This window comes from Pseudomonas sp. RG1 (assembly GCF_025910115.1).
Lineage (GTDB): Bacteria > Pseudomonadota > Gammaproteobacteria > Pseudomonadales > Pseudomonadaceae > Aquipseudomonas > Aquipseudomonas atacamensis.
Genome location: NZ_JAPCIK010000010.1, coordinates 1 through 194,562, shown reverse-complemented (window position 1 = coordinate 194,562; position 194,562 = coordinate 1). Strand labels below are relative to the sequence as shown.

At 60.2% G+C, this 194,562-nt stretch carries 187 protein-coding genes, 2 tRNA genes and 2 pseudogenes; 73 read left to right on the top strand and 118 right to left on the bottom strand.

Annotated features, from left to right (window positions below):
- Positions 1 to 311 precede the first annotated feature (311 nt).
- Positions 312 to 1,571, top strand: coding sequence for an OprD family porin (locus OK411_RS07330; protein WP_136492109.1), 1,260 nt, complete (start codon positions 312 to 314; stop codon positions 1,569 to 1,571).
- Positions 1,572 to 1,746: 175 nt separating this feature from the next.
- Here OK411_RS07330 and pcaC read toward each other — a convergent pair whose 3' ends face one another.
- From pcaC to pcaR, 11 genes are all read right to left on the bottom strand, one after another.
- Positions 1,747 to 2,139, bottom strand: a complete 393-nt coding sequence (gene pcaC, locus OK411_RS07325) for a 4-carboxymuconolactone decarboxylase (protein WP_024011942.1) — start codon at positions 2,137 to 2,139, stop codon at positions 1,747 to 1,749.
- A gap of 10 nt (positions 2,140 to 2,149) precedes the next feature.
- The gene (gene pcaD / locus OK411_RS07320; RefSeq protein ID WP_016771335.1) at positions 2,150 to 2,941 is read right to left on the bottom strand and encodes a 3-oxoadipate enol-lactonase; all 792 of its coding nucleotides are present in this window, start codon (positions 2,939 to 2,941) and stop codon (positions 2,150 to 2,152) included.
- 11 nt (positions 2,942 to 2,952) lie between these two features.
- Positions 2,953 to 4,317 (bottom strand): 3-carboxy-cis,cis-muconate cycloisomerase, encoded by a 1,365-nt coding sequence (locus OK411_RS07315; protein WP_264364641.1) that lies wholly within the window; start codon positions 4,315 to 4,317, stop codon positions 2,953 to 2,955.
- Positions 4,318 to 4,362: 45 nt separating this feature from the next.
- Positions 4,363 to 5,658 (bottom strand): MFS family transporter, encoded by a 1,296-nt coding sequence (locus OK411_RS07310; protein ID WP_264364640.1) that lies wholly within the window; start codon positions 5,656 to 5,658, stop codon positions 4,363 to 4,365.
- Between the two features lie 262 nt (positions 5,659 to 5,920).
- The gene (gene pcaG, locus OK411_RS07305) at positions 5,921 to 6,487 is read right to left on the bottom strand and encodes a protocatechuate 3,4-dioxygenase subunit alpha (RefSeq protein WP_076566302.1); all 567 of its coding nucleotides are present in this window, start codon (positions 6,485 to 6,487) and stop codon (positions 5,921 to 5,923) included.
- Position 6,488: 1 nt separating this feature from the next.
- On the bottom strand, positions 6,489 to 7,193 hold the full coding sequence (gene pcaH, locus OK411_RS07300; RefSeq protein WP_076566301.1) for a protocatechuate 3,4-dioxygenase subunit beta: 705 nt from the start codon (positions 7,191 to 7,193) through the stop codon (positions 6,489 to 6,491).
- Positions 7,194 to 7,229: 36 nt separating this feature from the next.
- Positions 7,230 to 8,435 (bottom strand): 3-oxoadipyl-CoA thiolase, encoded by a 1,206-nt coding sequence (pcaF, locus tag OK411_RS07295; RefSeq protein ID WP_264364639.1) that lies wholly within the window; start codon positions 8,433 to 8,435, stop codon positions 7,230 to 7,232.
- Positions 8,432 to 9,211, bottom strand: a complete 780-nt coding sequence (locus tag OK411_RS07290; RefSeq protein WP_122612595.1) for a CoA-transferase subunit beta — start codon at positions 9,209 to 9,211, stop codon at positions 8,432 to 8,434. The genes pcaF and OK411_RS07290 overlap by 4 nt, the downstream gene beginning before the upstream one ends.
- Positions 9,211 to 10,068, bottom strand: coding sequence for a CoA transferase subunit A (locus OK411_RS07285; RefSeq protein ID WP_024011937.1), 858 nt, complete (start codon positions 10,066 to 10,068; stop codon positions 9,211 to 9,213). The genes OK411_RS07290 and OK411_RS07285 overlap by 1 nt, the downstream gene beginning before the upstream one ends.
- A gap of 274 nt (positions 10,069 to 10,342) precedes the next feature.
- Positions 10,343 to 11,689 (bottom strand): MFS transporter, encoded by a 1,347-nt coding sequence (locus OK411_RS07280; RefSeq protein ID WP_264364638.1) that lies wholly within the window; start codon positions 11,687 to 11,689, stop codon positions 10,343 to 10,345.
- Between the two features lie 293 nt (positions 11,690 to 11,982).
- On the bottom strand, positions 11,983 to 12,825 hold the full coding sequence (pcaR, locus tag OK411_RS07275; protein WP_016771343.1) for a pca regulon transcriptional regulator PcaR: 843 nt from the start codon (positions 12,823 to 12,825) through the stop codon (positions 11,983 to 11,985).
- A gap of 631 nt (positions 12,826 to 13,456) precedes the next feature.
- Here pcaR and OK411_RS07270 point away from each other — a divergent pair.
- Both OK411_RS07270 and OK411_RS07265 read left to right on the top strand, forming a co-directional pair.
- Complete coding sequence (locus tag OK411_RS07270) at positions 13,457 to 13,657, top strand: hypothetical protein (RefSeq protein WP_008080067.1); 201 nt, start codon at positions 13,457 to 13,459, stop codon at positions 13,655 to 13,657.
- A gap of 370 nt (positions 13,658 to 14,027) precedes the next feature.
- The gene (locus OK411_RS07265; RefSeq protein ID WP_016771345.1) at positions 14,028 to 15,503 is read left to right on the top strand and encodes an inorganic phosphate transporter; all 1,476 of its coding nucleotides are present in this window, start codon (positions 14,028 to 14,030) and stop codon (positions 15,501 to 15,503) included.
- 731 nt (positions 15,504 to 16,234) lie between these two features.
- Here OK411_RS07265 and ccoM read toward each other — a convergent pair.
- From ccoM to OK411_RS07255, 3 genes are all read right to left on the bottom strand, one after another.
- Positions 16,235 to 16,348 carry a cytochrome c oxidase subunit CcoM gene (ccoM, locus tag OK411_RS27030; RefSeq protein ID WP_016771346.1) on the bottom strand — a complete coding sequence of 38 codons (114 nt, stop codon included), beginning with the start codon at positions 16,346 to 16,348 and terminating at the stop codon, positions 16,235 to 16,237.
- Positions 16,349 to 16,502: 154 nt separating this feature from the next.
- Positions 16,503 to 16,664 carry a hypothetical protein gene (locus tag OK411_RS07260; protein ID WP_016771347.1) on the bottom strand — a complete coding sequence of 54 codons (162 nt, stop codon included), beginning with the start codon at positions 16,662 to 16,664 and terminating at the stop codon, positions 16,503 to 16,505.
- 94 nt (positions 16,665 to 16,758) lie between these two features.
- Positions 16,759 to 17,100, bottom strand: coding sequence for a hypothetical protein (locus OK411_RS07255; RefSeq protein ID WP_024011931.1), 342 nt, complete (start codon positions 17,098 to 17,100; stop codon positions 16,759 to 16,761).
- 239 nt (positions 17,101 to 17,339) lie between these two features.
- Between OK411_RS07255 and rapA the strand changes: the two genes are divergently transcribed.
- Positions 17,340 to 20,186 carry an RNA polymerase-associated protein RapA gene (gene rapA, locus OK411_RS07250; protein WP_264364637.1) on the top strand — a complete coding sequence of 949 codons (2,847 nt, stop codon included), beginning with the start codon at positions 17,340 to 17,342 and terminating at the stop codon, positions 20,184 to 20,186.
- Between the two features lie 161 nt (positions 20,187 to 20,347).
- Here rapA and OK411_RS07245 read toward each other — a convergent pair whose 3' ends face one another.
- Positions 20,348 to 21,697, bottom strand: coding sequence for a spinster family MFS transporter (locus OK411_RS07245; protein WP_130911951.1), 1,350 nt, complete (start codon positions 21,695 to 21,697; stop codon positions 20,348 to 20,350).
- Between the two features lie 301 nt (positions 21,698 to 21,998).
- Between OK411_RS07245 and OK411_RS07240 the strand changes: the two genes are divergently transcribed.
- Positions 21,999 to 22,367, top strand: a complete 369-nt coding sequence (locus tag OK411_RS07240; protein ID WP_110600010.1) for a YkgJ family cysteine cluster protein — start codon at positions 21,999 to 22,001, stop codon at positions 22,365 to 22,367.
- 150 nt (positions 22,368 to 22,517) lie between these two features.
- On the top strand, positions 22,518 to 24,800 hold the full coding sequence (locus tag OK411_RS07235) for a putative bifunctional diguanylate cyclase/phosphodiesterase (RefSeq protein ID WP_264364636.1): 2,283 nt from the start codon (positions 22,518 to 22,520) through the stop codon (positions 24,798 to 24,800).
- Here OK411_RS07235 and OK411_RS07230 read toward each other — a convergent pair.
- Positions 24,691 to 25,587, bottom strand: a complete 897-nt coding sequence (locus tag OK411_RS07230; protein WP_264364635.1) for an NAD(P)-dependent oxidoreductase — start codon at positions 25,585 to 25,587, stop codon at positions 24,691 to 24,693. The genes OK411_RS07235 and OK411_RS07230 overlap by 110 nt on opposite strands.
- Before the next feature lie 196 nt (positions 25,588 to 25,783).
- On the opposite strand from OK411_RS07230, the gene OK411_RS07225 reads away from it, so the two are divergent.
- Positions 25,784 to 27,982, top strand: coding sequence for a hypothetical protein (locus tag OK411_RS07225; RefSeq protein ID WP_264364634.1), 2,199 nt, complete (start codon positions 25,784 to 25,786; stop codon positions 27,980 to 27,982).
- Positions 27,983 to 28,289: 307 nt separating this feature from the next.
- Here OK411_RS07225 and OK411_RS07220 read toward each other — a convergent pair whose 3' ends face one another.
- A complete protein-coding gene (locus OK411_RS07220; protein WP_016771353.1) occupies positions 28,290 to 28,595 on the bottom strand; it encodes a DUF2288 domain-containing protein in 306 nt (101 codons plus the stop codon).
- A 351-nt stretch (positions 28,596 to 28,946) separates the two neighbouring features.
- On the opposite strand from OK411_RS07220, the gene OK411_RS07215 reads away from it, so the two are divergent.
- From OK411_RS07215 to OK411_RS07175, 9 genes are all read left to right on the top strand, one after another.
- Positions 28,947 to 30,074 (top strand): branched-chain amino acid ABC transporter substrate-binding protein, encoded by a 1,128-nt coding sequence (locus OK411_RS07215; RefSeq protein WP_016771354.1) that lies wholly within the window; start codon positions 28,947 to 28,949, stop codon positions 30,072 to 30,074.
- 229 nt (positions 30,075 to 30,303) lie between these two features.
- Complete coding sequence (livH, locus tag OK411_RS07210; protein ID WP_016771355.1) at positions 30,304 to 31,227, top strand: high-affinity branched-chain amino acid ABC transporter permease LivH; 924 nt, start codon at positions 30,304 to 30,306, stop codon at positions 31,225 to 31,227.
- A complete protein-coding gene (locus OK411_RS07205; protein WP_130926993.1) occupies positions 31,224 to 32,480 on the top strand; it encodes a high-affinity branched-chain amino acid ABC transporter permease LivM in 1,257 nt (418 codons plus the stop codon). Before livH ends, OK411_RS07205 begins: the two co-directional genes overlap by 4 nt.
- Entirely contained in the window at positions 32,477 to 33,244 is a 768-nt protein-coding gene (gene livG / locus OK411_RS07200; RefSeq protein ID WP_016771357.1) for a high-affinity branched-chain amino acid ABC transporter ATP-binding protein LivG, read from the top strand. Before OK411_RS07205 ends, livG begins: the two co-directional genes overlap by 4 nt.
- Entirely contained in the window at positions 33,245 to 33,946 is a 702-nt protein-coding gene (locus tag OK411_RS07195; protein WP_003222380.1) for an ABC transporter ATP-binding protein, read from the top strand.
- A gap of 291 nt (positions 33,947 to 34,237) precedes the next feature.
- Positions 34,238 to 34,543 carry a DUF2282 domain-containing protein gene (locus tag OK411_RS07190; protein WP_130901036.1) on the top strand — a complete coding sequence of 102 codons (306 nt, stop codon included), beginning with the start codon at positions 34,238 to 34,240 and terminating at the stop codon, positions 34,541 to 34,543.
- Positions 34,544 to 34,568: 25 nt separating this feature from the next.
- On the top strand, positions 34,569 to 35,456 hold the full coding sequence (locus tag OK411_RS07185; RefSeq protein ID WP_264364633.1) for a DUF692 domain-containing protein: 888 nt from the start codon (positions 34,569 to 34,571) through the stop codon (positions 35,454 to 35,456).
- Positions 35,453 to 36,211: a DUF2063 domain-containing protein gene (locus tag OK411_RS07180; protein WP_264364632.1), complete on the top strand. Its 759-nt coding sequence runs from the start codon at positions 35,453 to 35,455 to the stop codon at positions 36,209 to 36,211. Before OK411_RS07185 ends, OK411_RS07180 begins: the two co-directional genes overlap by 4 nt.
- Positions 36,208 to 36,684, top strand: coding sequence for a DoxX family protein (locus OK411_RS07175; RefSeq protein ID WP_217879442.1), 477 nt, complete (start codon positions 36,208 to 36,210; stop codon positions 36,682 to 36,684). The genes OK411_RS07180 and OK411_RS07175 overlap by 4 nt, the downstream gene beginning before the upstream one ends.
- A 96-nt stretch (positions 36,685 to 36,780) precedes the next feature.
- Here the strand turns inward: OK411_RS07175 and OK411_RS07170 are convergent, their stop codons facing one another.
- Positions 36,781 to 37,695, bottom strand: coding sequence for a LysR family transcriptional regulator (locus tag OK411_RS07170; RefSeq protein ID WP_125925251.1), 915 nt, complete (start codon positions 37,693 to 37,695; stop codon positions 36,781 to 36,783).
- Between the two features lie 104 nt (positions 37,696 to 37,799).
- Between OK411_RS07170 and OK411_RS07165 the strand changes: the two genes are divergently transcribed.
- From OK411_RS07165 to OK411_RS07155, 3 genes are all read left to right on the top strand, one after another.
- Positions 37,800 to 38,399: a short chain dehydrogenase gene (locus OK411_RS07165; protein ID WP_110600024.1), complete on the top strand. Its 600-nt coding sequence runs from the start codon at positions 37,800 to 37,802 to the stop codon at positions 38,397 to 38,399.
- Positions 38,400 to 38,459: 60 nt separating this feature from the next.
- The gene (locus OK411_RS07160) at positions 38,460 to 39,113 is read left to right on the top strand and encodes a COG3650 family protein (protein ID WP_264364631.1); all 654 of its coding nucleotides are present in this window, start codon (positions 38,460 to 38,462) and stop codon (positions 39,111 to 39,113) included.
- 96 nt (positions 39,114 to 39,209) lie between these two features.
- Positions 39,210 to 40,823 (top strand): NAD(P)/FAD-dependent oxidoreductase, encoded by a 1,614-nt coding sequence (locus tag OK411_RS07155; protein WP_264364630.1) that lies wholly within the window; start codon positions 39,210 to 39,212, stop codon positions 40,821 to 40,823.
- Positions 40,824 to 40,959: 136 nt separating this feature from the next.
- Here the strand turns inward: OK411_RS07155 and OK411_RS07150 are convergent, their stop codons facing one another.
- Positions 40,960 to 42,054 (bottom strand): PLP-dependent cysteine synthase family protein, encoded by a 1,095-nt coding sequence (locus OK411_RS07150; protein ID WP_264364629.1) that lies wholly within the window; start codon positions 42,052 to 42,054, stop codon positions 40,960 to 40,962.
- 251 nt (positions 42,055 to 42,305) lie between these two features.
- Between OK411_RS07150 and nhaA the strand changes: the two genes are divergently transcribed.
- The 5 genes and pseudogenes from nhaA to OK411_RS07125 all read left to right on the top strand — a co-directional run bounded on the left by nhaA (position 42,306) and on the right by OK411_RS07125 (position 44,762).
- Entirely contained in the window at positions 42,306 to 43,490 is a 1,185-nt protein-coding gene (gene nhaA, locus OK411_RS07145; RefSeq protein WP_122505756.1) for a Na+/H+ antiporter NhaA, read from the top strand.
- Positions 43,491 to 43,737: 247 nt separating this feature from the next.
- Positions 43,738 to 43,983 (top strand): annotated as a pseudogene (locus OK411_RS07140) (colicin E3/pyocin S6 family cytotoxin); the annotation flags it as partial.
- A 7-nt stretch (positions 43,984 to 43,990) separates the two neighbouring features.
- A complete protein-coding gene (locus OK411_RS07135; RefSeq protein ID WP_130926793.1) occupies positions 43,991 to 44,242 on the top strand; it encodes a colicin E3-like toxin immunity protein in 252 nt (83 codons plus the stop codon).
- Complete coding sequence (locus OK411_RS07130; RefSeq protein WP_264364628.1) at positions 44,243 to 44,488, top strand: cloacin immunity family protein; 246 nt, start codon at positions 44,243 to 44,245, stop codon at positions 44,486 to 44,488.
- Between the two features lie 22 nt (positions 44,489 to 44,510).
- A complete protein-coding gene (locus OK411_RS07125; protein ID WP_136492096.1) occupies positions 44,511 to 44,762 on the top strand; it encodes a pyocin S6 family toxin immunity protein in 252 nt (83 codons plus the stop codon).
- A gap of 73 nt (positions 44,763 to 44,835) precedes the next feature.
- Here the strand turns inward: OK411_RS07125 and OK411_RS07120 are convergent, their stop codons facing one another.
- The 6 genes from OK411_RS07120 to dinG form a co-directional block, all read right to left on the bottom strand.
- Positions 44,836 to 45,300: a glycine zipper 2TM domain-containing protein gene (locus tag OK411_RS07120; RefSeq protein WP_016771369.1), complete on the bottom strand. Its 465-nt coding sequence runs from the start codon at positions 45,298 to 45,300 to the stop codon at positions 44,836 to 44,838.
- 180 nt (positions 45,301 to 45,480) lie between these two features.
- Entirely contained in the window at positions 45,481 to 46,128 is a 648-nt protein-coding gene (gene pdxH / locus OK411_RS07115) for a pyridoxamine 5'-phosphate oxidase (protein ID WP_122612613.1), read from the bottom strand.
- A 24-nt stretch (positions 46,129 to 46,152) separates the two neighbouring features.
- Positions 46,153 to 47,256 (bottom strand): OmpA family protein, encoded by a 1,104-nt coding sequence (locus OK411_RS07110; protein WP_264364627.1) that lies wholly within the window; start codon positions 47,254 to 47,256, stop codon positions 46,153 to 46,155.
- A 113-nt stretch (positions 47,257 to 47,369) separates the two neighbouring features.
- On the bottom strand, positions 47,370 to 48,515 hold the full coding sequence (locus OK411_RS07105) for a serine hydrolase domain-containing protein (protein WP_056783360.1): 1,146 nt from the start codon (positions 48,513 to 48,515) through the stop codon (positions 47,370 to 47,372).
- Positions 48,516 to 48,725: 210 nt separating this feature from the next.
- Positions 48,726 to 51,194: a beta-galactosidase gene (locus OK411_RS07100; protein WP_264364626.1), complete on the bottom strand. Its 2,469-nt coding sequence runs from the start codon at positions 51,192 to 51,194 to the stop codon at positions 48,726 to 48,728.
- 95 nt (positions 51,195 to 51,289) lie between these two features.
- Positions 51,290 to 53,434: an ATP-dependent DNA helicase DinG gene (gene dinG / locus OK411_RS07095; protein WP_024011911.1), complete on the bottom strand. Its 2,145-nt coding sequence runs from the start codon at positions 53,432 to 53,434 to the stop codon at positions 51,290 to 51,292.
- A 97-nt stretch (positions 53,435 to 53,531) separates the two neighbouring features.
- Here dinG and OK411_RS07090 point away from each other — a divergent pair, with 97 nt between their 5' ends.
- Positions 53,532 to 53,996 (top strand): CopD family protein, encoded by a 465-nt coding sequence (locus tag OK411_RS07090; RefSeq protein WP_016771373.1) that lies wholly within the window; start codon positions 53,532 to 53,534, stop codon positions 53,994 to 53,996.
- 198 nt (positions 53,997 to 54,194) lie between these two features.
- Here the strand turns inward: OK411_RS07090 and OK411_RS07085 are convergent, their stop codons facing one another.
- The 4 genes from OK411_RS07085 to OK411_RS07070 all read right to left on the bottom strand — a co-directional run bounded on the left by OK411_RS07085 (position 54,195) and on the right by OK411_RS07070 (position 56,896).
- Positions 54,195 to 54,953: a collagen-like protein gene (locus OK411_RS07085; protein ID WP_016771374.1), complete on the bottom strand. Its 759-nt coding sequence runs from the start codon at positions 54,951 to 54,953 to the stop codon at positions 54,195 to 54,197.
- Entirely contained in the window at positions 54,946 to 55,227 is a 282-nt protein-coding gene (locus OK411_RS07080; protein ID WP_016771375.1) for a DUF1145 domain-containing protein, read from the bottom strand. The genes OK411_RS07085 and OK411_RS07080 overlap by 8 nt, the downstream gene beginning before the upstream one ends.
- 160 nt (positions 55,228 to 55,387) lie before the next feature.
- Positions 55,388 to 56,110, bottom strand: a complete 723-nt coding sequence (locus OK411_RS07075) for an OmpA family protein (RefSeq protein WP_071174596.1) — start codon at positions 56,108 to 56,110, stop codon at positions 55,388 to 55,390.
- Positions 56,111 to 56,200: 90 nt separating this feature from the next.
- The gene (locus OK411_RS07070) at positions 56,201 to 56,896 is read right to left on the bottom strand and encodes an OmpA family protein (RefSeq protein ID WP_016770616.1); all 696 of its coding nucleotides are present in this window, start codon (positions 56,894 to 56,896) and stop codon (positions 56,201 to 56,203) included.
- Positions 56,897 to 57,095: 199 nt separating this feature from the next.
- On the opposite strand from OK411_RS07070, the gene OK411_RS07065 reads away from it, so the two are divergent.
- From OK411_RS07065 to OK411_RS07050, 4 genes are all read left to right on the top strand, one after another.
- Positions 57,096 to 57,593, top strand: a complete 498-nt coding sequence (locus OK411_RS07065; protein ID WP_071174595.1) for a DUF6231 family protein — start codon at positions 57,096 to 57,098, stop codon at positions 57,591 to 57,593.
- Between the two features lie 4 nt (positions 57,594 to 57,597).
- Positions 57,598 to 58,074 (top strand): YchJ family protein, encoded by a 477-nt coding sequence (locus OK411_RS07060; protein WP_071174594.1) that lies wholly within the window; start codon positions 57,598 to 57,600, stop codon positions 58,072 to 58,074.
- A 116-nt stretch (positions 58,075 to 58,190) separates the two neighbouring features.
- Positions 58,191 to 58,676, top strand: a complete 486-nt coding sequence (locus tag OK411_RS07055) for an LEA type 2 family protein (protein WP_122505749.1) — start codon at positions 58,191 to 58,193, stop codon at positions 58,674 to 58,676.
- A gap of 5 nt (positions 58,677 to 58,681) precedes the next feature.
- Positions 58,682 to 58,885 (top strand): SEC-C metal-binding domain-containing protein, encoded by a 204-nt coding sequence (locus tag OK411_RS07050; protein ID WP_003198420.1) that lies wholly within the window; start codon positions 58,682 to 58,684, stop codon positions 58,883 to 58,885.
- A gap of 255 nt (positions 58,886 to 59,140) precedes the next feature.
- Here the strand turns inward: OK411_RS07050 and OK411_RS07045 are convergent, their stop codons facing one another.
- Positions 59,141 to 59,698 carry a cysteine hydrolase family protein gene (locus OK411_RS07045; protein WP_264364625.1) on the bottom strand — a complete coding sequence of 186 codons (558 nt, stop codon included), beginning with the start codon at positions 59,696 to 59,698 and terminating at the stop codon, positions 59,141 to 59,143.
- A 201-nt stretch (positions 59,699 to 59,899) separates the two neighbouring features.
- Here OK411_RS07045 and OK411_RS07040 point away from each other — a divergent pair, with 201 nt between their 5' ends.
- From OK411_RS07040 to pdeM, 10 genes are all read left to right on the top strand, one after another.
- Entirely contained in the window at positions 59,900 to 62,350 is a 2,451-nt protein-coding gene (locus OK411_RS07040) for a penicillin acylase family protein (protein ID WP_136492081.1), read from the top strand.
- A 302-nt stretch (positions 62,351 to 62,652) separates the two neighbouring features.
- Positions 62,653 to 63,687 (top strand): ligase-associated DNA damage response exonuclease, encoded by a 1,035-nt coding sequence (locus OK411_RS07035; RefSeq protein ID WP_125918038.1) that lies wholly within the window; start codon positions 62,653 to 62,655, stop codon positions 63,685 to 63,687.
- Positions 63,684 to 65,372, top strand: a complete 1,689-nt coding sequence (locus OK411_RS07030; protein ID WP_217879437.1) for an ATP-dependent DNA ligase — start codon at positions 63,684 to 63,686, stop codon at positions 65,370 to 65,372. The genes OK411_RS07035 and OK411_RS07030 overlap by 4 nt, the downstream gene beginning before the upstream one ends.
- A 371-nt stretch (positions 65,373 to 65,743) precedes the next feature.
- Complete coding sequence (locus tag OK411_RS07025; protein ID WP_024011901.1) at positions 65,744 to 66,526, top strand: transporter substrate-binding domain-containing protein; 783 nt, start codon at positions 65,744 to 65,746, stop codon at positions 66,524 to 66,526.
- A gap of 56 nt (positions 66,527 to 66,582) precedes the next feature.
- Positions 66,583 to 67,311: an ABC transporter permease gene (locus tag OK411_RS07020; protein ID WP_016771383.1), complete on the top strand. Its 729-nt coding sequence runs from the start codon at positions 66,583 to 66,585 to the stop codon at positions 67,309 to 67,311.
- Positions 67,308 to 68,018, top strand: a complete 711-nt coding sequence (locus OK411_RS07015; protein WP_130912856.1) for an ABC transporter permease — start codon at positions 67,308 to 67,310, stop codon at positions 68,016 to 68,018. The genes OK411_RS07020 and OK411_RS07015 overlap by 4 nt, the downstream gene beginning before the upstream one ends.
- A 27-nt stretch (positions 68,019 to 68,045) precedes the next feature.
- Positions 68,046 to 69,164 carry a succinylglutamate desuccinylase/aspartoacylase family protein gene (locus OK411_RS07010; RefSeq protein ID WP_264364624.1) on the top strand — a complete coding sequence of 373 codons (1,119 nt, stop codon included), beginning with the start codon at positions 68,046 to 68,048 and terminating at the stop codon, positions 69,162 to 69,164.
- Between the two features lie 12 nt (positions 69,165 to 69,176).
- Positions 69,177 to 69,941 carry an ABC transporter ATP-binding protein gene (locus tag OK411_RS07005; RefSeq protein WP_264364623.1) on the top strand — a complete coding sequence of 255 codons (765 nt, stop codon included), beginning with the start codon at positions 69,177 to 69,179 and terminating at the stop codon, positions 69,939 to 69,941.
- 193 nt (positions 69,942 to 70,134) lie between these two features.
- On the top strand, positions 70,135 to 72,624 hold the full coding sequence (locus tag OK411_RS07000; RefSeq protein WP_264364622.1) for a ligase-associated DNA damage response DEXH box helicase: 2,490 nt from the start codon (positions 70,135 to 70,137) through the stop codon (positions 72,622 to 72,624).
- Positions 72,621 to 73,274, top strand: a complete 654-nt coding sequence (gene pdeM, locus OK411_RS06995) for a ligase-associated DNA damage response endonuclease PdeM (RefSeq protein ID WP_413694507.1) — start codon at positions 72,621 to 72,623, stop codon at positions 73,272 to 73,274. The genes OK411_RS07000 and pdeM overlap by 4 nt, the downstream gene beginning before the upstream one ends.
- Positions 73,275 to 73,318: 44 nt before the next feature.
- Here pdeM and OK411_RS06990 read toward each other — a convergent pair whose 3' ends face one another.
- Both OK411_RS06990 and dcd read right to left on the bottom strand, forming a co-directional pair.
- Positions 73,319 to 73,528, bottom strand: a complete 210-nt coding sequence (locus tag OK411_RS06990) for a hypothetical protein (RefSeq protein ID WP_016771389.1) — start codon at positions 73,526 to 73,528, stop codon at positions 73,319 to 73,321.
- A 107-nt stretch (positions 73,529 to 73,635) separates the two neighbouring features.
- Positions 73,636 to 74,202, bottom strand: coding sequence for a dCTP deaminase (gene dcd / locus OK411_RS06985; protein ID WP_007940589.1), 567 nt, complete (start codon positions 74,200 to 74,202; stop codon positions 73,636 to 73,638).
- 355 nt (positions 74,203 to 74,557) lie between these two features.
- On the opposite strand from dcd, the gene OK411_RS06980 reads away from it, so the two are divergent.
- Complete coding sequence (locus tag OK411_RS06980) at positions 74,558 to 74,767, top strand: cold-shock protein (RefSeq protein ID WP_002554837.1); 210 nt, start codon at positions 74,558 to 74,560, stop codon at positions 74,765 to 74,767.
- Between the two features lie 116 nt (positions 74,768 to 74,883).
- Here the strand turns inward: OK411_RS06980 and OK411_RS06975 are convergent, their stop codons facing one another.
- Entirely contained in the window at positions 74,884 to 75,891 is a 1,008-nt protein-coding gene (locus OK411_RS06975; RefSeq protein ID WP_016771390.1) for a DUF481 domain-containing protein, read from the bottom strand.
- A gap of 165 nt (positions 75,892 to 76,056) precedes the next feature.
- On the opposite strand from OK411_RS06975, the gene OK411_RS06970 reads away from it, so the two are divergent.
- From OK411_RS06970 to OK411_RS06955, 4 genes are all read left to right on the top strand, one after another.
- Positions 76,057 to 76,410, top strand: a complete 354-nt coding sequence (locus tag OK411_RS06970) for an MGMT family protein (protein WP_071174585.1) — start codon at positions 76,057 to 76,059, stop codon at positions 76,408 to 76,410.
- Positions 76,411 to 76,453: 43 nt separating this feature from the next.
- Positions 76,454 to 78,013, top strand: coding sequence for an AmpG family muropeptide MFS transporter (locus OK411_RS06965; protein WP_024011895.1), 1,560 nt, complete (start codon positions 76,454 to 76,456; stop codon positions 78,011 to 78,013).
- A 129-nt stretch (positions 78,014 to 78,142) separates the two neighbouring features.
- Positions 78,143 to 79,858 (top strand): proline--tRNA ligase, encoded by a 1,716-nt coding sequence (locus OK411_RS06960; RefSeq protein ID WP_024011894.1) that lies wholly within the window; start codon positions 78,143 to 78,145, stop codon positions 79,856 to 79,858.
- A gap of 17 nt (positions 79,859 to 79,875) precedes the next feature.
- Positions 79,876 to 80,829 carry a hypothetical protein gene (locus tag OK411_RS06955; protein WP_073475925.1) on the top strand — a complete coding sequence of 318 codons (954 nt, stop codon included), beginning with the start codon at positions 79,876 to 79,878 and terminating at the stop codon, positions 80,827 to 80,829.
- 100 nt (positions 80,830 to 80,929) lie between these two features.
- Here the strand turns inward: OK411_RS06955 and dinB are convergent, their stop codons facing one another.
- A complete protein-coding gene (dinB, locus tag OK411_RS06950) occupies positions 80,930 to 81,991 on the bottom strand; it encodes a DNA polymerase IV (protein ID WP_071174711.1) in 1,062 nt (353 codons plus the stop codon).
- Positions 81,992 to 82,270: 279 nt separating this feature from the next.
- Here dinB and OK411_RS06945 point away from each other — a divergent pair.
- The 4 genes from OK411_RS06945 (at position 82,271) to OK411_RS06930 (ending at position 86,856) form a co-directional block, all read left to right on the top strand.
- Positions 82,271 to 82,347: transfer RNA gene (locus OK411_RS06945), tRNA-Met, on the top strand.
- Between the two features lie 218 nt (positions 82,348 to 82,565).
- Positions 82,566 to 82,642 (top strand) — tRNA-Met (locus tag OK411_RS06940).
- A 279-nt stretch (positions 82,643 to 82,921) separates the two neighbouring features.
- Positions 82,922 to 85,561 (top strand): bifunctional lysylphosphatidylglycerol flippase/synthetase MprF, encoded by a 2,640-nt coding sequence (mprF, locus tag OK411_RS06935; RefSeq protein ID WP_110600065.1) that lies wholly within the window; start codon positions 82,922 to 82,924, stop codon positions 85,559 to 85,561.
- Positions 85,561 to 86,856, top strand: coding sequence for a virulence factor family protein (locus tag OK411_RS06930; protein WP_264364621.1), 1,296 nt, complete (start codon positions 85,561 to 85,563; stop codon positions 86,854 to 86,856). The genes mprF and OK411_RS06930 overlap by 1 nt, the downstream gene beginning before the upstream one ends.
- 864 nt (positions 86,857 to 87,720) lie before the next feature.
- Here OK411_RS06930 and OK411_RS06925 read toward each other — a convergent pair.
- Together OK411_RS06925 and OK411_RS06920 are read right to left on the bottom strand one after the other, a co-directional pair.
- A complete protein-coding gene (locus tag OK411_RS06925) occupies positions 87,721 to 88,419 on the bottom strand; it encodes a hypothetical protein (RefSeq protein ID WP_123442998.1) in 699 nt (232 codons plus the stop codon).
- Position 88,420: 1 nt separating this feature from the next.
- On the bottom strand, positions 88,421 to 89,188 hold the full coding sequence (locus tag OK411_RS06920; RefSeq protein ID WP_264364620.1) for a MarR family transcriptional regulator: 768 nt from the start codon (positions 89,186 to 89,188) through the stop codon (positions 88,421 to 88,423).
- A 474-nt stretch (positions 89,189 to 89,662) separates the two neighbouring features.
- On the opposite strand from OK411_RS06920, the gene OK411_RS06915 reads away from it, so the two are divergent.
- A complete protein-coding gene (locus OK411_RS06915; RefSeq protein ID WP_264364619.1) occupies positions 89,663 to 89,989 on the top strand; it encodes a DUF3077 domain-containing protein in 327 nt (108 codons plus the stop codon).
- A gap of 161 nt (positions 89,990 to 90,150) precedes the next feature.
- Here OK411_RS06915 and OK411_RS06910 read toward each other — a convergent pair whose 3' ends face one another.
- The gene (locus OK411_RS06910; protein WP_371699263.1) at positions 90,151 to 91,992 is read right to left on the bottom strand and encodes a potassium transporter Kup; all 1,842 of its coding nucleotides are present in this window, start codon (positions 91,990 to 91,992) and stop codon (positions 90,151 to 90,153) included.
- A gap of 349 nt (positions 91,993 to 92,341) precedes the next feature.
- Between OK411_RS06910 and rimO the strand changes: the two genes are divergently transcribed.
- From rimO to tsaA, 6 genes are all read left to right on the top strand, one after another.
- Complete coding sequence (rimO, locus tag OK411_RS06905) at positions 92,342 to 93,679, top strand: 30S ribosomal protein S12 methylthiotransferase RimO (RefSeq protein WP_024011887.1); 1,338 nt, start codon at positions 92,342 to 92,344, stop codon at positions 93,677 to 93,679.
- Positions 93,680 to 93,898: 219 nt separating this feature from the next.
- Positions 93,899 to 94,372 (top strand): GNAT family N-acetyltransferase, encoded by a 474-nt coding sequence (locus OK411_RS06900; RefSeq protein ID WP_041478078.1) that lies wholly within the window; start codon positions 93,899 to 93,901, stop codon positions 94,370 to 94,372.
- A gap of 191 nt (positions 94,373 to 94,563) precedes the next feature.
- Entirely contained in the window at positions 94,564 to 95,274 is a 711-nt protein-coding gene (locus tag OK411_RS06895; protein ID WP_076566200.1) for an rRNA pseudouridine synthase, read from the top strand.
- Between the two features lie 70 nt (positions 95,275 to 95,344).
- Positions 95,345 to 95,815 carry a DUF1456 family protein gene (locus tag OK411_RS06890; protein ID WP_056783315.1) on the top strand — a complete coding sequence of 157 codons (471 nt, stop codon included), beginning with the start codon at positions 95,345 to 95,347 and terminating at the stop codon, positions 95,813 to 95,815.
- A 129-nt stretch (positions 95,816 to 95,944) separates the two neighbouring features.
- Positions 95,945 to 96,715, top strand: coding sequence for an SDR family oxidoreductase (locus tag OK411_RS06885; RefSeq protein ID WP_024011883.1), 771 nt, complete (start codon positions 95,945 to 95,947; stop codon positions 96,713 to 96,715).
- Between the two features lie 182 nt (positions 96,716 to 96,897).
- A complete protein-coding gene (gene tsaA, locus OK411_RS06880) occupies positions 96,898 to 97,596 on the top strand; it encodes a tRNA (N6-threonylcarbamoyladenosine(37)-N6)-methyltransferase TrmO (RefSeq protein ID WP_136492074.1) in 699 nt (232 codons plus the stop codon).
- 172 nt (positions 97,597 to 97,768) lie between these two features.
- Here the strand turns inward: tsaA and fpr are convergent, their stop codons facing one another.
- Positions 97,769 to 98,548, bottom strand: coding sequence for a ferredoxin-NADP reductase (fpr, locus tag OK411_RS06875; RefSeq protein ID WP_007908723.1), 780 nt, complete (start codon positions 98,546 to 98,548; stop codon positions 97,769 to 97,771).
- A gap of 132 nt (positions 98,549 to 98,680) precedes the next feature.
- On the opposite strand from fpr, the gene OK411_RS06870 reads away from it, so the two are divergent.
- A complete protein-coding gene (locus tag OK411_RS06870) occupies positions 98,681 to 99,607 on the top strand; it encodes a LysR family transcriptional regulator (RefSeq protein WP_024011881.1) in 927 nt (308 codons plus the stop codon).
- Here the strand turns inward: OK411_RS06870 and OK411_RS06865 are convergent.
- From OK411_RS06865 to OK411_RS06855, 3 genes are all read right to left on the bottom strand, one after another.
- Positions 99,604 to 99,966, bottom strand: coding sequence for a diacylglycerol kinase (locus OK411_RS06865; protein WP_016771411.1), 363 nt, complete (start codon positions 99,964 to 99,966; stop codon positions 99,604 to 99,606). The genes OK411_RS06870 and OK411_RS06865 overlap by 4 nt on opposite strands.
- 73 nt (positions 99,967 to 100,039) lie before the next feature.
- The gene (gene erdR, locus OK411_RS06860; RefSeq protein WP_016771412.1) at positions 100,040 to 100,690 is read right to left on the bottom strand and encodes a response regulator transcription factor ErdR; all 651 of its coding nucleotides are present in this window, start codon (positions 100,688 to 100,690) and stop codon (positions 100,040 to 100,042) included.
- Positions 100,691 to 100,913: 223 nt separating this feature from the next.
- Positions 100,914 to 101,660 carry a tRNA-uridine aminocarboxypropyltransferase gene (locus OK411_RS06855; RefSeq protein WP_136492073.1) on the bottom strand — a complete coding sequence of 249 codons (747 nt, stop codon included), beginning with the start codon at positions 101,658 to 101,660 and terminating at the stop codon, positions 100,914 to 100,916.
- A 189-nt stretch (positions 101,661 to 101,849) separates the two neighbouring features.
- Between OK411_RS06855 and OK411_RS06850 the strand changes: the two genes are divergently transcribed.
- Positions 101,850 to 102,275, top strand: coding sequence for a PA3611 family quorum-sensing-regulated virulence factor (locus OK411_RS06850; RefSeq protein ID WP_007908738.1), 426 nt, complete (start codon positions 101,850 to 101,852; stop codon positions 102,273 to 102,275).
- On the opposite strand, the gene OK411_RS06845 is transcribed toward OK411_RS06850, so the two are convergent.
- Positions 102,276 to 102,473, bottom strand: a complete 198-nt coding sequence (locus tag OK411_RS06845) for a hypothetical protein (RefSeq protein ID WP_264364618.1) — start codon at positions 102,471 to 102,473, stop codon at positions 102,276 to 102,278.
- A gap of 340 nt (positions 102,474 to 102,813) precedes the next feature.
- Between OK411_RS06845 and OK411_RS06840 the strand changes: the two genes are divergently transcribed.
- Positions 102,814 to 103,929 carry a TIGR00730 family Rossman fold protein gene (locus OK411_RS06840; RefSeq protein WP_136492072.1) on the top strand — a complete coding sequence of 372 codons (1,116 nt, stop codon included), beginning with the start codon at positions 102,814 to 102,816 and terminating at the stop codon, positions 103,927 to 103,929.
- A gap of 57 nt (positions 103,930 to 103,986) precedes the next feature.
- Here the strand turns inward: OK411_RS06840 and recX are convergent, their stop codons facing one another.
- From recX to OK411_RS06620, 43 genes and pseudogenes are all read right to left on the bottom strand, one after another.
- Positions 103,987 to 104,457 carry a recombination regulator RecX gene (recX, locus tag OK411_RS06835; RefSeq protein WP_024011877.1) on the bottom strand — a complete coding sequence of 157 codons (471 nt, stop codon included), beginning with the start codon at positions 104,455 to 104,457 and terminating at the stop codon, positions 103,987 to 103,989.
- A gap of 8 nt (positions 104,458 to 104,465) precedes the next feature.
- On the bottom strand, positions 104,466 to 105,524 hold the full coding sequence (recA, locus tag OK411_RS06830) for a recombinase RecA (RefSeq protein ID WP_024011876.1): 1,059 nt from the start codon (positions 105,522 to 105,524) through the stop codon (positions 104,466 to 104,468).
- A gap of 83 nt (positions 105,525 to 105,607) precedes the next feature.
- A complete protein-coding gene (locus OK411_RS06825) occupies positions 105,608 to 106,108 on the bottom strand; it encodes a CinA family protein (protein ID WP_038861108.1) in 501 nt (166 codons plus the stop codon).
- A 67-nt stretch (positions 106,109 to 106,175) separates the two neighbouring features.
- Positions 106,176 to 106,694: a lysis system i-spanin subunit Rz gene (locus tag OK411_RS06820; protein ID WP_136492071.1), complete on the bottom strand. Its 519-nt coding sequence runs from the start codon at positions 106,692 to 106,694 to the stop codon at positions 106,176 to 106,178.
- Positions 106,673 to 107,239 (bottom strand): glycoside hydrolase family 19 protein, encoded by a 567-nt coding sequence (locus tag OK411_RS06815; RefSeq protein ID WP_136492070.1) that lies wholly within the window; start codon positions 107,237 to 107,239, stop codon positions 106,673 to 106,675. Before OK411_RS06815 ends, OK411_RS06820 begins: the two co-directional genes overlap by 22 nt.
- A 36-nt stretch (positions 107,240 to 107,275) precedes the next feature.
- Positions 107,276 to 107,494: a hypothetical protein gene (locus OK411_RS06810; protein ID WP_136492069.1), complete on the bottom strand. Its 219-nt coding sequence runs from the start codon at positions 107,492 to 107,494 to the stop codon at positions 107,276 to 107,278.
- An 11-nt stretch (positions 107,495 to 107,505) separates the two neighbouring features.
- Entirely contained in the window at positions 107,506 to 108,708 is a 1,203-nt protein-coding gene (locus OK411_RS06805; protein ID WP_122747614.1) for a carbohydrate-binding protein CenC, read from the bottom strand.
- A 54-nt stretch (positions 108,709 to 108,762) separates the two neighbouring features.
- Positions 108,763 to 109,203, bottom strand: coding sequence for a phage tail assembly chaperone (locus OK411_RS06800; protein ID WP_264364617.1), 441 nt, complete (start codon positions 109,201 to 109,203; stop codon positions 108,763 to 108,765).
- 2 nt (positions 109,204 to 109,205) lie between these two features.
- The gene (locus OK411_RS06795; RefSeq protein WP_217879428.1) at positions 109,206 to 110,132 is read right to left on the bottom strand and encodes a phage tail protein; all 927 of its coding nucleotides are present in this window, start codon (positions 110,130 to 110,132) and stop codon (positions 109,206 to 109,208) included.
- A 39-nt stretch (positions 110,133 to 110,171) separates the two neighbouring features.
- A complete protein-coding gene (locus tag OK411_RS06790) occupies positions 110,172 to 110,639 on the bottom strand; it encodes a phage tail assembly chaperone (RefSeq protein ID WP_071174568.1) in 468 nt (155 codons plus the stop codon).
- Positions 110,639 to 111,565, bottom strand: a complete 927-nt coding sequence (locus tag OK411_RS06785) for a hypothetical protein (RefSeq protein ID WP_264364616.1) — start codon at positions 111,563 to 111,565, stop codon at positions 110,639 to 110,641. The genes OK411_RS06790 and OK411_RS06785 overlap by 1 nt, the downstream gene beginning before the upstream one ends.
- A 125-nt stretch (positions 111,566 to 111,690) precedes the next feature.
- On the bottom strand, positions 111,691 to 112,206 hold the full coding sequence (locus tag OK411_RS06780) for a phage tail protein (RefSeq protein ID WP_264364615.1): 516 nt from the start codon (positions 112,204 to 112,206) through the stop codon (positions 111,691 to 111,693).
- Positions 112,203 to 113,360 carry a phage tail protein gene (locus tag OK411_RS06775; protein ID WP_136492066.1) on the bottom strand — a complete coding sequence of 386 codons (1,158 nt, stop codon included), beginning with the start codon at positions 113,358 to 113,360 and terminating at the stop codon, positions 112,203 to 112,205. The genes OK411_RS06780 and OK411_RS06775 overlap by 4 nt, the downstream gene beginning before the upstream one ends.
- A 13-nt stretch (positions 113,361 to 113,373) precedes the next feature.
- The gene (locus OK411_RS06770; RefSeq protein WP_042607028.1) at positions 113,374 to 113,973 is read right to left on the bottom strand and encodes a YmfQ family protein; all 600 of its coding nucleotides are present in this window, start codon (positions 113,971 to 113,973) and stop codon (positions 113,374 to 113,376) included.
- A complete protein-coding gene (locus OK411_RS06765; RefSeq protein WP_264364614.1) occupies positions 113,961 to 115,007 on the bottom strand; it encodes a baseplate J/gp47 family protein in 1,047 nt (348 codons plus the stop codon). The genes OK411_RS06770 and OK411_RS06765 overlap by 13 nt, the downstream gene beginning before the upstream one ends.
- Positions 114,997 to 115,395: a phage GP46 family protein gene (locus tag OK411_RS06760; RefSeq protein WP_071174563.1), complete on the bottom strand. Its 399-nt coding sequence runs from the start codon at positions 115,393 to 115,395 to the stop codon at positions 114,997 to 114,999. Before OK411_RS06760 ends, OK411_RS06765 begins: the two co-directional genes overlap by 11 nt.
- The gene (locus tag OK411_RS06755) at positions 115,395 to 115,904 is read right to left on the bottom strand and encodes a phage baseplate assembly protein V (RefSeq protein ID WP_016771423.1); all 510 of its coding nucleotides are present in this window, start codon (positions 115,902 to 115,904) and stop codon (positions 115,395 to 115,397) included. The genes OK411_RS06760 and OK411_RS06755 overlap by 1 nt, the downstream gene beginning before the upstream one ends.
- A gap of 142 nt (positions 115,905 to 116,046) precedes the next feature.
- Positions 116,047 to 117,090, bottom strand: a complete 1,044-nt coding sequence (locus tag OK411_RS06750; protein ID WP_264364613.1) for a phage baseplate assembly protein — start codon at positions 117,088 to 117,090, stop codon at positions 116,047 to 116,049.
- A 3-nt stretch (positions 117,091 to 117,093) separates the two neighbouring features.
- On the bottom strand, positions 117,094 to 118,332 hold the full coding sequence (locus OK411_RS06745) for a DNA circularization protein (protein ID WP_264364612.1): 1,239 nt from the start codon (positions 118,330 to 118,332) through the stop codon (positions 117,094 to 117,096).
- A pseudogene (locus OK411_RS06740) lies at positions 118,319 to 120,095 on the bottom strand (phage tail protein). The gene OK411_RS06745 and the pseudogene OK411_RS06740 overlap by 14 nt, the downstream one beginning before the upstream one ends.
- Before the next feature lie 130 nt (positions 120,096 to 120,225).
- Positions 120,226 to 120,522 carry a phage tail assembly protein gene (locus tag OK411_RS06735; RefSeq protein WP_024011858.1) on the bottom strand — a complete coding sequence of 99 codons (297 nt, stop codon included), beginning with the start codon at positions 120,520 to 120,522 and terminating at the stop codon, positions 120,226 to 120,228.
- A complete protein-coding gene (locus OK411_RS06730) occupies positions 120,519 to 120,866 on the bottom strand; it encodes a phage tail tube protein (RefSeq protein WP_007908779.1) in 348 nt (115 codons plus the stop codon). The genes OK411_RS06735 and OK411_RS06730 overlap by 4 nt, the downstream gene beginning before the upstream one ends.
- A 67-nt stretch (positions 120,867 to 120,933) precedes the next feature.
- Positions 120,934 to 122,430: a phage tail sheath subtilisin-like domain-containing protein gene (locus tag OK411_RS06725; protein WP_016771428.1), complete on the bottom strand. Its 1,497-nt coding sequence runs from the start codon at positions 122,428 to 122,430 to the stop codon at positions 120,934 to 120,936.
- Positions 122,430 to 122,612: a DUF2635 domain-containing protein gene (locus OK411_RS06720; RefSeq protein ID WP_016771429.1), complete on the bottom strand. Its 183-nt coding sequence runs from the start codon at positions 122,610 to 122,612 to the stop codon at positions 122,430 to 122,432. Before OK411_RS06720 ends, OK411_RS06725 begins: the two co-directional genes overlap by 1 nt.
- A complete protein-coding gene (locus OK411_RS06715) occupies positions 122,609 to 123,193 on the bottom strand; it encodes a hypothetical protein (protein ID WP_016771430.1) in 585 nt (194 codons plus the stop codon). The genes OK411_RS06720 and OK411_RS06715 overlap by 4 nt, the downstream gene beginning before the upstream one ends.
- A 173-nt stretch (positions 123,194 to 123,366) precedes the next feature.
- Positions 123,367 to 124,395 carry a hypothetical protein gene (locus tag OK411_RS06705; protein WP_016771431.1) on the bottom strand — a complete coding sequence of 343 codons (1,029 nt, stop codon included), beginning with the start codon at positions 124,393 to 124,395 and terminating at the stop codon, positions 123,367 to 123,369.
- Between the two features lie 9 nt (positions 124,396 to 124,404).
- A complete protein-coding gene (locus tag OK411_RS06700) occupies positions 124,405 to 124,617 on the bottom strand; it encodes a tail protein X (protein WP_016771432.1) in 213 nt (70 codons plus the stop codon).
- Positions 124,610 to 124,993, bottom strand: coding sequence for a phage tail protein (locus OK411_RS06695; protein ID WP_016771433.1), 384 nt, complete (start codon positions 124,991 to 124,993; stop codon positions 124,610 to 124,612). Before OK411_RS06695 ends, OK411_RS06700 begins: the two co-directional genes overlap by 8 nt.
- Positions 124,993 to 127,254, bottom strand: a complete 2,262-nt coding sequence (locus tag OK411_RS06690; RefSeq protein WP_264364610.1) for a phage tail tape measure protein — start codon at positions 127,252 to 127,254, stop codon at positions 124,993 to 124,995. Before OK411_RS06690 ends, OK411_RS06695 begins: the two co-directional genes overlap by 1 nt.
- Before the next feature lie 128 nt (positions 127,255 to 127,382).
- Positions 127,383 to 127,964 carry a phage tail assembly protein gene (locus OK411_RS06685; RefSeq protein ID WP_125925202.1) on the bottom strand — a complete coding sequence of 194 codons (582 nt, stop codon included), beginning with the start codon at positions 127,962 to 127,964 and terminating at the stop codon, positions 127,383 to 127,385.
- A 158-nt stretch (positions 127,965 to 128,122) separates the two neighbouring features.
- Positions 128,123 to 128,629: a phage major tail tube protein gene (locus OK411_RS06680; protein WP_016771436.1), complete on the bottom strand. Its 507-nt coding sequence runs from the start codon at positions 128,627 to 128,629 to the stop codon at positions 128,123 to 128,125.
- Positions 128,629 to 129,795, bottom strand: coding sequence for a phage tail protein (locus OK411_RS06675; protein ID WP_264364609.1), 1,167 nt, complete (start codon positions 129,793 to 129,795; stop codon positions 128,629 to 128,631). The genes OK411_RS06680 and OK411_RS06675 overlap by 1 nt, the downstream gene beginning before the upstream one ends.
- A gap of 2 nt (positions 129,796 to 129,797) precedes the next feature.
- Positions 129,798 to 129,983: a hypothetical protein gene (locus tag OK411_RS06670; RefSeq protein ID WP_039762525.1), complete on the bottom strand. Its 186-nt coding sequence runs from the start codon at positions 129,981 to 129,983 to the stop codon at positions 129,798 to 129,800.
- Positions 129,984 to 130,078: 95 nt separating this feature from the next.
- Entirely contained in the window at positions 130,079 to 130,501 is a 423-nt protein-coding gene (locus OK411_RS06665; protein WP_024011849.1) for a hypothetical protein, read from the bottom strand.
- 131 nt (positions 130,502 to 130,632) lie between these two features.
- Entirely contained in the window at positions 130,633 to 131,178 is a 546-nt protein-coding gene (locus OK411_RS06660) for a DUF4376 domain-containing protein (RefSeq protein WP_016771440.1), read from the bottom strand.
- An 11-nt stretch (positions 131,179 to 131,189) separates the two neighbouring features.
- Entirely contained in the window at positions 131,190 to 133,601 is a 2,412-nt protein-coding gene (locus OK411_RS06655; protein ID WP_264364608.1) for a phage tail protein, read from the bottom strand.
- Complete coding sequence (locus OK411_RS06650) at positions 133,602 to 134,237, bottom strand: phage tail protein I (protein ID WP_264364607.1); 636 nt, start codon at positions 134,235 to 134,237, stop codon at positions 133,602 to 133,604.
- Positions 134,234 to 135,229, bottom strand: a complete 996-nt coding sequence (locus OK411_RS06645) for a baseplate J/gp47 family protein (protein WP_264364606.1) — start codon at positions 135,227 to 135,229, stop codon at positions 134,234 to 134,236. The genes OK411_RS06650 and OK411_RS06645 overlap by 4 nt, the downstream gene beginning before the upstream one ends.
- Positions 135,226 to 135,558 (bottom strand): phage baseplate protein, encoded by a 333-nt coding sequence (locus OK411_RS06640; RefSeq protein ID WP_217879416.1) that lies wholly within the window; start codon positions 135,556 to 135,558, stop codon positions 135,226 to 135,228. Before OK411_RS06640 ends, OK411_RS06645 begins: the two co-directional genes overlap by 4 nt.
- A 14-nt stretch (positions 135,559 to 135,572) precedes the next feature.
- On the bottom strand, positions 135,573 to 136,181 hold the full coding sequence (locus tag OK411_RS06635) for a phage baseplate assembly protein V (protein ID WP_125925199.1): 609 nt from the start codon (positions 136,179 to 136,181) through the stop codon (positions 135,573 to 135,575).
- Positions 136,182 to 136,184: 3 nt separating this feature from the next.
- Entirely contained in the window at positions 136,185 to 136,706 is a 522-nt protein-coding gene (locus OK411_RS06630) for a hypothetical protein (RefSeq protein WP_136492051.1), read from the bottom strand.
- Between the two features lie 71 nt (positions 136,707 to 136,777).
- Positions 136,778 to 137,116, bottom strand: coding sequence for a phage holin family protein (locus OK411_RS06625; protein WP_024011844.1), 339 nt, complete (start codon positions 137,114 to 137,116; stop codon positions 136,778 to 136,780).
- 527 nt (positions 137,117 to 137,643) lie between these two features.
- Complete coding sequence (locus tag OK411_RS06620) at positions 137,644 to 138,387, bottom strand: helix-turn-helix transcriptional regulator (RefSeq protein WP_110600122.1); 744 nt, start codon at positions 138,385 to 138,387, stop codon at positions 137,644 to 137,646.
- Positions 138,388 to 138,589: 202 nt separating this feature from the next.
- On the opposite strand from OK411_RS06620, the gene mutS reads away from it, so the two are divergent.
- Both mutS and fdxA read left to right on the top strand, forming a co-directional pair.
- A complete protein-coding gene (gene mutS / locus OK411_RS06615; protein ID WP_264364605.1) occupies positions 138,590 to 141,172 on the top strand; it encodes a DNA mismatch repair protein MutS in 2,583 nt (860 codons plus the stop codon).
- Positions 141,173 to 141,335: 163 nt separating this feature from the next.
- Entirely contained in the window at positions 141,336 to 141,659 is a 324-nt protein-coding gene (fdxA, locus tag OK411_RS06610; protein ID WP_041478114.1) for a ferredoxin FdxA, read from the top strand.
- Positions 141,660 to 142,191: 532 nt separating this feature from the next.
- On the opposite strand, the gene rpoS is transcribed toward fdxA, so the two are convergent.
- The 8 genes from rpoS to OK411_RS06570 form a co-directional block, all read right to left on the bottom strand.
- On the bottom strand, positions 142,192 to 143,199 hold the full coding sequence (gene rpoS / locus OK411_RS06605) for an RNA polymerase sigma factor RpoS (RefSeq protein WP_016771451.1): 1,008 nt from the start codon (positions 143,197 to 143,199) through the stop codon (positions 142,192 to 142,194).
- A 106-nt stretch (positions 143,200 to 143,305) separates the two neighbouring features.
- Entirely contained in the window at positions 143,306 to 144,175 is an 870-nt protein-coding gene (locus OK411_RS06600) for a peptidoglycan DD-metalloendopeptidase family protein (RefSeq protein WP_016771452.1), read from the bottom strand.
- A gap of 211 nt (positions 144,176 to 144,386) precedes the next feature.
- Entirely contained in the window at positions 144,387 to 145,022 is a 636-nt protein-coding gene (locus tag OK411_RS06595; RefSeq protein ID WP_162098733.1) for a protein-L-isoaspartate(D-aspartate) O-methyltransferase, read from the bottom strand.
- 38 nt (positions 145,023 to 145,060) lie between these two features.
- Positions 145,061 to 145,810, bottom strand: coding sequence for a 5'/3'-nucleotidase SurE (gene surE, locus OK411_RS06590; protein WP_024011837.1), 750 nt, complete (start codon positions 145,808 to 145,810; stop codon positions 145,061 to 145,063).
- The gene (gene truD, locus OK411_RS06585; RefSeq protein WP_264364604.1) at positions 145,798 to 146,856 is read right to left on the bottom strand and encodes a tRNA pseudouridine(13) synthase TruD; all 1,059 of its coding nucleotides are present in this window, start codon (positions 146,854 to 146,856) and stop codon (positions 145,798 to 145,800) included. The genes surE and truD overlap by 13 nt, the downstream gene beginning before the upstream one ends.
- The gene (ispF, locus tag OK411_RS06580; protein ID WP_125925197.1) at positions 146,853 to 147,326 is read right to left on the bottom strand and encodes a 2-C-methyl-D-erythritol 2,4-cyclodiphosphate synthase; all 474 of its coding nucleotides are present in this window, start codon (positions 147,324 to 147,326) and stop codon (positions 146,853 to 146,855) included. Before ispF ends, truD begins: the two co-directional genes overlap by 4 nt.
- Before the next feature lie 44 nt (positions 147,327 to 147,370).
- Positions 147,371 to 148,216: an S-formylglutathione hydrolase gene (gene fghA / locus OK411_RS06575; protein WP_264364603.1), complete on the bottom strand. Its 846-nt coding sequence runs from the start codon at positions 148,214 to 148,216 to the stop codon at positions 147,371 to 147,373.
- 96 nt (positions 148,217 to 148,312) lie between these two features.
- Entirely contained in the window at positions 148,313 to 149,425 is a 1,113-nt protein-coding gene (locus tag OK411_RS06570) for an S-(hydroxymethyl)glutathione dehydrogenase/class III alcohol dehydrogenase (protein WP_264364602.1), read from the bottom strand.
- Positions 149,426 to 149,541: 116 nt separating this feature from the next.
- Here OK411_RS06570 and OK411_RS06565 point away from each other — a divergent pair, with 116 nt between their 5' ends.
- On the top strand, positions 149,542 to 150,438 hold the full coding sequence (locus tag OK411_RS06565) for a LysR substrate-binding domain-containing protein (protein WP_056783227.1): 897 nt from the start codon (positions 149,542 to 149,544) through the stop codon (positions 150,436 to 150,438).
- A 132-nt stretch (positions 150,439 to 150,570) separates the two neighbouring features.
- Here the strand turns inward: OK411_RS06565 and ispD are convergent, their stop codons facing one another.
- The 23 genes from ispD to rpsB all read right to left on the bottom strand — a co-directional run bounded on the left by ispD (position 150,571) and on the right by rpsB (position 176,689).
- Positions 150,571 to 151,278, bottom strand: a complete 708-nt coding sequence (ispD, locus tag OK411_RS06560; protein ID WP_125918006.1) for a 2-C-methyl-D-erythritol 4-phosphate cytidylyltransferase — start codon at positions 151,276 to 151,278, stop codon at positions 150,571 to 150,573.
- Positions 151,275 to 151,553: a cell division protein FtsB gene (gene ftsB, locus OK411_RS06555; RefSeq protein ID WP_016771460.1), complete on the bottom strand. Its 279-nt coding sequence runs from the start codon at positions 151,551 to 151,553 to the stop codon at positions 151,275 to 151,277. Before ftsB ends, ispD begins: the two co-directional genes overlap by 4 nt.
- A 169-nt stretch (positions 151,554 to 151,722) precedes the next feature.
- Complete coding sequence (gene eno / locus OK411_RS06550) at positions 151,723 to 153,012, bottom strand: phosphopyruvate hydratase (RefSeq protein ID WP_016771461.1); 1,290 nt, start codon at positions 153,010 to 153,012, stop codon at positions 151,723 to 151,725.
- Positions 153,013 to 153,167: 155 nt separating this feature from the next.
- Complete coding sequence (kdsA, locus tag OK411_RS06545; protein ID WP_016985082.1) at positions 153,168 to 154,013, bottom strand: 3-deoxy-8-phosphooctulonate synthase; 846 nt, start codon at positions 154,011 to 154,013, stop codon at positions 153,168 to 153,170.
- Positions 154,014 to 154,017: 4 nt separating this feature from the next.
- Positions 154,018 to 155,649 (bottom strand): CTP synthase, encoded by a 1,632-nt coding sequence (locus OK411_RS06540; protein ID WP_016771462.1) that lies wholly within the window; start codon positions 155,647 to 155,649, stop codon positions 154,018 to 154,020.
- Between the two features lie 274 nt (positions 155,650 to 155,923).
- Positions 155,924 to 157,252, bottom strand: a complete 1,329-nt coding sequence (gene tilS, locus OK411_RS06535; RefSeq protein WP_264364601.1) for a tRNA lysidine(34) synthetase TilS — start codon at positions 157,250 to 157,252, stop codon at positions 155,924 to 155,926.
- 132 nt (positions 157,253 to 157,384) lie between these two features.
- Positions 157,385 to 158,332 carry an acetyl-CoA carboxylase carboxyltransferase subunit alpha gene (locus OK411_RS06530; protein WP_016771465.1) on the bottom strand — a complete coding sequence of 316 codons (948 nt, stop codon included), beginning with the start codon at positions 158,330 to 158,332 and terminating at the stop codon, positions 157,385 to 157,387.
- Positions 158,333 to 158,471: 139 nt separating this feature from the next.
- Positions 158,472 to 161,993 (bottom strand): DNA polymerase III subunit alpha, encoded by a 3,522-nt coding sequence (gene dnaE, locus OK411_RS06525; protein ID WP_122747625.1) that lies wholly within the window; start codon positions 161,991 to 161,993, stop codon positions 158,472 to 158,474.
- A gap of 76 nt (positions 161,994 to 162,069) precedes the next feature.
- Complete coding sequence (gene rnhB / locus OK411_RS06520) at positions 162,070 to 162,696, bottom strand: ribonuclease HII (RefSeq protein WP_016771466.1); 627 nt, start codon at positions 162,694 to 162,696, stop codon at positions 162,070 to 162,072.
- Between the two features lie 11 nt (positions 162,697 to 162,707).
- Positions 162,708 to 163,838, bottom strand: a complete 1,131-nt coding sequence (gene lpxB / locus OK411_RS06515) for a lipid-A-disaccharide synthase (protein WP_264364600.1) — start codon at positions 163,836 to 163,838, stop codon at positions 162,708 to 162,710.
- Positions 163,839 to 163,840: 2 nt separating this feature from the next.
- The gene (lpxA, locus tag OK411_RS06510; protein ID WP_264364599.1) at positions 163,841 to 164,617 is read right to left on the bottom strand and encodes an acyl-ACP--UDP-N-acetylglucosamine O-acyltransferase; all 777 of its coding nucleotides are present in this window, start codon (positions 164,615 to 164,617) and stop codon (positions 163,841 to 163,843) included.
- Positions 164,614 to 165,054: a 3-hydroxyacyl-ACP dehydratase FabZ gene (gene fabZ / locus OK411_RS06505; RefSeq protein ID WP_016771469.1), complete on the bottom strand. Its 441-nt coding sequence runs from the start codon at positions 165,052 to 165,054 to the stop codon at positions 164,614 to 164,616. Before fabZ ends, lpxA begins: the two co-directional genes overlap by 4 nt.
- A 106-nt stretch (positions 165,055 to 165,160) precedes the next feature.
- Positions 165,161 to 166,216 carry a UDP-3-O-(3-hydroxymyristoyl)glucosamine N-acyltransferase gene (gene lpxD / locus OK411_RS06500; protein WP_016771470.1) on the bottom strand — a complete coding sequence of 352 codons (1,056 nt, stop codon included), beginning with the start codon at positions 166,214 to 166,216 and terminating at the stop codon, positions 165,161 to 165,163.
- 3 nt (positions 166,217 to 166,219) lie between these two features.
- On the bottom strand, positions 166,220 to 166,723 hold the full coding sequence (locus OK411_RS06495) for an OmpH family outer membrane protein (RefSeq protein WP_003222140.1): 504 nt from the start codon (positions 166,721 to 166,723) through the stop codon (positions 166,220 to 166,222).
- 45 nt (positions 166,724 to 166,768) lie between these two features.
- Entirely contained in the window at positions 166,769 to 169,144 is a 2,376-nt protein-coding gene (bamA, locus tag OK411_RS06490) for an outer membrane protein assembly factor BamA (protein WP_024011830.1), read from the bottom strand.
- A gap of 74 nt (positions 169,145 to 169,218) precedes the next feature.
- Positions 169,219 to 170,571 carry a sigma E protease regulator RseP gene (rseP, locus tag OK411_RS06485; RefSeq protein WP_110600137.1) on the bottom strand — a complete coding sequence of 451 codons (1,353 nt, stop codon included), beginning with the start codon at positions 170,569 to 170,571 and terminating at the stop codon, positions 169,219 to 169,221.
- Between the two features lie 55 nt (positions 170,572 to 170,626).
- Positions 170,627 to 171,817, bottom strand: coding sequence for a 1-deoxy-D-xylulose-5-phosphate reductoisomerase (gene ispC / locus OK411_RS06480; protein WP_264364598.1), 1,191 nt, complete (start codon positions 171,815 to 171,817; stop codon positions 170,627 to 170,629).
- Entirely contained in the window at positions 171,814 to 172,620 is an 807-nt protein-coding gene (locus OK411_RS06475) for a phosphatidate cytidylyltransferase (RefSeq protein ID WP_217879404.1), read from the bottom strand. Before OK411_RS06475 ends, ispC begins: the two co-directional genes overlap by 4 nt.
- A complete protein-coding gene (gene uppS / locus OK411_RS06470) occupies positions 172,620 to 173,375 on the bottom strand; it encodes a polyprenyl diphosphate synthase (protein ID WP_016771475.1) in 756 nt (251 codons plus the stop codon). The genes OK411_RS06475 and uppS overlap by 1 nt, the downstream gene beginning before the upstream one ends.
- 14 nt (positions 173,376 to 173,389) lie before the next feature.
- The gene (gene frr / locus OK411_RS06465) at positions 173,390 to 173,947 is read right to left on the bottom strand and encodes a ribosome recycling factor (RefSeq protein WP_007954771.1); all 558 of its coding nucleotides are present in this window, start codon (positions 173,945 to 173,947) and stop codon (positions 173,390 to 173,392) included.
- Complete coding sequence (pyrH, locus tag OK411_RS06460; RefSeq protein WP_003222124.1) at positions 173,944 to 174,687, bottom strand: UMP kinase; 744 nt, start codon at positions 174,685 to 174,687, stop codon at positions 173,944 to 173,946. Before pyrH ends, frr begins: the two co-directional genes overlap by 4 nt.
- Positions 174,688 to 174,896: 209 nt before the next feature.
- A complete protein-coding gene (tsf, locus tag OK411_RS06455; RefSeq protein ID WP_076566115.1) occupies positions 174,897 to 175,760 on the bottom strand; it encodes a translation elongation factor Ts in 864 nt (287 codons plus the stop codon).
- Between the two features lie 191 nt (positions 175,761 to 175,951).
- A complete protein-coding gene (gene rpsB, locus OK411_RS06450) occupies positions 175,952 to 176,689 on the bottom strand; it encodes a 30S ribosomal protein S2 (RefSeq protein ID WP_003222119.1) in 738 nt (245 codons plus the stop codon).
- 373 nt (positions 176,690 to 177,062) lie between these two features.
- Between rpsB and map the strand changes: the two genes are divergently transcribed.
- The 4 genes from map (at position 177,063) to OK411_RS06430 (ending at position 182,952) form a co-directional block, all read left to right on the top strand.
- Positions 177,063 to 177,845 carry a type I methionyl aminopeptidase gene (gene map / locus OK411_RS06445; protein WP_016771477.1) on the top strand — a complete coding sequence of 261 codons (783 nt, stop codon included), beginning with the start codon at positions 177,063 to 177,065 and terminating at the stop codon, positions 177,843 to 177,845.
- 40 nt (positions 177,846 to 177,885) lie between these two features.
- Positions 177,886 to 180,588, top strand: a complete 2,703-nt coding sequence (locus OK411_RS06440) for a [protein-PII] uridylyltransferase (protein ID WP_016771478.1) — start codon at positions 177,886 to 177,888, stop codon at positions 180,586 to 180,588.
- 221 nt (positions 180,589 to 180,809) lie between these two features.
- A complete protein-coding gene (dapC, locus tag OK411_RS06435; RefSeq protein ID WP_264364597.1) occupies positions 180,810 to 182,009 on the top strand; it encodes a succinyldiaminopimelate transaminase in 1,200 nt (399 codons plus the stop codon).
- A 187-nt stretch (positions 182,010 to 182,196) separates the two neighbouring features.
- Positions 182,197 to 182,952, top strand: a complete 756-nt coding sequence (locus tag OK411_RS06430; protein WP_125917998.1) for a M12 family metallopeptidase — start codon at positions 182,197 to 182,199, stop codon at positions 182,950 to 182,952.
- A gap of 24 nt (positions 182,953 to 182,976) precedes the next feature.
- Here the strand turns inward: OK411_RS06430 and OK411_RS06425 are convergent, their stop codons facing one another.
- On the bottom strand, positions 182,977 to 184,611 hold the full coding sequence (locus tag OK411_RS06425; RefSeq protein ID WP_130927475.1) for a Na+/H+ antiporter: 1,635 nt from the start codon (positions 184,609 to 184,611) through the stop codon (positions 182,977 to 182,979).
- A gap of 292 nt (positions 184,612 to 184,903) precedes the next feature.
- Here OK411_RS06425 and OK411_RS06415 point away from each other — a divergent pair, with 292 nt between their 5' ends.
- The 4 genes from OK411_RS06415 to OK411_RS06400 all read left to right on the top strand — a co-directional run bounded on the left by OK411_RS06415 (position 184,904) and on the right by OK411_RS06400 (position 188,065).
- Positions 184,904 to 185,266 carry an ArsC family reductase gene (locus OK411_RS06415; RefSeq protein ID WP_225914420.1) on the top strand — a complete coding sequence of 121 codons (363 nt, stop codon included), beginning with the start codon at positions 184,904 to 184,906 and terminating at the stop codon, positions 185,264 to 185,266.
- Between the two features lie 31 nt (positions 185,267 to 185,297).
- Complete coding sequence (dapD, locus tag OK411_RS06410; RefSeq protein WP_003222105.1) at positions 185,298 to 186,332, top strand: 2,3,4,5-tetrahydropyridine-2,6-dicarboxylate N-succinyltransferase; 1,035 nt, start codon at positions 185,298 to 185,300, stop codon at positions 186,330 to 186,332.
- Between the two features lie 126 nt (positions 186,333 to 186,458).
- Positions 186,459 to 187,664 (top strand): aminotransferase class V-fold PLP-dependent enzyme, encoded by a 1,206-nt coding sequence (locus OK411_RS06405; protein ID WP_264364596.1) that lies wholly within the window; start codon positions 186,459 to 186,461, stop codon positions 187,662 to 187,664.
- On the top strand, positions 187,661 to 188,065 hold the full coding sequence (locus OK411_RS06400; RefSeq protein ID WP_071174534.1) for a SufE family protein: 405 nt from the start codon (positions 187,661 to 187,663) through the stop codon (positions 188,063 to 188,065). The genes OK411_RS06405 and OK411_RS06400 overlap by 4 nt, the downstream gene beginning before the upstream one ends.
- A 121-nt stretch (positions 188,066 to 188,186) precedes the next feature.
- Here the strand turns inward: OK411_RS06400 and tcdA are convergent, their stop codons facing one another.
- Positions 188,187 to 189,005 carry a tRNA cyclic N6-threonylcarbamoyladenosine(37) synthase TcdA gene (gene tcdA, locus OK411_RS06395; RefSeq protein WP_264364595.1) on the bottom strand — a complete coding sequence of 273 codons (819 nt, stop codon included), beginning with the start codon at positions 189,003 to 189,005 and terminating at the stop codon, positions 188,187 to 188,189.
- Between the two features lie 214 nt (positions 189,006 to 189,219).
- Here tcdA and OK411_RS06390 point away from each other — a divergent pair, with 214 nt between their 5' ends.
- The 4 genes from OK411_RS06390 to OK411_RS06375 all read left to right on the top strand — a co-directional run bounded on the left by OK411_RS06390 (position 189,220) and on the right by OK411_RS06375 (position 194,467).
- Positions 189,220 to 191,811, top strand: a complete 2,592-nt coding sequence (locus tag OK411_RS06390) for a glycosyltransferase (RefSeq protein ID WP_264364594.1) — start codon at positions 189,220 to 189,222, stop codon at positions 191,809 to 191,811.
- 242 nt (positions 191,812 to 192,053) lie between these two features.
- Positions 192,054 to 193,205, top strand: coding sequence for a succinyl-diaminopimelate desuccinylase (gene dapE, locus OK411_RS06385; protein ID WP_016771486.1), 1,152 nt, complete (start codon positions 192,054 to 192,056; stop codon positions 193,203 to 193,205).
- Positions 193,205 to 194,014, top strand: a complete 810-nt coding sequence (locus OK411_RS06380; protein ID WP_264364593.1) for a putative RNA methyltransferase — start codon at positions 193,205 to 193,207, stop codon at positions 194,012 to 194,014. The genes dapE and OK411_RS06380 overlap by 1 nt, the downstream gene beginning before the upstream one ends.
- Positions 194,015 to 194,089: 75 nt before the next feature.
- Positions 194,090 to 194,467, top strand: coding sequence for a hypothetical protein (locus tag OK411_RS06375; RefSeq protein ID WP_264364592.1), 378 nt, complete (start codon positions 194,090 to 194,092; stop codon positions 194,465 to 194,467).
- Positions 194,468 to 194,562: the final 95 nt, after the last annotated feature.

Below are 194,562 nucleotides of genomic sequence, written 5' to 3'. Positions count from 1 at the left end.
AGGGGAACGCATTCCAGTTGTGGGAGCGAGCCTGCTCGCGAAGAGGACCTCACACTCACCACAAATCCGCATGAATCTTGCGTTCGATAACCGCCCAAAACCCGCTTTCAGCAATTGAACCCGAACACACAGGCCCTTCACCATTCGAACCAGAAAACCAATAACAACAAGGTTCGACACCATGCTCCAGCGCCCTGCCCCGCCCGGCTGACCGCCACCGCTGCATCTCAGATCTGCATCATGTTGCCTGCGCCGCATCCGCCGCGACAGCGCCGCCGTTCGCCCTAAAAAAACAAGAGAGACCCAAGTCCATGACAGTTTTCCCTGTGCCCTACGCATTGCCCGCTGTGATCGCCCTGGCCATCGCCGGTCTGGCACTGCCAGCCAGCGCCGAAGAAGGCGGCTTCGTTGAAGGCGCCAAGGTCAACCTCAACCTGCGCAACTTCTATATCAACCGCAACTTCACCAACCCGACCAAGGCCCAAGGCAAGGCTGAAGAGTGGACGCAGAGTTTCATCCTCGACGCCAAATCCGGCTTCACCCAAGGCACCGTCGGTTTCGGCATGGACGTACTCGGGCTGTATTCGATCAAGCTCGATGGCGGTAAAGGCACGGGTGGTACGCAGTTGTTGCCGCTGGACCATGACGGGCGCCCGGCGGATAACTTCGGCCGCACCAACGTCGCGTTCAAGGCCAAGCTTTCGCAGACCGAAGTCAAGGTCGGTGAGTGGATGCCCGTGCTGCCGATCCTGCGTTCGGACGACGGTCGTTCGCTGCCGCAGACCTTCCGTGGCGGCCAGATCACCTCGAAGGAAATCGCCGGCCTGACCCTCTATGGCGGCCAGTTCCGCGCCAACAGCCCGCGCGACGACAGCAGCATGAGCGACATGTCGATGACCGGCAAAGCCGCGTTCACCTCTGATCGTTTCAACTTCCAGGGCGGCGAATACCTGTTCAACGACAAGCGCACGCAGATCGGCCTGTGGAACGCGCAGCTCAAGGACATCTACAGCCAGCAGTACCTCAACGTGCTGCACAGTCAGCCGCTCGGCGACTGGACGCTGGGCGCCAACCTCGGATTTTTCTACGGCAAGGAAGATGGCAGCGCGCGTGCCGGCGATCTGGACAACAAGACCTGGTACGGCATGTTTTCGGCCAAGTACGGCGGCAACACGTTCTACCTCGGCCTGCAGAAACTGACCGGCGACAGCGCGTGGATGCGCGTCAACGGCACCAGCGGCGGCACCTTGGCCAACGACAGCTACAACGCCAGTTATGACAACGCTCAGGAACGCTCCTGGCAGTTGCGCCACGACTACAACTTCGCCGCCATGGGCATCCCCGGCCTGACCCTGATGAACCGCTACATCAGCGGCGACAACGTGCACACCGGGACGATCACCGACGGCAAGGAATGGGGTCGCGAATCGGAACTCGGTTACACGGTGCAGAGCGGCACTTTGAAGGATTTGAACGTCAGATGGCGCAACTCGACCATGCGCCGCGACTTCAGCAACAACGAGTTCGATGAAAATCGCCTGATCGTCAGCTACCCGATCAGCCTTCTCTAACCACACATGCCCCACTGTGGGAGCGAGCCTGCTCGCGAAAGCGCAGCTTCAGTCGACATCTCTGTCGAATATGAAATGGTCTTCGCGAGCAAGCTCGCTCCCACATTTGTTTTGTGATCGACACAACTCCAATGTGGGAGCGAGCTTGCTCGCGAAGGCGTAATTTCGGGCGCCATCAATCCCGGGATTCGACTCCTAGCTCATCCCACACCGATTCAGCCAGATGAAACGTCGCATTCGCCGCCGGAATTCCGCAGTAGATCGCGCTCTGCATGATCACTTCCTTGATCTCGCCACGGCTGACGCCGTTGTTGGCCGCTGCGCGCAGGTGCAGTTTCAGTTCGCCCTCGCGGTTCATGCCGATCAGCATGGCGATGGTGATCAGGCTGCGGGTATGGCGGGGCAGGCCCGGGCGGGTCCAGATGTCGCCCCAGGCGTGGCGGGTGATCATCTCCTGGAATTCCGAGTTGAACTCGGTCAGCGTGGTCAGGCTGCGATCGACGTGGGCATCGCCCAGCACCGCGCGGCGTACTTGCATGCCTTCGTCGTAACGTTGTTTCTCGTCCACAAATTCTTCCTCACTGAGCCTGCAGAAACGCCAGCACACGGTCGCTGAAAGCGGCACCGGCCTGCACGTTGGACAAATGCGCCGCATGGAACTCGGCGTACTCGGCACCGCGCACGTGGTCGCGGATGAAGTGCCCGCCGGACGGCGGCGTCACCGCATCTTCGCTGCCGGCAATCACCAGCAACGGCACGTTGATCGAAGCCAGTTGTTCACGGAAATCGGCATCGCGCACGGCCGCGCAGTTGGCCGCATAGCCTTGTGGATTGGTTGCGGCAAGCATGTCGGTAATCTTCTTCGCCGCCTCGGGATGCGCTGCGGAAAAGTCCGGGGTAAACCAGCGCGCAATCGAGGCATCACGCAGCGCGACCATCGCCGCCGGGCCGTCGCGCAACACGGTTTCGATGCGCGGATTCCACACCGACGGATCGCCGATTTTCGCTGCGGTGTTGCACACGATCAGTTTGTGCAGACGATGGCCTGCGTTGATCCCCAGCCACTGACCGATCAGCCCGCCCATCGACAGCCCGCAGAAATGCGCGCGCTCGATATGCAGCGCATCGAGCAGACCGAGCACGTCGCGACCGAGTTGTTCGATGCTGTACGGCCCCTCGGTGACCAGCGATTGCCCATGGCCGCGCGTGTCGAAACGCAGCACGCGGAAATGCTCGGTGAACGCCGGCATTTGCGCGTCCCACATGTGCAGGTCGGTGCCCAGCGAGTTGGACAGCACCAGCACCGGCGCCTCCGCCGGGCCCTCAATTTCATAGTGCAGTTCGCCATCGGCGAGTTGAACGAAAGCCACAGCCCTCTCCTTCAGACAGTCAAAGCGTTGTGTTCAGCCACCGCGCGCTCGACCCAGACTTGCGCCTGGCCAAGGTAATGCGCGGGGTTCAGAAGATCATCGAGCTCAGCGCCACTGAGTTCGGCGGTGACCTGCGGCTCGTCAGCCAGCACCGCACGCAGATGGCGTTGCTCGGCCACCGCGCGTTTGCAGCATTGCTCGAGCAGATGATGCGCGGTGTCGCGGCCGACGCGTTGGGCGAGGACGATGCTCACCGCTTCGGCCAGCACGAGGCCCTGGGTCAATTCGAGGTTGCGGGCCATGCGCGCCGCGTCGACTTCCAGACCGTCGGCCAGCAAGCGCGCCTGGTGCAGCGAACCGGACACCAGGCAGCAGATTTCCGGCAGGGTTTCCCATTCGGCATGCCACAAACCAAGGCTGCGTTCATGTTCCTGCGGCATCGCGCTGAACAGCGTCGACACCAGCCCCGGCACCCGCGTGGCCGCGCCGATCAGCACCGCCGCGCCGACCGGATTGCGTTTGTGCGGCATGGTCGACGAACCACCCTTGCCCGGTGCCGCAGGCTCGAATACTTCCGCTGCTTCGGTCTGCATCAAAAGGCTGATGTCGCGGCCGAATTTGCCGAGGCTGCCGGCGATCAGGCCAAGCACCGCGCCGAATTCGACGATGCGATCACGCTGGGTATGCCACGGTTGCTCGGGCAGCGTCAGTTGCAGCTCTTCGGCCAATGCTTCGGCGATCGGCAACGCCTGTTCACCCAGCGCCGCGAGCGTGCCGGAGGCGCCACCGAATTGCAGCACCAGCAAACGCGGTTTCAGTTGTTGCAGACGCTGACGGCTGCGCGTGACGGCGCCCAGCCATCCAACGATTTTCATACCGAGGGTCACTGGCGTGGCATGTTGCAGCCAGGTGCGCCCGGCCAGTGGCGTGGTAGCGAAACGTTGTGCCTGAGCTGCGAGCGAGTCGGCCAGTTGCGCCAGTTGGTCTTCGATCAGCGCCAGCGCCTGGCGCAATTGCAGGACCAGCCCGGAATCCATCACGTCCTGACTGGTCGCGCCCAGATGCACATAGCGCTCGGCTTCGGCATCGCTCGAGGCGATCTGCTTGCCCAAGGCCTTGACCAGTGGGATCGCCGAATTGCCGGCCGTGGCAATCGCCTCGCCCAGCGCCGCGAAGTCATACAGGCCCGCGTCGCACGCTGTGGCAATCGGTGCCACGGCCGATGAAGGAATCAGCCCGACCCGCGCCTCGGCCCGGGCCAGCGCCGCTTCGAAATCAAGCATCGCCTGCACCCGGCCCTGATCGCAGAACATTTCGCGCATATCGCGGGCGGTGAAGTAGGCATCGAACAATTGATTGCCCGGTCGCTGAGTCATAAACAGTCCTTGCCGGCGCGGGCCTCGCAGCCCGCGCACATGGGTTTACAGATCGTGGTGCAGATACTTCGCCTGCTTGGGCAAACGCAGGCTGAACAGGAAGGCCACCGCCATCATCGCCGTGACGTACCAGTAGAAGGCGTTTTCCATGCCGCCGGCTTTGAGACTCAGGGCAACGAATTCTGCCGAGCCACCGAAGATTGCATTCGCCACTGCGTAAGCCAGGCCGACACCGAGGGCGCGGACTTCCGGCGGGAACATCTCGGCTTTTACCAGACCGCTGATCGAGGTGTAGAAACTGACAATCGCCAGCGCCAGGGTGATCAGTACGAAGGCGAGGAACGGGCTGGTGATGCTTTTCAGGCTGAGCAGAATCGGCACGGTGAACAGCGTGCCGAGGGCGCCGAACCAGAGCATCGAGTTCCGTCGGCCGATCTTGTCGGCGAGCATGCCGAACAACGGCTGCATGCACATATACAGGAACAGCGCGCCGGTCATGATGTAGCTGGCGGTCTTGGCGTGCATCCCGGCGGTGTTCACCAGGTATTTCTGCATGTAGGTGGTGAAGGTGTAGAAAATCAGCGAGCCGCCAGCGGTGTAGCCGAGCACGGTGATGAACGCCGCTTTATGATCGCGGAACAGTGCAGTGATGCTACCGGCGTCTTTGTGCGCACGGGTTTCCTTATTGGTGGTTTCCTTCAGCGAACGACGCAGGAACAGCGAAATCAGCGCCGCCACCGCACCGACCACGAACGGAATCCGCCAGCCGTAGGCACGCAGGTCTTCTTCAGTGAGGAACTGTTGCAGCACCACCACCAGCGACACCGCCAGCAGTTGTCCGCCAATCAGCGTCACGTACTGGAACGAGGCGAAGAAACCGCGCTGGCCCTTGAGCGCAACCTCGCTCATGTAAGTCGCGGTGGTGCCGTATTCGCCGCCCACCGACAGACCTTGCAGCAAACGCGCGAACAGCAACAGCACCGGCGCCCAGACGCCGATGTCCTTGTAGGTCGGCAGGCAGGCAATCAGCAGCGAGCCGAAGCACATCATCAGAATCGAGATGAGCATCGAGTTCTTGCGCCCGTGCTTGTCAGCGACCCGGCCGAAAATCCAGCCACCAATCGGCCGCATCAGGAACCCGGCAGCGAACACGCCAGCGGTGTTGACCAGTTGCACGGTGGGGTTATCGGAGGGGAAAAACGCCGGGGCGAAATAGATCGCGCAGAAGGCGTAGACGTAGAAGTCGAACCATTCGACGAGGTTGCCGGACGAAGCGCCGACGATGGCAAAGATGCGCTTGCTGCGCTCTTCGCCGGTGTAGTGGGAGGTGGTGGTTGTCATTGTTTTTTCACTCGATAGGGACAGTCACAGTCTAGACATACTTTGCAACAGTCCCGTTCCACATCGGATCGTCACCCAAGTCTGGATCAGCCTTTGTGGCGAGGGGATTTATCCCCGCTAAAGTGCGAGGCACTCGCAAATCAGATACACGCGGTTCATCTGAATACCGCGCCGACTGGTTTTTGGGGCTGCTTCGCAGCCCAGCGGGGATAAATCCTCTCACCACAGGGACTCTGTCCTGCACGGGATTTGGGGTGTTCTCTCAATAATCGAAGAACACCGTCTCGGCATCGGTGCCCTGCAGAACTACATTCCACTGGTACACACCCGACGCATCCGCCTTGGCCAGCAACGTCTGGCGACGCTCCGCCGGCACACATTCCAGCAACGGATCAGCAACGTTCGCCGGTTCGCCCTCGAAATAAATCCGCGTCAGCAAGTGCTTGACCAGACCGCGAGCAAACACCAGCACCACCAGATGCGGCGCCTGGGTCGAGCCTTTCAGGCCGGGCACGGTGCCGGGTTTGATCGTGGTGAAACGGAAGCGCCCCTCGGCGTCCACCGGTACCCGGCCAAAGCCTTCGAAATTCGGATCGAGCGGTTTGTCCTGCTGATCTTCCGGGTGGTCGTACTTGCCGGCGGCGTTGGCCTGCCAGACTTCGAGCATGGCGTCGTTGACGACATCGCCATTGCCGTCCACCACTTGGCCGGTGATCGCCACGCGCTCGCCGAGGGTCAGCTCGTTGGCCAGGGTTTCGCGGTTCAGCCAGGTCAGGCCGATGTGGTAATACGGCCCGACGGTGTGGGACGTGGTCGCATAAAGCGTCATCTTATTTCTCCATCGGCGTGGCTTCACGGCCGCGCAGCACGATGTCCCAGCGGTAACCGAGGGCGTAGGACGGAATGGTTTTTTCCAGATCGAAAGCAGCGATCAGGCGTTCCTTGGCCGAGGTGTCCGGCACGCAGTTGTAGATCGGGTCATACGCCAGCAACGGGTCGCCGGGGAAATACATTTGCGTGACCAGACGCGTAAGAATGCTCGGCCCGAACAGGGAAAAGTGGATGTGCGCCGGGCGCCAGGCGTTGTGGTGGTTGCCCCACGGATAGGCGCCGGGCTTGATGGTCTGGAACTGGTACCAGCCGTCGGCATCGGTGACGGTGCGGCCGGTGCCGGTGAAGTTCGGGTCCAGCGGCGCGTCGTGCAGGTCGCGGGCATGGTTGTAGCGGCCGGCGGCATTGGCCTGCCAGATCTCCACCAGAATCCCCGGCACCGGCAGGCCGTCTTCGTCGAGCACGCGGCCGTGAATGATGATGCGCTCGCCCAACGGTTCGCCGTCGTGCTGTGCGGTCAGGTCATTGTCCTTTTCGGCAACGTGTTCGGCGCCGATGGTCGGCCCGGTGATTTCCGATAGCGAGTGCGGCAGGTGCACCAACGGCTTGGACGGCGAGCGCAGGTTGGTGGATTGATACGTCGGGTGCAGGTAGTCAGGCTGAGTGCCTGCCTGTGGGCGACGGTAACCAGGCTTGTCAGTCATTTCGCTTTCCTCAGTTCTTGTAAGTGCCGCAGCGCGTCAGACACGTTCGATGGCCAGGGCCAGACCCTGGCCAACACCGACGCACATGGTCGCCAGACCTTTCTTGCCGCCAGTCTTTTCCAGATGATGCAGGGCGGTCAGCACCAGCCGCGCACCGCTCATGCCCAACGGATGACCGAGGGCAATCGCGCCGCCATTCGGGTTGACCTGCGGCGCATCGTCGGCCAAGCCCAACTCGCGCAATACCGCGAGGCCCTGGCTGGCAAACGCTTCGTTGAGTTCGATCACGTCGAAATCGCTGACCGCGACGCCAAGGCGCTCGGTCAGTTTACGCACCGCCGGCACCGGGCCGATGCCCATCACCCGTGGTGCGACGCCGGCGCTGGCCATGCCGAGCACTTTTGCGCGGGCGGTCAGGCCGTGTTTTTTCACCGCTTCGGCCGAAGCCAGAATCAGCGCAGCAGCACCATCGTTGACCCCGGAGGCATTGCCGGCAGTAACGGTTTTGTCCGCGCCGTTGACCGGTTTCAGCTTGGCCAGTGCTTCGATCGTGGTGTCGGCGCGCGGATGTTCGTCCTGGCTGACCACGGTTTCGCCCTTTTTGTGGGCGATGCGCACTTCGACGATTTCTTCAGCGAAGTAACCGGCAGCCTGCGCGGCGGCGGTACGTTGCTGACTGCGCAGAGCAAAGGCGTCCTGATCTGCGCGCGAAACCCTGTAGTCGTCGGCAACGTTGTCAGCAGTCTGCGGCATGGCATCGACGCCGTACTGCGCCTTCATCAGCGGGTTGATGAAACGCCAGCCGATGGTGGTGTCTTCCAGTTTCATGTTGCGCGAGAACGCCGCGTCGGCCTTGCCCATCACGAATGGCGCGCGGGACATCGATTCGACGCCACCGGCAATCGCCAGCTCCATCTCGCCGCTGGCGATCGCACGGAATGCGGTGCCGATCGCGTCCATGCCCGAAGCGCAGAGGCGATTGAGCGTAACGCCGGGCACGCTGTCCGGCAGACCCGCCAGCAGCAGCGCCATGCGCGCAACGTTGCGGTTGTCTTCGCCGGCCTGGTTGGCGCAGCCGAGGAACACCTCATCGACGGCGTTCCAGTCCACCGATGGATTGCGCTCCATCAGGGCCTTGATCGGCACGGCGGCCAGGTCATCGGCGCGCACGGCGGACAGTGCGCCGCCGAAGCGTCCGATGGGGGTGCGAATCGCGTCGCAGATATACACGTCACGCATCATGCTTCTCCCGGTGCCTGGCCATGGGCGGCAGCGGTGCGCGCTTCCAGATCACGCAGCGCCGTCAGCTCGACTTCGGTCGGCTCAGCGGTGGTTTCAACAGCGTCGGCAAAACGGATCGCCCAACCGGTGGCGGCGACCACTTGCTCGCGGGTCACGCCCGGATGCAGCGCAGTGACCACGAATTCGTGGGTACCCTCCTCCGGTTCCATGATGCACAGGTCGGTGATGATGCCCACCGGCCCGGCGCCCGGCAGGCCGAGACGTTTACGCGAATCGCCACCTTCGCCGTGACCGACCGAGGTGATGAAATCGAGCTTGTCGACAAACGAACGCGCCGACTGTTTAAGGATGATCAGCACGCTTTTCGCCGAACCGGCAATCTCCGGCGCGCCACCGGCACCCGGCAGACGCACTTTCGGCGCGTGGTAGTCGCCGACCACGGTGGTGTTGATGTTGCCGAAACGGTCGACCTGCGCGGCGCCGAGGAAACCAACGTCGATGCGCCCGCCCTGCAGCCAGTAGCGAAAAATCTCACCGGTCGGCACCACCGTGTCGGCGGTCTCGGCCAGCTCACCGTCACCGATCGACAGAGGCAGTACGCTCGGCTTGGCGCCAATCGGGCCGGATTCGTAGATCAGCACTACGTCTGGCGATGAAGTCAGCCGCGCGAGGTTGGCGGCTTTCGATGGCAGGCCGATGCCGACGAAACATACCGAGCCGTTCTTCAGGCGCCGGGCCGCCGCGACGGTCATCATTTCATTGGTGGTGTAAGTCATTACTTGGCCTCCGAAGCAGCGGCCAATTTGGCCTGGAATTCGCTGAAGTCAGCGCAGCCATGGATGTATTCGTTGATCCACGCGGTAAACGTCTCACGGTCGCGAGCGATCGGGTCCCACGCCTGATAGAACCGATTGTCACGCTCGGTGTAACCGTGGGCGTAGGACGGATGCGCGCCACCCGGCACGTGGCAGACCGCGCTCAAGGCCCAGGTCGGCAGTACGCAAGCGTTCATCGGTGCATTGAGGTCGTCGACGATTTCTTCCACGGTGACGATGCAGCGCTTGGCCGCCAGCGCGGCTTCTTTCTGCACACCGAGAATGCCCCAGAGCAACACGTTGCCTTTGCGGTCGGCCTTTTGCGCGTGAATCACGGTGACGTCCGGGCGTACCGAAGGCACTGCCGCCAGCACTTCGCCGGTGAACGGACAGGTCACGGTTTTGATCAGCGGATTGACCTTCGGCAGGTCGGAGCCGGCGTAGGCACGCAGCACCGCGAACGGCAGGCCGGACGCGCCGGCAACGTAGGCGTTGGCGAGGTCGGCGTGGCTGTGTTCTTCGATTTCCAGCGCGTGCGGCCATTGTTTCTCGACCGCGTCACGCAGGCGGTGCAGCGAGCCCACACCCGGGTTGCCGCCCCAGGAGAAAATCAGTTTGCGCGCGCAACCGGCGCCGATCAGTTGGTCGTAGATCAGGTCAGGCGTCATCCGCACCAGCGTCAGATCTTTCTTGCCTTGACGAATGATTTCATGACCCGCTGCCGTAGGGATCAGGTGAGTGAAGCCTTCGAGGGCGACGGTGTCGCCGTCGTTGACGAATTGCTTCACCGCGTCGTGCAGCGAAAGGATCTCAGCCATGGAGCGGGCTCCTGTTCTTGTAAGGAATCGCCAGTGATAAAAAGGCGCGAGGTTCAGCGCCGGAGTCACTGAAGATTAAGCTCGGGAAATTCGCCAAACAATCCGATAATCGACTGAGTGTTCGTTTATCGAACGGATTGTTGCTTGCCTAATGATCGTTCCCACGCTCCGCGTGGGAATGCAGCCCGGGACGCTCCGCGTCCCTGTACAGCCGAACGCAGAGCGTCCGTTGAGGCATTCCCACGCGGAGCGTGGGAACGATCATGGGTCTGCCTCAGGTCGCATCCGCATGACTGACCATGCCTTTGATCAGCACCGCCGCCGTCGCCAAACCGGCCGGGATCACCAGTGCGGTCAGCACTTGCTCGAAATTCCAGCCCAGGCCGAGCAAGGTTGCGCCCATCCACGCGCCGAGGATCGCGCCGAAGCGGCCGATGCCGAGCATCCACGACACCCCGGTCGCGCGGCCTTGAGTCGGGTAGAAGCGCGCGGCCAATGACGGCATCGCCGATTGCGCGCCGTTGACGCACATGCCTGCCACCAGCACCAGCGTCGCCAGCAAGGTGATGTTGCCCAGGCTCTGCCCCACGGCGTAGGCAAACACCCCGGCCAGCAGGTAGAAAATACCGATGACCTTGTGCGGATTGAAGCGGTCCATCGCCCAGCCCACCCCGACCGCGCTCAACACCCCACCAAACTGGAACAACGCACCGATGAACGCAGCCTGTTCCATGCTCGCGCCGCTGTCGCGCATCAGCGTCGGCAGCCAACTGGTCAGCAGGTACACAATCACCAGGCCCATGAAATAGGTCAGCCACAACAGCAGCGTGCCGGAGCTGTAAGTGCCGGAGAAGATCACCGCAAAGACATTACGCGCCTTCACGGTCTTCTGTTCCGGCACGCTGAAGCTCGCAGCCTGGGCAACGGTAACCGGGTCGATCGGCGCGAGAGTCTTGCGTACTTTGTCGGTGCCACGGTTGCGCACCACCAGATAGCGCGCCGATTCCGGCAGCCAGAACACCAATACCACGGCGAGGATCAGCGGCAGGATCCCGCCGATCATCAGCAGAGCATGCCAGCCGAACGCCGGGATCAGCTTCGCGGAGATGAAACCGCCGCCGGCCATGCCGAGGTTGAAGCCGCAGAACATGCTGGTCACCAGCAGCGACTTCTTGCGCTCGGGTGTGTATTCCGAAAGCAGGGTCGTGGCGTTGGGCATGCCCGCGCCGAGACCGAGGCCGGTGAGGAAGCGCAACACCAGCAGTTGTTCGACGTTGGTGCTGTACGCCGAGGCCAGGCTGAAGCCGCCGAACAGAGTCACCGCGCCGACGAGTACGACTTTGCGCCCGAAGCGGTCAGCCAAAGGGCCAGAGCCGAGAGCGCCGAAGACCATGCCGATCAGCGCAGCACTCATCACCGGGCCTAGGCTGGCGCGATCAATGCCCCAGTCTTGCGAGAGCGCCGGGGCGATGAAGCCCATGGCGGCGGTGTCGAGGCCGTCGAGAAATACGATCAGGAAACACAGGATCACCACCCGCCACTGATAGCGCGAGATCGGTTGGGCGTTGATGAAGGTCTGCACATCGAGGCAGTTACCCACAGCGGACTGAGGCTGGTTCATTATTTTTATTCCACGCAAAAAACGCAGTCGAACGGCGGCCGGCCGAAGGAAGGCACGGTCACAAGAATAGAAGGTTGTAATCAGGCGTTGCGGTGAACCCGGCAACAACGGGTGGGATACAGACAGTCGGGGAGCGAGCGCATGGTGAGTTGCCTCTTGTCATTATTATGGGGTCGACAGTCCGGCGAGCTCATTCACATCAGCGCCGGATGACGCTGCCGCGACATTAATGATCCGAGGGTTTTAGCGTCAATTCGATAAACGCAACACTGTGCGTTTATCGAACAGCTTCCTCAGGCGAACAGTTGCGCACTGAGGTCGCGACTGGCGCTGAGCAGGCCGGGCAAGAAGCGCTGCTCCAGCTCGGCGCGACTGACCCGCCCGGCGTGGGTGCTGACATTCAGCGCGGCGACCACTTGCCCCGAGGCGTCGTACACCGGAACGGCGATCGAGCGCAGCCCCTGTTCCAGTTCCTGATCGACAATGCACCAGCCCTGCTGCCGCACCTGCTGCAAACATTCGAGCAACGCGTCGGGGGTATGAATGGTGCGGCTGGTCTTGGCCACCAGTTCGGCGTGGTCGAGGTATTCGCCCAGGGAAGTGTCATCCAGTGCCGCTAGCAGAATCCGCCCCATCGACGTGCAATACGCCGGCAACCGCCCGCCGACGGAAAGGTCGACCGAGATCAATCGCTGAGTGGTCGCCGAACGCGCGATATAGAGAATGTCATCGCCCTCCAGCGTCGCCATGTTGCAGGCCTCGTGCAGTTGCTCGCTCATACGGTCGAGATACGGCTGTGCGGAAACGGCCAGCGGGGTTGAGGACAGATAGGCATGGCCGAGGGTCAGCACTTTCGGCAGCAGCGAATAGGTGCGCCCGTCGGTGGTGGCGTAGCCGAGCTTGATCAACGTATGCAGGCAACGGCGCACGGCGGCGCGGGGGATTTCCGTGCGATGACTTATCTGCGCGATGGTCAGGTGGCGTTTGCGTTCCTGAAACGCCTGCACCACTGCCAGACCACGGGCCAGGGACGTCATGAAATCCGGATCACCGGTCAGCGCCTGAATGCGCTTGGCCGGCGAGGCGACGATGGGCGGCGCCACCGAGGTGAAGGAGTTGCGCATTTGATCGTTCATTTCTTGTCCTTGTCCGGCACGCATCGATGCCTAGTCAAACGGCTCGCCACGCGATGCACAAGCACCGGGGCGCCAACATTGGGCGATTATCGAACCGCCGACCGATAATCGCAATCCAGACTCCCGCCCTCCTCTTCATCCTTGAGGCAGCTTTAGCGATTCTGCTCGCAACTTAGTTGTTCTAGTTAATGGCGCCAAAAACAGAACGCCGGTTCTATAACGCTGTCTTTACACTTAACTAGCGGCAAAAGTTGCCAGCAACAAAACCATCACACATTCAGAACCGTTTTTAACTTGGCAAAGATAGTCATTCCCGAATCGGCCGCTATAATGCACCCTAGTCGCGGCGCTTTAATCAAAAGCCCGCGACTTGCTGAAACGAGGTCCTTCGTCTCAGCTCCGGCCAGCGCCCGGCGCCCATCACACATGCAACGCCAGCGCTCGCTGAAACAGGAAACTGATGCTGCGTCAGTTTTTATCTGGTGCCGTAGCCGCCTGTAACACGGAAGTCTTGATCGCCTCTGCAATGTCTCCGCGCCCGATCGGGCTGTGGATGACTGGCGGGGGCGCGCAATTGACTCGTTGCAGTGTGTTTCACCGGATATTCAATTCAACTCATACAGGTAGCACCGTGACAAAAGACGAACTGCGCGCGGAACTAGAGCGCCAGGAACAACGTTACAAGGAAGTTTACGGCGGGGAAGTCACCACCTACGCCGCTCAGCCGGAACCGGAACGCAAGGCATGGCGCAAGCGCCCTACTGTTCAGGATCAGGTGTTCAAGCAGGAAATCGAAAAGATCGAAAAGGAACTCAAAGCCGAAGAGCCATGAGCCACGGCGGTTGAGCATTCGAAAGTCGACGTCCGCCTGAGCCACAGCGCGGTGGAAGACGACACCTCGCGCGCCCGCTAAGCGCGGGCAGCGGCTATATCGCTGTTCTGCGGCTTATGAACGAGCGTCCCACAGGTTTCAGAGATATTTCAGACAAGCGTTTGAGCCTTTGAGATATCAGAAAAACTGGCTTAAAAATCTTATTTTTTCAATAAAATCAAAGATTTGAAAAACCCTGCGTGCTGCTTGGTTTTCACGCCCTGCAACAAATTAAATCGAAGAAGGGTGTGACCAGTGAGCAGACGGGGCATCGATTTCCTGTCTTTTCTGGCATAATCGCGCCCCCTTACGACCGGGTCAGAAAACCTTCATGATCGATTTATTCAGCGGACTGGATGCTTGGGTGCTTGTGAGCCTCTTGCTCGCCCTGACGTTTGTCCTCGCCTTCGAGTTCATCAATGGATTTCATGACACCGCTAACGCGGTAGCCACTGTTATCTACACCAAAGCCATGCCGCCACACCTGGCGGTGTTCTTTTCCGGTGTGTTCAATTTCCTCGGCGTGCTGCTGGGCGGCGTTGGCGTGGCGTATGCCATCGTCCACTTGCTGCCGGTTGAGCTGCTGATCAATGTGAACACCGGCCATGGCCTGGCGATGGTGTTCTCGTTGCTCGCCGCGGCAATCGCCTGGAACCTGGGCACCTGGTACTTCGGTATCCCGGCTTCCAGCTCGCACACCCTGATCGGCTCGATCCTCGGTGTCGGCCTGGCCAACGCGCTGATCAACGACATTCCGTTGAGAGATGGCGTGAACTGGCAGAAAGCGATCGACATCGGCGCCTCGCTGGTGTTCTCGCCGATGGCCGGCTTCCTGATCGCCGCGCTGGTGCTGATCGGCCTGAAATGGTGGCGCCCGCTGTCGAAGATGCACAAGACGCCGGAACAGCGCCGCAAGATCGACGACAAAAAGCACCCACCGTTCTGGAACCGTCTGGTTCTGGTGATCTCGGCAATGGCCGTGAGCTTCGTGCACGGTTCCAACGACGGCCAGAAAGGCATCGGCCTGATCATGCTGGTGCTGATCGGTATCGTCCCGGCGCAGTTCGTTCTCGATCTGAACAGCACCACCTACCAGATCGAACGCACCCGCGACGCGACCCTGCACCTGAGCCAGTTCTACCAGCGCAACGCCGATTCGCTGGGTGAATTCCTGGCCCTGGGTAAGAGCGTGGAAGGCGACCTGCCGGAGAAATTCCGCTGCAACCCGCAGCAGACCGAACCGACCATCACCGCCCTGCTGCACACCCTCAAAGGTGTAGCGGACTACCATTCGCTGTCGTCGGACAGCCGCATCGAAGTGCGTCGCTACCTGCTCTGCCTGGACGACACGGCGAAGAAAGTCGGCAAGCTGCCAGGCCTCGAAGCCCGTGAAAAGGCTGACCTCGACAAGCTGCGCAAAGACCTGACCACCACCACTGAATACGCCCCGTTCTGGGTGATTCTGGCGGTCGCCCTGGCACTGGGCCTGGGCACCATGGTCGGCTGGAAGCGCGTAGTGCTGACCATTGGCGAGAAGATCGGCAAGCAGGGCATGACCTATTCCCAGGGCATGTCGGCGCAGATCACCACCGCCAGTTTGATCGGCATGGCCAACATCTTCAGCCTGCCGGTGTCGACCACTCACGTGTTGTCTTCGGGTGTGGCCGGGACCATGGTTGCCAACAAGAGCGGCCTGCAGGGTGGCACGGTGAAGACTATTCTGCTGGCCTGGGTGTTGACCCTGCCGGCGACCGTGGCGCTGTCGGCCGGGTTGTTCTGGTTGGCTTCGAAGGCTTTGGGTAGTTGATCGTTAGCTGTTGATTGGAAAAGGCGTGATTCGTGAGGATCACGCCTTTTTTGTTATGGGGGCTAAGAAGTATGCCGAAGGGGCAAAAGATCAAAAGCCAAAGCAAAAGCCAGATCAAGAGCCCCTCACCCTAGCCCTCTCCCGGAGGGAGAGGGAACTGACCGAGGTGTTTGAGCGAGTTACGTCGATGTGAAAGTCCGAGTTGAACTCAGGATTTGAAAAGCACACAAATCAGCTCCCTCTCCTCGGGGAGAGGGCTGGGGTGAGGGGCAGCAACAATGCAAATCAAAAGCCGAACACCCACGCTTTTCACCACTCAATAGGCCGAGTGTCAGCTCGCCTGCTCTTGATCTTGATCCACCGGCGACGTCGGAAGGCTGAGTGGAGGGATTGATCCGGGCGTGGGAGCGCAGCGACCGTCTGGCGCAGCCAGACACAGCGGAAGGAGGTGCAGCGAAGCAAACCGGAGCCGCTGCGCCCGGATCGATCCCGCAGCGAAGGAACCCGAGCCTGCGAGGGCCGAACGCAGGAGCAAGCGTTTTGGTTACTTTTTGGCGTCTGAAAAAGTGACTCGCCGTAAGGGCGAAACCGCCAGCAGCCACACCCGAAGCAACGGATATTCACCCAAAACCCCAACAGCCTGGTCGGCCCACAGGCCGCCACGGCCCAAAAAAAAGGGGCAACCGAAGTCGCCCCAAAATGCCTTGCGTGCCCATCAAATCCAGAAGAACTCACTTGCGCCGCTTATGCGCATCCTTCCAGATAAAAAATCCAAACCCTGCAAAAAACAGCACCATGAGCCCCACCGTGAGAACCCCGGCAAACACCACGTTATCGAAAAACATGACTGACCTCCCGGCCCTGCTTTGCTTTGCTTTGCTGCGATGGATTCAAATTAACAAACACACAGGCGCACATATTGACCAGGATCAATATCCGCAACGTTGGGAAATAAAGGAGGGGAAATAACTGATCTGCATCAACCAATGCAGCGGGAGATCAACGCTTTTTCGGCTTGTTCTTCGACTTTTTCTTGGCTTTTCCCAACGGCATCGCCTGCTCGAAAGCCTGGCGCACTTCGTTCAGGCGCTTTTCGTTGAGGTCATGCACACGCTTGGCGCGTTCAGTGCTGAGGTCGATCAGTTTGTCGTCTTGGCTCATGGCGTCCGGCACATCGCAGAAGAGATCACAGCTGCCGTCACCGACAGGATTGCGCCAATCATGCCGCTTGGCGCTGGCGCTGACCAGTCACTGCTCAAATCTCGATATCGACCCACAAGCCCTGACGCGGCTGATCGTCTATCAACGGCACCACTGGCACGGTGTTGTCGGCGTTCAACTCGGTACCCGGCACGGCCAGATGCTCTTCAGGATCTTCATCCGCCTCGCGGCGTCGGCGGTCACGTTCCTGTTGACGACGCTGTTCTTCGCGCGCCAGCAGACGATCCTCTTCCGGATCACGCTTCTGCAGATCGATCGTGCTTTCGTTGGAGCTTTCCTGCACCGGCACCACTGGCGGGATGTCCGGCCGCTGGCGGATCGGATCCTGCTGGGAAGTGATCGGCACGGCGCTCAAGGGGAGCATCGGTGGCAACATATAAAGGTCTCCTGTCTGCAGGCTATCGGCTGGGGCGCAGGCGCCTTGAGCCGCCTGTCGCAAACTTGTGACCCGGTAGACACTGACTGGTGCCCTGCCGCTTGAAAAAAGCGACACATGACGCCTCGGCTTCAGCTTGCAGCTCGAAGCTAAAAGCTTGCCGCTGCTCCTATTCCTTTGGCCCTGAAGCCGTCATTCCGTTAAGATAGCCCGCTTTTTCAAGGTGGGAGTCAGGCAGCATGGCGCAGCAGTATCAACCGGGGCAACGCTGGATCAGTGACAGCGAAGCAGAGCTTGGTTTAGGCACCGTTCTGGCACAGGACGGCCGCTTGCTGACCGTGCTTTACCCGGCCACTGGCGAAACCCGCCAGTACGCGCTACGGAATGCGCCCCTGACCCGCGTGCGGTTCTCGCCGGGCGACTCCATCACCCATTTCGAAGGCTGGAAGATGACCGTGCAGCAGGTCGACGACGTCGACGGGCTGATGGTCTATCACGGCCTCAACGGGCAGAACGAAGTCGTCACGCTGCCGGAAACCCAGCTGTCGAACTTCATTCAGTTCCGTCTGGCCAGCGACCGCCTGTTCGCCGGGCAGATCGACCCGCTGCCGTGGTTCTCCCTGCGCTACAACACCCTTGAACACACCAGCCGCCAGTTGCAGTCCTCGCTGTGGGGCCTGGGTGGCGTGCGTGCGCAACCGATCGCGCACCAGTTGCACATCGCCCGCGAAGTCGCCGACCGTATCGCCCCGCGCGTATTGCTGGCGGACGAAGTGGGTCTGGGTAAAACCATCGAAGCCGGTCTGGTCATCCATCGCCAACTGCTTTCGGGCCGCGCCAATCGCGTGCTGATTCTGGTCCCGGAAAACCTCCAGCATCAGTGGCTGGTGGAGATGCGCCGCCGCTTCAATCAGCAGGTCGCGCTGTTCGACGAAGAACGCTTTATCGAAAGCGATGCCACCAACCCGTTCGAAGACACGCAACTGGCGCTGGTCGCGCTGGAGTGGCTGGTCGACGACGAGAAGGCGCAGGACGCCTTGTTCGCTGCCGGTTGGGACTTGATGGTGGTGGACGAAGCGCACCACCTGGTCTGGCACGAAGACAAGGCCAGCGCGGAATACTCGCTGGTCGAGCAACTGGCCGAAGTGATTCCCGGCGTGCTGCTGCTCACCGCCACCCCGGAACAACTCGGTCAGGACAGCCACTTCGCCCGTCTGCGCCTGCTCGACCCGAACCGTTTCCACGACCTGGCCGCGTTCCGCGCCGAGAGCGACAACTATCGCCCGGTCGCCGAAGCGGTGCAGGAACTGCTCGACAAGGGCCGTCTCTCCGCCGAGGCGCACAAGACCATTCACGGTTTCCTCGGCAACGAAGGCGAAGCCCTGCTCACCGCCGTCAACGATGGCGATACTGAAGCCAGCGCCCGCCTCGTGCGTGAACTGCTCGATCGCCACGGCACCGGCCGCGTGCTGTTCCGCAACACCCGCGCCGCCGTGCAGGGTTTCCCGGAGCGCAAACTGCATCCTTATCCGCTGCCGTGCCCCGACGAATACCTCGAACTGCCGCTGGGCGAGCACGCCGAGCTGTACCCGGAAGTCAGCTTCCAGGCGCAACCGGACGCCGACGAAGAACAGCGCTGGTGGAAATTCGATCCGCGCGTCGAGTGGCTGATCGATCAGCTGAAAATGCTCAAGCGCACCAAAGTGCTGGTGATCTGCGCCCACGCCGAAACCGCGATGGATCTGGAAGACGCCCTGCGCGTGCGTTCCGGCATCCCGGCCACGGTGTTCCACGAAGGCATGAACATCCTCGAGCGGGATCGCGCCGCCGCCTACTTCGCTGATGAAGAGTTCGGCGCGCAAGTGCTGATCTGCTCGGAAATCGGCAGTGAAGGTCGCAACTTCCAGTTCGCTCACCACCTGGTGCTGTTCGATCTGCCGTCGCACCCGGACCTGCTCGAGCAGCGCATCGGCCGTCTCGACCGGATCGGCCAGAAGCACATCATCGAACTGCACGTGCCGTACCTGGAAACCAGCCCGCAAGAGCGCCTGTTCCAGTGGTACCACGAGGCGCTCAACGCCTTCCTCAACACCTGCCCGACCGGCAACGCCTTGCAGCATCAGTTCGGCCCACGCCTGCTGCCGCTGCTCGAAGAAGCCGATGACGGCGAGTGGCAAGCGCTGATCGACGAAGCACGCGCCGAGCGTGAACGTCTCGAAGCCGAGCTGCACACCGGCCGCGACCGTCTGCTGGAATTGAATTCCGGCGGCGCTGGCGAAGGTGAAGCGCTGGTAGAAGCGATCCTCGAGCAGGACGACCAGTTCGCCCTGCCGATCTACATGGAAACCCTGTTCGACGCCTTCGGCATCGACAGCGAAGACCATTCAGAAAACGCCCTGATCCTCAAGCCGAGCGAGAAGATGCTCGACGCCAGTTTCCCGCTGGGCGACGACGAAGGCGTGACCATCACCTACGACCGCAATCAGGCGCTGTCGCGCGAAGATATGCAGTTCATCACTTGGGAACACCCGATGGTGCAGGGCGGCATGGATCTGGTGCTGTCCGGTTCGATGGGCAACACCGCCGTCGCGCTGATCAAGAACAAGGCGTTGAAGCCGGGCACCGTGTTGCTCGAATTGCTCTACGTCAGCGAAGTGGTTGCACCGCGCTCGCTGCAACTGGGTCGCTACCTGCCACCGGCGGCGCTGCGTTGCCTGCTCGATGCCAATGGCAATGACCTGTCGCCACGGGTGTCGTTCGAAACCCTCAACGATCAGCTGGAAAGCGTGCCGCGTGCCAGCGCCAACAAGTTCATCCAGGCCCAGCGCGATCAGCTGACGCCTCGGATCAATGCCGGCGAAGAAAAGATCGCCCCGCGTCACGCCGAGCGTGTGGCCGAAGCGCGCCGCCGCCTGGCCGCCGATACCGACGAAGAACTGGCGCGCCTGACCGCGTTGCAAGCGGTCAACCCGACCGTGCGCGACAGCGAACTGGAGGCGTTGCGCACTCAGCGTGAGCAGGGTCTGGCGATGCTCGACAAAGCGGCGCTGCGCCTGGAAGCGATTCGGGTGCTGGTAGCGGGTTAATCGCCCCGCTCCACCGCTGAAACCAAGAGGCCCGCAGTGATGCGGGCCTTTTTGTTTGCCTGTTATTTGTCAGGTGATGCAGATGGCCCCTTCGCGAGCAGGCTCGCTCCCACAATGAAATGCATTCCAAACTGTGGGAGCGAGCCTGCTCGCGAAAACGGTCAAGCAGTCGCCGCAGAAATTTCTGGTTCAACCACCGCTACCAACCCCTCCTTCATCCGCTGTGCATCGCGAACAAAGCAACGCGATGCCAGAAACAGAAAGACCATCGTCAGGAACAGCGCCACCGGGATCAGGTACATCGCGTCGTGCAGGCCGACAGCCTTGAACGCTTCGGTCATCTGCTCAGCCCCCGCCGCCAGCATCGCCGTATGCGCGAAGTGATCCGACAGACCACCCACGACCACTGGCCCCAACCCGCCGCCGAGCAGATACAGACCGGCGAAGAACAACGCCATCGCCGTCGCCCGCAGGCGAGGTTCGACGACGTCCTGAATCGCCGTGTACACGCAGGTATAGAAGTTGTAAGCGAACAGCCAGCCAACGCTGAACACCGCGACGAACACACCAATCTCGATGCGCCCGGCATGCAGCGCCCACGCCGTACACAGGGTCGAAATGATCAGACTGAACGCGGCAAACAACAGCCGCCCACTGGCGAAGCGCTGGTGAATCTTGTCGGCGATCCAGCCGCCAAGGGTCAGCCCGACCAGTCCGGTGACGCCGACGATCACGCCGGTGGCCACCGCCGCCTCCTGCAACGGCATGAGGAAATAGCGTTGCAGCATCGGCACCAGAAACGAGTTACAGGCATAGGTCGCGAAGTTGAAGCACAGCCCGGCCATGACCAGCCACAGGAAGGTCGGCACAGCGAGCACGCGGCGGATCGGTTTGTCGACTTTCTCCTGCGAGACCTGCACCGATTCCGCCGCACCGCGCTTAGGCTCTTTGATGAAGAACATGAAAATCGCCAGGATCAGCCCCGGCACGGCGGCAATGAAGAACGGCGCTCGCCAGCTGTCGAACGCCTTGACCATTGCGCCGATGGTGAAGAACGCCAGCAGCAGCCCCAGCGGCAGGCCGAGCATGAAAATGCCCATCGCCCGCGCCCGGCGGTGTGCCGGAAACAGGTCGCCGATCAACGAATTGGCCGCCGGTGCATAGCTGGCTTCGCCGATGCCGATGCCCATGCGCACGATGAGGAAACTCCAGAAACTGCCGACCATGCCGTTGACCGCAGTCAGCGCACTCCAGGTGGCCAGGCCCCAGCCCATCAGTTTGCTGCGTGAACCGGTGTCGGCCATGCGCCCGAGTGGCAGGCCGGCAATCGCGTAAACGATGGTGAACGCAGTGCCGATGATGCCCAGCTGAAAGTCGCTGAGGTGCCATTCCATGCGGATCGGTTCGATGATGATCGCCGGGATGGTGCGGTCGAAGAAATTGAACAGGTTGGCGAGGAACAGCAGGAACAGAATGCGCCAGGCATTCGCCGCTTGGGTCGAGTTCTGCATGGGTCCGTCTCTTTATTGTTATGAGGGCTTCACTGCCAGCGCGTCGAGCCCGGAACCTGCAATCTAGTCAGCTGCGCCGGGGCTGTCTGTCATCATTCGTCAGCCTGATATCGACCCATCGCACTGTAACGAAACGTAAGCCCTTGATAAGTCTGGAATCCCCCGCAGTACGGGGCTTTCGCGGCAAAATCCGGCGACAAAAAAATAGTTTCGCGCCCCCCTTCCCAACGGCATGGCAAAGCCTAGAATGGCCGCCGGATCCGTCCGGATCTTCCGATCAACCCCTTTGATACCCCCGCCCATGTCCGAAGCCAGTCCGTGTCTGAATTGCGGTGCCTGCTGTTCCCATTTTCGCGTGTCTTTTTTCTGGGGTGAGTGCGCATCCTCTGGCGGGACGGTGCCCGATGAACTGGTCGCGCAGATCACCCCGAGCCGGGTGGCAATGATCGGCACCGATCGCAAACCGGCGCGTTGCATGTCGCTGGCGGGTGAGGTCGGCAGCGCTGTGGCCTGCACGATCTATGACAAGCGCTCGAGCACCTGCCGCGAGTTCGAGGCGTCGTGGGAGAACGGCGAGCACAATCCCGACTGCGACAAGGCTCGCGCCGCCCACGGCCTGCCACCCTTGCCGCCACACTGGAACGATCTGCCGCTGGAGCGCATTGCCTAAGCCTTAGCGCGAATCGCTATGAGGCTAATGGCAAAATCATTACCACCAATGTGCCACTACGGCTTGCAGCCGGAAAAGCGCCTCTATACTGCTTTCATTCGCCTGCGTTGATTGACGCAAGGGCCAGATGAATCCGAGACGGGGCATGCTATGGAGTGGCTTGGTTTGCAGTTTGTTGCCGAGCTGCCGGCGAGCGGGCAGATTCTCCTCGATTGCAGCCACAACCCTTTGTTGGTGATGGTGGCCTATCTGGTCGCCTGCGCGGCGAGCTTCGCCACCCTGGACATGGCAGAGCGCCTGGTGCATGCCGAAGACCCGGGGTCGCGGCGAATCTGGCGCTGGATCGGCGCGACCTGCCTGGCCGGCGGCATCTGGGCCATGCACTTCATCGGCATGCTGGCCTTCCAGACCCCCATCGATATTCAGTACGACCTCGGCATCACCCTCTTGTCGTTGCTGATCGCCCTGCTCGCCTCGTGGCTGGCCATGCATACCCTCAGTGAGGTGCAGCCGAGCGCATTGCATTGCCTCAAGACCGCATGTGTCATCGGTTTGGGCATCGCTGGCATGCATTACGTCGGCATGGCCGCGATGAAGTCGAGCGCCACCGCCTACTACCAGCCGGGGCTGTTCGCGCTGTCGGTGCTGATTGCCATCGGCGCCAGTTTCGCCGCGCTGTGGGTGGCGCGCTATCTCAGCGAAGGCAGCGGCGTCGCGCATCAATTGCTCAAGTACAGCGCGGCGCTGATTCTCGGCGCTGGCATCATCAGCATGCACTTCACCGGCATGGCTGCGCTGGATCTGGTGCTTCCCGAAGGCGCTCTGGCAGCCAGCGGCGGCGACACCGGCCATCTGCAACTGGGCCTGACCGTAGCGCTGATCATCCTGTTGATTCTCGGCAGTGCGATCAGCGCCGCCCTCGCCGACAAGAAACTGCAGAACAAGGAAAACGACCTGCGCCGGCTCAACGCCCTGCTCAGCCAACTCGATCAGGCGCGCATGTCCTTGCAGCAAGCGGCCAATTACGACGCGCTGACCAACCTGATCAACCGCCGTGGTTTCAACCAGATGTTCGCCGAAAAACTTAGCCAGAAAACCAGCGAGGGCGGCATGCTCGCGGTGATGTTTCTCGACATCGACCACTTCAAGCGCATCAACGACAGCCTCGGCCATGACGCCGGTGACGCGCTGCTCAAAGTCATCGCCCAGCACATCAAGAGCTCGGTACGCAGCCATGAAGACGTGGTCGCGCGGTTCGGCGGCGACGAATTCTGCATCCTCATCAGCCTGCGTGACCGCGAAGAGGCGCGCGGCATGGCGCAGCGCATCATGCACAAGATGAAAGAGCCGATCGAACTGGCCGGCCGCCGCATGGTGATGACCACCAGCATCGGCATCAGCCTGTTTCCCGAAGACGGCACCACTTGCGAAGAGCTGCTCAAACACGCCGACCTGGCCTTGTACCAATCCAAAGGCGCCGGGCGCAACGGTCTGCACTTCTTCAATTCCAGCCTGAAGACCCGCGCCAGTTTCGAGCTGCAACTGGAAGAAGAACTGCGCAGTGCGCTACGGCAAGACAACGCGCTGATGCTCTACTACCAGCCGATCTTCGAAGTGAAAACCGGACGCGTGACCAAGCTCGAAGCGCTGATTCGCTGGCAGCATCCGGTTCACGGTTTGCTTACACCGGATCGCTTCATCGGTATCGCCGAGAACAACGGTTTGATTGCCGAACTGGACAACTGGGTGCTGCGCCGCGCCTGCAAGGATCTCGGCGAGCTGTCGCGGCATGGTTGTGCCGAATTGAAAATCGCCTGGAACTGCTCGCCGCTGAATCTGGCGCGGGAAGAGCTTGCCGAGGAGATTGAGCACGCCTTGCACACGGCGGGCGTTGCCCCGGAACGCCTGGAACTGGAGGTCACCGAAAACGCCTTGATGGGCAACATCGCCAACACTCTGGTGCTGTTGCGGCAGATCCGCGCCCTCGGTGTGTCGCTGTCGATCGATGATTTCGGCACCGGCTATTCGTCGCTGGCCTACCTCAAGCGTCTGCCGCTGAACACCCTGAAAATCGACCGCTCGTTCATCCTCGACATCCCCACCGCCACGGCGGACATGGAGATCGTCCAGGCGATCATCGTCATGGCGCACACCCTGCATCTGCAGGTGGTCACCGAGGGCGTCGAGAGCCTGGAGCAATACGAGTTTCTCGAGCGTTCGGGCTGCGACTTCATTCAGGGTTATCTGCTCAGCCGCCCGGTGCCGCTGGACGAATTGCGCGCGGTGCTCGATGAAATCAATCAGCGCAAACCCGTGCTCGGGGTCAATCCGTTGAGTCTGGCGCGCGATACATTTGCACCAGCGTCGCTGGATCCTTCGCTAAAAAGCCTTGCGCCCCATGCAGGCGCATCAATTGTGCGGCCAATCCGCTGATTGGCGTCGCCGAGCCCTGCTCGCGGGAAAATTTCACCGCCGTGTCGAGATCCTTGAGCAGCGTGCGCACGTGCCACTTGATCGGTTCGAAACGGCTCTCGGCCATTTGCGGGGCAAGGATCTGCAACGGCTTGGAATCGGCAAACCCACCGGCCAGCGCCTCGGCGATCAGGCTGGCATCGACCCCCGCCTGCTCGGCCAACGCCACCACTTCGGCAATCACCAGCGCATTGCAAGCGACAATCATCTGGTTGCAGGCCTTGGTCACCTGACCGGCGCCAATGCCGCCCATGTGCGTGACGCGCTGACCGAGGCTGAGCAGCACCGGGCGCACGCGCTCAAGATCTGCCGCTGCACCACCGACCATGATCGCCAGACTGCCAGCCTCGGCGCCGACCACACCGCCGGACACCGGGGAGTCAAGCCAGCCCATGCCGCTTTTCTCGGCCAGCTCTGCGGCCATCTCGCGAGTCGCGGTCGGTTCAAGACTGGAGAAATCCACCAATAGCTGGCCGTTTTTCGCACCTTCGGCAACACCGCCAGCGCCAAACACCACTTCACGCACCACGGCGGTATCGGCCAGACACAGCATGACGATGTCGGCGTGTGCGCACAGTACGGCAGGGCTCGATACCTGGCGGGCGCCGGCCGCAACCAGCGGTGCGCACTTGTCCGGGTTGCGGTTCCACACCGTCAGCGGGTAACCCGCGGCCAGCAGACGCCGGCACATCGGCAGGCCCATCAGGCCGATTCCGGCAAACCCCAACGAAGGTAGCGTTGACATCATTTCGCCTCTTTTCGATTAAAGATCACCGAATCATGGCCGATTCATCAACGATCAGGAAAGGATTCCGCCCGGCGATCAGACCAGCCAGCACTACGACGCCCGGGCCGTATTCGCGCACACAAGACGCGAGATCTTATTCCGTGAGGTTCGCCGGCACTGTTCGGCGGGCCAACCCAGTCCAGGTAAATGGCGCACCATGACCTCTAAAAACAACCCCGCCAGTGCAACAGCCGATCTGACCCTGAGCCCCGCCGCGAACAGCGCGTCATTATCCAGACCGACGCAGCCTTCGCGCCCGCTGTCGACCCAGCAATACCTGTACTTCACCGAAACCAACACCGACCGCATCCTCGATAACCTCGACGGCCTGCGCGATTCGGTGTTCCCGCGCCCGGCGCATCAGGAAGGCGACAACGAGCAGCACACCGACCAGGAATTCCCTTCGGTGTGCCTGATCGGCCTCGGTCGCTGCGGCTCCAACATCGCCCTCGACGTGGCGGAGCTGGTGTACAACGCGCGCAAGTTCTACCTCAACGAATTCAACAACGAAGACCGCCCGACCGACCGGCGTCTGGCCGACAAGGGCTACAGCCCGGCGCAGTGGATCAAGAACAATCTGCGCATCGGCACCAGCAAATCGACCAAACCGGTGTTTCTGGTCGAACCGCTGGTGATGCTGGGCGACCTCGACAAGGACATCGCCGGGCGCATCCGTTTCTCGCGCAAGGGCGAGAAAAGCGGCTTCCTGCGCGACTACAGCAAAATGAAGATCATGGACTTGTCCGAAGTCCACGCCGGTGGCGCCGGTAATGCGCCGATCCTCGGCCAGTACTTGGCGAAGATCATCCTCAACAAAGACACCCAGCGCTTCTCCAGCCCTGACTGGAAAATGATCCACTCGTACCTGATCGACAGCTGCGGGATCAAGGCCAACCAGTCGCGCCTGTATTTCTCGATCTTCAGTGCCGGCGGCGGTACCGGTTCGGGCATGGCCTCGGAGTTCGGTCTGGCCCAGCAGCACTCGTACATGAACAAGACCTTCGACACCAAGCCGATGGACGAGCATGACGGTAAGAGCGGTCATTCGTTTGTCTTTGAGCCGATCTTCACCAGCGGCATCTGCGTGCTGCCGAACATTTCCGACCACCGCAGCGAAATGTCCGAGGCGCTGCACATCAACGCCGGGCGCCTGCTGTGCAAATACCTGTCGGAGGAATGGGATTTCTCCTACAACTTCGCCAACGAAGACAGCAGCGAAGCCAGCGTGATGGGGCGTATCCGCCCGTGGAACGCGATGATGCTGATCTCCAACGACATCATGCGTTACGCCGAAGAAAGCGATGACGGCAATATCCAGAACATTGATGTCAATGCCATGGAGAAACACGCCAACCAGTACATCTCGCAGCAGATCTTCAACATTCTCACGGCGCAGGCAGTCACTACTGACTACGACCAGAACTACTTCCGCCGCGCCGGCATCGACATCGGCGAAACCATCCGCCTGGACGCCAACGACCTGTTCATGAGTCTGGCCGGGCCGGTGGCGATTGCCTACGCCGAATCGGTAGTCCCGGAAACCCCGCCGCCGAGCAGCGACAAGTTCAAGGTCTTCGACAAAGAGCCGCAGCGCCTGAACATCGACGACCTGTTCTTCCGTTCGATCGACCTGCCGCACTTCAACAAGGTCACTCAGGCCATCGAAGGCATCAGCCTGCTGCCGATCGAATCCAAGCGTTATCGCGCTTCGCTGGAGCAGTACAAGAATTCCGGCTACGACGCCGCCGCGCTGCACGACCTGCACTTCTTCAAGAATTGCTCGTCGGTGGTCTCGATCGTCTCGCTGCCGAAAGACTACAAACTGTCGTACATGGACCTGAACCGGTTGAAGACCCACCTCAACAGCCTGTTCCCCAACACCACGCTCAAGCGTTACGCGCTGGTGATCGGCGCTTCGGCCAACCTGTCGCTGACCACCCTGATCGCCAAGAGCCCGTGTCTGTCGGACGACTTCCTCACGCTGATCGTGGCGTTCATCAAGCGCTGCTTTGCGAAGAATCCGTACCGTTTCGACGAGACGCTGGATAACTCGATTCTCGACTTCATCATTCAGGAAGACTTCGACGAAGAGCGGATCGACGACCTGCTCAACGAATTCGAAAACCCGGCGAAGATCCTCGATACCAACTGGTACGCGATCAAACCGATGTACGAAAAGAAATACCGTGAGTTGATCAACGACAAGGACAAGTTCGTCTCGATCAATGACATTCGCCTGTCGCGTGATTGCGTGAAGAAGTCGATCAAGTACCTGCGCGAGATCTACCGCCACCGGATTGGCAAGACCAAGGTGATTTCGCTGAATAACCATACCGGGAAGACTTATTCGGCCTGATCCGCTACCGAGTCGCCCCAATCGCTGGCAAGCCAGCTCCCACAGATTTTGTGGTGCTCACAATATTTGTGTACACCCGGACACTGTGGGAGCTGGCTTGCCAGCGATGGGGTCTCCAAATTCACTAAAGATTTCAGCCTTTCCAACATCCAGAAACAATTAAGCGGCCCTCAGGCCGCTCTAGAAACTGTTCCCGTTACGTTTACGTCACCGTGAGGCGTGGCATTTCTCCACGGCAAGGTGCCATCACGCTACTCCGCTACACACTTGCGGCGCGCCAGTCGAGGCACCAAAAGAGTGCGAGCAATTAAACGGCCGCCCTTTCCTGGATCAGAATCCACGGCGAAACCACCACGGCCCACAGCTGCGGATCACGTTCGAAAATATCCAGTGCCCGCGTTTCAGACAGCTTGGCGACCTTGTCGTCGGCCAGCCAGGCCGCGACTTTCTCGCCTTCATCCGAAGCCACGGCCTCGGCGGCGGCGATCAAATCGAGGTCAGGGTCGACCCACAATAGGGCACCCTTGGCGAAGAACGGCTCCAGCTCTTTCCAGGTAATAGATGCCGTTTCACCAAGCAGCTTGGCATAGAGGGTGCTAGGTTCTTGATTCATGGGAGCTGTCCGGAAAAGAAATCGACGCGAATGATAACGTCGGTGGTCCGTCAGAAAAACCCGGTTGCAAATCGCTTCACCGAACGAAAAGAGCAGGAACGCCAGGGAATGCTGCCTTTTGGGATATATGCCCCCGATTGCCCCGCCGCAATTCTGTCTCTTTCATTCAAAAATGCGACACCCCCAAGTTTTGCCCCGTGGCGCCCGCTTCCCAGTTGATCAAGCGGCGCTCTACACTGTACCGGTACAGTTGCCGGGGCATTTTCCGGAGGGTATCGCAAAGATATCTGACCCGGTTCTGCTGCTACGGCGCCAGAACTCTAAAAAATACAACAGTAAGAGTGGAGCACTATGACTAAGGCTACTAAGCAGATTTCCAAACTGTTTGCCGCTATGGTTCTGGCCGGGGTTGCCAGCCATTCGTTCGCAGCTGACACCATCAAAATCGGTATCGCCGGTCCTAAAACCGGTCCAGTAGCCCAGTACGGCGACATGCAGTTCAGTGGCGCGAAAATGGCCATCGAGCAGATCAACGCCAAGGGCGGCGTCGACGGCAAGAAACTCGAAGCCGTTGAATACGACGATGCCTGCGATCCAAAACAAGCGGTAGCGGTAGCGAACAAGGTCGTCAACGACGGCGTCAAGTTCGTGGTCGGTCACCTGTGCTCCAGCTCCACTCAGCCAGCTTCGGACATCTACGAAGACGAAGGCGTGATCATGATCACCCCGGCTGCCACCAGCCCGGACATCACCGCCCGTGGCTACAAAATGATCTTCCGCACCATCGGTCTCGACAGCGCCCAGGGCCCTGCCGCCGGCAACTACATCGCCGATCACGTGAAACCGAAAGTGGTTGGCGTGCTGCACGACAAACAGCAGTACGGTGAAGGCATCGCCACCGCCGTGAAATCGACCCTCGAGAAGAAAGGCACCAAGGTTGCCGTCTTCGAAGGCGTCAACGCTGGCGACAAGGACTTCTCCGCCATCATCGCCAAGCTCAAGCAAGCCGGCGTCGACTTCGTCTACTACGGCGGCTACCACCCGGAGCTGGGCCTGATCCTGCGCCAAGCTCAGGAAAAAGGCCTGAAAGCCCGCTTCATGGGTCCGGAAGGCGTGGGTAACGACTCGATCACCCAGATCGCCAAGGACGCGTCCGAAGGCCTGCTGGTGACCCTGCCGAAATCCTTCGACCAGGATCCGGCCAACGTTGCCCTGGCTGACGCGTTCAAAGCCAAGAAGGAAGATCCGAGCGGTCCGTTCGTGTTCCCGTCCTACTCGGCGGTGACCGTGATTGCCGAAGGCATCAAGGCGGCCAAGTCCGAAGACGCTACCAAAGTGGCTGAAGCCATCCACGCCGGTTCGTTCAAGACCCCGACCGGCGACCTGAGCTTCGACGACAAGGGCGACCTGAAGGACTTCAAATTTGTCGTGTACGAGTGGCACAACGGCAAACCTAAAACCGAAGTTTCGCCTCAGTAAGGCCTTGCCCGACTGACTGCCAATAAAGCCCACGGCGTGCCGTGGGCTTTGTTTTGCGAATGTATGGGCCGCGCTGGCGTGATCCGCCAGTCGGCCCACCTGAAAATCTCAAAACCGTCATCAGCGGTTCGCTGGCAAAACCCGGATTCGAAGTGGATAGAGATCCACGGGGCCGGGCGGGAAAATGACTCCACCAGTGAAATGCGTACAGGTTTTTAGGAGCGCTGTAATGCCTGACCTCTATCACTTCTTCCAACAGCTGGTTAACGGCCTCAACGTTGGCAGCATGTATGCCCTGATCGCCATCGGCTACACGATGGTCTACGGCATCATTGGAATGATCAACTTCGCCCACGGCGAGGTGTACATGATCGGTTCCTACGTGGCCTTCATCGCCATCGCCGGGCTGACCATGATGGGACTCGACAGTGTCCCGCTGTTGATGACTGCGGCGTTCATCGCCAGCATCGTCGTCACCAGTTCCTACGGTTACAGCATCGAACGGATTGCCTACCGTCCCCTGCGCGGCAGCAACCGTCTGATCCCGCTGATTTCTGCCATCGGTATGTCGATCTTCCTGCAGAACACCGTTCTGCTGGCGCAAGACTCCAAGGACAAAGCTATCCCCAACCTGATCCCGGGCAACTTCGCCTTCGGTCCGGGTGGCGCACAAGAAGTGCTGATTTCCTACATGCAGATCGTGGTGTTCGTGGTGACCCTGATCGCCATGCTCGGCCTGACCCTGTTCATCTCCCGTTCCCGTCTGGGCCGCGCCTGCCGCGCCTGTGCCGAGGACATCAAGATGGCCAACCTGCTCGGCATCAACACCAACAACATCATCGCCCTGACCTTCGTCATCGGTGCTGCGCTGGCCGCCGTTGCCGCAGTGCTGCTGAGCATGCAATACGGCGTGATCAACCCCAACGCCGGTTTCCTCGTCGGCCTCAAGGCCTTCACCGCTGCGGTACTGGGCGGCATCGGCAGCATCCCCGGGGCCATGCTCGGCGGGTTGGTGCTCGGTGTAGCGGAAGCGTTCGGTGCCGATATCTTCGGCGACCAGTACAAGGACGTCGTTGCGTTCGGCCTGCTGGTTCTGGTGCTGTTGTTCCGTCCGACCGGCATTCTGGGCCGTCCGGAGGTTGAGAAAGTATGACTAGGAATCTTAAACAGGCACTGTTCAGTGCCTTGCTGGTGTGGGCGGTGGCCTACCCGGTACTGGGTCTGAAACTGACCATCGTCGGCATCAATCTGGAAGTGCACAACACCAGCCCTGCGGTACTCGCGACCATCGCGATCTGCTCGGTGCTGATGTTCCTGCGCGTGCTGTTCAATCAGCAGATCAGCAACGCCTGGCGCTCCTCGCCGGGCATGCCGCTGATCCCGGCCAAGGCCAGCAACTTCCTGACCCTGCCAACCACCCAGCGCTATTTCATCATTGCGCTGATTCTGATCGCCCTGGTCTGGCCGTTCTTCGGCTCCCGTGGCGCGGTGGATATCGCAACGCTGATCCTGATCTACGTGATGCTCGGCCTGGGCCTGAACATCGTCGTCGGTCTGGCCGGTCTGCTCGACCTGGGTTACGTCGGTTTCTACGCCGTCGGCGCCTACAGCTACGCGCTGCTGTCGCATTACTACGGCTTGAGCTTCTGGATCTGCCTGCCGATTGCCGGCCTGATGGCGGCGACGTTCGGCTTCCTGCTGGGCTTCCCGGTGTTGCGTCTGCGTGGCGACTATCTGGCGATCGTTACCTTGGGTTTCGGCGAAATCATCCGTCTGTTCCTGCGTAACCTGACCGACATCACCGGTGGCCCGAACGGCATCAGCAACATCGAAAAACCGACGTTCTTCGGCCTGACCTTCGAGCGCAAAGCCGCCGAAGGCCTGCAGACGTTCCACGAGTATTTCGGCCTGCAATACAACTCGATCAACAAGGTGATCTTCCTTTACCTGGTTGCGCTGTTGCTCGCACTGGCCGCGCTGTTCGTGATCAACCGTCTGCTGCGCATGCCGATCGGTCGCGCATGGGAAGCACTGCGTGAAGACGAAATCGCCTGCCGCGCGTTGGGCTTGAACCCGACTGTGATCAAGCTCTCCGCGTTCACCCTGGGTGCTGCGTTCGCCGGTTTCGCCGGCAGCTTCTTCGCTGCGCGTCAGGGTCTGGTGACGCCCGAGTCGTTCACCTTCATCGAGTCGGCGATCATCCTCGCCATCGTCGTGTTGGGCGGCATGGGCTCGCAACTGGGCGTGATTCTGGCGGCGATCGTGATGATCCTGTTGCCGGAAATGATGCGTGAGTTCAGCGAATACCGCATGTTGATGTTCGGTGCGCTGATGGTGCTGATGATGATCTGGCGTCCACAAGGTCTGCTGCCGATGCAACGCCCACACATGGAGTTGCGCAAATGAGCCGCGAGATCCTTAAAGTCGAAAATCTGAGCATGCGCTTCGGCGGCTTGCTCGCGGTCAACGGCGTGGCGCTGACCGTCAAGGAAAAGCAGGTGGTTGCCCTGATCGGCCCGAACGGCGCCGGCAAGACCACCGTGTTCAACTGCCTGACCGGCTTCTATCAGCCTACTGGCGGCAGCATCCTGCTCGACGGCGAGCCGATCCAGGGCCTGCCGGGCCACAAGATCGCCCTCAAAGGCGTGGTGCGGACCTTCCAGAACGTGCGTTTGTTCAAGGACATGACCGCGGTCGAGAACCTGTTGATCGCCCAGCACCGTCACTTGAACACCAACTTCCTGTCCGGCCTGTTCAAGACCCCGGCGTTCCGCAAAAGCGAGCGCGAGGCCATGGAATTTGCCGAGTACTGGCTGGAAAAGGTCAACCTCAAAGAGTTCGCCAACCGCACCGCCGGCACCCTCGCCTACGGCCAGCAACGGCGTCTGGAAATCGCCCGCTGCATGATGACCCGCCCTCGGATTCTCATGCTCGACGAACCGGCCGCCGGCCTGAACCCGAAGGAAACCGAAGACCTCAAGGCGCTGATCGGTGTGTTGCGCGAAGAGCACAACGTCACCGTGCTGCTGATCGAACACGACATGAAACTGGTCATGAGCATTTCCGACCACATCGTCGTGATCAACCAGGGCACCCCCCTGGCCGACGGCACGCCGGAACAGATCCGCGACAATCCTGAAGTGATCAAAGCCTACCTGGGGGAAGCGTAAATGCTGCAGTTCGAAAACGTTTCCACCTTCTATGGCAAGATCCAGGCCCTGCACAGCGTCAACGTCGAAGTCCGTCAGGGCGAAATCGTGACGCTGATCGGCGCCAACGGTGCCGGCAAATCCACGCTGCTGATGACGCTGTGCGGTTCGCCGCAGGCGCACAGCGGCAGCATCCGCTACATGGGTGAGGAGCTGGTCGGCCAGGACTCGTCGCAGATCATGCGCAAGAGCATCGCCGTGGTCCCGGAAGGGCGTCGGGTGTTTGCCCGTCTGACCGTGGAAGAAAACCTGTCCATGGGCGGATTTTTCACCGACAAGGGCGACTATCAGGAACAGATGGACAAGGTTCTCGGACTTTTCCCACGCCTGAAAGAGCGCTTCAACCAGCGCGGCGGCACCATGTCCGGCGGTGAACAGCAAATGCTCGCCATCGGCCGTGCGCTGATGAGCAAGCCCAAGCTGCTGCTGCTCGACGAGCCATCGCTGGGTCTGGCGCCGATCATCATCCAGCAGATCTTCGACATCATCGAACAGCTGCGCAAGGACGGTGTGACGGTGTTCCTGGTCGAGCAGAACGCCAACCAGGCGCTGAAAATCGCTGACCGCGCCTACGTTCTGGAGAACGGCCGCGTGGTCATGCAAGGCACCGGTGAAGCGCTGCTGACCGATCCGAAAGTACGCGAGGCGTACCTCGGCGGTTGAGTGTTATCGCTGCACAAAAAAACGGCCTTCGGGCCGTTTTTTGTTTCCTGAGCACCACCAAGGTAACCCTGTGGGAGCGAGCCTGCTCGCGAAAGCGCTCTGTCATTCAACATTATGGGTGCCTGACACACCGCCTTCGCGAGCAGGCTCGCTCCCACAGGGATACCGCTGAATCCGAAATTTTTCATAAATTTCTCGCCCCGCCTGTAACGCATCCCCCCACCCGTTCTCTAGAGGGACAAGCAAGCGCAAACCGCTTGCAGAAACCCTGATAAAAACTGGAGAAACATCATGACTGCGACTACCCGTACCCTGTCCGCTACCGCCCTGGTTCTGGCCCTCGGTTCCGCTCTGAGCATCGCCACTGTCTCCACCGCCCATGCCGCCGATGCCAACATGGAAAAATGCTTCGGCGTGGCCATGAAGGGTAAGAACGATTGCGCCGCAGGTGCCGGGACTACCTGCGCCGGCACGGCGAAAATGGACTACCAGGCCAACGCCTGGAAGCTCGTTCCGAAAGGCACCTGCGCCACCACCGAAAGCAAAACCTCGCCGACCGGCTTCGGTCAGCTCGAAGCCTTCAAAGCCAAGTCCTGATCCACGGCCTGCCTGAGTGACGCCCATGTTCAGTCATCACGAACCGTCCCTGCCGCGCACTCAGGCAGCTCGCACCGAGCTCCCTGCCCGCGCCGGGCTGGGGCTCAAGACCGGGCACTTCCTCGAAGTGCTCGGCTCCGTACCGGACCTCGGTTTCTTCGAAGTCCACGCCGAAAACTACATGGTGGCCGGCGGCCCGTTTCATCATTTTCTCGGTCTGATTCGCCAACAGTACCCGCTGTCATTGCACGGCGTGGGCCTGTCTATCGGTGGCGAAGGCCCGCTGGACAGCCAGCACCTCAAACGCCTCGCCGAGCTGATCGAGCGCTATCAACCGCAAGCCTTTTCCGAACATCTGGCGTGGTCGAGCCACGGCCCGGTGTTCCTCAATGACCTGCTGCCACTGGCTTACGACACGCCGACGCTGAACCGCGTCTGTGCGCACATCGACCAGGTGCAGAACACTCTGAAACGACCGATGCTGCTGGAGAACCCGGCGACCTATCTGGGGTTTGAGCACTCGACGATCGACGAGGCCGAGTTCATCGGCGAAGTGATCCGCCGCAGCGGCTGCGGCTTGTTGCTCGACGTCAATAATGTCTACGTGTCGTGCATCAATCATCAGCGCGATCCTTTGGCCTACCTTGATGCGTTACCGCTGCACGCAGTCGGCGAGATTCATCTGGCCGGCTTCGCTGAAGATTGCGACAACCTCGGCGATCGCTTGCTGATCGACGATCACGGCGCGCCGGTTGATCAGGCCGTTTGGGATCTGTACCGGCAAGTGCTGCGCCGTATCGGCCCGGTGGCGACGTTGATCGAACGGGATAATCAGGTGCCGGCCTTCGCTGTTTTGCTCGCCGAAGCGCAGCAAGCCGAGACGCTGTTGCGCCAAGCGGAGCGTGCGGCATGAGCACGCAAGCGGACTTCGCAGCCGCCCTGCTCAATGCGCAACTGCCGTATCCCAAGGGCCTGTGCAGCCGCAATGGCGCCGATCCGTCGCGGCGTTTCGCGGTCTATCGCAACAACGTGCAAAGCTCGCTGATCAATGCCCTGGCCGACAGTTATCCGGTGGTGCTGCAATTGGTCGGCGAGGAATTCTTCAGCGCCATGGCGGCGATTTTCGTCCAGAGTCAGCCGCCACACAGTCCGTTGATGAGCCGCTATGGCGAGCACTTCGCCGACTTCATCGCACAATTCGAACCCATTGCCGGCGTGCCTTATGTCGCTGACGTCGCGCGACTGGAGCACTTGCGTACTGTTGCCTACCACGCCGCTGATGCGCAGCCGATCCGGCCTGAACAAGTCAGTGCCGCGCTGGCCGATCCGCAGTCGCTGAGTGAACTGTGTTTCGAACTGCATCCCTCGCTGCACCTGCTCGACTCTGCTTTTGCGGTCGTGGCGATCTGGGCCGCGCATCAGCAGGAGCCAACTCTGGCGGGCATTGGCCTCAATCAAGGCCAGCATGCCCTGGTGCTGCGCAATGGTCTCGACGTTGAGGTGTTCGCTCTTGAACCAAGTGCGAGCGTGTTCATTGGTCATCTGCTCCAGGGCTCGCCACTGCTCGCGGCGGCAGAAAACAGCCCGCCGTTCGATCTCGCCCAAACCCTCGCCTTACTGATTGTGCATAACGCGATCACCCAGCTGAATTACAAGGAGTTGCCATGAACGCTTTGGTCTTGCGCGTCATTGCGCTGTTGGAAAAAATCCCGCACAGCCTGATTGCCTTCATCGCGCGTTTTTCCATCGCTGCGGTGTTCTGGAAATCCGGGCAAACCAAGGTCGAAGGACTGGCCGTCGATTTGATTGACGGAACCTTTGAACTGGGCTGGCCACGTTTGGCCGATTCGACGATTCCGCTGTTTCAGAGCGAGTACAACCTGCCGCTGTTGACGCCGGAAATTGCCGCGCATCTGGCGGCGTTTGCCGAGCATGTGTTTCCGCTGCTGATCCTGCTCGGCTTCGCCACACGGTTTTCGGCGCTGGCGCTGCTGGGCATGACCCTGACTATCCAACTGTTTGTCTACCCGGATGCCTACCCGACCCATGGCACTTGGGCGGCGGTGTTGCTGTACCTGATGGCGACCGGGCCGGGCAAATTGTCGATCGATCAGCTGATCGCCCGCCGTTTCGCAAAATAAGATCTCCCCTGCTCGCGAAAGCGGTGTGTCATTCAACATCGGTATCGACTGAACTGACGCATGCGCGAGCAGGCTCGCTCCCACAGGGAAATCACATCAGCGCTGAAGTCGATCCAGCGCCTCGCCACTGCGCTTGAACCAGCCCATCAAATAATCCGCCAACACCTGCGTGCGCTTGGGCAATCCACCCTGATACGGGTGCACCAGATACATCGGCATGCGTCGGGTCTGGTAATCGCGCAGCAGCCAGCGCAAGCGGCCGTCCGCCAGTTCCGCTTGCAGCAGATACGACGGCAAACGGGCGATGCCGGCGCCGGACAGCGCTGCTTTCTTCAACAGGCTGTAGTGATTGCTGGCAAACGGACCCGAAACCCGCACCCGCAACAACTCGTGCTGCTGGTGATACAGCCATTCTTCGCGGCCGCTGTAATGGCTGTTGAGCAGGCAACGATGCTCGACCAAGGCATGCGGCGTCGCCGGCTCGCCGAAGCGCTCAAGGTAGGCCGGGCTGGCGCAGGTCATTTCGTGCCACGCCAACAGCGGCTTGGCCACCAGCCGATCGTCATTGGCCACTTCGGCGCGAATCGCCAGATCAAAGCCATCGCGGGCCAGATCGCGATAGCTGTTGTCCAGCTCCAGCTCAATCTGCACCTCGGGGTATTGCCCGGAAAACTCCAGCAACAAGCCATCGAAGAAGGTCTCGCCGAGCGACACCGGAACCGTCATGCGCACGGGACCGGCCATGTCGTCCTTCAAACGCGCCAACGCCTGCCGCGCGCGTTCGACCTGGACCACCAGCGCCTGAGCCTGCGGCAGCAGCGCCGCCCCTGCCGCCGTCAGGCTCAAGCGCCGGGTCGTGCGTTGCAGCAGCACCACACTGAATTGCGCTTCGAGCTGGCTGATGCGCTTGGAGAGTTGGCCCTTGCTGCAGCCCAACTGCTGCGCGGCCAGGGTAAAACTGCCAGCTTCGATCAGCACGGCAAACGCGGCAAGGTCATCCATTTCGCTCATGGATTGTTTCCATTTGAAAACCAAAGGTTGCCTATTAGTGCGCTTATCCGCAGAAAAAACCACTCTAGACTGAAACCTCATTCGCACACATGAGGTACAGCTCGATGAAAATTCTGTTGATAGGCGCAGGCGGCACTATCGGTTCGGCGGTGGACAAAGAGTTGTCGCAACGCCACGAGGTCATTCGTATCGGTCGCAACAGCGGTGACTTGCAGGTGGATATCAGCGACAGCGCGTCGATCCGCAAGCTGTTCGAACAGACCGGCAAGTTCGATGCCTTGATCTGCGCGGCGGGCAACGTGACGTTTGCAGCGCTGGACGAGATGACAGGGGACAGCTTCGCCCTCGGCCTGAAAGACAAGTTGATGGGCCAGGTCAATCTGCTGCTGATCGGCCGCGAGTTCGCCAATGACGGCGCCTCGTTCACCTTCACCACCGGCGTGCTCAGCCACGACCCGATTCGCAGCGGCGCTTCGGCAGCGCTGGTCAACGGCGCCCTCGACAGCTTCGTCCGCGCCGCCGCCATCGAACTGCCGCGTGGCCTGCGGGTGAACTCGGTGAGCCCGACCGTGCTGACCGAAGCCCTGGGTAAATACGCGCCCTACTTCCGTGGCTTCAAGCCGGTTGCTGCAGCGGAAGTGGCATTGGCCTACGCGAAAAGTGTCGAAGGCCTGCAAACCGGTCAGACGTTTCACGTCGGTTAAGGCCCTTGTGATGAACGGTCAGGCTGCGTAACGTGGCGACACTTGTCTGGAGAACCAAAGATGCGTGTTGCCCGTTCGATCGTCCTCGTTGCCCTGCTGCCGATGTTTGCCGCCTGCCAGTTGTTCGACGGCCAGCGTGAAAGTGTGTCCCATGCCGGGCAGACGCGAATGCAGGGGCAACTGACCGCCGCCGACGGCAAACTGGTGTTCCAGCCGTGCCAGGAGCAGCGGCAACTGGTGGTCAACGACATCGGCGGCACCAGCGTCCTGCAAGAAGCCGCCACCCTCGCTGACGAGCAGGGCAAGCTGTTTGCCGATGTGCGCGGCAAGGTTTCCGGCGATCGTCTCGACCTCGGCCAGTTATATCGCGTCGAGCGCTCGGGCACGGCCTGCGACGACCCGAATTTCAAACTGCTGATCCTGCGCGCCGCCGGCGATGGCCCGGAGTGGAATGTGAAGGTCAGCGGCAAAGGCATGGTCATCGAGCGCGACGGCCAGGCTCCACTGGCCGTGCCGTATGTGGAAGAGCAACTGGGCGACGGCCGCTTCAATCTCAGCAGCGAAGCCAACAACCAGCGCATCGAATTGTGGGTCGCGCCACAGCGCTGCGTCGACAGCAGCACCGGCAGCGTGCAGCACATGAGCGCCGAGTTGCGCATCGACGGTCAGGTGCAGCGCGGCTGCGGCTATTTCGGCGGCGCGCGTAACGACTGATCGTTTTTCCCCCACGGATCCGCTCGCGGCGGCTTATAATCGCCGCCTTTAAACGCCCTGGCGCAGTTGTGCGCCCCGCGAATCCGGATCCCCGCCATGTTACGAATCACTGAACTCAAGCTGCCAATCGACCATCCCGAAGAAGACCTGCGCACCGCCATCGTGCAACGCCTGGGCATCGCCAGTGATGATCTGCTCGATTTCACCTTGTTCAAGCGCAGCTATGACGCGCGCAAAAAGTCCTCCGAACTGTGCTTCATCTACACCATCGACCTCAACGTACGCGACGAGGCCAGAGTGTTGAGCAAGTTCGCCGACGACCGTAACGTCAACGTGGCGCCGGATGTCAGCTACAAATTCGTCGGCCAGGCACCGAGCGATCTCGGCCAGCGGCCGATCGTCGTCGGTTTCGGCCCGTGCGGCATCTTCGCCGGCCTGCTGCTGGCGCAGATGGGCTTCAAACCGATCATTCTCGAACGCGGCACCGAAGTCCGTCAGCGCACCAAGGACACCTGGGGCCTGTGGCGCAAAAGCGTGCTCAATCCCGAGTCCAACGTACAGTTTGGCGAAGGCGGCGCGGGCACGTTCTCCGACGGCAAGCTGTACAGCCAGATCAAGGACCCGAAATTCCTCGGCCGCAAAGTCCTGCACGAGTTCGTCAAGGCCGGTGCGCCGGAAGAAATTCTCTACGTCAGCAAGCCGCACATCGGTACGTTCCGCCTGACCGGGATGGTCGAAAACATGCGCGAGCAGATCCGCGAACTGGGCGGTGAAGTGCGCTTCCAGGAGCGCGTCAACGACGTGCTGATCGAAGACGGCCAACTGGTCGGCGTGCAACTGGCCAGCGGCGAAACCCTGCATTCGAAGCATGTGGTTCTGGCCCTCGGCCACAGTGCCCGCGACACCTTCCGCATGCTCCACAGCCGTGGCGTGTTCATGGAAGCCAAGCCATTCTCGGTGGGCTTCCGCATCGAACATCCGCAATCGCTGATCGACCGCGCGCGTCTGGGCAAATACGCCGGCCACCCGAAACTCGGCGCTGCCGATTACAAACTGGTGCACCACGCCAAGAACGGGCGTTCGGTCTACAGCTTCTGCATGTGCCCGGGCGGCACTGTGGTCGCGGCGACGTCGGAACCGAATCGCGTGGTCACCAATGGCATGAGCCAGTACTCGCGTAACGAGCGTAATGCCAACTCCGGCATCGTCGTCGGCATTACCCCGGAAGTCGATTATCCGGGCGGCCCGCTCGCCGGTATCGAGTTGCAGGAGCGCCTGGAATCCCACGCGTTCATCCTTGGCGGCAGCGATTACAAGGCCCCGGCGCAACTGGTTGGCGACTTCATCAACGACATTCCATCGACCGAACTGGGCGAGGTCGAGCCATCGTACAAGCCGGGCGTGGCGCTGGGCGATCTGGCGCTGGCGCTGCCGGAGTTTGCCATTGAGGCGATCCGCGAAGCCTTGCCGGCGTTCGAGAAGCAGATTCGCGGTTATTCCCTGCACGACGCCGTGCTGACCGGGATCGAGACGCGCACTTCATCGCCGCTGCGCATCACCCGCAACGAGTCGCTGCAGAGCATGAACGTCAAAGGCCTGTTCCCGGCCGGTGAAGGCGCGGGCTATGCCGGCGGGATTCTCTCGGCGGGTGTCGACGGGATTCGCATTGCCGAGGCAGTGGCTCGCGATATCCTTGGCCTGGAAGCCTGATCAGCATCAGCTGACCCAACACAAAACCCTGTGGAAGCGAGCCTGCTCGCGAAGTCGCTATTTCAGTCAATGATGATGTTGAATGAGATGACGCCTTCGCGAGCAGGCTCGCTCCCACATTGGTTTTTGCGTTTCTTCAGATGTTGGCGCGCAGCACTGAGGTCGGCAGCGCCTCTCCGCGCTCGGCACTCGCCGCCACTGCTGCAATCAACTCACCCAGTTCGTAACCCTGCGCTTTCAACCATTGCTGGTCGTAATAAGTGTCGGCATAACGCTCGCCGCCATCGCACAGGATCGCCACGATCGACCCCGACTGCCCCGCCGCTTTCATCTGCTGCGCTGCCATCAGCGCACCGATCAGATTGGTCCCGCTCGACCCGCCGACATGCCGCCCCAAACGCTGCGCCAGATAATGCATGGCCGCCAGGGACAGGGCGTCCGGCACCTTGACCATCGCATCGATCACCTTGGGCAGGAACGACGCTTCCACCCGAGGCCGGCCAATGCCTTCTATGCGCGAGCCGCAGTCCAGGCGCAGGCTGGCATCTCCGGTCTGGTAAAAATCGAAGAACACCGAACGCTCGGCATCGGCACACAACACGCGGGTGCAGTGCTGGCGATAGCGCACGTAACGGCCGAGGGTCGCGGTGGTGCCGCCGGTGCCGGGGCTGGAAATCAGCCAGGTCGGCTCAGGGTGTTTTTCGTAGCGCATCTGCTGGAAGATCGACTCGGCGATGTTGTTGTTCGCTCGCCAGTCGGTGGCGCGTTCAGCGTAAGTGAACTGATCGATGAAGTGACCGCCATGCTCGCGGGCCAGGCGCTCGGATTCGGCGTAGATCTGCGTCGGATCCTGCACCAGATGGCTCTGGCCGCCGTAGAAGGCAATCTGGGCAATCTTTTCTTTCGAAGTGGTCGCGGGCATCACCGCGATAAACGGCAAACCGAGCATGCGCGCGAAATACGCTTCGGAAATCGCCGTCGAGCCGCTGGACGCTTCGATCACCGGCGCGCCGGGTTTCAGCCAGCCGTTACACAGCGCGTAAAGGAACAGCGAGCGGGCCAGGCGGTGCTTGAGGCTGCCGGTCGGGTGGCTGGATTCGTCCTTGAAATACAACTCGATGCCGGCAAAACCGGGCAGCGGCAAAGGGATCAGGTGGGTGTCGGCGCTGCGCTGGAAGTCCGCCTCGATGATGCGGATGGCTTCGCGGGCCCACTGTCGGTTGTCGCTCATGGTTTCGGTTCTCGTTGAATCAGCCAGAAGATCGGTCTTCTGAAAAAGGTCTGCCGCAAGCTTAGGAAAAATCCCGCAGGCGGCAAAGATACAGCTGAGTCTCAATGTGTCAGGCAACTGCTAGGCTCAGTGCTGCCCGTACCAGACAGCCTGTAACGACATATAACAAAAAAGAATATAACTTTTGTTTTAACAACTAACGGTACGGGTTAGGGTGTTTCACCTTTTTCTTGATTCGATGGAGAGCGACCTTGCCTCTGCGTAGCACTTTCACGCGTTTCTTTCAGTTGGAAGCCGCCAGCGGTCTGCTATTGATCGCCGCAGCCGTTCTCGCGCTGATCATCAACAACTCACCGCTGTCGTGGCTGTACACCGGCCTGCTCGACACTCCTGTGGTGGCGCAGATCGGTGCGTTGAAAATCGCCAAGCCCCTGCTGCTGTGGATCAACGACGGCCTGATGGCGATGTTCTTCCTGCTGATCGGTCTGGAAGTGAAACGCGAAGTGCTCGACGGCCAATTGTCCAAGCCTTCGCAAATCGTCCTGCCCGGCGCAGCGGCGATCGGCGGCATGCTGGTGCCGGCGCTGATCTACTGGTTCCTCAATCGCGACAACCCCGCGGCCCTGAGTGGCTGGGCCATTCCGACCGCCACCGACATCGCCTTCGCTCTCGGCGTACTGGCCCTGCTCGGCAAACGCGTGCCGGTGTCGCTGAAACTGTTCCTGATGACCCTGGCGATCATCGATGACCTCGGTGCCATCGTCATCATCGCAATCTTCTATTCCGGCGAACTCTCGACCCTGTCCCTCGGCCTGGCGGCTGCGTGCATTGCCGCGCTGGTGGCGATGAACCGGCTCGGCGTGGTCAAGCTCGGGCCGTACATGATCATCGGCCTGATCCTCTGGGTCTGCGTGCTCAAGAGCGGTGTCCACGCGACACTGGCCGGCGTGACCCTGGCTTTCTGCATTCCCCTGCGCACGAAAAACGCCGAGTCGTCGCCGCTGCTGACCCTCGAACACGCGCTGCACCCGTGGGTCGCCTACGGCATCCTGCCGCTGTTCGCCTTCGCCAACGCCGGCCTGTCACTGAGCGGCGTCACCGTCGAAAGCTTCACCCACGACGTACCGATGGGCATCGCCATCGGCCTGCTGCTGGGCAAGACCGTCGGCGTGTTCGGCCTGACTTGGCTGGCGGTCAAGATCGGCATCGCCGCCCTGCCCCAAGGCGCCAACTGGGGCCAGGTCCTCGGCGTCGCGATCCTCTGCGGCATAGGCTTCACTATGAGCCTGTTCGTCGGCTCGCTGGCCTTCGAACCGGGCGTGAGTGATTACGCCGGCATGGATCGCATGGGCATCCTCACCGGCTCGATCCTCGCGGCGGTGATTGGTTATGCGGTGACTGCGGCGGCGAGTCGCAAGAATTCACAACTGCAATAACCCCTGTGGCGAGGGAGCTTGGCCCTCGCCACAGATTCCTCGCCTTACAGTTACGCAGCGAACAATCCCCGCGTCATTAGCGACCCGTCCTACAGCCACACTTTCCCCGCTTCGATAACGTCGTGCAGCCCCTTTCCGAGGGGCTGTCGATGATGAACAAAGGGACGATCAGTGGCGCGGAACAAGGACATTCCCCGGGTGCAAAACCCACCGCAGGGCGACGGACAATACCTATCACCCCGCCCCCGATACGTCGGATATCACAGCCTTTCCCGATTTAAGAAGAGCGAAAAAGAAAACACCGTTCAACGGTGGGCTTAGGGATCGCTGGATCAATGCAAAAGGCCGAATAATTTATGAATGGGACTATTTACACGGCGAGCTTGAAGCCTACCGCGCAAGTGATGGCAGCCATTTAGGCTCTTACGACCACAGAACTGGTGAACAGATAGATCCACTCAAAAAAAACCGTAGTATTAAAAAATATTTATGAGGATTACATGGGACTCAAAGCCAGACTCGAATGGTACGACCAACAAACCGAACTGGGTGAAGGGGAGGAACTGTCGAAAGACCTAGGCGAGGACGGCTCATTAATGGAAGCATTAGGCCTACCGTCGAAAAGCTTCAATAACGGCGGATTTGATGTAAAAGCCGATTGGATCAAGACTCTCCAGCCCCACTTCAAGCATTCAATCCAATTTTCGTCCTACGACTATCAGGTATCGTTTGTTTACCGTGATCAATGGTAGATGGGACTGGAACTGAGATTGGAATGGTACGACACAGCAACCTTGGAGTTTCAGGGGGAAGAGTCGTCAAAAGACCTGGGTGGTGACGAGTCAGTGTTAAACGCCTTGGGGACTCCCGCCGCGGACAACATCAACAATGGCACTTTCAACGTCGCTCAAAATTGGCTCGCCACCATGCAGCCGTATTTTCAACATCAAATCGATTTGAGAGTTCACGACTATCAAATTTCGTTTGACTACGGTTAACAGCCCCGGAAGTATTAGCTCCATGCACTTTCTTTTAATTACCGGTTTTTTCCCTGACGAAGCCCAAGATGACTCCTTGCAATTCGAGCTGGATATCACCGGCAGCGAGATGAATGAAAAAGTGGCTCAGCTCATTGAATCAAAGCCCTTGGATGAGGTGGAACCCGGCGAGCTGTTGTTGACTCAGGATCAGGTAACCGCATTGGAAAACCTACTCAACGTCAGCTTTCCAGAGGGCCTCGAATACTTTATGGGCATCTGCGCCACATACTGAATGAACAATTCACAAGCAAAGAAAAACCCCGACCAGTCACCTGATCGGGGTTTTCTTTTACCCGGCTTCTCGTTTAGTGCGAAACGCGGCTGGTTCCGCCAACGGTGGAAATCCGTACCCGCTCGCCAACGCGGAATACTTCATTTTCCTGAACCTGCTGCACATAGGCGCGCATGCTGCCGTCGTCTTCGCGGACGGTGATTTCCACGCCCTGGGTGCGGGTCAGGCCTTCTTCGGTGGCCGAGCCAAGCAGGCCGCCAGCCACTGCACCGATGACCGCAGCAACGATGCTGCCCTTGCCGCCGCCGATGGCGCTACCGCCGACGCCGCCGACCACTGCGCCTGCTGCGCCGCCGATCGGGGTCTTGGTGCCTTCGATTTTTACCGGGCGCAGGGATTCGATGGTGCCCATGCGAATCGTCTGTACACGACGCGCTTCGTCACGGGAGTAGGAGTCGCCGGTGAGGCTCGATTGGCAGCCGGTCAGCAACATCGCCATCGTCGAAAAAGAAGCAACCAGCAGAACAGACTTACGCATAGCATCAACTCCAAAAGAACATGTGTTCATTAAACCCCGTGGCCTGGCGCCTGTCACGACACCATCCGGATAAAATTGGCTTCCATTCAGGCTTGGTACAGATGCCCGCGAGCGTCCACTCAAGGTAGCGTCAAATCAGCGATCCTGCGCCATCCGCGTTTATCTCGCTCGGTAGACTGCTCAGGGTGCCAGTCGTTCCAGAATCCACTCGGTGCCCTGGAGGCGGTAGTTGAGGCGATCGTGCAGGCGGCTCGGCCTGCCCTGCCAGAACTCGATGCGCTCGGGCAACAAGCGGTAACCACCCCAATGTTCCGGGCAGTGCGGCTGGCTGTCGCTGAAGCGTTGCTCGGTGGCCTTGAGCAAATCTTCCAGTTCGCCACGACCGTTGATAACCCGGCTCTGCGGCGAGGCCCAGGCGCCGAGGCGGCTGCCCAGCGGGCGCACCTGATAATACGCGTCGGACTCTTGCGCCGTGACCTTGACCACCCGCCCCTCGATGCGCACCTGGCGCTCCAGGGTTGGCCAGAAGAAGGTCATGGCGGCAAACGGGTTGGCCGCCAGATGCTGGCCCTTGGCGCTGTCGTAGTTGGTGAAGAAGGTGAAGCCCTGCTCGTCCAGGCCCTTGAGCAACAAAATGCGGCAATGCGGACGACCGTCGGCATCGACCGTGGCCAGGGTCATGGCATTGGCTTCTACCGGCGCCTGCTCGGTTTTCACCGCATCGGCGAACCACTGGTGAAACAGCGCAAACGGCTCGGTCGGGGCTTGCGCCTCGGTCAAACCGTCACGGGTGTAGTCGCGACGCATATCGGCCAGAGCCTGGGTCATGGCGGATTCCTTTTCGTTAGCGGATCACTTCTTGGCAGCGTCGGCTGCGGCGACTTTCTTGTCGGTCGCGGCGGCTTTGGCTGGTGCAGTCTTTTTCGCCGGAGCCTTGGCCGGGGCCTTCTTCGCCGGAGCCTTGGCAGCGGTTTTCTTGGCTGGCGCTTTTTTCGCCGCAGGGGCAGCTGCTTTCTTGGCAGCAGGCGCTGGGGTGGCGGGTTTGGCCACTGGCTTGACGTCTTGCGCAGCAACCATCGTCACCGGCTTCGGCGCTGGCATGTTGTATTTGCTCAGCAGCGCAACCATGGTGTTTTGCGGCGTCACCAGCAGTTCGACACGACGGTTCAAGGCACGGCCTTCAACGCTGTCGTTGGCCGCACGCGGCGCTTCGGAACCCATGCCGCGCAGCATCAGGCGATCACGTTGCAAGCCGCTGAGGCGGAAGATCGCCGCCACCGATTGCGCACGTTCCTGACTCAGCTTGACGTTGGCCGGTGCGGCACCACTGGTGTCACTGTGACCGAGCACCAGCACCGCGGTTTTCGGATCGGCTTCAAGGATTTTTGCCACGCGAGTGAACGGGCCAAGGGTGACCGGCAGCAGCATCGCCGGGCGGTCCGGGTTGAACGAACCTTCGACCGGCGCCGTCACCACCAGTACGTTGTCGCGACGCTCGAGTTGCAGATTGCTGTCTTTCACCGCTTCACGCAGACGCGGTTCGTAGTCATCCAGCCAGGCCTGAGTCACCTTCGGATCCGGCATCGGCACGGCTTTGACGGTTGGCTGATCCTTGCCGCCGAACGGCCACCACCATTTGCCATTGGACTGCGCCTCGGCTTTGGCCACCTCGACCGGTTTGGCTTCAGGTTTGACCTCGGCTTTCAGATCAGCCTTGACCGCTTCATCGCTGGAACCGAACGGCCAGTACCACGGGTTGCTGCTTTCGGCCTTGGCCACTGGCGCAGTCGCCGCAGGTTTCAAAGGAGCCGGAGCCGGGGCCGAATCTTTGGCCGCAACTTTGTCGGAAGAACCGAACGGCCACCAGCTGCCGCCGTCCGCATCGTTTTTCGGAGTCTGTGCGCAACCGGTGATCGCTACACACAGGGCCAGGGCGAGGGTCTTTTTAGTTGACATTGAAAATCCACAAAATGAAGTAATGAAAAATCAGAGCACTTTCGCCCGGATAAACAGCCGTTTTGAAACGAAAATCCCTTCGAGGTTCCGACCCTGGAACCTCTGTTGAAGCTTTACAGACAAGTGGCAAGCACCCGCGCCAGCTTTTGCGCGCGCGGATCCATCAAAACGTAAGGCCCCAGGGTATTTGTCACGAAACCGAAAGCCACATCGTGCTCAGGATCAGCAAAACCGATCGAGCCGCCCGCTCCCGGATGGCCGAACGCGCGGGGGCCGAGGCCGTAGGTGGCGTTGGGCACGTCCGGTTGATCGAGCATGCAGCCGAGGCCGAAACGGGTGCGGGTGAGCAAGGTCTTGTCGTCGCCAAGGCTGTGCTCGCGGGTCAGCTCTTCGAGCATCTCGCTCTCGAGCAGGCTGCCGTCGAGCAGGCCGGCATAGAACCCGGCGAGACTGCGCGCGTTACCGTGGCCGTTGGCCGCCGGTTGCTGCATGCGGCGCCATTCCGGCTTGTTGGTGCTGGTCAGCACGGACGGCGGATTGGTGAAGGCGCGGGTGGTCATGGCAGTCGGTTCGCGCATGGTCACTTGCAGCAGACGCTGGGCCGCAGCGTCGCCGGCGTTGCCCTTGCCACGGGCGATGTGCGCCACGCGATGAAACTCTTCGTCGGCCAGGCCCACGTGGAAATCCAGGCCCAACGGTTTGGCGACCCGAGCGACGATCGACTCGCCCGGCCCACGACCGTCGGCGCGGCGCAGCAATTCGCCGACCAGCCAGCCGTAGGTGATCGCGGCATAACCGTGACCGGTGCCCGGAGTCCACCACGGTGCTTCGGCCGCGAGGGCGTCGACCATGGTTTGCCAGTCGTAAAGGGCTTCAGGCGCGAGTAGTTCGCGCAGCGCCGGCAGGCCGGCCTGATGGCAGAGCAATTGGCGCAGGGTGACGGATTCTTTGCCGGCGGCGGCGAATTCCGGCCAGTAGCGGGCAACCGGGGCGTCGAGTTGCAACTTGCCTTCAGCGACCAGTTGCAGCGCGGTAACGGCGGTGAAGGTCTTGGTGCAGGAGAACAGGTTGGCGATGGTGTCGCTGTGCCAGGCTTCGGCGCCGTCCTTGTCGGCAGTACCGGACCAGAGGTCGAGGACGGTTTCTCCACCGACCTTGATGCACAGGGCTGCGCCGCGTTCCTGGGGATCGTCGAACAGTGCGGCGAAAGCCTCGCGCACCGCTTCGAATTGAAGCTCGTAATGTCCCTGAATCTGCACCCGCAACTCCCCCGCGAAAACGCTCTACAAAGTGGCCCGCATTGTTCCAGCCCTTGAGGGATTTGGGAACAGGCGCGGGCCAGACGGTTGATCGGCAATTTGTGTTGATCCCTTCGCGAGCAGGCTCGCTCCCACACTGGATCTCAACAGCAGCGCAGATCCCCTGTGGGAGCGAGCCTGCTCGCGAAGAACGATAACGCGGTCTGAAACCTAGTGACCATTCCCCGAATGCCCACCCGCCTGCGCGGCCCCCGGCGCTTTGCCAGCCTCGGCCTTGCGCCCGCCTTCCACTTCCGCCGCCGGGGTTTTCTGCGCCTCCTTGCCCAACTGCTCCAGCGCCTGCAGATTGCTCTTACGCACCGCCTCGACAAAACCCTGATACGGCAGGTCAGTGACCCCGACCAGACCGAAATGGCCGTTCTCGCCGTCGAGCAAACGCCCGGTCACCGGTTGGTCGAGGTACTGAAACCAGTGCACGCCGACAATCGACGGTTCGCTCAGCGCCTGTTTGAGGAAGTTGGCATAGGCCGGGCCGCGATCTTCTTCCTTGGCCAGCTGCGTCACGCCGCCCCAGAACGGGCCTCGGTCGGCCGAGCCGAAGTTGAATTCAGTGATCAGCACCGGTTTGTCCAGCGCTGCCAGCGCGGCGAAGTCATAGCCGTCCTGCGGCTTGAGCGTGTACATGTTGAAGCTCAACACATCGCAGTACTGCGCGCAGGAGGCCACGGCTTCAGGCGTACTGGTGGCGAAACGACCACCCAGGAGCATCTGGTTCGGCGCGTGCCATTTCAGCGAATCGGAAATGGTCTTGAAATAGGTATCGGCGAAGACCTTCTGGAAGTATTTGAAATCCGCTTCGATCTCCGGATGCTCCGGGTTCGGCAGTGGCGGCACGAAGCCTGGATCTTCCATCAACTCCCACGCCGGTAGCTCGATACCCCAGGCTTTGGACAGCCCGGCCTGATTGCGGTACTTGTCACGCAATTGCTTGAGAAAGGCGCGTTTGGCCGGCACGTCGGTGGTCATTTTCAACGTGCCGTAGGCCAGCGCGTAGCGAGCCTTTGGATCGTCGCCAGGGCCTGCCCAGGCCAGTTCGTTGTCGGCGTAATAACCGATCAGCCACGGATCGTCACGGTGATCGCGGGCGGCAATGGCCACGGCGCGCTCGGTGGCCATGGCGAAACGCGGATCGAACGGATCCGGCATGCCGCCCCACCAATCGCTGCCGGTGCTGATGCTGGTGTAATCGCCGACGATCGACAGCGGCAAGGTGTACGGCACGCGCTCAGCATCCGCCAGCGACGGCGCGCTCCAGTTGCCCACCGTGTTGAAGCCCCAGGCTTGCAGCCGATCGAGGGTATGCCGGGTCCAGCGTTCTTCATCAATTCTGGCTGTGCACGGAGCGGTTTCCTCGCTGGACGCTTGCACCGCATCGGTCTGCGCCGCTTCGGCAATACCGGATTTTGGCTCAGCAGGCACCGCTGCGGTTTCAGCAGCCTGCACCGAGCCGGCCTCAGCCGCCCCCGCCTTCGCCGCTTCGGCAATCCCGGCCTTGTTGTCGCTGTCGGCCTTGCACGGTTCGCCGTACAGGCGTTGCAGATTGGCGCCATAGAAGTCGTACCAGCGGCCGTTGCCGTAGCCACGGCCCTGATCGGCACCGTTGCCGCCACGGTTGTCGCCCTCGCCGAAATGCGCGGCCAGCGGGTCGTCGTTCTTCGGCAACGATTCGAACATGTACTCACGACCAGCCACGTAGGTCTGGTTGACTTGCGGGCTGACGGTGTTGACGCCCAGCGAATAGAACGGGTGGCCTTCAGGGGTCACCAGATACCAGCGGCCATCACGTTTTTCCGTGCGGAAGAAGCCGCTGGCCTTGAACGCCGGGCCTTTGTTCCAGCCGCCGAACTTGTCCAGCGAAGCCTTTTCACGCTCGGCCAGCCACGTATTCAGCTGTTGCTGCTCTTTGCTGGCGGCGCTTTTCAGTTGTTCGTCGCTGCTGACTTTTTCCGGCCATTTACTGCGGGTTGACTGCCCGTATGCGTCGACCAGATTACCGTACACCGCGCGCGTCACCGACTCGCCGTCCTGCACGCCGAAACGCTCGAGCAACAGGCTCTGCGCAACTTTCGGCTGATCCATCGACAGACTTACCGAAACCACCTGGCTGCGATCGATCTCGCCGGTGCTGCTGGCCAGCAGGATGCGTTGGCCATCGACGGTCATCGGCATCGGCGGCCCGGCTTTCATGCCTTGGCTCAGCGGCGTCGACGCCACCAGCGGCACCAGCAAGGTTTGCGCGGGGCCAGCCGGCAGATCGACGCGGCTGACCAGGGTGCGGCCGTCGTTGCTCTGGATCTGCACATAAACCGTCACCGCCCAGTTCATCGCACTCTGCAGACGCAGAGTCATCATGCCGGACTGCGACCAGTCCCAAGCGCCGGTCTGTGGGGTCAGGCGCAAGGTCGGGCGGGCGACCGGGTTGAACGTCACCCGGCGCAGCACTTCGCCTTCCGCGGTCTGTTCGGCATTGGCCTGCGGCAGGTCGGCGTTTTCCGTGGCGACCTTGACCACGTCGGCCGGGCGCACGAAGTTGAACAGCGTCTGCTGACCGGCAGGGGCCGCCAGCAACGGCGCGGCAAAGATCAAGGCGAAAACAGCGGGCAACGAACGGCGGATCATAAGAACGGAGTTCTCCCTAACGACCAGTCAAGGCCAGTGGAAAAGCGGTGGCAGAGAGATAGACAACGCGGCGGGCCAATCGGCCCACCCGTGTCTCAGGATATTTCACGACGGAAAGGAGGCAACGCATTGAGGATCGCCTTGCCGTAGCGCTGGGTGACCAGACGCCGGTCGAGCAAGGTGATGGTGCCGCGGTCTTCTTCGGTGCGCAGCAGACGCCCGCAGGCCTGAACCAGTTTCAGCGAGGCATCGGGCACTGAGATTTCCATGAACGGATTGCCGCCACGCGCCTCAATCCACTCCGACAACGCGGCCTCGACCGGATCATCGGGCACCGAGAACGGAATCTTGGCGATCACCACGTGCTCGCAGTAGGCACCCGGCAAATCGACACCCTCGGCAAAACTGGCCAGCCCGAACAGCACACTGGAATCACCGCCATCGACTCGCGCCTTGTGCTTGTTGAGGGTTTCCTGTTTCGACAGGTTGCCCTGAATGAACACTTGCTTGCGCCAGTCGCGGTCGAGACCGTCGAACACGTCCTGCATTTGCTTGCGCGAGGAGAACAGCACCAGCGTGCCACGGGAACCTTCGACCAGATCCGGCAGTTCGCGAATGATCGCCGCCGTGTGAGCAGCGGCATCGCGCGGGTCGGCCTTCAGGTCCGGCACGCGCAGCACGCCGGCATCGGCATGATGGAACGGGCTCGGCACCACCGCTGTGACAGCTTTTTTCGGCAGGCCGGCGCGCATGCGGAAACGGTCGAAAGTGCCCAGCGCCGTCAGCGTCGCCGAGGTCACCAAGCAGCCGTACGCGACGTTCCACAAACTGCGACGCAAAGTTTCCGCCGCCAGAATCGGGCTGGCGTTGACCTCGATGTCGAACAGCGAACCGCTTTCGGCCAGGGTCAGCCAGCGGGCCATGGGCGGGCTGTCTTCCGGGTCTTCGGCGGTGAACGCGGTCCACAATTCCCAGTTGCCGGAAGCGCGGGACAACAGGCTGCCGAACAGCGGATACCACTCTTCGGCCTGATTGCTGGCGATGCCGATATTGACCTCGCCATCCATGCCTTCCTTGAGCAGATCGGTCAGGCGCTGGAACAGATCGTTAAGGCGCGAATAGCCTTTTTTCAGCTCAATGCCCATTTCGCGCATGTCCTCGGGAATCACCCCGCCGACAAAGCGATGACGCGGGCGCTCGCGGCCTTCGACGTCTTCGCCGGGCTTGAAATCGGCGATCTGCTCGCAGGCGGTGAACATGAACTGCTGTTGGGTCTTGATCTCCCGCGCCAGCTCGGGCACCTGCTCGATCAGCTTGCCGAGATCGCCCGGCAACGGATGCTGAGCCAGCAGTTTGGTCAGGTTCTTGGCAGTGGTTTCCAGCCAGTCGGCGGTGGAGCGCAGGCGCGTGTAATGAGCGAAGTGGCCGATGGCCTTGTCCGGCAGGTGATGGCCTTCGTCGAACACGTAAATGGTGTCGCGCGGGTCCGGCAGCACGGCGCCGCCGCCCAGTGCCAGATCCGCCAGGACCATGTCGTGGTTGGTGACGATCACGTCAACCTTGCCCATGCCTTCGCGGGCCTTGTAGAAGGCGCACTGGCCGAAGTTCGGGCAATGACGGTTGGTGCACTGGCTGTGATCGGTGGTCAGGCGCGCCCAGTCGGCGTCTTCCAGCGCGTTAGGCCAGCTGTCCCGGTCGCCGTCCCATTTATTGCCGGCGAGCTTTTCGATCATGCTGGTGAACAGCTTCTGACTGGCCTCGTCGACTTCAATCTTGAAGCCTTCTTCCTCGAACAACTGCGCGGTGGCGGTTTGCGCGTGGCCTTCCTGCAAGAGCATGTCGAGCTTGGACAGACACATGTAGCGGCCACGGCCCTTGGCCAGGGCGAAGCTGAAATTCAGCCCGCTGTTGCGCATCAGGTCAGGCAGATCCTTGTAGACGATCTGCTCTTGCAGGGCGACGGTCGCGGTGGCAATCACCAGACGCTTTCCGGCCAGTTTCGCCGTAGGGATCGCCGCCAGGCTGTAGGCCACCGTCTTGCCGGTACCGGTGCCGGCTTCCACCGCGACAATCGCGGGGTCGCCACTGCGCCGGCCTTCATCGTCGGTGTCGATATCCCCGAGGACCTTGGCGATTTCGGCGATCATCAGGCGCTGGCCGTAACGCGGCTTGAGGCTCTTGGCCTCTAGAAAACGCGAATAGGCGCCCTGGATCGTGGTTTTGAGTTCAGTGCTGATCATTGAGTGTCGGGCGCAAAACGCTGGATAAATTTTCAGTGGTTTGATTCGGCGGCTATCATACCCCGCTAATCGATCCCGCGCAGAACGGAGTGACCCAATGACACCTTTTAGCCTCGTTTACCCCCTGCATGTCCTTGCCGCTCTGGTGTGGGTCGGCGGTATGTTTTTCGCCTGGATGGTCTTGCGCCCTGCGGCTGTGAAGGCTCTGGACGGCCCCGCTCGCCTGACCCTGTGGGTGGAAGTGTTTCAAGGTTTTTTCCGTTGGGTCTGGGTCGCAGTGATCCTGTTGCCGATCAGCGGCGTGGGCATGCTGCATCTGCAGCAGGTCGGATTTGAAACCGCGCCGAAGTACGTGCAGGTGATGATCGGTTTGTATGTGGTGATGACGGCGCTGTTCATCCGCATTCAGGGGTTGATGCTGCCGGAGTTGCGCAAGGCGGTTGAGGCGAAGGATTGGCCGGCGGGTGCGGCAGTGCTGGGGCGGATTCGCCGGGTGGTGGGGCTCAATCTGCTGGTCGGGTTGGTGCTGGTGGCTGTGGCGGCGGCGAGACCGATGCTCTGAATCGCACTCTTGTTCTGCTGTGAACACAGTTGTGGCGAGGGGATTTCCCCGCTGGGCTGCGTAGCAGTCCCGCTTTTGATTTTTAGAGCGGGGCCGCTTCGCGACCCAGCGGGGATAAATCCCCTCGCCACATAATTTCACTCACCAAAGATCTTCACTCACCAAAGCATTTTATTGATCAGAGAGTGGGTCGCAGTTTTAGAGCCGTTGCACGGTAACCGAACCCGCCGCTCCCTCCGACCCAGGCTGGCCATCCGCGCCGGCCTTGCCGTTCTTGCCGCCGTCAGCGCGGTAGACCAGGCAGCCCTTGGATTTGCCGCCCTTCCCTGCTTTACCACCGACACCCGCCGGGCCGCCCGCACCGCCAGCCACGTTGACCTTGATCAGCTCGGCCGGGAAATCCCGTGGTACGGCGAGGCGCACCAGCGCACCCGGCGCGCCTGGCTGGCCATCGCTGCCGTCACTGCCATCAGCACCGTGGCCGGCCGAGCCATAGGTGCAGCCCGGATCTTCACCGTTGCCGCCATCTAGGCCGACGAAACCCGGCGCGCCCCTGCCGCCACGGGCATCGACCGTCAGTTGCGGCGCGCTCAGGGCCTGAAATTGCAGATTCAGATTGCGCCCGGCCCGGGCCGCTTTTTCATAAGTGCCGGGGGCGCCGCGCGCGGTGATCTGGCTGCCCTCGCTCAATTCAGCGCGCTTGACCTTTACTTCCAGCGCTTGTTCAGCCGGAACGATAGCAATACGTGCTTCATGGCCAAGACGCAGTTCATCGATGTTCAATTCAGTCACGTTGGACGGGATCAGCAAGGTGCCGTAATCGGCGACTTCCAGTTTCTCCAGTTGCAGCGTGCTGGTGGTGTTGGGCAAGCGCATCAAAGAATTGCTTTGCACGTTGACCACCTGGGCGCAGGCCAGTGGACTGATGAATGCAGCGAGCAGGCAGAGTTTACGCATGGGAAGAAGCCTCCGGGGCGGCCGGGGCCGGGATGGTTTGCAGGTGGAAAACGCCGAACAACAGGATGCGGCCACGATCACGCCAAGGGTGCGGACGGCCCTTGAGGCTGCGGTTGCACAGCAGTACTTCGAGTAGATGAATCAGCAACAACAGAGCGCCGGCCAGATTGACCAGCAGATGCAGCGGATGAACAAACGGCACCAGTTGATTGGCCAGTACCACGCAGCAGAACAGCAGGGTCAGCAAACGCCCCAGCCCCCAGAACACCTTCATACGCTCCCCCGTGTTGCGAATTATTCTTTGCACGCACAGTACCGGCTTCTGCGGGGGATAAGCCAGAGGGAAAAATGAAATTTCTACAAACGCCGGGTAAATGGCTGCCGGGCCGATGATTTCGACCCGGCAGCTCTAGTCGGCGGACTACAGACCTTTCCTAACGATTGATATGCAGCTCGACCCGGCGATTTTCCGCGCGACCTTCATCGGTGGCGTTATCGGCGACCGGCTCACTTTCGCCTCGGCCCTCGCTGGTGAGCTTGTTCGGCGCCAGGCCCTGACTGAGCAAGTACGCTGCAACACTGCTCGCGCGCCGCTCGGACAAAGCCTGGTTATAGGCGTCGGAGCCTTTGCTGTCTGTATGCCCGATGACTTTGATGCTGACTACGTCGGCATTGCGCAGCTTGTCCATCAAGGTGTCGAGCTGGGCTTTGGCCGCCGGGGTCAGATCGGACTTGTCGAAATCGAACAGCACGTTGCCGGCATCACTCAAGGTGATCACTTCGGTTTGCGGCGCCGGTTCGACCGGTTTGACTGCCACCGGATATTGCGGCAGCGGGCAGCCACGGTGATCGACTTCGGTGTTTTCCGGTGTGTCCGGGCAGCGGTCGCGGCGGTCGAAGACGCCGTCGCTGTCCTCGTCGCCATCCTGGGCGTAACAGATCAGCCCGCCGGTGACGATACCCAATGCCGCGCCGCCGCCGGCCCAGCCGGCGCTTTCAATGGCGCCAAGACCGCCGCCGACCAGGCCGCCAAGCAGGCTGCAGATCGGCCACGTACGTTGATTGAGGGGGGCGGTGCCATCGCTGTGAGTGGCACAACCGGTGAGCAAGCTGCCTAGCAGCAGCACCGGCAAGACGGACCTTGAGAAAAGACGCATTTGTGAACGCTCCTGTGTACCGGCCCATACCGGTTACACAGGAGTAAAGACCCGCATCCGCGACTGCACAAGCCGCGGATGCGAGAGGGGCTAGCGGACGATTTTGATTTCGGTGCGACGGTTCTGCGCACGACCATCAGCCGACTTGTTGTCAGCCACAGGCTGGCTTTCACCAAGGCCCGACACCGAAACGAAGCTGGCACGTGGCACGCCCTGCTGGATCAGGTATTCCACCACCGAGTGCGCACGACGATCCGACAGTTTCTTGTTGTAGGCATCGCTGCCAACACTGTCGGTGTGACCGGTCACGGTCAGTTGCGCGGTAGAGGATTCCTGTTTCAGGCGATCGGCGACCTTGTCCAGCACTTGCTTGTCAGGGCCGGTCAGCGTGGCTTTGTCGAACTCGAAATGCACATCACGAATGACGATGGTTTCCTCCTTGACCACAACCGCTTCTTCGACCACTGGCGCAGGCGTCGGTGGCGGGCAACCGTCAGCATCGACCTGCACGCCTTTAGGCGTACCCGGGCACTTGTCGCGACTGTCCGGCACGCCATCGCCGTCTTCATCACCATCACCGTGCACCCAGCAATAGGCCGCTGCCGTACCGCCGACAATCAGTGCACCATAACCGGCCCACGAAGCGCTTTCCGTCGCGCCGAGACCGGCACCGACCACACCACCGACCGCCGCACAGGTCGGCCAGTCGGTTTTCTGCAAACCTGCACAACCAGTCAACACACTGGTTAGCAGAACCAAGGGTAATGCTGTCCGAACTATGCTCATCTAGTTTTCTCCTGAGGGATCGGCTTAAAACCGATTCAGGGAGTAAAGACCGGAGTTTTAATCTCCGCCAGCAATAGGCCACCGCTGTTTGCGACCGTGTTCACAGGGGGTTGCCTCTTTGGGCGAAAACCGCCGCCACCGGGCGCTTTGCCGACGCGGTCTGGCAGGCTAGTCTTGGCGGTCTGACTGAGGAGCTTCGATGAACGCCGCCATTTCTTCGCGCACGCCACAACAGGCGCTGGCCGCTTTGCTGGATCGCTACGCCCCGGCCCGACTGCTGCTGATCGGCGCCAGCGAATTTCCCGCCTTGAGCGCTTTCAAGGACGCGCATCCGGACACCGTGGTCGCTCATGCCGCGCCCGGCGCGTTGCCCGCCGAATTGGCTGCGCAACGCTTCGATCTGGCGCTGGTAGTCGATTGCCTGGAACATTTGCCCAAACGCGATGGCCTGAACCTGTTGGGCGGCATCCGCAATCTCAACGCCAGTCGCATCGCGGTGCTGGCGGATCTGGCGGCCAGCGGCTGGCAGGAAACCGATTTCTATTCGCTGGCCCTGCAGGCCAGCGAGCGTTTTCAGCGCGACGCGCAGGTGCTGACCCTGTTCACCTACGATCTGCTTGACTACAAACAAGTCCCCGACTGGCTCAATTCACGCTTCTGGGCCAATCCGGAAAACTTCGGGAAATACTGGTGGTAATGCAATGAGTACAGCCATTTGCCCTTGCGGCAGCGGCAATCTGCTGGATGCCTGCTGCGGCCCTTATCACGACGGCCACCCGGCACCGTGTGCCGAAGCCTTGATGCGTTCGCGCTACAGCGCTTATGTGCTGGGGCTGGTCGATTATCTGGTGGCGACCACCCTGCCCGCGCAACAGGCGGGACTGAATCGACAATCGATCAGCGACTGGAGTGCGCAAAGCACTTGGCTCGGCCTTGAGGTTGAAAGCTCGGAAGTGTTCGGCGGCCAGCCGGAACACGCCTTTGTCACCTTCACCGCGCGCTGGCATGACAGCCAAGGCGAGCACAGCCATCGCGAGCGCTCCTCGTTTGTGCAGAACGGCGGGCGCTGGTACTTCATCGATCCGACGGTGCAGATGAAGCTGGGGCGCAATGACGGCTGCCCGTGTGGCAGCGGGCAGAAGTTCAAGAAGTGTTGTTCGGGTTATTTCGGCGCTTGAGCTGAAGATCAAAAGATCGTCCGATCGCGGCCCGAGCCTTCGGCCGCTCCTACACGGGATTAGCCGAAGGCTGAAATCTTTTAAGGTCTAGACTGGGCACAAAGGGAGTCAATTTCATGCTCGGTCATCGGCGCACATTACATTTTCTGCTGTTGATGCTGATCGTAAACCTCGGCGGCTGTGCCTCGTGGTTCAGCGACGACAGCGTCGAGCCTGCCGTACATCTGGTGAAAGTCGAGGTGGTGCGGGCCAAGCTGCTTGAGCAGAAATTCATCCTGCACTTTCGCGTCGACAATCCCAACGACAGCGATCTGACCGTGCGCGGCCTCGAATACCGGATTCACCTGGCCGACATGCTGCTCACCGAGGGCGAGCACGAACACTGGTTTACCGTGGGGCCAAAGCGCAGCGCTTACTTCAAAGTGCCGATCCGCACCAACCTGTGGCCGAAGGTCAAACACGTGGTGAAACTGCTGAAAAATCCGAACCAGCAGATTCCCTATCGATTGCAGGGGGAAATGGAAACCGGTTTATTCATCGCCCACTACGTGCACCTTGAGCGCAATGGCGTGATAATCCCCGCCGATCTAACTCCGGAGTGACCTCGATGACCCAGCAACCCCATGTCCATGGCCCTGACTGCAACCACGATCATGACCACCATCACGATCACGACCATGGCCATGTCCACGGCCCGAACTGCGGCCACGCCCACCAGGAACCAGTGCGCAACGCCCTGAAAGACGTCGGCCGCAACGACCCTTGCCCATGCGGCAACGGCAAGAAATTCAAGAAGTGCCACGGCGCTTGATGTCACTGGCGAAGGTCTTCTTCGCCTGACCTGCCGCCTTCGCGAGCAAGCTCGCTCCCACAGTGACCGCGTACCGATCTCCTGTAGGAGTGAGCCTGCTCGCGATGGGGCCGGCACCTCCAACATTGTTGGCGCCTGACACACCGCTTTCGCGAGCAGGCTCGCTCCCACAGGGATCGCGTTTCATCTGAAGAAATATGGTCACTGTGGGAGCGAGCCTGCTCGCGAAGGCGGCGGCGCCTCCACTACAAAACTTCAGCCTGCCGCCAAAACCTGCACACTACTGACCACCGTCGCATACTCCCCATGCAGATTGCCCAGCGACATCCCGTGCACCTCTTCAGCGGTACGCGGTGTGCCGAAATAATCGGCCTTGTCGAAGGTAAAACATGCATTCTCTGCCACCCATGTGTCGAACCCCAGGTTGCCCGCAGTGCGCGCCGTCGACTCAACCGAGTTATTGGTCGCCACACCAACGATGATCAATTGCCCGATCCCAGCCTCACGCAACTGCGCCTCCAGCCCATTGACACAAAACGCATCCGGTACCTGTTTCTGAATCAGCCATTCCTCGTCCCGAGGAACAAATCGCTCTTGAAACTCCACCCCCTCCTGCTCCGGCCAGAACACCGAATCAGGTGAGCGCGACAAGTGCTGCACGTGAATCACCGGGCGCCCGCGCAGGCGCCACAGCGCCAATAACTCAAGCATTCTTTCCTCGGCCTGAGGATTATTCCGCCGCCCCAGACGCGGATGCAGAATGCCTTTCTGCTGGTCGATGATGATCAGCGCAACGTTGCTTTGAAGCTCCATAGCGATCTTTCTCCTGACAGGTCTCGGGACTCATTCCGCAGTTCAACATCAGCGCTTTCCCACAAGCAACTGTCACACCTCTGACCGATCAGCCGACAACTGCATAAATAACCACTCGCCCCGCTTGCGCGGCCCTCGCGCCGTCACTAACGTAGCGGCTTTATTGCGCCCCCAGCCTTATACCCCCGCAGGAGCTTCGCCATGGCCTCGCCAGCCCTTACACATTTTCTTCCCCGGTTCGGCGTTGCCGCAGCAGTGGCCGGTGTTCTCGGCCTGTCCGGTTGCCAAACCTGGAACGCCCAGGACAGCCTGCCGCCGACCTCCGGCGTGCAACCGCTCAAGGGCCTGGCGCAGAACGTTTCGGTGCGGCGCAATGCGATGGGCATGCCGCTGATCGAAAGCAACAGCTTCCATGACGCGCTGTTCAGCCTCGGTTACGTCCACGCCAGCGACCGTATCAACCAGATGGTCACCCTGCGCCTGTTGGCCCAGGGCCGGCTGGCGGAAATGTCCGGCGCGTCGATGCTCGATGCCGACCGCTACATGCGCGCGGTCAATCTGAAGAAGAGCGCCGGCGAGCTGTACAAGGCCTCGTCGCCACGGCTCAAGCGCTTCTTCGAGGTGTATGCACGGGGCGTCAACGCCTACCTGTTCCGCTACGCCGACAAATTGCCGGGCGACCTCGCCGCCAGCGGTTACAAGCCCGAATACTGGAAACCGGAAGATTCGGCGCTGATTTTTGCCCTGCTGAATTTCAGCCAGTCGGCCAACCTGCCGGAGGAAATCCAGTCGCTGGTGCTCGCGCAAACCGTGACCACTGACAAACTCGCCTGGCTGAGCCCGTCGGCGCCTGATGAAAACCTGCCAGTGGCTGAAGCCGACAAACTGCAAGGCCTCAAGCTCAACGGGCAGATTCCGGGGCTGACGGAACTGAGCAGCGCCAGCCAGCAACTGTCGGCGCTGAACCTGCTCGCCACGCCGACTGCGAACAATTGGGCGATTGCCCCGCAACGCAGCCGCAGCGGCAAAAGCCTGCTGGCCAGCGATGCGCACGGGCCACTGGCCGCGCCGTCGTTGTGGAGTTTCGTGCAGATACGTGCGCCGAAATATCAGGCGGCCGGCGTCACGGTTGCCGGTCTGCCGATGGTGCTCGGCGGCTTCAACGGCAAAGTGGCGTGGAGCATGACCAGCGTGCTCGGCGATAACCAGGATCTGTTCCTCGAAAAAATCCGCCGTCAGGGCAGCAGCCTCACTTATGAAGTCAACGGCAAATGGCAGCCGCTGGGTGTGCGCAACGAAACCTACTTCGTCAAAGGCCAGCGACCGATTCGCGAAGCCGTTTACGAAACCCGCCACGGCGCGCTGCTCAACAGTGCCCAGGCAGCGGCGCAGGGCAGCGGTTTCGGCCTCGCCCTGCAGACGCCAAGCTTCACTGACGACAAAACTCTGGATGCCTTCTTCGACCTGACCCGCGCGCAGAACGTCGAGCGCGCCTCGGACGCCAGCCGCGAAATCCGCGCCATCACCCTGAATCTGGTCTTTGCCGATGCGAGCAATATCGGCTGGCAAGTCACCGGGCGCTTCCCCAACCGTCGCGAAGGCGAAGGTCTGCTGCCCTCGCCGGGCTGGGACGGTCGCTACGACTGGGACGGTTACGCCGACCCGATGCTGCACCCCTACGATCAGGACCCGGCACAAGGCTGGCTCGGCACCGCCAACCAGCGCGTCATCCCCGACGGCTACGGCATGCAGTTGTCGAAATCCTGGGCGGCACCGGAGCGCGGCGAACGCTTGGCGGAAATGGCTGGCAGCGGCAAGCACGACAGCCGCAGCGTGATCGCCATGCAGTACGACCAGACCACCACGTTCGCCGCCAAGCTGAAAAAAGTCTTTGAAGCGCCGGGCATGAAGCAACCGCTGAAACAGGCGATCGACGCCCTGCCGGAAGCCGAACGCAGCAAGGCGCGCGAAGCCTTCACGCGCTTGATGGCGTTCGACGGCAAGCTCAGCCCGACCTCGGCGGATGCGGCGATTTATGAACTGTTTCTGCAGGAAAGCATGAAGCAGATCTTCCTCGATGAACTGGGTCCTGAATCGAGCCCGGCGTGGAAGGCCTTTGTCGCCAATGGCGATCTGTCCTACGCGGCGCAGGCCGATCATCTCTTGGGACGTGAGGACAGTCCGTTCTGGGATGACCTGCGCACGCCGCAGAAGGAAGACAAAGCGGTGATTCTCGCCCGCAGTCTCGCTGCAGCGATTACAGCGGGAGACAGCCAGCTGGGCGGCGATCATCGCGCCTGGCAGTGGGGCAAATTGCATAGCTATGCGTGGAAAAACAGCAACGGTCAGACTGTGCGCGGGCCGCTGGCGGCTGGAGGCGATCACACCACGCTGAACAGCTCGGCGTTTGCCTGGGGCCAGGACTTCGTCACCACGCGCGCGCCGTCGATGCGCTTTATCGTCGACTTCGGCCAGAGCGAGCCACTGATGGCGCAGAACGGTACGGGGCAGTCGGGCAATCCACTGAGTCCGAACTACCTGAACGGGATCGATGCGTGGCTGAAAGGTCAGTACATCGGCCTGCCGATGCAGCCGCAGAACTTTGATCGGGTGTATGGCAAGACCCGTTTGACCCTGACGCCCGGGAAATAGAGCAAAGATCAACAGCCCCTCACCCTAGCCCTCTCCCGGAGGGAGAGGGGACTGATTGGGGGATGCTTGGGTCTTGCGCCGACCTGAAAGAGAGACAGTGAATCCAACATTGGATCAGGCTCAAGGCTGTGCCGGATCCATATTCAACTCGGTCCCCCAGGTCGATGTACCTCACCAGATACCTCGGTCGGCCCCCTCTCCCTCTGGGAGAGGGCTGGGGTGAGGGTAGCGCTTTAAAGCCGATCGAACTTCCAGCCTTACGCCCGCCTCATAGCTAACAAGCCCCCCATTCCGGTCACGACATGGATCTTGTTATTGCCCGACCTGAAGGTCTCTACTGCCCCGCCGGGGATTTCTATATCGATCCGTGGCGGCCGGTCGAGCGTTCGGTGATCACCCATGCCCATGGCGATCACGCGCGCACCGGTAATCAGCACTACCTGTCGAGCAGCGCCAGCGCCGGGATTCTGCGCGCGCGTCTGGGTCAGGACATCCAGTTGCAAACACTCGACTACGGCCAGCGCCTGACCCACCACGGCGTGACCTTGAGTTTTCACCCCGCCGGGCATGTCCTCGGTTCAGCGCAAGTGCGCCTTGAATACGGCGGCGAAGTCTGGGTCGCATCGGGGGATTACAAGGTCGAGCCGGATGGCACCTGCACCCCATTCGAACCGGTGCGCTGCCACACCTTCATCACCGAATCGACCTTCGGCCTGCCGATCTATCGCTGGCAGCCGCAGGCGCAGATCTTCGCCGAGATCAATCAGTGGTGGGCGGCCAATATCGCCGCCGGCAAGGCCAGCGTGCTGTTCTGCTACTCCTTCGGCAAGGCGCAGCGGATTCTCCACGGCATCGACGAAACCCTCGGGCCGATCCTCAGCCATGGCGCGGTCGAACCGCTGAACCGCGTCTACCGCGATGCCGGCGTGTACCTGCCGCCGACGGTCTATGCGGGCGACGTGAAAAAAAGCGATCCGATCATGCGCCAGGCGCTGGTCATTGCTCCGCCGTCAGCAGGCGGCAGTACCTGGATGCGTCGTTTTGGCGAGTTCAGCGATGCCTTTGCCAGCGGCTGGATGCGCCTGCGCGGGACCCGGCGGCGGCGCGGCGTCGATCGCGGTTTCGTCCTTTCCGATCACGCCGACTGGCCCGGCCTGCTGTGGGCGATCAACCAGACCGGCGCGGAACGGGTGATGGTCACCCACGGCTCGATCGGCGTGCTCGTGCGCCATCTGCGGGAACAGGGCCTCGATGCACAAGGCTTCACCACCGAATACGGCGATGACGAAGACGACAACATCGCCACCGAACCCACCGTTGCCGAGACATCGCCATGAAAGCCTTCGCCGAGTTATATGCCGAACTCGACGCCACCACGTCGAGCAACGCCAAGCTGGCGGCGATGCAGGCGTACTTCGCGCAGGCCGCGCCGGAAGATGCCGCATGGGCGGTGTATTTCCTCTCCGGCGGGCGGCCGCGACAACTGGTACCGGTGCGCATCCTCCGTGAGCTGGCGGTCGCAGTGTCGGGACTGGAGCCATGGCTGTTCGAAGAAAGCTACCAAGCCGTCGGCGATCTGGCCGAGACCATTTCTCTGGTGCTGCCAGAAAATTCCCACAGCTCCGAGGCCGGTCTTGCCGAATGGATCGAAGATAAGCTGCTGCCACTTCGCGGCGAAACGCCGGAGTATCTGGCGCGCCAGTTGCCAATGTTGTGGGCACAACTGGACCGGCCGAGCCTGATGCTGTGCATCAAGCTGATCACCGGCAGTTTCCGTGTTGGCGTGTCGAAGTTGCTGGTCACCCGCGCCCTCGCCTCAATGGCCGGGCTCGACAGCAAACGCGTGGCCCAGCGCCTGGTCGGGTACACCGATCTGTCGAACCGGCCCAACGCCGCGAGTTATTTGAAACTCATCGCCCCGGAGTCCGCCGACGAACACGCCCAGCGCGGCGGCCAGCCCTACCCGTTCTTTCTTGCCCACGCCTTGGCGCAACCGGTCGAGGAATTCGAAGCTCTGCTCGGCCCCGCCAGCGACTGGCAGGTGGAATGGAAGTGGGACGGTATTCGTGCGCAAGTGGTCAAGCGCGACGGCAAGCTGTGGGTGTGGTCGCGCGGCGAGGAACTGGTGACCGAGCGCTTCCCCGAATTCGATGTGCTCGTGCACGGCTTGCCCGACGGCACAGTGATCGACGGCGAAATCGTCGTGTGGAAGAGCACCCATCCGACCACCGAAGATGCCTTCGATCCGCATTCCGATGAGCCGCCGGCCGTGCAACCGTTCGCCCTGCTGCAACAACGCATCGGTCGCAAGACGCTCGACAAGAAGATTCTCGAAGAAGTGCCGGTGGTGGTGCTGGCTTACGATCTGCTGGAATGGCAGGGCGAAGACTGGCGCAACCAGCCACAGGTCAAGCGCCGTGCGCAACTCGAAGAGGTGATCGCGCGCTGCAACAGCCCGGTACTGCTGCCCTCCCCGGTATTGACCGGCGAGGACTGGTTCGACCTTGGCCGCCAGCGCGAAGCGTCGCGCAAACTCGGCGTCGAAGGCATGATGCTCAAGGCGCGCGATTCGCTGTATGGCGTCGGCCGGACCAAGGACATGGGCGTGTGGTGGAAGTGGAAGGTCGATCCGTTCAGCGTCGACGCGGTACTGATTTATGCCCAGCGTGGACACGGCCGTCGCGCCAGTCTGTACAGCGATTACACCTTCGCCGTGTGGGACGGCCCGCCGGAATCCAGCCAGCGCTCACTGGTGCCTTTTGCCAAGGCGTATTCGGGGCTGACCGATGAAGAAATGCGCCAGGTCGACAGCATCGTGCGCAAGACTACGGTGGAAAAATTCGGCCCGGTGAGCAGCGTGAAACCGAGCCTGGTGTTCGAGCTCGGCTTCGAAGGCATCGCCCTGTCGCGCCGACACAAGAGCGGCATCGCCGTGCGTTTCCCGCGCATGCTGCGCTGGCGCAAGGACAAGACCGTCGAAGAAGCCGACAGCCTCGCTACTCTGCAAGACTTGTTGGCCTGATTCATTCTCGACACATCGCAGAATCCTGTGGCGAGGGGATTTATCCCCGCTGGGCTGCGCAGCGGCCCCCAGCAATTTCCCCCTGAAATCGTGCACTCAGGTTTTTGCGCCTGCTGCGCAGCCGATCGGGGATAAATCCCCTCGCCACAGTTTTTCCCTGCTCTGAGCCACGCGCTTGAACCGAAACAGTGCATGCAAACAGCTATGCCCGTTTCCGGGCATTCAACTACCCTTGCCTCTCTGCACTCGACCTTTTAAAACACCTGTTCGGCACTCTGGTTCGGAAATTGCTACTTTCTACAGGTCGTAAGCGTTGCAGTAACAATAATTCTGCGCCACAAGCGCTCATATTGGTTCTTAGGGATTGAATAATGAAAAAAGCATTGCTGACCCTTTCTGCACTGGCGTTGTGCATGGCCGCCGGCTCCGCGCTGGCCAAGGAATACAAAGAGCTGCGCTTTGGCGTTGACCCTTCGTACGCACCGTTCGAGTCGAAAGCGGCCGATGGCAGCCTGGTCGGGTTCGATATCGATCTGGGCAACGCGATCTGCGCCGAACTGAAGGTCAAGTGCAAATGGGTCGAAAGCGATTTCGACGGCATGATTCCGGGCCTCAAGGCCAACAAATTCGACGGCGTGATCTCGTCGATGACCGTGACCCCGGCGCGCGAGAAGGTCATCGACTTCTCCAGCGAACTGTTTTCCGGCCCGACCGCTTACGTGTTCAAGAAAGGCTCCGGCCTGAGCGCAGACGTCGCGTCGCTGAAGGGCAAGACCGTTGGCTATGAGCAAGGCACCATTCAGGAAGCCTACGCCAAAGCCGTGCTGGACAAGGCCGGTGTGAAAACCCAGGCCTATCAGAACCAGGATCAGGTGTACTCCGACCTGACCTCCGGCCGCCTCGACGCCGCCATCCAGGACATGCTGCAAGCCGAACTGGGCTTCCTCAAGTCGCCGAAAGGCGAAGGTTACGAAGTCAGTCAGCCGGTCGACAGCGAATTGCTGCCGTCGAAAACCGCTATCGGTATCAAGAAAGGTAACACTGAGCTGAAAGCACTTTTGGATAAAGGTATCAAAGCGTTACACGACGACGGCAAATACGCCGAGATTCAAAAGAAACACTTTGGCGACCTGAATCTGTACAGCGGCAAATAATGCCCCGGCGCCCATCCCCGATGGGCGCCTTTTCCATCCGCTCAGGTTGCTGATTTATGTTTGAAACCCTCCTGCAAAATCTGGGGCTGGCCTCGTTCAGTCTGCAGGGCTTCGGCCCGTTGCTGCTGCAAGGCACCTGGATGACCATCAAATTATCGGCGATGTCGCTGCTGGTGGCCGTGTTGCTCGGCCTGCTCGGCGCCAGTGCCAAACTGTCGAAAGTCAAACTGGTGCGCCTGCCCGCGCAGCTCTACACCACGCTGATTCGCGGCGTGCCGGATCTGGTGCTGATGCTGTTGATCTTCTACAGCCTGCAAACCTGGCTGACGTCGCTCACCGATTACATGGAATGGGAATACATCGAAATCGACCCGTTCAGCGCCGGCGTGCTGACGCTGGGCTTCATTTATGGCGCGTATTTCACCGAGACCTTCCGTGGCGCCATCCTCGCGGTGCCGCGTGGTCAGGTCGAAGCCGCCACCGCGTATGGCCTCAAACGTGGCCAGCGTTTTCGCTTTGTGGTGTTTCCGCAAATGATGCGCTTCGCCCTGCCGGGCATCGGCAACAACTGGATGGTCATGCTCAAGGCCACCGCGCTGGTGTCGATCATTGGCCTCGCCGATCTGGTCAAGGCAGCGCAGGACGCCGGTAAAAGCACTTATCAACTGTTCTACTTTCTGGTCCTTGCCGCATTGATCTATCTGCTGATCACCAGTGCTTCGAACTTCATCCTGCGCTGGCTCGAACGCCGCTACGCCGCCGGTGCCCGGGAGGCCGTACGATGATCGAACTTCTCCAGGAATATTGGCGCGCCTTCCTTTATACCGACGGCCAGAACATCACCGGGCTGGCGATGACGATGTGGCTGCTGACCGCCTCGATCTGCATCGGCTTCGTCGTCTCGATCCCATTGTCGATCGCCCGCGTCTCGCCGCACTTCTACGTTCGCTGGCCGGTGCAGTTCTACACCTACCTGTTCCGTGGCACGCCGCTGTATATCCAGTTGCTGATCTGCTACACCGGCATCTACAGCCTCGCCGCCGTGCGCGAACAGCCGATCCTCGACAGTTTCTTTCGCGACGCGATGAACTGCACGATCCTCGCTTTCGCGCTCAATACCTGCGCGTACACCACGGAGATTTTTGCCGGGGCGATTCGCAGCATGAACCACGGCGAAGTCGAAGCGGCCAAGGCTTATGGCCTGACCGGCTGGAAGCTGTACGCCTACGTGATCATGCCGTCGGCCTTACGCCGTTCGTTGCCTTACTACAGCAACGAAGTGATCCTGATGCTCCATTCGACCACCGTGGCGTTCACCGCGACCATTCCCGATATCCTGAAAGTCGCGCGGGATGCCAACTCGGCGACCTTCCTGACCTTCCAGTCGTTCGGCATCGCCGCGCTGATCTACCTGACCATTACTTTTGCGCTGGTCGGTCTGTTCCGCCTTGCCGAACGCCGCTGGCTGGCCTTCCTCGGGCCGACTCACTAGCATCGGTTTGACAATAAAGAGATAACAATGCGCCACCAGATTCATGACTTGCTGGCCCCGCTGCCGGGGACCGCACGGCAGATTCACAGTTTCCACTTCGGCTCACAGCAGGCCAAGGGCAAGGTGTACATTCAGGCCTCGCTGCATGCCGACGAACTGCCCGGCATGCTGGTCGCCTGGCACCTGAAACAGCGTCTGGCCGAGCTGGAAGCCGCCGGCCGCCTGCGCAGCGAAATCGTCCTCGTGCCGGTGGCCAACCCGGTCGGCCTCGAACAAGTGCTGATGGACGTGCCGCTGGGCCGTTACGACCTGGAGAGTGGGCAGAACTTCAATCGCTGGTTCGTCGACCTCAGCGAAGAAATCGGCAACGCCATCGAAGGCCAGTTGGACGACGATGCGCAGCACAACCTCGAACTGATCCGCACCAGCCTGCGCGACGCCCTCGCCCGCCAGACGCCGGCCACACAACTGCAATCCCAGCGTTTGACCCTGCAACGCCTGGCCTGCGATGCCGACATGGTGCTGGACTTGCATTGCGACTTCGAATCGGTGGTGCACCTGTACACCACGCCCGAGGCGTGGCCACAGGTCGAGCCCTTGGCGCGCTACATGGAAGCGCAGGCTAGCCTGCTTGCTACCGATTCCGGCGGGCAGTCATTCGACGAGTGCTTCACCCTGCTCTGGTGGCAACTGCGCGAGCGCTTCGGCGAGCACTTCGAGATTCCGCTGGGCAGCTTCTCGGTGACCGTCGAATTGCGCGGCCAGGGCGACGTCAACCACCCGCTGGCCAGCCGCGATTGTCAGGCGCTGATCGATTATCTGATCCAGTTCGATGCCATCGTCGGCGAGACCAAGCCGCAACCGCCACTGCCGTACCCTCCCACGCCGCTGGCCGGGGTCGAACCGGTGACCACGCCAGTCGGCGGCCTGCTGGTGTACTGCGCGACACCCGGCCAATACCTGGAAGCCGGCCAGCAGATCGCCGAAATCATCGACCCGGTCCACGACAAGGTCACCCCCATTCATTGCACCGCCGCCGGCCTGCTGTATGCGCGCTCGCTGCGGCGCATGGCCACTGCCGGCATGGTCATCGCCCACGTCGCGGGCGCCGAAGCCTATCGCAGCGGCTACCTACTTTCGCCTTGAGGATGCTCGTCCATGTACAAACTGACCGTTGAAGGCCTGCACAAAAGCTATGGCGATCATCAGGTGCTCAAAGGCGTTTCGCTCAAGGCCAAAACCGGCGACGTGATCAGCCTGATCGGCGCCAGCGGCTCGGGCAAAAGCACCTTTTTGCGCTGCATCAATTTCCTCGAGCAACCGAATGACGGCGCCATGAGCCTCGATGGCCAGGCGATCCGCATGGTCACCGACCGCCACGGCATGCACGTCGCCGACGCCGATGAACTGCAACGCCTGCGCACGCGGCTGGCGATGGTGTTCCAGCATTTCAACCTGTGGAGCCACATGACCGTGCTGGAAAACATCACCATGGCCCCGCGCCGGGTGCTCGGTTGCAGCAAACAGGAAGCCGAGGATCGCGCCCGACGTCATCTGGACAAAGTCGGCTTGCCGGCGCGGGTCGCCGATCAATACCCGGCGTTTCTCTCCGGCGGCCAGCAACAGCGCGTGGCGATCGCCCGGGCACTGGCGATGGAACCGGAAGTGATGCTGTTCGACGAACCGACCTCGGCACTCGACCCGGAACTGGTCGGCGAAGTGCTGAAAGTAATTCAGGGCCTGGCCGAGGAAGGCCGGACGATGATCATGGTCACCCATGAAATGAGTTTTGCGCGGAAGGTGTCGAATCAGGTGCTGTTTCTGCATCAGGGTCTGGTGGAAGAAGAAGGCGCGCCGGAAGACGTGCTGGGCAATCCCAAGAGTGAACGCCTGAAGCAATTCCTCAGCGGCAACCTTAAATAAGGTTGGCACCCAACCCTGTGTGGGAGCGAGCCTGCTCGCGAAAGCGGTTTATCAGTCGACATCAATGTTGAATGTGACATCGCATTCGCGAGCAGGCTCGCTCCCACGGGGGAATCCATCGACCGACAAAGTTAAACTTGTCCCCCCGCTTCGCTGTCTCTGAAACAACACCTCCAGAGCGCACGCAGCCGGCATGGCGAAATCCCCCGACTTTGCAAAAACCTGGTTCAGCGCCCGCGACTGGAAGCCGTTCGCCTTTCAGAAACAGGTGTGGGCGGCGGTGAAAAACGGCGAGTCCGGCTTGCTCCACGCCAGCACCGGCGCCGGCAAAACTTATGCGGTATGGTTTGCTGCGCTCAACCGCTTCGCCCGCCCGCAACCGCCCGTGGCTACACCGCGCAAACGCAAACCGCCGGCCGAACCGCTGACGGTGCTGTGGATCACGCCGATGCGCGCCCTCGCCGCCGATACCGCCCGCGCTTTACAAAGCCCGGTCGATGAATTGCAGATTCCGTGGAGCATCGGCCTGCGCACCGGCGACACCAGCAGCAGCGAACGCGCCCGTCAGGGCCGGCGTTTGCCGACGACGCTGATTACCACCCCGGAAAGCCTGACTCTGTTGCTCGCCCGCGCCGATGCGCGCACGGCGTTGTCGACCCTGCGCATGATCGTCGTCGATGAATGGCACGAGTTGCTCGGCAACAAACGCGGCGTGCAACTGCAACTGGCCCTCGCTCGCCTGCGGCATTGGCAGCCGGAACTGATCGTTTGGGGCGTTTCCGCCACCCTCGGTAATCAATCCCACGCCGAGCAAGTGCTGATCCCACAGGGCGGCGGCGTCAGTGTTCAAGGCAAAAGCGAAAAAACCCTGCAGGTCGACACCCTTCTCCCACCGGCCATCGAGCGTTTTCCCTGGGCCGGCCACATTGGTCTGAAGATGCTGCCGCAGGTGGTGGCCGAACTCGACGTCTGCGCCAGCAGCCTGGTGTTCACCAACACCCGCGCACAATCGGAGATCTGGTATCAGGCGCTGCTGGAAGCGCGGCCGGACTGGGCCGGGTTGATCGCGCTGCATCACAGCTCACTGTCCCGCGATACCCGCGACTGGGTCGAGCAGGCATTGAAGAATGGCCAATTGAAAGCGGTGGTCTGCACCTCAAGCCTGGACTTGGGAGTGGATTTCCTGCCGGTCGAGCGCGTACTGCAAATCGGCTCGGCGAAAGGCGTCGCACGTTTGATGCAACGTGCCGGCCGTTCCGGTCACGCACCGGGGCGCACCTCGCGGGTGACGCTGGTACCGACCCACAGCCTGGAGCTGATCGAAGCGGTCGCCGCACGCGATGCCGTCGAGCAACGACGCATCGAGCCGCGTCTGTCACCGCACAAGCCGCTGGATGTGCTGGTCCAGCATTTGGTCAGCATGGCCCTTGGCGGTGGCTTTATTCCTGAAGACTTGTACGAAGAAGTCCGTGGTGCCTGGGCTTATCGTGACCTGACAGCGGCAGACTGGGCCTGGGCGCTGGCGTTCGTACGCCATGGCGGGATGTCTCTTACAGCGTATCCGGATTACCGCCGGGTAGAGCCGGACGAACACGGCGTCTGGCGTGTGCCGGATGCGCGTCTGGCGCGGCGCCATCGCATGAGCATCGGCACCATCGTCAGCGACGCGAGCATCAACCTGAAATTCTGGAGCAAGGGTGGTGGCGGTAAACAGCTGGGCAGCGTCGAGGAAGGCTTTATCGCGCGACTGAAACCCGGCGATGGTTTCCTCTTCGCCGGGCGCTTGCTGGAGCTGGTGCGGGTGGAAAACATGACCGCCTACGTCAAACGCAGCACCGCAAAAAAAGCCGCCGTGCCGCGCTGGAATGGCGGGCGCATGCCGTTATCCAACGAACTGGCCGAAGCAGTGGTGACGCGCTTCAGCGCCGCTGCTCAAGGTCAGTTCAACGGCCCGGAAATGCACGCGCTGCGGCCGCTGCTGGAGACGCAGATACGCTGGTCCGGCTTGCCCACCACGGAAAATCTGCTGGCCGAGGTACTGAAATCCCGCGAAGGCTGGCATCTTTTCCTCTATCCGTTCGCCGGGCGCCAAGTGCATCTGGGACTGGCGAGCCTGCTGGCGTGGCGCGTAAGTCAGCGGCAACCGCTGACCTTCTCGATTGCCGTGAATGATTACGGCCTGGAACTGCTCAGCGCCACACCGGTGGATTGGGCCGCGCATCTCGACGCTCACCTGTTCAACGCCGATGACTTGTTGCTGGATGTGCTGGCCAGCCTCAATGCCGGTGAGCTGGCGTTGCGCCGCTTCCGCGAAATCGCGCGGATCGCCGGGCTGGTGTTCGCCGGGTATCCGGGCGCACCAAAGAGTACCCGCCAGGTGCAGGCGTCGAGTGGCTTGTTTTTCCAGGTGTTCAAACAATACGACGCCGACAATCTGCTCTTGGCCCAGGCCGGGGAAGAAGTCCTACGCGAGGAACTGGATATTCGTCGTCTGGAACAGACACTGGAGCGCATCAATCAGATGAAACTGGACGTGCATCAGGTTAAACGTCCTACACCACTGGGCTTTCCGCTGCTGGTGGAGCGGATGCGCGAGAGCATGAGTTCGGAAAAGCTGGCTGACAGGATCAGAAGAATGGTCGGTGACCTGGAAAAAACCGCTGATAACGGAAAATCGTCGTGAGTGCGTACCCGGTGTGTTTGGCCGGTGAGGAGTTGTGGTTGCTGCCGGAGAAAGCGCTGTATTGGCCAGCGCAGGAAGCATTGCTGATCGCCGATGTGCATTTCGGTAAAGCGGCGGCCTATCGCAGCCTCGGCCAGCCGGTGCCGCATGGCACGACGGCGAGCAACATCGAGGTAATCGACGCGTTGCTGGCGCGGTTGCCGTGTCGCCAGTTGATTTTTCTCGGTGATTTCCTGCATGGGCCTGGCTCACATGTCCCGACCACATTGAATGCGCTGGCAGAGTGGCGAGCGCGCCACGCTGACCTGCCGATGACGCTGATTCGCGGCAACCACGACAAACGCGCGGGCGACCCGCCGGCCTCGCTGAATATCCGCGTAGTGCCAGAGCCGCTGTTACTCGGGCCGTTTGCCTTGCAGCATGAGCCCGATGCGCATCCGGAACGGCACGTGCTCGCCGGCCACGTGCACCCGGTCTATCGGCTGCATGGCAAAGGTCGGCAGAGTCTGCGTCTGGCTTGTTTCAGACTCGGTGAGCGCATCAGCCTGATGCCGGCATTCGGTGCGTTTACCGGCGGCTATCAGGTCGAGCGCGACGACAGTTGCAAAGTCTTCGTGATCGGCGACAACGAAATATGGCCCGTCAGCTAGATCGCAAATCGATCAGGCTGACGGGCCATATTCATCACAGTCGGTCAGGCAACAGGCGCCGGCGGCGGCTCGTCCGGCAGGGTCGGTTCGCCTGGTTCGGTCGGTTGTTCGTTGGGAGTATCGGGATCGGGCTGGCCGGGCACGCCGCCGGACAGGCTCAAAGACGGATTCGCCAGTAACGACCAGGCCAGAACGCCTATCTGATTGGGCTCAAGCCTTGCCAGTTCAGCGCTGATTCGCGGGTCGATCTTCATAGGGCACTCCTCAGTGAAGGCCCGAATCTGTGTGTAACAAAAACGGGCAGTACACCCCATAGAGTGTCTGCCCGCCAAAGAATTCCCGACATCCGTCGGATGGTCGATCAGGTACGCGGCAAGGTTACGCCACGCTGGCCCTGATATTTGCCGCCACGATCCTTGTAGGAAACTTCACATTCTTCATCGGATTCGAGGAAGAGCATCTGCGCCACACCTTCGTTGGCGTAGATTTTCGCCGGCAGGTTGGTGGTGTTGGAAAATTCCAGGGTCACATGACCTTCCCACTCAGGCTCGAGCGGAGTGACGTTGACGATGATGCCGCAGCGCGCGTAGGTGCTTTTACCCAGGCAGATGGTCAGCACGTTGCGCGGAATGCGGAAGTACTCGACGGTGCTGGCCAGGGCGAAGGAGTTCGGCGGAATGATGCAGACATCGCTGTGGATGTCGACGAAGCTGCCGGCGTCGAAGTTCTTCGGGTCGACAATGGCCGAGTTGATGTTGGTGAACACCTTGAAGTGGTTGGTGCAACGCACATCGTAGCCGTAGCTCGACACGCCGTAGGAAATCACCCGGCTGTCGTCGCTGCCGCGCATCTGGCGCTCGACGAACGGTTCGATCATGCCGTGTTCCTGCGCCATGCGGCGAATCCACTTGTCCGATTTGATGCTCATGGCGGGTTTGTCCTGAATAGCGAGGTGGAAAAATTCTGTCCGGCATCTTACCGGGCGCGTCGCCGCGATCAAAGTGCGCAACGCAATTCTCGGCGAACACCCCGTATTTACGCGCTGTGGCGACGAACCGTCGCACCGCCGATCCCTAAAACACAGAATCCTTTGCAAGAAACATTGGCACGTTCCGGAAAAAGGGTTAAGGTGGCGTCACTGTGTTGCTTGTGTCACTGAGAATCTCTACACGATATGTTGAATTTCGATCCAACCATCTACAAGAATTTTTCCTGCTCTTTGCACTCAGTCTCGGCCAGGGTTCTTCCTGAGTCGCAGTTATCTTTGTTCAAGGAGTTACACCATGTCTAATCGCCAAACCGGTACCGTTAAGTGGTTCAACGATGAAAAAGGCTTCGGCTTCATCACTCCACAATCCGGTGACGACCTGTTCGTTCACTTCAAAGCTATCCAATCCGACGGCTTCAAAAGCCTGAAAGAAGGCCAACAGGTTTCTTTCATCGCTACCCGCGGTCAGAAAGGCATGCAAGCTGAAGAAGTACAAGTTATCTAACTTGTAGCTTCTTTAGAAAAGAGCCCCGCCCTTAAAAGCGGGGCTTTTTTGTGGGCGCCTGTTTTGTTCAGGCAAAAAAATCGCAGCCCAAAGGCTGCGATTTTTTGTGTGTGTCTTTACCAGGCCACGCCAAACCCTGCGGTATAACGGGTCTTGTTCAGATCCGCATCGTTGGTGCCGCTGATGATGTCGCGCTCGGCCTTGAGGTTGAGCGAAGCCCAGTCGGTAACCTTGTAGCGCAGGCCCAGCTCGGCATCCAGTGCATAATCGGCAACGCCCGACAGCGGCTTGCCGACTTCGCCATTGGTGAAGAACTCGACCTTCTTGCCGATCAGGTAGCGGTTGTAGTCCCACTTCATCGCGACGGAATAGAAGTTGTCCTTGCTGCCATCGCGATACTCGTAATCGGTGCGGTTGAGCAACGAGCCCAGCGAGAACGCGCCGAGTTCGTCGTCCCAGAACTGGTAGCCCGGACCGGTACCGACCACGCGCTGACGCGCCAGCTCTTCGATGTGATCACGCTTGTAGTTGATGCGTCCCTGCCAGAACCACTGATCGGTGAGGAAGCGGTCGAGGGAGTATTCGGCGCGCCAGTTGTTGGTGGTGGTTTCCGCATCCTGGACTTCGCGGTTGTACTCGCCCTCGCCGGTATGCCGCCAGCGGCCATGGCGAGCAGAAGTCTTGAAGGCAACGTCGTAATCGTCGGTGTCCTTTTCGGCGCGCTGATAGTCCAGCGCCAGATCGACGTTGCCCTTCCACACCAGGTCGGTGACGATCGGCTTGGGCTTGAGTATCTGCTGAATGCTCGCCAATTCGACAGTCTTCGGCTCCTCGCCGTTGGCCAGGGTGACCTTGCCATCGTCGGCCGCGGTGAGCGACTTCGACACTTCGCCGGCATAGGCGTCCTGCTTGACCAGCAGATGCTGATCGCTGTCGAGGGTCTTGACCTCTTTCCAGTCAATCGCCACTGCGCCGGCGTATTTGGTCTGGATCAACAGCTTGCCGCCGTCGAATACCGTGATAGTGCCACTCAGCTTGTCGCCGTTTTTCAACCAGACGGTGTCGGCAAGCAGGGGCGTGGACGCGCTGAAAACAGCAAGGCACAACAGGGTTCTGGGGAACATAAGCAGATCGGGGGCTCGGAGTTGGCGAAAAGGGTCGGCATTATCCGTAGGATTTTGCCCATGACAAGGACTGACCGGACTATTTCAATTGAGTTCATTTCTCAATTGCGCCACGAGCGATTACCCTTGTCGCCATCATCACGCCAATGCTCAGGAGCCGCGTACGTGAAAGACCCGCTCGACAGCGTCGAAAATGATGCGCAAATCCGACGCACGGCACTCTACTCGACGCTCGCGCAAGTGCCTGAAGGCAAAGTCGTCAGTTATGGCCAGTTGGCCGAACTTGCCGGGCTGGGCCGCGCCGCGCGCTGGGTCGGGCGGACTTTGAGCCAGTTGCCTGGCGACACCAGGCTGCCCTGGCACCGCGTACTCGGCGCCGGCGGGCGCATCAGTCTGCCGGTCGGCAGCCCCTCCGGTGATGAACAACGTGCGCGATTGCGTATGGAAGGCATCACCGTCCAGAACAATCGTGTGGATATTCGGCGCCATGGCTGGCGTCCGGTAGAGCACAGCGGTTAGAGTGCGCGCTTTGTTTTCGCAATTTTGAGGCAGACTTCAGCCCATGCCCCGTAAAACCTGGCGCGCCGCGCTCGCCGCCTATGCCAGTCCTTCGACGCTCGTGCTGTTGTTGCTCGGTTTTGCCGCCGGCCTGCCGTACATGCTGGTGTTCTCGACGCTCTCCGTATGGCTGCGTGAAGCAGGCGTGGCCCGTGAAACCATTGGCTATGCCAGCCTGATCGGCCTGGCGTATGCGTTCAAATGGGTCTGGTCGCCCCTGCTTGACCAATGGCGCCTGCCCTTGCTGGGCAAGCTCGGCCGCCGCCGTTCCTGGCTGGTGCTCTCCCAGGCACTGGTGATTCTCGGGCTGATCGGCATGGGCTTCTGTGATCCGCAAAAACATTTGTCCTGGCTGATCGCCATTGCCGTCGTCGTCGCCTTCGCCTCGGCCACGCAGGATATCGCGGTCGACGCCTATCGCCTGGAAATCGCCGATGACAGCCGCCAGGCCGCGCTCGCCGCCAGCTACATGTCCGGTTATCGTGTTGCTGCCCTGCTCGCCACCGCCGGCGCGCTGTTCTTCGCCGAAGGTTTCGGCTCAACCGGCTTCAACTATAAGCACGCGGCGTGGACCGGCACCTATGTACTGTTTGGCGCATTGATGGTGCCCGCACTGCTGACTACGCTGTTCATGCGCGAACCACCGGTGCCGCTGCGCACGCAGTTGCAGGCCGGGCGCTACACGTTCATGCATCAATTGATGTCGGTGTTCGTGCTGATCGTTTTGCTGGTTTCCGTGCCGGCGATGTTCACCCAGCTGTACAACACGGATTTTGCCGGCGTGCTGTTTGGCGACATGAGCCCGCTCGACCTGCTCCTCGAAGATCGCGCCTTTCTGCGCGCCATCCTCTACATATTGCTGACGGGGATGTGCCTGTCGGCCATGGGCCGGCGCGGACTGGCGCCGGTACTGACGCCGATCAATGACTTCATCCTGCGTTATCGCTGGCAGGCGCTGTTGCTGCTGGGCCTGATCGCCACTTACCGGATGTCCGACACGGTAATGGGCGTCATGGCCAACGTGTTTTATATTGACCAGGGTTTCACCAAGGATCAGATCGCCAGTGTCAGCAAGATTTTCGGCCTGATCATGACCCTCGTCGGCGCCGGCATGGGTGGCCTGTTGATCGTGCGTTTCGGCATTCTGCCGATCCTGTTTATCGGTGGTGTTTCTTCGGCAGCGACCAACCTGCTGTTCGTCATGCTCGCGGACATGGGCCCGAACCTGCAGATGCTGGTGGTGACCATTTCCCTCGACAACTTCAGCTCGGGCCTGGCGACGTCGGCGTTCGTTGCCTACCTGTCGAGCCTGACCAACCTGAAGTTTTCCGCTACGCAATATGCCCTGCTCAGCTCGATCATGTTGCTGCTGCCGCGCCTGATGGGCGGCTATTCCGGCGTGCTGGTCGAGAAGTTCGGCTATCACAGCTTCTTCCTCATTACCGCCCTGCTCGGCGTGCCGACGCTGCTACTGATCGCGCTGCACTGGTTCCAGGAGCGCCGCCGCGAAGGACAAACACCGACGCCCGAGCCTGCACCGACGCCCGTCACCGAAGAATCGTAGGACGCTTCGCCAATGGCGGGAGGAATCCCGCCGCTGGCGCCTTCCGCCGGCCACACTTCTGTACGTCAGCAAAACTCGCCGGTACACTGCTCCGTCATTTCCAGTCATAGCAACCGACAACGGCCAACCATGCGCACCAGTCAATTTTTGCTCGCCACACAGAAAGAAACGCCTTCCGACGCGGTCGTGATCAGCCACCAGCTGATGCTGCGCGCCGGCATGATCCGCAAGCTTGCCTCGGGCCTGTACACCTGGCTGCCGATGGGCCTGCGAGTCATGCGCAAGGTCGAAGCCATCGTTCGCGAAGAAATGAACGCTGCCGGTTCTCTGGAAGTGTTGATGCCGAGCACCCAACCGGCCGAGCTGTGGCAGGAATCGGGGCGCTGGGAAGAATACGGCCCTGAGCTGCTGCGCATCAAAGACCGCCACGGTCGTGATTTCTGCGCGGGCCCGACCCACGAAGAAGTGATCACCGATCTGATGCGCAACGAGTTGAGCAGCTACAAACAGCTGCCAATCAACCTGTACCAGATCCAGACCAAATTCCGCGATGAAATCCGCCCACGCTTCGGTTTGATGCGCGGCCGCGAATTCATCATGAAGGACGCCTACTCCTTCCACGCTGATCAGGCGTCGCTGCAGATCACTTATGACCGCATGCATGAAGCCTACTGCAACATCTTCACGCGTCTGGGTCTGAAATTCCGTCCGGTAGAAGCCGACAACGGCTCGATCGGCGGCGCCGGCTCCCACGAATTCCACGTGCTAGCCGAGTCCGGCGAAGACGATATCGTCTTCAGCAACGGTTCCGACTACGCGGCGAACATCGAAAAAGCCGAAGCGGTGCCTCGGGAAACCTCGCGCCCTGCGCCAACCGAAGAACTGCGCTTGGTCGATACGCCTGACACCAAGACCATCGCGGCGCTGGTGGAAAAATTCAATCTGCCGATTGAAAAGACCATCAAGACCCTGATCGTCCACGCCGAAGAAGAAGGCAAGCTGATCGCGCTGGTGATTCGTGGCGACCACGAACTGAACGAAATCAAGGCTGCCAACCAGCCTGGCGTGGCCAGCCCGCTGGTGATGGCCTCCGATGCCGAACTGCGTGACGCGATCGGCGCCGGCGCTGGTTCGCTCGGCCCGCTGAACCTGCCACTGCCGATCATCATCGACCGCTCGGTCGCGATGATGAGCGACTTCGGCATTGGCGCGAACATCGACGACAAGCACTACTTCGGCGTGAACTGGGAGCGCGATCTGCCGGTTCCGACCGTTGCCGACCTGCGCAACGTCGTCGCTGGCGACCCAAGCCCGGACGGCAAAGGCACGCTGGAAATCAAGCGCGGCATCGAAGTCGGCCACATCTTCCAGCTGGGCAACAAGTACAGCAAGGCGATGAAGTGCGAAGTGCTGGGCGAAAACGGCAAGCCGGTGACCCTGGAAATGGGTTGCTACGGCATCGGCGTATCGCGCGTGGTGGCTGCTGCCATCGAGCAGAACAACGACGCCAACGGCATTATCTGGAGCGACACCCTGGCGCCATTCCAGATCGCGCTGGTACCGCTGCGCTATGAAACCGAGCAGGTGCGCGAAGCCACTGACAAGCTCTATGCCGAACTGACGGCGGCCGGCTTCGAAGTGCTGCTGGACGATCGCGACAAGAAAACCAGCCCGGGCATCAAGTTTGCGGACATGGAGCTGATCGGCATTCCCCACCGGATCGTGGTCAGCGACCGCGGCCTCGCCGAAGGCAACCTGGAATACAAGAGTCGTTCCGAAGCAGAGGCGCAAGCACTGCCGGTGGCCGATGTTGTGTCCTTCCTTCAGGCCCGTATCCGCCGCTGAAACCAGATAGAGACGTCATGTTCAAGCGAAACACCTTAGGCCTCGGTGGCGCCGCCCTGTGCGGCGCCCTGCTGGTCAGCGGCTGCGCCAATCACATGTCGCAACGCAGCGAGCACGAAGAGCGGGTCGAGCGAAAACTGCTCGATCACAGCCTGCAGATCGATGTCGGCGAGCCCAAGGTGCTCGAGCTGCCGCAGCGACGCGTGAAGATCAACGAGCAGAAGACTTTCGAAGTCACCGAGTTCGAGGTCACCCGCCGTTACGACCGCTACACGCCTTATCAACCCTGGCGCGAAGTCTACGAGATTCCGCTGGGGGCGGTGGCCGTGGTCGGTGGTGTCGGTGCGAACGTGGTCAACGTGTTTGCCCTCGGTAACCTGCCGGACAGCGTCACCAAGGATTGGCTGAGCTACGGTTTTGCCGGGCTCAACCCGTTCATGAACGTGCAGTCCAATGGTCGCGCGCAGCAGAACCTCGCGGGCATCGACGAAGTCCAGCGCGACAAGCGCACGGAGTATTCGAGCCTGCCGTGGAGCGAACGACCGGTGCAGGTCAAGGCCGGCAAGCAGACGTTCGACATGACCACTGATCGCAACGGCGTGCTGCGCTTGAACCTGCTCGACAGTCCGTTCGCCGAACATGACCTCAACCATGTTGGCCGCTTGCAGATCAGTGTCGAAGACGCCAAGGACGACGTGCATACCGACTCGACCCTGATGCTCAGCGGCCACCTGCGCGGCAAGTTGATCGAGGCGCACGGGCTGATTTATGACGACCTGGAAGATGATGAGGTGAGCCAGTGGGTACACCGGGTCAAACGCCTGTCGGAGCTGGGCCTGGAAGAAGAAGCCAGCGAATTGGAACAAAGCCTGATCGAACTGACCCGCAATGATCCTGAGTTGCAGACTGAGTTTCTCAAGTCTCTGGCCAAGGATGCCGGGCGCTTAGTGGCTGATCCGGGACCGAATTAAAGCTTAAAAGCTTCGCGAGCAGGCTCGCTCCCCCAGAGGAATGCATTCTAACTGTGGGAGCGAGCCTGCTCGCGAAGAGGCCCTGCCAGGCGCCGCGAATCTACCGCTCAAACAACTCCATCTGCTCAAACCCGCCCCGCAGATCCTCCAGCCTCACCCCCACCCCCAACAACCGCACCGGTTTGCCGCCGCGATTGAACGCCTGCGTCAGCATCAACTGGTAACTGCCCAGGTCCCGCCCTGCCCCGGCCTGTTCCAGCGTGGTCTGGGTGAAATCATGAAATTTGACTTTGACGAACGGCTTGCCCGGTCGATAACTGCTGTCGATCCGCGCCATGCGGTTTTTCAAGGTGTCGAGCAACTCGGGCAATTTGTCCAGGCAGCTGCGCAAGTCCGGCAGATCGACGTCGTAGGTGTTTTCCACGCTGATCGACTGACGCCGGCTGTCGTTGTGCACCAGCCGGTCATCGATTCCACGGGCGAGATTCCACAAGCGCTCGCCGAAACTGCCGAATTCGCGCACCAGCGCCAGCCTGCCCCACTCGCGCAGGTGCTGGCAGTCAACGATGCCAAGCTTGCCGAGCTTGTCGGCGGTGACCTTGCCGACGCCGTGCAGCTTGCTCACCGGCAGACCACTGACGAACTCCTCGACCTGATCCGGGGTGATCACGAACAAACCGTTGGGTTTTTTCCAGTCGCTGGCGATCTTCGCCAGAAACTTGTTTGGCGCAACGCCAGCGGAAACGGTGATGTGCAACTGATTGGAGACCCGGCGACGAATGTCCTGAGCGATGCGCGTGGCGCTGCCGCCGAAGTGCGCGCTGTCCGACACATCGAGATAGGCCTCGTCCAGCGAAAGCGGCTCGATCAGGTCGGTGTAGTCGGCAAAGATCGTATGAATTTCCTTCGACGCTTCGCGATAAGCCTCCATGCGCGGCTTGACGATGGTCAGGTCCGGGCACAATTTCAACGCGTGACCGGAAGCCATGGCCGAGCGCACACCATAGGCGCGCGCTTCATAGTTGCAGGTGGCGATCACCCCGCGCCGATCCGCCGAACCACCCACCGCCAACGGCTTGCCGGCCAGACGCGGATCATCGCGCATCTCGATGGCGGCGTAGAAACAGTCACAGTCGATGTGGATGATTTTTCGCTGGGTCATGTCGGAAAAAGACAACGTGGCAAGCCGGAGCGGCAGTATCTCATTGGCACCTGTATATAGCACCAGTGGTTGAATGTTCTTTTCCGACCGTAGGAGATTTCCGCAGAATTTATTTTTTCAATCATAGATCAAGGTGCAATAGAGCTGAAAGCCTTGCGCTACCTGCCCTGCGCGCCGGCCAACCGCCGCGAAAAGACGCTAAGCGCTTGAACCTCAACAGATTTATCCAGATCGACGGTTGACACACTCGCGAACCTCTGTAGAATGCCGCCACACAGACGCGGGATGGAGCAGTCTGGTAGCTCGTCGGGCTCATAACCCGAAGGTCGTCGGTTCAAATCCGGCTCCCGCAACCAAACATCAGAAAAGGCTACTCGAAAGAGTGGCCTTTTTTTGTGCGCGTCTGTTTTGCAAACGGGCGCCCTGCTCAATCGCTAGCGAAACGGCAATTCGTTGCATTTCCGAAACTTACGCATCACCTGCGACCGTTTGCCGCGATTTCGCAGTTATTTGGCCCATTCCGGGATTAGCGGTTGACACCTCGTCGTTCGCCTGTAGAATGCCGCCACACAGACGCGGGATGGAGCAGTCTGGTAGCTCGTCGGGCTCATAACCCGAAGGTCGTCGGTTCAAATCCGGCTCCCGCAACCAAACATCAAAAAAGGCTACTCGAAAGAGTGGCCTTTTTTGTATCTGTTGAAAAAGTCCTTTCGCAACAATGATCTGTCACTGTGCAGTGAACCGCTGGGGATCATCAGAACCACTGACTTGCGACTATGCTTGAGTCGCAGACAGGGTTTCTGCAATCCAGGAACTGCCCTCGCCGATGCCCGACGAGAGGCGTAGTATTTTGTGATTATTTTTTTCTACAGGGATTGGTAACTTGGCTGGATACCTCCATCCTGTCGCGCACAATCCAAGAGGTGATTGATGCGCGCCAACTCGTCTGATCCACAAGACACCGTTACAGCAGAACAACCGATCAAACCCGAGCGTTTGCGCTGGCTGGATCGATTAAGCAAATACCGTCAGCCGATCGGTCTGGCCGTCACGTTGCTGCTGTTTGCCATTGCCCTGATTGCCTGCCGCCATCTGCTCGCCGAGCTTGATCTCGACGCATTGCATGACTCGATTCTTGACGTGCCGAAGCCCGCCCTGCTTGGCGCCATTGGCGCGACCGTGGTCGGTTTCATCATTCTGCTCGGCTATGAATGGTCGGCCAGCCGCTACGCTGGCGTGAAACTGCCGCCGCGCACCCTCGCGCTCGGCGGCTTCACTGCATTTGCGATTGGCAATGCCATTGGTCTGTCGCTGCTGTCCGGCGGCTCGGTTCGTTATCGTTTATATGCGCGACTGGGCGTCGGTGCGTCGGAAGTTGCGCACATGACGCTATTTGCCAGCCTCTCGCTGGGCTGCGCCTTGCCGCCACTGGCAGCGCTGGCCACCCTGAGCAACCTGCCCGCCGCCTCGCAAGCGCTTGGGCTGTCCGAATTCTTGCTGGGCTCGGTCGCCGCTGCCGTATTGATCCTCGGTGCAGTGCTGGCGATCGGCATCTATCGTCGTCGTCTGCCGGAACAACCCTACCCCGACAATCTGCTGGTTCGTGCCGGGCGGCGCACCCTGCGTCTGCCGGGTCGGCGCCTGACGTTCCTGCAACTGGTGATCACCGCTCTCGATGTCGCGGCTGCCGCCACCGTTCTCTATTTATTGCTACCGGAAGCGCCGCCGTTTGCGCCGTTCCTGCTGGTGTATCTGCTGGCACTCGCCGCCGGTGTCCTCAGTCATGTACCTGGCGGCGTCGGTGTGTTCGAGGCGATTCTGCTCGCCGCGTTTGCCGACAAGCTCGGCGCCGCGCCGCTGGCAGCCGCACTGCTGCTGTATCGCCTGATCTACGTGGTGCTGCCGCTGCTGGTCGCTTGCGTACTACTGCTGATCAATGAAGGCCAGCGCCTGTTTCAATCCCAGACCATGCGCGCCGCGTCCGGTCTGGCCGCGCCGGTTCTGGCGGTGCTGGTGTTTCTGTCTGGCGTGGTGCTGCTGTTTTCCGGCGCCACACCGGAAATCGACACTCGTCTGGAACACATCGGTTTTCTGATCCCGCATCGCCTGGTCGACGCGTCGCACTTCGGCGCCAGCCTGATTGGGGTTTTGTGTCTGTTGCTCGCCCAAGGTCTGCGCCGACGCCTGTCGGCGGCGTGGATGCTGACCGTCATTCTGCTGCTGGTCGGCGCCCTGCTCTCGCTACTCAAAGGCTTCGACTGGGAAGAAGCCACGCTGATGACGTTTACGGCCGCGCTGCTCGGCGTGTTCCGCCGCTCCTTCTATCGCCCGAGCCGTTTGACCGAACTGCCGTTTTCGCCGCTGTATCTGGTCGCCAGTCTCTGCGTGCTGGGCGCTTCGGCCTGGTTGCTGCTGTTTGCCTATCAGGACGTACCCTACAGCCACCAGCTGTGGTGGCAGTTCACCCTCGACGCTGACGCGCCGCGCGGTCTGCGCTCGCTGCTCGGTGCGGCGGTGTTGCTGGTAATAATCTCGCTGACCTGGCTGCTGCGCACCGCGCGCCCGGTGATTCATTTGCCGACGCCGGACGAACTGGATCGCGCGGCAAAAATCCTCATGGCCTCGTCACAACCCGACGGCGGCCTCGCGCTGACCGGTGACAAGGCGTTGCTGTTTCATCCCAACGATGAGGCGTTCCTGATGTACGCCCGTCGTGGCCGCAGTCTGGTGGCGCTGTACGACCCGATCGGGCCGAGCCAGCAACGTGCGGAAATGATCTGGCAGTTCCGCGACCTTTGCGACATCCACCATACGCGCCCGGTTTTCTATCAGGTACGTGCGGAAAATTTGCCGTATTACATGGACATCGGCCTGACTGCGATCAAGCTCGGCGAAGAAGCCCGGGTCGATCTGCTGCGCTTCGATCTGGAAGCCAAGGGCAAGGAGATGAAGGACCTGCGCTACACCTGGAACCGTGGCACCCGCGATGGACTGTCGCTGGAAATCCATGAGCCGGGCCAGGCGCCGATGGACGAGCTGAAGGTGATTTCCGATGCCTGGCTGACCGGCAAGAACGTGCGTGAGAAAGGCTTCTCCCTCGGCCGTTTCAGCGACGATTACCTGAAGCATTTCCGCATTGCGGTGATTCGCTTCGAAGGCCGCCCGGTGGCGTTCGCCAATCTGCTCGAGACCTACAGCCACGATCTGGCCAGTCTCGACCTGATGCGCGCGCACCCGGAAGCGCCGAAGCTGACCATGGAATTCATGATGGTCGGCTTGATTCAACACTATAAGAGTCACGGATACGCGCGCTTCAGCCTGGGCATGGTGCCGTTGTCGGGGCTGCAACCCCGGCGCGGCGCACCGCTGACCCAGCGCCTGGGCTCGATGGTTTTCCGCCGTGGTGAGCAGCTGTACAACTTCCAAGGTTTGCGCCGTTTCAAAGACAAGTTCCAGCCTGACTGGGAACCCCGTTATATGGCCGTGCCCGCCGGACTCGATCCGCTCGTGGCACTGGCCGACACTGCTGCCCTGATCGCGGGCGGCTTGACTGGATTGGTGAAACGCTGATGATTCAACGCTCCCTGAAGTACATCCTGGCCGCCCTGCTGGTGCTGGCCGTGATTGCCGGCGGCGGTTACTGGTACCTCAAACGTCCGGCACCGGAACCGACCGTCGAACAACTGAAACCCGCCGATGGCACCGCCATGACCCGCGTGATCCCCGGCAACAAGCCGAAGGCTCAGGTGCTGGTGGCCGTCACCGACGAACAGAAGCTCTCCGAGAAACAACTGACCACCCTCAGCCGCAGCGCTTCGGCGCAGATCGTTCAGGTGATCCTGCCCAAGGACTGCCTGCTGCAAAGCCGCGCCCTGCAATCGGGCTTGCGTGAACTGAATGGCCCGGCCACCCTGGTCAGCGGCATCGGCCCAGGCGCTGTGCTGGCATGGCGCTGGCTGGCGGAACAGAAAGACGACAAGGCCCAGGCCATCTCCGTCGACTTGGCTCTGGAAAAGCCCGGCTGCACCCACCTGTTGCCGAAATCCGCTGCCCACGGCCACTGGCTGGTGGCATGGAACGACAACCCGGACGATGCCAGCGCAGGTTTCGTGCGCGATCAGCCGAACGCCGAAACCAGCATCAGTGACTACGACATCAACCTGCCGCAAGTGCTGAACAACGAACTGCGCAAAATCCTCGTCGGCGGCGACAAGGCCAACGGCGGCCTGGCGATCCCGGTCGTGGAAGTGCCGGCCGGTCAGGCCAACGACACCGTGACTCTGTTCCTCTCCGGTGATGGCGGCTGGCGCGACCTCGACCGCGACGTGGCCGGGGAAATGGCCAAGATCGGCTACCCGGTGGTCGGCATCGACACCCTGCGCTACTACTGGCAACACAAGAGCCCGGAGCAAAGCGCGCTCGACCTCACCGAACTGATGCAGCATTACCGGCAGAAATGGGGCACCAAGCGCTTCATCCTCACCGGCTACTCGTTCGGCGCTGACGTACTCCCGGCGATCTACAACCGCCTGCCAGAAAACGAACAGCAACGCGTCGACGCGATCATCCTGCTCGCCTTCGCCCGCACCGGCAGCTTCGAAATCGAAGTCGAAGGCTGGCTCGGCAACGCCGGCAAAGAAGCCGCCACCGGCCCGGAAATGGCCAAACTGCCGGCGGCCAAGGTTGTGTGCATCTATGGTGAAGAAGAGACGGATGAGAGTGGCTGCACGGACAAGACTGCTGTTGGTGAAGCGGTGAAACTGCCTGGCGGCCACCACTTCGACGAGAACTACCCGGCGCTGGCCAAGCGTCTGGTGGACTTGATCGAGAAGCGCCAGAGCAAGGACTCGGTCGCCGAAGAGTGATCTGAGCCGCATCCACAAAAGGCCCCCACAACTTCGCAGTTACGGGGGCTTTTTACATTCCAGCCGCCACCAAAATCCCTGTGGGAGCGAGCTTGCTCGCGAAGCGGTGGGTCAGTTTACAGATTCGTCGACTGACACTACGTCTTCGCGCTCCCACAGGGTATTGTGCCGGACTCAGACAACTCGTCAGTCCCGCCGGCCAAGCTGAACATCTATCCACGTGACATCATCGTCGCCAACGCTAAAGTCGCTATCCGGCGCCGCCAACAAACTGCTTTGCTGGACTTGCGTCAAGTCCGCCCAAAAGCCATCAGTGACAAATACCAAGCGCTCAACAGCCTCCAGTTCACACCAAACAAAGTCAGGGTTCGGAACCCGATTGATCTTCAAGCATCGCGTTACTGAATTTCGAGCTGGATCTTGCGCCAACTCACAGTGCGAACGGTCGCGCCGCCAATTGGCCTTGCAGTGAGGAGGCGTAATCCACTCGATGGCTCCCAACAGCGTCACAATCCCGCATGAACAGTCACCTTCGTATGCAACGGTGAGTCGGCCATGAGCGACCAAGCCAATCAGGTAACAGATGGCTCCCGTCTGATCAGCAGGCAACGACGCATGAAAATCCGACAGTATTGAACCCAATAGACGCTCGATAGCTCCGGGTTCTGCAGGATAGCCCCCTGCTCCAACTGTGTGGAATCAGCCGCCAACATGCCGCTTACGAAGCATTCAGCCAGCTGTCCACTGCCGCGCCTTGAAGTGCCATCCGCGACAACAAAAAAACCACGGTCACCCTCACAGGTAGCTCCGGCATAGTCATTATTTCTCTGCTGGCTTGCCCAGTGATTGATCGGGAGAGGTATCTCATGCGCTGGCCAGCGCTTTCATACGCCTGTGAATAATCTGCCCTCTGCCTGGATTCGCCTGCACCGAGCCTGAACTTTCGATCACGTAGCCAACCCCATCGAGCGCCATCAGCTTCTGGACTCCCTCTGTAATGAATGCCTTGAGGTCCTTGTCAGCCTGGACCACCTCCTCCAACAGCTCAGGCCGACCATCGATCAAGATGATCATATCCTCGACATCCTTGTGATAAGGATCGCCATTTCCCCGACCGGCGAAAGCTTCCAGTTTCGTCGCGAGAAAATACGCGGGCTGGAATATCTGGATGGCAGTGCCGCTGGGCAGGGTGAATTTATCCGCCCTCGCCAGCCCCTCGACGAACCAGCGGTTGGCATAGCCGAGCACTGCAGGGTCGGAAGGCATGACATCCACGACAACGTCATTGAAGCGAAAACGACAATTCACCTCGTCCTCACCCGTGATCTTGAATCCCTTGGCCGCCAGCCGTTCGGTGAGTTGGTTCCAGGCGCTGATACCGGCCAACTCGATCACTAGATCAACGTCATCAGTGAAACGAATGTCGTCCAGCACGGCTGTATCTGTAACCAGCATGGCGGTTGTGCAACCGCCAACAAAAGCAACTTCGGCGAGAAACGCCTCGCCCAAGCCTCCAGCCACGAACTCAATGAGTTCGTAGTTGTGATCCGCGTTTGACGACATGTTATTTCAGCCCCATCCCTGCCTTCAGAACACTGATTGCCACACCACACTCACGCGGACCACCCAGACGGATTGCATCAGCGAGCGCCAGATAGTGGTAAAGAATCCGGTCTTTTTTCACCGCTTCCGGCACTGTTTTGTAAAGCGGCTCGATCGCTTGGCCTCGCTCGGTTCCCTGCGCATCCGGCCAGACCGGAATCAAACCACCCGCACTCTTGATGCTTTTGGACAGCGCAGGCGCTGCAAAACCTGTGGGTATGCCACGAACCATCGCGCCAGGCTTGACCGGGAAGAAGTACTTCAGCGCGTGCTCGGTAATTTTCAGCAGTTCCCGGCGGTGCACTTTGGCAAGCCCGGTGTCGTAATCATGAATGAGCAATCCAGATTCCCGGCACCGGGCGAGAGCATTTGAGACTTCGCTTTTGCTCAGTCCGAGAGAGGCAGACAGCGCACGTAAGGAGTACCGATCACTCCAACTTGTCAGCGGTGGATCAGATGCCGGTTCCGCCCATCCCTCCCAACCTGGCCCATCAGCGAAAGGCGAGTCGAATTCGCGGCGCAGGAAGAGAGTGTCTTCCCCATCAGTGGAATAGGTGACCAATGGCTTCCCCACACTTTGCCCTGCGGTCATTCGGCTGACGACATAAGGCCTGAGCAGCTCTTCGACCCTGTCCGAATTCGATTCGGCCTCCATCTCCCCCATGAGGTTCTCTTCCTGAGCGTGGAGACTGGCCATTTTGAACAATAGTAAAATGTCTTGACTCTTCATTTAGATCAAAACCTCAAGTGTCCACATTCCATAAAACGTGGACACTTGTCTCACTACCGAGGCCGGGTCGTCAAGCCCTTTGGTAAATCACTAATCGCTGCATACCTTGCCCGCATATCGTCATGGCTGTGTTCGTGTCAGACGTTTAGTATCGTTTACTTCCAGTTTCGCAATATCAGATGACGCCCACAGACCTTGTAGGCAAACTCCGAAACTCGTGTTCGGGCGCTTTGCCGCTCTATTGCGCTGTTTTTCAACGGGATACTCTCCGGACGTCGCTGACCCATTCAGCGATCGGGTGTGGTAACCCGGAGAAACCATCGCAACAGCCCGCTCCTCGAGTTATGGCGGCTGTGCGTGGGACGCTTTCGAGCGTGCCGGTTTCCTTGGTTCCCGGTTTACCACCCTGCGTACAGTTGCCTCCCTTTCGCGTGGTAACGAAAGTCGCGGCGCTTCGAACTAAGGAGTAACACGATGACCGAACCTGATCTGCACGGACTCGCAAGCGTTAAAACCATCGGCTTCACCCCTTTCCTCTACAATTCGGATCAAGCGTTCTTCAACGTCCGCTCCGGCATTCCGATCATCGATGCCTTGTCCCAATCCTCCGACCTGCTGTCCCTCGCCAAATCCTTCGCCGAGGATGCTGCCTTCATCAGAGACACCGACCGCCATGCCTGGGCTGCGCATTACCTGACGGTGATGGGCAAAGCCTTGATTGATGATGTGATTCAGGCGCTGATCCCACGACCTGCGCGGACGAAGACCGAGTCTGAAGCAGAGATGCCTGAAAGCTTGTAGAGGTTTGAAGATCAAAAGATCGCAGCCTTCGGCAGCTCCTACATGGAATGCGAAACCTGTAGGAGCTGCCGAAGGCTGCGATCTTTTGATCTGAAGTTGCCGCCGACAAAAAAGCCCCCGCCAACCACAAGGCTGACGGGGGCTCTTTCTATAACGCGAAGTTACATCTCCACCTGCGTCCCCAACTCGATCACTCGGTTCAACGGCAGATTGAAGAACCGCAAATTGCCATTGGCATTCTTCAACATGAACGCAAACAGCGCCTCACGCCAACGCGCCATCCCCTCGAGTTTCGAGGCAATTACCGTCTCGCGACTGAGGAAGTAGGTCGTGCGCATCGGGCTGAAGTCCAGATCATCCAGATGACACAGCTTCAACGCTTGCGGCACGTCCGGCTCGTCGGTGAAGCCGAAGTGCAGGATCACCCGGAAGAAACCCTCTCCGTGCGCTTCGACCTCGAAGCGCCGCGATGGCGGCACACGGGGGATATCTTCGTAGACCACCGTCAGCAACACCACTTGCTCATGCAGCACCTGGTTGTGCAGCAGGTTGTGCAACAAGGCATGGGGCACGGCGTCGGAGCGGGCGGTGAGGAACACGGCGGTGCCCTGCACGCGATGCGGCGGTTGCACGCGGATGCTGCTGATGAAGATCGGCAGCGGCAGCGCGCCTTCGTCGAGGCGTTCGACCAGCAGTTGTTTGCCGCGCTTCCAGGTGGTCATCAGCACGAACAGGGCGATGCCGGCGATCACCGGGAAGGCGCCACCCTGAACGATCTTCGGTACGTTGGCGGCGAAATACAGACCGTCCACCAACAGGAAGCCGAGCAACACCGGCACCGCGAGGATTGGTGGCCATTTCCACAGCAGCAGCATCACGGCGGACACCAGAATGGTAGTCATCAGCATGGTGCCGGTCACCGCCACGCCGTAAGCCGAGGCCAGTGCACCGGAGGATTCGAAGCCCAGCACCAACAGGACCACGCCGACCATCAGCGCCCAGTTCACCGCGCCGATGTAGATCTGGCCTTGCTCATCGCTGGAGGTGTGCTGGATGTACATGCGCGGTATGTAACCGAGCTGGATCGCCTGACGGGTCAGGGAGAACGCACCGGAAATCACCGCTTGCGAAGCGATCACCGTGGCCAGGGTCGAAAGGCCGACCAGCGGAATCAGCGCCCAGCTCGGTGCCAGCAGGTAGAACGGGTTACGCGCTGCGTCAGGGTTTTCCAGCAGCAATGCGCCCTGGCCGAAGTAGTTGAGCACCAGCGCCGGCAGCACCAGCAGGAACCAGGCGCGAGCGATCGGCTTGCGGCCGAAGTGGCCCATGTCGGCGTACAGCGCTTCGGCGCCGGTCAGCGCCAGCACTACCGCGCCGAGGATCGCTACGCCCATGCCCGGGTGCACGACGAAAAAATTCACCGCCCACATCGGGTTCAGCGCGTGCAGCACTTCCGGGGTGTGGCTGATGCCGTACACACCGAGGGCGCCGAGGACGAGGAACCAGGTGACCATGATCGGCCCGAACAGAATGCCGATCCGCGCAGTACCGTGGCGCTGGATCAGAAACAGCGCGACCAGCACGACCAGCGACAGCGGCACCACCCAGTGATCGATGCCTTCAAACGCCAGGCCGAGGCCTTCGATCGCCGACAGCACCGAAATGGCCGGGGTGATCATGCTGTCGCCATAGAACAGCGCCGCGCCGATCAGCCCGCACACCACCAACAGCGTGCGCAGACGCTTGCGCCCCGCCGCTGCCCGCCGTGCCAGTGCCGTCAGGGCCATGATGCCGCCCTCGCCCTGGTTGTCGGCGCGCAGGACGAACATCATGTATTTGATCGAGACCACCCAGATCAGCGACCAGAAGATCAACGACAGAATGCCGAGCACGCCGTCGTGATTGACCGGCACACCATAACCGCCGGAAAACACTTCCTTGAGGGTGTACAACGGGCTCGTGCCGATGTCGCCATAAACCACCCCGACCGCCGCGACCAGCATGCTCAGCGGTCTGCTTGCCGAACCCTCGGCGCCCGCCGCATGACTACTTGCCTGACCCATCCAACACTCCTGATCTCGATACCGGCTTCTTTGAAGGAAGCACTATGCTTTGAGTTGCAGCATGCGCTGTTTTACCTGTTGTTACAGACCAATGATTGACTGCACGAAATCGGTAAAGCTCAACGGCGCGAAGCATAGCGCAGCACTCGTCGTATTTCCCCGTATAAAGCTGGTCAAGTGCGTTGCCCGCCGCTAGAATTGCGCACTTTTTGATCAGAGGCGCATCTCAAGCGCCCATCCGTCAGCTGCCGCGCGTGGCCAGCGACGTCACAAAACACCGAGGTTAGACATGTCCACCACTCCTGCGCCGGCCAATCCAAAGGTTGGCTTTGTATCTCTGGGTTGCCCGAAAGCACTGGTCGACTCCGAGCGCATCCTGACCCAGCTGCGCATGGAAGGCTATGACGTGGTGTCCACCTATCAGGACGCCGACGTCGTGGTGGTCAACACCTGCGGCTTCATCGATTCGGCCAAGGCTGAATCTTTGGAAGTGATCGGTGAAGCGATCAAGGAAAACGGCAAGGTCATCGTCACCGGCTGCATGGGCGTGGAAGAAGGCAACATCCGCGACGTACACCCGAGCGTGCTGGCCGTGACCGGTCCGCAGCAGTACGAGCAAGTGGTCAACGCCGTGCACGAAGTGGTGCCGCCGCGTCAGGATCACAACCCGCTGATCGACCTGGTGCCGCCGCAAGGCATCAAGCTGACCCCGCGCCACTACGCGTATTTGAAGATTTCCGAAGGCTGCAACCACAGCTGCTCGTTCTGCATCATCCCGTCGATGCGCGGCAAACTGGTCAGCCGTCCGGTTGGCGATGTGCTCGACGAAGCCCAGCGCCTGGTCAAATCCGGCGTTAAAGAGCTGTTGGTGATCTCGCAAGACACTAGCGCTTACGGCGTTGATGTGAAATACCGCACCGGTTTCTGGAACGGCGCGCCAGTGAAAACCCGCATGACCGAGCTTTGCGAGGCGCTGAGCACCCTGGGCGTCTGGGTCCGCCTGCACTACGTTTATCCGTACCCGCACGTCGACGAGCTGATTCCACTGATGGCCGCCGGCAAGATCCTGCCGTACCTGGATATCCCGTTCCAGCACGCCAGCCCGAAAGTCCTGAAGTCGATGAAACGCCCGGCGTTCGAAGACAAGACTCTGGCGCGCATCAAGAACTGGCGCGAAATCTGCCCGGACCTGATCATTCGTTCGACCTTCATCGTCGGCTTCCCGGGCGAAACCGAAGAAGACTTCCAGTACCTGCTCAACTGGCTGACCGAAGCCCAGCTCGACCGCGTCGGCTGCTTCCAGTACTCGCCGGTTGACGGCGCGCCAGCGAATGATCTGGATCTGGAAGTGGTGCCGGACGACGTCAAGCAGGATCGCTGGGAGCGCTTCATGGCGCACCAGCAGGCGATCAGCTCGGCACGCCTGCAAATGCGCATCGGTCGTGAGATCGAAGTGCTGGTGGACGAGGTTGACGAACAAGGCGCGGTTGGCCGCTGCTTCTTCGACGCCCCGGAAATCGATGGCAACGTGTTTATCGACAATGGCAGCAACCTGAAGCCGGGCGATAAGGTCTGGTGCAAGGTGACTGACGCTGACGAATATGATTTGTGGGCTGAGCAGATCTAAGCACCGCAAAATACCTGTGGGAGCGAGCCTGCTCGCGAATGCGCTGGGTCAGTCGCTGTAAATATTGCCTGACACAATGCCTTCGCGAGCAGGCTCGCTCCCCACAGGGGGATAGCGCTGTATCCAGAAGCCCCGCTCTTTTCCGAGATACGGGGCTTTTTTGCGGCTATCGTTTAGCGGGGGACGGACTCCCTTGAACCGCACAAGAGGCACACGCACATGCGTCAGCATTCGGTCATTCACACACCGAAAATCAGCGATTACGAAGAACTGACCCGGGTCTGGGAGGCCTCGGTCCGTGCAACTCATCGGTTCCTGCCGGACAGCTATATCGAGCTGCTGCGCAATCTGGTGCTCACCCGCTATCTCGACGCGGTCATGCTGATCTGCACCAAGGACCGCCAGCAGCGCATCACCGGGTTTGCCGGTGTGGCGGCGGGCAAGATTGAAATGTTGTTCATCGATCCTGATCATCGTGGTCAAGGCTTGGGCAAGCAATTGCTGCGCTATGCGATCGAACGGCTCAACGCCGATGAACTCGACGTCAATGAGCAGAACCCGCAAGCCTTGGGTTTTTATGAAAAGCAGGGATTTGAAGTGATCGGCCGCTCCGAGGTCGATGGCATGGGCCAGCCGTATCCGCTGCTGCATATGCGCTTGCGGCAGTCCCAACAGCGCTCAGGCAACGGCTGACACACCATGAAACCCCTGTGGGAGCGAGCCTGCTCGCGAATGCGGTGTACCAGTCACTGCACACATAGACTGGCAGGACGCCTTCGCGAGCAGGCTCGCTCCCACATTGAATACAGCGCCTGCAAATGGAACCGGGCTTAACCGCTTCCACACAGGTACAATGCCCACCCCTTTTTTGTTACGGCCCCGTCATGACTGACCCGATTCGCCTCTCCAAACGCCTCATCGAACTGGTCGGTTGCTCCCGCCGGGAGGCCGAGCTGTTCATCGAGGGCGGCTGGGTCACCGTGGACGGCGAAGTCATCGATGAGCCGCAATTCAAGGTCGGCGAGCAAAAGGTCGAGCTCGACAAGGACGCCAAGGCCACCGCGCCGGAGCCGGTGACCATCCTGCTCAACGCGCCCGCCGGCATGGATGTCGACAGCGCCATGCAAACGCTCAGCGCCGAAACCCTCAGCGAAGAGCATCGCTACGGCAAGCGCCCGTTGCGCGGGCATTTCCTGCGCCTGACCGCCAGCGCCGACCTGCAGCCCAAGGCCAGCGGCCTGCTGGTGTTCACCCAGGACTGGAAAATCCTGCGCAAGCTCACCGCCGACGCTGCGAAGATCGAGCAGGAATACATCGTCGAAGTCGAAGGTGAGATGGCTGCCCACGGCCTCAACCGTTTGCAGCATGGCCTGACCCACAAGGGCAAAGAGCTGCCGCCGGTCAAGGCCAGTTGGCAGAACGAAAACCGCCTGCGCTTCGCCATGAAAAACCCGCAGCCGGGAATCATCGCGCAGTTCTGCGAAGCGGTCGGCCTGAAGGTCATCGGCATCCGCCGCATCCGCATCGGCGGCGTGTCGATCGGCAAGGTCCCGCTCGGCCAGTGGCGCTACCTGTCCGGCAAAGAGAAGTTCTAGAACTTTCACTGCCGCCACACATTTCGGCAGTGCTTACGAGCGCTGCCCACAACGCATCAGGAATACCGACATGGTTCATAACGACGTACTGCGCAGCGTGCGCTACATGCTCGACATCAGCGACAAGAAAGTTGTCGAGATCATCAAACTGGGCGGCATGGACGTCACACTCGCCGATGTCATCACCTGGCTCGACAAGAAAGAAGAAGACGAAGAAGGCTTCGTACGTTGCCCGGACGAAGTCATCGCGCACTTCCTCGACGGTCTGGTGATCTTCAAGCGCGGCAAGGACGAAAGCCGTCCGCCGCAACCGATCGAAGTGCCGGTGACCAACAACATCATCCTGAAAAAACTGCGCGTGGCCTTCGAACTGAAAGAAGACGACATGCACGCGATTCTTAAAGCAGCCGAGTTTCCGGTATCCAAGCCTGAACTGAGCGCGCTGTTCCGCAAGGTCGGCCACACCAACTACCGTCCTTGTGGCGACCAGTTGCTGCGTAATTTCCTCAAGGGCCTGACCCTGCGCGTCCGCCCTGCCTGATGCCCTTGTGCGGTGGCGATCGATAGTCGCCGCCGCAACGCATGACCGTTCATTCCCTGCAAAAATAATGGCTCCGCTTTTCGCGGCTGACGACTAGGGTGTACTGATCCCTAATCTTCAGGACTCGTCATGCATCCCTACTTTTCCCTCCAAGGCCGCACCGCTCTGGTGACCGGCGGCACCCGTGGTATCGGCAAGATGATCGCCAAGGCGTTCGTCGAGGCCGGCGCCCATGTCTACGTGTGCTCGCGCGACGTTGAAGCCTGCCAGCAAACCGCCGAAGAACTTGGCGCGCTGGGCAGTTGCCACGGCGTGGCGGCGAATCTGGCGACCGAAGAAGGCGTGCGGGAATTGGCCGCGCGTCTGGGTGAGCAGATCACTCATCTGGACATTCTGGTGAACAATGCCGGCACCACGTGGGGCGCGCCGCTGGAGAGTTATCCGGTCAAGGGCTGGGAAAAGGTCATGCAGCTCAACGTGACCTCGGTGTTCAGTTGCATTCAGCAGTTCCTGCCGTTGCTGCGCAAGGCCGGTTCGGCGGCGAATCCGGCGCGGATCATCAATATCGGTTCGGTGGCGGGGATTTCTTCGTTTGGCGAGCAGGCGTATGCCTATGGGCCGAGCAAAGCGGCGCTGCATCAGTTGTCGCGAATTCTCGCCCGGGAACTAGTGAACCAGCACATCAACGTCAACGTGATTGCGCCGGGACGGTTTCCGAGCAAGATGACCCAGCATATTGGTAATGATGAGCAGGCATTGGCTGAGGATACTGCGCTGATTCCGATGAAGCGCTGGGGGCGTGAGGAAGAGATGGCGGCGCTGGCGATCAGCCTGGCGAGTACGGCGGGGGCTTATATGACCGGCAATATCATTCCGCTGGATGGTGGGTTCAGCCTCTGACATCGGCGGTGTGACTATCGCTGGCAAGCCAGCTCCCACAGGGTTCTTTAGTGTTTGAACAATCCAGGTTCACTCAAAAACCTGTGGGAGCTGGCTTGCCAGCGATGGCGTCCGCCCTGTCACCACCAGACTTGAAGCGAGCCGGGTTATCATGCCCGCCCTACCCGCTTCGATCCTAGACCATGACTTACAGCGTCTCCCCCATCGGCTTCGTGCGCTCCTGCTTCAAGGAGAAGTTCGCCATCCCCCGCCAGCCGCAACTGGCACCGGCCGCCCGTGGCGTGCTGGAACTGGTCGCGCCGTTCGACCAGGGTGACGCCGTGCAGGGGCTGGAGCAGGTCAGTCATGTTTGGCTGTTGTTTCTGTTCCATCAGGCCCTCGAAGACAAGCCACGCCTGAAGGTGCGCCCGCCTCGCCTGGGTGGTAACAAGTCGATGGGCGTATTCGCCACCCGCGCCACGCACCGCCCCAACGGCATTGGCCAGTCGGTGGTAAAGCTGGACAGGGTCGAAGGCAATCGGCTGTTTATCTCCGGGATCGATCTGCTCGACGGCACGCCGGTGCTGGATATCAAACCCTATGTGCCGTATGCCGACATCATCCCTGGGGCGATCAATGACATCGCCAGCGCCGCGCCGCAGCTGATCGACGTGCAGTGGGCGGATTCGGCTTTGAAACAGGCGCACGCCCACGCTCAGCGGCTCGATGAGCCGTTGGTTGAGCTGATCGAGCAGTGCCTGGCGCAGAATCCGCGCCCGGCGTATCAGACGCCGGCCCCGGAACGTGAATATGGTGCGCAGTTCTGGGATCTGGACGTGCGCTGGCATTACCCGACGCCCGAACAGATCCGCGTGCTGGAAGTCATCCCGGCCGAGGCATAAAACCCGCAAACGAAAAAGCCCGCGCTGCCTTCTCAGGCAACGCGGGCTTTTACTGTCACACCGAAAAACCACTGTTGGAGCGAGCCTGCTCGCGAAGGCATCGTGTCATGCAACATCAACGTTGATGACAGACCGCATTCGCGAGCAGGCTCGCTCCCACAGTTATCGCAGGTTATTTTTCGACGAACGCACGCTCGATCAGGTAATCACCCGGCTCGCGCATCCGCGCCGAGATTTTCAGGCCGAAGCTGTCGAGCACTTCGCTGGTCTCGTCGAGCATGCTCGGGCTGCCGCAGATCATCGCGCGGTCGTCCTGCGGGTTGATCGGTGGCAGGCCGATGTCGCTGAACAGCTTGCCGCTGCGCATCAGGTCAGTCAGGCGGCCCTGATTCTCGAACGGCTCGCGGGTCACGGTCGGGTAGTAGATCAACTTGTCACGCAGCGCTTCGCCGAAGAACTCGTTCTGCGGCAGGTGCTCGGTGATGAATTCGCGGTAAGCGACTTCGTTGACGTAACGCACACCGTGAACCAGGATCACTTTCTCAAAGCGCTCGTAGGTTTCCGGGTCCTGAATCACGCTCATGAACGGCGCCAGACCGGTGCCGGTGCTCAGCAGGTACAGGTGCTTGCCCGGGTTCAGGTCATCAAGAACCAGCGTGCCGGTAGGCTTCTTCGAGATGATGATCTCGTCGCCTTCCTTCAAGTGCTGCAGCTGGGAGGTCAGCGGACCGTCCTGCACTTTGATGCTGAAGAATTCGAGATGCTCTTCCCAGTTCGGGCTGGCGATCGAGTAAGCGCGCATAAGCGGGCGGCCGTTGGGCTGTTGCAGGCCGATCATCACGAACTGACCGTTCTCGAAGCGCAGGCCCGGATCGCGGGTGCACTTGAAGCTGAACAGAGTGTCGTTCCAGTGATGAACACTGAGGACACGCTCGTGGTTCATGTTGCTCATGTACGTTTGACTCCTGGAGATTGGTCTGCGCGGCTCAATGAGGCTCAACGTGCGCAATTGCATCGCATTCTAATAGCGACGACAATATCTGTTAACTGGATTATTAAGATAAGGGTTATCGGTTATATCGATATGCGATTTACTCTCCGTCAACTGCAAGTCTTCGTCGCCGTCGCCCAGCAGGAAAGCGTATCCCGTGCTGCGGGTCTACTCAACCTCTCGCAATCGGCGGCCAGCACTTCGATCACCGAGCTCGAGCGCCAGTCCAGCTGCCAGCTGTTCGACCGCGCCGGCAAACGCCTGAGCCTCAACGCCCTGGGCAAACAACTGTTGCCGCAAGCGGTCGCCCTGCTCGACCAGGCCAAGGAAATCGAAGACCTGCTCAATGGCAAATCCGGTTTCGGCTCTCTATCAGTGGGGGCGACGCTGACCATAGGCAACTATCTGGCCACCCTGCTGATCGGCAGCTTCATGCAGCGCCACCCCGAAAGTCAGGTCAAGCTGCACGTGCAGAACACTGCCAATATCGTGCAGCAGGTCGCCCACTACGAAATTGATCTGGGTCTAATCGAAGGTGATTGCAGCCACCCGGACATCGAAGTGCAGAGTTGGGTCGAGGATGAGCTGGTGGTGTTTTGTGCGCCGCAGCATCCGTTGGCCAAACGCGGCAGTGCGACAATGGAAGAGCTGACCCATGAGGCATGGATTCTGCGCGAGCAGGGTTCCGGCACGCGGCTGACCTTCGACCAGGCCATGCGTCACCATCGCAGCGCGCTGAATATTCGCCTGGAGCTGGAACACACCGAAGCGATCAAGCGCGCAGTGGAATCAGGGCTGGGGATTGGCTGCATTTCGCGGCTGGCGCTGCGCGATGCCTTCCGGCGCGGCAGTCTGGTGCCGGTGGAGACGCCGGATCTGGACCTGGCCCGGCAGTTCTATTTCATCTGGCACAAACAGAAATACCAGACCTCGGCGATGCGCGAGTTTCTCGAGCTGTGTCGCGCTTTCACCGCCGGGGTGCAGCGCAGCGACGAGATCGTCTTGCCGACCATCGCTTAAAGCAGAATCACCGCCCACACCAGTCCGATCATGCTCAGCGCCACGAACTGCGCGGCGCTGCCCATGTCCTTGGCGTTCTTCGACAGCGGATGCAATTCCAGCGAGATGCGGTCAATGGCCGCTTCCACCGCCGAATTGAGCAGCTCGACAATCAGCGCCAGCAAGCAAACCGCGATCAACACCGCCTGCTCGACCCGGCTGACATTAAGGAAGAATGTCAGCGGAATCAGCACCACGTTGAGCAGCACCAATTGGCGGAATGCCGCTTCGCCAGTGAAGGCGGCGCGCAGGCCATCGAGCGAATAGCCGGACGCGTTGAGGATGCGTTTCAGGCCGGTCTGGCCCTTGAAAGGTGACATAAGGAAAAACCAGCCAAAAAGGAGTGGGGAAGCTAGATCAACGAAAGTCAAAAAAGCGTGAAACCGCCAGCCATCACTGGCTCGGAATTGACTCAAGTTGTTGCAGCAGTAAAGCCGCTTGCGTGCGAGTGCGCACGTTCAATTTGCGAAAGATCGCCGTGACGTGGGCCTTGATGGTCGCTTCCGACACGCTCAGCTCATAAGCGATCTGCTTGTTCAGCAGACCTTCGCAGACCATGGTCAGCACCCGGAACTGTTGCGGCGTCAGGCTGGCGAGGCCATCGCTGGCAGCTTTCGCCTCATCCGACACACTCACCGCTTCGAACGCTTGCGGCGGCCAGAACACGTCGCCATCGAGCACCTTGCGCACCGCTTCCTGAATCACGCTCAGATCGCTGGATTTGGGAATGAAGCCACTGGCGCCGAACTCGCGGGATTTGACCATCACCGAAGCTTCTTCCTGAGCCGAGACCATCACCACCGGAATCTGCGGATACTGCCCGCGCAGCAGCACCAGCCCGGAAAAACCATAGGCGCCGGGCATGTTCAGATCCAGCAGGACCAGATCCCAGTCAGCCTTTTCGGTCAGGCGCGCTTCCAGTTCGGCGATGCTCGCCACTTCCACCAGTCGCACGTCCGGGCCAAGGCCCAGCGTCACCGCTTGGTGCAGGGCGCTGCGAAACAGGGGGTGATCATCGGCAATCAGGATGTCGTATGTGGCCATTTTTCAAATGATCCTGTTTTTGATGGCAGACTCGGTAGATTCCGGTCTGGCCAAAGCAACTCGAGGCAGCGCTTGGAAGCGATATCCACAGGGGCACGTTCGACGCCAATCAACAGCAAACACGGCGTCTCAAACCTTGGCCGCACCCTAATCGGCGCCAAGCATGCCCAGCGCAGCCGGGGTGGTCAAGCAAGATGGCCAGCGCTGTCGACAGTATGGGCCACTATCGGGCCAACTCCGGCTGCGGCTTTCGTATATAGGGCAACAGCTCGGCGTGAGCGGGCGTTGATTCATTCATGTCCAGTTGCTGCTTGGCACCGAGGTAATGCTGGCTGAACACATCGAAATAGGCGTCCAGCGCCGAAGCGGCAGCGCTGTCACCGGCCAGCTCCAGGCACAACGCCGCGACTTCGGCAGTGCACAGGTGCTCGCTGCGGGTCGAACGGCGCAAGCGATAGCGCGAGAGTTTGTCGGGCAGCAGGCTGAGGATCGGCAAGCGGTCGAAATACGGACTCTTGCGAAAGATCTTGCGCGCCTCGGTCCAGGTCGCATCCAGCAGTATGAACAGCGGGCGCTTGCTGCTATCGACTGTCACCGTGTTGGTCACCCGCGACGGTTCGACATACTCACCCGGAAACACCAGATACGGCTGCCACTGCGGATCGTTGAGCAATGCAAGCATCCGCGGGTCGGGCTCGGTGCGTGACCAGATGAACGCATGGTTGTCGCGCACCACATCGGCAATCAGCCAGCCGGTGTTGCTTGGCTTGAACACTTCCTTGCCGGTCATGATCAGGCACACGCCGGAACGGGTGTCGACGCTTGGCCGCCACGCGCACAGGCAATGACTGATGATGACCCGGCAATCGCGGCAACGCTCGGAGCGAAAGCCGCGCGCCTGAATCGGCTTGATGCCTTCGTCCTCGCGCTGATCGCGCAGGCGGGCCACGGCGTTGGGGGCATGGATCATCGCAGGCAACACCGGCAGACAGGAAAACTCGACACGAACGACACTCGGCAGGGCAATAAAGGCCGGCAGTTTACCAGAGCGACGGCCGCAAGCCTGTACCGTCCAGACCGGCTCCCCTATAATTCGCCGCCACTGAACGCACCGCCCCGTGACGGGTCGAAGCACCAGTCACCGAATCAGGAGAGTTTCATGCTGCGCCTTATCGTTCCCACCGCTGCCATTCTGCTGGCGTCGTCCTTTACCGCTCAGGCTGCGTCCCTGAGTGAGCAGAATCTGAACCGAGAGCTGCGCAACGTCGCCGCCCAAAGCAGCGTCGGCACGCCACGGGCGATCAATGAAGACATTCTTGATCAAGGCTACACCGTCGAAGGCACGCAGCTGATCAACCATCTGAGCGTGCAGAAGAGCCACGCCGACAAGATGCGCGCCGATCCCAAGGCTGTGTATTTCCAGTTGGGCGCGTCGGTGTGCAACAACCCGTCGTACCGCAAGCTGATGGCCAAGGGCGCGATCATGCGCTACGACTTCACCGAAGTGAAAACCAACAAAGCGATCGGCTCGGCCAGCTATCAGGAATCCGATTGCCCGAAAGCCGCGCCAGCGAAGAAGAAGTAATCAGCGCGAAGCCTTGGCGCGCCGCTGTTCATCCTCGGCGCGCAGTTCCGCCACCAGCGCCTGCAGATAGCGCGAGCGACGTTCGCCGCCGGCCAATCGTCGGCAGCACTCTTCTTCGAGACTCAATTGATGCGTCTCGGCCGACTCCTGCAACATTCGATACAGCTTAGTATCGATCTCCAGAACCACTCTGACCATGCATCCCGCCTCCTTGCCACCCACGAATCCATGAATTTCCTAGCCTTGCGCAAGCGCAGGGTTGTCTTGCGACGTCTGTATTTGAGTAAATCAGAGTGATGGCCCTTTGCGACACGTTCAGACGAGCGGCGAGGTTTTGTTGCAACTCATTAAGCGGTTGCCAGGCAAAACGTTACAGCGCACTGTTCAAGTCAGCACGAATGCGTGCGAGGGTCTAGATTCAGAGTATTCCCGATCATTCGTTAACGGCAGAAATGGAACTGCCGGCCCCGTGTGTTTTGCAGTGCGGCCCCGGCGCTGGTTGTCAGGGCTAACCGCTCTGCGCAGAAGGAGACGTTGAATGCCTTATCAACCGAATGACCTCTTGAGCCGTCATTTTCAGGAAAGCGGCGACCTCATCAGCCAGGTCGAAGCCCAACTCAACCGTATTTCCACCAACAGCCCGAACATCCCCATCTACCGCGACATGATCCTGACCGTGCTGCGCATGGCTCAGGAAGACCACAACCGCTGGAACGCCAAGATCACCCTGCAAGCCCTGCGTGAACTGGAGCAGGCGTTCCGCGTGCTCGAACAATTCAAGGGCCGGCGCAAAGTCACCGTGTTCGGCTCGGCACGTACGCCAGTGGAACATCCGTTATACGCGATGGCCCGCGAACTCGGCGCAGCGCTGACGCGTGCGGACATGATGGTCATCACCGGCGCCGGCGGCGGCATCATGGCCGCCGCCCACGAAGGAGCCGGTCGAGATCACAGCTTGGGTTTCAACATCACCCTGCCCTTCGAACAACATGCCAACCCCACCGTCGACGGCACCGATAATCTGTTGCCATTCCACTTTTTCTTCACCCGAAAACTGTTCTTCGTCAAAGAGGCAGACGCGCTGGTACTGTGCCCGGGCGGGTTTGGCACCCTTGATGAAGCGCTGGAAGTGCTGACGCTGATTCAGACCGGCAAAAGCCCATTGGTGCCGGTGGTGTTGCTGGATGTTCCGGGCGGTACCTTCTGGCAAGGTGCGCTGGACTTCATCCGCAATCAGCTGGAAGGAAACCGCTATATCCTGCCGACCGATATGAAGTTGATGCGACTGGTTTACAGCGTTGAAGACGCGGTGGACGAGATCAATCAGTTCTATAGCAACTTCCACTCCAGCCGCTGGCTCAAGCGGCAGTTTGTGATTCGCATGAACCACAAGCTCAGCGACCAGGCACTGGCGCGGATGCAGGAGGAGTTTGCTGATCTGTGCCTGAGCGACCAGTTCCACCAACATGCCTACAGCGGCGAAGAACACGACGATGCGCAGTTCAGCCACCTGACGCGGCTGGCGTTTGCCTTCAATGGCCGTACCCATGGTCGTCTGAGGGAGTTGGTGGACTTCATCAACCTGCCGGAAAACCGGGCCGATTCAAAATCGCCCACAGCACAACACTCACGCGAACCTTTCAACGTGATTTGAAGGCAAAAAAGGCCCGCTATTTTCTATAAAATAGCGGGCCTTTTTTGTTGAATCGGTCTAATCGTCCATCCCTCGACCGCTGAACAAGCGATTGATCATCTCCATCGAGAACCCCCGATACGCCAGAAACCGGCCTTGCTTGGCCCGTTCTTTCGCATCGATCGGTAAATGTCCGGAAAACTTGCGTTGCCAAGTATCCTGAAGCTGCGCCTGCCAGTTGATACCGCTTTCGCGCAGGGCGATTTCGATATCGGTACGTTGCAAACCCCGCTGGCTGAGTTCCTCACGAATTCGCAGAGGGCCATAGCCGGAACGGGCTCGGTAGGAGACAAAGCTTTCAAGGTAACGGGCTTCGGAAAGCAGCCCCTCTTCCGTCAAACGGTCGAGGGCTGTTTCGATCAGCTCCGCCTCGGCGCCGCGCTGACGCAGCTTACGCGTCAACTCGACTCGACCATGCTCGCGACGTGCGAGCAGGTCCATGGCGGTTCGCCGCACCGCGACGAGGGTATCCAGTACGGCGGTGGTCATCGCTGGTATCAGAGATCAGCGTCGGCCAGGTCGTCTTCGGTCTCTTTGACCGCCGAGGCCTTGGAGTCCGCGATCACCGCTGGCGACAGCAGCTTGTCACGCAGCTGCTTCTCGAGCTTCGCGGCGATTTCCGGGTTGTCCGCCAGGAACTTGGCCGAGTTGGCCTTGCCCTGACCGATCTTGGTGCCTTCGTAGGCGTACCAGGCGCCGGACTTCTCGACAAAACCGTGCAGCACACCCAGGTCGATCATCTCGCCGTTGAGGTAAATGCCTTTGCCGTAAAGAATCTGGAACTCGGCCTGACGGAACGGCGAAGCCACCTTGTTCTTCACAACCTTGACGCGGGTTTCGCTGCCGACCACTTCGTCGCCTTCCTTCACCGCGCCGGTACGGCGGATGTCGAGACGAACCGAGGCGTAGAACTTCAGCGCGTTACCACCGGTGGTGGTTTCCGGGCTGCCGAACATCACGCCGATTTTCATACGGATCTGGTTGATGAAGATGACCAGGCAGTTGGCGTTCTTGATGTTACCGGTGATTTTACGCAGCGCCTGAGACATCAGACGTGCTTGCAGGCCGACGTGCATGTCGCCCATTTCACCTTCGATTTCAGCCTTCGGCACCAGTGCGGCCACGGAGTCGACGATGATCACGTCAACGGCGTTGGAGCGCACCAGCATGTCGGTGATTTCCAGGGCCTGTTCGCCGGTGTCCGGCTGGGAAACCAGCAGGTCGTCAACGTTGACGCCCAGCTTGCCGGCGTACTCTGGATCGAGTGCGTGTTCGGCGTCGACGAATGCGCAGGTCGCGCCGGCTTTCTGCGCCTGGGCGATCACGGACAAGGTCAGTGTGGTTTTACCGGAGGATTCAGGACCGTAGATTTCAACAATACGGCCTTTTGGCAGACCGCCGATGCCGAGTGCGATATCCAGACCCAGAGAGCCAGTAGAGATGGCCGGGATCGCCTGACGGTCCTGATCGCCCATACGCATTACGGCACCCTTGCCGAATTGACGTTCGATCTGACCCAGGGCCGCAGCCAAGGCTTTCTTCTTGTTGTCGTCCATTAAAGTCCTCACGTAATCAATAAGGCCTGACGGCCAACACCTGTATAAGTAGCCAGTATTATTCCACAGCGTTCGAAGATCGCCTACCCCTGATTTTCGATTTCTCGTGCCGCTAGTCGCACAAGCCCCTCTAGCGCGGCCTTCACCGTTTGTCGGCGGACCTCATCACGGTTGCCGGGGAAGTGCTGAACCTCACTGTAAACCTCATCGCCAACACCCCAGGCCAGCCATACCGTGCCCACTGGCTTATTCGGCGTGCCGCCGTCGGGGCCGGCAACACCGCTGACCGCCACGGCAAAATGCGCCAGGCTGTGCTGCTGCGCACCGCGCACCATGGCCTCGACCACTTCGCGACTGACCGCCCCTACCGTCTCGAACAAATCGCCCGGCACATCCAGCTGCCGGGTCTTCTGCCGATTGGAATACGTCACGTACCCCGCTTCAAACCAGGCCGAACTGCCCGGAATCCGCGTAATCGCTTCGGCAATCCCGCCACCTGTGCAGGACTCGGCGGTAGTGACATGGGCATTGAGCACTTGCAGACGTCGGCCCAGTTCTGCGGCCAGTTGGGTGGTCTCTTTCACGGCGAGCTCCGGATCGTGTGGAATGCCTTCACCGTACACGAGCCGGCCATGCTTTCAATACACAGAATCATTCAAGATGTTCGGGCGCCAGCGCTCTGACATAGGCCTGACAGGCCTGCAAGGCAATCAATCCACGGTCGCCGGTGTCGGTGATGGCGATAATTCGTTGAGCATGCGCCGGGTCAAGTCGGGCGCGTACGGCTGCAGAATCCACGCCGCCGGTGCCGGCGGCGGCTGGCAACGCACCGCCGTGGGCAACGTCGCCGGCGTCGAGAAGGACTGACAGCCGCACATCGGCAGTAGCAAGGCGATCGCGCAGGCGATCCTGATCACGTTGGGCATCGCTCAGCGCTCGGTAATGGATTTGTTCACTCGCCGCGAGCCGTTGCTCCAGCGCCAGGCGTTTATCCTGCTCGGCCTGTTGCGCGGTGGCGGCGGTCAGCGTCAGTTGATTGAGGGTTTCGGCGTTTAACCGCGCCTGCTCGGCCAATTGCCGCCCGTAGCGCCAGTCTTGAAACTGCCACGCCGCGGCGAAAGCCCCCGCCACCAGCAACAACAGGCCAATCACCCGCCAAGAGCCGGACATAGCACCGCCCTCGCCCGCGCCCAGATCTCGAGTCGATCCTGCAAGCCGTTCAACCCGCCGTTGATCCGCCGGGTGATGGTGTTGAACTGGTCCGCGTCGGCCAGCTCATTCAAGCCCTTCTGCGCCCAGAACCACGCCGCCGATTCGGCCGCCCACTGCGGTTGTTCGAGCAATTCGGGCAATGCCAACAGACGCTCATCGCCAAACAACCCGAGGCTGCATTGGCGATAGTTGGCGCGACCGGTGATTTGGATGAGCCCACGCCCCCGGTACTTTTGCCCGTCGCCATCCGCCTCGGGCGTATTGCCCAGACGCAGCGCCAGCGTGCCGGTGTCGTATTTGCTCAGGTACTGGTTGTTGCCCAGTTCGCGCACGTAACGCAATTGGCCGGACTCGTGACCGACCTGTGCCAGAAACGCAGCGATGCGCTTGGGCGTATCGATGCGCTGCCTGGCCATGGCAGCGTTGAGTGGCGAAACAAAAACGCCCGCTTGGGAGCGGGCGTTGGGCATGATGTCGGTAAGGTGTTTTTCAGTTAATTGCATGATGCTTGATCCTCCCTGGATGTTGTCCCGATTGAATCACGACTGGCGGCTGATGCTTGCCAGCCATTTATTTGCCAGAGTTTTCAGGGGGCCGGTCGCACCAGTTTCCGCGAGTCCCCCATCCGCCGGTAGCACCTGCCCGCCCGAGAGCTGCCACTGCTGGAACTCTAGCCAGTCGCGATTATTGGAGTCCTGTGGAATAAATGCACAATCAGACAGGCGCAACACGCCGCAAGCACTTAGTTGATAAGCCATGAGTGTCGCTCCTAGATTTCAGCGTCCGCTGTCCATTCCAGTTGCAAAGTCTGCCCCGGTGCGCTGCCGACTGGCGTGACAGTAGCAAAAGAAATACTACGATCCGTTACGCCTTGAAGTAGCGTGCCGGTGCAAGCTTTGCTGATCGTTTGATTCCAGACCTGGTTACTGCTGTCCGCCGGGCTATAGGCAGTGACTGTAGGTTGAACCCTTTTCTGAACCAGAAAGCCGATCGTCATCCCGTATTGGCCGGTATTTCCTGCCGGAACCTGAGTAAACGTCGAGATACAGGTATTGGTGCCATTATTGGCTTTGACCGGCAACCCGGAAGCAAATGACTTTTCATAATAGCGCTGACATAACGCCAGCTCCTGCGCTAAGGGACGAAGTTCAAAGGGCGTGGATACAGGCCCCTCCTCCAATTGGACCTGTGTCAGATCGACCGTTTGCAGCACGTTGAGAGGCAGATCGAACGCCAATGTCAGACAGTCGCCGCTGCCTTGCATTTTCCCCGCAATGGCAGGCACCTGAAACGTTGCGGTGTAGCGCGTCCACACTGTGTTCAGTTGAAACGTATCAATCAATTTCCCAACGGCTGCCGATCCACCCACACCGAATTGCTGCGCAATTGTTATTTGCAAAGGCCGTACGGCATCGGATCGAGCCCAAAACGTCAGCGTTGCGGTTTTTCCGGCGAGCGTTCTGACCGACTCTATATTCTGGGAAATTTTGTGAACGGTAGCTCCCGCCCCTGCGGACGTTTGCTGCCAGCGCAGGAAACAGGCCGGCTCATCAGAGACCTCGCCTTGCCCGAGAGCAAAATTTTGCCGTGTGATGCTCACTCCGGCGTTTCCGTTCCAGTCACAACGGAAACGATCAGCCACGTACCCGCCGACATTTGGCGCCTGATTGCTCGCACCACGCTGCCAGATTCGGAAATCGCCATTGATCAACAGATTCTTGCGATAGACCTGCACCGGAAACGCTTGCAGCGGATCAGGTCTGGACAACTGTCGAATGGCCTGGGCCAACTGATCAGTCTGCTGTTCGTCCGGACTCAACCCCGCTGCGGTAATCGCGCTGAGTATTTCCTGCGTGACACCGTTGCCCCAGCTCGCTGGAATCAGCGATCCGGGCGTACCGGCGATGGCATCCTCATCGACAAACTTGCCGTTGACCAGACCAGCGCCGGGAGTGCTTTTGGGGTAATCCATGTTGGTTTTTCCTTGTTGATTCTACATGCACAGGGCTTACCTAGAGCACTACGCTTAGCCGTTTCCCCGCAGCAAACCTTCCAGCCAATCGGGCTCTACTGGGCGCGAGCGTGCGTTCGGAAAATCTGCATTCTCAGGCCAATCGCGCAATGCCTGCCGATACGCCAGCAGTTGTTTGAATTCGTCAGCTCGCAGGGTCGCGCCAGCGCCGACTTCCAGCTCTTCGGCATCGCGAAACACCAGCCATTGAGTGTCCTGCAACACTTGGTTGCGCCAAGAGCGTTCGCGGATGGCAAGAGCCATCGGAGATACCAGCGGATCGCTCAACACAGGCTGGCCCGACGGACTGGCACTGATGACTTTGCCGGCTGCCTGCCCGGCAAACAGTTCCGCGAATTGCGCCTGGGTTATTTCCACGGCCCCTTTGGGCGGCTCGGAAAGCTGGTTCTGGATTCGATCAAAACCCAGACTTTGTGCGTAAAAATAAATAGTCATGGTCAGTACCCCCAGACCAGAATGCGGCCCGAGATTCCCAAAGACGGTTTTATACCGCTGGGGTCAATGTTTCTCACCCGCGCCAGAGCTACCGTCGTAGTCGATGCCCCGAGATCGAGCGCCCATACAGTCGCATTGCTCGCCGACCAGCCGGCAGGATTGGCCTCATTGGCGATGCCTCCAAGAATGGCGGCGGGAAATCTCATGGGCAGTGACAACGACATATTGCCGGCTGCGTCGGATGCTCCGACGACCCATTGCAGGATCAAACCACTGGGCAATCTTTGATAACCCGGAGAGTTGATCTGGGCAGCAAAAGAGGATGAGTACTTAAGACTGGCGGAGCCATAAACCACCCACATTCCAGACTCTTTGACGAAGTTTGCACTCTCACCATTGTTCATAACGATCGACGTCAGATAACCCCCTTGGGGGCTGATCTGTGCGCCGGTTTTACTGGCCACGGTGACGGGTGCGTTGTTACGGCAGTGCAGACTGATCGTGGCGCCGCTCGGCACCGTGGGTGCTGCTGCATCCGGAAGCGTCACTGTATAAGTTGCATTGCCGCCCATACCGATCGAGCAACCAATATCGGCGAGGGTCAACTGTGCGGCAGCGGTTATCCCTCGAGCACTGGCGTAACTGCCCAGCGCCCGCTGCACAAACTCCGACGTTGCTGCCGAGCGTCCGCCATCAAATTGCGGAGCGGTGATGAACAGCGCCGGACTGCGTAGCGCAGCCAACAATTGATTGTTCGATGCCTCGTTCGGCGCCATCCCGGCCGCCTGAACAACGTTGAGAATTTCTTGCGTGACGCTGTTGCCCCATGTCGCCGGAATCAGCGAACCGGGTTTTCCGGCAATCGGGTCTTCATCGACAAACTGGCCGTTGACCAGACCGACACTGGGTACACTTTTCGGGTAGTCCAATGTTCTTCTCCTTGAACGAATTCTTGTGTTGTGCAGGTCTCAGCCAATGGCACTGGCCAGCCATAAGGGTGTTGCCGGCCGAGAATCTGCTGCCGGAAAAAGCAGCGAGTCAGGCCAGTCGCGCAATGCCTGTCGATACTCGAGCAGTTCCAGATATTGCGTGGGCTTGAGCGATGTGCCGCGTCCCAGATCCTGTTCATCGCGATGCCGCGTGACTAACCATTCGGTCTTGGCGAGAGAGGCTTCGCGCCAGGCACGTGAGGCCGTCCCAGATTCCTCTTTTGTAACAATGGGAACCTGGGTCACCACACGGCTCTGCTTTACAGGCAGTGGTTCGGCGACTATGGGAAGCTCGCCGATAGGCGCACCGATCTCGACCTCTTGACCCTCCGGCACGCGAACCATCGTCTCGACGAAGGATGGAGCAAACAGCTCGCAGATGGCGTACTCACCGGCGTCGATCCGTTCGACGACCACGCCGTTCTCGACCCGTGCATAAATGGCCATTATTCGTACTCCCAGATTTCACAGAAGGCGTTGCCGCCGGCGCCGCTGAGTACGGCAGCCGAAGCGTTGGTCGAACAGGAGCCGCTGCCGCCGGAACCGCGTCCGCCGGTGATGCCAATCCCGTTGACCCCCACTCGGGTACCACCGCCGTCATACGGGCTGGCACCGCCCGCACCCGAGAGGACGCCCCAATTGGCGTTGTACATTGCGTATTCGCCGGGTGCGCCCCGAGCATTGGCAAGATTGCCGCCTGTGACGGCTTGCCCTCCTGCACCGCCCTGAACGAAACCAACTGTTGTGGCTGTTACGGCGACGGTAAGGACCTGCCCGCCTCCACCGCCCGCAGCGCTCATGTAGGTGCCGAACGAAGCACCTCCGCCGGCCAGCCCCATCACATTACTCGCAGCGCCACCGCCACCCAGCGTAACGGGCACGCCTGCAAGTATTTCCGGGGTCACGTCGTACAGGCTTTGAGCAAAGGCCCCAGAGCCTCCGCCACCACCAATACCCTGATAACCGGCGGCAACGGGCGAACACCCACCACCGCTCCCCCCCGCGCCGACCAGCCGCACATGGATCCTCTTGGCTTTGGGGTTTGGCTTGTAAAGCGTAATCCCGACTTTCTCGAACTGCCTGACCGCCAGCAGCCGCCCCACCGCATCGGTGATGCCGTAACCGGCCAATGTGGTCGGGGTATTTTTCAGTTTGGTGAAATCGACCAGTGCACCGATCGCACTGGCGAGTTGATCCGTTTTGGCCTCATCGGGTATCAACCCGGCCGCCTTGATCACGTTGAGAATCTCTTGTGTAACGCTGTTGCCCCACACCGCCGGAATCAACGAGCCCGGCGTCCCCGCTACCGGGTTTTCATCGACGAAACGGCCGTCGACCAGGCCGACGCTGGGGACGCTTTTTGGATAGTCCATATGTTGTTCGTTCCTGTGAAATGACAAATGAGCCGTGCCTGCGCACTGGCAGACACAGGTCTGTTTCGGAAAATAAAAAGCCCACATCGAAGTGGGCTTGGGTGAAGCGGGACGAAAAATATCGCTTAGCTGGGTAGACCGCTGGCAAGTTCGCCAATGGCAATCAAGGCTTCATCGGCCGCGCTGCGCGCCAGGTCGATCTTGCCCTTGCCCGCCTGTGCGCGAATCTGCGCCTTGGCCTTCAGGCGCAAAGTGCGCAGCGTGAGCAAATGCTCAGTCAACTGCTCTGCCTTACTCAGAATCTGCTCCGCCGCCTGTTTGGCCGTGCGGCCTTTCGCAACCCACGCGGCGACTGAAAGCGGCACTTCCTTTTTCGGGTATCCGGCATCGCTGAAAGCCTGAGCGTCTGCGGCTGCCTGTGCGTACTGCATGGCCTTGAGTGGATCACCAGCCAGTGCGTTGCGAGCGTTGTCGGCGGCGGCGTCGACTTTGGCGCAAAGGCGTTCGGCTTCCTGCAGATCCAGTGCAATCTGCCTATCTGCATTGAAAACCCAGTTCTGCCCATCCCACTCGTGCGCAGCCGACGGTTGCGGCAGGCGCAACTCACCGTCGCACTGATGAAGCTCCTGAATAACGATCATCGAATAAGCTCCCACGAGAATTGCACGTTCACCGCGTCGGAAAAGTTGATGGCAATGCCCACACTGTAATCAGTGATTGGATGGGTTTTGATGCCCATGCTCAGCAATAGCTCATCGCTGTCGGCATTCGATTGGCCCAGGTTGTGTTCGGCCTGATAGCACTGCCACAGTGAGCGCAAATTGGCGTGGTCGAAGCTGGCCGCCAACGTCGAAACCGTGACGTCATTGACGATGTTGTTGGTGAACAGTACGCACGGTGAAACCGTTGCCGGGTTCCACCCTCCCGGGTTGTTCGAACTGCCTGTCAGGATCGGCGACAGGAAGCAGTAGTTGCCCCCTGCCCACCCGGTGGACGGAAAGGCGACTGAGGTGACCGCCGTGGACGATGGCGTTGGGTTACCGGCGACTAGTCGTGCCGCACGCGCGTGGGGGTCGAGCGGTAAAAATATCGCCCCTGTGCCATTCACCGTTTGCGTCCAGGTCAAACGAGCGCGGTTGTAAATAGTCCGCACAACCGGCACCGAGCCGGGTGCTCCGGTTATCACCCACGCCAGACACATATCCAGTGGCGTGGACTGAAAACCGCCGCCGGCAGCGCCGTTGACGGTCCCTTTGAGTGAGTCAGGCACGACGTCATGAATGCCACCGCGTTGGGTGTAGAACGTGAGTACCCCAGCGATAACTTGCGCTCGCAGAAAGTAATGGCTGCTGGGCAGCAGGTCCGCACTGCTCCACGCCGTCGTCACAAAGGTGCGCGCACGCCCGAGTTGGCCGGCCACTACTTCCTGGCCGAGACTGATAAAGGTTCCCGCTGCGATCGAAACCCGGCCGCCACTGGTTGAGGCCGCAGCCGGACTGACCGGCAGACGTGCATCGGCGGTGGCAACTGTAGGTAAAGGCAAAGCAGCCAACGGCAGCGCCAGATCCTGGTTCCAGCCCTTGGCCGTCACCGATTGGATCGCTTGCAACAACTGATCGTATTTCTTCTCATCCGGTGTCAGGTCCGCCGCCTTGATCACGTTAAGAATTTCCTGCGTAACCCCGTTCCCCCAATCCGCCGGGATCAACGATCCCGGCGTCCCCGTCATGGGGTTTTCATCAACAAACTTGCCGTTCACCAGCCCGGCACTGGGCACACTCTTCGGATAATCCATCCCTCATCCCTCCCTAGTCATAATTGATATGCACCTTGGTATGCGCCGGCGCGCTGCGGTGGATCAGGCATTCCAGCGCCGAGCCCGGGTTTACGCCGAAGCGCTCCCCCCAATAGCTCGCGCCGTAACGCCGGCCGAGCAGCAAGCGCCCGCCGGTATTGAGCGTCCACATGAACTGTGCTTCCCAGGTGCCCCAATGCGCCGAGCCGAAACGGGCGCGGCCCATGCGTGGGGCTTCGTGTTCGGTGATGCTGGCGTTGGGGTAACCCTGGCTTTTGGCGATGTCGAGGTAATAGCCGACAGCCTGGCTGCCGACCGCGAGCAGGCGGCGGCGTACGGCGAGGCGGCGGTCGTCGAACAGTGGCGTGGTGCCCAGGCACGGGTCGGGCAATTGCATGACGCGTTCCCAGTCCGGCACCAGTTCGCTGACGCCGGCCGGGTCCATTTCGTTGAGCAGGTCGGCGGCGCGCGCATCCAGACGAGCGAGTTCGACGGCGACGCCTTGCAACACTTCTTCGAGTTCCGGCACGCGTTCCGGATCCCATGCCGGGCCACTGGGCAGCAAGGCGCGCAACTGCGCCTGGTATTGCGCGGCGGTTCTTATGCCCCCCATACGCAGCCTCCGAAGGTCAGCAGTTCGCTCTGCCCGGCCGGCACGTCAGCGGCTGGAGCAGTGAGCGTGTAATCGTATTCGCCGCCGGCGCTGCTGATCGCTTCGCGGATATGGCTGATCAGCAACGGCACGCCGAGGTCAGCCTCGCGGTTGTGCAGATCGCGCAACTGCGCTTCGACGGCGGCGCGCACCGCGGTGGTGTCCGGATTGACGCTCTTGAAGCGATACACCACCGGCACCTGAACCGGTCGCTGCACGTGCACTTCCGCGGTCACCGGACGCAGCGGTTCGATGTACTCCTGAACCTCCGCCAACTGTTCATCGTTCGGCACCGGTTGCGGATCATCGTCGCGCATGATGAACACGGTTACGGTGCCCGGGCCGAGCAAGCCACCACGGCACCACGCCCGCGTCACGCCCGGCACTTCCAATGCCCAGGTTTCGTAGTCGCTGGCCGCGCCACCGTGGGGAATCACGCGGTAGGAACGGATGACCCGCGAGCGCAGCGATTCGAGGCTTTCCCGCGCCACACCGCCGCTCAGGCCCGGCGCCAGTACCGTAAAGCTGTTGCCGACAATCCCGGCAATCGGCTGCACCGGGGTCAGCGTCAGACCGGCGTCAGCGTTGCCGAGGCTGCCGGCCTCCAACGCGGCAATTGTGGTGTTGTTGCTGCCATTGACCGTGGTGCGCACGGCGGTGACTTTGTAGGTGCGGCCATCGTTCGCTTGCAGCAGCGTGTCGACGTCGAGCACCGCGCCGGCAGTGGCGGTAAAACTGACGCTGCCGGTAGCCACTTGCGCAGCTTTGCGCGGCTGATTCAGGCGCAGCGCGGCGATGCGTTCCAGGGTTGACTCATCGGCTTTGTCGGGCAGGATCTGCTCGGCAATCCAGTCGAGATAACCGTACAGACCATAAGCGGCGCCGCCGAGGGTGCGGGCGAGCACTTGCGCATCGGACTGGCGCAGCGAATCGCCGGCCAGGTCGCTTTGGGTGCGCTTGATCAGCACCGGCAGCGAAGGGGTTTCAAACGGCATAGATCACCTGCCAACTGTTATCGGGGTTGATGTCCAGACGTTCACCGTCGGCCAGGGTCAGGACCGTGCGCAGGTTCAGGCGCTGGGCGTCGAGGCGTTCGCTGAGGATGTCGATGGCGCTGCAGTGGCCGTCGTCGAGCAGCCATTGCAGGGCTTCGCGGGCATAAAATTCGGCGTCCATTTGCGTTTGTCGGGTCAGCTTGACCCGGCGCAGCAGCCATAGCCGCGAGCCGATGCGATCGTCGGCAACCGTGGGAAAACTGTCGCCCCACCAGCCGAAGCGTTCTTCGTCATCGAGGGCGTCGTCATCAGCGGCGCGACGCCAGGTGAACAGGCTGATCAGCACCGCGCGGGTCAGTGCGGCGTGGAGGTTCTGGCTGATGAACATCACTGGCCTCCTGCCGGCGCGCCGGTCTGACCGTTACCGGCCTGCACGCCAACATGCACGTGTTTGATCTGGCTGATGCCGCCGGCCAGTTGATCACCGGTGGAGACGATCTTGCCGGTCTGGTTGATCACCGGCGTGTCGAAGTTCACCGCGCTACTGGCGCGGATGTTCAGCGTGGCGGTTTCGATGTCGATGATCCGTCCGCGCTTGAAATGAATTTTGTCGCCCTCGTCGGTGTAGATCGCCACTTCACCGGCAGCGAGTGCTTGCAGGCGATAGCGGCGGTCGGCGATGACCAGGGCGATGGCATGGGAACGGTCGCCGCCGATGAAGGTGACGACCCCTTCGGCTCCCGCCAGCGGATGGCTGGTGAAACCGTAGGGTTCGAAGTGTTCGAGGTCGTCGTTGATTTCACCGGCGGTGAGGCGCATTTGCAGCGATTGCAGCTTGGTTGCCGAATTGGCGAGCACGACAGTGCCGCGCGCCAGCAGGCGTGTCAGTAGGCTCATGGGGTGTCCTTGAAAAGAGTCGCCCGAATGGGATCAGTGTGGGAGCGAGCCTGCTCGCGAACGCGGCGGGTCAGGCGCTGTGATGTTGAGGCTGGCGACGCTTTCGCGAGCAGGCTCGCTCCCACAGGGTTCGGGGTCAGGCTCAGGTTTTTTTCGGGGGAGTCGGATCAGGATCAAAGGTATGCGGCGGCGCCACTTGCAAGGTGGTCACCGATCCCTGCGCCGACAGCGAATAAGTGACCTTGGAAATCAGCATGTCACCATCGAAATCGAGCACCGGATCCTTGACCTTGACCAGCGTGTTATGGCGCCACAAATCGCCATTGCTTTGCCGCCAGCCCTGCACCTGATAGGTGGTGGTCTGCGCGCGGCCCATGCGGGTCGCGCTTTCCCATAGAGCACGCTGCTGCGCCAACTCAAAGGTCAGTTGCGTGCCTTCATTGATCACCGTGGTGCGTCGACGTTTGAAACTCAGGTCAGCCGCGGTCGACTCGACTTCGCTGACCGCCGCGCCGCTTTTTGCGTCCGAGCCTTTTTGCTGGCCGATCACCCGGTACTCGGAGAACACCTGGCTGAAATCCATTGGCGCACTGGCCGACAGGATATTCTTGCCCAGCTCCAGCGCATCGCTGGCGCGGCCACCGCTGCCGGGTTTGGCCAGCACCAACTGGCCCAGCTCGTTGTCGGTGGAAAACACCCGCAGCAGCGAGAGCAATCGGTCGATCGACTGGAATGCCGTTTCACCCGGCACGATGGTGTGTTTGGTCAGGCGTGTGGTTTCGCTGATCTCGTTGACCACTGACAGCCCATATTCGCTCGCCAGATCGCGGACGATAGTCAGCAAGGGTTGTTGCTGCCATTGGCTGGGCAGGTTGCGAGCGGCGCAATCGACCAGATCCTGGGTCTTGGAACTGCCTTCGATGGTCAGGCTGATCTGCCGTCCGTCATAGCGGATCGGTGCTTTGAACACGTAACCGGTGAGCACCAGGTCCTTGCCGATTTTTACCTCGCAGGGGTCGCCGGGTTTGATCCTTTGGTCTACGGCCTCCCCTGGCCATTGCCAGGTGATGTCGAGTTTGAAAGTGCGGAACTGACGCTCCAGATCAGCGGTGATTTCGACGCTTTTCCAGCCGCCGTATTCCATATTGTTGACCGTCAGCGTGACGTGGTTATCCAACTCGTCCATGGTTCACTCCCTGGAGACTTTCACATCGCTTTGCGGGAGGTACAACGGATTGGTCACGCCGTTGCGCTGCACGACTTCGGTGACTCGCGTGGCGTCGCCAAACTGTTTGTACGCTATGACCAGTGCCGGAAGGCTTTCCTGAAAGGTTTTGCTGACCAGTCGCACGCCCGAGGATGCCACGGCCTTGAGGTGCGCAACCAAGGCATCCTGCACGTCACTGATGGCTTGATAGTGCTCAGGATCGGCCTTGTTTTTCGCCCCTTGCAGCGCCTCGACCAAATCCTTTTGCAGCGCCTGCAAATCATCCGTGGCCGGGACTTCCGGGCGGGTGACTTGCTGATGAGCTTGCTGAGCAACGGTGGGCGTCGACGGCAGTTGCATCGCTCGGGTGGCCACTGGCATCGACGCGACCCACTGCGCCACTTTGACGATCAGCGTGTCCTGCACCAGATCGGCCATCGCCTGCGCGGCGGCATTGGTGTCCTTGCCCGTGGTGATCTTCGGCGCATCGGCCTTGCGAATCGCTTCGAGTTGCTGCGACACGTCAGCAATCACGCCACGGTAGCCTTCCTTGGCGAACGCTTTCAGCTCCTTGATATCGCCGAGCAAACCCTTGAATTCCGCCGCCACTTCCTTGGGCAGTTCCTTCACGGCTTTGACCAGTTCAGTGATCTGGCGGTACTGCTCGATCAAAGGTTTCAGTTGCTCTTTGATCACGTCATAGACGCCGGTAAGGCTGTTGCGCAGGTTGGTGATGCCGATCCGCGCAGCCTTGATCAGCGTCATCGCTTGTTCGAAACGCGCCACCGCCGAACCCAGCAGAGTGTCGGCTTTGGCCAGCAGCACTTTCTGCGTGCTGACCGTGGCGGTCGGAAACGGCAGGGGTTGGTCGGGATAGAACTTCAAGGCGAACGTCACCAACCCACCGTCCTGGCGGGTGTGGGTCATGTCGCATTCGCCGACCTTGACTTGCAGGCGTCCGAGCCACGGATGCACCAGTTCGCCACGGCCCTGCTCCAGCGCCTTGAGCAACTTGTCGCGCTGCTCGAGGCAATCGGGGCCGATGATGAACGCGGTCAGATCGTGGGTCTTGGCCTGCTGGCCGAGGTCCTCGAAATACGGCAGGTCGCGTTGCGGGTATTCATGCAACTGCCCTTTGCGCCCGACCGGGGTTTTCGCCTGGTCGATCCAGAAACCGACACCGCGAAAGGATGCCGGCAATAAACGATCACGCCAGTTCATTGGGAACCTCCCATCGACAGTGAGCGATAGCCGATGCGTGAAGACACGGCCAGGCCAGGTTGATTGGTTTGCGGTTGTTCGGTGCGCAGGCCTGCCGGCGCATTTTCGAAGCGCACGGTCAGCCCGCCTTGGAGCTGCGTACGGTTGTTGGCGGCGCTCTGCTGGATCAGCGCGCTGGAGGTTTGTGGCAACGAACCGCTTTGCAGTGTGCCGTTGCCAGCAGGCGCCGGACTGGCAGCGAAGAACGCCGGCGCCAGTTCGCCTTTGCCTTCGGCATTGGTTTGGCGTTGTGCTTCAGTGAGAGTTTCAACCTTGCCGGTGACCTTGGCGATCAGTCCGGCGAAGCCACCGTCGAACAACTCCTTGATCGGCGCGATGACGGTTTGCAGCTTTTGCCACAACTCGCCGAACCACTCGGTGATCGGCCCCCAACTCTCGATGATCTGATCCAGCGGTTTCCATTCGAACAGGCTGTGCAGAAAGTCCACGACCGGCGCGGACAGCGCCAACACAACGCCCCAGAGCGCCGAAAAGACCTCACTGATCGGCTGCCAATACTGGGCAATCTGCTCCAGCGGTGACCACTCGAACAGACTGGTGAAAAAGCCTCTGACCCGCTGCACAGACGTTTGCAGCGCCATCCAGATCGGTTCGAAGAACCCGACAATCCCACCCCAGCCGCTGGTGAGCATTTCCATCGGGAAAAAATCGAACAGCGTGCGCAGGATATCCCGGGTGCTTTGTACGGCCGATTGCAGCGTGGTGAACATCGGTTCGAAGAACTTCACGACACCACCCCACGCATCGGTAATCATCTGCATCGGCGAGAAATCGAACAGGTTTCTGAGAAACGCCATCACCGGCACACTCAAGGCCTTGAGCAATTCCCAGATCGCCGAGAATAAACCGGTCAGCGGCCCCCAGTTTTCAATGATCATCCCCGCAGGCGACCACGCGAAAACCGACTTGAAGAAGTCGATCACTGGCGCCGTCACGGCCATGACCTTGTCCCAGATAGCCGAGAAAAATCCGGTGACCGGTTCCCACAACGCCGCCAGTGCCGCCAGCGGTCGCCAGTCAAGTACCGAGCGCAACGTCGCCATTGCACTCGCACCGATGTTTTTCACGCCTTCCCACATCCCTGTGAAAAACGCGCTGATCGGTGTCCAGTTGGCCACGATCAAACCGGCCGCCACGGCAATGCCCATGGCGATCAGCATGATCGGGTTGGTCTTGAGCACCATGCTCATGACGTCCATCACCTGGGTCATACCGGTGACCGCGGTTTGCATGGCGGAGAAGGCAATTGCCCCCGCCGCCAGGCCTTCAACCAGTTTCGGGTTGTCGGCGAGCAGGCTGCCGACCTGCGTCAGCATCGGCTCCAGTCCGACCACCAAGGCCCCCACCGCCGGCACCAGCGCAGCGTCCACCGCCGCCGAAACCTTCTGCATCGACGCACTGAACACGTTCATGTTCTGCGTGGCAGTAGTCGGCGTGGCGGGCAGATCGACGGTTTTCGCCGTGTCGCTGACTTCGCTCAATTTGCCCTGGAACGCTGCGGCCGATTTGATGCCGTCTACAAACGGCGTGATCACGCTGCCGCCGTTGAACAGACCACTGATGTCCAGTTTGCCGAGGCCGGTCTGCTCGAGATTGTTTTTAAAACTCTCAACCTTCATGCGCAGGGCGCCCAGTTTGGGCGAGAGTTCATCGATGCCGGTGATCAGCACCGGTTTCGGGGTTTTCTTCTCTTCGTCTGCCATCACTGCACCTGCTGCATCGCATTGATCCGTTGCGCGTGCTCCAGCGATTCGCGAAGCACATCCAGTGGCCTGGCCATCATCTGTTCGGGGTCAACCTTCCAGAACCAGGCCAGGTCATAGGCGACGGCGATCAGGTCGGTGATGGCGCCGACGCCGCACTCATGAAAAAACTCGCGACGGCCCAGCTCAGCGCATTGAGGTCAGCCAGATCGAGCTGGTTGACCGACGACGGCGGGATGCCGGCGCACACGGCGATGTATTTGGCCGCCACGTCCATGTCGAGGCTGACTTCTTCGCTCTTGTCGATCTTGTACGGCAGCGCCTTGATCGCTCGCACTTCCTGCACCGTCGGACGGCGCAGAACGAGTTCGGTCAGAGGCTCGCCGTGGGCTTCGATTGCTACTTGAAGCTTCACGGCGGCGCTCATTGCCAGGTCCCCTTGATGCCTTCGAATTTCAGTTCGATGGTGGCGTCGTCGCCCTTGGAGACTGGCTCCTCGACCAGATAGGCGCCGGCCAGCACGTAGACTTTGCCGTTGCTGAACTCGCAGGTGACCGTGATATCGGTGCCTTCGATCAGCTTCTTCAGCGGGAAGTCGGCGGTGTGCAGCGCGGTCACTTTGAACGACGGTGCGATGTCGGTTTCCTTGTAGAAACCGGGCACGACGGTTTCACGTTTGACGGCCATCAGCGGGGCTTCGCAGCCGCCATTGATGGTCAGTTGTGCGCCGTCGACCTTGACGTAGCAGGTGCCTGCAATCAGTTGACCCATGGTGTTTCTCCCTTCAAAAAAAAAGCCCACGCGAGGTGGGCTGAATGCTTAGCGCCGACTGCGCGGATCAGGCCGCGTCGTCGTACTGCAGACGGAACTGGTTGAGCAGTGCGAACACGCGCAGACCGTTGATGTAATCCGGCGGGAACAGCACGTTCACGCGGCTCGGGTCCTGCACGTCGCGCTCGACAATCAGGTGCTCGGCGAACAGCTCGGCGTTCTCCACATGGCCTTCGAGTTCGAGCTTGGCGTACTGCGCGATCAGCTCGCCGCGAATGGTCGCAGGCGTGACGATCGGCTGACCGGCGCCGAAACGGGTACCGTCGGAGGCCAGTTTGTGGCGGCCGTATTTGCTGGTGATCACGCTTTGCAGACGACGCACGATGAACGCCGACTGGTGCATGGTTTCGCTGTCCAGATAGGAGTTGTCGGCCTGGCCGTAGGCGTTCTTCTGGTAGGTGGTGATCGAGCGCTGGATGCGCACGTAACCGCCTTCGTAGTAAGCGGTGGCGATGCCGTAGTTGAGCAGCGACTGACGCTCGGTCAGGGTGAAACGCTCGCTCGCCGGCGCCGGATCGACGCCCGGCAGGCTGCCGCTTTGCGTCGGACGGCTGGCATCGGCGGAGATGAACACCGCCGTGCGCGCAGCCAGCGCGGCGGCCTGCACCCAGAACGGTTGCGGTACGCCCGGCTCCAGCGCCTGAATGGTCATGTGCTGATCGTTGCGGGCCTGGCCTGCGGCGACCAGAGTGCCAACGGTGCCGCGCTTGGCGCTGTAGACGTGACCGAACAGTTGCTTGGCCCACGACCAGCGACCGGTGCTGTCATCCATGACCGCTTGCCAGGTATTGAGGGTCGCCAGATCGGACCACGGCAAGGCGATGAATTCGAATGGCTCATCGCCTAGAGCCGCGACGGCGGCGATCTGATCCGGCACACCGGCGCCGCCGGTCATGGCGGTGATTGCGCTGGTCAGGCCAGCCGGGGTTTCTTCGCCGTTGCTCTTGCCCAGGCGATTGAATTGCAGGCTGATGTCGTTACCGCTGTCGCCGGTCCATTTGGCGTTCAGGGTGACCACACCTTCAGCAGCCGCAGCGCTGACCGGCAGGTCGGCAGTGGCGTTGATTTTCTGCGCCAGTGCAGTGGCCGCTTGCGCGGCGGTGGCGCCATTGACCACGGTGGCCTGCACACGCACGCCGCCGACGTATAGATTGAGCATGCCCGCCTGAGTTGCGGTGCCGGTCAGTGTCAGCACACCTTTGGCGATAGCGCCTTCGGTGTTGTGCAGCGGCAGGCACCAGATCTCGCCGATCGGGTCAGCCTTGCGGAAAGTCTCGTACATCGAGGCGAGCATCGAGCCCTGGCCGCCGATGCTTTTCGCCAGCGCCACGCTGGAAACCAGCACCAGCTTGCCGACTTCAGTCGGGGCAATATTGTCGTTGACCTGGGCGACGATCAAACGGCGCATGGCCGAAGTCGCGCTGTTGGCGGCCGAGTTGTCCATTTCGGCATAGAACAGCGGCACACGAATGTCCGCCGGGATGTTGCTGAATCCGATCGCCATCATTTGGCTCCCTGTGGTTTAGCCGCTTTTGCGGTTTTGAGTGTGATATCCCCGTCGGCCAGACGCCGGCGCCACCAGGCGCTGTCCAGCACGTCACGGCCGGCAGCCGGCAACAGGTCGCCCGCCTCCGGGTCAGGTACGACACGGCCAGCGGCCGGCACTACGGTGATGCGGTTGCTCATGGGGTTACGTCTCCTGAGAAAGTCATTTCCACCCGGCCATCCGGGCCCGGGCGTTGCAGGTTGGGGTCAGCCGGATCGATCGCATCGACCCGCACCGTCATCCCGGTAAAGGACGACAAAGCGTCCAGTTCGCGCTCGTGCCAACTCTCCGCAGGCTGACTCGGCAGATTGCGGCCGAGCTGGAACTCGGCATAAAAACGCAGCCGATAGAACACGCGGCTGCTGTTGGTCGAGACCATCTCGCCGCCGTCGTAGGCGATGGCGCTGTAGGTGGCATCAGGTTTGAAACCGACCAGCGCGCGCCACAGTTCGGCGCGCAGGTCGTGCAACAGATCCAGCGCTTTTGTAGCGTCGGTAGCGTCAAGGGCCAGGACGATTTCGAAGCGATCGCGGATTGGTTGGGTGGTGAGGTTTTGGGCGGTGCTGTTGCTGGCCAGATCGGCGATTGGCAGCACGTGGGCCGAAGGTGTTGGCAGATCCGGGTTGCCTTGCAGCAACGCCAGATCGACACCCACCGAAATGTGATTGGCAAGCCCAGGGCATTGCCCACGCAGTTGCGTGAGGATCGGGGTGATCTTCATGGGGGTGTTCCAGAGTTGAGTCAAATGCGGTCTGCAGATCGCTGCAAACACCTGTGGGAGCGAGCTTGCTCGCGAAAGCGGTGTATCAGTCGAATCGTGTTTTGAATGACAGAATGCATTCGCGAGCAAGCTCGCTCCCACAGGGATCTTCACCGCTGTGAAATTGAGGTGAATCAGTCTTTGGAATCGGCCTTCGGATCCAGGCACGACGCATCAATCAGGCAGCGATAGCTGTTCTCGCGACTGCCGCTGGCGGTGACCTTGTCGATCGACCAGCGTCCGCGCATGAAGTCCGGCCAGCTCTCATCGAGCAACAGCAGACCTTCGGCCGCCAGGCGCGGATCGCCCGGGCAGGTGATTTTCACTTTGTACTTGTGGCGCAACATCTTGCGTACTTCGCCCTCGGCTACTGCGATGGCATCCGCTTCGCTGGGCTGCTTCTGGCGCAGCGTCTTGAACGGCGCTACGCCCGTCTCGACCCAACGCAACACCCCGGCCGCCGCATCCCAGAAACAGGTCTTGCAGCCCTTGGCCTGCTCGCGGGCCGATTCTTCCAGCGTGGCGCTGATGAATGCGTGATCACCGGGACGATTGTTGTGGGTAACCGAGAGCGTCACGTCCGGCAGAATCTGCCCCGACAACGACTTGGTCTGCCCGGGCCGCGCCAGCACATAGACATCGCCATACGGCTTTGCGACGACGTTGTATTTTTTCGCCAGACGCGTGACAAACCCCATGTCGGTCTCGCTGGACTGGTCGATGTGCTCGATGCGGATCAACGACACCTCGGGCGCAACCCGTGGCGAAAAACCGTGCGACTCCACCAGCTTGCGAAATAATCCACCCAGCGTCGTTGGCCCATGACTGACGGTGCGGCGCTGCTTGAAGCCCGTTTCATCATCCTTGCTGAACGGCGCCGCTGTGGCCACCAGCGTCAGGCGAAACGGAAACAGCGTCGGCGTCAGGCGCGTCACTTTGAACAGGCCTTTATCGACCATTGCGGTTTCTCGATAACCGACTTGCAGGCCAATTTTTCCACCCAGACTCGGCAGCCCTTCAAGGCCCTCGAGATCGATGGTCAGCGTCAGCTGATCGGACTCGAAACCGGCGGCATCGATGTGCTCCCAACTGATCAGGCGTTGATTGAGCAGGGCCGCGTTGGCCCCGTAGATATTTACCGCGGGCGTAAATCCCAGTGCCATGTCACCTCCTTAATCCCAGGCCGTTACTGCTTTGACCACGGCGGGTTTCACATCCAGTTCCGGCAGCACGATCCACACGCCAGCGGGCAGAATCGGCCCGTGTTCGGCCAGGGTCGGGTTGAGCTTCCACAGCGCTTCTTCGGCAGCGTCATCACTGCGCCCGGTTTCGCGGTAGAGCAGCAGATTCACCGAATCACCGGCCACGCTTCGTGCTTTACGCATTGTTGAACTCCGCCAGTTCGATGACCCAATCGACTACCATCGCCGTACCGTCATCGATGATCTGGGTCTGGGTTTCCTGAACGCTACTGATCCGCCACAGGCCCCAGTTTCGACCAATCCCGTCGATCAACGGCAGCGGGGTGCGCAGCGCCTGCAAAGCACGCAATTCATCGAGCCGATCCATGGCTACGGCGTACATCGACTTGCCGGTAATGGTCAGGGTTTCCGGTTTCTGTCCGGTCTGGCTGGACTTGGGTTTGCTGGTGAGGATCTGTATCTCGGTCCAGCCGCCGTCAGACTTGCGCAGCAACTGGTGGTACGCAAAGTTGCGCGACAGGCCGAAGATGAAATTGCCCAGTGCCATTTGTTGTTTCATCAGGCGACTCCATCGGTCAGGGCTGCGTCGCGGCGGGTGGCGAGGGGGTTGGTACTCATTGTCGACATGAACTGAGTACTGAAATGGTTTTGCATCACTTGAGAGATCACCGCGCCGACTTTTTCCGAGCTGGCGATTTCGCTGCCGCTGATCTGAATCGACGGCGCATAGGTGATCTGCTGGTTTTGCGTCTGAGCGTTGCTCAGGTCCTTGGCCACTTGCGCGGGAGGCGCGAGTTTGTCCTCGGCAGGCTTGCCCCATTGTTCACCGACGTAAGAACCGAGCATTCCGCCCAGAGTCCCACCGAGGAATGTCCCAATACCGGGCGCAATGAAAGTACCGATCGTGGCGCCAATGGCAGTGCCGGCCAGCTCGCCGGCGGCACCTTTGACCGCTTGGTCATCGCCTTCGCGCCAACCTTTCAGTCCGGTATAGGCCGCGTGCGCAATGGCCAGCGGCGCTCCCAGTTTTACCGCCGGCAGCGCTTGGGCGATTTTTGGCATGACCTTGGCGCCAACGCTTTCGACCAAGGGCATAAGCTTGGCAACGGGCCCTTTGAGTCGCGATACCATCTCGCTGTTGCCCAAGCCATCGGTGAACAGTTTGAAGCCCATTTTGATGTCATCAAACAGAGGCGCGACCTTGGCCGTGAGCCCACCCAAACGAGTGCTCCCACTGGCGCGTGGAACTGTCGTGCGCGCCGATGTTCTGGCCGGCGTGCGTCGACCCGGTCGACGACCCGCTCGTTTGTTTTCCCGCCCGCCATCAGAGACATCGTCATCGACGATGGCATCAGCAATATCCGGGGGCAATCGCGTCGTCGCCAGACGTAACAGCTTCGCGGAAACGGTGTCGATGACTGACGCAACGCCGGTTTTCAGCGCCCCGCCAACAAAAGGAAGAGCAGCGGCACCAAGCAGAACCAATCCTGCAGTAAGGGCCGGGAAAGCCTGCGCCGCAGTACTCACGCCATTGGCCAGCGCGGTGAGCACCACTGCGGCACCATCGGCCAACGGCGCCAATGCCGTGCCGAATGCGGTGGTCATCCGGGTCAGACTCGCATCGAGCGCATTCCAGCGCCCTTGCGACGTATTGCCAAATACTTCGGCGGATTTCGCGGCTGCCCCCGAATCGGCGCCCAGTTCCGATGTCGCGTATTGGCGCTTGTCGGCCACTTGGGAGAACGCGTTTTTTACATCCTCTGGTTTCTTCAGCAGTTCAAGAACTCTGACGTCGTTTTCGCCAAACAGCGTCTTCGTCAGTGTTGCCCGTTCTTGCAGCGGTTGTTTATTGAGTGCAGCAAGCGCCGAGTTGATGGCAGCGGGAGCGTCCTTGCGCATCTCTCCTGCCAACGATTCGGGATTCAACCCTAACTGGCTCAGAGCCGTACGTTGCTCCGTCGATACATCTGCGCCCTTCGCCAGCAGCGATGTAATACCCTTCAACGCGGCGCTGGCGCCCTCCTTGTCTGCGCCACTGTTGAGCAGTGCCGCCGCAAACGCGGCCGCTTGTTCCGGAGTCATACCGGCAGTAATTGCAGCCTCGCCGGAACGTTGCACGACCGAACCGATGTCGGCGGCCTTGGCATCCAGGCCACTGTTGCCGAGATAGCTCGTTGCATCGGCCAGATCCTGGCTCTGATAGCGATCCAGCTTCAGCGATGACCGCCAGGCCGCCAACATCTCGCCAGCCGTTTTGACGTCCATACTGAACGCCGCTGCGTTGATCGCGGCATCACGGGAGAACCACTTCAGCTCGTTCGCCCGTTGCTCACCCTTGGCGCCATCGGCAATACCGGATCGTGCTCCGGCGATTTGAACTTGCAACAGGTCAGCGTTGGTGGCACCACTGGCCGCCACCTGTTTCTCGCTGGCGAGTTCCAGAGTGCTTTGTGAATGCGTTTGCAGTTGGTCGTTGCTCATCTTGAGCAACTGATTGAGTTCAACCAGCGCAGTCTCGTTGGCCATCGCCGGCTGCATCAGCTTCGGCGGCGGACGCTGCTCGATCCCGGCGTTGAGTTTTGACTTTGGTTCGCTCGTCGCGACCGGTGCAGCGCCAGCCTTGAATAGCGATTGCTGGCTTGCCAACAACTCGCGAAGCCTGATCTGTTCCTGGGTCAGCAAACGAATATCCACGCTTGCCAACGCGAGCGTCACATTCAAATCCTGCAGCGGTTTGCCGAGGTTGTCGGGCAACGAAAATCCGTCCGTTGCATTGCCGCTCTCACCGGCGTACGTGAGCGCATATTTGCTCTCTGCCATGCCGCTCTACTCCTGTTTCACGCCAAGGCGAGTGATCGCTATGTCGTAGCGGCGCAACGCCTTTTCGGCGTCCCATTCCAGAATCTCCGCTTCACTTACCGGGTAAATGAGCGGGACGATATCGAGGATTACTTCGATGTCGCGTTCCGAAAGTAGGCCGCCGGCTGGTTTAAAAAATCGTCGATGCGCACCTGCAATTGCGTCCAGTCGGGGACGGTCAGCTGGGCCAGATCGGGGATCATCAGGCCCGTGCAGTGGGCAGTGATGAATTCGGCGCGTTCCTTGGCCGTTTTCAGTTTCTTCATCACTTTGGTTGCGCGCAGCACGGGCATTTCCAGGCTCAGCGAGTCGACGGTGCGGCCGGTTACGGCGAGCGGCTGCAGCAATTGCACCTGGTCGGGATCGTTGGATTTCTCCGCGTCCTCGATCTGGTCGAGAAAGTACGAACTCGGCCGGGTCGACATCTCATGGACGTACTGGGCGATGCTCACGTAGTCCGGGCGCTTGAGCTGATCGAGTTCCTTGACCGACAGGCCGGTGGCGAGCAGCGCCAGCTCGAAGAACTGATCGTCTTCGTCATCGCCGGCGCGTTCCAGCGCTTCTTTCTGTGCGGCGTAGAGCAGCGGTTTGAGCTGGATCGTTTCGATCTGCGAACCGTCGTCGCCGGTGATTGGCGACAGCAATTCGTGTTGGGGTGGCATCCACGACATGAATGAATTCCTTGGTGATTCTTTGGGAATTATTGAAATCCCTTGTGGGAGCGGGCTTGCCCGCGATGAGGTCGGTACTTCCAACACTGAGTTGATTGACCCACCGCTATCGCGGGCAAGCCCGCTCCCACAGGTTTTGTGTGTTGTGTGCTGCCGGTTTACGGCATCAACACCGCACGCCGTGCATCACCAAGGATGTCGACGCCGTTGAGCACGAACTTCTGCGTGCGCACGTCGATGTCGATCACCGGCACGCCGTTTTCCAGGCGGTTGTAGGTGCGGCAGGACAGTTCCAGGTTGGTCTTGGGCTTCTCGCCCATTTTCACTGCGGTTTCCTCAAGGGATTTCAACTGGCCGCCGACGGTGTGGTAGGTGAACCAGGTGTTGCCATCTTGATCCTGACCGGCTTCACGCACGTTCAGCAGGATGTCGTCGCCGAGCTTCACGCCCAGCGCCAGCAGCACCTCGGCGCCGAGGCCTTGCAGGGTCAGCTTGGCGCTGAGCGCTTTGCCGCCCTTGGCCATTTCTTCGACGATGAAGCGTCCGCCGCGCATCTCTTCCATGTCGAATTCGATTTTCGGCGGGGTGAATTCCTCAACGGTCGCCGACAACGGCAGGCCTTGCAGGGTGGCCGCGATGGCCTGTCTTACGCGGTTGGTAAACATTAGAGAACGTCCTCCAGGAACTGCTCGATGATTTCATCGCGGGCGTTGAGTTGATAAACCATGTGTTCGTTCGGCGCGTAGCGGCCGTAGTCGATGACCACGTACCAGGTGCCGTTCTTGTACTTCTCGACGCTGTTGAGTTCCGGGTGCAGATACACGCTGCCGCCGGGAATGGTTTCGTCGGCGACCAGGGTCTGCAGCCAGTCGTTGATGCGCTTGACCTCCTGATCCATGAAGGATTTGGTGAGGTTCTTGGCCATGGCTTTCTGGCCGGCCTTGACCAGCTTGCGGCTGATCGCATCTTCGAGGCCGACGTAGCTGATGAACTTGCCGGTGATCGAGCGGTTACCCAGCAGCGAGAAGCCGCCGAGCACGGTGCGGGCGTAGTAGCTGACGCCGTAACGGTTGAGCAGATCGCCTTCGGTGGACGTGTCGAGGATGTTGTACTCGACGACCCGCGAAACGTCTTCGGCGAAGGTCACCTGGTTGCCCGGGCTCTCCCACGGCTTGACCTTGGCCAGCGCGGCAATCGCCAGACTGGACGGCGACAGGAAAACGTTTTTCTTCGCTGCTTTCGAATACACCGCGGGCATGTTGTGCACCACCAGGCAACGGTCGAAACCGAGTTCGGCGCCGCCGAGTTCCTGGCTGTACAGCACCTGATCGGCCACCGACACATCCTTGCCGTCCAGCACCACGCGGGCCTTGATGCGCTTGCCGAACGAGGCGAACTCACCGGCCACCGCTTTGCTGCCGGTGAAGCCCGGCGCGCCGATGATGGTCAGGTCTTCCGGGACACTGCCCAGCGCCGCCAGACCGAGCTTGCGGCCAGTGGCCGGCTCGACACCGCCGATCACCGCGTTGACCGTATCGGCCGGGGTCGCGCCTGCTTCGACGATGACCACGTAAACCGGCACTTTCACCACTTTGAGGATCTGGTAAACGGCGTGATACAGCGTGCCCTCTTCCGATCCGGTTGGATCGAGCAGCGCGTGGGTGGTGAAACTGTTGATGCGAAACGGTGCGTTACGCGGAATCAGCGGATCGGCATTCGGCGCGGTGCCGACCAGACCGATAACGTTGTCACCCAGGCCACCCATGGCCTCGGGGGATTCAGTGGCATTGACGGTAATGCCGTTGTGCTCGAAGTTCAGAACCTCAGCCATGTTCAGTCAGCCTTCTTGGCAGCGGCCTTTTTGGCCTGGGTGATAGGGGTTTTCGGCTCAAGTCGACCGGCAAAGTGCAAGGCACTGGCCTCGACGTCGAGCAGATCGAGTTCTTGACCAACGCTCGACCAATGCCCACCGCCGGTGGGGAATGGGACGAGCACGGTGTAGGTTTGGCGGGTTGCCATGTGTAGTTGCTCCAGAGACGAAAAAGCCCCTTCATGGAAGGGGCCAGGTAGATGATCAGCCGATAACAAAACGCCCCGACGATGCGGGGCGCTTCTTATTGCGGCAGGCCGGCGAGCCATGTCGGCGCAACCGGCCGGTGTTCGCTCAACGGCAATTCGCCACCGGCCGGCCAGATACGCAAGTCGTGACGATAGGTTTGCAGCTCAATGTATTGCGCTGGAGTCAACAGGGTCGGCCAACGCTCGATTTCGTCACGGTAGCGAGTTACAACGCTGTCGGTGGCTGCAATCTGCATGTTGCGCCAGGAGCGCTCATAGCCCTCCAGCTCTTCAGGTGTTGGCCCCGGTCGATCAGCCAGCACCGGATAGCCCTCTTCGTTCATGACGATCATTTTGCCAAGAGACAGACCGTTCAATAGCTCAAGCCAATATTCGCGAGAAATCTCAACGGCATCGCTTGGTATTTCCATATGAATGGAAGGATCGTAGAAACCTTGCATTGATGGTGAATAAAACATGGGTTCTTCCTTGTTTGATGTTTGAAAATCCAATCCGCCGATTTGGGCGGCCAGGTGTGAAAACGCCTCACGGTGTGGGGGCGCTTAGTAATGCACTGCAATAGGTTGGCGCGACATCGATGTCGGCGAACTTAAGCTCTGAGCAGCAACTCAGCCGGCAGCGACGCTGGCCACCCCTCTTCAAGCATGGTGGAGGCGAAGTTTCCCGCCTCAACGGCATGAAGCAGTGTCAGTTCCCGGTCAAAACATGCCTGAACATGTGCGCGGACCCCTTTCGCAATGGCGAGAATCTGCTCCGCGTCGATATCGACGAAACCATCGAGAGTTTTGAAGTTGCAGCGATACTGCGTCTCGATGATCGCCGAGAGGCCCGCGCTGGCAATCAGCGCCTGGCTATCGCGTGTCGTCTCGATGTACAAACCGTCAACCTCGACGCCTGCGGTTTCCCGGCGAAAACGTTCTGCAGCAATTAACTGCGCAAAGTCCACCTGGAGCTCAAAAGGGACTTTGGTAAGAGTCCCGTCGATCAGACGCCATTGCCCCGTCAAGTCCGTCGCGGATTGAAGCCAGAGTTCTTCACTGATGCCTATCGCCCCTTCTGGAATATCGCAAATTCCCAGAATCAGGCGCTCCCTGATATGACCCGACTCATCGAATGTCATGTATTTGTTAGTCATTTGTTTTCCCCTTAGCAACCAATTGCGAGCCATCGAGTTGAAGTTCCGGAAGAAGATCGAACCGTAAAGCCCGCCTTGTTCAGCGCGCCCATCGCAACGAAGCCGACGGATCCGGAACCGGGGGTATAGTCACTGAGCGCCACGGCTGACAGCGCAGCAGTAGGAAACGTGAGAGGAAAAGCAATGGTTTGGTCAGCTGTATTAGAAACAATGCTGTACACCCCCCACTGAATAGTGAAGCCACCCAGCCAGGACGGGAAAACGCAGTAACCGATGCCGCTTTTCTGAAACTGAAAGCCCCACGTCAGTTTTTTCGGCGTGACGATAACGCTGTCATCGGCACCAGCATTGGTCTGTGCCAAGGTGGCAACTTTTGCTGTGCCTTGATTCGATTCGGATGCTTGCTGTGCCAGAGCGGTCAGTCCTGCTACATCAAGGCTTCCGCTATTGATCGGGGCGTTCCAGGCTTTAATGCACCACATTACCGCAAGGTTGCGTGGACGGGTTTCTGCGGAGGTGCGCGCCACCCTGGAAGCATCAAAGGAAACGGCGTGATAGGCGTCCCTCTGACTAACCGGGTTCGGTGCGGTGTTCAGGTTCGTTCTGGAAAAGGCGCCACTGGCTGAGGTGATGTCCAGATATCCGTCAAAGACACCGGTAATATTCTGCAGGCTGTCTAATTGACTGCTACCGATTGCCCGGCCGGCATCCACCCCGCGCCCATGATCCCAGCCACGAAGAAACTCACCACGCGATTCTGGCAAGCGGAAGTTGCCTGCTCCTTCGTTTCCCTTGTTGTAAGTGGTACCGAGAAAAGCCGCCAGATCCGGATAAGCCGCAATGCTCTGCACACTACCGTCGAGCTCGAGATATCCAGGCGCTACGATACCTGTCGGGAAAGCTAGAACAGCGCCCACTGGAACGGCAGACTTCAACCGTTCAACTTCCTTCGCCAGCGCGGCGACATCAATGGTTCCCTGATTGACCGGAGCGTTCCAGGCTTTGATGCACCACATCACGGCGATGTTACGGGGGCGGGTTTCACTTCCGCCGCTTGATGAAATATAGCTCTGCCCTCCTCCGGAACCCGCGTACGCCGCACCGCTCCCACCGCGATCACCAGCCGCTGAGTTGACAATTCCAAGTACGGTTCCAGAACCGACTGCGCCATTTGCGAATAATGCGCTGTGGGAGTGAGCCTTGATCTCATCCCCTTGAGACGATCCTATCTCTCGACCGGCATCCACCTCCCGCCCATGATCCCAACCCCGCAAAAACTCCCCACGCGCCTCAGGCAGTCGGAAATTACCAACTCCCTCATCGCCCTTGTTGAACTTGCCGCCCAGATAAGCGCTCAAGTCCGGGTAAGTCGCGGTGCTCTTGACGCTGTTATCCAGCTCCAAAAACCCGGGTGGTGGCGCATCAACCGGGAACGCCACAATCGATCCCACCGGCAGCGCCGAAGCCTTGGCAATCAGCGCTTCAACTTCAGCCTTGGTGTACGAATCCTTGATACCAAAACCGGCCAGCGTTTCAGGGTTGGACCCAGCGGTAGCGCGGCCATATTCATCAACCGTCACGCTCTTGTAAGTCCCCGCAGCAATCCCGGTTCGCCCGGCCAGCATCTTGAATGTCAGCGCGGTCGTGCCGAGGGTAATCGGTGCATTGGTGGTCAGGTGCCACAGCGAATCTCCGTTCGCCACGCCCTCCTCCACCATCACCGTCAGACCCGGGGTAACCTTGGCGCTGCTGTTGGCGTCGGTCGCCCGCTGCCAGTCACCATTGGCGACGATCCACAGGCCGTTGTCCTTGGCCAGCGTCTGGCTCGGCAGCAGCACGCGATCGCCGGCAACCACGGCAGCACCATCGATCTGCTGGGCGCCTTTCAGTACGACGTTGCCAGTCGCAGCGACGCGCACCGACTGCTTGCCATCGAGCTTGCCGAGTTCTTCGGCCAGATAACTCATGACCCAGGCACGGGTCGCCTTGACCACCGTGTCATCAATCAACAACGTCACCAGCGACGCATTACTCGTCTCGAAAATCGAACGAATGTAGAACTCTTTACCCGAACCCGAGGTGGCGAGAACCGGTTTGAACGACTCCGGATATTTGACGATGGCGTAAAGAATCCCGGTGTCAGTCCACAGCCCTGCTTCCCGCACATACCAACCGCCAACATCCGGCGGAATGGTCACTTCCGCAAGCAGCCAGCTCGGGTTTTTCTCATCCTGGAACAGTGCGTTGAGTGGCCCGCGCCAGACTTCGCGTTTCAGCGCAGTCGCGGTGGCGGACGGGTTGTAGACCGCGCCGCCGCCGTCGCCGACCGAAATCTGCGTCAACTTGATCGGCACACCTGCAGCCTTGCATGCCGTTTCGTAGGCAATCCCTGCGTTGGTGAGCAGGGTGTAATAGTCAGCCATTCAGGCCCCCTGAGGATAGATAGTGGATGTTTCGACGGTGTACATGCCGGCAGCCATGAACGCCTCTCCCGAGGTTTCAAGCCCTTCGATGAACACCGGATAAACCGTGCTCAGCTCACCGCAGAACGTCGCGGCGCCGATGACGTGACTGCCAAACGCGCTCAAACCCACCGACACCGAAAGAATGTCCCGCTCGCTTTTGGCATCGGCCAGACGGCGGTCGAGACGTGCATCGATTTCTTCGCTATAGGGTTGTTCGCTGAAGGCACGCACGGAAAAGCTGTACGGCGCGCCGGACGGTGTTTGTTCGTACCAAGCGCGGATCTCGGGTCTTAATTGCAAACCCTTGGCGGCGTTTTCCAGGGCCTTGCGAGTGCCGGCCTGGCGCGCGGTGGGCCAGGCCAGTTCGACGGTGAGGCGCTTCTCCGCCACCGGCGCATCAGTGCTCCATTCGGCGACGCCACGATCGGCAGCCAGATAAGGCAGGAAGGCCACCGGCGTTTCGCTGGGATTCATCAGTTCCGGGAACGGCGGTGCGATGCGATCGAGCAAGGCGCCGAAGCCCAGATCCAGTCCGCGCTCAAGTGCCGAGCTGTTGGCTGGCAGTAAGGTCGGGCGCTGAGTTTTTTCACTCATAGCGTCAGCACCTCGACTTCGACCGCGGTGCAATAAGGCGCCTGAAAAGCGGTGGTGACGATCGGCGCCAGCGGTTCGAGAATCTGCAGTTGTACGGCGCCGGCGCTGTGCAACGTGTAGTCGATCCAGCTCGGATCGACCCGACCCTCGAGGCGATGGCAACTGTCGGCATACGCCTGCAATTGTGCTTGCGCGGCGACCCTGGTCAGGCCCGAATCAGGGCCGGAATTGATCTTGGCAATGACGCGGATTTTGTAGCGCTGGATCTCGGCAGCCTTGACGGTGACGAGGTCGGTTTCCGGGCGCACATCCGGTCGGGCAAAGTGCTGACGGACGCCTTCGAGCAACGCTTCGGAGGGTGTGCCATCGCCTTCTCGCGAAAGCACGGTGACCTGCACTTCGCCCGGCGCGGTGCGCCGTCCATTGCCATCCTTGACCTGCGCGGCGAGGCCGTCGGGATCGAAGGTGTAGGTGACGTTTACCACGCCGGAATCAGTGGACTCAACCTGCACCGTGGGCCGCTCGCCGAGGGTGAACACCTCGCGGCGATACTGCATCCGCGAACCCGCCGCCGGTGCATGGGGCGCGAGGTAATAACGCAGCCGAGCGTCGTCATCACTTTCATAAATCGCCGGTACCGGCGGGAATGCGGCCGGGTCGCCGGGATCGAGCAATTGCCGCTCAAGGCCCATGTCCGCCAGCCGCGCATCCAGATTGCTGCCGGTCGCCCACCACGCCAGCATCTGCTTGATGCGTGCGTTGTATTTGCGCTCATGGGTTTGCAGACGCACGCAGAACGCTTCCAGCGCCAGGGTGAGCAATTCGCTTTCGTTTTCCAGACTCGCCTTGAGTTTGACGGCGCTGGCCGGCGAGCGAGCACCGACGTATTCGATGACGAAACTCTTGAACTCGGCGAGCAAGTCTTCGAACGCTTCGAGCGTGATCAGCGCGGGTTCGGCCAACTGATTCTGGCCGGGGATCAACATGCTCATGTCAGCACCTCGAAGGTTTGTTGACGGTTTTTCCAGGTGCCGGCAAAGCGCAGCAGCAGGCCATCGCCGTGACGGCTGGCGACAATCACTTGCGGCTGAAAATCGTCGATGCCGTTTTGCTGGTTGTAAAACGCTTGCGCGGCGTGGCTCTGCGCCAGAAGCAGAACGTCGTCACCAAGGTTCTGGCCCAGCAGCGTGGGAATCAACGACCCGTATAAAGGGCGTTTTTGCCGGGTGCCGAGCGGCGTGGTCAGGGCTCGGGTCGCGCGCTGCACAAACTGCAGCCAGTCGTCGACCGTGGCCCCGCTGTCTCTATCGATTCCGATCATGGGAGGCTCTTGAATCAGGGGCTGATGACGCGGCCCTGGTGATCGACCAAGGGGCCGCTGAAGTGCACGCCCGAGGCGTCGATGCTCAGGCCGACGGCGCCCAGTTGCAGGGTGATCAGTTGTGGCGTCATGGCCAGACGTGCAGGGCCGATGCTCAGTTCGAGCGACTCGCGAGACCCGTTGAATTGCGCGGGTCCGTTCAGCCAGTGCAAGGCGTGGCTAGCGTCGTCGTAACCGCTTTCGCTGCCGTCCTGATGCACCCGACGGGTCAGCGTCGGCACAGTAGAGGCGGGAGGAAAGCGGTCACTGTTCAAGCCGAACAACGCGACACTCTGCGCACCGCTTTCACCGCTGCCATAGTTGAACAGCAGGCACTGCTCGCCCACCGTGGGGATGCGCGATTCGCTTTGCGCACCGGCGCTAGGGTTGAAGAACTTGATCGCCGGGGTGAGCAATCCACCGTGGCTGACCTGGCATGTATTGCTCGCCGCATCAATTGACTGGCAGATGCCAATGCGACAGAAACTCTCGGCGCGGCGGTGCAAGTCTTCGATTTCCGCTTCCATTTCCGCCAGACGCTCAATGATCGGGCCAAGCTGCATACGCAGTAATGCATCGAACATCGGTCAGCCCTCCAGCGCGGTGTACTGGTCCGGGTCGTCGATGTTGCTGACTTCCCAGGTGCGAGCGAATTTCGGCATGCCCAGCGGATCGTCGAGCAAGGTCGGGCCGAGGTAGAGTGTCTGGTTGAACGTCAGGGTCCAGGCTTTGTATTGCTGATCGCCACGGATGAGCAATGACGGCAAGCCATCGATATTCAGGGGCAGATCGCATTGATCGCCGGGTAATCCCCAGCGGTTGTCGGTGATCAGGTTTTTCAGCACTGCGATCAGATCGCACGCTGCAAAAGCGGTCGCTGAAAGCGCCGGGATGACTTGCAGTGACAACGTCATGACATGAGCGATACGCCCATCAGCGCCGCGCACGCCGGACGCGTTCCGGTCAAAGTCGATCAGTGCCCAGGCTTGAGCGCCCGCCGCTGTGAAATCAGCGTGACTACCGACATTGAGGTTGAGACCGGCGGTGTTGCGCAGTGTCGTCGCGATGGCTGTGAACAGTTGCGACGGCTGCTGGATCGGTGTGGGCATACATGACCTCCTTTTCAATCGTCCACGTGCAGCCCTGCCGCCGACATGGCGGCACGGAAAAATATTCAGGGTTAAGGCTGGTCGCGCGGCGGTACTTCGCAGACGCCGATGCGCTTGGCCGCCCAGCGTTCGTAAAGGCCTATGGCGACATCAGCGCCGGCCATCGCCGTCAGGCAGCCAAAAGCGCCAGCGGCCCAGATCGACATGCCGGCGGCATACAGCAGCATGATTGCCGACACGCCGCAGATCATGCAGGCGCCGGAACGCAGAGCCAGACGCCGCACCAGCGACCAGCCGCGTGCGCCCTCCTTGTCGGCGCGCCACATTTCGCCGGACACCCCGCCGACGACGGCGAGGAGGATGACCAGCCAGATCGGCATGTCCGCCAACGCTTGTTGCTCGTTTGTCATGTCACGCCTCCGTGGGTGATTGATGAGAGATGGGTTGGGTTCAAACGGTTTCTCTTGAGGCAGGCATTCCAAAAAGCCCGGCGCTTGTACACCGGGCTTTTCAGTAATGCGCTCCTTCGCCTTCCTTCCAATCCTGTGTTCGAGAAGGAAGCTGACTTTTCGGCGCTACTGGCGCGGTACGAGTCCATTCAGATTGTTTTTCCGACCGCGGTCCCTGCCCGCCGGATAACTGCTTCTGGTGCTTTACGCTGCACACCCGGGCCAGTTGCCAACCCTCTGAACCGTTGAGGCCGGTTCATCGCTGCCTGTTCTTGTGGAACTAAAGAGCTTGTCTTGCCAGCCGCTTTGTCGAGCGGCTTGGTGGCAAGAATATGCATGGATGCATATACAGTCAATGCGCAAATGCATTTATTTATGCATTAAATTTGCGCGTATGCATGAAACCCATGCGGGCCAAGGGGTGGGGAGATTTCTGCAGGCGAAAAAAAACCTGCCGAAGGGGCAGGTTTCAGTTGGATGAACGAGTGTTAGCGGGCGTACATGCCCCACCAGAAGACGTGACCGAGGATGACGATCTGCTCTTCCTGGATTTCCTGGAAGCTATAGTCCTCGTCCGGATGCTCGTCGCGATTGAAGCTGCGCAGACGGATGCCGGTGGGCAGGCGATAGAGTTGTTTCACGCGCAGCTGGCCGTTGTGATTGATCGCATACAGATCGCCATCGATGATGTCGCCGATGCCGCACTTGCCGGCGTTGACGCCGACGGTGGCGCCATCGCGAAGAACAGGCAACATGCTGTTGCCGCGCACCGTCACGCATTTGGCCTGGTCGAATTGCACGCCGTTGTGGCGCAGGCTGCGCTTGCCGAAGCGCAGGCTAGAGCGCTCGCTCTCTTCGATGACGAATCTTCCTGATCCAGCAGCCAATTCAACCTCGCGTAGAAAGGGCACCGACACCTCGTCGTCATCGACGGGCGTGTCGTCGTCCCACAGGCTTATGTCCTTGAGTTCCGCATGCACGTCAGCGCGAGTGCCGCCGGTCGTTGGCGCGACGTCCGCGCGCCCGCGCAACTGATCGGTGCTGACGTTGAAATACTCGGCGATCTTCGAGATGTGTTTATCCGAAGGATCGACAATCTTCCCGCTGAGAATCCGCGAGAGCGTTGATTGAGGCACGCCGGTGCGACGGTGGAGCTCCGTGGGGGAGATCCCGTGCTGGTCGAGCAGTGCTCTTAAGACGGAGGAAACGTTGCGTTTTTGCATAACGCGCATAGTGCTTGAAGTTTTTCGCGAAGACAAATGCTGATTTGCATAAATAATGCATAGATCAACTTTTCTCTGCAAGTAAACGCTCTCCCGACCGCAGTGCCTGCGTCGGGCAGACTGCCCATGGTAACCTTGCGCCCATCGCGGAAAAGCCCGGCCACTGCCCGCGCTTTGCCCTACATCTTTTAACGAGTTGCCCGACAATCCGATGAATAAAGCCGTCTCCGACCTGTCCTCCCACACTCCGATGATGCAGCAATACTGGCGCCTGAAGAATCAGCACCCGGACCAGCTGATGTTCTATCGCATGGGCGATTTCTACGAAATCTTCTACGAAGATGCGAAGAAAGCCGCCAAGTTGCTGGACATCACCCTGACCGCGCGCGGGCAGTCGGCGGGTCAGGCGATTCCGATGTGTGGGATTCCTTACCACGCGGCGGAAGGTTACCTGGCGAAACTGGTCAAGCTCGGCGAGTCGGTGGTGATTTGCGAGCAGGTCGGCGACCCGGCCACCAGCAAAGGCCCGGTGGAGCGTCAAGTCGTACGGATCATCACGCCGGGAACGGTCAGCGACGAAGCGTTACTCGATGAACGCCGCGATAACCTGATCGCAGCTGTATTGGGCGATGAGCGTCTGTTCGGTCTGGCAGTACTGGATATCACCAGCGGCAACTTCACCGTGCTTGAGATCAAAGGCTGGGAAAACCTGCTGGCAGAACTGGAGCGGGTGAATCCGGTTGAGCTGCTGATTCCGGATGACTGGCCTAAAGACCTGCCGGCGGAGAAACGCCGTGGCGTACGTCGTCGTGCGCCGTGGGACTTTGAGCGTGACTCGGCGTTGAAAAGTCTCTGCCAGCAGTTTTCCACCCAAGACCTGAAAGGCTTCGGCTGCGAAAACCTGACCCTGGCCATCGGCGCTGCCGGCTGCCTGCTGGCCTACGCCAAAGAGACCCAGCGCACCGCCCTGCCCCACTTGCGCAGCCTGCGTCACGAACGTCTCGATGACACCGTGGTGCTCGACGGCGCCAGCCGGCGCAATCTGGAACTCGACACCAACCTGGCCGGTGGCCGCGACAACACCCTGCAATCGGTGGTCGATCGTTGCCAGACCGCCATGGGCAGCCGTTTGCTTACTCGTTGGCTGAACCGGCCGTTGCGCGACCTCACCGTGTTGCTGGCACGCCAGACGTCGATTCGCTGCCTGCTCGACGGCTACCGTTTTGAAAAGCTGCAACCGCAGCTCAAGGAAATCGGCGACATCGAGCGGATCCTGGCGCGAATCGGCCTGCGCAATGCGCGACCACGTGACCTTGCGCGTCTGCGTGACGCTCTCGGCGCACTGCCCGAACTGCAAGTGGCGATGACCGATCTGGAAGCGCCGCACCTGCAGCATCTGGCGGCCACCACCAGCACCTATCCGGAACTGGCGGCGCTGCTGGCAAAAGCCATTATCGACAACCCGCCAGCGGTGATCCGTGATGGCGGCGTGCTGAAAACCGGTTACGACAGCGAACTCGATGAACTGCAATCGCTGAGCGAAAACGCCGGCCAGTTCCTCATCGATCTCGAAGCCCGGGAGAAGGCCCGTACTGGTCTGGCCAATCTGAAAGTCGGCTACAACCGTATCCACGGCTACTTCATCGAGCTGCCGAGCAAGCAGGCTGAATCGGCGCCCGCTCACTACATCCGCCGGCAGACGCTCAAAGGCGCCGAGCGTTTCATCACGCCCGAGCTGAAAGAATTCGAAGACAAGGCGCTGTCGGCCAAGAGTCGCGCGCTGGCTCGGGAAAAAATGCTTTACGAAGCGCTGCTCGAAGACTTGATCAGCCAGTTGCCGCCGTTGCAGGACACCGCCGGCGCCTTGGCCGAGCTGGATGTGCTGAGCAACCTTGCCGAGCGTGCGCTGAATCTTGACCTGAACTGCCCGCGTTTCGTCAGCGAGCCATGCATGCGCATCACCCAGGGTCGTCACCCAGTGGTCGAGCAAGTGCTGACCACGCCGTTCGTGGCCAACGATCTGAGCCTCGATGACAACACGCGCATGCTGGTCATCACCGGCCCGAACATGGGCGGTAAATCCACTTACATGCGGCAAACCGCTTTGATCGTGTTACTGGCGCATATCGGCAGTTTCGTGCCGGCCGCCAGTTGCGAGTTGTCGCTGGTCGACCGCATCTTCACCCGTATCGGTTCGAGCGATGATCTGGCCGGCGGTCGCTCGACCTTCATGGTCGAGATGAGCGAAACCGCCAACATCCTGCATAACGCCACCGAGCGCAGTCTGGTCCTGATGGACGAAGTCGGGCGCGGTACCAGCACCTTTGACGGTCTGTCGCTGGCGTGGGCGGCGGCCGAGCGCTTGGCTCATCTGCGTGCCTATACGCTGTTCGCTACGCACTACTTCGAACTGACCGTGTTGCCGGAAGCCGAGCCGTTGGTGGCCAACGTCCACCTCAACGCGACCGAGCACAACGAACGCATCGTGTTCCTGCACCATGTTCTGCCTGGGCCGGCCAGCCAGAGCTACGGCTTGGCAGTCGCGCAACTGGCTGGTGTGCCGAGCGAAGTGATCCTGCGCGCGCGTGAGCATCTGAGTCGTCTGGAAGACACAGCCCTGCCCCACGAGGCGCCGAAACCGGCAGCCAAGGGCAAGCCGTCGACACCGCAGCAAAGCGACATGTTCGCCTCGCTGCCACATCCGGTGCTCGATGAATTGGCCAAGGTCGATCTGGACGACATGACGCCACGTCGAGCGCTGGAAATGCTCTATGCACTGAAGAACCGGATATAAGCACTGAAGAAGCGGATATAACGCAATTCGCTTCAAGCTGTTAGAATCTCGCGCGGTTCGGGATGCTGCTGGCTCATAGCCTGGTCAGCAGGTATCGCTCCCGAACCTGGCGACCCCAACCGTGAAGGGGCAACGCTGCCGCCGCCTGAGGAGAAAATTAGAAATGACCTTCGTCGTCACCGACAACTGCATCAAGTGCAAGTACACCGACTGCGTAGAAGTCTGTCCGGTGGACTGCTTTTACGAAGGCCCGAACTTCCTGGTGATTCACCCGGACGAGTGCATCGACTGCGCGCTGTGTGAACCAGAATGCCCGGCTGTGGCGATCTTCTCGGAAGACGAGATCCCAAGCGGCATGGAAAACTTCATCGAGCTCAATGCCGAGCTGGCGGATATCTGGCCGAACATCACCGAAAAGAAAGAATCGCTGCCTGATGCTGAAGAGTGGGATGGCAAGCCAAACAAGATCGAACAACTCGAACGCTGATCTACCCCGCGCTCGACTGAAAGGCCCCTTGTGGGCCTTTTTGCTTTTGCAGGTTTTACTTTTCTTCAGACGAAAAAAGGGGCGGTATGACCCGCCCACATTTTTTCCCTATTCCCTGTAGTCCTTTTCATCGTCCTGATGAATCGCCTCCTGCGATGTCCGTTCCCCTCTTCCGTGAAGGGCGTGTCTGTCCGTCGACACAGCCCTGATATTAGAGAGTTTCCGCAGCGGAGCAATCAGGCTCAGGCGCAGGTCTACGCTGACATAAAGACATAACAATTTAAAAATATTCATATAAATCAGCAAATTACCGCTTAGCATTGATCGCAATCGCATTCTGCCGAAGTGTAAAAATAACGAACACTTACGACACAGTAAGCAAAGGCTTACAGCGCGAGACTACAAACTCAGAAAATGCTGACCGCTCGTCTGGCACATTCCCGACAAACGCGATGCACGAGACAGGCATAAACAAAAAGCCCCGACTGATTGAATCAGCCGGGGCTTTTTTTGCGCGCGGTCGATCAGGCGCTTATTGGAACAGCGACTCGCTCGACAGGCCATTCTTCTCCAGGATCTCGCGAAGGCGCTTGAGGCCTTCCACCTGGATCTGCCGTACCCGCTCGCGGGTCAGGCCGATCTCCAGGCCGACATCTTCCAGCGTGCTGCTTTCGTGACCGCGCAGGCCGAAGCGGCGAATCACCACCTCGCGCTGCTTGTCGGTCAGCTCCGACAGCCATTGATCGATGCTCTGCGACAGGTCGTCGTCCTGCAGCAGTTCGCACGGATCGGTCGGACGATCATCAGTGAGGGTGTCCAGCAGGGTTTTATCCGAATCCGGACCCAGCGAGACGTCGACCGAAGAAACCCGTTCGTTCAGGCCCAGCATGCGCTTGACCTCGCCCACCGGTTTTTCCAGCAGGTTGGCGATTTCTTCGGGTGAAGGTTCGTGGTCGAGTTTTTGCGTCAGCTCCCGTGCGGCCCGCAGGTACACGTTGAGCTCCTTGACCACGTGAATCGGCAACCGGATGGTCCGGGTCTGATTCATGATCGCGCGTTCGATGGTCTGACGGATCCACCACGTGGCGTAGGTCGAGAAGCGGAAGCCGCGCTCGGGATCGAACTTTTCCACCGCGCGGATCAGGCCGAGGTTGCCCTCTTCGATCAGATCCAGCAGCGACAGCCCCCGATTGACGTAACGCCGGGCGATCTTGACGACCAGCCGCAGGTTACTTTCGATCATGCGCTTGCGCCCGGCCGGATCGCCACTTTGCGACAAGCGTGCAAAATGAACTTCTTCTTCCGGGGACAGCAGAGGGGAAAAGCCGATTTCGTTGAGATACAGCTGCGTGGCATCAAGTGCCCGAGTGTAGTCGATGTATTTATGTTGTTTGAGTGTGGCGGAGTGTCTGGATTTGGAACGAACGGAAGGTGGAGCAGCCCCTTCATCATTCAACATCGAATCCGAATCGATGCCGGTCTCCATAAGGAGAACCTCATCGTCGATGTCAAACTCCGGCACTTCTTTACTGAGAGCCATTGTTATAGTCCTTTGGTGAGTTCGACCCCAAGCTCAAGCGACGCCTTTATCCTTGGCAACGCTGGAGCCTGTCCCCTCTACGCGACGGAACAGGCTGGCCTACAAATCAACGTCTTGGCAGGAACTGCAGCGGATCCACAGGTTTACCTTGGCGGCGAATCTCAAAATGCAGTTTCACCCGGTCTGTACCCGTTGACCCCATTTCGGCAATTGTCTGTCCGACCTTGACCTGCTGCCCCTCCCGAACCAACAGCCTGCGGTTATGTCCGTAAGCACTGACGTAGGTTTCGCTGTGTTTGATGATGACCAATTCGCCGTAGCCCCTTAAGCCACTCCCGGCGTATACGACCGTCCCATCAGACGCAGCTAAAACAGGCTGTCCCAAATCTCCGGCGATATCAATTCCTTTATTCAAACTACCGTTTGAAGAGAATTTTCCAATCAGAACGCCATTAGATGGCCATCCCCAGCCGGTCGGGGCCGGGCCTGCCGGAGGCAGTGGAGCGGGTGCAGGTTTGCTCGCGACGGACGGTACAACCCCTTTGGAACCGGTGGTTGTAGTGGTTGTGGTGCCATTCGCCTGGCGCCGGATTACCGTGGTTTTACTCGACGAAGAAGGTGAAGAACTGGAGTTGCTCACCACCGCTGTCGGCGTTGAACCGCTGCGCCCGTCGAAGCGAATTGTCTGACCCGGATGGATCGTATACGGCGTAGGAATATTGTTCCGGGCGGCGAGGGTTTTGTAGTCCCAGCCGTAACGAAAGGCGATCGAAAACAAGGTATCGCCGGGGCGGACTACATATTGCCCGGTAGTAACGGTCGGACGTTGTGCGACCGAATTATTGCGATCGACAACCCGTACGTTGCTCGATTTGGTGCTGGAGCAACCGACCAGCAAGGTGCTCAAGACAAGGCCAGTCACCAAGCGCTGAAAGCTCGTGTTACCCATACGCTGCGCAATGACTGTGAGACTCACCCGCCGCTCCCTTTGTGGTGGCTGAAAATTCTGAATGCCGCACTGCGGCATGAAGTGTCGCAAGTATAACGGGCCGAAACGGCTTTACCTTTAATGACGCGAAATCACCGGACGCACACGTTTGCCAAGGGCAAGTACGCAGCGTTTAAACTCTGGCTGCCGGTGTAAGACCGGCGCCGTTGAAAGGAATTCAGCGCCTGTTTGCAAATGCTCAGGCCAGTGGTCCGTTGAGCAAAGGCACGAAACGCACAGCGCCCAAAACGTGTCGGGAAAAGCCATGTTCTTCGCGCACGATCAGCATCAGTTGTTGCACTTCACCGGAGCCGACCGGAATCACCATGCGCCCACCGGGGGCCAGTTGATCGAGCAAAGCTTGCGGTACATCGGTGGCAACGGCGGTGACGATGATGCCGTTGTAGGGCGCCAGCGCCGGCCAGCCTTCCCAGCCATCGCCCCAGCGAAACACCACGTTGCGCAGGTTCAGCTCGATCAGACGCTCCTTGGCGCGGTCCTGCAGCACCTTGATGCGTTCGACCGAAAACACCCGTTCGACCAGTTGCGACAACACCGCTGTCTGGTAGCCGGAACCGGTGCCGATCTCCAACACTTTATCCAGCGGACCCGCCTCCAGCAGCAGCTCGCTCATGCGCGCCACCATGTAAGGCTGGGAGATGGTCTGGTTGTTGCCGATCGGCAGCGCGGTGTCTTCGTAAGCGCGGTGCGCCAGCGCCTCGTCGACAAACAGGTGACGCGGCGTGCGGCGGATCACTTCCAGGACTTTGGCGTTCGACACGCCTTCTTCATACAGCCGCTGGATCAGTCGCTCGCGCGTACGCTGGGAGGTCATGCCAATGCCGCTGCGCAGGCGGTCGTCATGTTCACGCATCAGCTCAGCCCCCCCAGCCAGCCATCAAGACTTCTGAAGGCATCATTGAAGGTGCGATCGAGCTGCAACGGTGTGATGGACACATAGCCCTGCATCACGGCATGAAAATCGGTGCCCGGGCCGCCGTCTTCAGCGTCGCCGGCAGCGGCGATCCAGTAACCGGCCTTGCCGCGCGGATCGACCACTTTCATCGGCGCCGCCGCGCGGGCGCGATGACCGAGGCGGGTCAACTGGATACCACGGATGTGATCAATGGGCAGATTGGGAATATTCACATTGAGTACCGTGCGCGGTGGCAGATCGAGCCCAGCGTGGGCCTCGACCAGCTTGCGCGCGAAGTACGCCGCGGTCGGCAGGTTGTCCACTTGGCGCGAAACCAGTGAGAACGCGAACGACGGACGCTCAAGAAATCGTCCTTCAAGGGCTGCCGCCACGGTTCCGGAATACAGCACGTCGTCACCGAGGTTGGCGCCGAGGTTGATGCCGGAAACCACCATGTCCGCTTCGCGCTCAAGCAAGCCGTTAAGGCCCAGGTGAATGCAATCGGTCGGTGTGCCGTTGAGGCTGATGAAGCCGTTGGCCAGGTATTGCGGGTGCAGCGGACGGTCGAGCGTCAGCGAACTGCTGGCGCCGCTTTTGTCCTGCTCCGGGGCGATAACCACGCATTCGGTGTAATCCGCCAGCGCAGCATAAAGCGCGGCGAGACCGGGCGCGGTTACCCCATCGTCGTTAGAAATCAGAATACGCATGGGCTGTCCGTCTGCCCCACCGGCACCAGATCAACGAGCTCGCGCACCAATACGGTGGCAAAGCATCCGGCCGGGAGGACGAATTCCAGTTGCAGAATGTCAGGTTGGGGATAATGCCACGTCAACCCGCCAATGGGCAGCCGCAGGATGCGACGTTCATGGCTCATGCCGGCGTGGATCAACCAGTCACGCAGATCCGCTTCGCGGGCGGCGATCTCCTGCTCCAGTTCATGGACTGCGCCAGCGGTTGGCGAGTCACCTTCGCCCCACTGCGGACCGGTCGCGTGCAGGTCGAGAATCGACAGACGCGGGTCGCTGCATTCGGCTTCGCCGGCCGGGAAAAAGCTGCGGCTGTCAGTAAAGGCCAACAGATCGCCCACCAGTGCGGTGTTCCAGGTGCCATCGGCGACGCGCGCCGCCAGCACCTGGTTGAACAGAAAGCTGCGCGCCGTCGACAGTAACCGCGATCGCACATTACGCTGTTCCGGCAAAGCCTTGCGCGCCGCCCACGCCCGCGCATCGACAACGTTGCCGCCATCATGGCCGAAGCGCTGAGCGCCGAAATAATTAGGGATGCCTTGTTTGGCGATCAGTTGCAGCCGCTGCTCAATCGCGTCTTTGTCGCCATTGAATTGAGTCAGGCGCAGGGTGAAGCCATTAGCCGAATGCGCACCACGTTGCAGCTTGCGCTTGTGGCGCGTGGTCTTGAGGATCTTCAGCGTGTCGTTTTCCGCCGCCGACAGATCCGGATCGGCCTTGCCCGGCAATTGCACGCTGAACCACTGTCGGGTCAGGGCCTGACGATCTTTGAGGCCGGCATAGCTGACGGTGCGCAACGGCACGCCGGCTGCCTTGGCGATCCGCCGTGCCGCTTCTTCGGTATTGAGGCCGCGCTTTTCCACCCAGATCCACAGATGTTCGCCGTCACCGCTGAACGGGATATCCAGCACTTCATCGACCTGAAAATCTTCGGCGATGGCTTTCAGTACCGCTGTGCCGAGGGGCTCACCATAGGCCCGTGGGCCGAGTAATTGCAGTTCATTCATGCGCGCAGCAACAAGGCTACGGAGTGCACGGCGATGCCTTCTTCGCGACCGACAAAGCCAAGCTTTTCGGTGGTGGTAGCTTTGACGTTCACTTGATCCAACTCAACTTGAAGATCCGCCGCGATCAGCGCGCGCATCGATTCGATATGCGGCGCCATTTTTGGCGCCTGGGCAACGATGGTGTTGTCGACGTTGCCGACTTTCCAGCCCTTGGCGTGGATCAGACTGACCACATGACGCAACAGCACACGGCTGTCGGCGCCCTTGAATTGCGGATCGGTGTCCGGGAAGTGTTTACCGATATCACCCAGCGCCGCCGCGCCGAGCAAGGCATCGCTCAAGGCGTGCAGCAGGACGTCACCGTCGGAATGAGCGAGCAGCCCGAAGCTGTGTGCAATCCGCACGCCGCCCAGAGTAATGAAATCGCCTTCAGCGAAACGGTGCACATCGTAGCCGTGGCCAATACGCATAAAAAAAACGCCCCGATTTTTGTCAGGGCGTGATTCTACCTGCATTAACCGCGCAGAGCGCGTGCGTGATGCTGCAAGTGGTCGTCAATGAAGCTTGAGATGAAGAAATAGCTGTGGTCGTAGCCCGGTTGCAGGCGCAGCTCCAGCGGATGCCCCGCTTGTTTTGCTGCGTGTTGCAAGGCCTCGGGTTTCAATTGCGTGGCGAGGAAATCGTCACGATCACCTTGATCGACCAACAACGGCAACTTCTCCGTCGCCTCCGCGATAAGCACACAGGCGTCCCACTCCTTCCACTTCGAACGGTCTTCGCCCAAATAGTTGGAAAAGGCCTTCTGACCCCACGGGCAATCGATCGGATGGGTGATCGGCGAAAAGGCCGAAACCGATTTATACCGCCCAGGATTGCGCAAGGCACAGACCAAAGCACCGTGGCCGCCCATCGAGTGGCCGCTGATGCTGCGCTTGTCGGAAGCGGGGAAATGCGCTTCGACCAGAGCAGGCAATTCCTGCACGACATAGTCATGCATCTGATAGTGCCGAGCCCACGGTTCCTGCGTGGCGTTCAGATAAAACCCGGCGCCGAGACCGAAATCCCAAGCCTTGTCTGCATCGTCCGGAACATCCGGACCGCGTGGGCTGGTATCCGGGGCGACGATAATCAGACCAAGCTCGGCGGCCATGCGCATCGCACCGGCCTTCTGCATGAAATTCTCATCGGTGCAGGTCAGCCCGGACAACCAGTACAGCACCGGCAGCTTGCCCCCCTGCTCCGATTGCGGCGGCAGGTACACGGCGAAGACCATGTCGCAATCAAGCACTTCGGAGCGATGGCGATAGCGCTTGTGCCAGCCACCGAAACTCTTCTGACAGGAAATGTTTTCCAGATTCAAGGGATTCTCCCTAGCTGTAAGCTGCAAGCCGCAAGCTTCAAGAAAAAGCACGAACGCCTTTACTTGCAGCTTGAAGCTTGCAGCTCGGGGCTGCTGTTAGAAATGAATGACGGTGCGGATGCTCTTGCCTTCGTGCATCAGGTCGAACGCCTTGTTGATATCTTCCAGGCCCATGGTGTGGGTGATGAAGGTATCCAGCGGGATCTCGCCGCTCTGGGCCATGTCGACGTAGCTCGGCAATTCAGTACGGCCACGCACGCCGCCGAACGCCGAACCGCGCCAGACGCGACCGGTAACCAATTGGAATGGACGGGTAGCGATTTCCTGGCCGGCACCGGCGACACCGATGATGACCGACTCGCCCCAGCCTTTGTGGCAGCACTCAAGCGCGGCGCGCATCAGTTGCACATTGCCGATGCACTCGAAGGAGAAGTCGACGCCGCCATCGGTCATGTCGACGATTATTTCCTGGATCGGACGATCAAAGTCTTTCGGGTTCACGCAGTCGGTTGCACCGAGTTGTTTGGCGATTTCGAACTTGGCTGGATTGATGTCGATGGCGATGATCCGCGCAGCCTTGGCTTTCACCGCGCCGATCACGGCCGACAAGCCGATACCGCCGAGACCGAAGATTGCCACGGTGTCACCCGGTTTGACCTTGGCGGTGTTGAGCACGGCGCCGATACCGGTGGTTACGCCGCAACCGAGCAGGCAAACCTTCTCCAGCGGCGCGTCTTTGGAGATCTTGGCCACGGAGATTTCCGGGAGCACGGTGTATTCCGAAAACGTCGACGTCCCCATGTAGTGGAAAATCGTTTCGCCCTTGTAGGAAAAGCGCGAAGTGCCGTCCGGCATCAGGCCCTTGCCTTGGGTGGCGCGAATCGCCTGGCAGAGGTTGGTCTTGCCCGACTTGCAGAATTTGCACTGGCCGCATTCCGGGGTGTAGAGCGGGATGACGTGGTCGCCGACGGCAACCGAGGTCACGCCCTCGCCGATCGCTTCAACGATGGCGCCACCTTCGTGGCCGAGGATCGACGGGAAGATGCCTTCCGGGTCTGCGCCGGACAAGGTGTAGGCATCGGTGTGGCACACCCCGGAAGCGACAACGCGCAGCAACACTTCACCAGCCTTCGGCATGGCGACATCGACTTCTACGATTTCCAGCGGCTTCTTGGCCTCGAAGGCAACGGCGGCGCGCGACTTGATCATGCTGACTCTCCAGTGAATCCAATAAATAAAAAAGCAGACAGACAGTGTAGTTCAGCGCGTCCCGAGGAATAATCCGGACGAAAGCAAAACATTATTGCCATACAGGGATAATCCAAGTGTCGGAAAACCGCTGGGAAGGCATCGACGAGTTCGTTGCCGTCGCCGAATGCAACCAATTCACCGCCGCTGCCGAGCGTCTTGGGGTTTCTTCCTCGCACATCAGTCGACAAATCGTACGGCTCGAAGAGCGTTTGCAGACACGCCTGCTCTACCGCAGCACCCGGCGAGTTACGTTGACCGAAGCCGGGCAGACTTTCCTGCAACATTGCCAGCGCCTGCAGGACGGTCGCGAAGAAGCCTTGCGCGCGGTAGGCGATCTGACCAGCGAACCGAAAGGCATGCTGCGCATGACCTGCGCGGTGGCCTATGGCGAACGCTTTATCGTGCCGCTGGTGACTCGCTTCATGGGGCTGTACCCGCAGCTGCGTATCGATATCGAGCTGAGCAATCGCCAGCTGGACCTGGTGCATGAAGGGCTGGATCTGGCAATTCGTCTGGGTCGGCTACAGGATTCGCGCTTGGTCGCGACACGCCTGGCGCCACGGAGAATGTACCTGTGCGCGTCGCCTTCCTACCTGGAACGGTATGGGCGCCCACACAGTTTGTCGGAATTGAGTCGACACAATTGCCTGATCGGCAGTTCGGATATCTGGCAACTGGAACAGAACGGGCGGGAATTTTCCCAGCGAGTGCAAGGCAACTGGCGTTGCAACAGTGGGCAGGCGGTGCTGGATGCGGCGCTTCAGGGTGTCGGGTTGTGTCAGTTGCCGGACTATTACGTGCTCGAGCACCTGCACAGCGGCGCGCTTATTTCCTTGCTGGAGGCGCATCAGCCGCCGAATACCGCGGTGTGGGCGCTGTATCCGCAGCAGCGGCATTTGTCGCCGAAGGTGCGCAAGTTGGTGGATTATTTGAAGGTGGGACTGGCTGAAAGGCCGGAGTACAAACTTTGAGTTATTGGTTGCCTGTGCGACCGCTTTCGCGAGCAGGCTCGCTCCCACAATTGACCGAGTTCGACAGCTGAAAGCATTCCCTCTGTGGAAGCGAGCCTGCTCGCGAAGGCAATGGCACAGCGACCCCAAATCTCAGCGGCGATTCGCCCATCGCTGGCGCAACCACTCCAGATCTTCCGGCCGGGTCACCTTGAGGTTATCCGCGCGCCCTTCAATCAGACGCGGTGCCAGACCGGCCCATTCCATCGCCGAAGCTTCATCGGTGATCACGGCATCCGCAACCAGGCTGTCGGCCAACGCCCGATGCAACGCACCGAGGCGGAACATCTGCGGTGTATACGCCTGCCAGATCACGCTGCGATCCACGGTTTCAACCACACGTCCGTTGTTATCAACGCGTTTGAGCGTGTCGCGAGCAGGAACCGCCAACAGACCGCCGACCGGGTCATCCGCGAGTTCGGCAAGCAACTTGTCCAGATCATCGCGACTCAGATTCGGCCGGGCCGCATCGTGCACCAGCACCCAATCGTCATCGTCGGCACCTTGCGCATGCAGGTGCAGCAAGGCATTGAGCACCGACGCGGAACGCTCCGCGCCGCCATCAACCCGCTGAATGCGCGGATCGTTGACGCATGCCAGATTCGGCCAATAGGGATCATCGACAGCAAGACTGACCACCAGGCCCTTGAGGCTCGGGTGATCAAGGAAACAGCCGAGGCTGTGTTCGAGAATTGTGCGCCCGCCCAGTTGCAGATATTGCTTGGGACGGTCCGCGGCCATTCGGGCACCGACGCCCGCGGCAGGAATCACGGCCCAGAAGGCCGGCAGGGAATCGATCATTGGGCCAACTGGTAAAGGGTTTCGCCGTCCTTGACCATGCCCAGTTCGTGACGAGCCCGCTCTTCGACGGTCTCCATGCCTTTCTTCAGCTCGCTGACTTCAGCGTCCATCACCCGGTTGCGCTCCAGCAGGCCTTCGTTCTCGGCATGTTGCTCGGCGATCTGCTGTTTCAGCTCGGCGACCTGCGCCAGACTGCCATTGCCCACCCACAGGCGGTACTGCAGACCGGCCAGCAGCAAGAGCAAAACAAGAAACAACCAGTAAGGACTGCGCATCGAATATCAGGTATCCAGTGAAAAAAGACAGCCACGCATAATGTTGCAGCATCTGATAGCACGAAGCCTGGAAAGATCCAGGCTTGTGCTTAAGGCATCAGATTAGTGGCAAATCCATCGCTGTCACGACTTTTCCGACACAATCCGGTGTCCTTTGATCAGGTTGCGCTTAACCGCGGAACTCGGCACGGCCGTTGTACTTGGCCTTGCCGTTCAACTGCTCTTCGATACGCAGCAGTTGGTTGTACTTGGAAACGCGGTCGGAGCGGCACAGCGAACCAGTCTTGATCTGGCCAGCCGAGGTGCCCACAGCCAGGTCGGCAATGGTCGAATCTTCGGTTTCGCCGGAGCGGTGCGAGATCACTGCGGTGTAACCGGCAGCCTTGGCCATCTGGATGGCTTCCAGGGTTTCGGTCAGGGTGCCGATCTGGTTGAACTTGATCAGGATCGAGTTGGCGATCTTTTTATCGATGCCTTCTTTGAGGATCTTGGTATTGGTCACGAACAGGTCGTCGCCCACCAGCTGAGTCTTCTCGCCGATCTTGTCGGTGAGGATTTTCCAACCAGCCCAGTCGGATTCGTCCAGACCGTCTTCGATGGAGATGATCGGGTAACGCTCGGTCAGACCTTTGAGGTAGTCGGCGAAACCTTCAGCAGTGAACACCTGGCCTTCCCCGGACAGATTGTACTTGCCGTCTTCGTAGAACTCGCTCGCGGCGCAGTCCAGTGCCAGGGTCACGTCGGTGCCCAGCTTGTAACCGGCGTTGGCCACGGCTTCGGAGATCACTTTCAGCGCGTCTTCGTTGGACGCCAGGTTCGGTGCGAAACCGCCTTCGTCACCAACGGCAGTGCTCAGACCACGAGCCTTCAGCACAGCTTTCAGGTGATGGAAAATCTCGGTGCCCATGCGCAGACCTTCCGAGAAAGACTTGGCGCCAACTGGCTGGACCATGAATTCCTGGATGTCGACGTTGTTATCGGCGTGCTCGCCACCGTTGATGATGTTCATCATCGGTACCGGCATCGAGTACACACCCGGGGTGCCGTTGAGGTTGGCGATGTGTGCGTACAGCGGCAGATCCTGATCCTGCGCAGCCGCCTTGGCCGCAGCCAGGGACACGGCGAGGATGGCGTTGGCGCCCAGGGTTGCCTTGTTTTCGGTACCGTCGAGCTTGATCATCGCGTGGTCGAGGGCTTTCTGGTCGCTCGGGTCGGTGCCCAGCAGCAGATCGCGGATCGGACCGTTGATGTTGGCTACCGCCTTGAGCACGCCCTTGCCCAGGTAACGGCTCTTGTCGCCATCACGCAGCTCGAGCGCTTCACGCGAGCCAGTGGATGCACCGGACGGCGCGCAGGCGCTGCCGATGATGCCGTTGTCGAGAAGCACGTCCGCTTCCACGGTGGGATTGCCACGGGAGTCGAGAACTTCACGACCTTTGATGTCGACGATTTTTGCCATTGTTGTAAACACTCCAAAGTTGACGAAAACGACGCAGCTAGAGGAAATCTTTATCGTCGGCAAGCGAAGTACAGCGGGCAGACTTGCAGACGACAACGCTCACGCCCGAGGGCATGAGCGACAAATCGTGCGGTACTTTACCGGAGAATCGAGCGTTACGCGGTTTCTACCGTCGGAAAACTCTTCACCAGTTCGTCCAGAGCTTTGAGCTGGGCCAGGAATGGCTCCAGTTTGTCCAGACGCAAGGCGCAAGGGCCGTCGCATTTGGCGTTGTCCGGATCCGGATGCGCTTCGAGGAACAGACCCGCCAGCGACTGGCTCATGCCGGCCTTGGCCAGATCCAGAACCTGGGCACGGCGACCGCCGGCGGAGTCGGCACGACCGCCTGGCATTTGCAGCGCGTGGGTCACGTCGAAGAATACCGGGTATTCGAACTGCTTCATGATGCCGAAGCCGAGCATGTCGACCACGAGGTTGTTGTAGCCGAAGCTCGAACCACGCTCGCAGAGGATCAGCTGATCGTTACCGGCTTCCACGCACTTGTTCAGGATGTGTTTCATTTCCTGAGGCGCAAGGAATTGGGCTTTCTTGATGTTGATCACGGCATTGGTCTTGGCCATCGCCACGACCAGATCGGTCTGGCGCGACAGGAAGGCCGGCAACTGGATGATGTCGCAGACTTCAGCGACGACCGCGGCCTGGTCCGGCTCGTGGACGTCGGTGATGATCGGCACGCCGAACGCTTGCTTGATGTCCTGGAAGATGCGCATGCCCTCTTCCAGGCCAGGACCGCGATACGAGGTCACAGAAGAACGGTTGGCCTTGTCGAAGCTGGCCTTGAACACGTAAGGGATACCGAGTTTCTCGGTGACCTTCACGTACTCTTCGCAAACCTGCATGGCCATGTCCCGGCTTTCCAGCACGTTCATGCCGCCGAACAGGACCATGGGTTTGTCGTTGGCAATCTCGATGTCGCCGACGCGGATGATCTTCTGTGCCATCGGGTTACGCCTTCTTCTGGTGTTGAGCCAACGCGGCTTTGACGAAACCGCTGAACAGCGGATGACCGTCGCGTGGGGTCGAGGTGAACTCAGGGTGGAACTGGCAGGCAACGAACCATGGATGATCCGGCGCTTCAACCACTTCGACCAGCGCAGCATCGGCGGAGCGACCGGAAATCTTCAGGCCGGCTTCGATGATCTGCGGCAGCAGGTTGTTGTTCACTTCGTAACGGTGACGGTGACGCTCAACGATCACGTCCTTGCCGTAGCAATCATGGACTTTGGAGCCCGGCTCAAGCAGGCAATCCTGTGCGCCGAGACGCATGGTGCCGCCCAGATCGGACGCTTCGGTACGCACTTCGACAGCGCCGGTGGCGTCTTCCCACTCGGTGATCAGACCGACAACCGGATGGCCGCTGGCACGATCGAACTCGGTGGAGTTGGCGTCTTTCCAGCCCAGCACGTTACGGGCGAACTCGATGACCGCCACTTGCATGCCCAGGCAGATGCCGAGGTACGGAACCTTGTTTTCGCGAGCGTACTGAACGGCAGTGATCTTGCCTTCCACGCCACGCAGACCGAAGCCGCCCGGCACCAGAATCGCGTCAACACCTTCGAGCAGCGCAGTGCCCTGGTTCTCGATGTCTTCGGAATCGATGTAGCGCAGGTTGACCTTGGTGCGGTTGCTGATGCCGGCATGGCTCATCGCTTCGATCAGCGACTTGTAGGCGTCGAGCAGTTCCATGTACTTGCCGACCATGGCGATGGTCACTTCGTGTTCCGGGTTCAGCTTGGCATCGACCACTGCGTCCCACTCGGACAGATCGGCGCTGCCGCACTGCAGACCGAAACGCTCAACGACGAAATCGTCCAGACCCTGCGAATGCAGGATGCCCGGGATCTTGTAGATGGTATCGGCGTCTTCCAGAGCAATGACCGCACGTTCTTCAACGTTGGTGAACTGGGCGATCTTGCGACGCGAGGACACGTCGATCGGGTGATCGGAGCGGCACACCAGCACGTCTGGCTGCAGACCGATCGAACGCAGTTCCTTGACGGAGTGCTGGGTCGGTTTGGTCTTGGTTTCGCCAGCGGTGGCGATGTACGGTACCAGCGTCAGATGCATCAGCATCGCGCGCTTGGCGCCGACTTCGAAACGCAACTGGCGGATGGCTTCGAGGAACGGTTGCGACTCGATGTCACCGACGGTGCCACCGATCTCGACCATCGCCACGTCTGCGTCACCGGCACCCTTGATGATGCGGCGCTTGATTTCGTCGGTGATGTGCGGGATTACCTGGATGGTTGCACCCAGGTAGTCGCCACGGCGCTCTTTGCGCAGCACGTGCTCGTAGACACGGCCGGTGGTGAAGTTGTTGTTCTGGGTCATGGTCGTGCGGATGAACCGCTCGTAGTGCCCCAGATCCAGGTCGGTCTCGGCGCCGTCGTGGGTGACGAACACTTCACCGTGCTGGAACGGACTCATGGTGCCTGGATCGACGTTGATGTACGGATCCAGCTTCAGCATGGTGACCTTAAGCCCCCGCGCCTCCAGGATAGCCGCCAATGAAGCCGAGGCAATGCCTTTCCCCAATGAAGAAACAACACCGCCCGTGACGAATATGTAGCGCGTCATGAAAAACCCTAGAAGTCTGCGTTAAAGCGGAACGAGCCGCCGGGGAAAGCGAAGGAAGGCCGAAGCCCCCGATCACCTGCATTAATCACAGTGCACCTTTCGAAAAAACCGCCGCGTTGTGACAGACCGGCAGATGAAACACCGGTACGTTGCTCGCTACACATTTTTTGGAATCGCCCAGCAAAGACTGCTTGGTAATCGGCAACTCCTGCAATTCAGGCGAATCCACAGAAGTTGTATCAAGAAGGGAGCGTAGTCTACCGGAATGCTCCTTTCAGCTCAAACCTTGATCTTCGTCTGTTGGCTGCCAGTGCAATGTCCAGCCTTCGTCCATCTGACCAGCAAGACCCGGCAGGTTCGCCACGGCGAGCAATTCTTCGCCACGAAACAGCAGCGGCAATCTGCCACGCACGAAGGCCGGCACCGCGCGCTCGTTGAGCAGACGCTTGAGATCACGACTGCCGCGCTCGGCCATTCGCATGACCTCACCGCCCTGCCGATAGGCAATACGCAAAGGCCCGGATGGAGCTTGCCCGTGGAGCATGACGCGTCCGTTATCCGGCAAGCGTAGCGCTGAAGTCGGGGTCTGCCAGTCGGCGCCGATCACTGGCGTACCCAACCAACTGCCGCTCAGCCACCAGACTCGACCGGCGCTGCGGTGCAGCTCTCCGTCGGCCAGACGCCAGATCGGCGAAGCGTCGGCGCCGGCATTGCACAGCGTTGTCCAACCCGACCAATGGTCAGCATCCGGCAGCCGGGTCAACGGTTCGAGCCAGTGGCTGAGGGCATTTCGCTGGCGCGCGTCAGACAACGCCGTCAATGGTGTCAGCTCCAGCGATGGCACACCCAGCCAAGCGAATTCATGGGGCGTTTCGGCTTGTGCGAGATCAATCTGCGCCAGCTCATCGAGCAAGCCCTGCGCCTCACGCAGATGCGCAGCCGTTCGCGCCATGCTGGCCTGCGCTTGCGGCCAGCGCTCGGCCAGCAGCGGCATGACTTGATGGCGCAGGTAATTGCGCGAAAACTGGTGATCCTGATTCGACGGGTCTTCGATCCAGCGCAACCGATGCGCCTGTGCATAACTTTCCAGCTCGGCGCGGCTGACATCAAGTATCGGTCGAACCAGCGTGCCCTGCCCCACTGGACGCTGCTGCGGCATCGCGCCGAGCCCGCGGACACCGGCACCGCGCAACAGCCGAAACAGCAGCGTTTCCGCTTGGTCGTCGCGGTGTTGACCGGTCAGCAGTGCATCATCGGCTTGCGTCAGCGAATTGAACACGGCGTAACGCGCATCCCGCGCCGCCCGCTCCAGGCTCGCCCCGCCCTTCACGGTGACCCGCTCCACTTGCAACGGCACGCCCAGCGCATCGCAAACGTCTTGGCAATGTTGCGGCCACGCATCGGCCGCAGCCTGAAGGCCGTGGTGGATATGAATGGCGCTGAGCGCAGGGAGGGATTCAGTGTTCGCCAGGGTGGCGAGCAGATGCAGGAGGACGGTGGAATCGAGGCCACCGGAGAAGGCGATGCGCCAGTGAGCGACGTTGCGCCAGGGCTCAAGGTTCAGCAGAAGACGGGATGGCAAATCAATCATGGACTGACCCATAGCTCTCTCTTTGCCCCAAACAAATGTGGGAGCGAGCCTGCTCGCGAAGGCGGTTTAACATTCAACACATTCGTCGAGTGCTATACCGCTTTCGCGAGCAGGCTCGCTCCCACATAGGTATCGCGCTTCGACTTAGAGACCGTAGCTCATCAGGCGATCATAACGGCGCTTGAGCAGCGCTTCGTTATCGAACTGCTTGAGCATCGCCAGTTGCGAGCTCAGCTCGGCGCGGATCGAAGCGGCGGCAGCGGCCGGGTCACGATGGGCGCCACCCAGTGGCTCGCTGATCACCTTGTCGACGATACCCAGGCCTTTCAGACGCTCAGCGGTGATGCCCATTGCTTCAGCGGCATCCGGTGCTTTCTCGGCGGTTTTCCACAGGATCGATGCGCAACCTTCTGGCGAGATCACCGCGTAGGTCGAATATTGCAGCATGTTCAGTTGGTCGCAGACACCGATGGCCAGTGCGCCGCCGGAACCACCCTCACCAATTACGGTGGCGATGATCGGGGTCTTCAACCGCGCCATCACACGCAGGTTCCAGGCAATCGCTTCGCTCTGGTTGCGCTCTTCAGCGTCGATTCCAGGGTAGGCACCCGGGGTGTCGATGAACGTCAGGATCGGCATCTTGAAGCGCTCGGCCATCTCCATCAGACGGCAGGCCTTGCGATAGCCTTCAGGACGCGGCATGCCGAAGTTGCGGCGGACTTTCTCGCGCACTTCACGGCCTTTCTGATGACCGATGATCATCACCGGCTGGTCTTCCAGACGGGCGATACCGCCAACAATGGCTGCGTCGTCGGAGAAGTGACGGTCGCCGTGCAGTTCGTCGAACTCGGTGAAGATGTGCTCGATGTAATCGAGGGTGTAAGGGCGTTTCGGGTGACGCGCCAGGCGTGCGATCTGCCAGCTGGTCAGCTTGCCGAAGATGTCTTCGGTCAGCGTCTTGCTCTTGTCCTGCAGGCGGGAGATCTCATCGCCGATATTCAGCGAATTGTCATTACCGACCAAGCGCAACTCTTCGATCTTGGCTTGCAGGTCGGCGATCGGCTGTTCGAAATCTAGAAAATTCGGGTTCATAGGCGTCCGTCTTGGGTCGTGTCCCAAGTGAGCTTGGGCCGGCCGGTTGTCTATTCGCGCCCTACCTTAAGGGAGAGGCGCGCTGAGGTCGAGATTAAAAATTCAGGTTGCGGGCAAGCGCAATGATGGCACTTGCCGGTCAACGGTATTGGAGGAAGACGTTGTCTCGCCCGAACTGGTCACGCAGGGCTTGAATCAAGGTATCCGCCGGGTCGATCCGCCAGGTCTCGCCGAACTGCAGCAAGGTCTTCGCATCCGGGCTGGTGTACTCCATGGTCACCGGGCACGCGCCGCGATGACGCTTGAGCAGTTCGCCCAACCAGCGTAGCTGATCGCCTTTGAGATCCTGGGTGTGCAGCTTCAAGCGCAGGCTTTCGGCCAGATTGGTCCGCGCATCCTCCATGCTCATCACCCGCTTGACCCGCAGGCGCAGGCCGCCGGAGAAGTCGTCATTGCTGACCTCGCCTTCAACCACCACCATCGCGTCGGTCTGCAACAGTGATTGCGCCGAATGGAACGCATCGGCAAACAGCGACGCTTCGATCCGCCCGGAGCGGTCGTCGAGGGTGATGAAGCCCATCTTGTCGCCCTTCTTGTTCTTCATCACCCGCAGGGCAATGATCATCCCCGCTACGGTTTGCGTGTCACGCGCCGGCTTCAGGTCGATGATGCGCTGGCGGGCGAAACGGCGGATCTCGCCTTCGTATTCGTCGATCGGGTGACCGGTCAGGTACAGGCCCAGGGTGTCTTTTTCACCCTTGAGGCGTTCCTTGAGGGTCAGTTCCTTGGCTTTGCGATGAGACGCGTAAACGTCGGCGTCTTCTTCGACGAACAAGCCGCCAAACAGGTCGGCGTGGCCACTGTCGTGGGTTCGCGCGGTCTGCTCGGCCGCCTTGATCGCCTCTTCCATCGCCGCCAGCAGTACCGCGCGGTTACGGTCGATGTTGGCTTGATAGGCCTTTTGTTCGTCGTGGAAGTACGGGCCGAGGCGATCCAGCGCGCCGCTGCGAATCAAGCCATCAAGAGTTCGTTTGTTGATGCGCTTGAGGTCGACCCGCGCGCAGAAATCGAACAGATCCTTGAACGGACCGGCCTGACGCGCTTCGGTGATCGCTTCAACCGGACCTTCACCGACGCCTTTGATCGCGCCGAGGCCGTAAACGATGCGGCCGTCGTCGTTCACCGTGAACTTGAACTCCGAAGTGTTCACGTCCGGCGCGTCGAGGCGCAGCTTCATCGTCCGCACTTCTTCGATCAAGGTCACGACCTTGTCGGTGTTGTGCATATCCGCCGAGAGTACCGCAGCCATGAACGGCGCCGGGTAGTGAGCTTTCAGCCAAGCGGTCTGGTAGGACACCAGGCCGTAAGCGGCGGAGTGGGATTTGTTGAAGCCGTAACCGGCGAACTTTTCCACCAGGTCGAAAATGTTACCGGCAAGATCCGCGTCGATCCCGTTGGTCGCGCAACCCTCAATGAAACCGCCGCGCTGCTTGGCCATTTCTTCAGGCTTTTTCTTACCCATCGCTCGACGCAGCATGTCCGCACCGCCGAGGGTGTAACCGGCCATGACCTGAGCAATCTGCATCACCTGTTCCTGATACAGGATGATGCCGTAAGTCGGCGCCAATACCGGCTTGAGCCCGTCGTACTGGTAGTCCGAGTGCGGATACGCCAGTTCGGCGCGACCGTGCTTACGGTTGATGAAGTCGTCCACCATGCCCGATTGCAGCGGGCCCGGACGGAACAGTGCCACCAGTGCGATCAAGTCTTCCAGGCAGTCAGGCTTGAGCTTTTTGATCAGCTCTTTCATGCCCCGGGATTCAAGCTGGAACACCGCCGTGGTTTCGGCTTTTTGCAGCAACTGGTAGGTCGGCTTGTCGTCGAGCGGGATAAAGGCGATATCCAGCGGCGGCTCGTTGACCTTGGCGCGGTCGCGGTTGATGGTTTTCAGCGCCCAGTCGATGATCGTCAGGGTCCGCAGGCCGAGGAAGTCGAACTTCACCAGACCGGCGGCCTCAACGTCATCCTTGTCGAACTGGGTCACCAGACCGTCACCGGCCTCGTCGCAATAGATCGGCGAGAAGTCGGTCAATTTGGTCGGCGCGATTACCACACCACCGGCGTGTTTGCCGACGTTACGCACCACGCCCTCGAGCTTGCGCGCCATCTCCCAGATTTCCGCCGCTTCTTCATCGACCTTGATGAAGTCGCGCAGGATCTCTTCCTGCTCGTAGGCTTTTTCCAGGGTCATGCCGACTTCGAACGGAATCATCTTCGACAGACGATCCGCCAGGCCATAGGACTTGCCCTGCACCCGCGCCACGTCACGGACCACAGCCTTGGCGGCCATGGAACCGAAGGTGATGATTTGGCTCACCGCGTTGCGGCCGTATTTCTCGGCCACGTAATCGATCACCCGGTCACGGCCGTCCATGCAGAAATCGACGTCGAAGTCGGGCATGGAAACCCGTTCCGGGTTAAGGAAACGTTCGAACAGCAGGTCATATTCCAGCGGGTCGAGGTCGGTGATCTTCTGTACGTAAGCCACCAGCGATCCGGCACCCGACCCACGGCCCGGACCTACCGGTACGCCGTTGTTCTTGGCCCACTGGATAAAGTCCATCACGATCAGGAAGTAACCGGGGAAGCCCATCTGGATGATGATATCCAGCTCGAAATTCAAGCGGTCGACGTAGACCTGGCGCTTGGCTTCGTAGTCTTCGGTGGTGTCCTTGGGCAGCAGCACCGCCAGGCGTTCTTCGAGCCCTTCGAAGGAGACCTTGCGGAAATATTCGTCGATGGTCATGCCATCGGGGATCGGGAAGTTGGGCAGGAAGTGCGTGCCCAGCTTCACTTCGATGTTGCAGCGTTTTGCGATCTCGACGGTGTTTTCGATGGCGTCGGGAATATCGCTGAACAGCTCGAGCATTTCCTCGGCGCTTTTCAGGTATTGCTGATCGCTGTAATTCTTCGAACGACGCGGGTCATCGAGGGCGCGGCCTTCACCGATGCACACACGGGTTTCGTGGGCGGCGAAGTCTTCCTGCTTGATGAAGCGCACATCGTTGGTCGCCACCAGCGGCGCGCCAAGCTTGTCGGCCAGCGCCACGGCGCCGTGCAGTTGCTCTTCATCGTTGGGGCGGTTGGTGCGCTGGATTTCCAGATAGAAACGATCCGGGAACACCGCCATCCACTCGCGCGCCAAGGCCTCGGCTTCCGCCGGGTTGCCGCCGATCATGGCCATGCCGATCTCGCCTTCTTTGGCGGCGGACAGCATGATCAAACCTTCGTTGGCCTCGGCCACCCATTCGCGCTCGACGATGACCATGCCGTTGCGCTGGCCTTCGATAAAGCCGCGCGAGATCAGTTCGGTGAGATTGCGATAACCCTGAGCGTTCATCACCAGCAGGCTGAGGCGGCTCAGCGGTGCATCCGGGTCCTTGTTCGCCAGCCACAGGTCGGCGCCGCAGATCGGCTTGATGCCGGCGCCCATGGCGTTTTTATAGAACTTGACCAGGGAACACATGTTGTTCTGGTCGGTGACCGCGACTGCCGGCATGTTCATGGCGGTCAGCGCTTTGACCAGCGGCTTGATCCGCACCAGCCCGTCGACCAGGGAGTATTCAGTGTGCAGGCGTAGATGAACGAATGAAGCCGGCATAGTGATCCTGTCCAGTTACATAGAGACAACGAGGCCCGGATTGTACCGGGCCTCGAATAAAACATCAGCCTTGCGCCTAAACCTGCGTCAGGCTTTCCCGCGCCTCGTAAGCCAGGCGTACCGGGGCGAACGAGCGGCGGTGAATCGGCGTCGGGCCGAGCCGCGCCAGCGCTTCCAGATGAACGGGCGTCGGATAGCCTTTGTGGCCACCGATGCCGTAGCCCGGGTAGATCAATTCGAACGCCGCCATTTCGCGGTCACGACTGACCTTGGCCAGAATCGACGCCGCCGCGATCGCCGGCACCTTGCCGTCGCCCTGAATCACCGCCTCGGCACGCATCGGCAAATGCGGGCAGCGGTTACCGTCGATCATCGCCAGCTTCGGCTGAATATGCAGACCGGCAACCGCGCGCTGCATGGCCAGCATGGTCGCGTGGAGGATATTCAGATCGTCGATTTCTTCAACTTCGGCACGGGCGATGCACCAGCTCAGGGCTTTCTCGCAGATCTCGTCGTAGAGCTTTTCGCGCTTGGCTTCGGTGAGCTTTTTCGAATCGTCGAGGCCGAGGATAGGCCGGTTCGGATCGAGAATCACTGCTGCCGTTACCACCGCACCGCACAACGGGCCACGACCGACTTCATCAACACCGGCGACCAGTTCTTCGACTTCGGCTACCAGAGTGAAATCCAGGCCCATTTGCATGCTTGTCTTGCTCATTGTGGTTTGCCGATCAGGTCAAGGACGGCTTGCGCCGCCTGATTGGAAGCATCGCGCCGCAGCGTGCGGTGGATCTCGTCGAAACCGCGCGTCTGTTCATCACCGCCATCGATCAAGGGCGACAGTGTCTGCGCCAAGGCTTCGACAGTCGCATCATCCTGCAACAACTCCGGCACCAGCAAGCGCTGAGCGAGCAAATTGGGCAGCGACACGTACGGGCTCTTGACCATGCGTTTGAGAATCCAGAATGTCAGCGGCGCCAACCGATACGCCACCACCATCGGCCGCTTGTACAGCAGCGCTTCAAGGGTAGCAGTGCCGGAGGCGATCAACACGGCGTTGCACGCGGCGAGGGCCAAGTGGGATTTACCGTCGAGCAAGGTTACTGGCAAATCCCGGCCAGCAAGCAAGGCCTCGAGTTGCACCCGGCGGTCCGGGTTTGCACAAGGCATGACAAAGCGCACGCCCGGACGCATCGCGCGCAGACGTTCGGCGGTGTCGAGGAACAGCGCACCGAGGCGACTGACTTCCCCGCCACGGCTGCCCGGCATCAGCGCTACCAGCGGACCGTCGGCCAAGCCCAGTTCGGCGCGTGCAGCGGCGCGGTCGGCTTGCAGCGGAATGGTATCGGCCAAGGTGTGACCGACGAAACGCACCGGCACGCCTTTCTCTTCGTAGAATTTCGCCTCGAACGGCAACAGGGTCAGCATCAGATCGCAGCCTTCGCGGATCTTCAGCACCCGCTTCTGCCGCCATGCCCACACCGACGGGCTGACGTAATGCACGGTCTTGATCCCGGCCTGACGCAGCTTGAGTTCGATATTGAGGTTGAAATCCGGCGCATCGATGCCGATGAACACGTCCGGCTTGGCGGCGATCAGTGTGGCAATCAGCTCCTTGCGGCGCTTGAGCAACTCACGCAGCCGACCGAGGACTTCGACCAGGCCCATGACCGACAGGCGCTCCATGGGGAAGTACGAGGTCAGGCCTTCGGCCTGCATCAGCGGACCGCCGACACCGATGAACTCGACTGCCGGGTGCTGAGCCTTGAGCGCACGCATGAGGCCGGCGCCGAGAATGTCACCGGAAGCCTCACCCGCCACCAGCGCAATACGCAGATTGGCCATGATCAGCGGGTGATGCCGCGAGTCGATGCCTGGATCGAATCACGGAACACGGCGACTTCGGGGAACTGCGCAGAAGGCTCGGCCAGCTCGGCCAGCGCCTGTTCGACCGTCAGGCCCTGCCGATAGACCGTCTTGTAGGCACGGCGCAGCGCATGAATCGCGTCTTCGCTGAAACCGCGACGGCGCATGCCTTCGAAGTTCATGCTGCGCGCTTCGGCCGGGTTGCCGAACACGGTGACGAACGCCGGAACGTCCTTGCCGATCGCCGTGCCCATGCCGGAAAAGCTGTGGGCGCCGATGTGGCAGTACTGATGCACCAGGGTGAAACCGGAGAGGATCGCCCAGTCGTCAACGTGTACATGCCCGGCCAACGCAGTGTTGTTGACCAGAATGCAGTGGTTGCCGATGACGCTGTCATGGCCGATGTGGGCATAGGCCATGATCAGGTTGTGATCACCCAGGGTGGTTTCCGAACGGTCCTGCACGGTGCCACGGTGAATGGTCACGCCTTCACGAATGACGTTGTGGTCGCCGATCACCAGGCGGGTTTCCTCGCCTTTGTACTTCAGATCCGGGGTGTCTTCGCCTACCGAAGAAAACTGGTAGATGCGATTGTGCTTGCCAATGCGGGTCGGCCCCTTGAGGATCACGTGCGGCCCGATCAAGGTACCCTCGCCGATTTCCACACCTGCGCCGATGATCGACCACGGGCCGACCTCGACGCCGTCAGCCAGAACGGCGGACGGATCGATGATTGCGCGAGGGTCAATCAAACTCATACTTTCTGTTCCGCGCAGATGATTTCTGCCGAGCAGACCGGCTTGCCGTCCACCGAAGCCTGGCATTCGAACTTCCAGATCTTGCGCTTGCAGCTGATGAAGGTCGCTTCAAGGATCAACTGATCGCCCGGCTTGACTGGCTGACGGAAGCGCAGCTTGTCGGAACCGACGAAGTAATACAGGGTGCCGTCGGCCGGTTTGACGTCGAGCATCTTGAAACCGAGGATCCCGGCAGCCTGAGCCATCGCTTCGATGATCAGCACGCCCGGCATGATTGGATGCGCAGGGAAGTGACCATTGAAGAACGGTTCATTGATGCTGACATTCTTGTAGGCGCGAATTCGCTTGCCTTCAGTGTCCAGTTCCACCACCCGGTCCACCAGCAGGAACGGGTAACGGTGAGGCAGGTATTCGCGAATCTCGTTGATGTCCATCATTTCAGGGGAAAGCCTATGTAAAGATTGGGAGCGCGACTGACGCGCACTCCTCTAGCAAATCAAGGAGGCAGTCCAGAGGCTGTGCACACTTGATATGGAAATGGTATCAGCCATCAGATGAAGCATTACCGTCAGGGGTCACTTCCCCAACGCGCTTTTCCAGCTGTTTCAACCGTCGCGCGATGTCATCGAGCTGACGGATGCGGGCCGCGCTTTTGCGCCATTCGGCCGCCGGTTGCATGGCTGTGCCGGAAGAATAGGCGCCCGGCTCGGTAATCGAGTGAGTCACCATGGTCATCCCGGTCAGGAAAACGTTGTCGCAAATGTCAATGTGGCCGACCAGACCAACACCGCCGGCGAGCATGCAGTGCTTGCCGATCTTGGTGCTGCCGGAAATGCCAACGCACGCAGCCATGGCGGTGTGATCACCGACCTGGACGTTGTGCGCGATCTGAATCTGGTTGTCGAGCTTCACACCGTTGCCGATCACAGTATCGGCCAGAGCGCCGCGGTCGATGGCGGTGTTCACGCCGATCTCGACATCGTCGCCGATGGTCACGCCACCGATCTGGGCGATTTTTTGCCAGACACCTTTTTCGTTGGCGAAGCCGAAGCCCTCACCGCCGATCACTGCGCCGGACTGAATAACCACACGCTTGCCGATGCGCACATCGTGATACAGCGTAACGCGCGGAGCGAGCCAGCCGCCTTCACCGATTTCGCTGCGCGCGCCGACTACGCAATGCGCGCCCAGCGTTACCTGTGCAGCGATGCGTGCACCGGCTTCGATCACCACGAACGGACCGATGCTGGCACTTGGGTCAACCACCGCGTCCGCCGCGATCACCGCTGTCGGATGAATCCCGCCAGCCGCTTTTGGCTTTGGATCGAACAGATGCGAAATACGTGCATAGGCCAGGTAAGGATCAGGCACCACCAGGGCATTACCGGCAAAACCCTCAGCGTCGGCTTCCTTGAGCAGCAGTGCAGCTGCTTGAGAACCGGCCAGGTATTTGCGGTATTGGGGATTTGCCAGAAAGCTCAACTGAGCTGGGCCAGCCTCTTGCAAAGTGGCTAGCCCAGTAATTTGCCTCTCGGGGTCGCCACGCAGGGTGGCGCCGAGGTGCTCGGCCAACTGGCCGAGCCTGATAGTCACGGTCATGGGTTACTTCAGCTGATTCATGCGCTCGATAACCTGGCGCGTGATGTCGTACTGAGGTTTGACATCAATGACTGCGCCACGCTCGAACACCAGGTCAAAACCACCCTTCTTGATGACTTCTTCCACAGCGCTGTCCAGTTTCGGCTTCAGCTGCTTGAGCATTTCACGGTCGGCAACGGCTTTGGCTTCGTTCAGCTCTTTGGACTGGAACTGGAAGTCGCGGGCCTTTTGCTTGAATTCCAGCTCCAGACGCTCACGCTCGCCCTGCTGCATTTTGTCGCCACCGGCCATCAGACGGTCCTGAATGCCTTTGGCGCTGCTTTCCAGGGTTTTCAGCTTGGTCAGTTGCGGACCGAACTTCTTCTCGGCATCCACGGCGTACTTCTTCGCCGCGTCGGATTCCAGCAGTGCCATCTGATAGTTCAGCACGGCAATTTTCATGTCGGCGAACGCCGGGCCTGCCACCAGTACGGAGGCCAGGAGAACCAATTGAGTCAACTTACGCACGATGCACTCCTACAAAATCCATTGTCGTTATCTTGGGTCAGACGCTTAGAACGTCTGGCCGAGGGAGAATTGGAACACTTGAGTTTCAGCGTCATCCGGTTTCTTGATCGGCATCGCCAGGGCGAAGCTCAACGGACCCAGTGCGGTGACCCAGGTCACGCCGACACCGACGGAACTGGCCATGTTGCTCAGGCTGATGTCGTTGCACTTGGTGTTGGACGAGGAACCGTTCGCGTTCGTAGTGTCCTTGCACTGCGAGTCAAACACGTTACCGACATCCCAGAAAACCGAAGTCCGCAGGGAACGCTGATCCTTGACGAATGGCAGCGGGAACAGAACTTCTACACCGCCCTGGATCAGGACGTTACCACCGAACGGCAGCGGATCCTGGTCCGGATCAAGCGACGTGCCCGGATTGGTGCCACGGCTCGGCGTACTGCGCGGGCCGAGGGTGCTGTCCTTGAAGCCACGAACCGAGTTGAAACCACCGGCATAGTAGTTTTCATAGAACGGCAGACCATCGGTCGAACCGTAACCGTCGCCATAACCGAGTTCGGAGTGCAGGCGCAGTGTGTAGTTTTCGGTGATCGGCTGGAACAGCTGACCACGGTAGTCAAGTTTGAAGAACGACAGGTCGCTGCCCGGAATGGTGGTTTCCAGGGTCAGGCTCTGGGAACGACCACGGGTCGGCAACACGCCTTTGTTCAGGGTCGACTCGGACCAACCGGCCGAGGCCTTGAAGTTCAGGTAGTTGTCGCCTTCCTTGTCGACGAAATCGAAAATCTCGTCAACGGTATAGCGACCGGTGTTGATCTTGTCCTGCTGAGCAGACAGACCGAAGGTCAGACGCGATGTTTCGCTGATCGGGTAGCCAACGTTGACGCCAGCGCCCAGGCTGTCGACGGCGTAGCTCGAGATATCGGCATCGAGCTCATCGTAGTCAGTGGTGCGATAGAACGCGTTGTAACCCAGGCTCACGCCATCAGCGGTCCAGTACGGGTCCACATAGCCGAAGTTGTAGCGGCTCTGGTATTCGCTGCGGGTCAGACCGATGCTGACGCGGTTACCGGTACCGAGGAAGTTGTTCTGGGTGATCGAGCCACCGAGGATCAGACCGGCGCTCTGGGCGAAACCGACGCTCGCGGTGATCGAACCGGAAGCCTGTTCTTCAACGGCGTAGTTCACATCAACCTGGTCGTCGACACCTGGCACGGCCGGGGTTTCAACGTTGACTTCCTTGAAGAAGCCCAGACGCTCCAGACGGGTCTTGGACTGGTCGATCAGGTAGGTCGAAGCCCAGCCGCCTTCCATCTGACGCATTTCACGACGCAGCACTTCGTCTTCGGACTTGGTGTTGCCACGGAAGTTGATGCGGTTGACGTAGGCACGCTTGCCCGGATCGACAGCGAAGAGGATGTCTACAGTGTGGTCATCATCGTGCGGCTGAGGCACGCCGTTGACGTTGGCGAAGGTGTAGCCCTCGTTACCCAGACGACGGGTGATCAGCTCGGAGGTGGTGGTCATCAGCTTGCGCGAGAACACCTGGCCCTTCTGCACCAGCAACAGCGACTTGATCTGCTCTTCAGGGACTTTCAGGTCGCCACTGAGCTTGACGTCACGAACGGTGTACTTCTCGCCTTCGGTGACGTTGACGGTGATGTACACGTGCTTCTTGTCCGGGGTAATCGATACCTGGGTCGAAGCGATGTCCATGTTGATGTAGCCGCGGTCCAGATAGTAGGAACGCAGACGCTCCAGGTCACCGGAGAGTTTTTCACGGGCATATTTGTCATCGTTCTTGAAGAACGACAGCCAGTTGGTGGTTTTCAGTTCGAACAGGTCAGTCAGGTCTTCCTCAGGGAAAACCGTATTGCCTACCACGTTGATGTGCTGGATGGCGGCAACGGTACCTTCGTTGATCTTCACCTTCAGACCCACCCGGTTACGCGGCTGCGAAACCACTTCGGTGTCGACGGTAGCGGAGTAACGACCCTGGGCAACGTACTGACGCTGCAGTTCGTTACGCACACCCTCGAGGGTGGCGCGCTGGAAGATTTCGCCTTCGGCCAGACCGGATTGCTTGAGGCCCTTCATCAGGTCTTCAGTGGAAATCGCCTTGTTGCCTTCGATTTCAATACTGGCGACCGAAGGACGCTCGACGACGGTGATGACCAGAACGTTGCCTTCGCGGCCCAGCTGGATATCTTGAAAGAAACCGGTTTTGAACAACGCACGAGTGGATTCCACCAGGCGACGATCATCCGCCTGCTCGCCGACGTTCAACGGCAAGGCACCAAAGACGCTACCCGCGGAGACCCGCTGGAGGCCATTGACGCGAATATCAGAGATAGTGAAGGACTCGGCGTGAACTTCGGCGATCATCAATACGGTGAGAACCGCAGTTAGCAGCAGACGTTTCATGAAGTCCTTTCTTATTCCAACTGGCAATAAACAAACTGCCGCAAAATGCGGCAGATTCGCAATTCAGCGAAGCGTTACAGTCGACCCAGATCGTTGACCAGAGCAAGCAACATCACCCCGACCACCAAACTGATACCGATCTGTATCCCCCAACCTTGCACCCGATCCGACAAGGGGCGACCACGCACCCACTCGATCAGATAAAACAACAAATGCCCCCCATCCAGTACAGGAATGGGCAGCAAATTCAGAACGCCCAGGCTAATACTCAGATAAGCAAGGAAATTCAGGAAATCAGCGACGCCCGACTGGGCAGAAGCGCCCGCCACTTTAGCAATGGTTATCGGTCCACTCAAGTTTTTTACCGAGAGCTCGCCGAACAGCATTTTCTTCAGTGAATCCAGCGTCAGAATGCTCATGGTCCAAGTGCGACGGGCACCCTCGCCAATCGCGGCCAGCGGGCCATAACTGACCTCGCGGATCATTTCCGGCGGCCAGTCGATGGCTTTGACGCCAGCGCCCAGATAACCGCTTGGCGCTTTGCTTTCACCGCGCGCCGCCAGGGTCACAGGGACGTCGATTTGAGCATTGTCGCGCTCGATGCGCAGCATGATTTTGGTATCAGGACGCGTACGAACGGTATCGACCACTTGCTGCCAGTCATCGAGCGGCTGGCCATCAAGCGCCAGCAATCGATCGCCGGTTTTCAGCCCCGCCGCCTGAGCCGGACCTTTCGGGTCCAGCTCGGCAAGCACCGGCGGCAAGGCCGGACGCCAAGGACGAATGCCCAGCGAGCGGATCGGATCCGGCTCGTCGGCGCCTTTTAGCCAGTTATCCAGGGCCAGCGTGCGCGGCGATTCTGCCGTCGAACCCTGCTCGCGCACCAGCAATTGAATGGCGCCGCTCTCACCGAGACGGCGCACCAGTTGCAGATTGACCGCAGCCCAACCTGACGTTGGCTCGCCATCGATCGATACAATCTCCTGGCCAGCGTTCAGACCAGCCTTGGCGGCAATGCTGCCAGACTCGACCGCGCCAATGACCGGACGCACCTGCTCGCTGCCGAGCATCGCCAAGACCCAAAAGAAGACTAACGCCAGCAGGAAGTTAGCAATCGGGCCAGCGGCAACAATGGCGATACGCTGACGTACCGATTTGCGATTGAACGACTGATCGAGTTGATCGACCGGCACTTCGCCTTCGCGCTCGTCGAGCATCTTGACATAGCCGCCCAAGGGAATCGCGGCGACCACGAATTCAGTGCCTTGCTTGTCATGCCAGCGCAGCAACGGCATGCCAAAGCCCACGGAAAACCGCAGAACCTTGACGCCACAGCGGCGCGCGACCCAGAAGTGGCCGAATTCGTGGAAGGTGACCAGCACACCCAAGGCGATCAGGGTGCCGGCAATCATATAGAGCGCGCTCATCTACTTTCTCCGCAATCCTGTTCAGTGTCGCGTGTCGCCGTTGCATTACAAAAAACTATCGGCCGTGCCGACTCAACCATTGCTCGGCCAGCAATCGCGCTTTCGCGTCCGCCGTAAACACGGCGTCGAGGTCGTGCAGAGCCACCACCGGCTCCAGATTCAAGACTTCCTCGATGATACTCGCGATTTCCAGGTAGCGAACCCGTCCGTCGAGAAACGCTGCCACGGCCACTTCATTGGCCGCGTTGAGCATCGCCGGCGCGCTGTCGCCAGCTTCGGCCGCCTGACGGGCCAAACGCAGACAGGGGAAACGACTTTCATCGGGTGCTTCGAAATCCAGTCGCGCAATGGCAAACAGATCCAGTGGCGGTACGCCGGAATCGATACGCTCAGGCCAGGCCAGGGCGTTGGCGATCGGCGTGCGCATGTCCGGATTACCCAACTGCGCCAGGACCGAGCCATCGACGTAATCCACCAGAGAATGGATCACGCTCTGCGGATGAATCACAACTTCGACCTGAGACGGTTTGGCGTCGAACAACCAGCAGGCTTCGATCAGTTCCAGGCCCTTGTTCATCATGCTTGCCGAATCCACGGAGATCTTGCGCCCCATGGACCAGTTCGGATGTGCACACGCCTGCTCAGGCGAAACATTCGCCAGCTCGGACATCGGCGTCTGCCGGAAAGGCCCGCCAGAGGCGGTCAGCAAGATCCGCCGCACCCCCACCGAGTTCAAGCCGCGCGCGAAATCCGCGGGCATGCACTGAAAAATCGCGTTGTGCTCACTGTCGATCGGCAGCAGCACCGAGCCACTTTTGCGCACGGCCTGCATGAACAGCGCGCCGGACATCACCAGCGCTTCTTTGTTGGCCAGCAGAATTTTCTTGCCCGCCTCCACCGCAGCCAGTGTCGGACGCAAACCCGCCGCACCGACAATGGCCGCCATGACCGCGTCGACTTCAGGCGCGGAGGCAACCTGACACAGGCCCTCCTCACCTACCAGCACACGAGTCGGCAAACCGGCTGCACGCAAGTCATCCTGCAACCCACGCGCCGCAGCACCTTCAGGCACCACGGCAAATTGCGGTACATGACGAACGCACAGCGCGAGCAATTCGCTAAGACGGGTGAAACCACTCAATGCAAAAACCTGATAACGCTCAGGATGACGCGCAATCACATCCAGGGTGCTCAGACCGATCGAACCGGTCGCACCCAACACGGTAATCTGCTGGGGACGACTCACGGGGCGGCCATCCAGAGCAATACGGCGAACACCGGAATGGCTGCGGTCAGGCTGTCGATGCGATCCAGCACGCCACCATGCCCGGGCAGCAGATTACTGCTGTCCTTGATGCCGGACTGGCGCTTGAACATGCTTTCGGTAAGGTCACCGACCACGGAAATGAAGACGATCACTGCCGCGCCAACCAGGCCTTTGAGCAGTTCGGCCACGGTCCAGTCGCGCACCAGCCCGACGATCGCGGTAATCACCAGACTCAGCGCCAGACCACCGTAAACACCTTCCCAGCTCTTGCCCGGACTGACCTGCGGCGCCAGCTTGCGCTTGCCGAACTTGCGTCCGGAGAAATAAGCGCCGATGTCCGCGCCCCAGACCAGCACCATCACGGCCATGATCAACCAGTTACCCAGCGGGTACTGCTTGATCTGCACTAGACCCTGCCACGCAGGCAGCAGGATAAGCAAGCCGATCAGCAGCTTGGTTGCCGCTGTGGACCAGTGCGCGCTGGAGCGTGGATACGTCAGCACCAGATAAGTCGCAATCGCCCACCAGATCACCGATGCACCGAGCACCCAAGGCGCAAGGCCCGGCAGCACATACATGACGAACAGCATCAGGGCGACCACAGCGGCAAAGCCGATGCGGAACGATTGTGCGGTGAAGCCGGCCAGACGCGCCCATTCCCAGGCACCGAGGCTCACCACCAGGCCAATGAACAGCGCGAAGCCGGCACCTTTGAGCAGGAAAAACCCGCACAAGGCGATCGGCAGCAGGATCAGTGCAGTGATGATTCGTTGTTTAAGCATTAAACCCGGGCTCCAGCTTCGACCTGCTCGCTCGTTTTACCGAAGCGACGCTGGCGTGAAGCGAAATCGGCCAGCGCGGTGCGCATGGCGTCGTGTTTGAAGTCCGGCCAGAACAGGTCGGAGAAGTACAGCTCGGCGTAGGCCAGCTGCCACAGCAGGAAGTTGCTGATGCGATGCTCGCCACCGGTGCGAATGCACAGGTCAGGCAACGGCAGATCGCCGGTAGCCAGACACGTTTGCAGCAGATCCGGGGTAATGTCCTCCGGGCGCAAATGCCCGGCCTGGACTTCACGCGCCAGACGTTGCGCGGCCTGAGCGATATCCCACTGGCCGCCATAATTGGCGGCGATCTGCAGGACAAAGCGGTTGGCACCGACCGTCATGGCCTCGGCCTCGCGCATCGCCGCCTGAAGCTCAGGGTGGAAGCGCGAACGATCACCAATGATGCGCAGGCTGATGTTGTTGTCGTTGAGACGCTTGGCCTCACGACGCAGCGCCTTGAAGAATAGATCCATCAAAGCGCTGACTTCATCGGCCGGGCGCTGCCAGTTTTCACTGGAGAAGGCGAACAGGGTCAGGACTTCGACCTTGGCCTCAGCGCACACCTCGATCACCGCCCGCACAGCATCCACGCCCGCTTTATGCCCGGCGACACCCGGCATAAAGCGTTTTTTCGCCCAGCGATTATTGCCATCCATGATGATCGCGACATGGCGCGGCACCGCGGACGGCGCAGTCTGCTTGGTCTTGTCCATTTAAAGCTCGACCCTTATACGGCCATCAGGTCTTTTTCTTTCTCGTCCGTGGCCTTGGTGATCTGGGCCTCGGATTCTTTGGTCAGCTTATCGATATCGGCGATGGCACGACGCTCTTCGTCTTCGCTGATTTCCTTGTCCTTGACCAGTTTTTTCAGCTCACCCAAAGCATCGCGACGGATGTTGCGCACGGCTACGCGCGCGTCTTCGGCTGCACTGCGGGCCTGCTTGGTGAAGCCTTTGCGCGTTTCTTCGGTAAGGGCAGGCATCGGGATCAACAGCAACTCGCCCAGATTGGTCGGGTTGAGGTTCAGACCGGCGCTCTGGATTGCCTTGTCGACGGCAGCGAGCATGTTGCGCTCGAAGGCCACGACCTGCAGGGTGCGCGAATCCTTCACGGTGACGTTGGCAACGCCGCTCAGCGGAGTGTCAGTGCCGTAGTAAGGCACCATGACGCTGCCAAGGATGCTCGGGTGAGCCTTGCCGGTACGAATCTGGCCGAACGCGTGGTTCAGAGATTCCAGGGATTTCTGCATACGCGCTTGGGCGTCTTTCTTGATTTCGTTGATCATTGTTGGCCTTCCTCGATCAAAGTCCCTTCAGCGCCGCCGTGCACGATGTTCAGCAGGGCGCCGGGCTTGTTCATGTTGAATACGCGCAGCGGCATCTTGTGATCGCGGCACAGGCAGATAGCAGTCAGATCCATTACACCCAGCTTGCGATCCAGTACTTCATCATAAGTCAGATGATCGAACTTCTCGGCATGCGGGTCCTTGAACGGGTCTGCGGTGTACACGCCATCAACCTTGGTGGCCTTGAGCACAACGTCGGCGTCGATTTCGATTGCACGCAGGCAGGCTGCCGAATCCGTGGTGAAGAACGGATTGCCGGTACCGGCCGCGAAGATCACGACGTCCTTGGAGTTCAGGTGGCGCATGGCTTTGCGGCGATCGTAATGATCGGTCACACCGACCATGGAAATGGCCGACATGACGATGGCCGAGATATTGGCACGTTCCAGCGCATCGCGCATGGCCAAGGCGTTCATCACAGTGGCCAGCATGCCCATGTGGTCGCCCGTGACCCGATCCATACCGGCTTTGCTCAGGGCTTCGCCACGGAAAAGGTTGCCACCGCCGATCACCAGACCGACCTGCACGCCGATGCCGACCAGCTGGCCGACTTCCAGCGCCATGCGATCCAGTACCTTCGGATCGATCCCGAACTCTTCCGAGCCCATCAGGGCCTCGCCGCTAAGCTTGAGTAGAATGCGTTTATAGCGAGCCTGATAACCACTGCCCTGCTGAGCCATTGCGAATCTCTCCTGCGGCGTATTTAAAATTCTTTGCGAGCTGTTTACAGCTGGCGTTCACTCTAGCTTGGCGCTGCTGCAGCGCCATCGGAACATGGCTTTGTAAGTCAGTTCCGGGTGGAAACCAAATAAAAAATTGGTACCCCATCTGAAAAGAGGCTGCGCGCGTTAGCGGGCAGCCTCTTTCGGGCGACAGTTGAAAAACCGTCTTATTGCTTGGCGGCAGCCAGCTGGGCAGCAACTTCTTCAGCGAAGTTGTCGACCGGCTTCTCGATGCCTTCGCCTACTTTGAAGTAAGTGAAGGAAACGATTTCAGCACCGGCTTTCTTGGCCAGCTCGCCAACCTTGACTTCAGGGTTCTTGACGAACGCCTGCTCGACCAGGCTCGCTTCTGCCAGGAACTTGCTGATACGGCCTTTGACCATGTTCTCAACAATGTTTTCTGGCTTGCCTTTGATCTTTTCTTCGTTCAGTTGCAGGAACACAGCTTTCTCACGCTCGATCGCTTCGGCGGAGACTTGCGAAGGCAGCAGGAACTCAGGGTTGCTTGCAGCAACGTGCATAGCGATGTCTTTGGCCAGCTCGACGTCACCGCCTTTCAGGACAACAGCAACACCGATCTTGTTACCGTGCAGGTAGGTGCCGACAACGTCACCTTCTACGCGTACCAGACGACGGATGTTGACGTTCTCGCCGACTTTGGCAACCAGCGCTTCACGAGCCGATTCCTGAGCGGCGATCAGCGGAGCTGCGTCGGTCAGTTTTTCGTCGAAAGCTTTTTCTACGCTGGCAGCAACGAAGTTCTTGAAGTCGTCTTGCAGGGCCAGGAAGTCGGTCTGCGAGTTGACTTCCAGCAGCACGGCTGCCTTGTCATTCGATTTGATGGCGATTGCGCCTTCAGCGGCAACGTTGCCAGCTTTTTTCGCAGCCTTGATGGCGCCCGAAGCACGCATGTCATCAATGGCTTTTTCGATGTCGCCGTCAGCCTTTTCCAGGGCTTTCTTGCAATCCATCATGCCTTCGCCGGTACGCTCGCGCAGTTCTTTGACCAACGCTGCAGTAATTGCTGCCATTTTCAAATTCCTCTTGGATAGGTTTTCAACCATTCCACCCGATCGAACGGGCGTTCAATTCTTCCCGAACCACCCATGTTGGCTGCCGCACATGACAAATACAGACGTGGGCGCCGACAAATGGTTTTCGAGGTGGCAAAAAGGGGGCCAAGCCCCCTTTTTGCTTACTGAGTCAACGCCAGGGGCGTCGATTACTCAGCTGCAGCCTGAGTTTCTTCAGCTGCGAATTCTACAGTACCGCCAGCAACGTTGTTGCGGCCGCGGATAACTGCGTCAGCCATCGAACCCATGTACAGCTGGATAGCGCGGATGGCGTCATCGTTGCCTGGAATGATGTAGTCAACGCCTTCCGGGCTGCTGTTGGTATCGACAACGCCGATGACCGGAATGCCCAGCTTGTTGGCTTCGGTGATCGCGATGCGCTCGTGGTCAACGTCGATCACGAACAGTGCGTCTGGCAGACCGCCCATGTCCTTGATGCCGCCCAGCGAACGATCCAGCTTCTCAAGATCACGGGAGCGCATCAGCGCTTCTTTCTTGGTCAGCTTGGCGAAAGTACCGTCTTCGGCTTGAACTTCAAGGTCACGCAGACGCTTGATGGAAGCACGAATGGTCTTGAAGTTGGTCAGCATGCCGCCCAACCAGCGGTGATCGACGTACGGCGAACCGCAACGTGCTGCTTCTTCAGCAACGATCTTGCCAGCGGAACGCTTGGTGCCGACGAACAGAATCTTGTTTTTGCCCTGGGCCAGACGCTCTACGAAAGTCAGAGCTTCGTTGAACATTGGCAGGGTTTTTTCAAGGTTGATGATGTGAATCTTGTTACGCGCGCCGAAAATGTACTTGCCCATTTTCGGATTCCAGTAACGGGTTTGGTGACCGAAGTGCACACCGGCCTTCAGCATATCGCGCATGTTGACTTGGGACATGATAGTTCCTTGATAAGTCGGGTTTGGCCTCCACGCATCCCAATGACCAACCAGAGGCATAAAGCCCAAGGCACCCAGGTCATCGTGTCGACACGTGTGTGGATTTAAGCTTTTCGGGGCATCCCCGGAAAGCGGCGCATTTTATACCACAGGGTGCGCAGAAACGGAACCCGGAATCTGTATTCGCACCAAGGACATGGGCGCAGCCCCCTTGGAATCGGCTCGATGGGCACCATTGTATAGACACAAGCCAGACATGCAGGCGCGGATTTGCGCCTCCCGTCTGGTAGAATCGCGTTTTTCAGGGTCGCAAAATGTACGCTTGCCACCCAATTCGTATCCGTAAGCGCCGCCGAGCGCAGAGAGAGCCTGTATGACCGTCAACCTCAAAACCCCCGAGGACATCGCTGGCATGCGTGTCGCCGGCAAACTGGCCGCCGATGTGCTGGAAATGATTGCCGAACATGTCAAACCGGGCGTGACCACCGATCAGCTCAACCAGATTTGCCACGACTACATCGTCAATGTGCAGCAGGCCATCCCTGCCCCGCTCAACTACAAGGGCTACCCGAAGTCGATCTGCACTTCGATCAACCATGTGGTCTGCCACGGCATCCCTAACGACAAGCCGCTGAAAAACGGCGACACCCTGAACATCGACGTCACGGTGATCAAAGACGGCTACCACGGTGATACCAGCCGCATGTTCCACGTCGGCGAAGTGCCGGTCTGGGCCGAGCGTCTGTCGCAGGTCACCCAGGAATGCATGTACAAGGCCATCGAGATCGTCAAACCTGGCTGCCGCCTCGGCGACATCGGCGAAGTCATCCAGAAGCACGCGGAAAAGAACGGTTTCTCGGTGGTGCGCGAGTTCTGCGGTCACGGCATCGGCAAGGTCTTTCACGAAGAACCGCAGATTCTGCACTACGGTCGCGCCGGCACCGGCATGGAACTGAAGGCCGGTATGACCTTCACCATCGAGCCGATGATCAACCAGGGCAAGGCCGACACCAAGGTTCTGGGCGACGGCTGGACCGCGATCACCAAGGACCGCAAGCTCTCGGCACAGTGGGAACACACCCTGCTGGTCACCGACACCGGCTACGAGATCTTCACCTTGCGCAGCGATGACACCATCCCGCGTGTCTCGGCCTGACACCCAGAACGCTCCCAGCCTATAGAAGGAAAGCCAATCGATGCCGCAGGTGGATCCCGAACTCTTCGACCGCGGCCAGTTCCAGGCTGAACTGGCCCTCAAAGCGAGTCCTATCGCGGCGTTCAAGAAGGCGATCCGCCAGGCCCGCGAGGTCCTCGACACGCGTTTTCGCAATGGCCGCGACATCCGCCGGCTGATTGAGGACCGCGCCTGGTTTGTCGACAATATCCTGCAAAAGGCCTGGGAGCAGTTCAACTGGAGCGAAGACGCCGACATCGCTCTGGTGGCGGTGGGCGGCTACGGTCGCGGCGAGTTGCACCCGTATTCCGACATTGATCTGCTGATCCTGCTCGACAGTGCCGACCACGAAGTTTTCCGCGATTCCATCGAGCGTTTTCTGACGCTGCTTTGGGACATCGGTCTGGAGGTCGGCCAGAGCGTGCGCTCGGTCGACGAATGCGCAGAAGAGGCCCGCGCCGACCTGACTGTGGTCACCAATCTGATGGAAAGCCGCACCATCTGCGGCCCCGAGCGTCTGCGCCAGCGCATGCTCGACGTCACCAGCACCGCGCACATGTGGCCGGCCAAGGAGTTCTTCCTGGCCAAGCGTGCAGAACAGAAAGCACGTCACCACAAATACAACGACACCGAGTACAACCTCGAACCGAACGTTAAAGGCTCGCCCGGTGGCCTGCGCGATATTCAGACGATCCTCTGGGTCGCCCGCCGTCAGTACGGCACCCTGAACCTGCGCGCCCTCGCTGGCGAAGGCTTTCTGGTCGAAAGCGAAAACGCCCTGCTCGCCTCCTCCCAGGAATTCCTGTGGAAAGTGCGCTACGCCCTGCACATGCTCGCCGGCCGCTCCGAAGACCGCTTGCTGTTCGATCATCAGCGCACCATTGCCGGCCTGCTCGGCTTTGAAGGAGACGACGCCAAACAGGCGGTCGAAAACTTCATGCAGCAGTACTTCCGCACGGTGATGAGCATTGCCCAGTTGAGCGATCTGATCATCCAGCACTTCGAGGAAGTCATCCTCGCTCCGGAAGACGAAGCGCCGCCGCAACCGATCAATTCACGCTTCCAGCTGCATGACGGCTACATCGAAGCGCGCAATGACAACGTGTTCCGCCGCACGCCGTTCGCCATGCTGGAAATTTTCGTGCTGATGGCCCAACAGCCGGAAATCAAAGGCGTGCGCGCCGACACCATTCGTCTGCTGCGAGAACATCGTCATCTGATCGATGACAACTTCCGTAACGATATCCGCAACACCAGCCTGTTCATCGAATTGTTCAAGTGCAAGATCGGCATCCACCGCAATCTGCGGCGGATGAACCGTTACGGCATTCTCGGGCGCTATCTGCCGGAGTTCGGTTTTATCGTCGGGCAGATGCAGCACGACCTGTTCCACATCTATACGGTCGATGCGCACACGCTGAATCTGATCAAGCACCTGCGCAAACTGCAGTACACCCAGGTCTCGGAGAAATTTCCGCTGGCCGCCAAGCTCATGGCCAAGCTGCCCAAACCTGAGCTGATCTACATGGCCGGTCTGTATCACGACATCGGCAAGGGCCGGCATGGCGATCACTCGGAGATCGGCGCGGTCGATGCCGAGGCGTTCTGCCAGCGTCACCAGTTGCCGGTGTGGGACAGCCGCCTGATCGTCTGGCTGGTGCAGAACCATTTGGTGATGTCCACCACTGCGCAGCGCAAGGATCTGTCGGACCCGCAGGTGATCCACGATTTCGCCCAGGCGGTCGGTGACGAAACCCGCCTCGACTACCTCTACGTGCTGACCGTGGCCGACATCAACGCGACCAACCCGACGCTGTGGAACTCATGGCGCGCCAGCCTGCTGCGCCAGCTTTATACCGAGACCAAGCGCGCCCTGCGCCGCGGCCTGGAAAATCCGGTGGACCGCGAAGAACAGATTCGCCAGACGCAAAGCGCGGCGCTGGACATTCTGGTGCGCGGCGGCACCGATCCGGACGATGTCGAGCAGCTGTGGGCGCAATTGGGCGATGACTATTTCCTGCGCCACACCGCCGGCGATGTAGCCTGGCACAGCGATGCGATCCTGCAGCAACCGGTGGATGGCGGGCCGCTGGTGCTGATCAAGGAAACCACCCAGCGCGAGTTTGAAGGCGGCACGCAGATCTTCATTTATGCGCCGGACCAGCATGATTTCTTCGCCGTGACCGTGGCGGCGATGGACCAGCTCAACCTGAACATTCACGATGCCCGGGTCATCACCTCGAGCAGCCAGTTCACTCTCGACACCTACATCGTGCTCGACAACGAAGGCGAATCGATCGGCGACAACCCCGCGCGGATCAAGCAGATCCGCGAAGGCCTGACCGAAGCGCTGCGCAACCCGGACGACTACCCAACGATCATCCAGCGCCGTGTGCCGCGCCAGCTCAAGCATTTCGCCTTTGCGCCGCAGGTCACCATTCACAACGACGCCCAGCGTCCGGTGACCGTGCTGGAGCTGACCGCGCCCGACCGGCCGGGCCTGCTGGCGCGGGTCGGGGGGATTTTCCTCGAGTTCGACCTGTCGCTGCAGAACGCCAAGATTGCGACCTTGGGCGAGCGCGTGGAAGACGTGTTCTTCATCACCGACGCGCACAACCAGCCGCTGTCTGATCCGCTGCTGTGCAGCCGTCTGCAGGATGCGATCGTCGAACAGCTGAGCGTCAATCAGGAACCGGATATCAAACTTTCGCGGATCAGTATCTGAATCACCCGTTTATCCGTGTGAATGCAGCCCATGCCTTCCTCCGGTACATACAATCCCCTGTGGCAAGGGGATTTATCCCCGTTGGGCTGCGAAGCAGTCGTAAAACCTGTGTATGCGGACATTCAGTTGAACCGCAGTGATGGTTTTGGGGCCGCTGCGCAGCCCAACGGGGATAAAGCCCCTCGCCACAGAAAGCTCTTGAGCATTTAAAAGAGGCCCCCATGAACAACGCTCTGAACCAGCTCCAGCCGTACCCGTTCGAAAAGCTCCGCGCCCTGCTCGGCAGCGTTACGCCGAACCCGGACAAACGCCCGATCGCCCTGTCGATCGGCGAGCCGAAACACCGTTCGCCGAGCTTTGTCGCCGAAGCGCTGGCGAACAGTCTGGATCAGATGGCGGTGTACCCGACCACCCTCGGTATCCCGGCCCTGCGCGAAGCCATCGCTGGCTGGTGCGAGCGTCGTTTTGGTGTGCCGAACGGCTGGATCGATCCGGCGCGCAATGTGCTACCGGTCAACGGCACCCGTGAAGCGCTGTTCGCCTTTACCCAGACCGTGGTCAATCGGGGCGACGATGCGCTGGTGGTCAGCCCGAACCCGTTCTATCAGATCTACGAAGGCGCCGCGTTCCTCGCCGGGGCCAAGCCGCATTACCTGCCATGCCTGGATGAAAACGGCTTCAACCCGGACTTCGACGCAGTAGCGCCGGAGATCTGGCAGCGCTGCCAGATTCTGTTCCTGTGCTCGCCGGGCAATCCGACCGGCGCGCTGATTCCGGTCGAGACCCTGAAGAAGCTGATCGCCCTGGCTGATCAGTACGACTTCGTGATTGCCGCCGACGAGTGCTACAGCGAACTGTACTTCGACGAACAGACTCCGCCGCCGGGCCTGCTCAGCGCCTGCGTCGAACTGGGCCGCAATGACTTCAAGCGCTGCGTGGTCTTCCACAGTCTGTCCAAGCGCTCCAACCTGCCGGGCCTGCGTTCGGGTTTTGTCGCCGGTGATGCCGACATCCTCAAGGGTTTCCTGCTCTATCGCACTTACCACGGCTGCGCGATGCCAGTACAGACTCAACTGGCCAGCGTTGCCGCGTGGAATGACGAAGTGCATGTGCGCGCCAACCGTGCGCTGTATCGCGAGAAGTTCGATGCGGTGCTGAACATCCTCAGCCCGGTGCTGGACGTACAGCGCCCGGATGGCAGCTTCTACCTGTGGCCGAATGTGCAGGGCGATGATGCGGCGTTCTGCCGCGATCTGTTCGAGCAGGAACACGTGACCGTGGTGCCGGGCTCGTATCTGTCTCGCGATGTCGATGGCGTCAATCCGGGGGCGGGCCGCGTGCGCATGGCGCTGGTTGCGCCGTTGGCTGAATGTGTCGAGGCCGCCGAAAGAATACGCGCATTCGTAACTCGCCAACACTAACTTTCAAGAGTCCGCATCAGGCCACCTGATGCGGACTAAAAAAAGAAACGCTACCTTACAACCCCCTCCTTTACTCCTCAATACACTAACTAATAACCTACCCCCCGCAATAACCAACTTACAAACTACAAGTTTTTAACCACTAACTTGCATTCAACCTTGGATAAAAACCTCAAAGGAATTGACCATGTACAAAACCAGACCCTGTCTGAATCTTGAAATAGAAGATCCAGTTGCCAGCTTTCGAGCGGCCATCAATGAAAACTCGAAAAATATTTCGTACACCAACAACTCAGGTCTGACCTCCCGGACCATGGCACTCAATGCAAAGTGTTGGCACCCGAGCCGCCATCTGACCATTTCGTTTATGGACAACCCACCCGCCTCGCTGAAAGAAGCGATAAAGAGCCATATATGGGAATGGGCGGACTATGTCAGCCTCACCTTTAGCTTCATCGATAGTAAAGACGGCGTAATCCGAATTACAACCGACACTACTCAAAACGCTTCGCAAATTGGCACCGACGCACTAACAGTCGCGGCAGGAAAACCCACGATGTTCATATACGCGCGACCGGGAGATGCGGATTTTCGCACGGTAGTAATACACGAGTTCGGTCATGCGCTCGGTTTTCATCATGAGCATCTGCACCCTGATGCTAACATTCCCTGGAATAGACCGAAGGTCTATCAGGAATATGCGGAAAAATGGGGAATGGATAAGCAAAGCGTGGACCTGAACATTTTTACACCGATAGACGAGGCGATCACCGTCACCCCATACGACCCGACTTCAATCATGCATTATCCTGTCGAGAAGGAACTAACCGATGGGAAGTTTGAGATACCGATGAACACGGAAATAAGTTGGCAGGACAAACGCATCTGCGCACATTTCTATCCGATCGAAATTCCTGACGGCGGCTCTTGCGAATCCCCTTGAATCGCCATCAGGAATCATCTCGTACTACGACTTGACCTGCCCCAGATTGGCCTCGCTCAAATCCAGTTCCCCGAGCACTTCTCGCAACACGTCATCACCGATCTGGTGCTGACGACTGAGGCTGTAGAGTTCCAGACGCTGCGCGCGCAGCGCTTTCAAGCGCAAACGCCGTTCAAGCAGATCCATCTGGAATGCCAGCGCCTGAGCCTCGGCGGAATCATTGAACACATCAAGTTGATGGCGATATTCGGACATGATCCGCGCCTTGAGCTCCGCTGCCAGCGCCGCTTGAGCGGCATCCTGCGGGACCACTTCTTCGCTTTCCAGCGAGTGAATCGCCGCTTCGGCTGTCTTGCGCCAAGCGTCGCGCACTTCCTGGCGACGCTTGTCGTCAGGACTTTTGTCGATGCCGCGCAGCAGCAAGGGCAGCGCGATACAGGCCGAGACCAGCGACAGCAGAATCACCCCGGCTGCAATGAAGATCAATAAATCGCGTTCAGGAAAAGCCTCGGCGCCGATCAGCATCGGCACCGACATCACGCCTGCCAGTGTCACCGCCCCGCGCACACCGCCCACCGTCAGCAACCAGCATGAACGCGCCGTCGGCACTTGCGTCAGCTCGCCCTTGCCGCGCACTCGGCGCAGCAACACCGACAAGCGCCAGATGCTCTGCACCCAGATGAAGCGCAGCAACACCAGCGCGACGAAGATCGCCAACACATCGAGGCAGCGATAGAACAGCGTCGGCCACAGCGTCGGCTCATGGCTGACCACAGCTTTGATGATGTCTGGCAATTGCAGGCCAAGCAGCAGGAAGATCAAGCCATTGAACGCAAATTCGAGCAGCGCCCAAACGCTGCGATTAAGCAGTCGCGTGCTGGTCTGGCGTGGCAGCAGATCGAGCCAGCTCTGCATCATCCCCGCCGCCACCGCGGAAAGAATGCCCGAGGCGCCCAAACGTTCGGCCAGTACATAAGCGGCGAACGGCAGCAGCAACATGAACACCACGTGAGTGGCCGGATCGTCCCAGCCCCGGGCGATCATCCATGCGCGCAGGCGCCCGACCAGCCAGCTCAACGCTACACCCACAGCCAGGCCACCGAGCGCCACCGCGACGAAGGTCAGACTGGCATTGGTCAGCGAAAACACGCCCGTGACCGCTGCAGCGAGGGCGAACTTGAAGGTCACCAGGCCTGAGGCGTCATTCATCAGCGCCTCGCCCTGAAGGATGTGCATCAGCGGCGTCGGGAGACGGTTCTGCGAAATCGCTGAAACCGCCACGGCATCCGTTGGCGACAAAACCGCTGCCAGGGCAAAGGCCACTGGCAGCGGAATCGTTGGCAACAGCCAATGAATGAAATAACCGGCACCGACCACGGTGAACAGAACAAGGCCGACCGCCAGGGTCAGGATCGGTCCACGCAATTGCCAGAAGGCGCGTTTGGGCATGCGCCAACCATCGGAAAACAGCAGCGGCGGCAGGAACAGAAACAGGAACAGTTCAGGATCGAGGGCGACGTGCAGGCCAAGGGTCGGCCAGGCGAGCAAGGCACCGGCGGCAATTTGCACCAGCGGCAACGGCAGCGGGATGACCCGCCCGACCAGTCGCGAGACGCTGACCAGCATCAGCAGGATCAGGACGGTGTAAGCAGTTTGCATAAAACCAGAATCTCAGGCGATCGACAGCGTTGAACTGCCATATTAGCGCCTTAGGCTGTGGCTGACCGTTGCACCTATGTCGCACGGCCAGACGCCGGACTAAATGTGGGAGCGAGCTTGCTCGCGAATGCGGTGTGTCATTCAGCACAGAAATTGACTGACAGGCCCCCTTCGCGAGCAAGCTCGCTCCCACAGGTTTTACAGCGTTACGACAACCGTGGCCGACGAAACCGTCCGGTCATGGCATAATCCGTCACCATTTTTTTCCAGCACCTGTAAAGGGGGCGATTCCTTGGCCGTTTCAAGTAAAACGTTGCACCTTTTCGGCATCAAAGCCTGCGACACCATGAAAAAGGCGCGCACCTGGCTCGATGAACACGCTGTCAGCTATAACTTTCACGATTACAAGACCGCCGGCATTGACCGTGAGCACCTGACCCAATGGTGCGACGAGCACGGCTGGCAAACCGTGTTGAACCGCGCCGGCACGACCTTTCGCAAACTCGACGACGAACGCAAAGCCGATCTCGACCAAGCGAAAGCCATCGAACTGATGCTCGCACAACCCTCGATGATCAAGCGCCCGGTGCTCGATCTCGGTGACCGAACCCTGATTGGCTTCAAGCCAGATATCTACGCGGCCGCTCTGAAGTAAGCAGCCCGTCACTCTTTGTAGAGGTATTCACATGTCCAATTCCCTGTTCAGCATCGCTTTTGGTGTCGGCACCCAGAACCGTCAAGGCGCATGGCTGGAAGTGTTCTACGCTCAGCCACTGCTCAACCCTTCGGCCGAACTGGTCGCGGCTGTTGCGCCGATCCTCGGTTACACCGAAGGCAACCAGGCCATCACCTTCACCACCGCTCAGGCTGCGCAACTGGCTGAAGCCGTCAAAGGCATCGACGCCGTGCAAGGCAAGCTGCTGACCCGCCTGGCCGAAAGCCACAAGCCGCTGGTCGCCACGTTGCTGGCCGAAGACGCGCAACTGACCTCCACGCCTGAGGCCTACCTCAAGCTGCATCTGCTCTCGCACCGTCTGGTCAAGCCGCACGGCGTGAGCCTGGCCGGTATCTTCCCGCTGCTGCCGAACGTGGCGTGGACCAGCCAGGGCGCGATCGACCTGAGCGAACTGGCAGAAATGCAACTCGAAGCACGCCTGCGCGGCGAGCTGCTGGAAGTGTTCTCGGTGGACAAGTTCCCGAAAATGACCGACTACGTGGTACCGGCCGGCGTGCGTATCGCTGATGCTGCACGTCTGCGTCTGGGCGCCTATGTCGGCGAAGGCACCACCGTCATGCACGAAGGTTTCATCAACTTCAACGCCGGCACCGAAGGCCCGGGCATGATCGAAGGCCGCGTTTCCGCTGGCGTCTTCGTCGGCAAGGGTTCGGACCTGGGCGGCGGTTGCTCGACCATGGGCACCCTGTCGGGCGGTGGCAACATCGTGATCAAGGTCGGCGAAGGCTGCCTGATCGGCGCCAACGCCGGTATCGGTATTCCGTTGGGCGACCGCAACACTGTGGAATCGGGCCTGTACGTGACCGCCGGCACCAAGGTTGCGCTGCTGGACGAGCACAACAATCTGGTCAAGGTTGTGAAGGCGCGTGAGCTGGCTGGTCAGACTGATCTGCTGTTCCGTCGCAATTCGGAAACCGGTGCAGTGGAATGCAAGACCCACAAATCGGCGATCGAACTGAACGAAGCGCTGCACGCTCACAACTAAGCGCTGTAGGCCTGTGGGAGCGAGTCTGCTCGCGAAACTTCTGGCGTCCTCAATGACGCTTTCGCGAGCAGGCTCGCTCCCACAAGGTTTGGCGTACATCCCGCCCAATTTCACAGGGCTGAACCCATGATGATCCCCTCCCCCTGGCGCGCCGATTTCCCGGCTATCGCCGCCCTGCAACGGCAAGACCAGACCTATCTGGACAGCGCCGCCACCACGCAAAAACCACAAGCCCTGCTCGACGCACTGACGCATTACTACGCCAACGGCGCGGCCAATGTGCATCGTGCGCAACACCTGCCCGGTGCCCACGCGACGCAAGCGTTCGAAGACAGTCGGCGCAAGGTTGGCCAATGGCTGAATGCCGGTGACAGCGGGCAAATCATCTTCACCCACGGCGCTACCAGCGCGCTGAATCTGCTGGCTTATGGTCTGGAGCCTCTGTTTCAGCCGGGCGATGAGATTGTCATCAGCGCTCTGGAGCATCACGCCAACCTGCTGCCGTGGCAGCAACTGGCGCAACGCCGTCAGCTGAAACTGGTGATCCTGCCGCTGGATGCCGACGGCCTGATCGACCTCGCCGCTGCCGTGCATCTGATCGGCCCGCGCACGCGTTTGTTGGCGGTCAGCCAGTTGTCCAATGTGCTTGGCGCCTGGCAGCCACTGACCGCTTTGCTGGGCATGGCCAAGGCGCAGAACGCGCTGACCGTGGTCGATGGCGCGCAAGGTGTGGTGCACGGCCGGCATGATGTGCAGGCGCTGGGTTGCGACTTCTATGTGTTTTCCAGCCACAAACTCTACGGCCCCGATGGCCTCGGCGTGCTGTTCGGGCGCAACGCTGCGCTGGAGCAATTGCAGCATTGGCAGTTCGGCGGCGAGATGGTGCTCGACGCCAACTATCAGGATTCGCGCTTCCGCCCGGCGCCGTTGGGGTTCGAGGCAGGCACACCGCCGATCGCCAGTGTCATCGGCCTCGGAGCGACCCTCGACTACTTGGCCGGCTTGGATCAGGACGCCGTATCTGCCCATGAAGCGGCACTGCACGACTATCTGCTGCGCGGCCTCGCCGCACGCAATGGCATTCGCCTGCTCGGCAAGCCGCAACTGGCGCTGGCCAGTTTTGTCGTCGAAGGCGTGCACAACGCCGATCTGGCGCATCTGCTTACCGAACAAGGCATCGCCGTGCGTGCGGGGCATCACTGCGCCATGCCGCTGATGAAAAGCTACGAACTGGCCGGCGCGATTCGCGTGTCGCTGGCGCTGTATAACGATTCGGAAGATCTGGAGCGCTTTTTCGAGGCGCTGGATCAGGCGCTGGAGATGTTGCGATGAGCCTGCCGGTGGAAGCGGCCGAAGCGCTGCAGACGTTTCAGACTGCGGCGGGCTGGGAACAACGGGCGCGGTTGTTGATGCAGTTTGGCGATCGCTTGCCGGCGCTGGATGACGCGCAAAAGTGCGAGGCCAACCGGGTGCATGGCTGTGAGAGTCAGGTGTGGCTGGTCGGGGAGTTGCGCGACGGACACTGGCAGTTCAAGGCGAGCAGCGATGCGCGGATGATTCGCGGGTTGGTGGCGTTGCTGCTGTTGCGGGTCAACGGCTTGTCGGCGGCTGATATAAAGCAAATCGATTTGCCGGATTGGTTTAATCAGCTCGGCCTGTCCCGCCAGCTATCGCCATCGCGCAGCAATGGCCTGAATGCGGTGCTCCAGCGGATGAATGAGTTGGCTCGCTGACTGATCGTTCCCACGCTCTGCGTGGGAATGCCTCAACGGACGCTCCGCGTTCGGCTCTGGATGGGACGCGGAGCGTCCCGGGCTGCATTACCACGCGGAGCGTGGGAACGATCAAATACCTTCAGGCTTGAGGCTTGACCCGGTCCGAAGGGCGCCGAACACCAGCGACAATCTTGTCCACAGCCTTGGTCGCCGCGACCATGCCAAACGTCGCCGTGACCATCATCACCGCGCCAAACCCGCCGGCGCAGTCGAGCTTCACGCCGTCGCCGACAAAACTCTTCTGCAGACAAATGCTGCCGTCCGGTTTCGGGTAGCGCAGCTGTTCGGTGGAAAACACACACGGCACGCTGTAGTGACGGGTCACGGTGCGGGAGAAGCCGTAGTCACGGCGTAAGGTCGAACGGACTTTCGATGCCAGCGGATCGTTGAAGGTGCGGTTCAGATCGCAGACCTGAATCAGCGTCGGATCGATCTGCCCGCCCGCCCCGCCGGTGGTGATGATCTGAATCTTGCGGCGTTTGCACCAGGCGATCAGCGCCGCTTTGGCATTGACCGCATCGATGCAGTCGATCACGCAGTCGATGTCCGGCGTAATGTATTCAGCCATTGTGTCGCGGGTGACGAAATCGGCCACGGCGTGCACCGTGCAATCAGGATTGATCCCGCGCAGACGCTCGGCCATCACCTCGACCTTGGGTTTGCCGACGGTGCTGTCCAGCGCATGCAACTGGCGGTTGGCATTGCTGACGCAGACGTCGTCGAGGTCGAACAGCGAAATCTCGCCCACCCCGCACCGGGCCATGGCTTCCGCCGCCCAGGAACCGACGCCACCAACTCCGACGATCGCCACATGGGCGGCGCGCAAGCGTTCCAGGCCCTCGATGCCATACAAACGGGCGATGCCTGCAAACCGCGGATCTTCTGTACTCATGACCATTACCCCAAAAACCGGCGCGCATTATAGGGCTACGCAGCGACAAGTTTTAAGCTGCAAGCGACAAGTGTAAGAACTTAAGTCAGAGACGGCTGCCCAATGTCAGGCATTTTCCCGTCAGTTGTACGGCTGGTTAACCGCCGGTGTAGGATGCGCGCCCCTCGGGCGTCTATCCGACCGATCCTTCGTTCCACAGCCTTTGGAACCCGAAACAGCTATGTCATCGCGTAAATTTGGACTCAACCTGGTGGTGGTGCTGGCCATCGCTGCCTTGTTCACCGGTTTCTGGGCGCTGGTCAATCGCCCGGTCACGGCGCCGAACTGGCCGCAGCAAATCTCCGGCTTCTCGTATTCGCCATTCCAGCAGGGGCAATTCCCACAGAAGGATCAGTATCCGTCTGACGATGAAATGCGCCGTGACCTGGAAATCATGAGCAAGCTGACCGACAACATTCGTATCTATTCGGTCGACGGCTCGCTTGAAGACATCCCGAAACTGGCTGAAGAATTCGGCCTGCGTGTCACCCTCGGCATCTGGATCAGCCCGGACCAGGAACGCAACGAACGGGAAATCACCAAAGCCATCGAGCTGGCCAACACCTCCAGAAGCGTCGTGCGCGTGGTGGTCGGCAACGAGGCGCTGTTTCGCGAAGAGATCACCCCGGAAGCGCTGATCGTTCTGCTGGATCGGGTGCGCGCTGCCGTGAAGGTGCCGGTTACCACCTCCGAGCAATGGCACATCTGGGAGAAATACCCGCAACTGGCCAAGCACGTTGACCTGATCGCCGCCCACGTCCTGCCCTACTGGGAATTCATTCCGGTGGACAAGGCCGGCCAGTTCGTCTTCGACCGCGCCCGCGATCTGAAAAAGCTGTTTCCGAAAAAACCGCTGCTGCTCTCCGAGGTCGGCTGGCCGAGCAATGGTCGCATGCGCGGTGGCGCCGATGCCTCGCCGGCAGATCAGGCGATTTACCTGCGCACACTGGTCAACAAGCTCAATCGCCAAGGCTTCAACTACTTCGTGATCGAAGCGTTCGACCAGCCGTGGAAGGCCAGCGATGAAGGTTCGGTCGGCGCCTACTGGGGCGTGTTCAACGCCGCGCGCCAGCAGAAATTCAATTTCGAAGGCCCGGTGGTGGCGATTCCGCAATGGCGCGTGCTGGCCATCGGCTCGGTGGTGCTGGCGTTGCTGTCGCTGACCCTGCTGATGATCGACGGCTCGGCGCTGCGCCAGCGCGGTCGGACGTTCCTGACGTTTATCGCGTTCCTCTGCGGTTCGGTGCTGGTGTACATCGGTTACGACTACAGCCAGCAATACAGCACGTGGTTCAGCCTCACGGTCGGATTCCTCTTGGCGCTCGGTGCGCTCGGGGTATTCATCGTCCTGCTCACCGAGGCCCATGAACTGGCCGAAGCGGTGTGGATTCACAAGCGCCGTCGGGAATTCCTGCCGGTGCTGGGCGATTCTGATTACCGGCCGAAAGTGTCGATCCATGTGCCGTGCTACAACGAGCCGCCAGAGATGGTCAAACAGACTCTCGATGCCTTGGCCGCGCTCGATTATCCGGATTTCGAAGTCCTGATCATCGACAACAACACCAAGGACCCGGCGGTGTGGGAACCGGTGCGCGATTACTGCGCAACCCTCGGCCCGCGCTTCAAGTTCTTCCACGTTTCGCCGCTGGCCGGTTTCAAGGGCGGCGCGCTGAATTACCTGATTCCGCACACCGCCATGGACGCCGAAGTCATTGCCGTGATCGACTCCGATTACTGCGTGCACCCGAACTGGCTCAAGCACATGGTGCCGCACTTCGCCGACCCGAAAATCGCCGTGGTGCAGTCGCCGCAGGATTATCGTGACCAGAACGAAAGCACCTTCAAGAAGCTGTGCTACGCCGAATACAAAGGCTTCTTCCATATCGGCATGGTCACTCGCAACGACCGTGACGCGATCATTCAGCACGGCACCATGACCATGACCCGTCGTTCCGTGCTGGAAGAGTTGGGCTGGGCTGACTGGTGCATCTGTGAAGACGCCGAACTCGGCCTGCGCGTGTTCGAAAAAGGCCTGTCGGCGGCGTATTACCACGACAGCTATGGCAAGGGTCTGATGCCGGATACGTTTATCGACTTCAAGAAGCAACGTTTCCGTTGGGCCTACGGCGCGATCCAGATCATCAAGCGTCACACCCGCAGCCTGCTGCGCGGCAAGGACACCGAACTGACTCGCGGTCAGCGTTATCACTTCCTCGCTGGCTGGCTGCCGTGGGTCGCCGATGGCATGAACATCTTCTTCACCGTCGGCGCGTTGCTGTGGTCGGCGGCGATGATCATCGTGCCGCAACGGGTCGATCCGCCGTTGCTGATTTTCGCAATCCCGCCACTGGCGCTGTTCGTGTTCAAGGTCGGCAAGATCATCTTCCTCTACCGTCGCGCCGTCGGCGTGAATCTGAAGGATGCGTTCTGCGCGGCGCTGGCCGGGTTGGCGTTGTCGCACACCATCGCCAAAGCGGTGCTGTACGGTTTCTTCACCAGCAGCATTCCGTTCTTCCGCACGCCGAAAAACGCTGACAACCACGGTTTCTGGGTGGCGATCAGCGAGGCTCGCGAGGAGCTGTTCATCATGCTGTTGCTGTGGGGCGCGGCGCTGGGGATCTTCCTGGTGCAGGGCATTCCGAGCAATGACATGCGCTTCTGGGTAACCATGCTGCTGGTGCAGTCGCTGCCGTATCTGGCGGCGCTGATCATGGCGTTCCTGTCGTCGCTGCCCAAACCTGTGGCCAAGGCTGAGCCGGCACCGGTCGTCTAAATCCGCAACGCAGCACTAAACGGCGGCCAATGGTCGCCGTTTTGCTTTAAGATAACCGCCATTTTGCGGGGCTTGGCGTGATAACCGGTCTGACTGACCACCCCTGTCCCTTGTGGGAGCGAGCCTGCTCGCGAAGGCGTTGTAACATTCAACCTTTAAGATGCCTGGTAGACCGCTTTCGCGAGCAGGCTCGCTCCCACATTAGAAGCCCAAGCTCATACCCCATGATCCCGGAGTTTTCCATGACGGCCCACGCCGACCTATCGCCGACCCTCCAACTGGCCATCGACCTGATCCGCCGTCCCTCCGTGACCCCGGTCGATGCCGACTGCCAGAAGCAGATGATGCAGCGCCTGGGCGATGCCGGTTTCACCCTGGAGCCGATGCGCATCGAAGATGTGGATAACTTCTGGGCCACTCACGGCAACAACGACGGACCGGTGCTGTGCTTCGCCGGCCACACCGACGTGGTGCCGACCGGTCCGGTTACCGCATGGCAGATCGATCCGTTCAATGCCGTGATCGACGAACACGGCATGCTCTGCGGCCGTGGCGCGGCAGACATGAAAGGCAGCCTGGCATCGATGACAGTCGCCGCTGAACGCTTCGTCGCCGACTATCCGAATCACAAGGGCAAGGTCGCTTTCCTCATCACCAGCGATGAAGAAGGCCCGGCGCATCACGGCACCAAGGCAGTGGTCGAGCGTCTGGTCGCGCGCAACGAGCGTCTGGACTGGTGCATCGTTGGCGAGCCGTCGAGCACCACGCTGGTCGGCGATGTGGTGAAAAACGGCCGTCGCGGCTCCCTCGGCGCCAAGCTGACGGTCAAAGGCGTGCAGGGCCACGTGGCCTACCCGCATCTGGCGAAGAACCCGATCCACCTCGCCGCTCCGGCGCTGGCAGAGCTGGCCGCCGAGCACTGGGACCACGGTAACGACTTCTTCCCGCCGACCAGTTTCCAGATTTCCAACCTCAATTCCGGCACCGGCGCGACCAACGTGATCCCGGGTGATCTGGTGGCGGTGTTCAACTTCCGTTTCTCCACCGAATCGACCGTCGAAGGCCTGCAGAAACGTGTTGCCGACATCCTCGACAAGCATGGTCTGGACTGGCACATCGACTGGGCGCTGTCCGGCCTGCCATTCCTCACCGAACCGGGCGCGCTGCTTGATGCGGTGTCGTCGAGCATCAAGGACATCACCGGTCGCGAGACCAAGGCGTCGACCAGCGGCGGCACCTCCGATGGCCGTTTCATCGCGACTATGGGCACGCAAGTGGTTGAACTGGGCCCGGTCAACGCGACCATCCACCAGGTCAACGAGCGCGTGCTGGCAGCTGATCTCGACGTGCTGACGGAAATCTATTACCAGACCCTGATCAAGTTGCTCGCCTGATGCTCGCGTGCCCGATCTGCAGTGAGCCGCTCAACGCGGTCGACAACGGCGTGGTCTGCCCCGCCGGGCATCGGTTTGACCGTGCGCGTCAGGGTTATCTGAACCTGTTGCCGGTGCAGCACAAGAACAGCCGCGACCCGGGCGACAATCAAGCGATGGTCGAGGCGCGGCGTGATTTCCTCAACGCCGGGCATTACGCGCCAGTGGCCAAGCGTCTGGCTGAATTGGCGGCGAGTTATGCGCCGGAGCGCTGGGTCGACATCGGTTGTGGCGAGGGTTACTACACCGCGCAAATCGCCGAGGCTTTGCCCAATGCTGACGGCTACGCGCTGGACATTTCGCGCGAAGCCGTCAAACGCGCCTGCAAGCGCAACCCGGCGATTACCTGGTTGATCGCCAGCATGGCCCGTGTGCCATTGGCCTCAGGCAGTTGCCAGTTTCTCGCCAGCGTCTTCAGTCCGTTGGATTGGGAGGAAGCCAAGCGTCTGCTCAGCGTCGGCGGCGGGCTGATGAAAGTCGGCCCGACCCGTGGCCATCTGATGGAATTGCGCGAACGCCTGTACGACGAAGTGCGCGAGTATACCGATGACAAGCACCTGGCCCTGGTGCCGGCAGGCATGGCGCCGGCGCACAGTGAAACCCTGGAATTCAAGCTGACCCTGGACAAGCCCGAGGACCGCGCCAACCTGTTGGCGATGACGCCTCACGGCTGGCGTGCCAGTGCCGAGCGTCGTGCGGCGGTGATCGAGCAGGCCGAGCCGTTCGAGACCACCGTGTCGATGCGCTACGATTATTTCGTTCTTCAATAACTTTTGGTCTCGGGCAAAAGCCCGGAACCGGCTAAATCCGCGAATGGATTTTTCAGACCCGCAGTGAGGACATCCATGCGCCAACCGGACATCGAGATTTACCTGAAAGACGCCGACGTCGACCACAAGGCCATCGCCGCCTGGCTCGGCCAAGCGCTGGGCCCGTGCAGCGACTGGGTACAGAAGGGCCAAACGTACAAGTGCAAGGCCGGCAATGTGCCAGTGACCTGGCTGCCGAAAGCCGTGGGCAAGTGGAACAGCCTGTACCTGGAAAGCGACCAGACTCCCTGGGACGACGACATCGCCTGCGCCCGCGCAGCCTTTGCCGCACTGAACGTCGAAGTGCGTTGCGCACCGGGGACGTGGGTCGAAGAAGAAGGTGAAGAAACCGCTGATCGCTGGATTCGCATCAGCGAAGACGGTGAAGAAGAGATCACCTGGAAAACCGCTTAACCGGGGCAACGTAGAGCCCATGTGGGAGCGAGCCTGCTCGCGAATGCGCAGTGTCAGTCGATATGAATGGTGACTGATACAGCGCTGTCTCTTAT

What these genes read in the sequence shown, in the direction of transcription:
- OK411_RS07330 (WP_136492109.1), top strand. Translation starts at nt 312, where the DNA reads ATGACAGTTTTCCCTGTGCCCTACGCATTGCCCGCTGTGATCGCCCTG.
- OK411_RS07315 (WP_264364641.1), bottom strand. Translation starts at nt 4,317, where the DNA reads ATGACTCAGCGACCGGGCAATCAATTGTTCGATGCCTACTTCACCGCC.
- OK411_RS07310 (WP_264364640.1), bottom strand. Translation starts at nt 5,658, where the DNA reads ATGACAACCACCACCTCCCACTACACCGGCGAAGAGCGCAGCAAGCGC.
- pcaG (WP_076566302.1), bottom strand. Translation starts at nt 6,487, where the DNA reads ATGACGCTTTATGCGACCACGTCCCACACCGTCGGGCCGTATTACCAC.
- pcaH (WP_076566301.1), bottom strand. Translation starts at nt 7,193, where the DNA reads ATGACTGACAAGCCTGGTTACCGTCGCCCACAGGCAGGCACTCAGCCT.
- pcaF (WP_264364639.1), bottom strand. Translation starts at nt 8,435, where the DNA reads ATGATGCGTGACGTGTATATCTGCGACGCGATTCGCACCCCCATCGGA.
- OK411_RS07290 (WP_122612595.1), bottom strand. Translation starts at nt 9,211, where the DNA reads ATGACTTACACCACCAATGAAATGATGACCGTCGCGGCGGCCCGGCGC.
- OK411_RS07285 (WP_024011937.1), bottom strand. Translation starts at nt 10,068, where the DNA reads ATGGCTGAGATCCTTTCGCTGCACGACGCGGTGAAGCAATTCGTCAAC.
- OK411_RS07280 (WP_264364638.1), bottom strand. Translation starts at nt 11,689, where the DNA reads ATGAACCAGCCTCAGTCCGCTGTGGGTAACTGCCTCGATGTGCAGACC.
- pcaR (WP_016771343.1), bottom strand. Translation starts at nt 12,825, where the DNA reads ATGAACGATCAAATGCGCAACTCCTTCACCTCGGTGGCGCCGCCCATC.
- OK411_RS07265 (WP_016771345.1), top strand. Translation starts at nt 14,028, where the DNA reads ATGATCGATTTATTCAGCGGACTGGATGCTTGGGTGCTTGTGAGCCTC.
- ccoM (WP_016771346.1), bottom strand. Translation starts at nt 16,348, where the DNA reads ATGTTTTTCGATAACGTGGTGTTTGCCGGGGTTCTCACGGTGGGGCTC.
- OK411_RS07260 (WP_016771347.1), bottom strand. Translation starts at nt 16,664, where the DNA reads ATGAGCCAAGACGACAAACTGATCGACCTCAGCACTGAACGCGCCAAG.
- OK411_RS07255 (WP_024011931.1), bottom strand. Translation starts at nt 17,100, where the DNA reads ATGTTGCCACCGATGCTCCCCTTGAGCGCCGTGCCGATCACTTCCCAG.
- rapA (WP_264364637.1), top strand. Translation starts at nt 17,340, where the DNA reads ATGGCGCAGCAGTATCAACCGGGGCAACGCTGGATCAGTGACAGCGAA.
- OK411_RS07245 (WP_130911951.1), bottom strand. Translation starts at nt 21,697, where the DNA reads ATGCAGAACTCGACCCAAGCGGCGAATGCCTGGCGCATTCTGTTCCTG.
- OK411_RS07240 (WP_110600010.1), top strand. Translation starts at nt 21,999, where the DNA reads ATGTCCGAAGCCAGTCCGTGTCTGAATTGCGGTGCCTGCTGTTCCCAT.
- OK411_RS07235 (WP_264364636.1), top strand. Translation starts at nt 22,518, where the DNA reads ATGGAGTGGCTTGGTTTGCAGTTTGTTGCCGAGCTGCCGGCGAGCGGG.
- OK411_RS07230 (WP_264364635.1), bottom strand. Translation starts at nt 25,587, where the DNA reads ATGATGTCAACGCTACCTTCGTTGGGGTTTGCCGGAATCGGCCTGATG.
- OK411_RS07225 (WP_264364634.1), top strand. Translation starts at nt 25,784, where the DNA reads ATGACCTCTAAAAACAACCCCGCCAGTGCAACAGCCGATCTGACCCTG.
- OK411_RS07220 (WP_016771353.1), bottom strand. Translation starts at nt 28,595, where the DNA reads ATGAATCAAGAACCTAGCACCCTCTATGCCAAGCTGCTTGGTGAAACG.
- OK411_RS07215 (WP_016771354.1), top strand. Translation starts at nt 28,947, where the DNA reads ATGACTAAGGCTACTAAGCAGATTTCCAAACTGTTTGCCGCTATGGTT.
- livH (WP_016771355.1), top strand. Translation starts at nt 30,304, where the DNA reads ATGCCTGACCTCTATCACTTCTTCCAACAGCTGGTTAACGGCCTCAAC.
- OK411_RS07205 (WP_130926993.1), top strand. Translation starts at nt 31,224, where the DNA reads ATGACTAGGAATCTTAAACAGGCACTGTTCAGTGCCTTGCTGGTGTGG.
- livG (WP_016771357.1), top strand. Translation starts at nt 32,477, where the DNA reads ATGAGCCGCGAGATCCTTAAAGTCGAAAATCTGAGCATGCGCTTCGGC.
- OK411_RS07195 (WP_003222380.1), top strand. Translation starts at nt 33,245, where the DNA reads ATGCTGCAGTTCGAAAACGTTTCCACCTTCTATGGCAAGATCCAGGCC.
- OK411_RS07190 (WP_130901036.1), top strand. Translation starts at nt 34,238, where the DNA reads ATGACTGCGACTACCCGTACCCTGTCCGCTACCGCCCTGGTTCTGGCC.
- OK411_RS07185 (WP_264364633.1), top strand. Translation starts at nt 34,569, where the DNA reads ATGTTCAGTCATCACGAACCGTCCCTGCCGCGCACTCAGGCAGCTCGC.
- OK411_RS07180 (WP_264364632.1), top strand. Translation starts at nt 35,453, where the DNA reads ATGAGCACGCAAGCGGACTTCGCAGCCGCCCTGCTCAATGCGCAACTG.
- OK411_RS07175 (WP_217879442.1), top strand. Translation starts at nt 36,208, where the DNA reads ATGAACGCTTTGGTCTTGCGCGTCATTGCGCTGTTGGAAAAAATCCCG.
- OK411_RS07170 (WP_125925251.1), bottom strand. Translation starts at nt 37,695, where the DNA reads ATGAGCGAAATGGATGACCTTGCCGCGTTTGCCGTGCTGATCGAAGCT.
- OK411_RS07165 (WP_110600024.1), top strand. Translation starts at nt 37,800, where the DNA reads ATGAAAATTCTGTTGATAGGCGCAGGCGGCACTATCGGTTCGGCGGTG.
- OK411_RS07160 (WP_264364631.1), top strand. Translation starts at nt 38,460, where the DNA reads ATGCGTGTTGCCCGTTCGATCGTCCTCGTTGCCCTGCTGCCGATGTTT.
- OK411_RS07155 (WP_264364630.1), top strand. Translation starts at nt 39,210, where the DNA reads ATGTTACGAATCACTGAACTCAAGCTGCCAATCGACCATCCCGAAGAA.
- OK411_RS07150 (WP_264364629.1), bottom strand. Translation starts at nt 42,054, where the DNA reads ATGAGCGACAACCGACAGTGGGCCCGCGAAGCCATCCGCATCATCGAG.
- OK411_RS07135 (WP_130926793.1), top strand. Translation starts at nt 43,991, where the DNA reads ATGGGACTCAAAGCCAGACTCGAATGGTACGACCAACAAACCGAACTG.
- OK411_RS07130 (WP_264364628.1), top strand. Translation starts at nt 44,243, where the DNA reads ATGGGACTGGAACTGAGATTGGAATGGTACGACACAGCAACCTTGGAG.
- OK411_RS07125 (WP_136492096.1), top strand. Translation starts at nt 44,511, where the DNA reads ATGCACTTTCTTTTAATTACCGGTTTTTTCCCTGACGAAGCCCAAGAT.
- OK411_RS07120 (WP_016771369.1), bottom strand. Translation starts at nt 45,300, where the DNA reads ATGCGTAAGTCTGTTCTGCTGGTTGCTTCTTTTTCGACGATGGCGATG.
- pdxH (WP_122612613.1), bottom strand. Translation starts at nt 46,128, where the DNA reads ATGACCCAGGCTCTGGCCGATATGCGTCGCGACTACACCCGTGACGGT.
- OK411_RS07110 (WP_264364627.1), bottom strand. Translation starts at nt 47,256, where the DNA reads ATGTCAACTAAAAAGACCCTCGCCCTGGCCCTGTGTGTAGCGATCACC.
- OK411_RS07100 (WP_264364626.1), bottom strand. Translation starts at nt 51,194, where the DNA reads ATGATCCGCCGTTCGTTGCCCGCTGTTTTCGCCTTGATCTTTGCCGCG.
- dinG (WP_024011911.1), bottom strand. Translation starts at nt 53,434, where the DNA reads ATGATCAGCACTGAACTCAAAACCACGATCCAGGGCGCCTATTCGCGT.
- OK411_RS07090 (WP_016771373.1), top strand. Translation starts at nt 53,532, where the DNA reads ATGACACCTTTTAGCCTCGTTTACCCCCTGCATGTCCTTGCCGCTCTG.
- OK411_RS07085 (WP_016771374.1), bottom strand. Translation starts at nt 54,953, where the DNA reads ATGCGTAAACTCTGCCTGCTCGCTGCATTCATCAGTCCACTGGCCTGC.
- OK411_RS07080 (WP_016771375.1), bottom strand. Translation starts at nt 55,227, where the DNA reads ATGAAGGTGTTCTGGGGGCTGGGGCGTTTGCTGACCCTGCTGTTCTGC.
- OK411_RS07075 (WP_071174596.1), bottom strand. Translation starts at nt 56,110, where the DNA reads ATGCGTCTTTTCTCAAGGTCCGTCTTGCCGGTGCTGCTGCTAGGCAGC.
- OK411_RS07070 (WP_016770616.1), bottom strand. Translation starts at nt 56,896, where the DNA reads ATGAGCATAGTTCGGACAGCATTACCCTTGGTTCTGCTAACCAGTGTG.
- OK411_RS07065 (WP_071174595.1), top strand. Translation starts at nt 57,096, where the DNA reads ATGAACGCCGCCATTTCTTCGCGCACGCCACAACAGGCGCTGGCCGCT.
- OK411_RS07060 (WP_071174594.1), top strand. Translation starts at nt 57,598, where the DNA reads ATGAGTACAGCCATTTGCCCTTGCGGCAGCGGCAATCTGCTGGATGCC.
- OK411_RS07055 (WP_122505749.1), top strand. Translation starts at nt 58,191, where the DNA reads ATGCTCGGTCATCGGCGCACATTACATTTTCTGCTGTTGATGCTGATC.
- OK411_RS07050 (WP_003198420.1), top strand. Translation starts at nt 58,682, where the DNA reads ATGACCCAGCAACCCCATGTCCATGGCCCTGACTGCAACCACGATCAT.
- OK411_RS07045 (WP_264364625.1), bottom strand. Translation starts at nt 59,698, where the DNA reads ATGGAGCTTCAAAGCAACGTTGCGCTGATCATCATCGACCAGCAGAAA.
- OK411_RS07040 (WP_136492081.1), top strand. Translation starts at nt 59,900, where the DNA reads ATGGCCTCGCCAGCCCTTACACATTTTCTTCCCCGGTTCGGCGTTGCC.
- OK411_RS07035 (WP_125918038.1), top strand. Translation starts at nt 62,653, where the DNA reads ATGGATCTTGTTATTGCCCGACCTGAAGGTCTCTACTGCCCCGCCGGG.
- OK411_RS07030 (WP_217879437.1), top strand. Translation starts at nt 63,684, where the DNA reads ATGAAAGCCTTCGCCGAGTTATATGCCGAACTCGACGCCACCACGTCG.
- OK411_RS07025 (WP_024011901.1), top strand. Translation starts at nt 65,744, where the DNA reads ATGAAAAAAGCATTGCTGACCCTTTCTGCACTGGCGTTGTGCATGGCC.
- OK411_RS07020 (WP_016771383.1), top strand. Translation starts at nt 66,583, where the DNA reads ATGTTTGAAACCCTCCTGCAAAATCTGGGGCTGGCCTCGTTCAGTCTG.
- OK411_RS07015 (WP_130912856.1), top strand. Translation starts at nt 67,308, where the DNA reads ATGATCGAACTTCTCCAGGAATATTGGCGCGCCTTCCTTTATACCGAC.
- OK411_RS07010 (WP_264364624.1), top strand. Translation starts at nt 68,046, where the DNA reads ATGCGCCACCAGATTCATGACTTGCTGGCCCCGCTGCCGGGGACCGCA.
- OK411_RS07005 (WP_264364623.1), top strand. Translation starts at nt 69,177, where the DNA reads ATGTACAAACTGACCGTTGAAGGCCTGCACAAAAGCTATGGCGATCAT.
- OK411_RS07000 (WP_264364622.1), top strand. Translation starts at nt 70,135, where the DNA reads ATGGCGAAATCCCCCGACTTTGCAAAAACCTGGTTCAGCGCCCGCGAC.
- OK411_RS06990 (WP_016771389.1), bottom strand. Translation starts at nt 73,528, where the DNA reads ATGAAGATCGACCCGCGAATCAGCGCTGAACTGGCAAGGCTTGAGCCC.
- dcd (WP_007940589.1), bottom strand. Translation starts at nt 74,202, where the DNA reads ATGAGCATCAAATCGGACAAGTGGATTCGCCGCATGGCGCAGGAACAC.
- OK411_RS06980 (WP_002554837.1), top strand. Translation starts at nt 74,558, where the DNA reads ATGTCTAATCGCCAAACCGGTACCGTTAAGTGGTTCAACGATGAAAAA.
- OK411_RS06975 (WP_016771390.1), bottom strand. Translation starts at nt 75,891, where the DNA reads ATGTTCCCCAGAACCCTGTTGTGCCTTGCTGTTTTCAGCGCGTCCACG.
- OK411_RS06965 (WP_024011895.1), top strand. Translation starts at nt 76,454, where the DNA reads ATGCCCCGTAAAACCTGGCGCGCCGCGCTCGCCGCCTATGCCAGTCCT.
- OK411_RS06960 (WP_024011894.1), top strand. Translation starts at nt 78,143, where the DNA reads ATGCGCACCAGTCAATTTTTGCTCGCCACACAGAAAGAAACGCCTTCC.
- OK411_RS06955 (WP_073475925.1), top strand. Translation starts at nt 79,876, where the DNA reads ATGTTCAAGCGAAACACCTTAGGCCTCGGTGGCGCCGCCCTGTGCGGC.
- dinB (WP_071174711.1), bottom strand. Translation starts at nt 81,991, where the DNA reads ATGACCCAGCGAAAAATCATCCACATCGACTGTGACTGTTTCTACGCC.
- mprF (WP_110600065.1), top strand. Translation starts at nt 82,922, where the DNA reads ATGCGCGCCAACTCGTCTGATCCACAAGACACCGTTACAGCAGAACAA.
- OK411_RS06930 (WP_264364621.1), top strand. Translation starts at nt 85,561, where the DNA reads ATGATTCAACGCTCCCTGAAGTACATCCTGGCCGCCCTGCTGGTGCTG.
- OK411_RS06925 (WP_123442998.1), bottom strand. Translation starts at nt 88,419, where the DNA reads ATGTCGTCAAACGCGGATCACAACTACGAACTCATTGAGTTCGTGGCT.
- OK411_RS06920 (WP_264364620.1), bottom strand. Translation starts at nt 89,188, where the DNA reads ATGAAGAGTCAAGACATTTTACTATTGTTCAAAATGGCCAGTCTCCAC.
- OK411_RS06915 (WP_264364619.1), top strand. Translation starts at nt 89,663, where the DNA reads ATGACCGAACCTGATCTGCACGGACTCGCAAGCGTTAAAACCATCGGC.
- OK411_RS06910 (WP_371699263.1), bottom strand. Translation starts at nt 91,992, where the DNA reads ATGCTGGTCGCGGCGGTCGGGGTGGTTTATGGCGACATCGGCACGAGC.
- rimO (WP_024011887.1), top strand. Translation starts at nt 92,342, where the DNA reads ATGTCCACCACTCCTGCGCCGGCCAATCCAAAGGTTGGCTTTGTATCT.
- OK411_RS06900 (WP_041478078.1), top strand. Translation starts at nt 93,899, where the DNA reads ATGCGTCAGCATTCGGTCATTCACACACCGAAAATCAGCGATTACGAA.
- OK411_RS06895 (WP_076566200.1), top strand. Translation starts at nt 94,564, where the DNA reads ATGACTGACCCGATTCGCCTCTCCAAACGCCTCATCGAACTGGTCGGT.
- OK411_RS06890 (WP_056783315.1), top strand. Translation starts at nt 95,345, where the DNA reads ATGGTTCATAACGACGTACTGCGCAGCGTGCGCTACATGCTCGACATC.
- OK411_RS06885 (WP_024011883.1), top strand. Translation starts at nt 95,945, where the DNA reads ATGCATCCCTACTTTTCCCTCCAAGGCCGCACCGCTCTGGTGACCGGC.
- tsaA (WP_136492074.1), top strand. Translation starts at nt 96,898, where the DNA reads ATGACTTACAGCGTCTCCCCCATCGGCTTCGTGCGCTCCTGCTTCAAG.
- fpr (WP_007908723.1), bottom strand. Translation starts at nt 98,548, where the DNA reads ATGAGCAACATGAACCACGAGCGTGTCCTCAGTGTTCATCACTGGAAC.
- OK411_RS06870 (WP_024011881.1), top strand. Translation starts at nt 98,681, where the DNA reads ATGCGATTTACTCTCCGTCAACTGCAAGTCTTCGTCGCCGTCGCCCAG.
- OK411_RS06865 (WP_016771411.1), bottom strand. Translation starts at nt 99,966, where the DNA reads ATGTCACCTTTCAAGGGCCAGACCGGCCTGAAACGCATCCTCAACGCG.
- erdR (WP_016771412.1), bottom strand. Translation starts at nt 100,690, where the DNA reads ATGGCCACATACGACATCCTGATTGCCGATGATCACCCCCTGTTTCGC.
- OK411_RS06855 (WP_136492073.1), bottom strand. Translation starts at nt 101,660, where the DNA reads ATGATCCATGCCCCCAACGCCGTGGCCCGCCTGCGCGATCAGCGCGAG.
- OK411_RS06850 (WP_007908738.1), top strand. Translation starts at nt 101,850, where the DNA reads ATGCTGCGCCTTATCGTTCCCACCGCTGCCATTCTGCTGGCGTCGTCC.
- OK411_RS06845 (WP_264364618.1), bottom strand. Translation starts at nt 102,473, where the DNA reads ATGGTCAGAGTGGTTCTGGAGATCGATACTAAGCTGTATCGAATGTTG.
- OK411_RS06840 (WP_136492072.1), top strand. Translation starts at nt 102,814, where the DNA reads ATGCCTTATCAACCGAATGACCTCTTGAGCCGTCATTTTCAGGAAAGC.
- recX (WP_024011877.1), bottom strand. Translation starts at nt 104,457, where the DNA reads ATGACCACCGCCGTACTGGATACCCTCGTCGCGGTGCGGCGAACCGCC.
- recA (WP_024011876.1), bottom strand. Translation starts at nt 105,524, where the DNA reads ATGGACGACAACAAGAAGAAAGCCTTGGCTGCGGCCCTGGGTCAGATC.
- OK411_RS06820 (WP_136492071.1), bottom strand. Translation starts at nt 106,694, where the DNA reads ATGTCCGGCTCTTGGCGGGTGATTGGCCTGTTGTTGCTGGTGGCGGGG.
- OK411_RS06815 (WP_136492070.1), bottom strand. Translation starts at nt 107,239, where the DNA reads ATGCAATTAACTGAAAAACACCTTACCGACATCATGCCCAACGCCCGC.
- OK411_RS06810 (WP_136492069.1), bottom strand. Translation starts at nt 107,494, where the DNA reads ATGGCTTATCAACTAAGTGCTTGCGGCGTGTTGCGCCTGTCTGATTGT.
- OK411_RS06805 (WP_122747614.1), bottom strand. Translation starts at nt 108,708, where the DNA reads ATGGATTACCCCAAAAGCACTCCCGGCGCTGGTCTGGTCAACGGCAAG.
- OK411_RS06800 (WP_264364617.1), bottom strand. Translation starts at nt 109,203, where the DNA reads ATGACTATTTATTTTTACGCACAAAGTCTGGGTTTTGATCGAATCCAG.
- OK411_RS06790 (WP_071174568.1), bottom strand. Translation starts at nt 110,639, where the DNA reads ATGGCCATTTATGCACGGGTCGAGAACGGCGTGGTCGTCGAACGGATC.
- OK411_RS06785 (WP_264364616.1), bottom strand. Translation starts at nt 111,565, where the DNA reads ATGGACTATCCAAAAAGCGTCCCCAGCGTCGGCCTGGTCGACGGCCGT.
- OK411_RS06780 (WP_264364615.1), bottom strand. Translation starts at nt 112,206, where the DNA reads ATGATCGTTATTCAGGAGCTTCATCAGTGCGACGGTGAGTTGCGCCTG.
- OK411_RS06775 (WP_136492066.1), bottom strand. Translation starts at nt 113,360, where the DNA reads ATGGATTATCCGAAGAGTGTGCCCAGTGCCGGGCTGGTGAACGGCAAG.
- OK411_RS06770 (WP_042607028.1), bottom strand. Translation starts at nt 113,973, where the DNA reads ATGGGGGGCATAAGAACCGCCGCGCAATACCAGGCGCAGTTGCGCGCC.
- OK411_RS06765 (WP_264364614.1), bottom strand. Translation starts at nt 115,007, where the DNA reads ATGCCGTTTGAAACCCCTTCGCTGCCGGTGCTGATCAAGCGCACCCAA.
- OK411_RS06760 (WP_071174563.1), bottom strand. Translation starts at nt 115,395, where the DNA reads ATGTTCATCAGCCAGAACCTCCACGCCGCACTGACCCGCGCGGTGCTG.
- OK411_RS06755 (WP_016771423.1), bottom strand. Translation starts at nt 115,904, where the DNA reads ATGAGCCTACTGACACGCCTGCTGGCGCGCGGCACTGTCGTGCTCGCC.
- OK411_RS06750 (WP_264364613.1), bottom strand. Translation starts at nt 117,090, where the DNA reads ATGGACGAGTTGGATAACCACGTCACGCTGACGGTCAACAATATGGAA.
- OK411_RS06745 (WP_264364612.1), bottom strand. Translation starts at nt 118,332, where the DNA reads ATGAACTGGCGTGATCGTTTATTGCCGGCATCCTTTCGCGGTGTCGGT.
- OK411_RS06735 (WP_024011858.1), bottom strand. Translation starts at nt 120,522, where the DNA reads ATGAGCGCCGCCGTGAAGCTTCAAGTAGCAATCGAAGCCCACGGCGAG.
- OK411_RS06730 (WP_007908779.1), bottom strand. Translation starts at nt 120,866, where the DNA reads ATGGGTCAACTGATTGCAGGCACCTGCTACGTCAAGGTCGACGGCGCA.
- OK411_RS06725 (WP_016771428.1), bottom strand. Translation starts at nt 122,430, where the DNA reads ATGGCGATCGGATTCAGCAACATCCCGGCGGACATTCGTGTGCCGCTG.
- OK411_RS06720 (WP_016771429.1), bottom strand. Translation starts at nt 122,612, where the DNA reads ATGAGCAACCGCATCACCGTAGTGCCGGCCGCTGGCCGTGTCGTACCT.
- OK411_RS06715 (WP_016771430.1), bottom strand. Translation starts at nt 123,193, where the DNA reads ATGAAGATCACCCCGATCCTCACGCAACTGCGTGGGCAATGCCCTGGG.
- OK411_RS06705 (WP_016771431.1), bottom strand. Translation starts at nt 124,395, where the DNA reads ATGGCACTGGGATTTACGCCCGCGGTAAATATCTACGGGGCCAACGCG.
- OK411_RS06700 (WP_016771432.1), bottom strand. Translation starts at nt 124,617, where the DNA reads ATGCGTAAAGCACGAAGCGTGGCCGGTGATTCGGTGAATCTGCTGCTC.
- OK411_RS06695 (WP_016771433.1), bottom strand. Translation starts at nt 124,993, where the DNA reads ATGAAACAACAAATGGCACTGGGCAATTTCATCTTCGGCCTGTCGCGC.
- OK411_RS06690 (WP_264364610.1), bottom strand. Translation starts at nt 127,254, where the DNA reads ATGGCAGAGAGCAAATATGCGCTCACGTACGCCGGTGAGAGCGGCAAT.
- OK411_RS06685 (WP_125925202.1), bottom strand. Translation starts at nt 127,964, where the DNA reads ATGTCGTGGATGCCACCCCAACACGAATTGCTGTCGCCAATCACCGGC.
- OK411_RS06680 (WP_016771436.1), bottom strand. Translation starts at nt 128,629, where the DNA reads ATGTTTACCAACCGCGTAAGACAGGCCATCGCGGCCACCCTGCAAGGC.
- OK411_RS06675 (WP_264364609.1), bottom strand. Translation starts at nt 129,795, where the DNA reads ATGGCTGAGGTTCTGAACTTCGAGCACAACGGCATTACCGTCAATGCC.
- OK411_RS06670 (WP_039762525.1), bottom strand. Translation starts at nt 129,983, where the DNA reads ATGGCAACCCGCCAAACCTACACCGTGCTCGTCCCATTCCCCACCGGC.
- OK411_RS06665 (WP_024011849.1), bottom strand. Translation starts at nt 130,501, where the DNA reads ATGTTTTATTCACCATCAATGCAAGGTTTCTACGATCCTTCCATTCAT.
- OK411_RS06660 (WP_016771440.1), bottom strand. Translation starts at nt 131,178, where the DNA reads ATGACTAACAAATACATGACATTCGATGAGTCGGGTCATATCAGGGAG.
- OK411_RS06655 (WP_264364608.1), bottom strand. Translation starts at nt 133,601, where the DNA reads ATGGCTGACTATTACACCCTGCTCACCAACGCAGGGATTGCCTACGAA.
- OK411_RS06650 (WP_264364607.1), bottom strand. Translation starts at nt 134,237, where the DNA reads ATGAGTGAAAAAACTCAGCGCCCGACCTTACTGCCAGCCAACAGCTCG.
- OK411_RS06645 (WP_264364606.1), bottom strand. Translation starts at nt 135,229, where the DNA reads ATGAGCATGTTGATCCCCGGCCAGAATCAGTTGGCCGAACCCGCGCTG.
- OK411_RS06640 (WP_217879416.1), bottom strand. Translation starts at nt 135,558, where the DNA reads ATGATCGGAATCGATAGAGACAGCGGGGCCACGGTCGACGACTGGCTG.
- OK411_RS06635 (WP_125925199.1), bottom strand. Translation starts at nt 136,181, where the DNA reads ATGTTCGATGCATTACTGCGTATGCAGCTTGGCCCGATCATTGAGCGT.
- OK411_RS06630 (WP_136492051.1), bottom strand. Translation starts at nt 136,706, where the DNA reads ATGCCCACACCGATCCAGCAGCCGTCGCAACTGTTCACAGCCATCGCG.
- OK411_RS06625 (WP_024011844.1), bottom strand. Translation starts at nt 137,116, where the DNA reads ATGACAAACGAGCAACAAGCGTTGGCGGACATGCCGATCTGGCTGGTC.
- OK411_RS06620 (WP_110600122.1), bottom strand. Translation starts at nt 138,387, where the DNA reads ATGCGCGTTATGCAAAAACGCAACGTTTCCTCCGTCTTAAGAGCACTG.
- mutS (WP_264364605.1), top strand. Translation starts at nt 138,590, where the DNA reads ATGAATAAAGCCGTCTCCGACCTGTCCTCCCACACTCCGATGATGCAG.
- fdxA (WP_041478114.1), top strand. Translation starts at nt 141,336, where the DNA reads ATGACCTTCGTCGTCACCGACAACTGCATCAAGTGCAAGTACACCGAC.
- rpoS (WP_016771451.1), bottom strand. Translation starts at nt 143,199, where the DNA reads ATGGCTCTCAGTAAAGAAGTGCCGGAGTTTGACATCGACGATGAGGTT.
- OK411_RS06595 (WP_162098733.1), bottom strand. Translation starts at nt 145,022, where the DNA reads ATGACCTCCCAGCGTACGCGCGAGCGACTGATCCAGCGGCTGTATGAA.
- surE (WP_024011837.1), bottom strand. Translation starts at nt 145,810, where the DNA reads ATGCGTATTCTGATTTCTAACGACGATGGGGTAACCGCGCCCGGTCTC.
- truD (WP_264364604.1), bottom strand. Translation starts at nt 146,856, where the DNA reads ATGAATGAACTGCAATTACTCGGCCCACGGGCCTATGGTGAGCCCCTC.
- ispF (WP_125925197.1), bottom strand. Translation starts at nt 147,326, where the DNA reads ATGCGTATTGGCCACGGCTACGATGTGCACCGTTTCGCTGAAGGCGAT.
- OK411_RS06570 (WP_264364602.1), bottom strand. Translation starts at nt 149,425, where the DNA reads ATGATCAAGTCGCGCGCCGCCGTTGCCTTCGAGGCCAAGAAGCCGCTG.
- ispD (WP_125918006.1), bottom strand. Translation starts at nt 151,278, where the DNA reads ATGATCGATTCCCTGCCGGCCTTCTGGGCCGTGATTCCTGCCGCGGGC.
- ftsB (WP_016771460.1), bottom strand. Translation starts at nt 151,553, where the DNA reads ATGCGCAGTCCTTACTGGTTGTTTCTTGTTTTGCTCTTGCTGCTGGCC.
- eno (WP_016771461.1), bottom strand. Translation starts at nt 153,012, where the DNA reads ATGGCAAAAATCGTCGACATCAAAGGTCGTGAAGTTCTCGACTCCCGT.
- kdsA (WP_016985082.1), bottom strand. Translation starts at nt 154,013, where the DNA reads ATGGCACAGAAGATCATCCGCGTCGGCGACATCGAGATTGCCAACGAC.
- OK411_RS06540 (WP_016771462.1), bottom strand. Translation starts at nt 155,649, where the DNA reads ATGACGCGCTACATATTCGTCACGGGCGGTGTTGTTTCTTCATTGGGG.
- tilS (WP_264364601.1), bottom strand. Translation starts at nt 157,252, where the DNA reads ATGGGTCAGTCCATGATTGATTTGCCATCCCGTCTTCTGCTGAACCTT.
- OK411_RS06530 (WP_016771465.1), bottom strand. Translation starts at nt 158,332, where the DNA reads ATGAACCCGAATTTTCTAGATTTCGAACAGCCGATCGCCGACCTGCAA.
- dnaE (WP_122747625.1), bottom strand. Translation starts at nt 161,993, where the DNA reads ATGCCGGCTTCATTCGTTCATCTACGCCTGCACACTGAATACTCCCTG.
- rnhB (WP_016771466.1), bottom strand. Translation starts at nt 162,696, where the DNA reads ATGCAAATGGGCCTGGATTTCACTCTGGTAGCCGAAGTCGAAGAACTG.
- lpxB (WP_264364600.1), bottom strand. Translation starts at nt 163,838, where the DNA reads ATGGCCAATCTGCGTATTGCGCTGGTGGCGGGTGAGGCTTCCGGTGAC.
- lpxA (WP_264364599.1), bottom strand. Translation starts at nt 164,617, where the DNA reads ATGAGTTTGATTGACCCTCGCGCAATCATCGATCCGTCCGCCGTTCTG.
- fabZ (WP_016771469.1), bottom strand. Translation starts at nt 165,054, where the DNA reads ATGATGGACATCAACGAGATTCGCGAATACCTGCCTCACCGTTACCCG.
- lpxD (WP_016771470.1), bottom strand. Translation starts at nt 166,216, where the DNA reads ATGACCGTGACTATCAGGCTCGGCCAGTTGGCCGAGCACCTCGGCGCC.
- bamA (WP_024011830.1), bottom strand. Translation starts at nt 169,144, where the DNA reads ATGAAACGTCTGCTGCTAACTGCGGTTCTCACCGTATTGATGATCGCC.
- rseP (WP_110600137.1), bottom strand. Translation starts at nt 170,571, where the DNA reads ATGAGCGCGCTCTATATGATTGCCGGCACCCTGATCGCCTTGGGTGTG.
- OK411_RS06475 (WP_217879404.1), bottom strand. Translation starts at nt 172,620, where the DNA reads ATGCTTAAACAACGAATCATCACTGCACTGATCCTGCTGCCGATCGCC.
- uppS (WP_016771475.1), bottom strand. Translation starts at nt 173,375, where the DNA reads ATGGACAAGACCAAGCAGACTGCGCCGTCCGCGGTGCCGCGCCATGTC.
- frr (WP_007954771.1), bottom strand. Translation starts at nt 173,947, where the DNA reads ATGATCAACGAAATCAAGAAAGACGCCCAAGCGCGTATGCAGAAATCC.
- pyrH (WP_003222124.1), bottom strand. Translation starts at nt 174,687, where the DNA reads ATGGCTCAGCAGGGCAGTGGTTATCAGGCTCGCTATAAACGCATTCTA.
- tsf (WP_076566115.1), bottom strand. Translation starts at nt 175,760, where the DNA reads ATGGCAGCAATTACTGCAGCGTTGGTCAAAGAACTGCGCGAGCGTACC.
- rpsB (WP_003222119.1), bottom strand. Translation starts at nt 176,689, where the DNA reads ATGTCCCAAGTCAACATGCGCGATATGCTGAAGGCCGGTGTGCACTTC.
- map (WP_016771477.1), top strand. Translation starts at nt 177,063, where the DNA reads ATGACCGTCAACCTCAAAACCCCCGAGGACATCGCTGGCATGCGTGTC.
- OK411_RS06440 (WP_016771478.1), top strand. Translation starts at nt 177,886, where the DNA reads ATGCCGCAGGTGGATCCCGAACTCTTCGACCGCGGCCAGTTCCAGGCT.
- dapC (WP_264364597.1), top strand. Translation starts at nt 180,810, where the DNA reads ATGAACAACGCTCTGAACCAGCTCCAGCCGTACCCGTTCGAAAAGCTC.
- OK411_RS06430 (WP_125917998.1), top strand. Translation starts at nt 182,197, where the DNA reads ATGTACAAAACCAGACCCTGTCTGAATCTTGAAATAGAAGATCCAGTT.
- OK411_RS06425 (WP_130927475.1), bottom strand. Translation starts at nt 184,611, where the DNA reads ATGCAAACTGCTTACACCGTCCTGATCCTGCTGATGCTGGTCAGCGTC.
- dapD (WP_003222105.1), top strand. Translation starts at nt 185,298, where the DNA reads ATGTCCAATTCCCTGTTCAGCATCGCTTTTGGTGTCGGCACCCAGAAC.
- OK411_RS06405 (WP_264364596.1), top strand. Translation starts at nt 186,459, where the DNA reads ATGATGATCCCCTCCCCCTGGCGCGCCGATTTCCCGGCTATCGCCGCC.
- OK411_RS06400 (WP_071174534.1), top strand. Translation starts at nt 187,661, where the DNA reads ATGAGCCTGCCGGTGGAAGCGGCCGAAGCGCTGCAGACGTTTCAGACT.
- tcdA (WP_264364595.1), bottom strand. Translation starts at nt 189,005, where the DNA reads ATGGTCATGAGTACAGAAGATCCGCGGTTTGCAGGCATCGCCCGTTTG.
- OK411_RS06390 (WP_264364594.1), top strand. Translation starts at nt 189,220, where the DNA reads ATGTCATCGCGTAAATTTGGACTCAACCTGGTGGTGGTGCTGGCCATC.
- dapE (WP_016771486.1), top strand. Translation starts at nt 192,054, where the DNA reads ATGACGGCCCACGCCGACCTATCGCCGACCCTCCAACTGGCCATCGAC.
- OK411_RS06380 (WP_264364593.1), top strand. Translation starts at nt 193,205, where the DNA reads ATGCTCGCGTGCCCGATCTGCAGTGAGCCGCTCAACGCGGTCGACAAC.
- OK411_RS06375 (WP_264364592.1), top strand. Translation starts at nt 194,090, where the DNA reads ATGCGCCAACCGGACATCGAGATTTACCTGAAAGACGCCGACGTCGAC.